This is a genomic window from Trichocoleus sp. DQ-A3 (assembly GCF_039961975.1).
Classification (GTDB): domain Bacteria; phylum Cyanobacteriota; class Cyanobacteriia; order Cyanobacteriales; family FACHB-T130; genus FACHB-T130.
The window spans coordinates 57,672-288,357 of sequence record NZ_JAMPKC010000001.1 but is presented as its reverse complement, the minus strand read 5'-3'; the positions used below and the strand labels follow the sequence as shown (position 1 = coordinate 288,357).

Genomic DNA, 230,686 nt, shown 5'->3' with positions numbered 1-230,686 from the left:
CTTCTTTGTGCTTAAACATTTCGTAGCCATTCTTGGCTTCTTCTAGGGGTAACTGATGGGTGACGACGAAGGATGGATCGAGTTCTCCCTTCAAAACTTTATCCAGCAACATCTGCATATACTTTTGCCCGTGCATTTGCCCCATCCTGAAGGTCAAGCCTTTGTTGAAAGCAGCACCAAAGGGCAGTTTATCCACAAAGCCACCGTAAACACCCATGATTGAGAGCGTGCCGCCTTTACGACAAGCGACCATCATTTGCCGCAGGACGTGGGGACGGTCTGTTTCCAGCCGGACTGCTTGCTTCGCTTTGTCGTAAACTCCTTCAACCCCCATGCCGTGCGCTTCTAATCCCACCGCGTCAATGCAGCAGTCGGGACCCCGTCCGCCAGTCATCTCTTTCAGCGCTTCGCCAGCATCAACTTCTTCGTAGTTAATCGTTTCCGCTTTTGCGTGTTCCCTCGCCATTTGGAGACGTTCGGGAAAACGGTCGATGCCGATTACTCTTTCGGCACCCAGCATATAGGCGCTAATCATGGCGAATTGTCCGACAGCGCCGCAACCCCAGACAGCGACAGTATCTCCTGGCTGAATATCGCATAACTCCGCGCCCATAAATCCGGTGGGAATGGCATCGGAGATAAACAATAATTTCTCGTCGGGAATTTCTGCGGGAACCTTGACGACACCCACATCCGCGAAGGGAACGCGGATATATTCGGCTTGCGCGCCTGCATAGCCGCCGAATAAGTGAGAGTAACCGTAAATTGCCGAAGTGACGTTACCGAAGAGCTTTTCTTCCATCCAAGCGTTCGGGTTGGAGTTGTCGCACAGCGACCACATATCATGGTTGCAATAGTGACAGTGACCGCATCCGATCGTGGAAGGAACGACAACGCGATCGCCTGGTTTTAAATTGGTTACTTTGCTACCAACTTCGACGATTTCTCCCATGAATTCGTGACCGATAATGTCACCCGGTTGCATCGTCGGAATGTAGCCGTCATAAATGTGCAAATCGGAGCCACAAATTGCCGTCGAAGTAATTTTGAGAATGGCGTCGCGCGGATTGAGAATTTTGGGATCGGGTACGGTTTCAACCCGCACATCGGTGGCACCGTACCAACATACTGCTTTCATTGATGTTGTTTATCCTTTTATTAATTACCCCGCCCTTGTGTATCCGCAGGACGGGGTTTCTCACATCCCTGTCTCAGGTAATGCAGTCAGTCGCTTAACTTCTCAACCCGAATTGAGCGAAAAGCCGAATTATCTAGGTGCCCGATTCTTAGTCTTGGCGACTCCCAGGTCATTTTTGTCTTGAACAATACTTGGGTCGCCCACGTCACCAGGTTGATCGTTATCAAATCTTTGGCGGACAATCACATCGGCAGTTTCGGGAATATTTTCTCCCAGCTTTTTGAGGTTCTTCAAGCCAGTATTGCCGATTCCATCTCTGTCCCCAACATGGTCTTCAGCCATGTCAATCGCTTTTTTGATCTGAGCGTTGCTGGTCTTATTAAAATCTAAGTTGTCAGCAACCAGGGTTTGAGCTTGTGCTTGGAACGATGTGCTGTAGCTAAAAGTCGGAATTACTAAAAATGCGATCGCTGCTAGAACGACACTAGCCAAACGCAAACAAATTTTTTGCAAACGATTAATTCCTTGATTCATTTCAATCTCCGTTGTTTATTTTTGTTGTGAGAAGAACCTATTCTTCAGTTTTCTCTCTTGTTAACTAAGAATCCCACGAAATAAAATTCTTAACTTCTTCCAGAAGGTTGACCTTCGGTTGTCGCAATTTCACCCGCTTCCATAATCATTTTGAAACGGCGCAAATCATCGCCAACTTGCTGTTCTGGTTCTTCACCGAAAAGTTTAGCGATCGCAGCACCTACGGCTCCACCCGGCGGGTTATATTCAATGACGACTTTTACTTCCGTACCCCGATTCGCAGGCGCAGGTGAAAAGCGCACAAACCCTGCATTCTCAACGTCTGCTCCTTCCGTCGAAGCCCAAGCGATTAACTCGTTTTCTTTCTCGTTGATAATATCTGCATCCCATTCCACACTTGCACCCATTGGCGCATTGGCAACCCAGTGCGATCGCCGCTCGTTGACGACCGTTACCGATTTCAGATGCTTCATGAAATTAGGCAAGTTTTCAAAATTATGCCAAAAGCGATAAAGTTCATCTGCTGGTTTATTGATCGTGACGGTCTTTTCAACTTTGATGCTTTGGTTCATCCCTGCTTTTTCCTGTATGGTGTCTTGGATACCTTTTTCTGCGGTCGCACTGTGATAAATTAGACCACCACCCGCGATCGCCATTAACGCTCCCCGAAGAGATCGTTGCTTTAAACCCATCAGTACAAGTGCGCCGCCGCCGAGTAACGATCCCCAACGCTCCTTATCACCGACATTGCTGGGTTCATTCTGACCGCTGGGGACGATATCTTTAGATGTCATGTTCTGTTTTCCTCAAACGGTAATTGATGATTTGCTGAGTAATATTAATTTCTTAGGCGCTTAACTAATCGTTTGGACTTGTTTGTGTTCTAGCCCTTCTCTGGCATGATCTAGACGCAGTTCTCCTTGCGGTTCAGCACGCAACGATTTTGGCGTCTGCTCGCCGATGGCTCCTTTCGCCACTGTGATGCCACCATCTGCCAGCCACAATGCCCCCGTGACGTAACTCGCTTCATCCGAAGCAATAAAGGCATAGACGTTTGCCATTTCCTCTGGCGTGCCGCGTCGAGCCATTGGAGTTGCATTAATCAGCATTTTCTCCATCTGAGCATCCATCGGCCCGGTTTCTTTGTGTGTCCAAGCGGTATCAATGGCACCAGGACAGACACAGTTAGCGCGAACACCGTATTGAGCTTGCTCAACCGCCACACCTTTCATAAAGGAATGCATCCAGCCTTTGGTACCACCGTAGAGGGTGTTTCGCGCCAGTCCGTTAAAGCCAGCCTCAGACCCGGCAGAGACAATGTTTCCGCGTGTTTTTTGGAGGTGCGGTAGAGCGTACTTGGTCATCAGGAAGGCGGAACGGATGTTCATCCGGATCGTCTGGTCAAAAACATCAATGGGGTAGTCTTGAGTCTCCGCCGTTACTAAAAAGACACCCGCATTATTCACCAAAATGTCCAGACGCCCGTAATAGTCAATAGCGGCTTGAACACAAGCTTTGGCGTGGGATTCTTCCGAGATATCCCCCGCGTAAGCGATCGCTTCAGCACCATAGTGCTGAATTGCTTGTGCGACTTCATCCAGCGGATCGCTAGGGAGTCCATTAACAACAACTTTGGCACCTTCTTTGGCGAATTTGTGCGCGATCGCTTCGCCGATTCCAGTCCCTGCACCCGTGATAATAGCAACTTTGCCTTCCAGTTTTCTACTCATGCTCATTCCGGACATCTCCTTGAGAAACGTTTTGAGTGTTGAACCGATTAGCAATTAAATAAGGTGAGCAATGCCCACCTTACTTGGCACTCAAAACTTACATCTTGACGGAAACACCAGTCGTCGGCTTCGCAGGCTTGACTTCCTGACCTGCCATCCGAGATTTATAAAGTGCCGCCAAACACTGTTCGTACTTCGACAAATCCACTTCAATCTCGGTGAGAATGGCGGTAGTAATCGGATCGGTAAATTTCATCCGCAAGTTGTTAATATCGACAACGCCGGTTTGCAAGTCGCCCATGCTGCGACGCAAAAGATCGGTGTCGTCACTGCCTTGCAGAGAAGCTTTGAACTTGGCATATTTATCAGCAGCTTGTGCCGGAATCGAGGGGCTTTCTCCCAGAGCATTCAGCCGTTCTTCCAGCATTTGAATGTGATGCTGCTTATTTTTGATCATGTCTTGCAGCATCGAGGTCAATTCTGCATCTGTGCTTTTCTCGGCATACTGCCCAAACGCTTCTTGCGAATAACGTTCGCCAGCCAGCGCCGTATTCAAACCTTTGGCAATATCGCCCTTGGTGGAACCGCCCCAAGAATCAGCCAGTTTCCACCATTCAGCGGTGATATCGCTTTCATGGGGTAATGCAGCTTCTTTGCCACCGTAACCGAGACGGCTGAGAATTGCAGTGGTAAAAATTGCCAAATCACCCGGTTGACGCGAGGTGATCAGGTTGCCGTCAACCACGACCGGCTCATCCACATAATGGGCACCGGCATTGATAATGTCTGTGCGGATAGAGAAGAAGCCCGTCGCTTGCTTACCTCTGAGCAAATCAGCTTCAATCAAAACTTGTGGTCCGTGGCAAACGGCAGCCACCAATTTCCCATGCTCGAATGCGTCTTTTACAAAGTTGACGGTGTTGGGGTTCGTCCGCATCATATCCGGAGCGATGCCGCCGGGGATAATGACTGCATCGAAATCGAGAGCCACGGCTTCTGTCGTGGTGCCATCCGGTTTCTGGGACAATTTGCCTTGTTTACCGACATAATTCTCGTTCATCCGAGAACCGAGGACAACGACCTCCATTCCCGCCATTTGCAAGGCTTTATAAGGGACTTGAAATTCAGAATCTTCAACCCCATTTTCGATCAGGATGGCAACTCGCTTCTTGCTGCCGTTATTATTTTGCTGTGTCATGGAATCTCCTTTTTTATGAAAATTTTGCAAGGAAAAAATTTTGAGCGATCGCGAGAAAAAGTAAAACTCCTTTGGAGTTTTACCTTTAAAATTCTTACGAACTGGGAACTTCACTCAATGAGGTTCCGGTAAGAAATAGCTCTGCGTCATCTTCTGAAAAATTAGCGCGGACATCTGCAAACTCACCAGGCGTTACGGCTTTTTGCAGCACTGCGAACACCGCTCGAACATGAGTTGCAGCATCGCTGGGATCGGTTCCCTCTTTTTCGCTGACGCGCTGGTAAAACTCTTGCAGCGAGAAAAATTGACCGTTTTCGCCCTCTCGCCCACGCAGACACTCTTGTAGTTCTGCTGGCAGTTGTGAAGCTAGGTCTTTTGCCTCGTCTCCAACGATGCGTTCTTTCAGTGTTTCCAGCGTGGCACGAGTGGCACGTTCTGCTTCCTGACGGTGGCTCAGTTGGGCAACGCTTTGAACCTGTTTAATGAACTGCTCGTATTTCACTATTGACCTCTTAAATCTTTCCAACTTTCACGCTTCGCTCTCTTAATGACTTGCCAAAGCGTTGAATCTTTCTAAAAAAAGTACGCTCCTTACTCCATGAAGTTCGCGCCGTAATTGCACGATATTTTAATTTGCACGTTTTTTACTCGTGCAAACTAGGGAATTCGTGGCTGCTTCAACCACGAATTCTCTCAAGAATTTAAAGGGGGAAATAAGTCTGAGCTAGCTTTTGCGATCGCTATCTAGCAACTGCCCCCTGCGGAGCAATCCGCTTGGCAAGCAATTCTTTCGCCCGTTCGGCGCGTTGAGATTCTTCTTCTTCTAGTTGCTGGAAGAACTCTACGAGTTCATCATCTCCAGCTTCCTCAGCATCCTGAATATAAATTTCGTAGGTACTGGCACCCTCTAGGGCATGGTATAGCACGCTGATCAGGTTGTAGTGTTCGTCTGCGGTTCCCGTGATGATCTCACCGTCATGATTGCCGTGATGCGTCATTTTCCCCTCCTTTTGCTTTCCCTAACAACTCAGCGCTAGAGTCTAAGTCTTGACTTTAAGCCTATGTATTCCCTCTAACGGTCTGCTTCGCTCCTAGGTGATATATCTATTTGTTTTTAATTCGCTCCAAAGTCATAGGTTTACTTACCAGTAAATCGCTATGCTGAAATTTAATCACCGTAATTTTTGCGGGGTGCGGACAATTTTAAATTGCGAATAGCGAGTCGTTATTTGCTTAAATGAGCGCACCCCTTTATTCTTATTTGAGATTCTTATTTGAGGTTGAGAATTTAGATAAATTTATCAGTTGGGTCTTTCGCCGAGAAGGCAATCTGAATCAGGCGCAGTCCTATGACCGAGCAACCCGATACAGAAGCTCAAGAGACTGCGAACAAAGATTTACCGTAGGAAATTACCGTATTTTCAGGCACTAGTGTCCACCTAGAACCTGCATTCAATGTCGGCGACAATCGCCGAATGCAAAATGAGATCGGGCAGAATAAATCACCCAACTAACCCAGTACTGACTTAACCCGGTACTGACTGGGGGCAATGTGGATGCCGCTTAAAGTGTAGATTCAGTCAGTGATAAAGCGGTGGCTGGAATCGCTGTCATCTGGATCGGGACTTGAGAGAAGTTTGTAAAACAGAAGATTTTAGAACAGCGCCACGGTCGTCGTTAGGAACTAGACCAATGTTTTTTAAAGATTATCTGGCGCATAGCGATTAATCTCTTCCGACCACCTCAGGTAGAAACTCAGACTAAATAGCACTGAAATTTGTATAATGCATCACACCGGAGAAATACGCCATTAGGTATATTAGAGAGAAGTTAAGATTCGTGTACGGTAAGAAACCGAGGCTTAATATTCGCTACTAATTACTTCTGAGAGCTGCAACTGCAATGGCAAGCCAGCAAGGCAAGGTAGGCAAGAAGTTTCACACTCTCGAGCGGCACGGGGAAGCGGGAGGGTTATGCGATCGCATCCTCGCAACCATGCCTGTGGGTCTTGTGATTGTGGATGCTCGTACCCCCAATCCTTCTATAGCCTATTGCAATCCGGCTTTTGAGAAGATAACGGGCTATGCTTCAGCAGAAGTCATCGGACGCAACTGCTTTTTTTTGCAAGGAATCGATACTGACCAGGATGCGATTGAGCAAATTCACCAAGCCTTGCAGTTAGGGCAAGAGTGCCAGGTAATGTTAAAGAATTATCGCAAAGATGGCACGCCTTTTTGGAATGAGCTAATTGTTGCTCCTGTCTGGGACGCCACTGGTGAACTGACTCAGTTTCTGGTTTTTCATACAGATATTACCGAGCGCCAGCTCGCTGAACAACAGTCACAAGCGGCGTTACAACAAAGCGAAACCAGGCTGGGGCTTGCTCTGAATGCTGCCAGTATGGGAGTTTGGGAGTGGGAGAGGCAGACGGGTCAGCTAACCTGGTCGGCAAATGCGGAATCTTTATTAGGTTTCCCACCTGGTTCCTTTGGTAGCACTTATGAAGCTTATTTAAAGTGTATTCATCTGGATGACTGCGATCGCGTGACGGAAGCGATCGCGCAGATTGTAGAAGCATCCAGGACAGAAAACTTGGCAGGTCGTCTCTTTAGCCTCGAACATCGTCTCCTTTGCCCGGATGGTGCAGTTCGGTGGGTTGCCGTTACGGGTACCCTGTTTTGCGACCCAACCAATACACCGGCACGGGTTACTGGGACGGTGATGGATATTACAGGTCGCAAACAGGTAGAAACAGCCTTATGGAAGCAAGCGACTGGAGAACGGCTGCTCAGAAACATGAATCAGCGCATCCGCCAGTCTCTGAACCTGGAAGAAGTCCTGAAAACGGCTGTATCGCAAGTCCGGCAATTTCTCAACACCGACCGGGTAACGATCTACCGCTTCGATTCAGATGGGCGTGGAGTTGGGGTTGTAGAATCGGTCGGCACGGGTTGGACTAAGAGTTTAGGAACTCAGATCCACAGCAGATGTTTTGGGGAAAATCACCTGCCTCTTTACCAACAAGGCGAGGTTCAAGCGATTGAGAATATCGACACGGCGAATCTCAGTCAGTGCCAGATTGATTGGCTAGTGAAGTTTCAGGTAAAAGCCAATCTGGTCGTCCCGATTGTCCAAAACAAGACGGAGGTGAAAGGACTCTTCCTCAACCCTCACACCTCAACCAGCCCTCCTCCCCCATCCACTCCTCAGTCCTCAGTCCTCAGTCCTCAGTCCTCTTCCAACCCTCAGTCCTCACTCCTCAGTCCTCACTCGTCTTCCAGTCCTCAATTATGGGGGCTGCTCGTTGCCCAAAACTGCACCGAAACCCGGCAATGGCAGGCATCGGAAGTAGAATTGCTCAAACAGCTTAGCGTGCAGCTAGCGATCGCCATTCAGCAATCGACGCTATTTGAGCAACTGGAAGCCGAACTCGTCGAACGCAAGCAAGCGGAGGAAGCATTACAGAAATCAGAAGCACAATTAAGGAAAAAAACGACCAAACTTAAACAAGCGCTGCATCGGCTGCGGAAAACCCAAACCCAGTTAATCCAAAGCGAAAAAATGTCCAGTTTGGGGCAGTTAGTAGCGGGTGTCGCCCATGAAATTAATAACCCCGTCTCTTTCATTTATGGGAATTTGACCCCAGCTTTGCAGTATGCCCAAGATTTGCTGCATTTGTTAAACCTCTACCAGCAGCACTATCCTCAGCCAGCAGCGGAAATTCAAACAGAAGCCGAGGCAATGGATTGGGAGTTTCTGGTTGAAGATTTCCCAAGGCTATTGGATTCTATGCAAATGGGGGCGGAACGCATCCGCCAGATTGTCCTGAGCTTGCGGAATTTCTCCCGCCATGATGAGAGCCAGAAAAAGCCGGTGGATTTGCATGAAGGCATCGACAGCACCCTGTTGATCTTGCAGCATCGATTGAAGCCACAGGGAGGAAAACCAGGTATTCTGATTATCAAAGAATACGGCAACCTACCCAAGGTAGAATGCTACGCAGGGCAGATAAATCAGGTTTTTATGAATCTGCTGAGCAACGCCATTGATGCTCTGGAACGGGAAAACGTTCAGGCTTCATGGATGATGAATCATGGAGAAGAAAGTAGCGATCGCCAATTCCCGATCGCCAATTCCCCTTTACCGACAATTCGGATTTGCACAACAGCGAACAACCAAAATCAAGTAATTATCCGGATCGCAGATAATGGTTGCGGCATTCCAGAAGCAGTCCAAAAACGAATCTTTGACCCCTTTTTTACGACTAAACCTGTAGGAGAAGGGACTGGGCTGGGGCTGTCCATTAGCTACCAAGTGGTGGTGGAGCGTCACGGAGGTCAACTAAAGTGTCTGTCAACGCCCGGACAAGGGACAGAGTTTGTTCTAGAAATTCCGCTTCAGCAGTCTACCGCCTCTGCAACCCCACTCCCGATGGCTCCCTCCCAGGTTGCGTAATCAGTGGTTAGGTATACGCTGATGAGTGGCAGACGATCCCAAGAGGGAAATCTTAAGAAATAATAAAGAATTATTAGGAAATCCTAGCCGGAAAAATATGGAGCCGATGGAGCTGAAACCAATATCCCAGTCCCACAGGATAAGGACGATGCGATGCGAAAGGATCGACACTGCTAGGAACGGTGACGGTTCTAGTCTGGGTATATTGCCACAGCATTGCCTCAGTTCCTTGGGATTAGGTAATGAACAGCTGCTACGCGCCAGTGTTGGAAATGCACCAATTATTTTGTATGCCCTAGATAGCAATGGCATTTTTACGCTTTCTGAGGGCAAGGGACTGGAGGCTCTCGGACTGAAAGCCGGTGAGGTAATCGGGCAGTCGATCTTTGACCTTTACAAAGACCGGCCTGAAATCTTAGCGAATATTCGCAACGTTTTAGCTGGAAAAGAAGTAACCTGGATTGTCCAGATAGGCGATGTGGTGTACGAAAACCGCACCACCCCGCTGCAAAATCAAACAGGTCAAGTGGTTGGTCTAGTGGGTGTGGCGATTGACATTACGGAACGCCAGCGCACAGAAGAAAGGTTACGGCAACTGGCGGCGGCGGTTGAATTTGCGGAAGATGCGATCGCGATTACTTCGACTCACTTAACTTTTCCCGGTCCAGAAATCATCTTTGTCAATCGCGCGTTTACGAGAATGACCGGCTACACCCCAGAGGAAGTCATCGGTGAATCACCGAGGATCTTGCAAGGACCCAAAACCGATCGGACTCTCCTCGACCGACTGCGACAAACTCTGTCCGAAGGGAAAGTATTTTATGGCGAAGCGATTAACTATCGCAAAGATGGCACGGAGTTTTACAACGAGTGGCACATCGAACCCATCAAAAATGAACAAGATGAGACGACTCATTACCTAGCAATTCAACGCGATATCACTCAGCGCAAGCAAGTAGAGGCGCAATTATTCCATGCAGCCTATCACGATGCTTTGACAGGCTTGCCCAACCGAGCACTTTTTATGGATCGGTTGCGGCAAACCCTGGAACGGGCGAATCAATGCCAGGACTATTTATTTGCTGTGCTGTTTTTGGATGTCGATCGATTTAAGGTGATTAACGATAGCCTGGGACATCTAGCAGGAGATCAATTGCTGGTAGCGATCGCAAAAATTCTACAGGCATCGGTGCGCCCAGAAGATACGGTGGCACGGTTGAGTGGAGACGAGTTTGCCATCGTCCTAGCAGATTTACCAGACCTGAGCCAAGTCACCCGCATTGCCAATCGATTGCAAAGGCAACTGCGAAAACCATTGCAGATTGAGGGGCAAGAAGTATTCAGCACTGTCAGTATTGGCATTGCTTTGAGTATGCTGGGCTATGACCAGGCAGAAGACATCCTGCGCGATGCCGACATTGCCATGTATCGAGCAAAGGCACTAGGGAGGGCGCGGTATGCGGTGTTTAACAAGACCATGCACCACCAAGCAGTTGCCCGATTGCAGATGGAAACGGATCTGCGACACGTTCTGGAACGCCAGGAGTTACGGCTGCACTATCAGCCGATAGTATCGCTGGCAACAGGTCAAATTTCTGGCTTCGAGGCACTGGTGCGCTGGCAGCATCCCACACGCGGCTTAGTTTCCCCAGCGGAGTTTATCCCCGTGGCGGAAGAAACGGGACTGATTCTGCCGATGGGTGAGTGGGTGCTGCGCGAGGCTTGCAGTCAGTTGCAACGCTGGCATTCGGCATTTCCAAACCACCGGGGACTGACAATGAGCGTCAATTTGTCGGGCAGGCAGTTTTTGCAACCCGATTTAATTGAAAAGATCGACCAGATTTTGCACAAAACCGAGTGCGATCCCTACAGTTTAAAGCTAGAGATTACCGAAAGCGCGATCGCAGACAATGAAGATGCGATCGCGATGCTGGAATATTTGAGAGTTTTGGGTGTTGAGCTATCGATTGATGACTTCGGTACTGGCTATTCTTCTTTAAGCCGGTTGTATCATTTTCCGATCAATACCTTGAAGATTGACCGTTCTTTTGTTAGCCGCATGGGCATCGGTGGCGAAAGTTTACCCATTGTCCGAGCGATTGTGACGCTAGCTAATAATTTGGGAATGGATGTCACCGCCGAAGGCATCGAAACGATTCAACAGATGAAACAACTCCAGACGATGGGATGCGAATCCGGACAAGGATATTTATTTTCTAAGCCAGTCGATAGCATGGCAGCCGAGACATTAATCGCCGCATCGTCGTGCTACAACCTTAGCCCAATTTGAGTAATTGTCCTCAAATTTTGCACGTAGAACGGATTAGTTTATGGTGAATATCTAATGTAAATCAGGATTGAATTCCATCGCAAAGATGGCGATCGCTTTCCTCCACATCTGCATTCGTCTGCAAATAATCCCGCACCCAATCGCATCCATACTGGAGGAAATCGAGCTGGAAAATTCGCTCTAAATTCCACAAAATTGCGGTTCTATCCTGACTGGCTGAGGCGATTAACTTCCCATCAGGGCTAAAGGTAACTCCGAACACCCCATCGCTATGTCCCTTTAAGGTTTCAAGCTCCTTACCGTCGTAGTTCCAAAGTTTGACTGTGCCATCGAAACTTGCTGAGGCGATCGTCTTGCCATCAGGGCTAAATGCTACCCCGAACACCCCATTTTTGTGTCCCTTCAAGGCTCTGATTTCTGTACCGTCGCGCCGCCAAAGTCTCACCATGCTATCCATACCTGCTGAAGCTAGGGTCTTGCCATCAGGGCTAAATGCCACTCCAGCCACCTGACGGCGATGGCTTTTTAACGTGTGTAGAAGCCTGTAGCTGGGTGTTCCAGATGTGGCATTATCCCACTGCCAAAGTCTGACGGTACCGTCCACGCTAGCTGAAGCAATGAGTTCTCCGTCAGGGCTAAATGCCACTCCGTTAATGTGATCGGTATGTCCTTGAAGAGTTGCCAATTCAGTGCCGTCAATCCTCCAGACTTTGACGGTTCTGTCCTCACCCGCCGAGGCGAGTGACTGTCCATCTGGATGGAAATCAACGGCGAAGACTCTGCCTTGATGTCCAGTAAAAGTGTGGAGTAAGGTTCCATCGGGTCGCCACAACCGAACAGTGCTGTCATAACCGCCTGTAGCAAGGGTGGCGACCTTTGGGCTGAAATCGACTCCAAAAACTTTATCGGCTTGTTTGGGGAAAGTGCGAATTAAGCTACCATCAAGCCGCCAAAGTTTAACGGTCTGATCGCGACTGGCGGTGGCAATTGTCTGACCATCCGGGCTAAATTTTATGGTGTAAATTGATGCTTGATGTCCGTTAAGAGTCTGGCTAAAACTGTCATCAAGCTTCCAGAGCGCGATCGGGCCATCCCAACTGGCTGAGGCGAGGATTTGTCCGTCAGGACTCCACGCCACTCCAGAAACGACATCCTTGGCGGCTGGCAGGGTTTTTACGAGAGTCCCGTCAAGGTTCCAAAGTTTAACTGTTCTATCAAGACTTGCCGAGGCGATTAAACGACCTTGAGGGTTAAAAGCGATTTTGCCTACTGCATCGCTGTGTCCAGTTAGGGTTTGGACTAAAGTTCCATCAAGGTGCCAAAGTTTGACTGTTTTATCCCAACTCGCCGAGGCAATCAGATTTCCGTGAGGGCTAAAGGTAACGTCCCTAACTCTATCCGTATGTCCGGTAAGGGTTCTCAGCAGTTTACCGTCTGCACTCCAGAGTTTGATGGTTTTATCGTGAGAAGCAGATGCAACGATCTGACTGTCAGGGCTAAAGGCAACGCTGGCAACTTCATCTGTATGTCCAGTGAGAGTTCTCAGCAGTTTGCCGTCTGCACTCCAGAGTTTAACTGTTTTATCTTTAGAAGCGGAAGCAATGGTCTGACCGTCAGGAGAAATGGCTACGTCTGCAACGTCTTTGGTATGTCCTTTTAAGGTCTGCCACAAGGTATAAATCGGCTTTCCGTCTGGTGAATTTGTCCTGTTTTTGCGCCAAAGTTTAACTGTGTTATCCCCAGAACCAGAAGCAATTAGCTCCCCTTTGGGGCTAAATACGACTCCCCAAACCGTATTGTTGTGACCTTGAAGCGTTCCCAGTTTTGTACCGTCTTTTTTCCAAAGATCGATGCTTTTGTCCGCAGAAGCTGAGGCAATGAGTTCGCCATCAGGGCTGAACGTTACATCATTAACCACATTGTCATGCCCGGATAAGTGGTTATAGTCAACCGCTCCATAAACAGCCTGATGGAGAGCCTCCTTCACTGAGTGCTGAATATCTCCATCTGCAACATTCAACTTGTCTAATCGTCGCTGTGCTGCGATCGCTTGTACGAGTGCATCTAACTTTTGATTTGAAGCGAATAGTGCTTCGGAAGATTTAGCGATCGCTTTTATCTCGCTGACAGCAGTTTGCCGATACTGAACATAAGCCGCTAGCCCCAATGCACAGGCGAGAATTAATGTCATACTTTCTACAACAAGCAAAAATCTTTGCCGCCTGGAACTTTTTTTCTCTAGTGCTAATCTTTTTTGTTCCTCTGTTAGTCGCGCTTCCACTTCTTTCAGCCGTTCTGCTTCTAGAGTTTGCTGCATTTCCAACCTATCCAATTCGCCAGAAGCGGCTAAAAATTGATAGTCCAAATCGCCCAAACTTTTACCTTGTGCCCATATTTGAGCGTCTTTCAGCGCTTGCCGACGCAACAACCGCGATGTATCCTTTTGTTTTGAAGCAATCCAAGCATCAAAAAGTTGAGAGTAAGGGCGCAGTTCCTTTAATTGCTTGTCTACCCATTTGAGATTAAATACTTCTTCATAGATTCGATTTTTTACCTTTAAATAACCCTGGTGTTTTACCACTAAACCCGATAGCAATAGTTCTATTTGATCTCGGCTGTCATCGGTTGGTACTTCCACACCTTGTAGGATTTGCTGGTAAATTCCCAAAAATCTGCCAGCGCGTTCCTCGTTGCGAAGGATGCGATCGCGTATTGTCTTTAAATGCTCTGGTTCATCTTGGCTTTCCCATTTGTGAATGATGCGTGTCTTCACCAGGTTCTCTACCCAAAACGCCTCATTTCCTGGTGGAATGGTCAGAACGCTGTTCATCGTCTCATCGCTCAATCGCGTGTCAACAAGATTCCCTACCAAGTTACACAGCTTTTGGGTGAGAAAGGGCTGCCCTCCACTCCAGGCTAATATTTCTTTTAAAACGGTTTGCGAGTTTCCTTCTTTTACCGCTAATCCTTTCACTAATGGCTGAGCTTCGTGCAGTTGAATGCCAGTTAGTTCTATCGCTTTCCCAATATTAAAAGGGGTTCGATTTTTATCGACAATGAGATCGCTTGGCGTTGCTACACCAAAAATTGCAAAAGTAATCCGTCTGTATTCTGGATTGATGGCTCGTTGGTTGTAGCAAAACCGAATCAAGGCAAAGAAGTCATCAACCGGAAAATCCAAACTTAAAATGCTATCAACTTCATCAATAAAAATAAATATTTTTTCATTCGGAAATTGAACTAATAACAACTCGGCAATAAATCGACTTAGTCGTTGGAGCAGTGAAATATCATCTTGCTCTCGCCACCAATCTTTTAAATTAATTTTTTCTAACAAGTTAAAACCCGACCACAGATCGGCAACAACTCCCTTGTACCACTGAGTCGGTGTAATATTTTCGCTGCCGATATTAGTCATATCCACAGCAGTGCATTTAAACCCTTCTTGTTGCAAGCGATGGCGAGTTCTCACCAGCAGAGAGGATTTGCCCATTTGTCGGGAGTTGAGAACGTAGCAAAACTCACCCTGTTTTAATGCTTCATAGAGTTGGGAGTCTGCAATTCGTTGTACATAGCTGGGAGCTTCGCTGGTTAGACTGCCACCGACTTGGTATTTCATCGCTCAGTATTCTTGGAGTGGCATTGGCATTCTTTTTTCTCTCCTAGCTGCGAGCGAAAATAGAGACGATATAGCTGGCAGCTGGGACTTGCCCGATTTCCATCCATTTGAATCAATCCCATACTTTCTAACTTATAGGCAGCGATCGCTTCTAATTGTACGCTCTCATCAGCAGTAACAACTTGTTGCAAAGCAGATGCTAACTGTGGTTCATCTTGGAGCATTACCAAATGACTCCGTAGATGGTCGCTATAAATCCCAGCGGGTGTAGGAGCCACTTGCAATAACTCCTTTAATGTCATCGCTCCTCGGCGCAGGTGATAAAGCGCTACGCTTACCAAATAGGGATGTCCGCCCACCATTGCCATTAGTAGAGATGCGTAATCGTTGCGGCAGGAAGTATCATTTTGGGCCTCTATACTATCGCTCCAATCAAGTCCATATCGCTGTGCAAAATCCTGCACTTGTTCGCTTGAAAACTGTGGCAACCTAATGGATATCCCAACATTGAAGGGGGATTGATTCAGCTTTAGCGGAATATAAATTTCTGTACTATGAACAACCAAAAGTCTGAGCTTTTGCCAAACTTCCACTGCTCGTGCTTGTTCGTGCCAAAATCGCAGCATTGGGAGAAAATCTAAGGCGATTTCGGGATGCTCAAAAACCCGATTAACTTCATTCAAAGCCAACACCAGAGGACTGTTAACTTGCTTGAACAGATAACCCTCAAAATAGATTTTGCAGCTAACTTTACTGCCCATATCCTCATCCCAAAACTCATCCATTAGGGGATTGAGATTCAACTGTCTGCTGACATTGGCACAGAACCAGCGTAGGAATTTATCGAGGGAGGCAAAAACTGCTTCGTCGGCTTCCTGAAAATCTAAAGAGACAGTTTTGTAACCAACATCTGTAGCGCGAGCCAGAATCCGAATAAGTAGGGAACTTTTCCCCATTTGCTTGGGTGCTTTAATGCGGAGCAGACATCCAGGTTGGGTAATCTCAGTGTAGGCGAGTTCTTCAATCGGGGGACGATTGATGTAGAGAGGAGAATCTAGCGGTACAGGACCCCCAGGAAATTTTTGCTCAGTCTCTGTTTCTGAAGCTGAAAAATTATCTTCTACTTCTGTGTCTGTTTGCACCTCTTGCGCTCTATTTTGCTGTTCACCTGTCCGGTTTTGCTGGTGCAGGTTAACGAGTAAATGCAAATTTTTTTTCGTCACTCTCTGGTTGAGTGCTGCGGAGAGAGCCTGCCACAAGTGGGAACCAACTTCTTTGAGGTAGGGGAGACTGTAAGCAGAATCCCGCGCCATTTCACGATAATCGTCTCCTAACCAAGAGCGACGCAGGATTAATCGCTCAACGGGACTGAGTTGCCGAGAAAGCAGAACTTTTTCTACGGCTTCTAGAACTTCATCTACATTCATACGATGACATAATTTGACCTGGCATCATATCTAGCAAGTTGTCTCCAGAATCGTCGGTTCCTAAAACCAAAAAATTCTATTTTAATATTCTTACTTTTTACCTATAAAAATAGATAATTTTTGTCTGAATTATTTGTCAAATAAAAGGAAAATATGCTAATTCCTGTAACTTCCTTCGCTGTATCTTCCTGTAGTCAAGATGTTGGGTGCAGGAATTAGGGCGTCTTTACTTAAGGATCGGGTGGCAACCCAAACAACCACGGCAAAAGCATTTTAGCCTCTTGTAAAAGTAATGATACCGCTCTCGCACGGGACTACCCCACGAATTGGCAAGGGTTTTAAGAGATTTGTCAGTCAAGCAGCTTAAGTCGCTTTGTCTACCTGATGTTCTAGTTCTGAAACGACCCGTTCTAATTCATCAATGAGCGGTGATGAACCGGCTTTGCGAAATGCGCCAACCAAAGAGCGATAATACCAAAGGGTTCCTTGTTTGCCTGCTTGGAAGCGTTCCCAAATTGCCTCGCCTACAATGTGATAATCAGTCAAAATCGAGCGGGCATTGTGGAGTTTATCGGCTGCTGAGACAAGACGCACCGAGGTTGAAGCAGCCGGGATATGGGCAATATAAGCTTCTTTGCGTTCCTGCCAAGGGGGTTTGGGTGTTGTGTCAGCATCGGTACAACCGTTGACAATTTCCGTCACCGTATCTCCAAACCGACGACGAATTTCTTCTCGTGTCGCGGCACCGCCTTGGTCTTCGATGGCATCATGGAGTAGAGCAGCGATCGCTTCATCTTCATTCGCTCCATGCTCTAAAGCAATACTGGTGACGCCGAGTAAATGAGAAATATAGGGAACACCCGAACCTTTGCGAATTTGGTTCGCGTGCAAGGCGGTGGCAAAGGTCAGGGCATCTGTAAAGCGTTGTGAGAGAATCATTTTAATTTTGGGTAATGGGTAACGATCGATCCTTATTAGTCGTTGATTTGTGGCTGCTGACGAATGACAAATGACCCATTACTAATTCCCAATTATTCATCTTTAGTGTAAGCCTGCTTCCCAAATGCCAATATAAACGCGATCGCGCTTATCTCGCTCAATCACTCCCTGAAGAGCCTCTATCGAAAAAAAGAACTTGGGAGACTGACGCTGCTGTACCTGTTGTAAACCCTGCTTGATGGTGTCGTTGAGCTTGCAACCCAACATACTATTCAACGTCACTAGGACGATCTCGGTATTCACCCGTTGGGCAAAAGATGCTTCGGTTTGGCGTATGAGTCCAGAATTTTTATCAAATAAAAAACCCAGGCTCACCTGATCTGGGATTAATTGATAGGACATGGCACGAGTATTCGGCCAGTAACCTCTAGTGGTTACGCCGGGACTGCCAAGTATTCGTTGGACAACGCTATTATGTACTCCTGGTTGAAATCCTGGAACGCCAACTCCCATCGGAATATCCTGACAAATATTGGCATTAAAATCGTCCAGAGTTGGCTCTGGACGCAATTCGGGTGGTATATTTTCTAAAACCCGTGAAGGTGAATAAGGCTGAGTGCTCAGAAAAATGCTTGCTGGTACTACCAGCGCTTTTGGCAAGTGCTGAGGAAAAACTAATCCCTGTGCTGGTTTAGTAAACAGTAAACCAGCAAAAATATAGGCACCCATCAACATCATTCGGTGAGACGGTTTCACCATGTCCTTAGAATTTTTTTTGCATTAGGTATTTACTCATAAAAAGCTGCCCTTTCATCCCAAAACATGGTAAAAGGACAAAAACTAGCAGTCTTCGCTTCTCAGTCTTACCTGGATCTGACGCCAAAGCGATCGCTCTAAGTTCCCCACCGTCTAGAGGATGCAGCGCATCCAAATTCTCGTTCTTCCAGGCGTCAGCGCCCAAAAACGAGGGGGAGGTTCTAGATTCGCTGCAATGAGTTTCAGGATGCGATCGCATCCTGAACTGACAACTTCAAGATTCGGCTATCGGAGCCATCTTCTATCTGTCACTTTTGACAAGCTTTTCGCAAGCGATCGCGCCAATTATGATTATCTTGTAATCTGTCTTCTTGAGCCTTTCGGAATCGCTCCCGCCACTCATTACGACCATCTAATTGATTTTCTTGCGCTTCCCGCAACCGCTCCTGCAATTGGACAAGAGGACTGGGGTTAGCATTTCTGGGTGGTAAGATTCCCAACAACGCCAGCCATTCCTGCACTGACTGAGGGCGATCTTCTGGTTTTAAGGCCATACCTTTGACGATAGCGTAATTTACGCGAGCGCCGAGGAGAGAATTAATGCATTTGGGTGGTGTGAGTTCCATCCCATACGCTCTCATCGGTGAAGGTGTAGGTACTTGAGCCGTTAATAAGGTATAAAGCGTTGCAGCTAAAGAATAAACATCCGTGTAAGCACCGCGTTTGGATCGCCAGTCATACTGCTCAATCGGTGCAAAGCCGCTAGAGCAAAATTCTGTCTGCGTTTGGGTAATATCTGGGGTAAACTCGCGGGCAATGCCAAAGTCAACGAGAACCGCTTCCAAGACGCCCTCCATCTCAGAACCTACAACATTGGCATTTTTACAACGCAGCATGATGTTGAGGGGCTTGACATCCCGATGCAGCAAACCATTGTTGTGAACCAGTATCAGGGCATCACCTATCTGCTGAATGTAGCGCATTGCTTCCGCTTCGCACATTGCCCCTTTCTGCCAAACTCGATGGGCTAGACTTTCTCCCGCAATATATTCCATCACAATGCACCACAGCCCATCCTCTTGAATGACTTCATCAATTTTGACGATATGAGGATGATTAAATTTGGCTAACCGCACCGCTTCATTCAGAAAATCCTGCTGAAATTTGCCGAAGTCGTGTTGGCGTTGCAGAAAGTGGTTGAGGGTTTTGATGACAAGCAATTTACCTTTTTTGTTTTTAACCAAATAGGCGATCCCAAAACCACCTTGTCCTAGCACTTTTTCAATCGTGTACTTGCCGTTTTGCAACTTCTGCCCAGGATTCCAAGCCATTATTTCTGACTCCCTTGCGCTTGTATCGATTTTGGCGCGGTCTGAAGAGGTATTCAATTTAACTTAGTACAAGCGTACTATATTTAAAGTACAAATACAAGCGATCGCGCTTTAGCCTAAGCAAAAAGCAATCTTCATGGCTGTGATACTCTACCGTGAAGCTCGGTAGTTGAGAACTGCTATAAATGACAGTTTAATTGGCAAAATACGCAGTCGCATCGTCTAACTCCTCGGTAGACATCTGACTGTTCAATGGCAACAGCACAGTAAAAGTAGTGCCTACCCCAACTTCACTACTGACGGAAATCTGACCGCCGTGCAACTCCACGAATTTTTTAACAATTGATAATCCCAGCCCTGTACCGGGAATCTTGCCAACATTTTTGGCTCGGTGAAACACTTCAAATAGTCGTTCTTGGTCGGTTGGAGGAATGCCAATTCCTTCATCTTTAATTTGAATTGTTGCCTGTCCATCATGACAAGAAAGTTCAAGCTGGACAGTGCCGCCTTGCGGTGAATACTTAATTGCATTCGAGACCAAATTTGTCAGAATATGCCATAGAAGTTTTTGATCCATATATACCTGGGCACATTTACATTTACTGGCAAAGATGAGCGTGTGTTCTTTCCCAGTTGTAAACTGAATTTCCTCCATCAAATCGTGGCAAAATTGTTTTAAATCAAAAGGCTCTACATTAATCTCTAATTCTCCAATTTCTGCTCGGCTAATTGTCAAAACATCTTCTAATAACTGTGTCATATGTTTGGCAGCCGAGCGAATGCGATTGAAATATAAAGCTTTTTGCTCTTCAGTAGCTTTATAGTTGTAATGTTCAAGGAGTTCGGCAGACATGAGGATCGTGTTGAGGGGATTGCGAAACTCATGGGCCATCATTGAAACAAAGTAAAATTTCCCTTCATTCAGTTCTTTTTCTTTTTCCAAAGCAATCCGAACTTCTTCTGTCCGCTTCCGTTCCGTAATGTCCCGGCAGTTGACAACAACTCTAGGAATTCCTGACTGGGGAATAAAATTTTTGCAAATTGCTTCTAATATTTGCCAAGAGCTATTTTGATGTAGAAATTTAAATTCTGTAAATAGAGTAATATCGGTTTTTTTAACTGCTTGATTGAGAGTATCAATCACCTCAGTTACGTCTTCAGGATGAATAAAATTATAGAGTTTTTTGCTAACTAGCTCTTCCGGTTTGTAACCTAAAACTTTCTCAACGGATGGACTTGTGTAATAAATAGTGCCATCAGTATCTAGAACAGCGATAATGTCTAAGGCATTTTCGATCAGTAAGCGGAAGCGTTCATCATTTTCCCGTAAAGCTTGTTCTGCTTCGCGCCGTTTGCGCCGCTCAACGGCTTCGCGCAACTCGCGTTCAACTGCGGGAATTAATCGCGCCAGGTTGCCTTTCATCAAGTAGTCAGAGGCTCCAGCTTTCATCGCAGCGACTGCGACATCCTCTCCAATGTTGCCGGAAACAATAATGAATGGTGAATCTAGCCCTTTGTCTTTCAACAAAGTTAAAGCAGCAGGAGCGCTAAAAGTGGGCATTGAGTAGTCTGATATGACAATATCCCAATGTTGTTTATCTAGTGCTGTATTCATGGCAGCAGCTGTATCTACCCGCTCGTAAATCGGCTCGTAACCACCGCGCTCTAGTTCGTTGAGCAGTAATTCAGCATCATCTTCTAAATCTTCAACGATGAGAACTCGCAGCGGTTGATTCATCATATTCCTAGTAACGGCGGGGCTTCATTGAAAAGCAGCCAATACATTCCCAACTGCTTTACTGCTGTCATAAATTGTACATAATCTACAGGTTTGCGAATGTAACTGTTACAACCGAAGCTATAGCCGTTGAGTCGGTCTTGCTCCTCTGTTGATGTCGTGAGAATGACGACTGGCAAGAGTTTTGTCAGGTCGTTGGCACGCAGTCGTTGCAACACTTCTAAACCATCAATTCTGGGCATTTTTATATCTAGTAGAACGACTGCGGGTAGTCTGTTAATGTCCCTGTCAGTGTACCTACCCGTACCAAACAGATAATCGAGTGCCTCTACTCCATCGCGGGCTACTACAACATTGTATGGAATACCGCTTTGATCCAAAGCAAGTAAGGTAAGCTCTTCATCGTCAGGATTATCTTCCACCAATAGGATGTGTCGGTTATTCAATTTATTTTCCGTTTAGAAGCTAAGTTTAAATTCTGCCCGCCTTAGAGCGTGAAATAAAAAGTTGCACCTTGTTCTACTGCGCTTTCGGCCCATACTCGACCACCGTGGCGGTGAACGATTCGCTGGACAGTTGCCAGTCCAATGCCAGTTCCGGGGAACTCAGTCATTGAGTGTAGGCGCTGAAAGGCTCCAAACAATTTGTTGGCATAAGCCATGTCAAAGCCAGCGCCATTGTCACGTACAAAATAAGCAGGTTGAGAATCTATCTTTAGTGTGATGCCAAATTCAATACAAGCATATGAGCGATTTGACGTAAATTTCCAGGCGTTATGAAGTAGATTTTCCAGAATTATTCGTAGAAGCCGCGCATCCCCTTGTGCAACAATGCCTGGAGCGATCGCAACTTCAACGGGTCGTTCCGGTTGCGACTGTCTTAGTTCAATGACAATCTCAGAAGCGATCGCGCTTAAATCAACTTCCGTGGTACGCATCTCGGTGCGTGTCACCCGCGAAAGCTCCAGCAGGTCATCAATGAGTTCTCCCATGCGCTGGCTGCCTGCACGAATCCGATGCAGGTAGTGTTTGCCTTTCTCATCCAGCGTGTCAGCGTAGCGCTCCAAAAGCGCCTGACTAAACCCATCAACACTCCGCAGTGGCGCACGTAAATCATGGGACACCGAATAAGAAAAAGCTTCCAGTTCCCGATTGGCGGCTTCGAGTTGTGCAGTCCGTTCGACCACCCGGCGTTCCAAGTCTTGATTGAGTTGTGTAATTTCCTGCTGGAATCGTTTGCGATCGCTAATGTCTTCAACAATGGCAATAAAGTACCTGAGTTCGCCTGCACAATTACGCACAACCGATCCAGTCAGATTAATCCAGACTGGGGAGGTGTCTTTGCGGATGTAGCGCTTTTCCATTGAGTATGTTGAAATCTCACCAGCTAACATTCGACCAACATTTTCGAGGTCAGTATTGAGGTCATCGGGGTGAGTAATATCTTGGAAAGTTCGTTCTAAAAGTTCCTCACGAGTGTAACCAGTAATATCGCAAAGCTTTTGGTTCACTAGTCGCCATTGTCCATTCCTTTCTACCTCTGCAATCCCGACAGCAGCTTGATTGAAAGTGGCACGGAATCGTTGCTCGCTGTTCCGCAACGCTTCTTCCACCTGCTTCAGTCCAGTAATGTCCCGGGAGATACCCAGTACAGAATTGATTAAACCGTCTTCGGTAAATTCTGCAACCAGGCGAGATTGATAATATTTCAGACCATTCGGTGTCGGAAACTGAAATTCAACAACATTCTCTTGACCCGTTTCAAAAACTTGGCGGAAAATGCTTTCCCATTGGGAGACGAGATCCTCAGACATTCCTAATTCGCGATTCGTTTTGCCGATAAATACCTCAGACGGTACTCCTGTTGCCAGTTCTATTGCTGAGTTGACATAGATATGACGTAAATCTCGATCGAACCGGGCAATGATATCTGGAGTATTTTCGATTAGTGCTTTGAGTTCTTGTTCTCGTTGGTGTAGTGCTGCTTGCGCCTGTTTACGCTCAGCAATTTCAGCTTCTAACGATGCGTTTATGGTTATTAATTCTGCCGTTCGTTCCCGAACCCGAATTTCTAGTTGCTCGTAAGCTCGCTGTAATGCTTCTTCTGCCCGTTTGCGCTCGGTAATTTCCCGACCTTCTGGAATTAATAGCACCACTTGTCCTGTCTCGTCTTTCACAGGTTTGAGCGAGGCATCAACAAACATTGTGCCTTGAGGAGTGGGCAGATTCCCTTCAAAACGAACAAAGTTACCGTTTGCTGCTTCGGTAATCGCTGCTTTCCACTGATTCAGGAATTCGGTGGGTAGGTTCCAAACTTCATCCCAAAATGGACGACCGACTATATCCGCCGCCTTAATTCCAACGAACTCTAGCGCTGTTTGATTAATCTCTAAGACAGTGCCATCCGGTTTTAGTAATCCAATGAATTGAAATGTTTGGTTAAAAATGGCGCGGAACCGTCTTTCACTTTCGCGTAGCGCTTCCTCCACTTGCTGACGCTCTAGTATTTCGTTTCTCAGTGCCAGGTTTACCGCTTCTAATTCTGCTGGACTAGGGAGAACCAGCGCTTTAGGGATCAATTCTGACAGCAGCACCGCCGTACCGAGGGAGACAATTGCAGTAAACGCTTTGATCCATCCGGCTAGCCAGTAAGTAGGATGCCACAGCGTCCAGATTTCCATTAGATGAGTGGTGCCGCAGGCGATGATAAAGCTGCCAAACAGCAGAAAAATCCAGTTAAAAGGCACATCTCGTCTTTTGTAGACGAAATAGACCAGCATGAATGAAATCGAATAATATGCCAGCGCAATCAAAGCATCTGACGAAACATGAAGCCAAACTAAATCTGGCTTCCATAGATAGCAGTGTCCGTGGGGAATAAACCCTGCTGAAGCCAAAAGGGTTCTCAGGAAATCTGGCATGAAGTCTCCCTCATGTTGTGCTTGGTGATAAGATTTTCCTCGCCAATTCTCGTCTTCAGTTAGGCTAAGGGCGATCGCATTTCTTGGCAGTGATTCGTTTCACACGGCTACTGCAATCATTGCGTCAAATAGTGTCTGTGATGCCTGTGCCTCACGCGCACTGGCACCGGAAAGGCAAAACAAAAATGAAGGATGGGGGATGCATAAAACTAGCGCCATGTTTCGGGCGATTAGGCTAGAATTGTTAAGGCTTCTTTACAGGATTTATGTTAAATCCCAAATTCTGTTAATAAGCCAAGAGACATCTATTTCAATCTCAACACCCTCTCTGGCACGCTTCTATGACGCTCCCTATTCGTAACGTCGCAATCATTGCCCACGTCGATCACGGCAAAACAACCCTCGTTGATGCCCTCCTCCGGCAATCTGGCATCTTCCGCGAAGGCGAAGACGTTCCTGATTGCGTCATGGATTCCAATGCCCTAGAGCGGGAGCGAGGCATCACAATTCTGGCGAAAAATACCGCCGTCAGATATAAAGAAACCCTGATCAATATTATTGATACTCCCGGACACGCCGATTTTGGTGGTGAAGTCGAGCGGGTGTTAGGTATGGTGGATGGCTGCATCTTGATTGTAGATGCCAATGAAGGCCCCATGCCCCAAACGCGATTTGTGCTGAAAAAAGCTTTAGAAAAGGGACTGCGCCCGATCGTTGTCGTTAATAAAATCGACCGTCCTCAAGCCGATCCCCACGGCTCAATTGATAAAGTCTTGGATCTGTTTTTGGAATTGGGTGCCGATGACGATCAGTGCGATTTCCCTTATCTGTTTGCCTCCGGTATCAATGGTTATGCCAAAAATGACCTGGAATCCGACAACATGGATATGCAGCCCATGTTTGAGGCAATTCTGCACCATGTCGCGCCACCTGTAGGCGATCCGAATAAGCCTCTACAACTGCAAGTGACAACCCTGGATTATTCTGAATATCTGGGTCGGATTGTGATTGGAAAAATCCATAACGGCACAATCCGGATGGGGCAACAAGTGGCTTTGGTGACGGAAACCAGCGCCATTGTGAAAGGTAAAATCTCCAAGTTGATGGGTTTTGAAGGCTTAAAGCGAATTGATTTGGAAGAAGCCTCCGCGGGAAATATTGTGGCGGTGGCTGGTTTTGCCGATGCAAATATTGGCGAGACAATTACTTGTCCGAACGAACCGCAAGCTTTGCCGCTGATTAAGGTAGATGAGCCTACCTTGCAAATGACCTTCTCGGTGAACGATTCGCCCTTTGCCGGACAGGAAGGGACGATGGTGACATCACGGCAAGTACGCGATCGCCTGTTCCGCGAACTTGAAACGAACGTCGCCCTGCGGATTGAAGATACCGACTCTCCCGATAAATTACTCGTTTCCGGTCGAGGCGAACTTCACCTCGGCATCTTGATTGAAACCATGCGTCGGGAAGGCTATGAATTTCAAGTTTCCCAGCCGCAAGTGATTTTCCGCGAAGTCAGCGGTCAACCCTGCGAACCTTACGAATGTTTGGTGCTGGATGTCCCGCAAGAAGCGAGTGGTGGCTGTATCGAACGTTTGGGGCAGCGCAAGGGCGAAATGCAAGATATGCAGATGAGTGCCACGGGTCGCACTCAACTAGAATTTGTAATTCCCGCCCGTGGTTTAATCGGCTTCCGGGGTGAATTCATGCGCCTCACCCGTGGCGAAGGGATTATGAACCACAGTTTCCTAGACTATCGCCCCATCACCAGCGATATGGAAACTCGCCGCAACGGTGTCTTAATTTCATTTGAAGAAGGCGTTGCTACCTTCTACGCGATGAAGAATGCTGAGGATCGGGGTGCATTCTTTATCACTCCGGGCACCAAAGTTTACAAAGGCATGATTGTCGGGGAACACAACCGCTCTCAAGATTTGGAACTGAATGTCTGCAAGGCGAAGCAGCTGACGAACCACCGTGCTTCTGGCGGTGATGAATTAGTGCAGTTACAAGCACCAATCGATATGAGCTTGGAGCGTGCCTTGGAATACATCGGTTCAGATGAATTGGTGGAAGTTACTCCCAAGTCAATTCGGCTGCGGAAGGTGACGAAGAAGTTGGCGAAGCGGTAAATGATTCGACAACAATAGCCCCAGGTTGAAGCCTGGGAGCTACACGAAAAAAGCCCGCGATGGCGGGCTTTTTTTTAGAGCGATCGCGCATTCCTTATCGCCTTTATCGTTCCGATGGCATACACTGCCATACATCAGTAGGGGAGTAGGAACAGGGCAATGCCCTGCCCCTAACAAACGTTAGAAATGCAATAGATTTCACCCAACTGCAAACCGCTCTAGATGACATCCGAAATGCGATCGCTCTAACTTTCCTGTAAAACCCAGCTTACATCCAGGTACGAGTCGAACTAGAAGCGTCAATTCCACCTGTGCGGATACGGCGATCCAGATCGTTGGGATCTGGGGAAGCACTCAATGCCGCCTCTAGAGTAATCCGACCCTCTAGCATTTGGTCGTAAAGCGCCTGATTCATCACCTGCATTCCATCGAACGTGTCATCTAGCATCAATCGATAAGCTTCCTCATCGTCACCCTTGAGCAAGTAATCTTGCATCGCCGGGGTATTGATCAAGATGTCATGGACTGCCGTGCGACGACTATCCGTGGTTGGCAGCAGCAGTTGTGCAATCACTGCCACCAAGGAATCGGTGATTTGAATTCGCATGGCTGGCTGTTCATCGGCGTTGTACAAGTTCAACAAGCGGTTAACCGCGTTGATGGCGTTGCGGGTGTGCAGAGTGCCTAAAACTAAGTGACCTGTTTGGGCAGCTTGCAGCGCGGTATTAACGGTAATGCGATCGCGCATTTCCCCAATCAGAATCACATCTGGATCTTCCCGCAGAACTGACCGCAGTGCCGCGTGAAACTCATTGGTATGCAAACCCACTTCCCGTTGGCTAACCAAGCACTTTTGGGAAGGGTGGACGAATTCAATCGGGTCTTCAATCGTGACAATGTGCTTATTCGTCGTCTCATTCAGATGACGAATCATCGCCGCTAAGGTCGTTGATTTTCCCGATCCCGTGGGACCTGTCACCAAAATCAATCCTTGCGGTTTGCTTACAATATCCTTGAGGACTTGCGGTAAGCCTAAACTATCAAGCGAAGGGATCTCTAGGCTGATCAAACGCAGAACCATTGCTCCGCCCATCAGGGATTCAAAACAATTCACCCGACAGCGCACGAAACCTGGGTAGAAAATTGCCGTATCCAGTTCCTTGTTTTCTGCAAACTGCTTTCGCTGAGCAGGAGTCAGGATCTCAGCAAGGTTTTGCTCAAAAATTTCAGGTGTTACCTTGAGCTGACCCTCAGCCTCTACCATCTGACCTCGAATCCGATATCTGGGAACTTGCCCCACTCGAATATGGATGTCCGAGGCTTTTTGAGCATACGCATCTTTCACCATCTGTTTGATGGAAGTCGCGCTGTTAACTTCTGGGGGTCGCCCTGGCTGCATCTGCGGAGGAACGGGTGGTGGCGGTAGTGGTGGTGGCATGCGTGAAGGAGCTTGTGCGCGAGTCGCTTCAGCATCATTGGCTTTGGTCATTTTTTTCCCCCTGGGTACTTACTGGGTCCGGCAGCATCGGTAAAACCACAGTTTAATGGATCTTGCCTTTAAAAATTTTCTTTAAGTCAACCGTGAATGTCCTTAATTCTAAAAAATTACCAGACAGGTGTAAAATCTCTTATTTATTTGTAATCAGAATTTTGTTAAGGTGCTGGGATAGATAGACTCTAGACTGGGCAGCGCTGTTTATGAATATCGGTAATCGGATAGCAGACTGGCTGGAAACTCGGTGGGTAACGCCAGCCTACGCTGGGTGGATATTGGGAATCATCGCCGTCTGTTTTTTTGGAGCTGCCACGAACACAATGGCGGGGTGGCTGTATGTTATTAGTGGCCTCAGCTTTGCGCTACTCGGAATTGCAAGCTTCCTATCCGTGCGATCGCTTCGTCATCTTCAAGTCACCCGACGCCCTATCCAGCCCGTCAGCGTCGGCGACGATTTAACCATTGAATTAGAAATTGAAAATCCGGTTAACCATCCCAAAACCTTACTTTTAGTCCGGGACGTTCTTCCCTTTGTATTGGGACAACCCGTACAAACGGCAATTGAAACGATTTCTCCTCATAGCGTTCACCACTGGGTTTACTACCTACCCACGCAAAAACGCGGGGTTTATCGGTGGAACACCGTACAACTGAGAACTGCCGCCCCTGTGGGATTATTCTGGTGTCGCCGCCAGCGTGAAGTTGCCGCTACGGCATTTGTTTATCCCACCGTTTTACCCCTCACCAACTGCCCGATGGTGGATGAAATTGGGCAAGAAAAAAGCCCCCTGTTTCTGAGTTTAGATCGCCGTTCTCAAGCTGCAACAGAAGGAGTCACGCGATCGCTTCGTCCCTATCGAGTCGGAGATCCCACTCGTTTAATCCACTGGCGAACCAGCGCCCGTTACGGTGAATTCCAGGTACGCGAACTAGAAGTCTTTACAGGTGGACAAGAAGTAATTATCTGCCTCGATAGCGCCACCAGTTGGAATCCAGAGCATTTTGAGCAAGCAGTCATTGCGGCAGCATCCCTGTACTTCTATGCCAGTGGGCGTCAGTTAAGTGTAAAACTTTGGACAGCCTTCACAGGTTTAGTGCAAGGTCATCGCGTGGTTTTAGAAACTCTAGCCGCAACCTACGCCGGAGAAGATGCCCGTGCTGGAGATCCACCGACGCTTCCCTTAATCTGGCTGACTCCCAATCATGTTACTCTAAGCTCTTTACCCCCCGGTAGCCGTTGGATGATCTGGATGCCGGAGTCTTTAACTGAGCCTGCAATGCCTGTGAATCGCAATTCCCCTGGAATTGTCATCAATACCGATCAGCCGCTACAACTTCAGCTACAATCCCCTCTGAAGTAGGCTTGTCCGATTGCATCGATCCCAGCCAATCCCCTTGAGGAAAAGGCTTAAGATACAATGCATAAACACCTGTCGATCTCGCGTCATCTCATATTATGAACCCATCAGAAACTGAAACAAAATCCAGCGAAAAAAGTCTAGAGGCGATGCGCCATTTCTCCGAAACTTACGCCAAGCGTACTGGCACCTACTTCTGCGTCGATCCTTCCGTAACAGCCGTAGTGATTGAAGGACTCGCCAAGCATAAAGATGATCTGGGTGCCCCTTTGTGTCCCTGTCGTCACTACGAAGATAAAGAAGCAGAGGTACATGCAACTTTCTGGAATTGTCCTTGCGTACCGATGCGAGAGCGAAAAGAGTGCCACTGCATGTTATTTCTGACAGAAGATAACGAGTTTCGGGGTGAGATGCAGGAAATCTCTCTTGAAGAAATTAAAGCCGTACGCGATAGTATGTAACGATTTGCTCTAGCTAATCGCTAATTGAAAAGTTGCTACTTATAAATGTTTTTTAGCCTAACTACCAATTATCGATTAGCGATTAGCTGAAGCATCAAACTTATCATGTCGGTAACAGCCACACGTCCTAGAAAGTCTTCAAAATAAAGCCTCCCGCGTGCTGAAAGAATTTTTTAAATTCCGCTTGGTTGGATAAATCAGGAAAAAACTATCCCCTAAAATCCACTTTTTATTGGTTTGCCTGGGCTGATAAACCATTATAACAATTAAGTAAGATTGGAATTTTAAAAATAAGTAGCGATCGCAAGCTAAGCCATTAAAAAAAGCCACCCAAAATGTGATTTTGATCAATAGAATTAAAAAAATTAAATGAATTTATATTAAACTTTATTTAAACTTGAATAAAGATATTTCAGAGCAGTTTTTCTATCCGTTAAAAATTTAAAGCGATCGCTTGTTTTGGAGGCTTTCCATCACCCACGCGCGAAGCAGCTAAACATAGGCATCTGCGTCTGGAGCTATTAAGTGTGGTGATGCCTGAACACAACCATAACCACGAGGGAAGGTGCTTGACGGTAGGGAACCGAAAACGGCAGAGTAATGAAATTATTAATATAGTTCCCGACTAATGACTGAAGAAATCCCATCTGAATTTTGGCAAGGGATCGAAGAGTTTAATCAGCATGAATTTTACGCCTGCCACGACACCTTAGAGGCTCTGTGGATGGAAGCCAGCGAGCCGGAAAAAAGGTTTTATCAGGGAGTGCTGCAAATTGCCGTTGGATGTTATCACCTAGGCAACCTTAACTGGCGCGGTGCAGTTATTTTACTGGGAGAGGGAATGCGCCGCTTGGAGGCATACGAACCTGCTTACAGTGGAATTGATGTCACCGAACTGCGGGAACAGAGTGCCGAACTGTTGACGGCACTGCAACAAGCTGGAGCAGAAAACGTGGTTGATTTTGTAGAACAGATGCAACAAAACGAGAATGCTTCACAGTTACCGAAAATAGTGCGAGTAGAGGCTTAGAAACTTCTCAATACTCAGAAACGTCGGGATTGTTGTGCCTAGTTATCGCTGGATTTGTTCTGGATCGAGCCTTTAGAAAGAGTAAACTAGGCACAAGAGCCGATCACCGTCTTTGATGTCTCCGCAAGACCCATGATGTCCTCATTTCAATTTAATCAAAGTCTAATGCGTCGCCTGGGATTAGTGCTGATGCTTCCAGCTGTCCTAGCAGGAGCGATCGCTATCCCCACCCAAATCCAAACCGCCCAAGCCCAAACCGCCGATGACGGACGCGCCCTCACCGTCCGTTCTGATGTGCAAGAAGCCAACTCGAAAACAGGTGTAGTAACAGCTCGTGGCAACGTGCAAATGTATTACCCCTCGCGGCAGATCCAGGCAACTGCTGCCCAAGCTCAGTATTTCAGCAAAGAACGCCGCATCGTTCTGAGTGGGAACGTCTACGTCCTGCAACAAGGCAATAGTCTCCGAGGCGAGACAATCACCTATCTGATCGATGAAGGACGCTTTGTTGCCCTGCCTCAGTCCAATCGGCAGGTAGAATCAGTTTATCTGGTCGCCGATCCAAATTCTCCAACTACACCCGTAGCGCCACCAGCTCCCGCCGTCAATCCTAAACCAGCCTTCAAAACGCCGAATAGCCGCTAGCCATTTGTCACATGGCTAATCGCGAATCGCGAATGGCTAATCGCTAATGGCTTTTAATAATTAGCAGTTAGCCATTAGCAATGAACAATTAGCTAGTTCTCAATGAAAATCGTACTGGAGAATATTCACAAGTCTTACGGCAAACGTGCGATCGTCAATCGCGTCAACCTTTCAGTGGCGCAAGGAGAAGTCGTGGGACTACTCGGCCCTAACGGTGCTGGGAAAACGACGACCTTTTACATTGCAACTGGCTTGGAAAAACCCGATCAAGGTACGGTTTGGCTGAATGACCAGGACATCACCACCTTACCCATCCACAAACGAGCGCATTTAGGCATTGGCTATCTTGCTCAGGAAGCCAGTATTTTCCGCAACCTCACTGTCCAAGACAATATCCTCTTGGTGCTGGAACAAACAGGCGTGCCTCGTCGCGAGTGGCAAAACCGTCTAAATGGTTTGCTGCAAGAGTTTCGGCTAGAAAAAGTTGCAAATACGCTGGGGATTCGGGTATCTGGAGGAGAACGTCGGCGCACCGAGTTGGCGAGATCCTTAGCGTCGGGGCGAGAAGGGCCAAAATTTTTGCTATTGGATGAGCCGTTTGCCGGTGTCGATCCGATTGCCGTATCGGAGATTCAAAAAATTATTGCCGGACTGCGCGATCGCTACATGGGCATCTTGATCACCGATCACAACGTCCGCGAAACCCTCGCCATCACCGATCGAGCCTACATTATGCGCGACGGACAAATCCTCGCCTCTGGCAATTCAGAAGAACTCTACAATAACCCCTTAGTGCGACAGTACTACTTAGGAGATGACTTCCAAAGATAGCCTTGGGTAATCGGTAATCGGGAATTGGTAATCACAAGAGTCATCAGTAAGAAGCATTGAATTTTGAAAGCACAAGAGAGTTTTGAATTCAAAATTTCAGACGCGATAACTGTAAGTCTACTCCTTAAAACTTTCCTCCAATTACCCATTACCCATTACCCATTACCCGTTACCTACCCATCGATCCTTGACCAATGACCAAATCTTTCAATCCGCTCTCCCCCCTGATTTCGACAGTCTCGGTGATGGATCGCTATATTGGCACCGAGCTGGTCGCGCCTTTCCTATTTGGCATGGGATTCTTTTCTTCCATCGGGGTAACGATTGGCAGTTTATTTGACCTGATGAGAAGGACTGTGGATGTAGGTCTACCCGCATCGCTCGTATTGAAAGTCCTGCTGTTAAGTCTGCCACAGTTTATGGCGTATGCCTTTCCCGCCTCAGTGCTACTGGCTGCCTTATTAACCTATAGTCGTCTCTCCGCTGACAGTGAGTTGGTTGCCCTGCGTAGCTGCGGGGTGAGTATTTATCGATTGGTGCTACCAGCGATCGTCCTGAGTTTTGTTGTGACCGGCATCGCCTTTACGTTTAATGAGTATGTAGTACCCGCGGCGAACTATCAAGCCAAAGTTAGTCTAGATAAAGCTCTAAATAAAGAAAAGCCATCTTTCCAAGAACGCAATATTTTTTATCCAGAATATACGAAAGTTAAGCTACCCAATGGCAACAGAGAACAAGTGTTAAAACGCCTGTTCTATGCAGAAAAATTTGACGGTCAGAAGATGGAGGGATTGACAATTTTAGATTGGTCTCAGGAGGGTCTCAATCAAATTGTTACTTCACAATCTGCCGCTTGGAATCCAGGACAAAACACCTGGGATTTTTTCAAAGGCACGATTTATTTAATCTCTCCCGATGCTTCCTACCGCAATATTTTGAAGTTTGAACACCAACAATTGCAGCTGCCTCGTACCGCCCTAGATTTGGCAAATTCTGGGCGCGACTACGGCGAAATGAATCTTGCACAAGCCAGAGAACGTCTGAAATTAGAACGCCTCAGTGGCAATCAACAAAAAATTCGCAAGCTTCTGATCCGCATTCACCAAAAAATAGCTTTACCGTTTGCTTGTGTCGTTTTTGGTATTGTGGGTGCCGCTTTAGCCAATAGACCGACTCGCACCAGTAAAGCGACGGGTTTTGGGATTAGCGTGATCGTCATTTTTGCTTACTATTTGTTAATGTCCGTTGGTGATGCTCTGGGACTAAGTAACTTCCTCTCTCCCGTAATTGCTGCTTGGTTACCGAATCTGTTTGGATTGGGAGCAGGGGCGTGGTTCCTGCTTCGAGCTGCCCGCTAAACTTTAAGGTAGTGTCATCGTCAGTCGTGTAGGGACGGTTCTCGCTCAAGATATTGAGCGATAGCGAAGCGTAACGCACTGTGCAAATTACTGTTTTCTCTCCCTAATTCGTTGGGGAGAGAAAAAGTTGCACATGGCCTAAGCATATCTATAAACCCACCCGTTCTTGGTAGAGGCATATCTGTTCCCTGCCCCTCAGTGAGTGTTTTTCGGTTTCTAGTAACTAATGCTCGTCGAGCGATCGCAACCTTTCTAACTTCCTAAATTTAAACTTTAGTAAACTAAAAGCTTGGCTAAAATTTTACAAAAATGAAAGAAATCTTTTAACAAACTGTATATTAAGACAGTTCCTGTTCAAGGCAATAGCGTATAAAATCGACTTACAATCCCTTGTGCAAGTCGAGCTGCACTACAGCTTATGTCATCCTCCAAACAAGTCCCTGCCTCCATCCGCTATCTCAAAGCACGGTTACGGACATTCGCGCGCCCTGCGTTTTGGGGATCGGCGATCGCACTGGTGATGATGGTGATAGGGGTATGGGAGTACTGGGTACACCCAGAATGGCTTAACAGCCTTTTAGATGGAGAAACGGAGAGTGGGCAAGTTGATTCCGCAGAGAATCCCTCAGATGACCCAAACCTTTCTCAAGAAAGCAGTGTGATTGGCGCTGATATCGATAACTTGCCCGCGCTCATGCAGGAATTTAATCGCGGCACTAATCAAGGCGCTGGCAAGAAGGGAAAGGAAAAAGCTCAAGATCCCACCCAGCAAGAAGGTTTATTTGAGCAACTGACTCGCAACCCGGCGACTGCTTCTAATACAGAATCGACCGCGCAGCCTCAAGCGATCGCAGGAATCCCCAAAGCTCCGCAAAACTCGAACAATCCTTTTCTGACATCAGCACAAGATTTATTAAATACTGGATTAAATGTTGGCCCCCAGCCCAATACAGGGGCATTTTTGGGATTGACACCCACGAACCAACAGGCGGTAAATCCTACTACAACAGCAACCTCCACTCCGAATCTGGGCTTTGGCGTGCCCAATTTAACTAACCAGAACCAAAACGTCCTGCCAGTCAACTCCCTGCAACAAGCGTTGAATCAAAATTCGGCAAACCAAGCAGTAAACGCATCGCCATCGGGAAATACGTCTCAACAAAAGCTTCCCAATTCCACATCCACTGGGCAAATGGCACCACCGCCAGCAAGTGCCCTAGCGAACACTACAGGCTATAGCACTCCCTTACCCACGACTAGCAACGCTACTCAGGGTTCCTCCACCCCGAATTCTTACACCTATTTAACCCAACCCCAGGCGGTTCCTCCCGTTGTAGCACCTGCTGTCCCCGTAACACCACAGATAGCACCGCCAGTGGCACCGATAACGACCAGTAATTATGGGCAGTACCCATCTGGAGCGAACACTCAAAGAAGCGGCTTCAACAGCAACTCTGGTTTTGGCTCCAATCTTGGTAATTCCGGAGCGCAACCGGGTCAGTTGAACCAGCCTAACTTTACAGCTCCTCGTCGCGTTCCAGGACGCTACATTGGTGGGGGTCAGATTAATACTTTCTCAAATCCATAGCTGTTAGCAATTAGCTGTGGGTTGCTCGCTAATTGCTAATCGCTATTGACTAATTACTTTGGAAGTATTGGATGATGGCGGAGGCAAATTCTGAGCATTTCAGAGGCTCCACCGGCGGTTCCATGAGTCGAGCCAAATCATAGGTCACTTCGCCGTTAGAGATCGCCTGACCGAGGCCATGCTTAATCAAGTCAGCTGCCTCCTGCCAGCCCATAAATTCCAACATCATCACGCCTGACAAAATGACCGACCCGGGGTTTACCCGATCGAGTCCAGCGTGCTTCGGTGCGGTGCCGTGAGTCGCTTCAAAGATGGCGCATCGATCGCCAATATTGGCTCCTGGCCCCATCCCCAGCCCACCGACAATCGCTGCCGCTGCATCTGACAAATAATCACCATTCAGGTTCATCGTAGCGAGGATGGAATATTCATCCGGTCGAGTCTGAATCTGTTGGAAAATGCTGTCAGCAATTCGATCGTTCACCATCACCTTGTCTTTCCACTGACCGTTGCCGTGGGTTTCCCAGATGGCATTGAGAACATCTTCCACTTCACGAGTGATTTGGGCTTTTTTCTCTGCCGTCAAGGCGTCGTACCCAGGCTCAATCTGACGGGCGTTTTCTTCCAAGGTAATCTCTGGATTACGGGCTTTGTTGTCCAGAATCCATGATTCTCGTTCTGTAACGCACTCAGCGCGAAACTCAGCGCTCGCTACTTCGTAACCCCAATCGCGGAAAGCGCCTTCGGTGTACTTCATGATGTTGCCCTTATGCACCAGCGTCACCATCTGTTTATGCTTGGGTAGGCGCAGGGCATTCTTGATCGCACGGCGCACTAGGCGCTGGGAACCCGTCTTACTAATTGGCTTGATGCCGATTCCAGAGTCTAGGGGAATTTGCTTTTTGCCGTGTTCTGGCGTAGCTGGAATTAGCTCATTATTGAGGATGTCAATCAATTTGTTGCCAATTTCGCTGCCTTGACGCCACTCAATTCCCAGGTAGATGTCTTCTGTATTTTCTCGATAGATGATGACATCGAGTTTCTCCGGGCTTTTGTGGGGAGAGGGGGTGCCTGGGTAATACTTGCAGGGGCGGACACAGGAGTAAAGGTCAAAAATCTGACGCAGTGCCACATTCAGCGACCGGATGCCGCCCCCAATCGGGGTTGTTAGCGGCCCTTTGATGGCAATACCGTATTCTTTAATTACGTCTAGGGTATCTTGGGGCAAATATTGGTAGGTGCCGTACTTCTCACAGGCTTCATCCCCGGCGTAGATTTTGAACCAGCTGATTGTTCGCTTGCCACCATAAGCAGCTTGGACAGCGGCATCAAAGACCTTCTGGGCGGCGGGCCAGAGGTCGATGCCCGTGCCGTCTCCGCGAATGAAAGGAACGATCGGGTTGTCTGGAACAACGGGTTCGCCATCTTTGAAGATGATACGTTCGCCCATGTCAGGAGGAGTGATTTTTTCGTACATATTGCACTTTTTTTGGATCTAGTCTAGCCAGACAATATTTTGACAGGAAGACTACCAAATCGGCTGATTCGCAAAAGTTTCGGTTAAGCTTTTTTGCAGTTTAGGCGGTTTGATTGCCATGATGTTCGCAAATCATCCAAGCTGAGGCAGGGCTGCTAGGAGGCTGTTACCTCATTTTGGATTTTGGATGGTGGAGACGAGATTAATCGCGTTTCTAAGAAGGGGACGTTGTCAGAAGTTTAAACCAGGCACCAAGGAGCGCAAAAAAGGATTACAGACCTAATAGTAGTCTCTAGAAGTGTGACTGGGATGAAGGAATCAGCGCTTCAAATCAAAACTTTGGCATCTATTTAGCCAAGAGGCTCTACGAGAATGGGTCGAACGGCTAATTTTTTGAATAATCTTAAGCGCATTCTGTCATCAGCCTTTATGCTGATCCTTTAGGCTGATAATAAAGTAGACTGAGGGCGATCGCTGGTTTTGAGTCCTTCAATCTCACCAATACTGGCTGAGAAACTCTTGACGCTGCCAGATAACGTCAAGCTGATATAAAAAAGAGATATGCTGCACAAGCCGCCTCTGCCCTTTTCACAAAAACCTCAACTTACATCAAAGCGGGATGAATTCAGTTTGCAGACCTAGGCTGATATGGCCCCTGAAAGGCGCTCTTCTAGAGTAACGATGAAAAAAATTTTGCTCGTTGATGATGATAGAACCCTGCGAACTGTCTTGACACGCTACCTGCAAAACCAGGGGTATCTGGTTCAGGATGTAAGTTCTGGTATGGAGGCACTAAGCGCTTTTGAACAAGCTCCACCGGATTTGGTGGTCAGCGATGTGATGATGCCGGAGATGGACGGTTTGGAATTCTGCCGACGCCTGCGAACAACTCCTATCGGGCAATTGGTACCGTTTATCTTTTTGTCAGGCAAAGGAGAGCTAGAAGACCGAATTCAAGGTCATACGATTGGGGCAGATGATTATCTGACTAAACCCTTCGATCCCAGGGAATTAGTCGCAAAAATTGAAGCTCAGCTAGAGCGATCGCGCCGCATCCATGCGGAAATGGTACGGTTGATGCAGCAGATGGCAACCAGTTCCACCGCAGCGACAGCAATCGGAGCGCTGGGTTCTGCCACCTGCGAGCCACTTCCGTTAACACCCGCAGAGCAAAGAGTTTTTTGGGAGGTGATTCAGGGATTTACCAATAAACAAATTAGCGATCGCTTGTTTATCAGTCCGCGCACCGTTCAGACCCATCTTAGTAACATCCTCAGTAAGCTGGAACTAGAGAATCGCTCTCAACTAGTTCGATTTGCCTTTGAACACGGATACCGACCTCCCACCCATGAAGATCCGTGAGAGATGAAGCAGTCATGGGTAATTGGTAATCAATTTTTAAGTTGTAGAGACAAGAGTCGATCGCCTCTGAATTTTAAATTAAAAATTTTCTGATAACTCAAAACTCAAAACATATCGCTCAAAACTCTCATTACCTATGATTTCAGGCGTTTATACACTAAATGAATTAAGTCAAGCGATCGCGGCAGATCCTAGCCGATGGCGACCGCTAGTGTTTACTAACGGGTGCTTTGATTTACTCCATACAGGTCATGTTCGATATTTACAAGTAGCAAAGTCCTTGGGGCGATCGCTCGTCGTGGGGTTAAATAGTGATCAGTCCGTCCGTGCAATCAAGCCCCATCAGCAGGGATTGCCTCCCCGACCTATCGTGCCTGAGCAGCAGCGGGCTGAAGTTCTCGCCGCCCTTAAGCCCGTGGATGGAGTGGTAATCTTCGACTCATTGACAGCCACTGGCTTAATTGAAACACTCAAGCCCGATATCTATGTCAAAGGAGGCGACTACAGCTTGGAAACCCTGCCTGAAACACCTGCCGTTCAGGCATACGGAGGTCAGATTGAATTGGTCAAAGTGGAAATTTCCACCTCGACCACAGCGATGATTGACCGCATCCTGCACTCAAATGATTAGCGCATTTGTCAAAAGTCATTAGTCATTGGTCATTAGTCATTGGCTACGGACTAAAGACTAGAGACTAATGACTAATGACTAATAACTAACAGCAACCTGAAATGACTTGCTTCATGACAGACCAAACGACTGCCGACCTACCATACACCAGCCAAGACCTTACCGACCTACGCTGCAAGTTTGAGTCGGGTTCTGAAAAAACGCAACTACAACTCCTCCCAGAACTTCTAAAAGCGGGTAATGCCGGTTTGGAGGTACTGATGGAATTTTTACGTAACAATCAGTCAACTCCTACCAATTTAGTTACAGCTAAAGCCTACCAGACCCTCTACAACGCCAATTTGCCAGCTGCAACTGAATTTCTTCAAACCCATTTCCCTTCCGGCATTATCCCCTTACACTCAGAACGCGGCATCGACTACAGTTCCCTGCAACACCTGCTCTTGCAACAAGACTTTCTTGCCGCTGACCGCCTAACCTTGCAAAAGCTGTGTGAATTGGCAGGTGCTCAGGCTGTACAGAGAAAATGGTTGTACTTTACAGAGGTAGAAAACTTCCCCATTCCTGATTTACAAACCATCAATAGCCTGTGGTTCCTACACTCGGAGGGCAAATTCGGTTTTTCCGTGCAACGGGAAATCTGGCTGAGTCTCGGCAAAGACTTCTTAAAGTTCTGGCCCAAAATTGGCTGGAAGAGCGGCAACAACTGGACTCGATATCCCAACGAGTTTACCTGGGATCTCAGTGCCCCTAGGGGTCATCTGCCTCTGTCAAATCAGCTGCGGGGTGTCCGGGTGATTGCCGCCTTGTTATCTCATCCCGCCTGGTCAAGTTGAAAACTTCAAGGCTCAGGACTCAGGACTCAGCAAACAAGAGTGATGAGTGAATGAAGCAAGAAAGCCTCTTGCCAGCAGAAATGACTCTACTTTTCACTCTTGTTTTTCATCCTGACTCCTCAATCGAATCACCGTCACTTAAGACTCGTCGGCTGGGTTGAGCCGAGTGCGAAACTCAACGCCTCCCTTGATTTTTGTTGCTTTCTCCTCCCTTGAAGGCTAAAGCCTTACGGCATGAACGCGCCTGCACGACCTCAAACACCACGTCGCTAGGGGGGAGAACCCCCGCTATTCTTGTCGTTCAACCTACGATAGAAGTCAATTTTGTTTAAACTCAGTGTCATTTACCCTTAGTCCTTTTTAACCGAAAAGCAAAACTCTCTGCTCAACGTGTTTGTTAGAGGCCTTCTTCGGGAACGCTAAGTGTAGCGGGATATTAAATTAAGTCATACAAGCAAAGCGTATGGGAGTAGGGATGGTAATGGCAGCCCCAGAAAGCAGACTTTTTTGTCGTTTGGATGGTTTGACACCGGCAGTACGAGAACAACAAAGGTTCGCTGCTTTGGGAGAATTGGGTCTACTTGAAGCAGAGATGGTTCCAGTGTTCGAGGAAGCTACTCAAACAGCAGCCCGATTTTTGGAAGCGCCGATTTGCATTTTAAGTTTAATGGCTCAAGACAAGCAGCGGATCAAAGCAGCTGTGGGTTTATCACGATTAGGGTTGATGAACGATCTCGCCACGTCCCGGCAGCTCCCACGCCATCAATCTTTGTGTACTTATGTGGTCGATAGTCATCAAGTTTTGATTGCTGGCGATACGCTAACAAATCGAGCGTTTGCTGAAACTGCTCTTGTGCAGCACTACGGCATCCGTGCCTATCTAGGGACACCGCTGCTATCATCTAGTGGAATCTGCCTGGGCACCCTGGCAGTGATGGACTTAGTGCCTCGTAACTTTACTAGCAAAGATATTGACTTTTTGGAACTTATGGCTCGCTGGAGTCTGAGTGAATTTGAGAGAAACCGTCTGTTTTTAGAAACGCGACAATTGGGGTCTTTAGAGCGTACCAACTCCAGCTATTGGTTTGCTAAGCCGTCGTCTAACGGGCAACCAGAAACGGGTAAAGACCTGGGATACAATGCCGCCTCGAACAACAGCAGTATGGGCAGCAATGCGGGTGAAGTGTTGTCCCTGACCCGTTCAACCCCTAGCCCCTCTGCAACTAGCTCCGTTAAAGTCAAACTGCTATCCCAGCTGTCACAGGAACTGCGGACTCCGTTGACTTCAATTATGGGGATGGCAAGTGTTTTGGGACGCGAAGTTTATGGGCCATTAACGACCAAGCAGAAGGAATACCTGGAGATTATCCACAACAGCGGTCAGCACTTAGTGTCGCTAGTTGATGAAATTTTGTCTCTGGGAGGGTTGGATGAGGTTAGCCAAAAACTCGATTTCACCTCTGTGGACATCGAAATGCTGTGTCAACAGGCGATTAATAACCTGCAACAGATTGCGTCTGGGCGGCAGCAACAGATTCGTCTATCTGTAGAGCCTGGAAAGCGCATCTGGTTGCTTGACAAGGATAAAGTGCGGCAAATTCTTTACTACCTGATTTTTAATCTAATTAACTCAGGGAGTGCAGGGGGCGTGGTTCGCATTCATGTCTCTCGCAAAATTGAAAAGCTGAACATTGCGGTGTGGGTTTCTCATCCCTGGCTAGGAGATGGTCTACCGCAGATTGAGTTTTATGCCCAGTCCGATATGTCGCCAAATCATCACTTAGAACCAGCTCTCTCAGAAGCCAGTGTTGCTTACATTCAAGAGCCATACTCCGTGCCGTCCCTCACATCAATGAATCAATTGTTGCTGAATGACTCTCGTGCCGCTGATTCTGCCGTCTCAGAAGGGCTGTCCCATTTATCAGTCGGCAATGGTTCTCGTGAAAGTTTGGGGTTGTTGCTGAGCTGTTTATTGGCAGAAATTCATGGTGGGCACATTTCTGTTCAAGGCTCTCCAGAAGCGGGATATCGCTATGTAGTCAGCTTGCCACAGGTGGATGCGGTGGAAACAATTGGTGATGATTGACGGACTAGAGACTATAAACTATGTACTTGGGTAATCGGTAATCGGTCATGGGAAATGGCTAATCGTTCATTGACCAATGACTAATGTGACCAATACCAATCACCCATAATCACTTCCCCCCTGACCTATCACATGAGTGTTTGGCAACAATTTACCTTGTCCAGTTTGCCGCTGTATCAGTGGCAAAGTGCAAGCTATTTGCATCGGTTGGTCGGTAGCTTGCGAAGCTGGCGGCAGAGTAGCGTTTGCGTGCAGTGGGCTGAGCCGTTGGGAGCCTTGTTTGTGGCTTTAGTGTTCGCTTTGGCTCCTTTTGTGTCAACGGCTCTGGTTGGCGTGTTGTTAGCTGCCGGTGCTGGCTTTTGGATACTGCTGACTCTCTCGGATGAGGCGGGTTATGTACCGGGCGAAGCGCCTAAAGTTACCCCAATTCACTGGTTGGTGTTGCTGTACTGGGGCATTGCTACAGTAGCAACGGCTCTGTCGCCAGTAAAGATGGCTGCTTTGAAGGGCTGGGGCAAGCTAACGCTGTATTTGCTATTTTTTGCGCTCATGGCGCGAGTGCTGCGATCGCCCCGACTGCGTTCTATCCTGATCGCGGTCTATCTCCACATTGCGCTGATTGTTAGTGTCTACGGGCTGCGACAATGGTTTTTTGGGGCGGCGGCACTGGCAACTTGGACAGATCCAACGTCTCCCCTGTCTAAAACGACGCGAGTTTATAGTTATCTGGGGAACCCCAATTTACTCGCTGCTTATCTTTTGCCTGCGATCGCTTTCTCTCTGGCTGCTATTTTTGCTTGGCGCGGGTGGAGTCGTAAAGCGCTAGCGCTGACGATGTTTTCCGTTAATACTGCGTGTTTGATTCTCACGTTCAGTCGCGGCGGCTGGATTGGCTTTATATTTTTGCTTTTAGTATTTTCGCTGATGCTGCTTTACTGGATCGGCGAACATCTGCCACCTTTCTGGCGGACTTGGTCGCTGCCGATTCTGTTAGGAAGTTTGGCGCTAGTGCTAGCGGTGGCGATCCTATTTGTGGAACCAGTGCGCGATCGCGTTTTTAGTATTTTTGCAAGTCGCAAGGATAGCAGTAACAATTTCCGGGTCAACGTTTGGGAAGCGGTGATTGAGATGATCCGCGATCGCCCGATTTTAGGGATAGGCCCTGGCAACGAGGCTTTTAACAAAGTTTATCCCCTTTATCAGCGCCCCCGCTATACTGCCTTAAGTGCTTATTCCGTTTTCCTGGAATTGGCTGTAGAAACTGGCTTAATTGGTTTTTGCTGCTTTATGTGGTTGCTGATTGTCACCTTTAACCAAGGATGGCTACAGCTAAATCGTTTGCGGCAACTGGGCAGGCGTGAGGGCTTTTGGCTGATAGCGGCGATCGCCACGATATTTGGTCTATTAGGACATGGTTTGGTAGATACAGTTTGGTATAGACCGGAAGTAAATACGCTTTGGTGGATGATGGTGGCGTTGATTGCTAGTTATTACACTTTCTCACCGAGTAGCGATCGCACTCCCCACACGCTAACGGAACACAGTTAATTCGATTTCCCTGTTTGATTATTCATTAGTTTTTAGACTTTTTTCGGCACCCACTCCGTCCAAAGGCGAGCGAAAAAACAAAAACTCGCAAACTCTTGTCCAAACAGCACTCCTAGAGTGGATGGAGTTGTACCCATGACTAAAGACTAAAGACTCTGACTTTTGATTTATCTGGAATCCAAACAAGTTTAGAAAATTTCAAAAGCAAAAAGGCAAAGAAAAGATTTCCTCTTCTTTCTTTTGCCTTTTGCCTTTTTTAGTGCCGTTAATTTCCCTATAAGCCACCCGTTTTTTTACTCTCTGTAGCCGGTACGACTTACTGGATCTGGATCGCGGTAACGGGTTGGTTCTTCATGCTTGCGACCCGCTAAGCCTGCTAAACCAAGCAGTCCCAGCAAGCCCAACCAGCCCCAATCAAAATTGCGATCGCTTTCAACGGTTCTAACGTCTTGGCGAGGATCGGTGTTTGTAGTTGTATTTGTATCAGTATTCGTTTGAGCAGAAGCAGGCACAGTCAAAGGCAGAACCGCCATGCTTAAGGAGAGAACGCCAGCTCCAATAAATTTTGATAAATCAGATCGTTTCATAAATAAGGCTCCTTGTCCGTTCTTCATCACAAACTTATAGATTTCCCTCCAAATCAGAATCAATCTACGGCTATAAATTAAAAACTTCTAGACTCTAACTATAGAGATAGAAAATGTCTCTTCTTTCCACCATTCTCTCCCTCTTTATAATTAGGTAATTTTCAGGGTATAAACCAAATTTAACTTTTTAAGACTGGGGATCAATAATAAGCTTGCGAATTCATGTGAGTTTGGCTTAAGCAGCAGGTAGTAAATGGTAGTCAATGGTGATAGAGGGCTGCTTGGTTTGGTGGCTCTTGCAATCAATCCGCACACCAGGTTGACCAGAAAGTTGCCCGACTGCGGTGAGGGAGCAGCCCATTTCTGCAAAAAGGCGCATGGAATTCTCTTCTAAACAGACTAAACCTGCAAGACAAGGGTTCTAAAGTCCCCGTACCGTCTGAACTCTGTTTGATAAAAGCTCTCACAACTTCTGCCCTCTTCATCTCAAGGAGATAGAAGTTGCCAGGATTTACTTTTCTCCAGAGATAATGGCACCCATCAGGGTGTCTCCCTGAGGTGATGAGAATGCTCGCTCCGAGAAATGTTCTTCAACTGGTCAACTTCAACTGGTCAATCAGTGTCTCAATCATCGACCGCTTCCGCAACACCGTAAACGTTCTCGTTTACGGTGTTGCAGCCTATCAGCGAAGCAATTGTGGCTGCGGACAGGGTTTTCAAACCTTTAGAACCAGTTATCGACACCGTAGAACTTTTCTTTTTATCTGAGCATGGGACAAGCAGATGGATGGAGAATTCAGCAGTTTCGGCCTATCTGTTATGGCTGTTCTTTATCCCGAACTCACGGTTACGTAATCTGCGTAGGCTGTCAGCATTGTGCGTATTACCAGTTCCCGCTCGTGTTTTAACCTGACTCTGGAAATTTCCCCATTCTTGAGAATACTGAATTTTTATGGATAGCGCTGTCAAATAAAAAGCGCTATCCGCAAAATCCCTGAAAAGCTTTCAGAATATTTACCGATGTGCTTCAAAAAAAAGTTTTGACCCTGAGGAAAATACTGCTTTAAATTCAAAACTAATTGGTAGCTTTGTAAGTGTATTTAAGAGTTTTACGTAAATATTCAATACTATGAAGAAGCCAAAAAGAATTAGAAAAGCTGTAGACAAAGAATTATGATTTCAGTTATTAATAAACAAGGAAAAGAAAACACACGTCTGCACCGGGCTTCTAAAGTAAAAATAAACTCAATTATTTTGGATGTATTTGCCGGTTGGATGGGGTGAAGTCGTTCATCGCCTTGGTAGAGGTACTCAAATGAAAATCAAACTAATTACTAGTCTGCTCGCCGCTGCTGCTGCCCTGACCGGCGTCATCTCTGCAACTGCACCGGCATCGGCTGAGATTAACTGGGGTTCTGTAAATACTGCACCCACAAAGAATGCATTGAGCCAATCTGATGATTTTTCAAACATCAGCACGCTTATCGATAGCTTAAACACGCAGATCAATAAGTCTCAAGAAAAATACGCATTTCCAGACTTGAGCCTTTTAGGCGGTAAATCATTTGATTTAAGCAAATTAACGTTGCAAAACGATACTGATGTTCGTGCTTACTTCGTCAATGAAGGGGCGGATTATAACAATCAGCTAGGTTATCAAGCACTTGACAGTAACGGCGACATTGTCAAAGATGGAATGGCTTTCTGGGAACTCAACAGCACAGAAAGTATTAGGGAAAACCAAACTAGCTTTACTAATCTGAAGCAAGGAGATTGGGTCAACTTAGGCAACTTCAGTAAAGGTACAACCCTGAATTTCCAGTTGAACGCCAATAGTTTATACGGCACCAGCAACTCCTACGGCATTTACAATTCTGCTTTTAATGCTCCTAACCCTGATGGGCTACAGCACGCCAGAGGATATCTCTTTAACTCCCGTTACCTGGTGATCGGTTTTGAAGATTTGTACGGAGATGGAAGCGAGACTGGCGTGACTCCAGCCTCTGACCGGGATTTCAACGACACAGTTTTCATCGTCGATATCGGCAACCAAAGTCTGCAAAGCGTACCTGAACCATCTGCAACGTTGGCACTGGTAGCTGCAAGTACGTTAGGGATGTTTGGCCTGCGTCGCCGCCGCAACAGCCAAATCAATGGCTAATCCCCTGGCCTATCGCTGATAATCTTTGCAAGTTCAATTAGTCAATAACCCCTGTTTCTAGCCTGCACCCTGCGGGCTTTTTTATTGGAAGCTTATGTAGCAGCTGCTTCGCTGTAAGCTTAGCCAGTGAAGCAGCGCATAGATTAGGATATTTCCCCTAGGGGTAGTTAAAATCATTCAGGCTGAGCCGTGGGATGAGATATCTAACAGCTTGTTCGCCTGAAGCGAGCAATCTGAGGCATTGTAAAGAATATCTGCTCTCTGGCGCTAGCTAAAATAAGGCTATGTCTCAATCTACCTCTGCCTCCAACCCCTCTCACTCCGCTGCTAGCTCATCTGATATGCGGCCTGTCTTCATCCTGGTGGATGGTCACTCGTTAGCCTTCCGCGCCTACTTTGCCTTTGCTAAAGGGCGGGATGGAGGCTTAAAAACAAAGACTGGGATTCCTACCAGTGTTTGTTTTGGCTTCCTCAAGTCGTTACTGGAAGTAATAGCATCCCAGCAACCTCAGGCGATGGCGATCGCATTCGACCTGGGCCTACCCACTTTCCGCCACGAAGCCGACGATACCTATAAAGCTGACCGCGCTGAGACGCCAGAAGACTTTATCATCGACCTGAAAAATCTTCACGACCTTTTAGATGCCTTCAATCTGCCAATTGTGACGGCACCGGGGTATGAGGCAGATGATGTCTTGGGAACGCTGTCACAAAAGGCGAGTGCGGCTGGGTATCGGGTAAAGATTGTTACGGGCGATAGAGATTTATTTCAACTGGTTGACACTGCAAAGGAAATTAGCGTTCTTTATCTCGGTCAAACCTTCTGGCAACGTGGCAGCAATACAGGGCCAGTAGAATTTGGGCCAGAGGAAGTTAAAGAGAAACTAAAGGGCATTACACCAGAGCAGGTTGTCGATTACAAAGCTTTGTGTGGCGATGCCTCCGACAATATCCCCGGTGTCAAGGGAATTGGCGACAAAACAGCCGTGAAGTTGCTTACAGAATACGGCTCCCTGGATGGGATTTATGCCTCATTGGATGAGATTAAAGGAGCAGTCAAACAGAAGCTGGAAGCCGGGAAAGAAGAGGCATACCGTTCCCAGCACTTGGCAAGGATAGTTCTTGATGTCCCTCTAGACGTTAGTTTAGAAGACTGCCCGCTGAAGGGATTTGATAACGCCGAGCTAGAACCGCTGCTAGAAAAGTTAGAGTTTAGGACTTATTTGAGCCGAATCAAGCAGTTGCAGCAGGCATTTGGCGGTGTGGCAGAGGAAGCTAAACCCGTTGAATCTAAAGAAGAACTTGAACAAATCACCTTTGATGATGGCGATTCCTGGTTTTTCAGTGCCGCTGACACCGAAGCGGCTAGCAAGGCAGACACAAATGCTGCGAGTAAGATTAGCGTCCAAATTATTGATACTCCAGAAAAACTGACAGAACTGATAAAGCATCTGCAAAGTTGCACCGACCCTGACAACCCAGTAGCGTGGGATACGGAAACGGATTCCCTAGAGCCACGAGACGCCCAACTGGTGGGGATTGGCTGCTGCTGGGGCATTGATCCATCTGAAGTTGCTTATATTCCCACGGGTCACAAAACTGGTGAAAATCTGGATAAAACAGCCGTCTTAGAAGCGTTGCGTCCGATTCTAGAAAGTGCTGAGTATCCCAAGACGTTGCAGAATGCCAAGTTTGACCGGCTAGTGCTGCGCTGTCAGGGAGTTAACTTGGTTGGGGTGGTGTTTGACACAATGCTTGCCAGTTACGTGCTAAATCCAGAAAACAGCCACAATCTCGGCGACTTAGTATTGCGGCATCTGGAGTTAAGTATCAGTAATTATGCGGATGTGGTGCCCAAAGGCAAAACGATTGCCGATATGAATATTCAGACGGTAGCCTACTACTGCGGGATGCAAGTCTATGCCACTTTCCAGTTGGTACTAAAGCTACGAGAAAAATTAGAGGAAATCCCCGCTCTTCAACGGTTGTTACGGGAAGTAGAACAACCTTTAGAACCAGTTCTAGCCCAGATGGAATATGTGGGCATTCGGATCGATCCGGCCTATCTCCAGACACTCTCTCAAGAACTGGAAAAAGATTTAGCAGGAATTGAGCAAAAAGCTTATCAGGAAGCTGGGGAAAAATTTAGCTTGGGTTCACCGAAACAACTGAGCCAAATTTTATTTGACAAGCTCAAGTTGGACACCAAAAAGTCTCGGAAAATTCAGTCGGGTTATTCTACAGATGCGGCAACGCTGGAAAAACTGCAAGGCGATCATCCACTTGTCGATGCCGTTTTAGAGTACCGCACCCTTTCCAAGTTGAAGTCTACTTATGTGGACGCTTTACCCTTGCTGATAAGACCCGATACTCAGCGGGTGCATACAAATTTTAATCAGACAGGGACGACGACAGGGCGATTGTCTTCTTCTAATCCCAACTTACAAAATATTCCTATCCGCACAGCGTTTAGTCGGCGAATTCGCAAAGGATTTGTACCGGAACCTGGTTGGTTACTGGTTGCAGCTGACTATTCACAAATTGAGTTGCGGATTTTAGCTCACTTGAGCCAAGAGCCGGTGCTGATTGAGGCATACCAGCAAAATGAAGATATTCACAGTGTCACCGCTCGGCTGTTGTTGGAGAAGGATACGGTGACATCTGAGGAACGCCGATTGGGGAAAATTATCAATTTCGGCGTAATTTACGGAATGGGAGCGCAGCGATTTGCGCGGGAAGCTGGGGTGAAGGCAACCGAAGGCAGATTGTTTATCGATCGGTTTAACGAGCGCTACCGTAAGGTTTTTGAATATTTGGAGCGGGTGAAGCGGGAAGCGATCGCTCACGGTTATGTCGAAACTATTTTAGGACGTCGCCGTTACTTTAACTTTGAGGGCGGCAGTCTCCGCAAGCTGCAAGGGAGCAATCCCGATGAAATTAACCTTGACAAACTCCGTAATTTAGGACAAGCTGACGCCGGTTCGCTACGCGCCGCAGCTAATGCTCCAATTCAAGGTTCTAGCGCCGATATCATCAAAATTGCAATGGATAAACTGCACAAAGTTTTGCAGAATTACCAGGCGCGTTTATTATTGCAAGTTCACGATGAATTAGTGCTTGAAGTTCCTCCCTCGGAATGGGAAGAATTACAGCCTCAGATTTGCTCAACGATGGAAAACGCCGTTTCCTTGAGCGTTCCTCTTAAGGTTGATGTGCGTGCAGGGCAGAATTGGATGGAGACGAAGTAAAAAACTGTAGTTTCGACAGCCTTTCCTGTATGACTGTTCGATTGGTGGTTAAGCTCAGCGTGGGATAGAAGCGCGATCGCATTTCGCTGCACCACTCCAACTGCTAAAAGCCAGTAACAGGCGTCCGAAACTATTGGACAATGGAAACGTCTGTCCAGATGGACTTTTCTTTTGTAGTAAATATTTATAATGACCGGCACTCGCAAACTCATCCAAAATTCTCTCATCTGGACTGGTGCAGTTGTTCTCATCCTTGGATTAGTGGGATGTGAAGCTATTTTTGGTTCTCCTACTTACCCGGTTAAGCGAGTCAGCGATGGGGATACTCTCGCCGTGACGGATCGCAGTGGGAAAAACATCAACGTGCGCTTTGCTTGTGTGGATGCTCCAGAAGTTCCCCATTCCAGTAAGGAAAAAGCAAGCAAAAAAGCAGCAGATCAAAACCAATTCAAGTGGGGCATAAAAACCCAGCAACGATTGCAAGAATTGGTACAGCAAGGAGGCGATCGCGTTCGCTTAACTGTGACTGATACTGATAGGTACGGGCGTAAAGTTAGCGAGGTGCGCCTGCCTGACGGCACTTTTGTTCAGGAAGTGTTGGCAAAAGAGGGACTGGTACTGGTGTATCGTCAGTATCTAAAAGATTGCCCTAGCGCTGCTATCGTTGAGCAAGCAGAAGCTGAGGCGAAAAAGAGTCGGCGCGGCATTTGGCGTGACTCCAAGTTTCTGCCGCCGTGGGAGTATCGCAGTGAGAGTAAGTAGCAAAGGCTGATAGTTAATTGCAATGGACAATAACCATCAAAAGTCTTCGTCAGCATACTCACTGGCATCTTCTGATTGAGACTGATTACTGGAAGGCGATCCCCAAACAATAGGCACGATTGCACTCCCAATCGCCCCCGCGCCAGCACTAAACGCTAGCACGACGCCTACTGGCATCCGGATCGACTGGAAAGTTAGAAATTTCACCGATACCGGCGTGATGTTTTGAATGGACAACAGAGCGATCGCTGCGACGGAACTGGCTAAAATCAGCGAGGTAAGCAGGTTGGTAAGGGCTTTCATGGTGATAATGGCGACTGAGTAAGTTCCTGCTACCAAGTAGGAGCAAGGAAATTGCTCTTGCTCCTACCTATCATTTAGACTGTGACGGGTTCCAGTTGGTTAATGATTTGTTCCATTTGCTGGGCAATTTGGGTCATTTTTTCTGGAGTATTCGTTTCCAGATAAACCCGCATTAGCGGTTCTGTTCCAGAAGGACGCAGGAGTATCCAACTGCCTTCTTCTAAGTAGAGTTTGATCCCGTCTTTACGCCCTACTTCTCTCACTTTAATTCCTGCCACTTCTGCTGGGGGATTTTTGGTGAAATCATCGATTACAGCGGCTTTGTGGGCGTCCTCTAAGTGCAAATCGAGACGTTTGTTGTACAGAGGGCCATCGGCTTCTGCGATTACTTCTTCTACTAGCTGACTTAAAGGCTTACCTTCGTAAGCGATCGCTTCTGCGACTAGCATATCGGCTAAAATCCCGTCTTTTTCGGGAATATGTCCGATAATGCTCAATCCACCTGATTCTTCGCCGCCGATCAATACCTGCGTCTCGCGCATTTTCTCGCCGATGTATTTAAAGCCTACTGCTGTTTCGTAGATTTCCAAGCCGTACTTAGCAGCGAGGTTATCCAGCAGGTGGGTGGTGGCAACGGTGCGGACAATTGCGCCAGTTTTGCCTTTGTTTTTGACTAAGTGACGCGCCAGCAGCAGCAGCACCGTGTTCGGTGTCAGCACGTTTCCTTGTTCGTCAACAATGCCGAAGCGATCGCTATCTCCATCCGTCGCCAAACCTAAATCTGCCCCGTCTTTTTTCACTGCTTCGACGAGTCCAATCAATTCCTCTCCTTTTGGTTCTGGCATTCCACCGCCAAAGAGAACATCGCGATAGGTGTGGAATGCCTCTGTATCGCAACCACAGCGCTCCAAGACGGTATCCAGGTAGCCACGAGAAGTGGAGTAGAGGGCGTCGTACTTCACCTTTAGCCCTGCGCTCTTAATTCGCTCTACATCCAGCAGGGTGTAAATAAACTGGAGATAATCTGGCTTGGGATCAAAGGTAGAAATCTTGTTGGCATTGTTGCCACTCGGCGGCTCATCCGTAGCGTCTTCAATATTTGCTACAATTGTATCCGTAATTTCCGGTGTAGCCGGACCCGCGTAATCGGGGATGTATTTGATGCCGCAATAGGGAGCTGGGTTATGACTGGCGGTGAACATCAGTGCCCCAGCAGAGTTGAGAAGCTTAGCGTTGTAGGCAATAACTGGTGTCGGGCAATCTCGATCGACAATTTTCACCGTCCACCCAGCGTCTGCCAAAACTTCAGCAGCAGTCCGGGCGAATTGGTCGGCTAAAAAACGGGTATCGTAAGCTACTAAGACGGGACGGTCTTTGGAATAGGCGTTTTCGAGATAACTCGCGATCGCCCGCGTTACTTTACACACATTGGCGAAGGTAAAGTCATCGGCGATAATCCCACGCCATCCATCGGTACCAAATTTGATCTTGTTTGAACTGCTGGCTGCGCTCATCTTAACCACTTCCTCTTGATTCCACCTAAATACTACAAGACGCCTATCGCTTCAATCTCGCTACCGGATGACAAATGGTTTGTATAAACTGAACAATTTGTTCGCACCGGCAGAAAATCTAGCTGAATCTGAGGATACGATAGACCCAACCCTTAATTGCAAACAAGGGTAGCAATCAGGTGTTAATTGCCGTTGCAAATGGTAAATTAGCTGCAAAAGCAATATGAGCCATCCGCTATCGCCTCGCGCCTGCCATTAGGAAAATCATCTCAAAGGAGCCGTAAGCCATTGTGAGCCAGACAGACACGCCAAACCTACAAACGCTTCAATCTGACGCAACTCGCCTGCGCGAAGAGTTGCAGATGCGAGATCAACTGGTTCAGCAGTTGTCTCAAGAACTATTCCGGTTGGTTAAGGGCAATGCTAATTTTATGCCCAGACCGGAAGTTTCTGAGCGGCACATGGCTCAGATGAGAGCGCTGCGAGAACAACTGCAAGAGGTCGAGCAGCAGGTAACGTTCTACCAGGAACAGATTACAACCCGCGACACCGAGATTTATCAATTGCGGCAGTCTGTACAGGAATTGACCGACCGCAGCCGGATGCTAGAACAAGTGGTGCAGGAGTTGCCACAGATTTATCGCCAGAAATTTGCCGAACGCATGGCACCCGTGCGGGAGAAAGTGGCGATGCTACAACGGGAAAACCGTCAACTCCATGCCGAGTTGCAAAGTGTCAGCTACCGTCTAGCTGTCAGAACCCGTCGCACGACGACCGGACTCGATCTGCCCAGTTTCCCGCGTACGGGTGTTCGTAATAGCCCGATTCCAACCTTTGGTCATGCGTAAAGTTCTGATTGTGGTTGATGCTGCTGATGAACTTCCGGTATCGCCCACAATAGCCGAAATTGTTTCTGCCCTCAAGCAAAGCGCGCTCAATTCCCCAGTACCGACAACGATACAAATTGTAGAGACGCAATTTATTGCCTCAGTCTGGGCGGACTTGCAAAACCAAGCAGAAATTCTTTGGTGTCCTTTAACGCTGAATTTGCCAGAAAGCTTGGAATTTCCAGCCCAATCCCTTTATCAGGCTTGCCGCGATGTGACTGGTTTACGCCAGTTGGTGGAGCAATTAGGATCGACGACGGGTGTCGGTGATTTCTGGTTGCCAATCGTTCTTACGGCAAAGGGGCCGCTCTACGGCGAGGTAATTGGTAGGGTTGAGGATGATGAAAGTAGGCGCTTAGAACCGACTTTGAAAGGTTATCGTCAGCCAGTGCATCTATCGGATATCTGGCGTCAGCCACTGTACCAACTGGGGCATCGATTGCTGCAATTTTTATCAGCGCCACCAGCTGTTTATTTATTACAGTTCGGCTTTCAAGAGCAAGGGATTTTTTTTGACCGACTTTTGCCGTTTCCAGGGGAACCAGCGATCGCTAGTATTAACGTCCAAAAGCCAGATTTATTTACCTGTCACTGGCACTGCTTGACGGGTCAAGCAATTTACGATCTCCAAATCAACGCCTTTCACGACTAAGAAGTCGCGGCTAGGCACTTGTAGGGACTCTGATTTATCCGGTTTCCCTATTTGGGCTATCGATCCCTTGAACTGGGCATGAATTCCGTGAAGCTCGATCCAACAAAATACGGCTTAGCACTACATACCAGCAGTCCTGAACTAGGTCTAGCACTCAATAACTTTTCTGGAGATTCGCGCTGCCAAACTTGGGATTTAGGGCGCGATTTATCCACTCATTTACATCATCATCTGGCTGAGTTTATTCAGCCGCAGATGTGGGCTGATTTGAAATTTCTCTGTGTGGCAATAGGCCCAGGCAGCTTTACAGGGACTCGCATCGGTGTTGTTACAGCGCGGACACTGGCGCAACAGTTGGATATTCCTCTGTTTTCCGTCTCTACACTGGCATCTGTGGCTTGGTCAGAAGCCAATAAAAGTAAACACCAAGGCGACGGAAACGGTGAAGAATCTTCACTCAGTAATGCGATCGCTGTCCAATTGCCAGCTCAACGGGGTCAATTATTTACCTCCATTTATCAGGTATTGCCATCCAGTTCGGGACTCTCTCAGATGTTACCAGATAGCGTAATGACACCGGCAGTATGGCAACAAACTCTGGACAGTTGGCATCCCTATCAGCTAATTGATATCGCTGCTGGAGCTGGGCTAGGGGCAACCGTTTCGAGCCTACTAGAACTAGCCTATCTAGATTGGCAACAGGGGAAGCGTCCCCACTGGTCAGAAGCACTACCCTTTTATGGTCAACACCCCGTTGAGGAGAAAACATCTGGGTAGAATCAGCGGATGCGATCGCTTAAAGATATCAAACAGGCGACCTCTACAATAACTTCGACACTATCTCAAAAATTGAGATGTATCACCCCTTGGCGCTACTGTCGCATAGAAGATACATCAAAAATTCTGCTTGACATGGGAATCCGTTGATTAGTGGCTGTACTGTCCGCTACAGGGGAGCTAGAATCAGTAGCTTTATTTCCAGCTTCAGAAACAACAACTTGCTCAGCATTGGTAGAATTGACGACAGTATTACCAACGTCAGGTTTAACACTTGTATTCCACTCTGCGGTCTGTTCAGAGGAGCTTGAGTCGATAGTATCAACAATGTTAGTTTCTAAAGGAATAACCGTTTGGGCTTGAGAATTAGCCGCAATTAAAATAGAGCTTTGAGTTAAAATAAAAACTAGCAAAGAAAAAATAAATTTAGCCACTTTGACTCAACCTCCTTCAAATAAATAATTAACTTTTGCAAAAGCAAAAATAATCTGTATCTATCTGCAATTACAGATAAAAATTTTGAAATCAACCTATAAGTTTTTATGCCGTAAATGTTTTCCAGGGTAGACAAATACAGCAAAATTTACAATTTCTATTGATGTTGATTAAAGAGCGACAAATAACAATTAGAGATTCTTGTAGTTGCCACTATAATTCCTTAACCGAACCTTATGTCAATTTATAGCTTCTACTCTTCTATCTACAAGCGAGATAACACTGAAACTAAAAAAATATTAAATTAAAAAAAAGTAGACTTAGTAAAATTACGGTAAATTTGGATAAAGTTTTTGTAGCTAAATAAAGGTTTGATGAGGTGTAAACTGGCATTTTGCATCAGAATATCATCCTGAGCGACATCCAAGAACTCCTGCGATGTTGCACTTTGCTGAATGTGACAAGTGTAGATAGGGAAATTTTCCTAGAAGGAGAAGCTAGTCCGTAATATACCTACAGCGATTGGGTCGCTAGCGGGTGTATGTCCCGGTTCAAAAATAAAGACTACCCCTGGCGTGATGCTAATGTTGTCCGTTGCCTGCCAACGATAGAACGCTTCTACATGAGTGGTCGTTCCAGGTTGTCCTCCTTCTCTGCCCAAACCCGTATTGAAAAAGTCAGGGATATTATTTCCTACGGGCAAATCGCTGCTAACAATTTTTGGTGGTTGTCCAATATAAATTCCTCCCAAATTTCCTTGTCCAAATAAATCGGGAAAATTGAGATACACCATATAGTTAGTTGTTTCTACATTTCCCGATCTTCCGGGAATGTGGGAATTGGTATAACCAGCCCATCCACCTAACGAAATGCGCGGCGTAATTCGCCAGTTAATCGTGGCACCAACGGCATTAGTTTGCAGGGATGCTGAATTACCAGTCAGTGGATTAATAGCACTCAACTGGTCGTCTCCAATCCCAGTCAGCAAAGAACCATTGGGAGAGTAGTCATTAACATAATACAAAGTGATATCAAGCGGATCGGTTGGGGTAAGCGCTAGTTGGACACCTGCGGTATTGTGCCCGTCAGGTCGTCCATCGCTATGAAAAAATCCTGGAATAGTCGTTGAGTAAACCGCCTGCAAACTGGCACGTTTAGCAAATTGCCAATCAAAACCGATACCGCCACGACCAAAGCCAATATTCAGAATTGGGTTTCTTTGGGCAAAAGCAGAAATTGGACCTGTAGCAGCGCTTTCCACACGATTTGGGCCTCGGAAAGCGTAAGCCATATTTACTCCTTCTGTCCCCACGAGAACAGCAAATTTGTCGGTGAGGAGGAAACGGTAGTTTAGATCGCTCAAAATCACATCGTTATCATTAAACAATTCATAGCTCAGTAGGACATCGTTAGTTAGTCGAGGTGCAGTGGTTCCTTGACTCGCTTGGAGACCTGCTAACAGGTAACTACGTTCGTCAAATTGGGTAGTTAGATACAGCTGATTAAAATTAATTACGTTAATATTTGTACCCCGATCATCAGTCTCTTTTTTCCCATCTCTAGGAAATAAATCGGCACGATTGTTGCTACGCCCTTGAACGCCAACAATTGTCAGTCCGCTCAATTTAGTGGTTGTAGAAAATTGGGTTGCTTCTATTTCCGCAATCCGAGCTTCCAAGCTACCCACTGAACCCCGAAGACTGGCCAATTCGATTGCAAATTCTGATTGCAATCGCTGTAAGGTAGCCAAATCCTCTTGTCTGATTCCATCAGCAGTTGCTATCGGAACCAGGTTAGTAATTTGCTCCAAACAAGCATTTAACCCGGCAGCAAATTCATACCGCGTTAGGGCACGATTACCACGATAAGTACTGTCCGGATAGCCCGCGATACAGCCATAGCGTTCGATAAGCGATCGCAGTGCTTCATATGCCCAATCTGTGGGTTCCACGTCTGTCAGCTGAGAAACATTGGTCACTTGCTCCATCGAAGCTTCAGCAGCGTCTGACTCTTCTGCATTTTCCTCCTCTAGTTCCTCCACCTGTTGCAAAGTCGTGTTGTTATCAGGCTGATTATCCAAATTTGGTAAATCTGAATCTGTCTTTAGAAACGTACTAATTTCTTTGCTACCTTGAGGAGTTTTATCTACATCCGCAGAATAAGCAGTTTGAGAGACAAAGCCACTGACTAAAATCCAGCTAAATAACCCGTAGTTCAAACTTGAACAAATAATTTTTTTGAATATAATTTTCAATATCATTTGCTTCCAACTCCTATCAGATCACACGTTTCCGAGCTATATGAATAGCTCGGAAACAAACTCAACAAAAAATTTAGCAGAGTCAGTTCACAAATATGACCGACTCTGCTAAATATGTCACACAAATTCGCAAAAAACTTTTAAAATTACCGCCGCAAACTCCGGGGATCGAGGGCATCCCGCAGCCCATCGCCTAGCAAGTTAAATGCTAATACAGTGAGGATAATCAATAGCGCTGGAGGCCAGATCAACCAAGGTTGTAACACCAAAATTGATGCATTTGTTGCTAGCGATAGCATATTCCCCCAAGACGGATCTGGCTGCTGAATTCCTAGCCCAATCAAACTCAGCACTGATTCCGCGACGATAAAACCAGGAATTGCCAAAGTTGCCGAGATAATCACGTAGGTAGCAGTTTGCGGCAACACATGACGAATGATAATGTACAGCGGTTTTGCACCCATTGCGCGTGCTGCTTGCACAAATTCCCGCTCTTTAATGGACAGCACCTGTCCCCGAATCACCCGTGCTAACCCAGCCCAGCCGACGAATGAGGTAATCAGGACAATTAATAAGAATCGCTGGGCACTCGTTAGTCCTGACGGTAGCACTGCGGCAAGGGCAACCAACAGATAAAGGCTGGGAATTGTCATCAGCACTTCCACAAAGCGCATTAAGATGCTGTCGGTTGTGCCTCCGAAAAAGCCAGAAATCCCCCCAACCAACAAACCTAGGGGGAAAGATATGGCAATTCCCACTAGACCAATGCTGAGGCTGATTTTGCCTCCGTGTAGCAGACGGCTGAACTGGTCGCGCCCCTGTTCATCGGTGCCTAACACATTCAGTTTGCCTTCCCCAAGGGTGCCGAAGAGATGCCAATTAAAGGGAATACCGCTAAGAATTTCCACCTCATCAAATTTGGGTGGCAGCGGTAGGCGAAGCTGAAATAGTTGGTATTTCGGTCCCCGGACAAACAGGCGAACAGGTGAAGGTTTTTGGAAGTCTACAATCACTTTGCGATCGCCCGTCTCTAAATCTGTCGGCCCCTGAGTCGTCGGATAAACGTGCGGCCCAATAAATTGTCCCTCACGGTTGCGCCAGTAAATCTGAGTTGGTGGCAAAAGTGACGTATTTGGCTGTACATCACACAGTCCTTGAGACAGGTCATAAGAGTCACATGGACGATAAGGCGCAACAAAATCAGCTGCAATAACGCTAAGGTAAAAAATTAACAGGATTAAAGCGCCAAAACGAGCTAAGGGATTGTTTTTAAGCTTTTGCCACCAGTTCATAAAGTTAGTGCTTAGGAGTTATGAGTTAGGAGTTTTAAATTAAATCATAAGCTAGAATTTAGTATTTCCAAGCTTATTTGGATTGTTCGCTCCTAACTCCCCACTGGTTCCCTTTCTAAGCTCCAACTACTAACTGTTCTTCCAGTTGCCGTCGCTCATCTTCGGCACTTTCGTGCTCAACAACAAACACATTCGAGTAGAGGTTTGCAATGATTTGCTTACCCTGCTGAGTTAGCGACAGGTAGCGAAGCGCATCTTGAATATACGGAAATACCCCATGCCAGTAAAATTTGGGATAGTTCCGCCGCAAGTCTCCAGGATGCCGATAACCTAAGGCTTGATTGACGCCAGTTTCTTCAAACTCATAGTACAAGGCACCAATTTTCTTCAGGTAGCGGGGATCGCTCAGCTGACCAATCAAGTCAGATGCCCGAACCAAGCCTGGATAATTAACCGTATCTTGATGATCCTCTGCTTTTGGGACTGGAAAACGAGTGAGTTCAATATTGCGCTTGATCAATTCCGCATCAATCAGCTTATGACCGCCAAAGCGCTCTTCAATAAAGAGTTTGGCTCGATCGACGTGATACGGTGTCAAGCTGGCATCTGAAGATCCACGAGGCACGGAAACCATTTCTGCATCCTGCCCCGTCGCATACAGTCTTTCGTAGTCTCTATCTAGGCGACACACGCCCTTCACGTAGCCAATGTCATGGCAAACCAAGGAGAGAATGAAGTGCAACCAGTCTTCACAGGACACCCCGCCCTCGCGGATATGTCTACCGCGCAAGATTTCTTGCCCGACCAGAGCGACTAAAATTGAGTGTTCAACATTGTGATAGAGGGCGTCGCTGTTGGCAATGTTTTCCAGAGCCATACCCCCCGCCCAGGCAATAATATCTTCGTAGTCGGGCTTGTAGCCGCCGTAAGTGCGTCGGTAGCCTTCACGAATTCTTTGAACAAAAGAGTCAATTAGAATTTCTGTAGCGTTAAACATCCTTAGTTCTCGCTGATACTGAGTGCAGTGAGGGGGCGTTGCTGATTTGGGAAATAATTGAGCATGAGGCGATCGCTCTCACGGTACCCAATCATTTTGCTGGTGGCGCTACGCCATAAATCGAGTTAATCCGAGGATACAACCTTGTCCTCTGTCGAACGAAATAGATACAACCCCTACCCTTCCAGCATGCAACAAAATTTGGCGACTGGGGTTGTTAATTGTCATGGTTGCTCTGTGTTTCGCATCACAATTCGTTCTTTTACCGCCAGATGGGGGTTTGATACTGCCTTATGACTTGAGTTTGTTGAAAAATTGGAAAATGAGTCTCAACGCGATCGCCTAAAATTCTGTAGTCGAAGAAACTGGGACTATAGGGCTTTTGGGCTATTCCGGTCAATCAGCTTAGTTTCTTCTAACTTTTGCTAAATTAACATTTCCAAAACCAATAGCGCCAATTAATTTGGCGCTATCAAGCGTGTTGTTAAAGATTGTTGACATGAGCGAAGTCGCCAGTTTTAAATCTCACCACACTGGCAGCAGTTTCTTCGATAGATTTTTACCAATAGATTTAGAAGTTTTTTTTGCCACCAGTTAATATTGGGGAGCGGAAAAAGTTTAAGAGTTCTCGATTGACGGTTTGGGGAACTTCTTGCTGCATCCAGTGACCGCAGTGACTAATAAATTTTAGGTTGAAAGGAGCAGCGATTAAGCGTTCCATGCCTTCGGTGAGTTTTCGAGTCAAAAAGGCGTCTTCTTCGCTCCACAAAATCAAGGTAGGCACAGTGACGGGATCGGGCGATCGTCCCCAGTGATGCAGCCAATTTTGAGGCGACAAAGACGATCGATAGTAGTTAATTGCCGCCGCCAAAACCCCAGGCTTTGCCAGTGCTGCCTGATACACTTGGGCATCCTCGGCAGAAAACGCGCCTTTGCGAACCGCCTGTCCCCGAAACACGTTATTTACAAAATCTTTTAAATTTTGCTGAATCAGCCACTCTGGCAAACCAGGAATCTGAAACGCCAGAACGTACCAGCTGCGGCGCAGGTGATCCAAGTTTCCCGTCAATTCCTGCCAAAACCTGTACGGATGCGGCGCATTCAAAATAGCCAGACGATTCAGAACGTCTGGAAATTTCTGCGCTAGATGCCATGCGATCAATCCGCCCCAATCGTGACCAACAATATGTGCCCGGACATACCCTAAATTCTCAATCAGACCCCGAATATCGGCGCTAAGAGTATCCAGGTCATAACCACTGAGAGGCTTATCCGAATCGTTGTAGCCCCGCAAATCGGGAACCACCACCTTAAAATGGCGAGCCAGTGCTGGGATTTGATGCCGCCAGGAATACCAAAACTCTGGAAACCCGTGCAACAGGATAACTAGCTCTCCTTCTCCTTGGGTGACACAATGTAAGCGAATGTTGTTGGTCTCAATAAAATGGTGTTGCCATGCACAATCAAGGGCGGTCATAGACATCTCTTCCGGCATCCATCGCCAGGGGTTAGCACGTAGGTTTCTCACTTTTCAGATTAGCAGTCCTAGGACCTAATCTGTCTAAAGAGAGTGGCGAAACCTTGCTACGCTAACTCCTTTAGCCTCGCTGGGGCACGGCAGGACGATACTCAGAAGGTTTGATTTGGTATTTAACTAGATTGGCTAGGTCTTGTAGCTGACAAATCGCTTCAGCGCCCTCTAGCTTCATTAATTCACGGTCATCCCGCATTTCTGTCCAGGTAATCCCATAATCCGAAACTAAAAAGCGAATTAGATGGTTGTCACCGAGACTAACCATAAATGATGCGCTATTCATTTGGCCTCCGCAGGTATAGCAAGAAGCCAGATAGCCTCGCTGCTCTAGCACAATCGCCAGAGCTTGGAGGTTCATCACTAGATCCTGTACAAATTGACGGTGTTGCTCTGCAAGTCGTAGAAACACGGTTGTCCTCCAACCACCACACCTTAGTTTAAACCTTTTATACTTTCTTAAGATTTTGCTCCCCAGGCATGACGGTAAATTAATTGAGGAGCATAGGAAAATTTAGAACTTGACGGCTCCCTGATTTGCACCAGGTTAACTTGACTATTCAGAAAAGCCAAGTATCAACAATAACAGTTTGAATGATACTCCTGCATCCTAAACAGCAGTGCTAAAGGTTACTTCTAACTAAAGACGGACTTAGCAGTAAAGTGTTGCCAGGGGCAGAATCATCGCTGCATTTAAGGGGATCGCTTGCTAAGGATAAGAATAATCAATTAAATCTAGTCCTATGGGCGAAACTTACTTATAGATTTAGAGACAAAGCCTCTGATAGCTTTGGTTTACCTGTTGGCAAGACAAATCTATCAAATACTTTGTCTCTAAGCACTTCACCCAACCAGATTTTTAGGAAGGTCTAGTTGACGACCTGCCACCAACCAAAGGAAGGTCCGATGAAGCGGATAGTTATCCAAAAAAGGATCAGGAAACCGATACCGTACCAAGCCCCCTGACCGGAGATTTTCACAAACTGTTGTGCCTGAGTTTTAGTGATCGGCACCCAAGGAAGGATATAGGTATCTTGACCATACTTCTCTTTGAGTGCTTCTTTCCGACGCTTGGATTCACCCATAATTTTTGGTGATGCCTTTAGACATTTGTTTATCATAACGCTGGCGTGGGAGCCGCAGCTGAATGATTGATTAAATTACAAGTATTGAGACAAAGCGATGAGCTGCGAGGGGTGTGGGAGAAGCTAGCGATCGCTTGTAAACCAGTTGCTGTCCAAATAGTTGATCCGAGCCAAAGGACTCAGTGCTTCCAGCACTTGAGAGCCGTAGCTGCGGTTATTGACGCGACCATCGAGGAGAGCAACGACGCCCCGACATTCTCGCACGGGGGCGATCGCTCGCTGCAATTCACTCAAAGCCACCGGCAACAGATACAAGCGAAACCAATCTTTCCGCTGTTCCTTGTAATGAGCAACCCGGCCTGCTACCAGGGGATTTTCTAAAGAAGGGATCGGCAATGTCGCCATCACTAGCAACTGGGGCGCAGGCAACACCTCCTGATAATGCCGCCAGAATTCCCATCCCGTTACTAGAATGCCATTGTTTGACAAACTAGTTTTTTCCACTTGCACGCGGGAGCCAAACTCAGCCGCCATCACAGAGGCCACCTGGGCTTTTAAAGGCGTATCCTCCACCAGGATCACTGCTAGTCTTTGAATGTCGGGATTCTCTGCCAGCGACCGATCCATTGTCTCAACTAGCTTCTGGACTTCTTGAATCAGGACTCCCTGAAATTGGGGTGTATTCGGCATGGGGAGACGATCGGGGAGATATAGCTGAATCAGTTCGTTCTGCCTGTCTGGAGAAAACTTCAGACACGTTAGGTTGCCCAATCCTACCCGCTGACGATAGGCGATCGCTTCTGTCTCTAAATCCAGTGCCGCACCAATCAATACCACCGGCTCGTGGTGCCAGATTTTTTCTAAAGCAGTTGCCACCTCAACGGGGCCGCAATACAAAGAAAATTGGCCCTGACTCCGAGCAATTTCTGCCCACATGAGTTGGTCTTCTGCTTGCAACCGATGCCAAAAATTTCTCCAAGCCGGGGGTAAATTTGGCGAGGCGGGAAATTCTCCCCCTCTCCCACTCCCCTGCTCTCCAGACGGGATCGTTCTTGTTTCGACAAGATTCTGTCTGCCTTCAACTCCTATCGCATTCTCTAAGACCGCATAGAGACGCCTCAAGATGTCTTGCTCAGCAGGTGAAATCAGATAGCACTCGTAAGGATTGGCTGGATGCTGGAAGACAGCTTTTGTTAGCTGTACCCGCGCATCCCGGATTGCCTTTACCTTACGGGGAAAGGCCAGCATCAACTCTTCCCAATCGCTGGGTCGCAAGCTAGCAGTCAGTTGGTCGCGTGCCCACTCTTCCAAGTCATCGGCACCATCAAAAATAGTCGGAATGCCAAAGGGTATCCGATTTAGCCCTTTGAGGCGGTCAGCTAACCAAACCTCTGGAGAGATTAACAGCAGTCCCTGAAAGTCAGCGTCAGGCCATGCATCGCCTGTTAGGATGGCTTTTTCCCTCCCCATCCACTGTCGCATCTGAGGAATTTCCACCTCTAGCAAGCGTTGCTGAACTGATTCTGGAGCCACCAGGATGACAGATTTCGTCCATAGCAGTGCCGGTGCTAGGTAACTCAGGCGATACTTCCCCGTACCGTGCGAAGAAACTCCAGTCTGAATCAGGGCAGAACGCCCTAATCTTAAAGCCCGTGCCACTAGCCTCGCCATTGTCAGATGATGAGGCCAAGAACGATTCTCCTGCTCGCGAAGGAATGCACGTAGTGAGGAATGAACTTCTACCTCTATCACTTTAGATTTGAGACTTTAGAGTTAGGAAAGCAAAAAGTAAAAAAGATCGCTTTACATATTTTCTCTTTTTTTTCGCCTTTTGCCTGCTGACCCTTTGTTCAACTTTGCTGTAATTTTTCTAAATAATCAAATTCCTTGACAAATTCAACCAACGTACCCACAGGAGGGAGAATTGAGCCTTGCGCTTCAACTAAGTTGTTTTTTGGCAAAGCCCTGGAATTAGATTGACTTTGATTCATAAACCGTTTCCCAAACACTGGGTGATGATAAACATTCAAGGTTTGATCCGTAGAATTATTTAGCACCGTCTGGGTTGGAGCCTGGAAGAAGTTTAATTTTCTTTTCAGTTCGGGCACCATTTTGCAAATATCGAGACTACCGACTTGATCGATTGTTTTATTAAGGGAGGCAGTTAATTGCTTGACCCGCTGAGCATCTTTATGCCCTAGTGATGATTGATTTTGAGATTGAAGTAGGTTCACTAGAGCGCTGATATTTTTCTGAGTTGCTACTGCATCGTTGAAGGGAAAAATAGCCACGTAAGCCAAGGGAAATAATTGATCGTTGCTATCAATTCTGAAAGTGAGAATTGTTTTTCGAGCGCTGACTTCCAAACTGGGAGGATGAGCGATCCCCGGATAATGCTTAGAGAGGTGATGATAAGTAGTGGCTAGTGCTAAATTTGCTTCTAAATCTAACGGTGCATCTACGATAATTCGGACGGTTGGCAGCGTTTCATTGAAGAACTTTTTTGATTCTTCAGTGGTAAGACGAAAAATTTCCGTGCGATCGCCATCCGGACTCAAGTCAACCCACTCGCAGGTCACTCCTTCGGTTTTCAGGCCGAAACGGGAGACTGCATACAGTTTTGCCCCGGTTAGAATCGCCCCGGTCAAGTCAGCTCCAATCCAATCGGCTTTAATCAATCGAGCTTGGGTAAGATCGGCGTGAACTAAGCTGGCATTGAGTAAATTAGCATTGCTAAGGTCTGCGCCGATTAAGTTAGCTCCGCTTAATTTTGCGCCGCTTAAGTCTGCCCAACGCAGATTTGCACCGCTTAAGTCTGCCCAACGCAGATTTGCGCCGCTTAAGTCCGCTCCGCTGAGATTTGCGCGACTGAGATTGGCTTGTCTTAGTTCTGTCTCTCGGAAATTGGCACCGCTCAAGTCGGTGCGGCTCAAGTCGGTGCCATTTAAGTTTGCCTGCTCCAAGTTGGCTCCCGTCAAAAAGGCACCTCGGAGGTTGGCTTCATTTAAACTGGCGCGACTGAGATTGGCTTCTCTAAGAGTGGCTTCACGCAAATCAGCACCGCTGAGGTTCGCTGATTTGAGATTGCATCCACTCAGATCGGCGCGAATTAGCTCGGCTCGAATCAAGACGGCTTGAATGAGCTGCGCCCCCCCCATATCCGCTCGAATCAGGTTAGCAACGTTGAAGTTTGCCTGGTTTAAGATGGCATTGCTAAGATTGGCTCCACTGAGCCTCGCGACATTAAGTTTGGCTTGAGTCAAGTTAGCGGCTTCGAGATTGGCACCGCTGAGATTCGCCACGCTTAAATTAGCGCCTGTCAAATTAGCGCCGCTGAGGTTGATGCCACTCAAGTTTGCCTCACTCAGGTCAATCGCCGCGAAGTTTCGCGCACCGGCTGCGTATCTTACTATCAGTTCATCGACATTCATTTCGAGCCACCTTGCCAGCATTCTCATTTTATGGTTAGGAGGAGGGCGCTACCAGCAAGCCTTGAGGTTCATTTGTCGTTTTGAGTGGCTGGGTGAGTTTGCAGCAGATGAACCCTGGCTTTGCTTGCGTTGAGTCGGGATTTTTCCCGGCATCTATCTAAAGTTGTACAAAGTTGTACAAGCACTAATCTAGCGTGCCCCTCTGTAAATCTTAGAAGTAAGTTCAGTGAGGGCATCCTCAGAGTGATGAAGGATGAATGAAGAAATCTATTATGCTCCCTACCTCATCTGTTTGGAAGGGCTTTACTTTAAGAAAATAGTCGTCCAGCCATTTTGACAGAAGCCTAAAGAGCGGCTGATTGGATCGTGGGGTAAGTTGGCACTGTATGCTAGAACATCATGCTAGAACATCGGTACAGTAGTCCCAGAGAGAACCCCTCTCCAGCCCTCCTTGTTTCGGGGAGACAGCTAAATTGCTCTTGTTTTCCTCATTTTGAGGAAATTTAGGAGCTTATACCATTTTAGATTTTGGATTTGAGATTTTGAACTGTAGAAGACTTGCGGGAATCGCGAAGCGCTGACTTGTCTGTTCGCGTCTGAGCCAGTAGCCATTTCCAGCAAGTTATTTGTGCCGATCTTACGGTGAAATAGTGTTAGACAGAACCATGAATATTGGGATTGTAGGGTTGGGGCTAATTGGCGGCTCGCTGGGTTTGGACTTACGAGCGGCTGGCTATCAGGTTTTGGGGATCGCGCGTCGAGAGCAAACGTGTGTTGATGCGATCGCGCGTGGAGTTGTGGATGATGCGAGTGTGGATCTGGCACTCTTGGCAGCTGCCGATGTAGTTTTTGTGTGTACGCCCATTAGCGCGATCGCCCCAACCGTACAGCAGCTGATTCCTCATTTGTCTGCCAACGCCATCATCACAGACGTGGGTTCGGTCAAAAAGCCGGTGGTGGAAGCGCTAGAACCGATTTGGACGAACTTCGTGGGGGGGCACCCGATGGCGGGGACGGCAGAAAGTGGTCTGGAAGCAGCTCAGACTCAGCTATTTGCTGGGAAAGCTTATGTATTGACGCCGGTGAAGACGACGCCCCCAGCAGCCGTGAATATTGTCGAGGAAATCGCGCGATCGCTCAAAGCTAAAATCTATCAGTGCCGTCCAGAAGATCACGATCGCGCGGTGGCTTGGATTTCTCACTTGCCGGTGATGGTGAGTGCTGGTTTAATTCATGCCTGCATCAACGAAACCGATCCAGCGGTTCTAGAATTAGCGCAACAATTGGCAAGTTCTGGCTTCCGGGATACCAGCCGCGTCGGCGGAGGCAATCCAGAGTTAGGCGTGATGATGGCGCGGTACAATCGCGGGGAATTACTGCGAAGTCTTCAACAATATCGAACCGGACTCGATCAAATTATTTCTCAAATTGAGCGAGAAGACTGGAACGCATTGCAGGAGAAACTTTCTATCAACCAGCAGACACGACCGAAATTTTTAAACCTCGAATAGGGTTATTGTAAAAAGCGCGATCGCTCTACCGGACTATCGCCCATTAGGCAACGACAGCACAATCTGCCGCAAATGAGCTCGCTTTCCTTCGCTACTAGCTACCTGTTAGTTTTTCCAACTTTGCTCCGCAAATTTTGCAAAACCGAGCATCTGTATCATGGGATGATAAACCGCAAGTAGGACAAAGGGTTTCTACCTGATTAGCTGTTTTAACTAATCGCTTGATCAAGTCGCCCAATTGCCAAGGAATCAGAGCAATTCCGGTCAAAATCATTAAGACTGTCATCAAGCGACCTCCTTGTGAAATTGGTGTTACATCGCCAAATCCAACTGTTGTCATTGTGACAATAGAGAAATATACAGCATCCAAAAAAGTAGCGAATACTTGAGGATTTACTGGATGCTCAACTTGATAAATCAAGCCGGAATAAACAAATATGATTGCTAATAAAGTAAATAATATTCGAGCTGAAATCTCTCCATCTTCATTGATGGTGCGACCAAATAATCTTTTACCTTCTATAAATCGAAGAAATCGCAAAATCCTAAACCATCGAAATACCCGGATAAAGCTGATATCTACCACTCCTAATAAAAATGGCAATATTGCTACTAAATCTATAATTGAATAAACACTTAATATATGTTGAACTTTATTGTCTGCACACCATAAACGAAGCAAATATTCCCATGCAAAAAGTAGGAAAATTGCATAGTCTATAGTATTAAGATTAATTCGGACGTAATTTGGGAGTGGATAGGTTTCGATAACAAAAATTGCTGAAGACAGCAAAATCATTCCTGTAATTAGGAAGTTGAACGCTTTTCCTGTTGGTGTTTCAATGTCTTCTAAATAAAAAGCAATTTTTTGCCGCATCTAGATAAAATCACAAAACGAAAATTGGCAGCTTGATATCAAACAGGAGAAAGTCGGGTAATCGATAATCGGTAAAAATCTTTAAAGATAGAGCGATAAATCACGTTTGAATTTTGAATTAATTATTTTGAATAACTCAAAGTTTTTGTTTCTTTTTTAACAAAGCAAACCTCAGTGGTAGTTGCTCAATTCCCAAAAAACAGCAGCGAAAACCCACTTAAGTATAGGAGCAGAATTAAAAAACTCTCGAAGCTAATATTTCCAATTCCATGTGTTTCCCGCCGTAACAAGCCCAAAACTAGAATGACGGTCATCAGGATCGTCAACGCGATCGCAAAAATCTGAGGCTGTGCCAAAGCATGATAAATCGAACCCTGCCGATAAGCAAAGTCAGAGAACGCCACCAGCATCACATCGAAGCTATTTCCCCCGATAACGCCACTCACCGCAAGCGTCAGCGCCCCTCGTCGCACCGCCGCGATGGTTGTTACCAGTTCCGGTAGGGCAGTTGACAAAGCGGTAAAAAGCCCTCCTACCATCGTTTCAGAAAGACCGCTGTGCATAGAGATCGAGATTCCAGCTTCCGCCACAAAATAACCGGCACCGGCAAGCAGCCCCGCCAGCAAAGCGAACCTTAACCACAACACAGTCAATTTAGTACCCTCGGAATTATCTGCCTCCGGTTCGTCAACTTGCGTTTCCGCAGTCCGCCGAGGCCACCACATGGGCGTAGTTTGAGCCTCTGCCGCCAAACGCAAGCCAAAGATATAAGCGGCTGGGATAAGGAACGAGGCGGGATGAATTCCAAAAAAACTGACATCTGGCCCAGACATTGCCATCAGAGGAATTGCTAATAAAGCAACCAGAAGTGTTGCCTGCATCAGATTTGGCACGGAGGCAGCTGCGTGTGTCAGGTTGGCTTTCCCATAGGCAAGATCGGCAATGCTAAGAAATGCTGTTTGGGCAGCAATCCCTCCTAAAGCACTACTGATGGCAAGTTCGGCGTGACCTCCGGCAGCGGCGGTGACAGAGGTAACAATGCCTGCTAATGAGGTGCTACCGCCGAGGAACAAGGCACCCATCAGTGCTTCTCCAAGACCCGTTTCATCCGCTAGACGATCCGCTGTGCTTGCCATCATCGTTCCTACAACGGCAATGACCGCAGCAGCGATAAAAAAAACACTAATACTCAGGGTTAAGGAATCAAACACATCCACCTACTATGGTTCGGTTAATTTTTTCAATGCAAAATATTTGATTGCCCCAAGCAGAGTTTCTAAGGGGAAAATTTCTCCACCCTTTTGCAAAGGAGGGAAATTGGCTCATAGCAATGTTTTCCAGAGGGTTGCAGGATCTCCCAATCCGGAAAAGCAGACCGTATTGTGTTTAGGGATATCTCCTCTAGAGTTTTGGGTTTTTGGGTATCTAACCCGAACTGTATTGGTATATCCACCGCTTTTGTCTGCTATTTATTGTCAAAGTAAGCACCCTGAGAATGGCTACCTAAGCTTCATTATTCCTTGCACAGCTTGTCAGGTGCCTGTACTAGAAGTCAGATTCAGCAAAAATTTCTCGTAGAGCGATCGCTCTTTTTGTATGCTCCTATACACGGCTTCGCGCGTTTCTTAGCGCTCGCTACAACAATCAGCAAAGCGACAGCGCGGCACATCTAAAATAGCGAGTGTGATTCTACAACAGAAGAAGCCAGCATGAAACGCGATCGCATTGCACCCGAACCCGGTCAAGAGTCAGTCTGGGATTACCCTCGTCCCCCGCGTCTTGAGGAATCATCCAAGCACATCCAGATCGTCTTCAACGGCGTCACAATTGTTGATACTCAGCGGGCAAAGCGCGTACTAGAAACCAGTCACCCGCCTGTCTACTACATTCCTCCCCTAGATATCAAAATGGAATATCTGGTGCGAACTCTTCAGGAATCGTTTTGTGAATGGAAGGGAGGCGCTTTCTACTACACAGTCGTTGTCAGTGACAAACAGGCACCGAATGCCGCTTGGGGTTATCCCAATCCCACACCAAACTTCGCCAGCATCAAGAACTATCTCGCTTTCTATCCCCAGATGATGGATGTTTGTTCGGTCGATGGAGAACAAGTGCAGCCGCAACCTGGAGGTTTCTACGGCGGTTGGATCACCAGCGATATTGTTGGCCCGTTCAAAGGTGAGCCAGGAACCTGGGGCTGGTAGTATTTTCCAGGGGTGTACACCAGATGTACAAGATGTACACCCCTACTCTGCCTAGAAATCATTTAAGAAAATCCGGTCAATCCTTGGCATTGCCGTCTCTTCCACCATCGTTCTGGCGTGCGTTCCGGGTCTTCATCCTCAAAATAGGTCGGGACGCTACTCTCCGTAAGCGGGAGGTTTTGATTATTAAGAGTGGAATCCTCTGCTGACCCGTTTTTGTCGAGGTTACAGAAGAGTGGCGAATCGACAGAGGCGGCGTCAGTCTCATCCGATCGGTTCTCTATTTTTGCAGAGGTGGCATCAGGTTTATTGCTAAAACTTCTCAGATCGTAAGTAGCCGAATTGTTAGGGAATGGCATTGTTTTATAACCGCTGAATAAACTAAATTTGAAACTTTTAAACAGAAAGATGTTCTACTCTGGAGTATAGCTTATTGAAAATTAATTTCAATAAGTTTTGTGACTTAAAGTTAGAGAAAGCCGCTGCTATATCCTCAGCCGTTCTAGCGAGCAGTGTTTGCGACAGAAAGAGAAATTACAAAGAATATCTTCTTGCACGCGATCGCATAATTCAGTTATCGTGGGAAGCCCTTCTTGGTCTAGAATGCGCTTGTCGAGAAGGGTATTCTTAAATCATGGCAAATCAACAGTATCCGATTCCCGTTGTCGTCAACGGTGCGGCTGGAAAAATGGGTCGCGAAGTCGTCAAAGCCGTTGCTCAAGCAGACGATATGACTTTGCTGGGGGCAATCGATCGCTCTTTGGAATACCAGGGTCAAGACGTTGGAGAAGTGGCGGGTTGCGAACCCTTGGAAGTTCCCATTGTCAGTGACTTACAAGGGATGCTGGTGCTAGCGACCCAGGAAAAACAACAGGGCGTCATGGTGGATTTTACTCATCCTGACTCAGTTTATGAAAATGTGCGGACTGCGATCGCTTATGGCATCCGACCTGTCGTTGGCACAACCGGACTTAGCCCGCAGCAAATCCAAGAGCTGGCTGAATTTGCCGACAAAGCCAGCACGGGTGCCCTGATTATCCCTAACTTTTCCATTGGCATGGTGTTACTACAGCAGGCAGCTGTCCAGGCATCCCAATATTTTGACCACGTTGAAATTATCGAGTTACACCACAACCAAAAAGCCGACGCCCCTAGCGGTACCGCCCTTCAAACTGCCCAGATGTTAGGCGAACTGGGTAAAACCTACAATCCACCGACGGTAAAAGAAACTGAAAAACTACCCGGTGCTAGAGGTAGCCAAGCCGATGAGGGGATTCGCATCCACAGCGTTCGCTTACCCGGTCTCATCGCTCACCAAGAAGTGATGTTTGGGGCACCGGGTCAAATTTATACCCTACGCCACGATACTTCAGATAGGTCTTGCTATATGCCTGGTGTTCTTCTCGCCATCCGCAAAGTTATCCAGCTCAAATCCCTAGTCTATGGGTTAGAAAAGATACTATAAGTGGCTAATCCCTAATCGAAGGAGCGAAGGATTGCTCTTAAACAATTAGCCATCCTTCAATTAGCAATTCGCTTTTGAACAATATGTTAGTCCCATTAACGCGCAAGAAATTTGAAGACTTGATTCCCCAGATTGCCACTGGCCCGCAGTATGCGTACTGCTGGGGCAAGTTCCCAGACTTTTTAAAGCGATTGCTAATTTCTGTAGTAGCTGTGGTGGTGGTTTTACTCGTCGGCAAGTTTTTGCTGGGCGAGGATCTGAGCGCGATCACCTTTTTTCTGGGAATCATTGCGGGTCTTTACTGGTTGTGGGCACCCGTCTATTGGGCGAGTCTCCGGAATGCTTCTTACCGCCGCTACGCCTACAGTGGATTCTGGCGGGGTGAAGTCGTGGATATCTTTGTTTCTGAAGAGTTGATTGGCGAAGAGCAAACCGTCAACAATCGCGGGCAACTGGTGATTGTTGAAAACCGAGAGCGTCGGTTGAACATCGAAGTTGGGGATGAAACCGGATTTACGACCCAGATGCAAGTACCGCTTCGCCGCATCCATAAAGCAGTTAAACCCGGTCAAGTTGCTGAGATGGTCGTGCTGTCCAATCAAAAAGACTTGGGTCGGATTGCCAAGGTGACAGACATTTATATTCCCAGTCAGAATCTCTGGGTGAGTGACTATCCTTATCTGCGGCGAGACTTTTTTGAGGATGTCAGCCGTCAGTTAGGAGACAATGACGATGTTTCCTATCCTGAAGACCGTACTCCTAAGCGTAGGCGATCGCGTCGCCCTTGAATCGAGAACCGGCTAATGGCTAATGCCCGCCTCCCTGCCCTTAGCCGACACCATTCGTATCCTGCCCATAAGCTTGCCATGCTAAGTCAACTAAACCATTGACAATCGCCGCTGCTACCACCGCACTACCTTTACGTCCATCAATTCGGATGTGAGAAACTAGCGAATCATTCAGCCGTTCCTTGGCAACATCCACATCCACAAATCCCGAAGGCGTGCCAATCACCAATGCTGGTCGAATTTCTTCTGCCTCAATTAGCTCGACCAGGGAAATGAGAGCCGTCTGAGCCTGACCTACCACAAAAATTCCTTCTGGATAGCGTCTAGCGAGGGTTTCAATTCCCCAGGCAGCGCGGCTTTTGTCTTTTTGGGGCCGCGTTAGGGCTTCCATACTGCAATACACCGGATTAGCAAAAGTACTTTGGATCGTGGGGCTAATGCCGACTTGCACCATTGGCACATCTACCACGATGGTACTACGGGCTGCCAAAGCAGCTGCGCCAGCTTGGAGTGCCCGCTCAGAAAAGCGAATTAAAGACCGATATTCAAAGTCAGCGGTTGCGTAAATGACTCGACGCACAATCTCAAATTCCGCTGGTGAGAAGATGTGGTCGCCAATTTCTCGGTCAATGATTGCCAAACTTTGGGCATCCGTTACGTGCCATTCCATAGCGATTCGCTTTCAGCTTTTAGCTATCAGCTTACCAGCTAGCAGTCCGAAATGATTTTTGAAAACCAAAAGAGTGTTATTAAACGACAAAGAAATAAAGGAAGAGAAAGAAGATAGAAAGATGTTATGAAATCTTCTTGCTGTATGCAGGTATGTTAAGCAATTCGTTAAAAAATATCTGACAAATCAAATAGGATTGCGATATCAGCTTTTTCCGGGCAAGAGGTGTGAGGGGATGCCTCTTGCCTCTTGCCCTCATTCTCTGGCAAAGCCTGGAAATATTCTAGCCGCTGACGGATTTTTTCAAGTTTCCGGAGCCGAAGACTGAACGATCATTGGTGATAGGTAAGCGACTAAAGCACCGATGAAAAAACCGGCGAAGTTGCGAAACAGGGGCAACCACTCCGAGGTGCGAGTGACAACGGGGCCGAGACCAAAAGCAATGAATAGAATTCCCCACAAGGGAGAGAATATTAAAGCCCACTGCCATGCAAAAATTTGTCCCTCTTTGCGGGGTACAGCGGCAAAGCCGCAGATAATTCCGCCCACAATGGAGGTAATTAGAGTGAGAATCCACTGTTCTCTGGGCAGTCCGGGTACAACCCGGCAACCGCCCTGACGCAGACAGGTTTGAATGGTTTCTAATGATTGAATGATGGCTTGGTCTTCGCCATTTTCGCGCACGAAGTAGAGATTGCCGAAGCGCGTTTGCAACTCAATCCAGAAGGTACGGGGCATGAGTTTATAAGCGTCATCGCCTACATTAAAATTGAGAATATTACCGCCGCGTTGGTCGGCAACCAGCAACACGCTTTTATTATCCAAGCTCCAATAATCTTTTAAGGCAAGACCAGGGGTGCGGTCGTATTGAGTTAATACCCGCAGCTTCCAACCTGTTTCTGCTTCAAAACTCTCTATGTTTTTGACCAATCCCTCTTCCTGAATATTTGTCAAGGCTTTGGCTAAGTCAATGATTGGGGTAGGAGTCTCCGGCAGTAAGTCGGGATTGTTATAGGCGTGAGCAACGGGAGCGATCGCCCAAATGGACAAAGCCAGGAAAAATGCGACTAAAGATGCCACAATTCGTTGTTTAGGAAGAGGCTTCATTGGCAGTTCGGTTTCTTTAAAAGCGAATGGGTTAGGTAAACTAATATTTCTTTACACTTGTTTACCATATTTTAATACAAGGAGTCTCTAGGGGTATCTATTCAGGAGGGGAGAGGGAAAAGGACTAAGGATAAGGACTGAGGGCTGAGGGAAAAGGGGAGAGGGAAGAGAAAAAAAGGGTGATTCCATGCCAGCTTTGATGTTGCATGGAATTACCCCTGACTCTTGTGCTGCTCTGGTGCGATGTCTACTGCGATGTCTACTGCACTAACTAAGTTTTCCGAAACCGGGTGGGGTCAAGCCGCATCAAACCCATAATCAGCGCTACTCCTACAACAGCGCCTCCTAAGTGAGCAAAATGGTCTACCCCGTCTTGAATCCCAGTTTGTTGAAATTCAAAGAACACTCGCTCAATCACAAACTGGCCCAAAATCAGAACTTCCAAGACTTTGCGCCAATTCCAGCTCAACTTAATCAACACGCTGACCGCGAATAAGCCAAAGACGGCTCCCGAAGCCCCTAAAGAATAGATTGGCCCATGCTGGAAAAGCCAACTCATCAGACTAGCGCCCAGTCCGCAGATGATGTAGGAAGCGACCACCCCGAAGATCCCTTCCTCTTCCTCAACTAGGCGACCAAAGATATAAAGAAAAAATAGATTTCCCGACAAGTGCGCCCAGCTGGCATGACAAAACATCGCCGTGAAGAACTGATAAAAGGCTGGGCGGGCATGATTGAGATATAAACCTTGAAGATTGAGGCTGAGAATATGGTCAGCAATAAAGATAACTAGGTTGATCAAAATCAGGGCAAAAACACCGTTGTATTGGGTGTTTCGTCTGCGGTTTGATGAACGATCCTCTAGTAGCAAGTCAGTGGCAGAATCGGTCGGTTCTGAGTTTCCCTGATTCTTTCTCATGGCTGGTATTCTCAACGGCATCTGTATTAATAATCTTCTGAGTCTGACGACTCCCACTCCTGATAATTTTTATGAGAAGTGGAGGCATTTTCAGTGTCTTGATAAGAATCACCGTATCCACGAGGCTCAAAACCATTTCTTTGCCCTGGTGGCAAACGATCGATTGACCTACGCCCTCCCGTAGGACGCTTGAAAGTTTTCCAAGCAGCTTTCACACCGGCAAAGACGCTGCGGGTGCCAACTTGCACGTTTTGAGCCTGCTTCTTAGCACCGCTAATGCTTTGATCGACTTGTTTAACAACTTGACTGGCGCTCTTGACGCCTTCATTGACATCATCTGTCAAGTCACTAATTTCCAAACCCGTCAGGCGAATTGATTCTAGTGTGGGGGGCATTTCTCGGTTTAGCGTATCTGCTAACTTTTCTACGCTGCGAGCTGCCCGCGCTAATTCTTGTACCGCTGGCAGCAGCGATACTAAGACGGCAGCTAAGCTAACCGCCACCAGTAAAACCGACAATCCTAACCAAAATAAGGGTTCAGTCACTCTTGCGATCGCCTATCGTCTGTGGTTACAAGGGGGCGTGCATCAGCCTGGACTTCTTCATCCATGATTTGTTTGAGTGCTTCTTGTTCGCGTGCAGAGGCTTCAATTCCAGCAGCGATCGCCTGTTTTAATCTCAAAAGCGTTTCATCCCAGTTTCGCAGTGCTGATTCTGAGAGGCGGTCAGCTTGCAGTTGCACGCTGGTCGATAGGTCTTCGGCTAATTCTGGTAGGGCATCGGCAGATTTTTTTAACAGCCGCCGCGTGTCTCGACCTGTACGAGGGGCAACCAATAATCCGGTAATGGTTCCAAGAGCGCTGCCTAGCAGCAGACCACCAATAAATGATCCAGCACGGTTATTTGACATTTTCTAGTCTCTATGTCTTAATTCCAATTTTAGGCAGTTTTCCTTCATCCGTCGTTGGTACAGGCAGCAATACGAGTACCTTTGGAAAAAGAAAATCGCCCTTATCTTAACAGCAGTGGTTTGGGTAGTTTCAACTTCTGCGCCAGAAGCGCTGCGTTATTCCTATCGACTTTGGCTTATTCCGCAGCCACAGTTTTTGTCCCAAACCGAACAATGCCAAAATTTTTTGCACCCGTTGTAGTTGAGGATCGAGTTGCTGATATCGCTCTGTGAGCCGATTAACCCCAAGCTGACCTTTAGAAAGAGTTTTGGGGGCACCCCGTAACACTTTATAAGTATTCCGTTCGGCCGCGAGTACAATCTTTGTAATTTTTGCCAGACGCGATCGCAGTTTTCGGATTTTCCAGGCAACATACAACAGCATCAGCGAGAGCAGCACATTGAAAACCACAACAATTGTCACCATCTCTGATCCTGAAAGCACCCAGCCTCTCTAGTCTGACTCATCTACTGCTTTTTGAGCGTTCATTTCCTGCTTCATCGACCCCCAGCTACCTTGCTAGTCAGTAGTGTTTAGGGTTGGATAATTTTCTGAGTTGAGGAGACTTGAAAGATCGTGAATTTATTAACCTCCCACTCTTTACGTAGGGGCGTATTTGCGCCATGCCCCTATGGAATCTGATAATACATACAAAAAGGATGGGCAAAATACCCATCCTCAGAAACCTTGTCTTACTGACTGATTGAGAAAGCTATTAACACACTACTCGCTCTGGGTCGGGAGAGCCGCAGTGGTTACAGGTAGGTTAATCGTTTGCCCATTCCGAAGCACCTCCATCTGTAAACTACTGCCCACTTGGCTCCTTTCTACTTGCTGTTGTACTGTGTCTGTGTCTGTGACCAATTGACCGTTGATTTTTTGGATAACATCTCCCGTGCGTAACCCTGCATTGGCAGCAGGGGAGTTTCGCATGACTCTGACGACAAGAATGCCTCGATCCGCATTGATATTCACGCGACTGTTGGAATCTTCATTGATTTGCTGTTTGACTTCAGGCGTGAGTTTCACCATCTGGATGCCCAGATAAGGATGTTGCACGTTGCCAGTCGTCGCCAGCTGATTGCCAATGCGTTGAGCGGTATTGATAGGAATCGCAAAGCCTAATCCTTGGGCACCCCGGATAATCGCTGTATTCATCCCAACCACTTCACCTTTGGCGTTCAGCAGTGGCCCGCCTGAGTTACCCGGATTAATCGCGGCATCTGTTTGGATAAAGTTTACCCGCTTATCGGGAACGCCGACTTGAGAGCTAGAGCGTCCGGTGGCACTGATAATCCCTGTTGTGACGGTATTATCTAGACCCAAGGGGTTACCGATAGCGATCGCCCATTCCCCAGGTCTCAGCCGATCTGAATCACCCAAACGCACCGTCGGCAGATTATCCGCCTGAATTTTAACGATGGCGACATCTGTTACCGGATCTGTACCCATCACCTTACCTGTAAAGGTGCGCCCATCCTTGAGAATGACGTTTACTGTGTCGGCACCAGCGACTACATGGGCATTGGTGAGAATTTGACCATCCGTATTGATAATAAAGCCCGATCCCGTACCCCGTTCCACTCGCTCTTGTGGGCCAGTCGGCAACTCAGCGCCAAAGAACCTGCGGAAGAGGGGGTCATTGAAAGCGTCAGGGAGTTGTTGTGTCACCGTGCGGGAAGAATTAATCCGCACCACTGCTGGTCCCACCTTGTCCACAACTTCTGTAACAAAGTTAGTGTCTGTGCTAAGTGGTAGTTGTGCCTGAGCAACCGCAACTCCTGGGGTTAGAGACACTTTAGAAGTAGACTCCTTGGAGGACAGCAGGGTATTTGACCCCAGATAGCCGCCTGAGAAGGTGACACCAGCTCCCAGCAGCACCAGCGATACATAGGTGGCTGCCTTTTGCCAGGGTTTAGGTGCCGAAGCGTCAAATCCTTTCTGGTTGGGTTGCCTGGAATTATAATCGCTATCTTGCTGTTTGCTTTTCATTGTTGACACCTGCGACAAGGAAGTTAAAATTCTGTACGCTTGGCTCTGGCGAAGACAGCTCTGTTATCCGCTGGTTTACCAAGTGCGTCCGCGTGAAAACGCTATGTAAATTTGCCTGTATAGATGCTTTGTTTAACATCTCTACATCTCTTAATTTAGACATCTCATGTGACGTGCTTGTGACGTTGATGTTGCACTCTAATGAAAATTCTTGGGGCTGGAGAGGAGATATCTACTTTTTGGAATACCTCTCAAAGGAGCAGCTTTGCCCCACTCGCCCGCATACGATCAAACGTAAGCGAGTGCCTAATTGTTCGGGTGTTCCAGAAGCGGCTGACTCATTCACCAAAATCACGGGTAATTCATGTGAAAAATATTACTAAGCGCCCACCGGGTTTAGTGGCAATCGTTATTTACAAAATCTTCAGTGCTTTACTGCTTGCGGTGATTGCGATCGCTTTAGGATTAACAGTCAAAGAACATCAGCTTTTGGTTGATTTTTCAGAATCTTGGGCTTTAGAAGGTAAATTAGACATTATTAAATGGACTTTGGACAAAATTTTGAATTTTAACCCTAAAACTTTGCAGTTTACCAGCATAGCTGTTGGACTCTACGCGATTTTAACTGCGATTGAGGGAATCGGTCTGTGGTATCAAAAAGGTTGGGCAAAAATATTAGTTTTGGTACTGGTAGGGATTAGTATTCCACCTGAAATTTTTGAGCTATTCCGCAGAATATCGCTACTAAAGTTAGCAGTTTTTTCGGTAAATTTAGCTGTGTTTTGGTATTTGTTGCGTCATTCACTCTCTACCCGCGATGATGGGCAATCGCAGTAAAAATTGAAACCCGGTTTGAGCAGACAGCGATCGCTAACTTTAAAATCCCAGATTGGATATTTTTGATTAAAAGTTACTTGACTTAATTTAGCTGACCCCTGTTCTGACAGCTTTAGGAAGCGTTTACATGGTAGCCAGCCTTTTTAGACCCTACTCAGAAATTGGACTGTTATGATGGACTGGCAATCCAGCAGTTTATATTGGCTATTTTCTGACTCTATGAACCGTTTAAAAGCTGAAGTTGTCCCTAAACCAAAAATCCAAACGTACCTAATCCGATTGATGTATGACTTATATACCCAGTATTACGATGGCAGCAGTTGGGAAATTTTTCAACAGGATTTGAGTAACAAAGATTATGTAATCCTGCTGTGGAATGAAGAGGAAAAACTTCAAGGTTTTTCCACACTGGCGATTCTTTCGTTTGAATTTGAAGGAAAGCCGAAACGTGCTATTTTCTCCGGCGATACGATTATCCATCATCAATATTGGGGAGAACAAACCCTGCCATTGGCGTGGTGTCGTCTGGCTGGGAAAATTAAAGGCGAAGCAATGGAGCAACCTTTATATTGGTTTCTAATTGTTAAGGGATACCGGACGTATCGCTACTTGTCAGTATTTGCCCAACGTTTTTATCCGACTTGGCGATATCCAACGCCAGCAAATTATCAGGCGTTGATGGATTACCTGGCTCAGACAAAATTTGGAGATGACTACGATCCTGCGAGTGGGTTAATTCGCTTTCCCTCGTCGCTAGGGCATTTGCGAGGAAGCTGGGCAGAGATTAAAGAAGGATTTCAGCATAAACCAGATGTGCGCTACTTTTTAGAACGGAATCCAGAATATTACAAAGGACATGAATTGGTGTGCTTGATGGAGTTGAGCGAGGAGAATATGCGATCGCACGCTCAACGCGGCTTCCTAGAAGGCTTGAGGGATGCGCGCAGTGAGGGATGAAGGGATAGAGCGCGATCGCTAGTTGAACCGACGCGCCAAGACGATCTCTGCATCAGTTATGAGTTGGGGCAAAATCACAACGAATTGACTGATTTTACCTTTGAGAAAAAGTGGGAAATTCGCTAAAAATTGAAGCTGAATTTGACATAAGTATACATTCAAAAAACTAAGTCAAGATTAAACGAATTAATAGAATAAAAACTGGATTTTTTAAATTAGCTATACAAACTGAATTGCATTGTGGGCTGTTGCAAATATAATTAATGTAAGTCTCAGAGGATGTTTGAAAAGGTGTGAGGTGTAAGCTTTTATGCCAAGCGGCGCACCATAATGCGAATCATGGCCAGGTAGATTAACGTCTCTGATGTTTGTGGCAATAACTCATAGTCTCTAACCAATCGCCGATAGCCCATCAGCCAGCCAAAAGTCCGTTCCACGACCCAACGCTTTTTGAGCAAGACGAAGCCTTTAGTCTGCTCTGGTCTGAGCACGACTTGCTTGGGTCCAACGGCATACGTCCATCACCCAAGTCATGAAGGGATTGCCATCATGCACCACCATCAACCCAAATCGTGTGTAGCCGTGACACTGCTTTGTCCATGCGTTTGACACTCTTGAGGACTTGGAAAGCCGCCTTCGCGTTCACCTACACTGGCAGTGGTCACGAAAACACGCAACACCAAGCCCAAGGTATCGACCGTCAAGAACCGCTTGCGACCCTTGATCAATTTTCCAGCATCAAACCCAACCTGCTCACTGACCATCGCAGCAGTTTTGACGCTTTGACTGTCGATGACGGCTTCTGATGGACTGGGATGTCGCTGCTGCTCCAAGCGCACCCACTGGCGCAAATGGTCATGTATCCTCACCCAGGTTCCGTTGATGCGCCAGTTGCGGAAGTAGGTATAGACAGTCTGCCATTTGGGAAAGTCACCCGGCAGAGCACGCCAGCAACACCCCTCACACAGAAGGTAGAAGATCGCGTTGAGGATTTCCCACATCTCGACTTCACGTGGACGACCACCGGGTTTTGGTTCTGGAAGCAGGTCATTGAGCAATTCAAATTGCTCTAACGTTAGATTGCTAGGATAAGCTTTACTCATGTAGCTCTCTCGGTGCTGTGGAATCTCTATTCGCAGCGTACACTGAATGAGCTTTTTTACTAATCTTCCCACTTCTCAAACATCCTCTCAACTATTTACCAAAGGAGCATTGCTTTTGATTATTCTTTTTTCTTCCACCCTTTTTGTTAGTGCTTTCCTCCTTTTGTGAGTACAATTGATGGTTGCCAAGATGATTCTGCCTTTATTAGGCGGATCTCCATCAGTATGGAACACTTGCCTATTTTTTTTCAAGCGATTTTATTACTAGTTTATGGCTATTCCCACATCACAACAAGTTGGTTCAGGGTTCGCAAACAAGCTATCCTTCACACTATTTTTCTGCTATTACCAATAGCATTTTTACCCATTACTCCTGCTAAGAACTGGATTCCTCCTCATGATGCCAATCCTATCCCTTGGCTGTTATTTTTGCTGATTTTCTGTGTCGGATTTCCCTTTTTTGTGGTTGCTACCAGTGCGCCTTTAGTGCAAAAGTGGTTTGCTCAGACAGGACACCCAGCGAGTTCCGATCCTTATTTCCTCTATACTGCGAGTAACCTAGGCAGTATGTTAGGTAGTTCTCAGCTACCCCATCTTAATTGAACCAAATTTTTCGCTGACACACCAAAGTTGGCTATGGACAATCGGTTACGGATTATTAGCTCACGGGGTGACAACCCCGTCAAAATATGCGTAAAATCAAGGACATAGCCCTCAGACCTCTCTGAAAAAATGGCAGCTTGTTACGTCTTATTACCATTAATTCATGAACAATATCCTGGCAAAATTCCATTCCCATTACCCAAGATTGACCGTATAATCCAATCCAAAAACTACTGTGTCGGCGCTGTGAGCGCTTCAATTCGGTAAGCCGACCAATATATTTTTGTATTCCCATGCGTTTGATTTTTTGACCTTGGAATACAGCACAAGTGTAAGCCAGAGCAATCAAGAGAATTAAGTTTTTTAAACGGTGATTATTAGCGTGGCTCTTCTCTAAATTATAACCACCTGTCTTACAATCTTTGAACATAGCTTCAATCCCACTGCGGCATTTGAAAGCAGCAATCGCTTGCGGTGAACTCCCTAAATTAGTTAAGAGATACCAACCCTCATCTTCACCCTTACCCCGATATTTACGTCGCCAATAACCTGCAACATTAAACTGACCAAACCCTTTTTGTTTCGTCACTTTAACGTCAGGGAGGAAAAAGCTAGTTCCGGCTAATAATCCTAATCCTGATAGGCGGGTATATTCTTTATCTTCTTGCTGGATATAACGCTCTTGTTTTACCCTAACAACAAACTTCACTTGTTGTTCACACAGCCAGCTACCCAGCTTAACGCTACCAAATTCGCGGTCGCCTAAGATGATAATTTCGTAATCTTTGAATAACTCTAAAACAGGTTGGATTAGAGACTTCTGCTCTTCAAGGTTACTACTCCCCTTTTTGTCCAACAGTTGCCAGTATAATGGGATAGCTCGCTTGTCCCAAATCAGACTAATTACAAAAACATTTTTGTCTCGCCACTGTGTGCGGTCAATCNAATTTTCTCTTTAAAATTTCTTGAACTAGTGGAAACCATAGAGTATCAATTTCTAAGCAAGATAATTTTAAAATTCTTTGTAAACTGCGCCTTCGGCTTTCAAACTGAATAGGATAAGGCATTAACGAAGCCAGCAATTCAATGCTGACTTGTTTTTGAGATTGCCAGAGGTATATCAAAATTTTTAGAGTCAAGTATTCGGTGTTTTTTAGTTGCTGTTGCAGATGAATTTGATAAAATTGAGGAAGCATTTTTAACAGATGGGGCTTTTTAACAAGAGTGACCCCATCTTCTTTTACCGCAACTTGGCTTCAGGAGCGCTTGCACTAGGCTTTTGACGGGGTTGTCACCCCGTGAGCTCCCTCTCGCCACACTTTGCGTCGCCCATAGTCAGGATGAGCCTCGCCGGGAGTAAGCCTCACACTGGCAAGCTGCCATAACGCCGTGCCGTAGCGTCGTTCTCCATCGCTAAACCAGCCAATCAACTCGGCAGCAGATGCCCATGCCCACGCCCCTGCTGTCCCTTGGCGGAATAATTCATCCCGTTTGTGTCCTGCTTGTGCGGCGATCCAGTAGCGTGTTTCTCGTTCGATGAAGTAGATCGTCCATCCTTCGCACTCACTGGGGGGGAAGGTTCTCGCCCACTCGAGTGTATACCTCATCCCCCTCGACCGTGAGGTCTGCCGTCTTTGGCGCAGCAGGTGACCATTGACTGAGCTGGTTTGCCAAACGGTTCTCCCAGCGCAGGATCGTTGAGTGAGATTTACCGAAAGAGTGCCCAGTCGCTACTCCCATTCCTTCAGTGCGGACGTTCATCGCCAACGTCACAATTGTTGAGGAGGTCTGTAGGCCCGCCATTGGAGTCCCAGTTCGGTTGTTGAATTGCCTTGCGGCAAGCTTTACACATATATTTCTGCACAACAGCACCGTCTTGGAGGGTAACCTTGCCGTTTTTGACGACCTGCTGACTTTCACATTCTGGGCAGTGCATCGGCTCTCATCCACCCAATGCAACTATTTTACACATCACTCCTTAACAGACCAGTGCCCGCCCATATAAATCCCAGCTAGCACAAATTGGTTGATCCGACCTGCGCGGTCATAGTAGCTAGAAAGTCGTTGCAAGAACCAACGCCCTGCCGTTACCATGAACCCAATGTAGAGTACGGAATACAGAATTGTTGGTACCGCACCCGCCATGCTGTTCGTGCGCGTCACTGCGATCGCTAGTGCCAACAAACACCAAGCCGTGACATCATCGACCGCCGCGCACGTCAGAGCCAAAGTCTCCAACCGTGTACCTTGCAAGTTATTTTCGGTAATGATTCGAGCCAATACAGGGAAAGCGGTAATCGACATCGCCGCCCCCAAAAATAAAGCAAAGGCGGTAAAGGCGACGCTACTATTAGAAACCAGCGGGTAAAGCAGCAAAGCGAGTAAGCTACCCAGAGAAAAGGGTACTAAAATGCTAACGTGTGAGGTTAAAATTGCGATTTCTAAGTTGCCGCTGAGATATTTCGGATTTAGCTTTAAGCCAATCAGAAATATAAAGAAAATTAACCCAACTTGAGACAGCACGTTCAAGAAAGGAAGGGTTTCGGCTGGGAATAAATTGGCGGCTAAATCTGGAGCAATCAAACCAAACAGAGATGGTCCTAGCATAATCCCAGCGACAATCTCGCCAATCACCAAGGGTTAATTGATGAAGCGACACCCCAGTCCCATCAGTCGGGAGAGTCCAATCACGATCAGCACTTCAACGAGGACTAAAACGACTGCGTGCATAATTGCCTCAATAGCGATTCTTGAGTTGTAGAGCGATCGCTGCCATCAATCAGTCTACCCTCAACCTGATTTCTCAACAGTATTTGAGCAGATTCTTAAATGTTTCTATATCTTTTTGCTGCCAGTTGAAGATTGCTTGGCTTCACATGGACTTTGCTAACCAAGTTTCTGCGAGGAGTGAGTCAGGGATCGGGCTTTTATGTCTCTCATCGACTGAAGAAAAATTTTTTAATTAATAGCTTGTCACTCAGTGGCAAGTTTCACTTTTTCCACATTTACAAAGCGAGGTTGCAAGGTGACAACCGTTTTGCGATCGCGATCCTTTACCTGACATTGCTGAATTAAACTTTGATTTAGCAATGCCCAATTTAGGGCACTCCAGAGATTCCAGCTAAATCTTGGCAAATTTACCAGAATCTGACTCAACCGTTTTAGTCTGATAAAAGCAGTTATGAAGAAAGGCTTTATGTAGGCGATCGCTAGATAGTTGTTGTCACGTATACAAACAAAATTCATAAACCTTAAACTGCCTCTCCCACCAAGTATGGACAAGCAAATTTAGCTGATCTGGGGGGAAGAGGGGTTCGAGACAGACAGATAAAACTAAATTCTTCCCTTGACTTACCCAAATAGAATTGTCATGTTTAATAATGAAGAATATCTATCTAAAGATGGGGAATCAATCTTGAATCAAGTGTTGTACTGACTCAACTTGCTCAATCTCTAGCAGATTCTTCTGCATATTACTCGCTGTTATGGAAACCCAAGACTCAGCTATCCATCAGTTTGAGCTTCAACTCTGAGTCGAATGCGCTTGAGGGGTCGCGGCAAAAGCTAAAGCTGGGAAGCTTATCTGACCGTATCTCTATGCATCGGGAATAACTCCGAATTATAGCCAAAGATCGTAATATGTGGAAGCTTTTAAAAGAATTGTTTTCTTCAAGACAATTTATCCCTCACGGTCACTGCTACCTTTGGCAAACGAAACTGGTATGGCTTCACCTGGTTTCTGACTTGTTGATTGCGATCGCCTATTTCTCAATTCCGGCGATGCTCATCTACTTCATCCACAAGCGGAAAGATATTCCCTTTCAAGGGATATTTGCCTTATTTGGAGCCTTTACTATTCTCTGCGGTACCGGGCACCTGATGGAAATCTGGACGCTTTGGCATCCAGTTTACTGGCTGACAGGAATTGAGCAAGCGATGACTGCCTTGGTTTCGTGCTACACGGCTCTAAAATTGGTAACGCTGCTGCCGCAATTCCTAGCTTTGGAAACGCCCGAACAACTAGAGATTCTCAACCAGGAACTCCAGAGCGAGATTGCAATCCGGGTGCAGGCAGAAGAAGCTTTACGCCGCGTCAACGATGAGTTAGAAATTCGGGTCAGCGATCGCACCGCCGAGTTATTAAAAACGCTGCATAATCTAGAATCTGAAATCGCCGAACATAAACAGACACAGCAGGAGTTACTCCAGAGTCAGCATTTCATTCAACGGATTGCCGAAGCAAGCCCCAATGTTTTGTTTCTCTACGATCTGAGCGAGCAGCGCAATGTTTATATTAATCGTGAAATCGCCGTTACTTTAGGGTATACCCCCCAAGAAATTCAAGAAACGGGGTTAGATTTCCAGAAGCTGATGCATCCTGACGATTTCGCTAGACTGCCGGAATATTTCCAACAATTCGAGGACGCCTCTGACAGCGAAATCTTTGAGAATGAGTACCGGATGAGGCATCGAAATGGAGAATGGCGGACTCTGCTCAATCGGGATACTCTGTTTGCGAGAACCGCTGACGGCAAGGTGAAGCAGATTCTCGGCACGACCAGCGATATTACTGAAAGAAAGCAAGCAGAAGTTGAAATTCGTCTGTTGCTGGAAGCAACCCAAGCCATCAATCGTTCTGTTGACGTAGATACTGCTTTAGCAATTATTCTGCGGTTAATTTGTACGACAATCGGCTGGGATTTGGGAGAAACTTGGGTTCCGTCTGATGATGGTACAGTTTTAAAAAATAGTCCGGGTTGGTACGGGTGCGATCGCGAAGCGGTCGTCGCCTTGCAACATAGCTCGGTTGAAGAATTCCGACGCCATAGCGAAACAGTCACATTTAGAGCCAACGTGGGTCTGCCAGGGCGCGTTTGGTCATCGCAGCAACCAGAATGGGTCGAAGATGTTTCCGAAGCCACCCAGGAAACCTTTGTGCGATCGCAAATCGCCGCAAAAGTTGGATTAAAAACGGGTTTGGGCGTGCCAATTCTCGCCAATCAGCGAGTGCTGGCAGTGTTAGTTTTCTTTAAACGTCACAAAAGTGCAGAAGATCGGCATTTGTTTGAGCTAGTAAGTGCGGTAGCGGCTCAGTTAGGTTGGCTGATTGAGCGCAAACTTGCCGAAGCCGCTCTCAGAAGCAGCGAAGAACGGCTGCAAATGGCGTTAGATGGGAGTGCCTTAGGGATATGGGATTGGAATTTAACGACCGGAGAGATGTATTTCGACCGGCAATGGAAGAAGATGCTGGGGTATGAGCCAGAGGAGATTGAGAACAGTTACCAGTCCTGGGAGCGGCTAGTACATCCAGAGGATACCTCTAGGGCGATAGACTCTTTAACCTTGCATCGGGAAGGTAAAACACCCGTTTCCGAAATTGAATTGCGGATGCGCTCAAAATCAGGCGAATGGAAGTGGATTTTGTGTCATGGTAAGGTGATGGAGCGCGATCGCTCTGGTGTGGCGCTGCGGATGACGGGGACGCATAAAGACGTTAGCGGAGCGAAGCGCGACGAAGTCGTTCGCATTGCCTTAGAACGAGAACTCGCCTTGCGGGAAGCTCGCCTGAATGCCTTTTTCAGCTCGGCTCCTGTCGGATTGAGCATCATGGACGAGCAACTGCGATTCGTGCAAATCAACGAACTCCTGGCAGAGGTGAATGGTTTCCCTGCGGGTGACATGATTGGCAAGAGCCTCTGTGAAGTCATCCCCGATATCGCCCCTAAGCTGGAACCTCTCTATCGGCGAATGTTCGCAACAGGCGAATCTATTCTCAACCAAGAAATCAGCGGTGAAGTACCGAGCCAACCGGGTATTGTTCGAGACTGGATGGTTTCTTTCTTTCCCATACCAGACGAGGATAATCGGCTTTCTGGCGTTGGGGGAGTGGTGATGGAAATCACTGCTCGTAAACAAGCGGAGGTGGCACTGCGCTCGGCGACCGAACGCCTGCAACATCTGCTCACCTCTAGTCCGGGAATTATTTATAGCTGCAAGGCATCGGGGAATTATGACATCACCTTTGTCAGTGAGAATATCAAGACAGTTTTAGGCTATGAAGCCCAAGAATTTCTCGAAGATGGAACTTTTTGGGCAAGCCACATCCATCCAGAAGATGTTAGTCGCGTCTTTGCTGAATTACCGCGACTGTTTGTTACAGGAGATTACGCCTACGAATACCGCTTTTTGCACAAGGACGGAACTTATCGCTGGCTCTACGATCAGATGAAATTGGTCAAAGACGAAGCGGGTAATCCCATTGAGTGCGTTGGGTATTCCTTAAACATCAGCGATCGCAAGCACTCAGAAGATCGGCTGCGACTGCTGGAGCGAGCGATCGCCGCTTCTAGCAATGGTATTGTCATTAGCGATGCCCAACTGCCCGACACGCCAGTGATTTACGTCAATCCAGCTTTTGAGTCCATCACGGGTTACTCGGCAGCAGAAACTCTGGGCAAAAATTGCCGCTTTTTACAGGGACCCGACACCACCCAACCCGCTCTTGAGGAGCTGCGGCTGGCACTGCGCGAAGCAAGAGAGTGTCGCGTTGTGCTGCGGAACTATCGCCAAGACGGCAGCTTATTTTGGAATGAATTTTCTATTGCTCCAGTGCGAGATGCTTTAGGGTGCTTGACTCACTATGTGGGGATTCAAGCGGATATCACCGAGGAGCGAATCGCAGTAGAAGCGCTGACCAATCAATTTAGCCGGACTGTCCTGCTCAAGCAGATTGCCGAAGAAATCCGCTCTAGTTTAGAACCTCAGCACATCTTTGCCACCGCCGCCGAACAAATTTCTCAGCTACTCAGGATCGATCGCTGCCTCATTCATACCTACGTGGTGGAACCGGAACTCAGAATTCCGATAGTCGCTGAGTTTGTGGCTCCTGGTTATCAATCGCTACTGTCTTTGGATATCCCTGTCGTTGGCAATCCCCATGTCCAGCTAATGCTCGCACAAGATGCTGCCATTTCCTCACCGGATGTTTATGCTGAGCCTCTTTTAGAAGCGGTTGAGCCATTTTGCCGCCAGATCGGTCTAAAGTCGATGCTAGCAGTGCGGACTTCTTACCAGGGAGAACCGAACGGAGCAATTGGCTTGCATCAGTGCGATCGCATCCGTCAGTGGACAGCAGACGAGATTGAACTATTAGAGTCTGTTGCGGCTCAAGTCGGGATTGCGATCGCTCAAGCTTCCCTCTTAGAGCAGGAAAAACGACACCGTGCCTATCTCGACTGCCAAAATCAACAGCTACAGCAAGAAATTAGAGTTCGTCAACAGGCACAAGAAGAGCTTGTCAATGCTCAAAGCGAACTGCGGCGGCAGTTAGTCGCGGTAGAGTCGGCATTGGATGGTATGGCGATTCTCAATGCCGAGGATGAGTACATCTATCTGAACGATGCTCATATCAAGATTTTTGGATACGACAACATTAATGACCTTTTGGGTAAGACTTGGCACAAACTTTTTTACCCAGATGAAATTAATCGCTTGGCTCAAGAAGTTGTTCCGATTCTGTTACGAGAGGGAGAATGGTGTGGAGAAGCAATCGGTAAAAAGCAGGATGGAAGCACCTTTTTCCTAGAAATTTCTCTGACTTATACCGAAGAGGGATTTCGGGTTTGCATCTGCCGGGACATTAGCGATCGCAAACAAGCGGAAATTGCCTTGCAACAGCAATTTTTGCGGGAACGGTTGGTGGGGACTATCCAAGAACGCATTCGCTCCTCTCTTAACCTAGAGGCAGTCTTGAAAACAGCCGTGGATGAAGTCCGACAATTTTTGGCAACCGATCGGACAATTATTTACCACTTTAATCTAGACTGGAGCGGGGTTGTGGCTGTCGAGTCAGTGGGCGAGGATTGGACGCCAATTGTCGGAAGCAATATTCAAGACGGCTGCTTTGTGGAAACCTATGTCCCCCTTTACCAGCAAGGTCGCATTCGAGCGATGGCGGATATTTACAACGCGGGTCTAAATGAGTGCCATATTGATTTACTCAGCCAGTTTGAGGTGAAAGCGAACTTGGTGGTTCCGATTTTGCAAGGAGAAAATTTGTGGGGATTGCTGATTGCCCAGCACTGTGAAGGCGCAAGGGAGTGGCACTCCTCCGAAATCGAATGTCTCAGACAGTTATCTGTGCAATTGGCGATCGCTATCCAGCAATGCACGCTCTTTGAAAAAGCCACCACTGAAATTATCGAGCGCAAACGGGTCGAGGAGGCATTGCAACGGAGCAACAGTCGGTATCAAAATTTGGCAACAAACATACCGGGCATGATTTATCAATTTATGATGCGCCCGGATGGGATGATGAGTTTTCCGTATATCAGTCCCGTTTGCCAAGAAATCTTTGGTCTTTCTCCAGAAGCGGTTCAGCAGAATATATCTTTAATATTTGATGTAGTTCATCCAGATGACTTACCCAATGTCATTGAATCGATCGCTGTCTCAGCGAATACGCTAAAACATTGGCATGGCATCTGGCGAATTATTGTGCAAGGGAACATCAAATGGATTCAAGGGGATTCTCGACCGGAAAAGCAAGCGGATGGGAATATTCTCTGGGATGGTTTGATGATCGATATTAGCGATCGCTTTCAGGCTGAGGCAGAATTACGCAGAGCGAAAGAAGCTGCCGAGGTTGCCAACCACGCCAAGAGCCAATTTCTCGCCAACATGAGCCACGAACTGAGAACGCCACTCAATGCCATCCTCGGCTTTACCCAAGTGATGAACCTTGACTCATCTCTATCCAAAGCTCATCAGGAATATCTGGGAATCATTAATCGAAGTGGCGAACATCTCTTGGAATTAATCAACGACATTCTAGAAATGTCCAAGATTGAGGCAGGCAGAACGACTATTCATGAAAATTCCTTTGACTTAATTCGCCTCTTGGACAACCTAGAAGAGATGTTTCGATTAAAAGCGAAATCCAAGGGATTACAGATTATCTTAGACTATGCCCCAGATATTCCTCAATACGTGCAAACAGATGAAAGTAAATTGCGGCAAATCTTGATGAATCTCCTCGGAAATGCCATCAAATTTACTTCATCCGGCGGTGTCACCTTGCGAGTTAGACATCAAATCGATAATCCGCAGAAATCTCATTCCTCATTATCCATTCCCAATCACCGTTTGGTGTTTGAAGTCGAAGATACCGGCCCTGGTATTTCCCCACAAGAAGTACACAAATTATTTGAAGCTTTTTCCCAAACAGAAACAGGTCGGCAATCTCAGCAAGGAACTGGATTAGGTCTACCAATTAGCCGCAAATTTGTGCAACTTCTGGGAGGAGATATTGCAGTCAGCAGCCAAGTAGATCGGGGAACGCGATTTTCATTTGATATCCAGATTCGTCAAGCTGAAGCGACTGATATTCAAACGACACAGCCGCAACCCAGGGTGATTGGTTTAGTCCAGAACCAACTTCAATATCGCATCCTGGTTGTGGAAGATCGCTTGGAAAATCGCATCCTGCTAGTCAAACTCTTAACAGATGTTGGATTTGAAGTGCGCGAAGCCGAAAATGGTCTAGAAGCATTTGCCCTGTGGAAGACTTGGCAGCCGCACCTGATCTGGATGGATATGCGGATGCCAGTGATGGACGGGTATGAAGCCACCCGACGCATTAAAGCGGACGTGAATGGTCAGGCAGTAGTCATTATTGCGATAACCGCCAGTGCCTTTGAAGATCAGCGAAACCTGATTTTGTCAACAGGCTGCGATGATTTCATCGGCAAACCTTTCCGGAATGAAATTATCTTTGAAAAAATGGCTCAACATTTAGGGGTACGTTATCTTTATGAAGAGTCATTAGAAGGCGAAAGTTGCTTCCTCCCTCGACCTAGGGGGAGTACGGAAACTTCAACACCCAATTCATCGTTTCTCCTAAGTCCTTCGTTCTTTCAAGAGATGCCTGTTGAGTGGATTGCAGCTCTCTATCAAGCCGCTATTGAGGCAGATGCGGAGTTGATTTTGAGCCTCGCCGAGCAAATCGCGGAGTCAAAGGCTCCAATATTCAATGCTCTGGTGGATTGTGTCAACAACTTTCAGTTTGAACAGATCACTGATTTAATCGAACAAATTATCTAATGAATAGCGATCGCGTATTTCCACTAAACGGAAATATTTTACTTGTTGACGATACGCCAAACAATCTGCGGCTGTTATCCGATTTGTTAAGTCATCAGGGCTATAAAGTTCGCAGCGTAACGAACGGACAAACTGCTCTAAAAGCGTGTCAGGCAAAACCGCCGGATTTGATTTTGCTCGACATCAATATGCCTCAAATGAATGGCTATGAGGTCTGCGAAAAACTGAAAGCGAACGAGCAAACCCGCGAGATTCCTGTAATTTTTTTAAGCGCTCTCGATGAGGCGATTGACAAGGTAAAAGCTTTTACGGTTGGCGGAATCGATTACATCAGCAAGCCGTTTCAGGTAGAAGAAGTGTTAGTCCGCGTCAAGAATCAACTGGCTCTGAGAGAAGCACAAGTAAAAGTTCTGGAACTGAACGCAGAGCTTGAAAATCGGGTCAAGGAGCGTACCAGTCAGTTAGAAAGGACGAATCAAGAACTCAATGAAGAAATTCTTGAGCGCAAGCGAATCCAGAGCCAACTGCTAGATATGGCGTTGCACGATCCGTTAACTGGCTTGCCCAACCGGGCTGTCTTCATGGAGCGTCTCGAAAACGCACTCAGCCGGACTAAGCAAGAGGCAGATTATCAGTTTGCGGTGTTATTTCTCGATTGCGATCGCTTTAAAGTCGTCAACGATTCTCTTGGTCATCTGGTGGGAGACGAACTGCTGATTGCATTTGCCAAGCGTGTCCAAAAGGCTCTCGCCCGCCGACTCGAACCCTGTCTGAGCATCATCAATACGCTAACACGATTAGGAGGGGATGAATTTGCAATCATCGTTGAACAAATTAATGATGCCTGCACTGCTACCCTAGTTGCCGATCGGATTCTTCAAGAACTGATGCATCCTTTTCAACTATCCAGACATGAAGTATTCATGAGCGCCAGTATTGGCATCGCTCTGGGGAATATTAATTATGAAAAACCTGAATATTTGTTGCGGGATGCAGATACCGCTATGTACCATGCAAAGACATGTGGCAAAGCTCGGTATCACGTTTTTGATCCAGCTATGCACCAGGAAGCTATCCAGCTTTTACAGTTAGAAACCGACCTACGAAAGGCTATAAATCAACAAGAATTTCAAGTTTATTATCAGCCGATTGTTGCACTGAATACGGGCAAACTTGCTGGATTTGAAGCGTTAGTGCGCTGGAATCATCCCCATCGGGGATTTATTTCTCCATTGGACTTCATTCCAATTGCAGAAGAAACGGGTTTAATTACTCAGATTGATACTTGGGTCATGCGGGAAGCTTGCCAGCAATTAAAGATTTGGCAAGAACAGAAACTCACGCAAGAACCTCTAACAATTAGCGTGAATCTTTCAGGTCGGCAGTTTTCCCAATCAAACTTAATTGAGCAAATAGACGAAATTTTTAAAAAAACTCAACTAAGTCCACAAAGCTTAAAACTAGAAATCACAGAAAGTGTCCTTATAAATAATAGCCAATCAGCAATGGCAATTATTCAGGAACTCAAGAAGCGTCAAATTCAGTTAAGCCTTGATGACTTTGGAACAGGTTATTCTTCTTTAAGTTACTTGCACTGCTTTCCAATTAATACCCTAAAAATTGACAAATCTTTCGTTAACCGTATGGAAAGTAGTCAAGAAAATATAGGGCTGGTTCCCGCAATTATGAGAATGGCTCATACGATGGGGATAAATGTGATTGCTGAAGGAATAGAAACTTCCGGTCAATTAGCCCAACTAAGAGCGCTCAATTGTGATTTTGGTCAAGGATATTTGTTTTCCAAACCTGTAGAAAGTAAATTAGCTTCAGAACTAATTAAAGCAGATCCTCAGTGGTAACAATTCTCTAGGAAAATTTCTTTTTATTTTAAAAATTAAATTTAATCTGCGGAGCATACAAAATAAATTTAATCGGGGGAGTGTACATCTGCTTGTATTTCTCCTTCGGCTAAAAGATACGGTGTTCGCACGTCTTTAGTTAAGTTGCAAAACGTTGATTTCCCTGGCATCCCCCCAATAAATTGGGAGATTTTAACTTGATTTTCCCCTTGTTTAAGGGAGGTTATGAGAATAAAACGACGCTTGCAAGTTCAAGAAGACTTGTGTGTCCACGGTAGCCTTTAAAAGAGGGTAAAGTATTTTGTAGGTTGGCTTTCTTCCTTCAATCCAACACCCTGTTCGGTTGGGTAAGACCTAATCCTTCAAACCAACCGCAGATTTCGTTGCTTTAAAAATTCCCACAAAATTATTTTATTTATCACGAGTTTGCCCCATTAGTCTACTATCTCCAGATATATATACAAAAAAGGAAACAATTCGTTAGATTTATAAAAAGTTAGTCTGAAGGCTTAAACTCCTTAGCCGGACAGCACAGACCTTTCCAAAATCGCACCTCTATCAACACTAGCCGCACTAAACTTTATGGTATCAACTCCTCCATCTCAAGCTTCGTCATCTCAATACGAAGTTACTAATTCAGAAGCAGAAATCGACTCTTTGGTTATCGAAGCTAAACCAGAAAGTGATATTGATTTAGAGTTTCTATACACCAGAGATATTGAATTTCGTCAGGAAACCATTTACTTCATTGTTGTAGATCGTTTCTATGACGGCGATCCTGACAACAGCGAAGGGCCAAACCCAGAACTTTACGATCCAGAGCGAAAAGATTGGGGTAAATATTGGGGTGGAGATTTACAGGGAATTATTGAAAAACTAGATTACTTAAAGGACTTAGGAGTTACCGCAGTTTGGCTTACCCCCCTGTTTGAGCAAGTGGAAGCATTATTTGTTGAGCAAGCTGCGATTCATGGCTATTGGACGAAGGATTTTAAACGGATTAATCCTCGCTTTATTGGCAAGGATGAAGAACCTTCGCTCAATAAAACTCAAGATACAAAAGATACAGTTTTTGACAGATTAGTTGCTGAGTTACACAAACGCAAGATGAAACTGGTGTTGGATATTGTGTGTAATCACAGCAATCCAGATTTCAGCGGGAAGAAGGGAGAACTCTACGACGATGGAGTAAAAATTGCTGATTTTAATGACGATAAAGATAACTGGTATCACCACTATGGTGAAGTTACCAATTGGGAAGATGAGTGGCAGGTGCAAAATTGTGAATTGTCTGGTTTAGCAACTTTTAACGAAAATAACGTCGAGTACCGAAACTACATTAAATCAGCCATTAAACAATGGCTAGACCGGGGAGTTGATGCTTTACGGGTTGACACTGTAAAGCATATGCCGATCTGGTTTTGGCAAGAATTTAACGCGGATATTACCACTCACAAACCAGATGTTTTTATCTTTGGCGAGTGGATTTTTAGCGACCCTCGAAGCGACCTTTCGGTAGAATTCGCCAATGAATCTGGCATGACAATGCTAGATTTTGGTTTTTGTTTGGCAATCCGAGCGGCTTTGGCGCAGGGTGCTGAAGGAGGATTTCACCTGATTCAAGATGTTCTGGATCTGGATCATCGTTACTGCGGGGCGACGGAGTTGATTACATTTATTGATAATCACGATATGCCCCGCTTCCAGTCATTGAATCCCGATCCAGAGATGCTGCGGGTAGCGATCGCTGTGATTATGACCTCCCGTGGGATTCCCTGTATCTACTACGGTACAGAACAGTATCTCCACGACGATACCAACGACGGGAACGATCCTTACAACCGTCCGATGATGGAAAATTGGGACACCGAGTCACGCCTCTATCGAGATATCCGGTTGCTATCAGGTTTGCGGCGATTAAATCCAGCTGTATCGATGGGGAGTCAATGGCAAAAATATCTAACGCCTGACGTTTATTGTTATGTACGCCGTTACCGCGATTCTGTTTTGTTTGTAGCGATGAATCGAGGGGAAGCTGTTAAGTTGGAAGCAATTGATACGGAGTTACCAGACGGCGAACATACCGATATTTTAATGCGGCGCAAGTTTGAAGTTACAGACGGAAAGTTGCAAGACTTGGAACTAGACGCGCGGGATGTAATTGTCATCAGTCATGTTGGGGAACGCATTAAGGGGCAAACGATTGTGCGGGTGCAACTTAATGGAGTGCAGACACAGCCGGGTGAAACTGTTGTGGTAATCGGAGATTGTCCGGAGTTAGGCAATTGGGATATCTCTAAGGCGTATCCGCTAGAATTCATCAATACTAATACTTGGTTTGGGGAAATTCCCTTTGATGAAAGTGCTGGAAAGTTAATTACTTACAAGTATGCACTGTGGCGTGAAGGTCAGGCACCCTTGCGCGAAAATACTGTCGGTCGCCGCTGGGTTATTGCCACGGAAGGGACAGTAAAATGGCGCGATAGATGGGCAACAGGACGGGAATCTTAATAATTTAAACGCAAAGGTACGCTAAGGAAATCTCAAAGGTACGCAAAGGAATATTTAACTTTGTGTACCTTGGTGATTTCCTTTTACTAAGTCTGCGTTATAAATTTTCAGTTATTCTAAGGTTGATAACAGTTCGAGGAAGACTCCGTTTGTCCAACCAAAGCCAATTTCGTTGGAACTGTAGCCAAAGAGAATTTCATGGGAAACATTGGCGGAGCAATTACAAACGTCATATTTTTCTACTAGCGTTCCGTATCTTTCAAACTCTTGCACTAGCAGAGATATAAACTTTTTCGCTAAACGATCGGCGTCTTCGTGATAACCATAGCGATGAAGTCCTTGAACTGCAATTAACTGTAAAGGTGCCCAACCAAAGGGAGCATCCCATTGATTTCCGGTTACATGAGTGCTAGTGAGTAATCCTCCCGGTGCCTCAAATTCGGGTAAATTTTCAACCACTCTTTTGGCTTGTTCTTCAGATGCAATTCCAGCCCACAAAGGATAAAATGTGGTGGCAAATTCGTAGGGGCGACGCTTGCCAGTATGGAAGTTGTAATCAAAGTAAAGTCCAGCTTCTTCATCCCAAAGAAATCGGTCAATTAATTTGTGGCGGTTGCGAGCGCGATCGCGCCACTGATGAGCAATTTCTTCATATCCCAAAATATCGTTTATCTGGGCGGTATCTTGCTCTGTTTTATAAAGCAAAACATTCAAGCAAACAGGCGCATAGTGAATAATATCTACACTAAATGGGCCAAAACGGTTGCTGATGTCAAACCCAGATTCTCGCATGGAACGATCGCCTTTGTAAAATAAATCAGTTAAGCGATCGCTCTGGCGGTCATAATACAAGTTGACATCGTAAGCTTCAACTGCAAACGTCCGATAATATTCCCGTACCCGATCATAATGAGTTCTCCCTTCTTCATCCCGCTCGGAAATTAACACTTCCGGCGCTGGACCTTCACCTAATGCAAAATAGCGCGAAAGTCCGGTTGCTTGATTCAGGTGGGGGGGTAATGTCCAATAGTAGTAAAAACGTTCAACGGTTGGCAGTACTGATTGCAGCCAGTCCCGATCCTGCGTGTGCTGGAAGAGAGCCAAAATCATCGGCGTAAGGACGGGAGGTTGCGATCGCGTCAGCATATAGGTACGATTGGAATTCAAAATCGTGCCGTAATGCTCAATTTCATAAATTAGCTGTTCCACCAAGCTTTTGGCTAATTCTATTTCTCCATCTCGCAACAATCCTAACTGGATAAAATAGCTATCCCAGCCGTACATCTCATTAAAACGGCCGCCCGGAACCACATAGGCATGAGGTAAATAGAGCAACCCGTGATCTTCAATTTGATCGACTTCTGCCGGTAAGGTGCGAATTTCAATTTGATTAAATTCTTCGTTGCTCAAAACTTCCCGCAAAGATGCCTCAATGAGCGCTCGATCTTCTGATTGCGAGACATAGATAGGCCAACCTTTACCGGGAATATGACCAATTTTCGGGTCGCGGGCAGCATCCAAAATATGCTCGTGAGAGCGATAGAGGGTTTTCCAAGTTTTTTTAATGTAGGCTTTTACTGCCTGAATTTGTTCTAAGGAGGGAAACAATTCGGTTTGAGGTAATGATTGATTAATCACGATTTTTCCTTAGTATTTGTAATAAATCTGTCTGTTGCCCCCCGATCGATGGGGGGCAACAGTATCTGATGTCCAGTATGACAAAGGGGAATCGATATTAGCGATCGCTTTCGCTAATTAATAAAGCGACCGGAAAGTGTTTTAAGGCGTCCGCAATCAACACCGTGCCATTCGCGATCAGGGACTGAGAAGTAATTGCATCTTTCATTGCAGATGGCATTCTCTGCGGTAGCTTCAACCGGGTGTCACCCCATACTTCGCCCAAAGGATATTCTCCTTCTTGGACAACGTTCGTCAGCAATCGCGGGACAATTGTAATTGCCACCCGATTTTCATAACTTCTGGCAAAAGCAACAATCCGATCCTGAAACTTCCCATCCACTTCTAGCGGTACATAATCTCCTTTTTGGAAAACTGCCAAATTTTGTTTTCTTGCCTCTAAAACCCTAGCTATCAAGAAAAGCTTAATTCTTCCATCCTCCTTACTCGTAAATAGCTCATCGATCAGCTTCAGAACATCTGCCTTAGCTTTCTCTTTAATCTCTTTAAGGAATGCTAGCCGCTGCTCAAAGTCCACTGGACGCCGATTATCTGGGTCTACTAAACTCAGCTCCCATAACTCCGTTCCTTGATAAAAATCAGGTACACCAGAAGCGGTAATTTTTAGCAAAGTTTGAGAGAGAGAATTGAAGATTCCGTAGTAAGCTATCGATTGTTGGAAGGGCAGAAACTCCTGGAGAAATTGATTATCTGTGGAAGGCTTCAGGACTTCTTCGATAAAAGCAACAAAGCCATCTTCATAATCAGTATCCGGTCTGAGCCAAGCGGTGTGAACCTTAGCCTCTCGAACCGCTTTCACTACATATTCTTTCACGCGCTCTACAAAGTGCGATCGCTCGCTTTCGGCAAACGGAAAAGCACCAACCAGCGTTTGGTAAAAGAAATATTCATCATTCTTTTGAGGAAAAACCCGACCCTTCATGCGGCGTTTTTTAGAGTCGTTAATTTTACTCCAAGTTTTTACCTGTTCTTCCCACTCATCGGGAATTTCTGAAAGCACATTTATTCTAGCTCTGACATCTTCCCCACGCTTGGTATCATGGGTTGCCGTGGCATTCATTTTATGAGGCCAACGCTCATGCTGCTTTTGGTTGAACTCGTGAAAATCTGCAACGCTAACCCCAAATTGGCTCGGATTTCCACCCACTTCATTCAGGGATAAAAGTCGGTTGTAAACATATAAAAGCGTATCCTCAATTCCTTTCGCCATCAATGGGCCAGTCAACTGCTGAAGTCTCATCACGAAGTGACGCTGTACTTCTCTTTGTTCTGCCTTTAAAGAGTCCTCCTCTTCTAGCAACAAGAGTTTTTCAATGTAGTTCAGTTCCTTCAAAAGCAACGGCACTTGCTCTCTAGCTTTTTCAATGACTTCCTTCACATAGAAGCGATCCGATTCTCTTAATCCCTCTTGATTGATATAAGTTCGATAAACGGGAAACAGTATCAGAATCTCAGCCAATGCTCTTTGCAGACCATGCTGAGTAAAATCGATTCCTACTCTAGAATGCCCCGATACTCGTTTCAAAAGATGGGCTAAATTATCTACATCTCCCGCCATATTTTTCTCTACAATCAGCCTTTTTTTATCCATAAAAAGCTGCTCGTAGGGGGTATTTAAACCTGTCAGTCTAGAGTAAATCTCAGTAAACCGTTCCTCGCTCTCAGTTCGGCAGAAAATACCGTTAACATAGTTTAAGAAGTCATAGCCGCTGGTTCCCTCTATAGGCCAGTAAGCAGGTAAATCTTCTTTATGTTCCAGAATTTTTTCAACCGTAATATAGACATCTCCAGCTTTGTTTCTCAGCCGTTGCAAATATTCACTTGGATCGTAGAGTCCGTCAATATGGTCGATTCGGAGTCCTGTGATTGTTCCAGACTCAACCAACTGACTTATAAAATTATGAGTTTTATGAAAAACCTTGATTTCTTCGACTTTGACAGAAATTAATTCGTTGACGGTGAAAAATCTTCTATAATTCAGTTCTTCAGCACCCACTTTCCAAAACGAAAGGCGATAGAACTGTTCTGAAAGCAACCTATCAAGAGAATTAAAACTTTCTGGATTGCCCTTCTCCCCATTAAAAAACTCTATGTTGCTATCGATAAACTCCTGAACCTCTTGATTTTGGGTATAAAGTTCCCCCAAAAGTCCTTTTACAAAGGCTATCTGGTCATATCGTTCTTTACCTTTTGGTTCTACTAGCGTGTTTTTAAGCAGGTAAAGAATCCCTAGTAATTTAACAAAATCTGGATGATTTCTTCCCAGAGATTTAGCTAGTTTTCCTAAGTTATGAGTAATAAACGGGGCATAAGATTCTATTTTTACAGGAAGTTTTAAGCTAAAGTAGTTAACACTCAGCCCGCTTTGATCGTACTGGAGTTGAATTTCGGCATTTTCCAAACAATCTCCATAAAAATTACCCAACATTGGGGCAAGAACGCGCTCTCTCAGGTTTTCATAAGGATGATTCCAGTCAATATCGAAGTAATCGAAATACTCGGAATTTGGTCCGTTTTCGAGGATGTCCATCAAGAACTGATTTTGGCTATCATAAGCCATGTGGTTGGGAACAATATCCTGTACCCATCCCATATCGTAATTCTTGATTTCATTCACCAATGCTTCAAAATTTTCCGGTGTTCCTAGTTCGGGATTCAGTTGTGTGGGATCAACAACATCGTAGCCATGAGTGCTACCTTCTCTTGCTTTAAAAATGGGCGAAGCGTAAAGATCGGAAATTCCTAATTCAGCGAGATAAGCAATAATTTTCTTGGCTGAATCAAAGGGGAAATCTGCATTAAATTGAATTCGGTAAGTAGCTGCTGGAATCCGCATGATGTAATTTTAATTCCTCAATGATTTTTCTAATTTTGTCAGGTGAACAGTGCTTGCTCTACAGTGACGACTGGCGAAGCAAAGCCTCAATCGTCTCGTTATCATCAGTTTGATAATTAGGATTGGAAGGCTCTGCCTCGTCTATTATCCTGCTATCTCGTAGAGAACAATACTCTGTGGTTTGATGGTCAATTCTTGGTTTGGCGTGAGTTTTTCCGGTAAAGTGGAACCAGAACCCATCCACTGAGTATCGGAAGAGTCTAAAATCTTTTGCCAGTTGCCACTTGGTAGATTAGCTGTAAAAGTGACCTCTTTTTGATTGAAGTTCATAATGGAGTATATCTGACTAGCTTCACTCCAACGCCGAAGGAATAAGATTTTATCGGCTTCAATGCTGGACGCTTCTAGGGTGTTTTTGTCTGGTTTCTTCAAAGCAGGAATTGTTCGGCGTAGATGTATAAGTTGTTGATAAAATTCCCAAAGAGCTTTGTGTTTTCCTTCTTTTCGTTTTTCCCAGTTAATCTGACACTTCTGGAAGGTTTCAGGACTTTGGGGATCTTGCATTTCGCCTCGCCCCACAAATACTTTGAATTCTTCTTGTTTACTCTTGCGAATTGCTTCAATCAAATCCTTATCTGAATGACTGATAAAGTAAAAGAAAGGCGCTTCCTCACCATATTCTTCCCCCATGAAAAGGAAGGGGACAAAAGGAGATAGAAAAATAGCAGCCGCAGCTAGTTTCAACCCTTCTAAGGAAACAAGCTGAGATAACCTTTCTGCCAGGACGCGATTACCAATTTGGTCGTGAGTCTGGGTAAAGACAATGAACCGATATCCTGGTTCGTCTTTGGAAGAACTACCATGACGGCGCTTTCTATGAGAAGCGTATTGTCCGGAGTAAATAAAGCCTTCTTTGAAAGATTTTTCGAGTTGTTCAACCTTTCCAAAATCCTCGTAATACCTATCGTTCTCTCCGGTGAGTAAGGTATGCAATGCGTGGTGAAAATCGTCATTCCACTGTGCATCTATTCCATAGCCGCCCACTTCTTTGGGTCGAATGACTCGGACATCGTTCAAGTCGCTTTCGGCTATCAGATAAAATTTTCTACCTTGTTGCTGGGAAAAATTAGCAACTTGGTCTGCCATTTCCTGTAATAAGGGTCTAGCACCCATCTCAAAAATGCCCTGAATGGCATCTAATCTTAGACCGTCTATGTGATATTCTTGGAGCCAGTAAAGAGCGTTTTCTAAACAAAAATTACGGACGCCATCGCTGTATTTGTCATCAAAATTCATCGCCTCTCCCCAATCACCGCGATATTTGGTAGTGAAGTAGGGAGCAAAATCTCGGAAGTAATTTCCTTCAGGCCCTAGGTGATTGTAGACGACATCGAGAATGACTGAGATACCGTGCTGGTGACAAGCATCAACGAGTTTTTTTAATCCTTCGGGGCCACCATAGGAATTCTGCACGGCAAAGGGAAACACCCCATCATATCCCCAGTTTCTCTCACCGGGAAATTGAGCAACTGGCATAATTTCAATGGCATTAATCCCTAAGTCGCTTAATTCAGCAAGTCGGGGAATTATTGCCTCAAAGGTGCCTTCTGGAGTGAAGGTGCCAACGTGTAATTCATAGATAATAGTTTCATCTAAGGGAATGCCAGACCAATTAGTATCATTCCAGGCAAAAGTGCTAGGATCGATGACTTGAGAAGGGGCGTGTACCCCCTTCGGTTGGTATTTTGAAGCTGGGTCTGGTCTATCAGTTGTTCCTTCGAGTTTGTAGTAGTAAAGCGTTCCTGGTTCAATGCCTGAAGCTTTAACTTTCCAGTAACCTTCTTCATCCTGTTGCATTGTGAGAAGGCGTTCTTCAGGAGAAACAATTTGTACGGCTACTGTATGAAGAGTGGGTGCCCAAACGGTAAATTCACAATTTCCGTTGCCCAAGTAACAAGCGCCAATTCTCACCTTTAATTAGCCTCGCTGTTAAGAGTATTTTTTGCCTAATGGCGAAGTCGCGTTAACGTATCCCAGAATATAGTTACGTTTAGTTACGTAGAACTGCCATAAGGTGTATTTTTATTTACTCAATTAGCGATCGCGCATATCAGCTTACTGACCTCTGGCAATGGCAGAAGGCTAAAAGCCACGCTAGTAGAGTCAGAAATGACTGCCTCTGTACTTGTGGCTAAGCTTTAGTGGCATCTTGAAATAGGGGGATTGGGAAAAATGCTATGGAAACAATGAGGATTCCTTTTCAATTGATTTGGGTAGTGGTAGCGATCTGTGTGCTGCCTAGCTTGCTGAATTTGTTGGGAGTGGATTTTGCCTCACCGAAGCATCCCTTCGAGGTGCCAGCTGCTGTGGGAATGTCTCCCCGCACATTTGTCGAAGCGATGCAGTACACGCTTTCCGGAAGCTTTCTGCACACCATTCTGGAGTGGAGTGCGTTCTGTATTGCCCTGTCCATTGTGATTTTGTCTTTGATTCACTTCAGCCTGAAGCGCGATGCTGTCACGCTCATAATTGGCGTGGCAATGTTTTGCGCGGGGTGCATGGACACCTTTCATGCTTTAGCCGCCGACCGATTGAGCCAGGGGATAGCAGATAGCCAAAACCTAATTCCTTTGACTTGGGCAGTCTGCCGACTTTTTAATGCTTTGATTCTGCTGGGAGGCGCGGGAATTTTTCTGGCGACGAAACCAGGAAAGTGGAAGGGAGGCGCGGGTTTTGTTGCGATCGCTAGTGTATCTTTTGCTGTTGCTTCTTATACAATTGTCTATTTCTGTACCCATAGTGCCATACCGGCAACTATTTTCCCGAACGCGCTTGTCACTCGTCCTTGGGATGTCCCGCCCCTCTTATTGTTTATCTTTGCAGGTATTTTTGTTTTTCCTCGCTTTTATGATGCTTATCCCAGCCATTTTTCTTTAGCGCTAGCGATTAGCGTGATTCCCCAAATTGCCGTTCAACTCCACATGGCTTTTGGGTCAACTGCATTATTCGACAACCATTTCAATATTGCCCATTTCATTAAAATTATTGCTTACCTCGTCCCATTTATTGGCTTAAGTTCGGAGTATATTTATACTCTTCACGAAGAAGCTTTAACCGTTGACAAATTAGAAGCCACACAAAAAATATTATTAGATAAAACCAAGCAGTTAGAACTGATTAATCTTGAGCTGCAAAAACAAATCGCTGAGCGTCAGCAAGTAGAAGAGGAGTTGCACCGCTCCAATGTTGAGCTTGAAAGGAGAGTTGAGGAACGAACAGCAGAAATTAGACAGACCAACGATCTGTTATTGCTTGAAGTTTCTGAGCGCAAGCAAAGTGAAAATCGTTATCGAGAAAAATCTCAAGAGCTAAAAAAGACTCTGCTTGACCTCCAGAAAACTCAAGCTCAACTGATTCAAACTGAAAAAATCTCCAGCCTCGGTCAATTAGTGGCTGGAGTTGCTCACGAAATAAATAATCCAATTAACTTTATTCACGGCAATATCAATTATGCCTGTGACTATGCGAATAGTTTGCTCTATTTGTTGCACCTTTATCAACAGCAATACCCCCCTACACCTGAAATTGACCAAGAAATTGAAGCAAGTGACCTTGATTTTATTATTGAAGATTTGCCAAAGTTACTAAAATCAATGCACTTAGGAATTGAGAGAATTCGGGAAATTGTTCAGTCCTTACGTTCGTTTTCTCGCGTCGATCAAGCGGAAATGAAGCCGGTTGATATTCACGAAGGCATTGATAGCACCTTGCTAATCTTGCAGTATCGCCTGAAAGCGATCGCTGGCGGTCCCACGATCACCGTGACCAAAGAATATAGCGATTTGCCATTAGTTGAATGTTACGCGGGACAGTTGAATCAGGTGTTTATGAATCTGCTGAGTAACGCGATTGATGCACTAGAAGAGTCAGTCGCTAAGGAGGAAATATTTTGTCTTTTACCCAGTATTAAAATTAGCACCGCTGTTGAAGACGAAAAGCTAGCGGTGATTCGCATTGCCGACAACGGCCCAGGCATGACAGAAGAAGTCCGTTCTCATCTATTCGATGCCTTTTTCACAACGAAACCAGTCGGGAAAGGTACCGGCTTAGGGCTATCGATTAGTTATCAGATTGTAGTAGAAAAACATAGTGGCAGTATGGAGTGTATTTCTGCACCCGGAGAGGGGGCAGAGTTCGTCATTAAGATTCCGATTTCGCAGAACAAGATATCGCAACTCTAAATGATTCCAGAAGTCGAGGATCTATGTCGGTAGAGGCGATTAGCATAGAGTTGAGTATTGAGAAACGCGAGACGAACAGATGAACTTTTGTAGCGACAATGTCACCGGGATTTCGCCGGAAATTATGGCAGCGATCGCTGCCGCTAATCAGGGTACCACCATGCCTTATGGTGATGATGAATATACCCAGCGATTGTCAGCCCGGTTCAAGGAATTGTTTGAGACAGATGTGACCGTTTTCCCCGTCGCCACGGGTTCTGCTGCCAATGCTCTCGCCCTGTCTGTTATTACGCCCCCTTTTGGGGCGATTTACTGCCATCGCCAATCTCATATCAACCTGGATGAATGCGGGGCACCCGAATTCTATACCGGCGGCGCGAAGCTAGTGACACTGGATGGCGCAGATGGCAAGATTCACGCCGCTGACTTGGCTGCTGTGCTGGCAAAATCGGGCGCTGGCGTCGTCCATCACGTACAGCCTGCGGCTGTAAGCTTGACTCAAGCAACGGAGGCTGGAACGATCTATCAGCCAGAGGAAATTTCCCAGATTGCCGAAATTGCCCATTCCTACAATTTGGGTTTACATATGGATGGTGCCCGTTTTGCGAATGCGGTGGTTAATTTGGGTTGTTCTCCAGCGGATATCACTTGGCGGGCTGGGGTTGATGTGCTATCGTTTGGAGCGACTAAAAATGGTGCGATGGCAGCAGAAGCCGTCATCTTTTTCAATCAAGATTTGGCAAAAACTTTCGCCTATCGTCGCAAGCGCAGCGGGCATCTCTTTTCAAAGATGCGGTTTTTATCTGCCCAGTTGGAAGCTTACATTAAAGATGATTTGTGGCTGAAAAATGCTGCCCATGCTAACCAGATGGCTAAGAAATTAGCGCACGGGCTAACAGCGCTACCAGGAATGAACCTGTGCTACCTGGTTGCAGTAAATGAAATTTTTATTCAGTTGCCGGAGGAAGTTATCCAAGGGCTTCTTGCCGATGGTTTCCAATTTTATCCCTGGGAGGGGGAATATTCATCAACCGTCCGATTAGTAACAGCTTTCAACACTAAAGAAGAGGATGTTACTGCCTTGATTGAGGCGGCACGGGCACACTGCAACGTGGTTTCTTCACCTCTAGTTTCCACCTTCAATTTTCAGTAGGGAAGGGCAAAATTTCTTTCCCTAGTTTATGATTTTGTTCCCCGCAGGAGAGCCGAGTATTCGCAAAATGAACGTTGCGGCGCACCCACAATAGAGAATACCGATTTTGCTTGTGAAGAAGCATTATCCAGTAATATTTCCAGTTCTTGAACTGCTTCTGGTGGTGTCTGCTGTCGTGCTGTCCAATCTGCAAAATCAATCGGTAGGTGCCACTGTTGCATCGCGGTGAAGGGCATCCCAATACTTTCGCCAGCCGCTTGCCACTCCGATATCATCCAATCCCAACTATGAGAAGGATCGCGTAGTTTCTCCACCTGATTGATAAACTCTGCCAGTGCAATATCTTCCGGCGAAATAATGTCCACAACCAGGAACTTTCCACCCGGTTTTAGCACTCGAAAAACCTCACTCAGCGCGGGTGCCAAGCTGGGGAAGTGATGAGCGACATAGCGGCAAGTCACAATATCAAACTGCTCATTTGAAAAGGGGAGTGCTGTAGCATTGGCTTCCTGAAAATACACGTTATTTAAGCCTCGTGCCGTTGCTTGCCGCGATGCCTCTGTTAACATTTTCTGGCTTAAGTCAATGCCAATCACTTCGCGGACATGAGGGGCGAAAGCAAACCCCGTATGTCCTGCCGCACACCCTACATCAAGTACACTCATCTCTGATGTTGGTTCACCTGCCTGCACCATCAGCTCCAGATCGTGCCCTTGTGCGAAAATGGGTGATGTACTGTATGCATTTGCTGCACGGTCAAATTGCTCTCGGATTGCTTCTTCTGACTGCATTTTTGGCTCCTAAAACAGGTGTGGGCAGAATGGAAATTCGGTGGAATTGGTATTTTTAGCTCTAAGCGAACCGGATTAAGAAGCGATCGCTTTCTGTGTCAACATCAACGCACGATGCAGGCAATGCCGATAACACGCAAAGCGTTAAAACACGCTCAACCCAGCAATTTCAGCATCTCAATCGCCAGACTCGGAATCAGCGGCATCTCTAGAGACGGGCATCACCAGCACCTTATCAACGCGATTGCCATCCATATCCATCACTTCAAAACGCCAACTACCCAGATGAAAATGGTCGGCAGCCGTAGGAATTTTCCCTAAATGGGTAATCATAAAACCGCCCATTGTGTGATAGTTTCCTTTTTGCGTTCCCGGCAATTCCTCAATATCTAATATTTCAAAAAACTCTTCCACCGACAACATTCCATCAATCAACCAGGAACCATCTTCGCGTTGTACGGCTGGAGGAGATGTTGTACTATCGATTTCTACATCACCAACGATTTCTACTAAGATGTCGTTGAGCGTAACTACTCCCTGAGTGACGCCGTATTCATCTACAACCAGCGCCATGTGAGTGCCGGTTTGCTTGAATAATTCTAGAACTTTCAGCCCTCCGGTACTTTCAGGCACAAATACCGGCTGTTTCAACGAGAGCGTTAGGTCAAGCTGTTGTCCGGACAGACAGCGCCCTAATAGGTCAGTCACGGGAATGATGCCCAAAACATTATCCAGCGCCCCCTGACAAACGGGAAATCGGGAATAGGCGCTGTTTATAATCTTGCGTTGATTTTCTTCCTGGGAGTCTTCTAGGTCAAGCCAGACAATATCCGGTCGGGGTGTCATTAACGCACTCACGGGTCGGTCTCCCAGGCGAAACACTCGTTCCACCATGTCTTGTTCTGCTTCCTCAAAGGTTCCCGCCTCCGTGGCTTGCTCGATTAAGGCTGTAATATCGTGTTCGGTGATTTCACCATCGGTAGACGGTCTGATGCCCAACAGCCGCACCATCATATCTGTGGAGGTACTCAATAGATAAACAACTGGGGCAGCAATAGTAGCCAACATCCGCATCGGGATAGCAACAGATGAAGCAATCCGTTCTGGATAGTTTAAAGCCAGCCGCTTGGGCACTAGTTCGCCAATAATCAGTGTCAGATAGGTGATGATCAGGATGGCGATCGCTGATGCGATCGCGTTTTTATACGGAGCGATCCAGGCAATCAACCCTAATAGAGGGGTAAGGCTTTTGGCGATAGTTCTTTCGCCGAAAGCACCGGAGATAATTGCTAGGAGGGTTATCCCCACCTGAACAATCGCCAAAAACTGATTCGGGGAATTCGCCAGTTCCAAGGCAGCGCGTGCTTTGACATCCCCTTGGTTAGCCAGCTGTTGCAGCCTCACCTTCCTAGCCGAGACGATAGCTAACTCTGACATCACAAAGATGCCATTGGCAACGATCAGTAGCAAAACAATCAGAAATTCGGTAGTAGGGGTCATTTGTCAATGTGTCAGTAATATCGGCGAACGGTGCCTTAGATGGAAGTAGGGGCGATACCCGAAGTTGGATGGTTAGAAAACCAGAGAACCAATGTGCCCACCCCGATATCAAAAGCTGGGGTTCCCCAAAAAAGCAGTAGCTATAGAGAAAGTAGCATTTTGTGTAAAGCAGAAATCTATCGGTAGAGCAGTCTCGATTTGAACTGCCTTCTAAAATGATGGAAGTAGGGAGGTATACTCCTGCCTTTTTGTCAGAACGAATTAAGCATTTCCTCCAACTGATGGCATTTTCTTCTATTATTCGTGCCCTAGGGCGATCGCCTCTCACGACAGAACTCCTTTCTAAGCTCGACCAACAACGGTATCTACAGCTCAACGGCATTCCCCGTTTGCCAAAGGGATTGGTGGCTTCTGCCCTCGCGCAAGCCCAAGGACAGAATTTGTTCGTGGTGTGTGCCACCCTGGAGGAAGTCAGCCGCTGTTGCGCTCAACTGGAAGCGATGGGTTGGCAGACGGTACATTTTTATCCGACTTCTGAAGCATCGCCCTACGAGCCATTTGATCCCGAATCGGAGATGACTTGGGGACAGATGCAGGTATTGGCAGATTTAGTCAAGGCTGAGGCGACAGGAAGTCCTCACTCCTCAGCCAAGATGGCGGTTGTGGCGACGGAACGGGCGCTACAACTTCATTTGCCACCTCCTGAAGCTTTTAAGCCTTTCTGCATCACCCTGGAACGCGGACAGAGTTGGGATTTAAACGCCTTTAGCAAGAAGGTGGCGACTCTGGGATACGAACGGGTGCCTCTGGTGGAAATGGAGGGGCAATGGAGTCGGCGCGGGGATATTATCGATGTGTTCCCGGTGTCGGCTGAGTTGCCGGTGCGTTTGGAATGGTTCGGGGATGAACTGGATCAGATGCGGGAGTTCGATCCGGCAACTCAGCGATCGCTAGATAAGATTGAGCGGCTGGTGCTAACTCCGACTGATTTTAGTCCGATTGTTCGGGCGGCGTTAGAAGATACGAACCGCCAAGACGCTAAGGTCGCGAAGAAAGAGAGGGAAGAGAGGGAAGAAGAACCAGAGAAGAGTACGCGGCGGTTGTTGGGGGTGGCTTTTGAGAAACCGGCTTCTTTGTTGGATTATTTGCCGGAAAATACGCTGATTGCGATTGATGAGCCGGAGCAATGTCGCGCCCATAGCGATCGCTGGGTGGAACACGCTGAAGAACAATGGGCAATTGCGAATAGGAAGGAGGAATTACCCAAAATTCACCGCAATTTTGATGAATCTTTAGCGGCGGCGGAACGCTTTAAGCGGCTGTATTTATCAGAATTGGTTGAGTCCTCAGTCCTCAATCCTCAGTCCTCCGCACTCAATCTGGCTAGTCGTCCGGTTCCGGTAACGCCGCATCAGTTTGCTAAAATTGCGGAAACTTTGCGAAACGAGCGCGATCGCAGTTTCTCGATCTGGATCGTTTCTGCACAGCCTTCCCGTTCTGTATCGTTGCTCCAAGAACACGATTGTCCGGCGCAATTTGTCCCCAATCCCCACGATTATCCGGCGATTGACAAGTTGCAAATCCAAAAGACGCCGGTGGCGGTAAAATACTCCGGGATCGCGGAACTGGAAGGATTTATCCTACCGACTTTCCGGTTGGTGGTGGTGACAGACAGGGAGTTTTTCGGACAGCATTCTCTGGCAAGTCCCAGCTATATCCGCAAGCGTCGTCGGGCGGCGTCTAAGCAAGTCGATCCCAACAAGTTGCGCCCCGGTGATTATGTGGTTCACAGAAATCACGGGGTTGGTAAGTTTCTCAGGCTGGAAAGTCTGACTGTTAATAACGAAACCCGTGAGTATTTGGTAGTGCAGTATGCGGATGGTTTGCTGCGAGTGGTAGCAGATCAGGTGGGTGCGATGTCTCGGTTTCGTGCCACGGAAGGGAAACCGCCGGAACTCAATAGAATGTCCGGGAAGGCGTGGGAATCGACTAAGAATAAAGTCCGCAAGGCGATTAAGAAATTGGCGGTGGACTTGCTGAAGTTGTATGCTCAGCGATCGCAACAACAAGGTTTCGTTTATCCACCGGATTCGCCGTGGCAAGAAGAATTAGAAGATTCTTTCCCCTATCAACCGACGCCGGATCAGTTGAAGGCGGTGCAGGATGTGAAGCGGGAAATGGAAAGCGATCGCCCGATGGATCGGTTGGTGTGCGGTGATGTTGGTTTCGGCAAGACGGAAGTCGCCATCCGCGCCATATTTAAAGCGATTACCGCCGGGAAGCAAGTTGCTTTCCTCGCCCCAACGACGATTCTGACTCAGCAGCACTACCACACCCTAAAAGAGCGTTTCGCCCCCTACCCAATTGAGGTAGGTTTACTCAACCGCTTCCGCAGTGCGGAGGAACGCCGCAATATTATCAAACGACTGGCGACGGGAGAATTAGATGTCGTGGTTGGTACTCACCAACTCTTAAGTAAGGAAATTCGTTTCCGAGATTTAGGGTTGTTGGTGGTGGATGAAGAACAGCGATTTGGCGTCAACCAGAAGGAAAAAATCAAATCTCTGAGAACGCAGTTGGATGTGCTAACTCTTTCCGCCACCCCGATTCCCCGGACGCTTTATATGTCACTGTCGGGAATCCGGGAAATGAGTTTGATTACTACGCCGCCACCTTCTCGGCGTCCGATTAAAACTCACCTGGCATCATACGATCCCGAAGCGATCCGCACGGCGATTCGGCAAGAACTCGACCGAGGGGGACAGGTGTTTTATGTCGTCCCGCGAGTCGAGGGAATTGAAGAAACTGCCACGAAGTTGCGGGAAATGGTGCCAGGAACGAGACTAGCGATCGCTCACGGTCAATTAGACGAATCTGAGTTAGAAGCGACGATGCTTGCCTTCAGCGCTGGCGAAGCGGATATCCTCGTCTGTACCACGATTATTGAATCCGGTTTAGATATCCCCAGAGTCAACACCATCTTGATTGAAGATGCCCATAAATTTGGTCTATCCCAGCTATACCAATTGCGCGGACGGGTGGGACGTGCTGGCATCCAAGCTCACGCATGGCTATTTTATCCCAAGCACAAGGCGCTCTCAGATGCCGCACGGCAACGCTTACGAGCCATTCAGGAATTCACCCAATTGGGTTCTGGCTATCAACTTGCCACGCGCGATATGGAAATTCGGGGCGTCGGTAATTTATTGGGTGCGGAACAATCGGGACAGATGGATGCCATTGGTTTCGACCTTTATATGGAAATGTTGGAGGAAGCGATTCGCGAAATTCGCGGACAGGAAATTCCCCAAGTTGACGATACGCAGATTGACTTGCAGCTGACGGCGTTTATCCCCGCAGACTACATCACCGATTTGGATCAAAAGATGAGCGCTTACCGTGCAGTGGCTGCGGCGAATTCTAAGGAAGAATTAGTGAGTATTGCCGCAGAATGGAGCGATCGCTACGGGAGTATCCCTAAATCAGCAACTCAGTTGCTGCGGGTAATGGAACTGAAACAACTGGCGAAAAAACTCGGCTTCAGCCGGATTAAACCAGAAAGCAAACAACACGTTATCCTAGAGACACCGATGGAGGAACCCGCCTGGAACCTGCTCAAAGATAATCTGCCAGAACACCTGAAAACTCGCTTTGTCTACACCTCCGGTAAAGTCACCGTTCGCGGTTTGGGCGTCTTGCCTGCCGAGCAGCAGACGGAACATCTGATTACTTGGTTGGGTAAGATGCAAGGGGCACTCCCAGAACCGGCACTCGTCTAATTTACATATCAGTACTGACAGCTCGGTTTGCAGGGTCGAAGAGTTGAAATTTGTCTTTAAGTTTGTCTGCTATTAGATCGGGCAAATCGGTAGTGTCAAAACCTCTTCCTATCTCCCTGCAAATTTTTTGTTATTTTTGCTACCAATCCTCTATCAATCTCAGGAAAGATAATGAACAAATTGCACTCAAAAAAATTACCTCGTTGGGTACTTCCGCTTTGACTGAATACTTAGTTTTAATGTAATTAATGAATGCAGTACAGCCAAGCTAACTCTGTAAATCTCCAAGAGCAGAATTATCGGAACATTTGTTTAACTTATCTAATTCTGTTCTTCTAAAATTGGCTTGAGCTGGCATTTCATGATTTCAACCAGTCGAGAAATAAACTTAATTTAGTCTCTAAGCAAGCCTAGCTTAGGTATTTTGACGTGGCATTTGTTTAATTGGTGATTATTTCATCAAATCTTTAAAAATCCTGATAGAATTTGTTCGTAGTTTTATGAAACATTTCTTTAGGGTTTGTATCTTGGATATAGGGATGAGCAAATACTCAAGCAATTGGAAAACACAAGGGTGAACCTAATGAGTATGATCTGCACAGACAAACAGCCGAATACCCTAGAAAGTATTGCACTCGCTTCAGCAGAAAGCGTACAAGCAGCTAAAGTCGTTCGCTCGCCTAAAAAGCAGCAATTCGATATCCTGCGCCCACTCCGTCAATGGCTGGACGGAATTGCGATTTCTGACCGTCAGATGGCTGAGCTTCTCGCAAAGGCGATTCCGGCACAGTGCCCCTTTGAGCGTGATATCAAGCTATTTGGTCACAAAGTAGGACATATTCCTCCGTTGTGCAAACTGAATCCGTTTTATGACCAACTGGTAGGATTGCGTTTTCGGGCGCTTTGTTATCTAGTCGATCAATGTGGTGTGGATATCCAGTCCTACATCTAGAGAAAACTAGAGCAAATTGTGCTAAGGCAAGCATACACTTTCTGGCGAGCGCCAGATGACAGTAAAGGTAAAGGTTCAGCATCAGCCCAGTCAATCGCATCTCACCCAGTTGGGCGTCTCCGCTAGACCCATTTGGATGAAAGAAGTTTCCGAATTTTCCTAAACCTACGACGATCCGGAAACTTGCTAGTTTTTAGAAGAGGATGTCACTGTAACGCCGGAAGATGGAAGGCTAGTGCAAAAGGCCAAAGGCGACTTGAGTAACTCCCGCCAGGATGCCTTGCACTTGCAAGATGAAAGATTTTAGCCAGGTAACGCTGCCAACTGCGACTCAATTTCATCGGGATTGAGCTTCTGACCAATAAAGACTAACTGAGTTTGCCTGGTTTCCTCTGGTTGCCAGGGACGGTCATAAAATTGATCGAATCGCGTTCCCACTCCTTGTAATACCAGCCGCATCGCTTTGTTGGGAACTGCCACAAATCCCTTGATTCGATAAATTTCCTGTTGTTGCACCAACGCTTCCAACTGTTTTTGCAACTTCTGGGGATCGAAAGTACGGTTTAAAATCACCTGAGTTGAGGTAATTTCTTCGTCGTGATCGTGGTCTTCTTCAGTGTCGTGATGACTGGGACGATTATCTAAGTTGTCTTCTACGGCACTCTGGAAGCCCAGGAGAACCTCCGGCTCTAATTTTCCGCGATCGCTCGGGACCATCTTGACAGCACGAGACAGTTCTCGTTCAATCAACTTCACGACCTCAGCTTGCTGCGTAGCATTCACCAGATCGGTTTTATTCAACACCACCAAATCGGCACACGCCAGCTGATCTTCAAAAAGTTCTTGCAATGGCGTTTCGTGTTCCAGATTGGGATCTTCCTGGCGCTGTGCGTCCACCGCTTCGGGATCGCTGGCGAAGGTTCCCGCCGCCACCGCTTCGCAATCCACGACGGTAATGACAGCATCTACCGTCGCTGCATTGCGAATTTCGGGCCAGCGAAATGCCTTCACCAGCGGTTTTGGTAACGCCAATCCCGATGTCTCAACTAAAATGCAGTCGAGACTATCTCTGCGCTTCAGCAGTTCTAGCATCGTCGGCAAAAATTCTTCCTGAACCGTACAGCACAAGCAACCATTGGTTAATTCAACAATATTGCTAGTGCTGTCGGCTTCTTCTTCTGGACAGTAGCCACAAGAACGCAGCAATTCGCCATCAATCCCCAATTCGCCAAATTCGTTGACTAAAACAGCGATGCGGCGTCCTTGATTGTTCTGTAGCAGGTGGCGAATCAGAGTTGTTTTACCACTCCCTAAAAATCCGGTGATAACAGTGACGGGAATTTTGGTAGCCATTGTTTGAAAAGTGTTGAGTTTTGAGTTTTGAATTAATCATTCAGTACCAAGGCAGCAAGGGTGTATCTCTGTTTCTTTACAAGTGCCTTGTATACACGATTGACTATTCTAGGCTGAAAGCTGAAATTTAGGTGGATGGCGAGATCGCTCTAGGGCGATCGCAGCTAAATTGTGGATGTCTTTCCCCAGCAGAATCTCATCATTAGATAGATATAAAAACTAAATGCTTGAACCCCTTCTATAGCAGCTATTTCAAAAATAAGAGACGTTTTTCGTACTACCTTGACAGGCAATCTGCTTGTTCTTTTGGCAACGTGGGTCTATTAACAACAAAGAAGATACAGTTATCGCCATCAGCCGGTGCAAGGTGAATGGATAGCCCTTCACAGCCTTAAAGATAGTTGATGGCGAATACAGGTGGCTCTATATTAGCTCCAGCTTTTTCTCTCAGCATCAGTAAGCGATCGCTCCAATTCCAAATACTCGCTTTTAGCCGCTTGCCGCCTATGTTTCATCATCACCACTTCTCCTGCACCGCTGGTACAGAAGCGTCATTCAAGCCAATGATTTTTACTTGTTTACACGAAAAAATATTGAAAATTTGTATACATAGCTACTTATTTTTTTAGTTCAAAGAAAGATATTGAGGTCATTATTTTTACTTGTTTTGATGAGAAAATATTAATATTCATGCACATGAATACTCAATCCATTTATCTAAAGATATTATTGAAAAAATTCCTGACACTGGCACGTAGAGGTCAATAATTTATGGCTTACGAACGAGTCTCCAAACGCTCCTCTGGGAATTCTCACATCCATAAAAAAGATTCTCGCTGGACTACCCCTGCGATGCCAGTGCAAGCTAAACCAGTTTCTGCGTCGCCACAAGAGCAGGAACTACCAAGTTACACTCCACTACCCGCTAATTGGGCGACTAATAATAACTTGATGCGGAGTCTGTCAGGGGCAGGAGTAGTCCAGCGTCAGGAAGAGTCGGGCAAAGAGGAGCTAGAACCGATTCAAGCGAAGCTTACCATTGGTCAGCCCGGAGATCAATATGAGCAGGAAGCTGACCAAACGGCACAGCGAGTCGTAAATCAGATTAACGCACCAGTTTCCAAGCAATCATCTCAAGGTGAAACTCTCCAGCGCGAGGAGATGCCTGAAGAGGAAGAACTTCAGATGAAACCCGCATCCGGTACTCTCCAGCGCGAGGAGATGCCCGAAGAGGAAGAACTTCAGATGAAACCCGCATCCGGTACTCTCCAGCGTGAGGAGATGCCTGAAAATGAAGATGAAGAACTTCAGATGAAACCCGCATCTAGCACTCTCCAGCGCGAGGAAATGCCCGAAGATGAAGAACTTCAGATGCAGCGTAAATCAGATAGTGAACCAATGGCGGCTACGCCTGACTTAGAATCATCTATTCAACAGGCTAAAGGTGGGGGACAATCACTCTCGGACAATATCCGAGAACCGATGGAACAGGCATTTGGGGCTGACTTCAGTGGCGTCAAGGTTCATACAGATGCTCAGTCTGACCAGATGAATCAATCCATTCAGGCGAAGGCATTTACAACGGGGCAGGATGTCTTCTTTCGCCAGGGGGCATACGATCCGGGGAGTCGGGGAGGGCAGGAGTTGCTTGCTCATGAGTTGACTCATGTGGTGCAGCAGAATACGCAAAATGCCAAAATTCAGCGTGTGGAGCAAGGAAAGGGGAAGGAAGAAGCAGCAGAATGGGTGAAGAAAAATCCGAGACCAGAAGGTTTAACGCCTTATAACAGGAAGCAGAAAAGAGCAAAACAACCTAGCGATTCCGAACAAGACATAACCTTGACTAATCTGGGACGAACAGAAGGAACGAATGAGTTTCTAAAAACTCTACAAAATCCAGAAACGCTTAAAGCATATCAAGAACTTGAACAATTAACTGGGAAAGATATCCTCAAACAAGCAAGTATTTGGCCCGTAGGTAAAGGGACTTTTGGGACAGTGGTTCCCTATAAAAAATCAGGAAGTTCAGATAGCGATCCTGCCACTCATGTAATTAAGAAAGAAAACCTTGGTGAAAGAGATTATGATGAACGAAAAGCCGAACGTAAGCGAGCTATATATATCCCTTTAGTTGCTCATGAGTTGGGATTTACGCATATGCCGCTTTCTACATCAATGCCGCAAGAGAGCCAGATAGATAATAATAGACAGAACAAACAGAATAATGTCCTTTCTAATCTAGCACCAGGAAAAGATGGCAGCAAAAAGATGCGTGAAATAGCAGAAAGCTTTCCCGATTTTCAAGAAATAAATACAGCTTTTGAAAATTTTGTAAAAGAGAAGACAGGGAAATCTATAGCCAATATTTCAGAGGAAAAACAAAATCAACTCAAAAAAGAATTTGGATTTAATCAAAAAGCATCTGAAGCTTATGAAAAATTTACAAGCGAGAAAACTCAGGAGCTGGATGTAGATGAGCAGCAAATTCAGGATGTAGTCATCCTCGATATGCTGTTTCAGTATCAAGATGGTTCTTATACTCAATATATGTTTAATCAGGGTAATTTACAAAAAATTGATAATGATGATTATGGGATAGGAAAAGTAGATAGGAATAATACTGGAGTATATTCAAGCTCATTTCCCGTTGGATTACCTAACGCCAATAAACTTCTTACTGAGGATACTAAAAAACGCATTTTGGAAATGGATGGGGAACACTTAAAAAAAGTACTTAAGGCAGCTACGTACAAAGATAAATCTGACAATAAACCAAAAGATAAGCAAAAGCAACAGGTATTTGATGAAGCAAAAGCTTTACGTAACTTAGAAGATATTCAGTTTCTAATTAGGGAAGCAGAGCAATATGGTGGAATCTCCCTCCGAGAAGTATTTGACTTATACAATGCTAGAGATAAAGTAGATGAGGTTCTCGATCCTGAAAGCAGCCAAGCAACAAAAGATAAATATAAGTCAAAAATAAGGCAACAAACAAGACAGGATTCAGACGAAAAAGTTGCACCTAGTCAGCTATACAATATTTTAGGTGTTGACTCCCCTACAAACCGACCAGATCTTTTTACAAACTATATTAATGTCCACGAAATTTTGGGAGAACGTGACAAAGAGCGTCAGGAGGAGCTAAAGAAGGAACGTGAAAAACAGGGCGATGCTCCAAGTATCATGGACAATCCAGAGTTTATAGAAGCTATCAAGAAACGCTCGACCCAACTTCGACCAGAGCGCCAAAAAATTGTTCAAGAACGGCAACAAATTGTTCGAGAACAGCAACAAGCTAAAAATTTGAAGGTTCTACAAAAGCTAATTAATGAACTACCTAGTAAATTTGAATCGTTAGAAAAGATTGAGGTAGATGAGCTTTTGAAATCAGCGCAAGAAATTAAAGATACAGAGCAAATCGAAGGTAGCAATCATAGATTTAGTCAGCTCAAGAACTGGAAAGCAAGACGCATTAAAGGCAAGGTTCGGGAACAAATCGCTACACCTATGGCAACTAACGGCTCTAATGTATCAGACAAGTTGTTAAATGAGGCAGAAAAGGAAATTTCAGTCATTAATCATGAAAGGATTAGAAGTAAGGCGATGTATCCCGTGCAGGTAGCCCGCTTTAAGCAACTTATTATAAATAATGAATTTACTCTCGAAAGGAGAACCAATTTCCTCAACAAATACCTCGACACAATCGTAAACAGTATTGATGCTATAGATTCAGTTCCTCTTGAAAAACTGAAAGCTTTTGGTAAGATTCTCTTAGAAGTAACGGCAAAATTAGAAGCTGATATATATGCCTTGAATAAGTTAATAGAGCAGATAGAAAAGATAGTGAATAATGTACTGGAACATAAAGAATACGCCAAAGTTTTTGGAAAAACTAATGTTTTCGAGGAGGGTATTGCTAATTTGAAAAATGTCATTGAGTCATATAAAAAAGTAGCTGAGCGGAGTTCTGAATTTTAGACTCAATCAAAAACCACGCTATATGTAGGGAATTTAGGCGACAATTTTCCTGAAAAAGCACTACTGTGGCATTAGTCTAAACTCCAGGGAGTTGGGTACTCTGAGAATATGAACCGTGTTCTTGACAAGAAAAGACCTTGCCTCAACTCCTCTACTCCTCCAAAAAAGATTAATCGCCTTCACTCCACATCATCATTCCAGAAAATATTGCGAGCGCTCACCTCCACAGAACAACAATTTAAGCAATAGCATAGTGCGAGCGGTGATTTTTTAGGGTGCGTCTCAATGTATTTTACGAAATGGGATCGCGTTTACTTTGTTGAGAAAGCAGGAGAGGATGCGATCGCTCCAGTTCTTGACTCTGCTGCTCAGTTGATCTAGTAGCGAGAACCGCTATAAACTACAGATGAACGCAGATATTCAGCTCGCCCAAGGACTTTTCGGATAAGTTATAAGTCACTAGGTGAAGATAAACGTAACTCACGCTCGTGGTTCTTGGTTCATAGTTCGCAAGTAATTTTCTATCCCCCGATGAACTATGAACCGTTTCATTACTTAGGTTGTTTTGTGCCGACCTAGTTGATTAAGCTTGTTGCCACATCTCCTGAATTTCACCTGGGAGATAGCTAGCAACTTCCTGAATTCGTTCTGAAGATAGCTCCTCTTTGGTTGCAGAAAATACAGCTTTAATAATTGTTTCTGCGTCTCTTTCGGGTAAATTACCCTCTTGTCTCAGGCGAACTAAAAAGTTCTCCGGCTTGATTTTTAGCTGGGGTCTTATTTTGCTTAAGAAACTGACAATTGGATTGGTGTCTTCCCACAAATCTTCCACTTCATCAGTTGCTGACTTGTCCAGTTCTTCCTCGACTCGCTCCACCGCTTCATTAGACATTACATCGCGCATGGTGCGGAAGACTACTTCAGCCGCATTTTTTGCTTCATCCAGATCCTTTAAGTTTCCTTTTGTCTTGACTTTCTCTAAAAATGCGTGGTGTGATGCCATAATTTTCTGCAAACCCTAAAATTATCAAACTTGATTCAATGAGCGCTCTCAGAATGGGACACTCAAAGCTCTAGTTAATTTAGAAAAGTAATTTAATTCTTACGTCTCTCTGAAGAAGTAAATAATTTTACATAGCTTTTTAGCTAAATTTTTAGCTAATTAAATCGTTAGTTGCTGTATTATTAGCCATTTGGTAGAGTAGAAAATATTACCTCCCAAGCGGGATGTGACTTTCTCGGTGTGTGGAAGCGCTGATACAACCGCTGCAATTTTGTAGATTTCTCAAAAGTCCATACACTTGAAATTCAGAAAATGAAACCCGTTCATTCCTCGCCTCAAAATCGCTTCATTCCTAGCAACTGGCGAATCGAGCAACTGCCTGGATTAAGTGCTGAAAATCAAGCTGGATTAAGAGACTGTGGCATAAAAACCACTTTGCAACTACTCCAGCAAGCCAGTAGCCCAGTGCAAAGGCAAGCCTTAGCTGCCCAGTTACAGATTCATATTCAACACATCAATAAATGGGTGGCTTTGGCGGACTTGGCTCGCCTTCCGGGTGTAGGTTGCGAATATTGTGGGCTGTTGCTTCATGCCGGAATTGCTTCTTGCGCCCAACTCGCGCAAACGCCCGTTGAAAGGATATATCAACAAATTTTGCGGCTCCAAGTCGCCACTCTACAACGCCGGGATCTCTGTCCCACGCGGGGCGCGATCGCACAATGGATCGACCAAGCGCGTGCAGCTACGCGATCGCCTTCTTGCAGTCGCGTCTAAGAGACATTTCCTATCACCGCGATGACCTATAAAAGCTGACAATCCTGAAAGCTTGATGACAATGGCTTCACCATCACCCAGCCTCCAGGATTGTAGAAAATCGTGTGTTGTAGTCTAAGAGTCTTGAGGGAGCGTCAACTTATTATTCGGCAGTTGCAAGATCCGTGCTGCCACGAGTGCGTTTGCGTGTCAGCGTGTTGAACAGCATCTGACCAATTGCCTTGATCAAGTTGCCATTTAATTCTTGGAACAGCTTCATATTCATGGCAAAAGCATCATTGGCTTCATCCACAATCTTGTCGGCTGTGGCGTCATCAATGGGCAGATCGTTCATGGCTTGGCGATAGGTTGCCTTGAACGCCTTTTCATCTTCAATTTCTTGAAATTCGTAGAAAGCAGTCCCTTGCCCATCCGTGAGATTCATCGCCCGTTGAGCAATGCCTTTAAGGATTTGACCGCCGGACAAGTCGCCAAGGTAGCGGGTATAGGAATGGGCAACTAACATTTCTGGGGCTGAAGTCGAGACTTCGCGGATGCGCTGGATGTATTCTTCAGCAGCAGGCGAGGCAGAGATTTGTTCGCGCCAGTTGGTGCCGTAGTAGTAAGCGAGGTCTTGTTCTAGGCTCTTTTTCCGGTTTAGCTGGGGAAAATAAATCTTAGACAGAATGGGGTGTTGCCGGTGCCCTTCCATCTCTTCTTCCATTGCGGAATAGACGAAGTAGAGGTTCTTTACCAAATTCCGGTAAGAGTTCTTCTCAACAACGCCTTTTAAAAAGCACTTGACAAAACCAACGTTTTCCGCCATTGTGTGGGATTTTTTGGTTCCCTCACGCAATTTGGTTGCTAAATTGCTGCTCATGCTAAATTTCTTATCCCTAAAGTCTACGGAGGAGCGTACCGATCTTTTCCACGGCTTGAAAACCGCTAAAACGTTAGATTAGACTGATTTGCTGAGAATTTTCATTAAGAATTTTGAACATCGGCAGCTCTTGAGGCTAAGTCGCGGGGAAGCAAGGCAGCGACGATTTGGAATTCTAGATCGGGCTAAAACGTCGCTACAAAGCAGCCGCTAGGCTCTCCGTAAACATTTTATAATTTCTCATTTTCTGGAGATTAGGGAAATCAACCCACTAAAAAGGGCGGGTTTCCCCGCCCTGAAAGGCTAATCGATGCCTCATCGTCACCCACATTTAAAAGCTTGAATGCCAAAGCTTGAAACGATGGAATTAAGGTAGATACATCTGTATTGAAACAAGGCTTTGATAGATATCTAGAAAAATCCGCTTCAGTTAGGGGAGTGTCAAGTCCTACTGTGCTGTCTGACTAGAACCAAGACTTGCTTGAATATCCGGAGGCAGAATTACTTTGTCAACAACGTGGATGACGCCGTTGCTGGCTGGAATATTCGGCTGGATCACCTTGGCGTTGTTTATGGTGATTTCGCTGCTGGCACTATCAACCTTAACGGTAACGGGGGTACCTTCAACGGTTTTCACTTCGCCGGATTTTAGTTCGGTGGAAGAAATTTTACCTGGCACCACATGGTAGCTCAGAAGCTTGACTAGGGTTTGTTTGTTTGCTGGTTGCAGGAGTTTGTCCACAGTACCGGCTGGTAAGGCGGCAAAAGCGGCATCAGTCGGTGCAAATACCGTGTATGGCTTGTCTCCAGTTAATTGGTCAGTCAAGCCTGCTGCTTGCACTGCTTTGGTGAGAGTGGTGAAGGAACCATTGCTGGCTGCTGTTTGTGCCAGTTCTCCCAGGTTTTTGTCTTCGGTTGCCGCACCATTGGCTTCCGCACCAGGGGAGGCAGTAGGAGAAACTTCAGCACTGGGTGAGGTAGTAGTTGCAGGAGCTTCAGCAACTGGTGATTCGGTTGTTGCGGTCGAATCGCCCGCCGGAGCTTGGTTCGCTGTGTTTGCACCAGGCTGACCGCCGCAAGCAGAGAGAACGACCAGGCTACCAACACCGATGACGCTGAACAACAGTTTTCCTAAACTTTTCATGAATGGCCTTTTGGTAAAGATAAATTACAGAGCTATTCACAAAAGTTAATAATAAATTGGTCAAGAGCTTCTCAGCCTATGGAGGTATTTAGAGATGCGATCGCGTCTCTCTAAGGAAAGGTGTTACCAGGCTAATGCCAGCCCATCGGCGCGGGGTTCGGAGGCGGCAACCAGTACCCCGCCTTGCCGCAAGATGATCTGACCTCTGCCAAACATTCCCGGCTCGGCACTAATTTGGATATCATGACCGCGTTCGGCCAGAGCTAAAGCGATATTTCGAGGCACTATCTGTTCTAAAAGCACTGTCTTGCCAGCGACAAACCGCCATCTCGGTGCATCCAGCGCTGTTTGGGGGTTCATCCCATAGTCTAGGAGGTTGACAACGACTTGCAGATGTCCCTGCGGTTGCATGGGTGCCCCCATGACGCCAAATGGCCCCAAAGGTTGATTGTCTTGGGTAAGAAAGCCGGGAATAATCGTGTGAAAAGGGCGTTTCGCGGCTCCCACTTGATTTGGGTGTCCCGGAGTTAGGGTGAATCCCGATGCCCGGTTTTGCAGAGCGATGCCCGTATCGGGAACCAGAATGCCGCTGCCAAAACCACTGTAGTTAGATTGGATAAAAGATACCATCAGTTCGCCGTCAGCCGCCGCTAGATAGACGGTGCCTCCCTTGGGTAAACCAGGCTGAGCGATCGCAGCTTCTTTTCCAATCAAACAGCGTCGTTCGTCAGCATAAGCTTTGTTTAGGAGATGTTCTACAGGCACCTCCATAAACCGAGGATCGCCAATATATTGATGTAAATCGGCAAAAGCCAGCTTCATCGCCTCAATTTGCAGATGGTAGCTAGAAACGGATTCCCGGGGGTAATCGGGTAGGGGATAACCTTCGAGAATATTCAAAGCCATTAGCGTCGCGATGCCTTGAGTATTGGGAGGAATTTCCCAGACGGTAATGCCTCGGTAGTTAGTGAAAATCGGCTGCACCCAGTCACAGGAGTGGGTTGCTAAGTCAGATGCTGTCAAAATACCGCCGGTTTTAGCGGCAAAGTTAGCGATTTTTTCGGCAATTTCCCCTCGATAAAAACTTTCCCCTTCCGTTTGGGCGATCGCTCTTAGGGTTTTGGCATGAACCTGACTCCGCCAAATTTCCCCGGCGGCGGGTGCCCGATTTTCTGGAAAAAATACTTCTTTAAACGGCTGAAACTCCGGCGAAATCAGCGGCAAATAGATTGCCTCGGCTCGCTTCCACGCCCGTGCCGTCTCCGGTGACACCGGGAAACCTTCTTCAGCGTATCGAATCGCCGGGACAAATAGCTGCTCAAACGGTAGCTTTCCCCAACGCTTCCATAATTTTTGCCATCCCGACACCGCGCCCGGTACGGTGACAGTCAGCCAACCCAGATCCGGGAATTGCTGCATCCCGGTAAAAGCGTCTAGATTGAGATGCTGAGGACTTTTCCCCGAAGCATTCAAGCCGTGCAATTGCCCATCCCAAACTAAAGCGAAAGCGTCTGCACCGATGCCGTTGGAGGTGGGTTCTACGACAGTCAGCGCGATCGCCATCGCGATCGCGGCATCCACCGCATTTCCCCCAGCCATCAGCATTTCCATCCCAGCCAAAGCCGCCAGAGGTTGGCTAGTTGCCACAGCACCTCGCTGCCCCATCACCACTCGTCGGGCACTAAAGTAGGGATAATCGGTTAAATTTTCTGGCGGCATTGTATTTTTAAACCGGGCAATTTATAGCTGGATTAAAGCGGGAAACTCTGTACCAAAGTCGTCTGTACCGCCCCCTGTTCAGCCGGTTCGATCGTATTCATTAGAATAACCGCACTGCGTCCATTTGGGGCTAAGCGCACTTCTCTGAGCGCATATTTCATCGTATTATCGCGGTATGTATTCAGGCTGCTCAGGGTACGTCTCCGATTGTTGTAAATAATCTCAAGTTGTAGGGCAGCACGATCTGTATCCGCATTTCCTCCATACGCAACTGATGGGATATATTTTTGCCGCATTAATACCTGTAGAGGGTCTTTCTTATTCTTCACTAAAAAGGTATAAACTTCACTTCCATCTGGGTTGGTGACGCGAGAAAGAGCAGGCAGTCTTCTTCCTGCTGCTGGACGATTTAATTTTAATTTGTACCGAATTACCGAAGTTTTTTTAAGTAATTCTGTTTCAGCGGCTTGAGTCGTTGGGCTTGAAGATTCCTGAGTATTTTCTGTTTCTATACAGCCATATTCAACGCAAGAATTTGTAGGTGCATTTACGATTTGCAATTGTGCTTTAGGCGTTTCCGTAATCGGGTTTCGATAACTTTCTAGATAAATATAGTGACGACTATCAGTTGAGAAACCTGATAGTCTACGACTTGTTTTGAAAATTTCCGCGAGTGCGTCTGAAGATATGAAAATCGTCGCAACCACGACAAAACTCAGTGAAATTACGGGTAAACTTTTCATGGCAATCTTATTCTTTTGAATGCAGAGATTATTTGATTTTAAATTTTTACTTGAGGATTGACAATTTCTTTTAAATTAGCGAAACACTCAGTTCCTGCTAAACTGTTACCCGCTCAGCCTAGAAGCTTCTGCACCATAAAATTCCTTAGAGTCAACTGTAATAGATATTTCCTGGGAGGGATGCTTTTTAGTATTTTTGCTTAATAAAGCTAGGAGTTTAGAGTCAGCAAGCAAACCCCACATTGGCAACAACAAAAGCATCCTCTCTAACCCCCTATTTAAAAAAACAGCGATAGAATATCATCCGTTAGCTCTAAACACTCAAGAAAATTTCAGCATGAACTTTTTTACCTACCTGTTGCACTTAGCCGGATCGGGTGCTGGGGCTTACATTGGTGCCCGCCAAATCCGCGATCCTTTAACGCGCCCAAACGTCCTCGCCGGGTTCCAACTGGCAGAATCTGGTTCAGTTCCATTTCTGCAAGCCTTGAGCGATCGCGCCGCTGCTGAAGGCGATACGTGGCTAGCTGAAAAACTTGCCCGCCACGCCTCTGATGAAAAGCGTCACGGTCAAATTTTTGCCCAAGCGCTGAAGCGGCTGAATAAGCAAGTCATTGACTTCAAGAAAGCCGCTGAAGCCAAGCCAGAGGGTAAGCCGGATGAACGCCGCCGCAGTCCCTTTTTTGAAGCTTACTTTGAAGGATACTCCCAAGAAAGCTTGAAACCGCAGAATATTGACTGGGTGGTGTTCATGGCTAGCACGTATATCCTAGAACTGGATGCCAGCAAAGACTTCGTTCGCATGGCTAATGTGTTACCAGAGGATGAACCGAACAGCGCTAGCTTGAAAAAGGGACTCCTCAGTATCGCCCACGACGAAACCGGACACGCCGCTTATCTTTTAGAAGCGCTAAAGCGTCGCCTCCCAGATGCAGCAGTAGAAGAGATGGTGGATGCGTGGCGGACTCGCAAGGTGAATGCTTTGTTGGCAATGGTGACAAATCTGATGCAGAAAAGCGGACAGATGCCTTCTCTGGTTCAGGATGGCGTTCCCACAGAAATGTCTGAGGAAGCAGAACTAGCGGTAGCTTAACCTATTTTCTCGTTCTCTGATTTCCTGTAGGGCTTTCGCATTTAGGCGAACACTTCTGTTACACACCCTGATTTTTGAACCCGAAGACTTCGCCCTCAATCTAGCCGTGGGAAGGGCGAAGCCTTCGGAGCAACTATTGTTACAGCAAGCGTTTTTTCGCTGGAATGCGTAAGCCCCTACAATCATCAGGATGCTGTAGCGCGGTCGATTTGGTCAACTTCTCGATCTGACAGCTTGACATCGACAGCACGCACAGAGTCTTCAATGCTAGAAACTTTACTTGCGCCGGGAATAGGCACAATGGCTGGAGATTTTGCCCGCAGCCATGCTAGGACAATATTGTAGACAGAAACGCCTTTTTCTTGGGCAAGTTGAGCGATCGCATCAATATCTTCCAGTTTGCCCACGCGACGGCTACCACCCAACGGACTCCAAGGTAAAAACGTTAGTTGTTCCTTTTCGCAATACTCCAGCACTCCGTCCTCTTCCGGCTGACGATTCCAAGGATTGTACTGATTTTGTACAGAGACAATCTCAACCACATCACGGGCGCGTTTAATTTGCTCTACTGAAAAGTTAGAGACGCCGACAAACCGGATCATCCCTTGTTCTACAGCTTCTTTGGCTGGTTTGAGCGACTCTTCAATCGTGTAATCTGTATCGGGTGCGTGGTATTGCCAAATATCTATCGGCTTTCCCCCCAAAGTCTCAAAGCTGATCCGAATTGTCTCCCGCAGATGCTTGGGGTTGCCGTTGCGCGTCCAGCTACCATTGGGGCGCATCAGTCCCCCCTTAGTTGCAACCAGAACATTACTCTTATTACCTGAATAAGAGGAAAGCGCTTTACTAATTAAGCCTTCGTTGTGGTGCTTATCTGATTCATCTTTGCAGTAGGAATCAGCGGTATCAATCAGCGTCACGCCCAAATCGAGGGCGCGATGGATGACTTTGATCGATTCTGATTCTGGGGGTCTGCTACTTAAAGACATCGGCATTCCGCCCAGAGCGATCGCGCTGATTTTGACACCTGTATGTCCGAGTTCTTTCGTTTCCATTGTTTAATTTTGCTTTCGTCTTCTACCCCTTCAATTGATTGAAGATTGCCGGATGGAAATCGTCTGTCTGACGGTTAGTTCTCAACAAGCGATCGCAAATTCCGGCAATTCTAACTCGACGCACTCGTATAAAATCGCAGTGCAAACCGCCAGAAAACCCGCGAAGCGAATAATAGCGCCAACGCCAGGATTCCCGCACTCACTATCCAACCCACCTCGACGCGCCCCAGCATCGCCTCCGCTGGGATAGTCGTTAAAAACGCTACTGGCACTATGAAAGTAAAGAAAAAACGGTAAGCAGCGGGATAAGCAACCATTGGGTATCGCCCAGCTTCTAAAAAGCCTCTGAGTACCTCAGTGACGTTGTAGATTTTCACAAACCAGATGCTAGTCGCCCCCAGCATAAACCACAGGCTGTACAGAATTGCGAAACCGAATAGTAGCGGTATCGTACTTAAGAAATAGTCGCTGATTCTCAAACCCAACCGCGCCCCAGCATAGCCAATCAGCACCCCTCCAAAGACTAAATCTGGCAGTCCCCAAGGAGAAAAGGCGCGGGTAGAAAGCCAAAATTGGCTGCTGATTGGCTTCAGCAGCACAAAGTCTAATGTCCCTTGCTGAACCTGATCGACAATCCGGTTTAAATTAGGCACCAAAAAGCTATTAGAAAAGCCTTGCAGGATCGTAAAAACTCCTAGCACAACCAAAGCTTCCTCCCATTTCCACCCTTCAAAGGTGTAACCATTGCGGTAAAACAAGGACAACCCAAACATACTACCGGCTAGGTTTCCCAAACTACTGAGTGCTGCGAGAACAAAATTAACCCGGTATTCAAGTTCAGCAGCGATCGCTGTACTCCAAAATAGCTTTAGTACCCGTAGATATCGTTGCATCTTCTCAAGGTTGCAAGGTGTGCCAATTTGAAAGTAACGCGATTTAGTCCTAGCAAGACTGCGAGAGCGATCGCGCTCTTCCCCTCTTTCTTCCTACGCCCCCATCCCCGAATATTGTTTCAGTCCCCGCCGCCACATCCAACGATTCCAGACAAAAAACAGCAAACACCAACCGAACATTGCCAACAAACCCCGCCCTAAATCCACTGGCAACCCTACCAACAAGGCCGCCGGGAAATGCACCAGATAGGGAAACGGCGTCCACAGCACCACCTCACGCACCGCTGGCGGAAAAACTTCTAGGGGTGCCACAACGCCAGAAAGAAACAGATACAGCAGAAACCAGAATTGTTCGATGGCGCTAGCGCGTTCCGTCCAAAAAGCGAACAGAGCAAACGTGTATTGGATGAGAAAGCGGAGAGTGAAGGCGATCGCTAACACCCCGAAAAATAATAAAATTGTCCCCACACTCGGCAACCAAAGAGCCTTCGGGTAGAGCGTGAAAAACAAGATTATCAACCCCACAATGAACGGTAAACGGGCAAGGCGTTCGGAAAGATGGGAAGCGACATGATGCCACACCGGGTCTAAGGGTTGCAGCAGTCGAGAAGACAACGTCCCTTGTACCACCTGCTTCTCAAATTCCCAAATCACCCAAACAACCGTAAACTGCCTAACCAGAAAGGCTGCAATGAAATAACGGGCAAAATCTACCGGCGACAGTCCAAATTGTCCACCTTGCGATGCTGCTTCCATCCAAATCCCCATCAAGATGAAGGGCACAGAACCCGATAGCGCCCACAAAAATAGTTCTGCCCGATACTCCAGCATATGAGCGTAATAAGCTATCAGCAAAGTTTTGGCGGTTCTAATTGCTGAACTCATACAACGACTCCTGCACGAAACACCTGACCGATTACTTCTTCAATCGGCGGGTCAGTCACCGCCAAATCCAATACATCCATTTCCGCCAAAATTTTAGCGACTGTGCGCGTCAGTGCCTCCCGCCGCACCAGCAACCGCACCACTTGACCTTCTACCGCTTTGATTTCACCATAAGACTTTAAAGATGCCAAACTTCCCCTTTCTACATCATTTTTCGGTAGCGGATGCGCCAACTCTACTTTCACCTCGCGGTAGGGGGCAAAGCGGTCTAGGAGTCCATCCAAACTACCATCATAAATTAGCTGACCTTGATGAATCAGTAGCACCCGCTGACACAAAGCCGTGATATCTGCCATGTAGTGGCTGGTTAAGAGAATCGTCGCTCCATAGAGCTGATTGTACTCCCGCAAAAATTCCCGCACCCCCACCTGAGCATTGATATCCAGCCCCAGCGTCGGCTCATCCAAAAACAGTACCTTGGGCTGGTGGAGGAGAGCGGCTAGCAACTCAGCCTTCATTCGTTCCCCTAGAGAAAGTTTCCGCACCGGCTGATTCAGCTTGCCTTGCAGTGAAAGCATCTCCGTTAGTTCCCCCACCATGCGCCGAAACTCTTTGTCGGAGATGTTATAAACAGCGGCGTTTATCCTCAGCGAGTCCATCGCTGGCAAGTCCCAGAGCAACTGCTGCTTTTGCCCCATCACCAGCGTAATTTGTTTCAAAAAAGACGCCTGACGCTGGAAAGGAACCTGTCCCGCCACTCTTACATTCCCTGCGGAGGGATGGATTAACCCCGTGAGCATCTTCAGAGTCGTCGTTTTTCCCGCGCCATTGGCACCTAAAAACCCCACTACTTCCCCCGGTTCAATCTCGAAGGAGACATCTTGAACCGCCTTTACCTCGCGGTAGGTGCGGCGCAGAAAGTGCTGTAATGTCCCCTTAAGTCCGGGTTCTTTGACCGCCACTGGGTAGACTTTGCTCAGTTTCTCAGCCGAGACAATAGGCATTGCAATTAGCTTTTTCTATAAATTTAACTTGATCCTCTAAAAAGCGGCTGGATGTCCCTATCCAATGGCAAGACTTAAACAGGTATCCTAGATTACTCTCGATTCCAGACCGAGCTTTTCCAATCTCAAGGTATTTACGTTTTTGTCTATCTACGCCATAAACTGCAATGGGCAGTTTGCCGATGGCTGGGGGTTTCAGATGGATGATATCAACGAAATAGGGCAGAGGTATCCCCTGCCCTAGATAGCGCCGCCTCTCGTTAACTTACGGACTATGCATAAACTCGACCGTTGAGATAATAGTCTCGCGTACCCTTGGCGTTGATAGCTTCTCCCAACCGATTTAAAGCATGGACGTAAGCTGCTGTTCGCATTGGAATGGCTAGTTCCTGAGAAATTGCCCAAATTTTCTCAGTTTCTTCGACCATTTTTTCCATTAAGCGTTGATTGACTTCTTTGAGCGTCCAATAAAGTCCGCTGCGATTTTGTACCCATTCAAAGTAGCTGACTGTAACGCCGCCCGCATTAACTAAAATATCGGGAAAGACGTAAATTCCCCGTTCTTCCAAAATTCTGTCAGCGGCTGAACTAACCGGGCCGTTAGCAACTTCAAAGATATACTTTGCTTTGATATCCTTGACATTCGCCTCATTAATTTGATTTTCTAAGGCGGCGGGAATCAAGACATCCACATCTAAAGCTAAAAGTTCCTCATTGCTGATGACTTCGTGTTCATCCATGTGGCAAACGGTGTCTTGGCAGTAGAGGGCTTTAATACCTCTGCTGGAGACTTTATATTGCCGAATACTGGGAATATCTAAACCTTTTTTGGAATAGACACCACCTTGGGAATCGCTAACCGCAACAACTTTATATCCAGCTTTGTAGAGTAATTCTGCTATCTCTGCACCAGCATTCCCAAATCCCTGAACGGCTACGGTTGTCTCTTGAGGGAGTCGGTCAACTTTGCTCATGATGCTTTCAATCACAAAGAAAGCACCCATAGCAGTAGCAGTATCTCTACCTAAACTACCCCCCATCGTTAACGGTTTGCCGGTGACAACGGCTGGAGTAATTTGACGGCGGATAATACTGTATTGATCCATCATCCAACCCATAATCATGGGATTGGTGTATACGTCGGGTGCTGGAATATCCACGTCAGGGCCAATAAAGTCTGCGATCGCATCGACATATCCTCGACTCAGCCTTTCTAACTCCATCTTCGAGAGTTCTTTGGGATTCAGCGTAATTCCCCCTTTCGCTCCGCCAAACGGTAAATTTAACACCGCACACTTAAAAGTCATCCAAAAGGCTAAGGATTGCACTTCATCCATTGAAACATTGGGGTGATAGCGTACCCCTCCTTTAGTTGGGCCTCTGGTATCATCGTAACGGACACGATAGCCCTGAAAAATCCTCAAAGTGCCGTTATCCATCCGGACAGGAATTGAAACGGCTAAGCTGGCTTTTGGATATTTTAAGTGTTCGGCTGCATCGTCGGAAATAGAAACAAATTTTAGGGCTTGTTCTAATCTTTGGCTAGCATCAGCAAATAATGAGTCTGACATCCCACGATTCCTCCTGTTGCACGATCAAGCTGGTATGCAAATACAAATTTCAATTTAAGAAAAGTAGAACGGTGCAAATTAAGATAACTCTTGAGGACTGAAAGTAAAAAGTTAACTGGTATGAAGCATAACCAATTACCCATTACAAACCCTACAAGTAATGTTTAATTACACCACCTGCTTCAGTAGATTCTCGCAATAGAAAACGATTGCTTTGGCTAGGGTTCTTAATTAAGTAGGCAAAAACCGAACCCCCTCTAAACCGATTTTTCAATCGGTAACTTTGCGAGTTGCTCATTGTCGAGTTTCTCAGCAAAGTGAGGATTTTTGGTTTATTTTTACCGACTTAATAAGTGTGCGCGTCGCACGTATTGCAATTAATTTTCTTTCTTGGAAGACGCTTAACTTTCCCTATCAACATTAAAACACAAAAAAAACTGTATTATATGTAACATTTTAAGAATAAGCGACACAATTCCGGTTTAAGTGGAGTTTGGGACAGCGGATGAGGGGGGATGACCCATCAGCGCGATCGCTGTTTATGAAATATCTTGGAAATTAGTGGCAAGCTCTCTAAAGCAGTGTGAAACTGTAAACAGAGGAAATAATTCTCGTCTGCCCTGATGTCAAGCAATCAGTTCTTGTGTCGGCTGAATTCTTATGATTGAAATCTTAGCCGCACTCTCTGCATCTGCGGCGGCAGGAATGAGAGTAGCTCTTCCCTTGCTGGTAATTGGTCTATTGCATAGTACCAATCTCTGGTCAAGCGTGCCCCTACTGTCGCGCTTTCCTCCTCCTGTCGTTTTAGGAGTGCTAACCAGCTGGTCGTTATTTGAGCTGTTCGCCTCGAAAAAGCTGTTGGGTCAGCGCGTACTACAACTGATCCAGCTACTTTTCAGCCCAATTGTCGGAGCGATTATGGGCGTTGCCGTTGCCCAAATTGCTGGCGCTTCCACTGGCCTTCTCTGGATAGTTGCTGTGGTGGGCAGCTTATTAGCGTTCGTCCTCCAGCTAGTTCAGGTCGGCTGGTTCTACCGCTTGCGGCGTCTACCGCTGTGGGTCGTCTTTTTGCAAGATGTTCTGTGCGTTGTCTTGGTGGTCTTCGCCTTCGATGCGCCCAAGCATGGAGGACTCATCGCCTTACTTTTGTTGTGGCTGGCTATTCGCAGCTCTAAGGAATGGTATCGCTGGTATCGAGGACAAAAACGCTCTAGGGGACACTATCAGCAACCCGACTAAAGGAAAGCAAAAGTAAAAAGGCAAAAGAAAGGATTGTTTGTTTTTAGTTTGGCTTTTTTACTTTTTTGTTTTATTTTTAGTTTTTACATTAGTCCGACAAAGTGTAGAGGGCCGCGACCGCTAATTAACTCGATTACTAAGGCAAGAAAGCCAAGCATTGCCAGCCGTCCGTTCCAGACTTCTGCTGCTGTGGTCATGCCCCACTCCCAGCGCTCTTGGGGATACATTTTGACTTTCTTTTTGAGCTGTGTGACTTGGGATAGCTTCAAGCTGGGGGCGTCGAGAGCATCAATCACCAAAGTCGCCATTGCTTCAATAAAGCGGGGATGAGTATCTAATGCTGGCACGCGGCGGAAGTCGTGGATGCCAGATTCTTCTGCCAGTTCGCGGTACTCGATGTCAATTTCTTGTAAGGTTTCAATATGCTCGGAGACGAAGCTAATCGGTACAACTAACAAGTGTTCGACTCCCTTGGCTCCCAGTTCTTTTAGGGCGTCTTCGGTATAGGGTTTAAGCCACTCGACTGGCCCGACTCGACTTTGATAAGCCAAGGTGTGGGAATTGGGTCGATTGAGGGTCTGCATAATTAGAGCGGTGCAGTCCTCAATTTCTCTTTGATAGGGATCTCCGGCTTCTTCAACGTAGCTGACAGGAACACCGTGGGCGCTAAAAAAGAGATGAACTTGGTCGGGATTGGGAAATTGGTTGAGTTCTTGGGTAATCAACTCAGCCATTGCTTGCAGGTAGCTGGGTTGGTGATACCAGGAGGGAATGACGGTGTATTCGATTCGGCTCAGTGCTGGGTCTTCCTGCCACAGTCTTTCTAAAAGGCGGAAGCTGGAACCGCTAGTGCTAATGGAAAACTGGGGATAGAGGGGGAGAATTACCAGGTGTTCTATGGCGTCGCGTTTGATGCGAGCGATCGCTTCTTCTGTAAAGGGATACCAGTAACGCATCCCAATGTAAATATTCGCTTCTTGTCCTTGTTGCTGCAATTTTGCCTGAAGCGCTTCTGCTTGGGCTTCTGTAATCCGCCGCAGTGGGGAGCCGCCCCCGATTTCCCGATAGTTTTCTTGCGATTTTTTGGTTCTTAAGGTGGAAATCAGCCACGCTAAGGGTTTCTGTAGCCCAGAAAAGGGTATGCGAATAATCTCTGGGTCGGAAAACAGATTAAACAGAAAAGGCCCAACATCCTCTAAATCATCCGGCCCACCCAGATTTAGTAGCAAAACTCCTACACGACCCATAGCGGTTACAGTTTCCAAATCTTTCATTTTCGTTACTGATTTTAACAATAATATTCTTTTAAAGGTTCGGGTCTGCAATAAGAGATACAGATTTTAACTACGGGTAGAGTAGTGGCTACTATTTTAAGTACTTGGAGTTATCAACACCAGTGGCTGTATGATGCGATCGCTCGTTTAGCTGCTGTGAGTGTAGGCGGGGAAGCAAGATTTCGTCAACTACCTTTGCAAGGGTTAACGATCGATTCAGAAACGTGCTGCTATGCATGAAATGGAACCCGATCGATTGCGGCAAATTCTCCAAGAAGTCTACCGGGTACTAAAACCGGAAGGTATCTTTGCCTTAGTCGATTTTCATCGTCCCACAAATCCGCTATTTTGGCCTCCAATCTCCCTATTTTTGTGGCTGTTTGAAACAGAAACCGCTTGGCAGCTGTTAAAGACGGATTTGGCTGGGTTGTTGCAGGAGATTGGGTTTAATCTGGTGGAAGAACCGACTCTCCATGCAGGTGGAAGTTTGCAGGTGATTCACGCCCAGAAATAAACCACTCCAGAACGCACCAGAAACAGAGCCAGGGGGAAGCAGCGCGTCTACTCTGCATTCCCAGATACACGAATTAGCTGCAAATGAGACGCCTTCTCTTGCCTCACAAGCGGCTAATCGCCACCAGAAAATCAAGGAAATATATTACAGATGAAAAGCGAAACAATTGAGCTGTTGTCAAACCGGGAGTTGGATAAAATGCGTCAGGCTGGACGCTTGGCGGCTGAACTCCTCAACCATCTAGAACCGATGGTCAAGCCAGGAGTCAGTACCCTAGAAATCAACGATGAAGCTGAACGCTGGACTTTGGCTCACAAAGCGAAAAGCGCCCCGCTGGGCTACAAGGGATTTCCCAAGTCTCTTTGCACCAGTATCAATGAGGTGGTCTGTCACGGCATCCCCAGCGCTAAACAGGTTCTCAAAGAAGGAGACATCATTAACATTGATGTGACGCCGCTGGTGGATGGCTACCACGGCGATACCTCTAAGACGTTTTTTGTCGGGAAGCCCTCACCCATCGCGAAAAAGTTGGTTGAGGTGACGCTGGAGTGCCTAAACAGAGGAATTGCTGAAGTCAAGCCGGGGGCGCGGATTGGCGATATTGGGGCAGCGATTCAAGAGTACGCTGAAGGAGAAGGTTTTTCGGTGGTGCGGAACTTCGCGGGACACGGTGTTCACCGGATTTTCCATACGGCACCTGAGATCCTCCATTATGGTAGACGTGGAACCGGGAAGCGTCTAAGACCGGGCATGGTTTTTACGATTGAACCGATGATTAATGAGGGAACTTGGGAAGTCGAGCTTCTCGACGATGGGTGGACGGCTGTCACACTCGATCGCAAGCTCTCCGCTCAGTTTGAGCATACGGTGGCTGTTACTGAGGAAGGCGTCGAAATCCTTACCCAAGCTTAAGATTAGCGGTTTCCCGATCAAAGGTTGCTTTGTCGGGATCGAGAAATTGCTGGGAATTTATCAGGAGCGTAGATGCACCAGGTTTTGGTTAAAAAATCTAAAATTGTTTGGTTTCTACCCAATTCTTCGCCGCAGTACCTTTGGGAGGATAAATTCATGGAAATCCCTGAGGTGAAAGCATCCCCCGGCTTATAGCCGTGGGGAGTTTCAACGGCGTTGTTTTTGTAATTCAGCAACTTGTGCTTCTAGTTTGTTGATACGCTGCTTGAGTTCGATTACCAGAGTGGCTAGGCGGTCAAACATGGGGTCTGCTGAGGCTGGTCGATTGCCTCTAGGGGCGATAGGAGGCGCTGGTTTCGTTGAGCCGGTTCTTCCAGAGGGGGACTGGTTCTGTCCTTGTAACTGCGACTGTAGCTGATTTATTTGCGATCGCAATTGGTAAGTTTCGGATTCCAATCTAGAAATCCGCGATTCTAAGTAAGATGACTCTTGCGCCAGTGTTTGTTTGGGCAGCAAGGCGATTCCCAACATGATGGCAAGGCAAAGCAACTCCATTTTTCTGAACATACATTATCGATCCTCCTAGGGAGGACAATGCGTGTGTTGGTAATTTCATGGGGCACTCAGCGATCGCTTTCACCAAGCGATCGCCCTAAATTAAATCAGAACAAGCAGGCTGTGTGGGTGTATCGATTGATTCAGGCGCTTGGACTTTCGTCTTTCTAATTTTTGATTTTTTGCTTTGCGTCCAGCTACAGATATCACGGGCTAGCTGTTTCCCATTGACTGCACAGTTAGAAGCTTTTTTGGTAAACTCTTCTACCGATGTAGTCGGGTCGCCCGGTCGAGATTTCACAAGACCATGAGCGCATTCATTCCGGTCGTAGCTCCAGAGCCTCACAGCATCAATCAAATCTTCCCTAGTTTTATACGGAACTTTCTCATCCCGCCTTTTCCATTCCTGAATCAATCTTCCTAGGAAAGTTTCTTTATTTGTAACCTGATGAGTTTCTCCGGCTTCTTTCAGTCTAACAACTAAGTAACTGAGAAGCCGATCTGAAATGATGCTTTCCGCAATCATAATTGATTCCAGGAAAAACTCTTTTTGAATTGCCTCTTCCATGCGCTCAAAGGCAAACTTATAGGATTGAAATTTGATGATATTTTTGGTTGTTTTAGTTTTCATCCTATTAACCTTTGCGAGAGTCCGCAGTATGGCACCCACAACAGATCGGTCAAATTCCTCAAAAGTCAGGTTGTGTACTCAGCGTTAATCTTCACATAGTCATAACTCAAGTCGCAGCCCCAGGCGACTCCAGAACCCGAACCATTCCCGATGCTCAGCGAGATCGCAACGGTCTGATCTTTAAAATCAGTCGGCGATGCAGGACGACTAAACGCAACAGGTTCACCCGACTGTACTTGCATTAAGTCATTGCTGGAATCAGTGCTGAGAACCTCTTTTGCCGACGCCGCCGCCGCTTGTTTTAAATAAGCACTCGCCGCCGCCCGATCGAAGGGCAACGGTTGACCATTTTCCATCAATAAGAAGTCCCCTAGCTGAATGCGGAGATGTTCTTGATCGAATAGCACTCCGGAACGACCCGCCGCTGCGGCAATTCGTCCCCAGTTGGGATCGTGCCCAAACACGGCTGACTTAACTAAGGATGAACCGACAACGGTTTTGGCAACCTGACGGGCAGCTTTTTCATCCGATGCGCCGGTAACTTGCACTTCAATTAAGCAGGTAGCCCCTTCGCCATCACGGGCGATCGCTTTCGCTAAATATTGGCAAACTTCAGTCAGCATCGCCTCTAATTTCTCGGCGTCTGGTCCCATCTCGGTAATCGCTGGGGTGCGAGATTCCCCATTTGCTAAGGCGATCAGCGTATCGTTGGTACTGGTATCGCCATCTACGGTAATTTGGTTAAAACTTTGGTCAGCGGCTCGACTCACCATTTTTTGCCAGAGAGAAGGAGCAACCGCCGCATCGCAAGTGACAAAAGCTAGCATCGTCGCCATGTTGGGATGAATCATCCCAGATCCCTTTGCCATACCGCCGATTCGCACCGGGCGATCGCCAAAAGTGGTCTCTAGGGCAATCGATTTGGTCACTAAGTCGGTGGTGACGATCGCTTGGGCGGCTGCATCGCCGCCGGTTTCAGAAGCAGCGGCGACCAATTTAGGAATCCCATCCCGCAGGGCATCCATCTTAATTCGTTGCCCAATAACGCCCGTAGATGCCAACAAGATAGAGTCAGAGGAGATATTCAGTATTTGAGCCAACATCTGAGCGCTTTCAATCGCGTCGATCCAACCTTGGGAACCCGTAGCGGCGTTGGCTTGCCCAGCATTGCAGAGAATTGCGTGGGCGCTGTGTTTGGTAGAGAGGTGCTGACGGCAATAATCGACACAAGCGGCGCGTACTTGACTGGTGGTGAAAACGCCTGCTGCGATCGCTTCTACCTCTGAATAAATTAGCGCTAAATCCGGTAAGCCTGAAGGCTTTAGTCCGGCGGCGATTCCAGCCGCCCGATACCCTCTAGGAGCCGTTACTCCACCACTAATGATTTGCCAGTTTGTCATCACTCCCCCTGAAAGATAAATGATGCAAATTTTAGCAATTCTCAGGGCTGCGGTGAGTGTTACTGAGTCATAAATTAAATTGGACGCGATCGCGTACAGCCCTTTGGGCATGAAAATAGCAAAGCGAGGCGTTAGCCTAGCGCCCAAAAAGTCAATTTGCTTTGTGGATGCTTTCTACAGTTCACGCCCCCTTCTACGCGAGCAATTGGGGAGAAGCGATCGCGTCCCCAACAGCGCTGTCTGGTTTCGGAAGTTGGCGACTGGCACAGGTTTTCGCGGATCGGATTGCTAAAAATGGTGGTGAGTCTTTTAGGCTTGTAAGAACTAATCGTCCATCAGGCGAGGAGCATCTTATCTCAAGCAAGCGGAACTTCAGAAGCAATCGCTTGACCTTAATATCCTCTAATCTGTAAGCCTTAATACTTCAATTCTTCACCCGATAATGAAGCAATAAGACACCAGTTGCATAGATTTTGCTGTCCGTGAGTTCTAAAGCGGTTTGCTTGATGACTCCAGAAAAAAGTGGAATGCCCGAACCGAATAGTACCGGACTCAACTTCAGGATGATCTCGTCAATCAAGTTTTCGCCAAGAAGCATTGTCGCTAAATCCGCGCCACCGCAAAGGTAGATGTCTTTGCCGGTTTCATTTTTCAATTTCCTGACCAATTCAGTAATATTGTCCGAAACGAGTTCAACATTCTCATCGGGGCTTTCCTTCATCGTCCGCGAGAAAACGTACTGCTTCATCGCTGGATAAGGATTAGTCACGCCGAGCTTTAGCCCGAACTCGTATGTCCTGCGTCCCATTAAAACGACATCAAACTGCTTGAGCGATTCGAGATAATCGGTTATGTGTTCGCCTTCCGAAGGAAAACCATCAATTGTGTGGTCTTCGTGGGCAATAAACCCATCAATGGTGCAAGCTACGTAATATTTTAGTTTTCGCATACAGCAATTCTGGTTTGGATGCAGTCCAGTTTTACCCCACCCCGGCTATTCCCTGCAAGCAAAGAGAGAGTTGGGGACGAGGTTTCGAGCTGCAAGACTCTCCAAAACTCTTGAAACCTTTGAAAAGCCGTTCGTTAGGCTTGTGTGGGAGCGAAACCCAACCACAACCTGGCTGCTCGCTTCACATCGTAATCTACCAAGATCACTAGTCTGCTTGGTGTGTTAGGCGGAAATAGAAGATGAATTTAGCTCTCCCGACAGGCTAGAGGGATCAATACATTCAGCATCAGCGATCGCCTCAAGTTGAGGAAATTTGATAAACCTGATTAAATCGGTTAAATAAGCAAAACTTAATTAGGCTGTTTATTCGGTCGAGCGATGACATCCAAGGAAATTTCTATGATTACCATTGGATTTTTCATTAACAAGTCTGCCTGATGTATGCAATTTGAGCGATCGCGCTGCCTTGAATTAGGTTTTAGGTCAAATTCAGGAGTTTAGATAATCACCCGTTAATCAGCCTATTGGTTTAGCTGATTATGGCGTCTAATCTAAAGAAAAAATTTATAAATACCATTGAAGATTCCACTGATAAGTAACGCTTTTTAGCTAGGCGCTCACTAATCAAGGTGATATATTTACCTTTAACGCAGAGGAAAAGCAGCGTTACCTGACGCAAAGAAGCTAGCGCGACCAACCTCAGCAAATTTTTCAAAAGCTAATTGTCGTAAATCTATCACTAGGTTCGCGACTTGGTTGTAGCAAACAACCGTCAATTTTAGTGCATTAAACCTTTGACCCTTCTAGGAAATCGGTTTGGTATGCCTCTAATTGGCATGGCTTTTGCGTTCAAAAAGCGTTCTTTTAATTAAGATAGCTCTTCCGTTCAAAATACTAAACCAGATTGTAGGAAGGAGACTTTATGAGCGAATTTTCTAAACTTTCACGCCGCAAATTTATCCTAACTGCTGGAGCATCCGCAATGGGGTCTTTATTGCTCAAAGGCTGTTTAGGAAATCCCCCGGAATTCAGCAACAGAACGCAAGCACAGACAACGCCTGCCGCTAACATTAGCCCAGAACAAGCACCGGAAACTAATAAAGTAAAACTAGGATATATCCCAATTGTAGAAGCAGCTCCTTTTATTATTGCTCAAGAAAAAGGCTTCTTTGCCAAGTATGGCATGACTGGAGTTGAGCTTTCCAAGCAAGCTTCCTGGGGTTCTATGCGGGATAACACCGAAATAGGTTCAGCGGGTGGCGGCGTTGATGGTGGTCAATATCAGATGCCAATGCCGCATCTCATTACTGAAGGTTTAATCACCAAAGGTAATCAGAAAATTCCCATGTACGTGCTGGCTCAGTTGATTACTCATGGAAATGGAATCGCGATTGCTAGCAAGCATCTCGGAAAAGGTCTTGAGTTAAAAATGGACAAAGCGACGGCATTTTTTGACGGACTCAAATCCGCAAAAACTCCTTTTACCGCTGCTTATACTTTTTCACAAGTTAATCAGGATTTCTGGATTCGCTACTGGTTAGCAGGAAACGGCATCGATCCAGATACGGAAGTTAAATTAATTCCCGTACCCTCTGCTCAAACTGTTGCCAATATGAAGACGGGAACGATGGATGCTTTCAGTACAGGCGACCCCTGGCCTTATCGAATTGTTAAAGATAAGATTGGCTTCATTTCAGCATTGACAGCGGAAATTTGGAAGTGCCACCCAGAAGAATACTTTGCTATGAAAGCAGAGTGGGTTGACAAGAATCCCAAAGCTACCAAAGCACTTTTGAAAGGTCTGATGGAAGCGCAGCAGTGGTTAGATAATTTTGACAACCGGAAAGAAGCCGCTGAAATCCTTGGCGAACGAAATTATTTTAATCTTCCATCCGAAATTTTAGCCGAACCATTTCAGGGGAAATATGACATGGGCGATGGTCGTGTCATTGATGATAAATCAATGGCATCTCTTTACTGGAAAGATGAAAAAGGAAGTGTTTCTTATCCTTATAAGAGCCACGATCTTTGGTTTATCACAGAAAGCGTCCGCTGGGGATTTTTGCCTGAATCTGCATTGGCAAATGCTAAAGCCCTTATTGATAAAGTCAATCGGGAAGACATTTGGCGAGAAGCTGCCAAAGAAGCCGGAATTTCTGCTGCCGACATTCCTACAAGTACGTCTCGTGGCGTTGAAGAATTTTTTGATGGTGTCAAGTTTGACCCAGAGAATCCCACAGCTTACCTGCAACAACTGAAAATCAAAAAGGTGAAAGCTTAGTCGGTTGTCGGCAGTTAGTTGATAACAAACAACGGACAACAGACAGCAACCAATAGACCAACAACCCCTTAGTCAATTAGTAAAGTTTAGGAGAACACTGTCCATGACAACGCTACAAAGACGCCCTGCAACTGCTTCCCAGAACACCTGGTTATCCCGCCTGAACAAACAATTTCCTGACCTGATACCGCCAATTATTGCGATCGCTATCTTCCTCGGCGCGTGGCAGCTGTTTTCTTGGACTCCAGGTGCAACGCTACCAGGGCCAATACAGGTTGTCAAAGATACTTGGATACTAATTTTCTGGCCTTTTTATGACCGAGGCGGTACGGACAAAGGTTTGTTTTGGCAGATTCTCGCTAGTTTACAACGAGTCGCTATTAGTTACTCCTTAGCAGCGATTATTGGTATTGCCTTGGGCATCTTGATTGGTACGAATAAAATGATGTCCAAAGCTTTAGATCCCATCTTCCAGTTATTGCGAACCGTACCGCCTCTAGCTTGGGTGCCAATTTCTTTGGCAGCATTGCGCCAAAACGAACCAGCCGCCCTTTTCGTAATTTTTATCACCGCTATTTGGCCTATCTTGATTAATACAGCGGTCGGAGTGAAGCAAATCCCCCAAGATTACAACAACGTCGCCAAAGTTTTGCAGCTTTCACGGAAAGAATACTTCTTCAATATTCTCATTCCTGCTGCTTTACCCTACATTTTCACAGGTTTGAGAATTGCAATCGGTTTGGCTTGGTTGGCAATTATCGCAGCAGAAATTGTGATGTCCGGGATTGTCGGGATTGGCTTCTTTATCTGGGAAGCTTATCAGAATAACGCAGTTAGCGAAGTTATCTTGGCTTTAATCTACATCGGTGTTGTTGGTCTGCTGCTAGATAAAGCGATGGGTTGGATCGAAACGCGGATTTTACCCGAAGGACAGAAGTAGGGACTGGGTAATGGGTAAAAAGCGCCTACTTACTACCTATTACCTACTACCAATCACCCGTTAGTCATCACCAATTACCAATTACCAATCACCAACTACCATGAGCGTTTTTGTTGCCGTTGACCAAATTGATAAAGTTTTTTCGCTAACCGGCGGTGGCACCTATGTCGCCCTCAAAGGAATAGACCTCCAGATAAAGAAGGGAGAATTTGTCTCTCTAATTGGTCACTCCGGTTGTGGTAAATCCACTTTGTTAAACATGGTGGCAGGCTTAGATTTGCCAACTGAAGGTGTAGTGACGCTGGAAGGGCAACGCATTACTAAACCTGGCCCTGACCGGATGGTAGTATTCCAAAATTATTCGCTATTGCCTTGGCGCACAGTACGAGAAAATATTGCGTTAGCTGTAAACTCGGTGATGAAAGATTTGCCAGCCGGGGAACGCAAAGCAATCGTTGAGCAGCATATCGATATGGTAGGGTTGCGTCATGCTGCCGATAAGCCACCCGCTCAATTATCCGGTGGAATGAAACAAAGGGTAGCGATCGCTCGCGCCCTCGCGATTCGTCCCAAGTTACTGCTACTCGATGAACCGTTTGGTGCATTAGATGCCCTGACGCGGGGTAACTTGCAAGAACAGCTAATGAAAATTTGCGAAGAAAACCAAGTTACCGCTGTCATGGTGACTCACGATGTCGATGAAGCGGTACTGTTATCTGACCGAATTGTAATGCTCACCAATGGGCCAGAATCCAAGATTGGTCAAATTCTGGAAGTTGATATTCCCCGACCCCGCAAGCGGATGGAAGTGGTAGAACATCCCAGCTACTACAGCTTGCGAAGTGAGATGATTTACTTCCTCAATCAGCAGAAACGGATTAAGAAAATTCGCGCCAGGAAGACGACAGCGATCGCGCGTCACGGACTCGAAAAAGTTAATCTCGATATTGGCTTCTTACCCCTAACTGCTTGTGCACCTCTAGCTATCGCTAAAGAAAAAGGTTTCTTTACCAAACATGGACTCGATGAAGTCAACCTGATGCGCGAAACCAGCTGGCGGGGAATCACCGACGGCATGACTGGCGGATATTTAGATGCCGCCCAAATGCCTTCTGGAATGCCCCTCTGGTTAACTCTGGGAGGTCATGAAAACCGCCCCATTCCGGTCGTCACCTCCCTGACCATGACCCGCAACGGCAACGCAATCACCCTCGCCAAGCACTTCTACGAGGAAGGCGTGTACACCTTATCTGATTTTAAAGATTACCTGCGTCGCACCCCCGATCGTCAGCACCGGATGGGAATGGTGCATCCCAGTTCCATGCACAACTTGCTGCTGCGTTACTGGCTGGCAGCTGGTGGCATTGACCCCGACCGCGACGTATCCCTAAAAACCATTCCTCCCGCCCAAATGGTAGTGGATTTGCAAGCCGGAACGATTGACGGTTACTGCGTCGGGGAACCTTGGAACCTCCGCGCCGCCGAGGAAGAAATTGGCTTTACTATTGCGACAGACTTAGAAATTTGGCTGGGACACCCAGGCAAAGTTCTAGGAGTGCGGGAAGACTGGGCAGCAGCTTATCCGAACACCCACATTGCCTTAGTTAAAGCTCTCTTAGAGGCTTGCAAATACTGTGCAGATATGGCTAATGCCCAAGAAATTCGGGAGATTTTGGCGCGACGGGAGTATGTAAGCACCGATTTGGCTTACATCCAGATGGGAGAACCAAACTACTCTGCCTGTAGCTTAGAGCATCCCATGCGCGAGTATGCCCATCACCAGTTTTACGGTGAAGGTGGAGTCAACCGTCCCAGTCGTACTGAGCAACTTTGGATTATGACACAGCTAGCGCGTTGGGGCGATACTCCTTTCCCCAGAAATTGGGTAGAAATCCTGGAACGAGTCTGTCGAGTTGGTGCGTTCAGTACAGCAGCGCGAGAACTGGGTCTTGACATTAGTTACACTCGCGGCGCAATTCAACTTTTTGACGGCACTCCCTTTAACGCCGATGACCCAATTGCCTACCTCAACAGTCTGGCAATTAAGCAGGATTTTTCAGTTGCGGAAGTTGTCATCGATTCCAGGACAAAGACGGCAGCTTAATTAATAGAAACCCCAGCGAAGGTCATTCGCGGCTATACAAACTCTTGTCCGCCTGCGTGGATTGAATTTGAAACCCACTTTTGTAGAGTTTTGCCTGTGTAGCCGCGATTAGAAATCCCCTAGTTTTGCTCCCACAGTTTATTTACTCCTTCTACAGCCATGCAAGCTTTTAACTTTCAAACCTCAAATTCTTTAACTCAAAACTCAAACCTCAACACTCAAAAATCCCCTAGTTCACCGTTTTTGGTGATTGAGAACGTATCCAAAGTTTATCCAACACCAAAAGGTCCTTACACGGTGCTGGAAGACGTTAACCTTACCGTACAGCAAGGCGAGTTTATCTGCCTCATCGGTCACTCTGGCTGTGGTAAATCGACACTGCTCAACATGGTGTCGGGTTTCAATACGCCCAGCAGCGGCGAGGTTCGGGTTGGCTCGAAGCGCATCACCCAGCCAGGGCCAGACCGCATGGTAGTATTCCAGAATTACGCTTTGTTACCTTGGCGGACTGCGTTTGAAAACATTTACCTGGCGGTTAACGCAGTTTATCCTAATAAGCCGGAAGCCGAAAAAAGGGCAATAGTCCGAGATCATCTAGCAATGGTGGGACTCACAGAAGCTGCTGACAAAAAGCCGCCTCAACTATCCGGCGGGATGAAACAGCGGGTGAGTATTGCTCGTGCTTTGGCGATTCGTCCCCAAGTATTGATTTTGGATGAGCCTTTTGGGGCGTTGGATGCAATTACTAAGGAAGAATTACAGGAAGAACTGCTAAAAATTTGGAACGACAACCGGGCGACGGTGTTGATGATCACTCACGATATTGATGAGGCTCTATTTCTAGCAGATCGATTGGTGATGATGACGAATGGGCCTCACGCTAAAATTGGTGAGGTAATGGAAATACCTTTTCCGCGTCCGCGCGATCGCGCCCGCATTATGGAAGATCCGCAATACTACAAACTGCGGAATCACGCTCTGGATTTCCTCTACAACCGCTTCGCTCACGACGACGAATAAAGCAAAAGGCAAAAGGAAAAATAACGCACCTTTTTTCCTTTTGCCTTTTAGCGCGTTAATTATAAAAAATACTAACGCTTTTTAAACAATCTCAATGGTGTTTCTATAGTAAAGAGGCTGGGAAAATGCGGATAGGCAGAAAGCTAACAAAACAACTCAGAGCCGCTTCCAAAGACGAAAACTTTCTGCACGGGCTGGAAAATATAGAAGGCATAGTTTCCAAGGTTCTTTCGGTTGCTATGATATTAGTTATCCTGTTAGCAATTTGGAATCTAGGCTTGTCTTTGCTACAAACGCTGATTGGTCAACCAGATGAGCCTTTTACTAAAACATTATTCAAAATATTTGGGTTGTTTTTGAATGTTTTGATTGCTCTTGAAATACTAGAAAATATCACTGCATATCTAAAAAAACACGTTATTCAAGTTGAATTAGTTATTGTTACTTCTATAATCGCTGTTGCTAGAAAAATTATTATTTTAGATTTGGAAAAAACATCAGGGGTTGACATAATTGGGTTGGGAATTGCCCTATTATCTCTTTCAATTAGTTATTGGATTATTCGTCACATGAATGCCAAATAGCATACCGAATAAGGCAGGTTGAGGACTGACACCCACACCGGCAGATCGAAGCGCACTTAATGATGAAATTTCAACTTAAATGGGCGTCCAGCGGTGGTTTGAGAATCCCGAGTGGGATTAGTCCATTAGTCGATGCCGCGATCGCATCACCAGCTACTTCCTAATACATCCGATTCTTCATATAGCCGTTTCTTCGGGAATTCCGAAGATTTTAAGGAATCGGATGATATGCTCTTGACTGTCTGAGTGCTAAGTTGAGCTTTGGGGCACAAAGCAGAGACATATTTAGGTAAACCAAGGATGGAAATTTTGAAAAAATTACGTTTAGCAGTGATTATTTTGGTAATGATAGGCGGTTTCTTGCTTAATCCTGCTGACACGGGACTAACAAATACAATAGCTTCTGATAACGCGATTTATCAGGAACGAAGCAACCACAGCTCAGAAGGCATTGGCAAGTTTTACATGGGTCGAGAAATTGCTAAAGTGATGGGACATGAGGGAGCATTTTGGCTGGAACGACCGAGTCGAGAAGCTGAAGAGCGACCTTCTAAAGTGGTGAATGCCCTTGACTTGAAACCTACTGATATTGTGGCAGATATCGGAGCCGGGACGGGATACATGAGCTTTCGCATTGCTCCCCTCGTGTCACAAGGGAAGGTGCTGGCGGTGGATGTTCAGCCGGAGATGCTCGACATGATGAATTTTATGAAAAAAGAGGGAAATATTACGAATGTTGAGCCAATTTTAGCCACAATTAAAGACCCAAATCTGCCGACAGCAAGTGTCGATTTGGCGTTAATGGTGGATGCTTATCACGAATTTGAGTATCCCAGAGAAGTGATGGAAGCACTTGTGAAGGCGCTTAAACCAGGTGGACGTGTAGTTTTAGTTGAGTATCGCGGTGAAAATCCGTTTATTCTGATCAAAGCGCTGCACAAAATGACTCAAAAGCAAGTGCGTAAAGAAATGGCAGCAGTGGGTTTGCAATGGTTGGAAACAAAAAGCTTTTTACCTCAGCAGCATTTGATGGTATTTCAAAAGCTGGAGGGATAAGATAATTTTGGGCTGCTGCTATATTTGAGGGCCCCAATCCCCCTTTTTAAGGGAAGCTAAGACCAATATTTTTCATTTCTAAACTAAAAAAACTTGATAAAAATCAGAAGCTGTAAATAAAAAAGTATTTTTTTATTTACAGCTTACCCAATATTGCCAAAGTCTTAAGAATTTTAGCCCCCCTTTTTAGGGGGGTTGGGGTATCGAGCTAGGAAGTTGCAAGCTTACGATTTTCTACCAAACTTTGTTTTTAAGTCGTTCAGTGTCGGTGATTTTTGCTGCGTGCGATCGCTTGTTTTTTTCACACTACTTCCGCCACTCGCTTCGCCTGCTGATTTCATCGACAAACTAATGCGTTTCAATTGCTCGTTGACTTCCAGCACTCGCACTTTCACGACTTGTCCTACTTTGACAATTTGTTTTGGATCGTCTACAAATCGGTCAGAGAGTTGCGAAATATGCACCAAACCATCTTGGTGAACGCCGATATCGACAAACGCGCCAAAGTTAGCAACATTCGTCACAATCCCTTCCAGTTCCATGCCAATTTGGAGATCCCTTATTTCTTTGACTCCTTCCTTAAAAGTGGCATACTTAAACTCGGCGCGGGGATCTCTTCCCGGTTTTTCCAATTCGCTGATAATATCGCGCAGCGTTGGTTCGCCGACGGTATCGGTGACGTATTTCTTCAAGTTGGTTGACTTAAGTTTTTCTGCAACCTGCGTAATCTGCTCCAACGGCACATTTAAATCTTTAGCGATCGCTTGTACAACCCCATAACTCTCAGGATGCACGGCTGTATTATCCAAAGGATTTTCGCCAGCGCGAATCCGCAAGAAACCAGCCGCCTGTTCAAAGGCTTTTGGTCCTAATTTTGGCACTTTCAGAAGTTCCCGGCGGTTTTTGAATGCACCTTGTTTGTTGCGATAGGTGATGATATTTTTTGCAACCGTTGGTGTCATCCCGGAAACAAAGGTCAAAAGTTCTTTTGAGGCTGTGTTTAAATCCACACCGACATAGTTCACGCAACTTTCTACCGTATCATCTAGCTTCGTTTTCAGTAATTTTTGATCGACATCGTGTTGATACTGTCCGACGCCAATCGATTTGGGATCAATTTTGACGAGTTCGGCTAAGGGATCTTGCAAGCGACGACCGATGCTGATGGCACCGCGAACGGTAATATCCAGATCGGGGAATTCTGCGATCGCGACATCACTCGCAGAATAAATCGATGCTCCCGACTCATTCACCATGACTTTAATCGGTTTGCGATCCATCGTCTTGAGAATTTCTGCAACGAACTCATCCGTCTCTCGTCCGGCAGTGCCATTACCGATGGCTATCAGTTGAATATTGTACTTTTCAATCAATTTCTTGAGAGTGCTAGCAGCCTTCAATCGCTGCTCGGCTGCTTGATGGGGAAAGACAGCCTGGTATTCTAAAAATTGCCCCGTCTCATCCAGAACGGCAACTTTGCAACCAGTCCGAAATCCCGGATCGATTGCCAGCGTTGGCTTCAATCCCGCTGGACTCGACAGCAGCAACTCCCGCAAATTACTTTCAAAGGTCTTAATCGACTCGACATCTGCATAAGCTTTTCTATCAGCACGCACTTCGCTAATCAGGGAAGCTTTCATCAAACGGTTGAAGGCATCTTTGAGCATTCCCCGATAAAAGTCTCTCACCGCAGGGACTTTCGTTTGGATTTCCTGCGACTCCAAATACGACAGGACAACTTCTTCATCGAAGGAAAGTTCTAAGTTCAATACTTCCTCCGTCTCGCCTCGCAGCAGTGCCAGCAAGTTGTGCGGCGCAATATTTTTTACCGAAGCCTGGAAATTTCGGTACATCTCAAATTTGGTGGAACCTTCGGGATGATCGTTTTTGATGCGCGAGACGAATACCCCTTCGTTCATCAAATAGTCGCGTAGATGCGATCGCACCTCAGCTTTTTCAGACACCGCCTCCGCCAAAATGTCAGAAGCACCTTTAAGCGCCTCCTCCAGCGTCTTCACTCCCTTTTCTTCAGAAATATACTTTGCCGCCTCTGACTCCAGAGATGCAGGCTGAGCAGTGCGATTGTTCAGCGACTTGATAAATTCTGCTAAGGGTTCCAGTCCTTTTTCCCTAGCGATGGTGGCGCGTGTCCGTCGCTTCGTTTTGTAGGGTAAGTAAAGATCCTCTAGTTCGGTTTTTTGCACAGAGGATTCGATTTTAGCTTTCAGCTCATCGGTGAGTTTACCTTGGGATGCGATCGCTTCCAGAATCGCCGCCTTGCGCTCTTCCAGCTCCGTCAGGTAGGTAAATCGCTCCGACAGGTTGCGAAGCTGGATTTCGTCCATTGTGCCAGTACGCTCTTTCCGATAACGAGCAATAAAGGGAATCGTTGACCCCTCGGCGAAAAGTTCCAGCGCACTTTGCACCTGAGAAGGTTTGAGGGAAAGCTCTTGTGCTAGTAGTTGAGGAATGTTCAGCATCGGATGTGTTCAGCAGTTACGAATCAGACACTTCTGTGATGATCATCCTAAAACAACCATCCACGAATTATTTTTATCGCTTCCACATTGACAGAAAACTAATTGTGTGTAAAGGCACCCTTACTGCCAAGGAATATCAATGAGATATAGCCGTTCTCGGTTGGGTGCAGGACAGTTTTGACCTCTCTTCAAACCTCTGTCCTAGGAGCAGAGAGGCTTTGATTTAAGTCTTACTCTCCTTTCCTACTAGGGAAGGAGCTGGGGGTTAGGTTTGTATTGGACTCAACTAGCTTGCCCGCTATATTCTCACATGGGAGCTATCTGTCCATACTGTCACCCAATCGGGTGAACCACTTGGAGGAAGATAATAACCTTTAGGCAAAGTAACTCTAATAAATAGAGTTGGCGATTTTTGAGCGATAAAATTGTGTCATCTGACGCCGATAAAAATTACTTTTCATTTTAAGAATATGTTGCTAAATGATACTCTGCACCAATTACCCAAAGTTGAAATTCATCTTCATCTGGAAGGAGCAATTCCCCTCACAGCCCTTTGGCAACTTATAGAAAAGTATAATGCCATTTCTTCCGTTGATTCATTCTCCCAGATGGAGCAAAAATTTCAATACAAAGATTTTCAACATTTTATTGACACCTGGGTTTGGAAGAACAACTTTTTACGAGAATACGAAGATTTTACATTGATTGCCAGTAAAGTTGCTGAGGATTTGGCTTCTCAAAATATTATTTATGTAGAAGCTTTTTATTCTCCAGGTGATTTTATTCGACATGGACTGGAACCCCAGAAACTCACAGAAGCAATTCGCAAAGGTTTGGATGTTCATGCCGATAAAATTACAGTGAATTTAGTAGCCGACCTGATTCGAGATTTCGGACCGGAACAGGGAATGACTTGGGTAAAGCAGATTCACGAGGTAAAAAATCTTGGAGTCTTGGGAATTGGCATCGGTGGCTCGGAACAAACATTTCCTCCCGAACCCTACGAAGCGGTTTACGAGCAAGCGAGAAACTTGGGATTTAAAACTTCTGCCCACGCGGGTGAAGCAGCAGGTTCTGAGAGTATCTGGGGAGCCATTCGCAGCTTAAAAGTGGATCGTATTGGGCATGGTGTACGTGCGATAGACGATCCAGAATTAGTATCCTTTTTGAAATCAGAGCAAATCCCCATAGAGATGTGTCCTATCTCTAATCTGAGAACAGGAGTCGTTGCTGACATCTCACTCCACCCGATTAAAAAATTATACGAGGAAGGACTGCTGATAACGGTTAATACTGACGATCCAAAAATGTTTAATTCGACTTTAGGTTACGAGTATAGAATGTTGGTTGAAAAATTAGGATTTTCTTTGGATGATATTGTAAATTTGATTAAAAATGCTATCAAATCTTCTTGGTGTGATGACACAGAAAAAATGGAGCTACTTGGAAAAATTGAAACGGCACTGCCCTTAATCAATTCCTAATCTCTTAAAATTTCTACAATTAATAAAAGTCAAGCCTCAATCTACCCTTTTTATTAGAAAAAAAGAAGAGATCGCTTCCATTTTCCGGAAAGCGATCGCTTCTAATTAAAATTTGTTCTGACGACAAAAGTTTGTCCAGTTGCAAAAGCAACACTTCAAGTATTTGTTCCTAAACTTCCCCTTCCTCGAAGTTTGGTTTATCAAATATTCCCTTCAGTTTCTACTGGCACTAAAATGTACTTTACCTGCTTATCAGGCCCCTTGACAATCTGAGGTTCAGATGGAGTGGCATCCTCAGATGCACCTTTCAATGCTTCTCCCGCACCTCTGACATTCTCGTTAACATTATCCGCTGCATCCTTGAGTACATCCACTGTACCTTTCACAGTCTCGTTAACATTCTCCGCTGTACCCTTAACTGTGCTAAGGGTATCTTTTACGGTGTAATTAACATCCTGGGTGACGCCCTTAACTTTGTCCCCTACATCGATTACTGTGTCGTTAACGCTGACAGCTACGTTCTTTACACCATCACCTACGCTTCTTACAGTTTGGTTAACACCGTCAGCGGCATTTTTGACTGCATTTCCTGCATTTCTTACAGTCTGGTTTACCCGATCAACGGCACCCTTATTCGCCATAGCGCCAGCTATCGCACCCACCGTAGCACCAATGAATGCTCCAATCGCTATTTTAGTCAAGGCATTATTCATGCCTGTGTCTGCCGGAGGAGTATCATATTCGTGTGGAATTTGCTCAACAAATATTTCATCTTCACCCAAAACTTTGTCATTATCAATCATAAAAATCGTCTCCTTTCTACTTAAATAGATACTGATGATAGCCGCTTGCTTAAATGGGAAAAAGCGATATTCTCTTAACCTAAGCAAATGCGGAAATATCCTTTGCTAACGCTTAGTTCAAACCCAACTAATTACAATTTTATTCTAATTTGCAAGGGTTGTTTTTCAGGGACAATTGATAAAGGTTAGGAGTCATGAATTATGAGTTATCAATTTCCAACTCTTAACTCCTAACTCCTAACCCTTCTATCAATCATTCGCAGTCATCAAGACTTGCTTCTAAATGTCAGCAGTATCTTCATAACGTTGGAAACCAGAACCTTCCCCTTCTTGGAGATAGGTTGCATTAGGATCTAGTGAGGTTTCAGTCTCTGAAAACCTATTTCGATTAACCACATCTTCCTCATCTGGGCCGGAAATATATGCTGTCTGCATATCCATGTCCCTTTCCATGCCGATGTTCGCAGTTGTCGTGACCTGCGGCGTACTGATCACCGGATGCTCTTTAGCTACCTTGACGTTCTGCTCGTAAGATGGCTTGATATCCTCAGCGGCATCCTGAACTGCGTCCAATCCACTGATTGCAGATTGCTTGGCATCCTCAGTTTTATCCTGTAGCTGGTCTGCGGCACCTGCTACAACTTGCTTAGCATTTGAAGCTGTACCCTTTACTGCGTCCAATGTACCTACTACAGCCTGGCTAACACCTTCAGCGGTATCTTGTAATGTGCCGACTACAGCGTAGTTAACGCCTTCAGCTACACTCTTAACCGCTTCGCCAACACCTTTGGCTGTCTGACCAACACCGCCAGCTACAGTCTTTGCTGCTTCGCCAACACCTTTTGCAGTCTGGTTAACACCGCCAGCGATAGTCTTTGTCGCATCGCCAACACCTTTGGCAGCGTGTTTCACACCCTCAGATGTTCTCCTACCAGCTACCAGACCGGCTAGTGTCCCTAAGGTAGCACCGATGAGTCCTCCCATCAGCGCTCTAGATAAGGCTGGATTCATGCTGCTAGATTGTTGTCCAGCATTCATACTGCCGGATTGTTGCCGAGCATTGATGTCGGTAGATTGTTGCCGAGCATTGATGTCGGTGGGTTGTTGCCGAGCATTGATGTCGGTGGGTTGTTGCCGAGCAACAGATTGAGATGTAATCGTAGGGCTGTTTTCTGCTCTTGGTATTCCACTAGGTTGAGTTGTGCTTTCTGTACGAATATAAGGTTGAGCTGTCTCGCTAGAGCCAGCATTTTCGTCACGTCTCTCGAAATTTGGCGTATTATTAGTCATCATTGTCTCTTTTGCCCCCAAGCATCTAAATATCGTTTTGCTGTAGCTCGTTATCTATTGCAACTCTAACGAGCCTCAAGAAGGATTTAACTGAGCTAAAGGCAGACATGACTCAACACCTATTGCATCTGTAGTTGTAGATATGGAATCCCAATCATCGTATATGGCTATACCTTGCTGGGTATTTAAGGATGTCTCCCTTGAGGTCGGTGTAAGTCTATACGTGCGATCGCTAAATTAGCAGTAGCAGTGACTTCAGATCGTTAAGCCGTTTTGGTAGGCAGGAGACGGGGCATTATGACACAGAGCAATCAGCCTTTTGATCGGCATGACGAAAATACTGACCGGATTCCGGCACAGTCCAGCGTTCCTCCAGCAGACACTAGCGGAGATGGCGGTGATGCTGCGTCAGATGCAGCGAATGAAGAGACTGACGCAGCTACAGAAGAGTCTGGTGTTCAGCCAACAGGCACCCGCAGGCGTGTCGCGAATGCTGCTTTAGCTGGAGCAACCTTTGGTGCTGTAGTCAGTGCAGCTGCTGCGGCGTTTACTGGTAAAAGTGTAGGTGAGGGTATTAAAGCGATTGTTGAAGGTGCTGCGGATTTAGTAATAAAAGGTGCTGCTGCGGGTGTTCACCCTACGATTGAAGGTGCAATCGACAGCCTTAAAGGCGCTGCTACGGGTGTTCACCCTACGATTGAAGACCCCTGGGATACGCATAAAGGTCCTGTGGCTGTTCAACCTACTATTGCTATTGAATATGGCAGCGACACGCTTCAAAGTCCTGCTGCGATTGTTCAACCTCCGATTGAAGATGCCAGGGACACACTTCAAAGTCCCGCTGCGATTGTTCAACCTCCGATTGAAGATGCCAGCGACACGCTTCAAAGTCCTGCTGAGCCTGTTAAAACCCCTGTATCTCCCGTTGATTCTATCCCCCAATTAGATCCGCCCCCTGCCGCTAGTGCAACTGCCGCTAGTGCAACTGCCACTGGTGCAACGGGTAGTGTTGCGAATGATGTAATGAACAGCTCTGCTTTAGTGCAACTGTTGCTGAATCAGGTAGGTAGTGAACTAGCAATGAGTTTCTACGAGCAACTACCAGCAATTGTCCTGGCTGAAATTCAACGGTTAAGCACCAACCCCACTCCGGAAGAGCAGCAGCGAATCAGAGACAGCTGGACAAAAGCTTTAGAACCCATCGCTATTGCGATTATCCAATCGGGACAATTATTCAAATCCAATGCTTTGTATCCAACAAATAATTATCCAACAAACAATGGGTATCAGAAGTATACTCATTCAACTGGAGACAAGTTGAATTAATAAATTTATCAATTTGAGGATTTTTGATACAAATATTGGTAGTAAAGTTTTACTATCAATCAAAATTTAAGTTGGAATGCGGCAAAGAAACCCAACTCGATTAAGCATTGGTTGGGTTTCTTTGTTGTTGGGTTTAACCTACTGTTATTGAGAATGCGATCGCTTACTTTTAGCGGTTGCCTTTCTTAGCGTTTTAAACAGTTTGTAGGTGCTTGTTTCAGTTGATTGTGGCGATAAAAACCATTTAAGTTAAGCAAAGCAGAACGATAGCGAACTTTTCTGACATTGTTCCTGCCAGGGCTATTCAGCCTGCCAATTACAGTAGCTCTCGCAACTTTCAAGTAACCCTGATTGTCCCAATTAACTAACCGGGTGCCTGATGAGTTTGGCGGTATATTTTGCCGACCAATATCTCCGACAATTTCTATCGCTTCGCCGCTAACAGTTCTCTTATTAACTACACCGCTAACACAAGCGGTTACTTCGCCCAAAGTTTTGGTATCGTAAAGGTCTCCGACTAGGCGATTTCCTTTTTTACTAAATACATAACAATGACCTAAATCTACACCCTGCTGGTTCCCAGTGCCTGAGGGAGGTTTGCTACAAAATGTGTAATTACCATTCGATAGGCTTTGAATAGACTGAACTGGGGTTGGGGTTGGGGTTGAAGTGCTGGATGCGATCGCTGTAATTTTTAACGGTGTAGCTGCCCAACGTTCATTAGGATAGATTTCTTTTACTTCACCACTGAATGTAATTGCTTTTCCTTCTGCCTTGAAACTATCAGGAAGATTACAAGTTGCATATCTTATACCATCCTGTCCTTCAGTTACGATGACATAAGTTTCACCAACCAGTGTCACTTTACCCTTTTTGTCTTTCACAGTTTCTACGGTTTTTCTATCGTCATAGGTACATGTAGAAGAAAGCTGTGCCAATTTGGAGGGTGATGTCTGTGATACAGTTAGTCGCTGGGTTGATTCTGAAGATTGGGCGATCGCTAGGACGTGTTTCCCAGAGGTGATTGTTCCCAAAAGGGTGAGAAATAAGCTAAAAAATAAAATTGATTTCCGGCTATTACTCATTTTGATTGTTCTCGGTAAACTAATTGTATACAACACCAATGTAGAAAGCGTTTCCGAAAACTCTGAGTTGATTATGTGTCAGTATTTGAACTGACATAGGAAGGCTGGCGAAGCTGCGAATTCTATTTGCTAAGATTATTCTCTTTCATCCTTACTCGTACATCTGTTTATGGTTTGCTAAAAGCTGTAAATATTTCTCATTTATCTTTGCTTGCATCCATTTTTCTTTAAAGATTGCGGCTGATTCAGCTTTTACCGGATCTACTTCATTGGGTAAAATATCTTTCCTTGCTTGAAGCTGTGATTCTTTAGAGGTTTCTTTTTGAGGATTTGACTTAAATTTTCTGCCGCTTTTATGATTGGCATATCTGCGCGATCGCGTATAACCCATTTGTAAAAACTTCCGTGCCATATCCGCGCCAACAAAATCATCTTGTTCTAGGTAATATAGAAACATTTGGTAAATTTTTTCACTCGATTCTCTGGCAATTTCCGGAGTTTTGAAGCGCCAGTAGGGAAGAATTTCTGATTTGTAGGGTTCTACCAAAAGCACCCCCTGCTCGCCCTTACCCACTCGATAAAGTTCGGGAGAAGAGCGAAAATCGATTGCCTTAAAATCTAAAGTGTAATCAAAGGGCATGATAATTTTTATTTTGAATAATAGACTTAAAGAAAAAAGTCTTGCTTCTATCGAAAGTAACGAAAGGAGTCTTTTCTGTCATGCTATCTAGCCCCCAATCCGTCAACACTGCCCTTTCCGCAGGGGATCTGCGGCGAGTCCACCACATTGCCTTAAACGTCCACGATCTGCAAGCTTCCCGCCACTTCTACGGGGGTATCCTGGGTTTGTACGAACTGACGGGTGAAGAAGTGCCGACCACATTGCGATCGCTTGTAGCATCAGGCAAAGTTACCAATTTCGTCACCCCCGATGGTACCGTCCTCGACTTGTTTTGGGAGCCGGATTTGCCACCCCCAGACAATGACCCGCATCGCGCTTTTACCCGCGCCAATCACCTCGCCTTTGACATCGACCCGCAGTTGTTCGAGCGGGCGGTCGAGGTGCTAAAACAAAATCAAGTGCCCATCGATCACGGCCCTGTCAGCCGTCCCACCGGACGAGGCATTTACTTTTACGACCCGGATGGATTCCTGATTGAAATTCGCTGCGATCCAGCAGAAACTAAAAAGGAAAGTATCTAGTGGAGCGTGCAACCAGTGCAGCTAATTAAGGTGATGGAAGAGGCGTTAAACAAGCCTCCGATTCAATATGAACCACACAAGCACACGCTGAAAGCTTGGGCGATGTATTGTCTGAGAGACCGAGGATTTAAAGTGGTTTATGCGGAAAAAGCCGATTTTGCTGTTGAAACTCGTGGCGGCGAGAAGCTCTATTTTAAAGTGGCAAATAGTTCAGAGAATTTAGACGGGAAATCTGGCTGGATAGTATTGGATAGCTCAACGAATAACGTCAGCATAACTGCACCTCAACAATAAGTAAGCGGATGCAATTAAATTGAAGATGTTCGTAGGTTGGGGAGCCACTTGCGTGCGGGGGGTTCCCCCGCATGCAAGTGGTGTTTGAATTGGGAAACCCAACCCCTGCATAGATTTCGCTATCGCTCACCCATCCTATACATCACTAATTTCACTTAGCTTAAGTTGTCCTGATTGTATTGAGATTTACTGCCTTCTCCTGGCGAGAGGAACTACCTTATCTACATCTTGTGTGTAATCAACGACCAAGACACTAAAACACCAAGGCAACAGGCGATCGCTTCCAGAAAAATCTACCTTCGTAGGGAGGTTGAAGGCTAGGCGATCCCTGAGCATAGTATCAGGACTTTAAAATTTTCTATTGTGTCAATTTAAGGAAAAAAACCATGATGGGAACGCTTTTTACCTGGGTAGCTACAGCTCTTAGCCTACTAATTGTTGATTTACTTGTTCCAGGTGTTAATATTGCTACATTTCCTGCTGCTTTAATTGCTGCTGTAGCGATTGGCTTAGTCAATGCTGGAGTTAAGCCGACTCTATCTTTACTATCTATGCCGCTTAACTTTGTCAGCTTAGGAACATTTTCGCTCGTCGTTAACGGGATATGTTTCTGGTTGGCTTCAATTTTGGTTCCCGGATTTAGTATGCATGGGATTTTAGCTTTTCTGTTGGCACCCGTCGTTCTATCTTTTGCAAATACTTTCATCAGCAAATATTTTGCTGAGAGAAATGCGGGTGTACTAACCGGCAGCAGTAGTGACTTAAAAACTCAAGGTTAATCTCTATCCAGAGAAGTAAAATTGATAGGGATTAAAAAAAGGAGGAAAGCTAGATGCTATTCCTCCTTTTTTAGTTTGCAAGCTAGAAAGATGAATGCAGTTTTGTATACCATCTATCCAAACGAAGATAATTCGTTAGGGGGAGGTCTTCAATTACTTGATTTAGGAGAATAAGACTAATAAGAGTTTAAATAAGAAAGTTGAAGTAGTCTCATGAAATTACTCCGGATTCTGGCTGGTCTTCTCGTGCCTCCTTTAGGCATTTTTCTGACAGTTGGTGTTGGCCCAACTTTATTCATCAACATTTTGCTTACGGTTCTGGGTTGGCTTCCCGGTAGTATTCATGCAGTTTGGGTAATCGTGAAGCACGAAGAAAGAATGGCTGGAGGAGAAAACGTATACTAAGCCAAGGTTAGTTAGACGCTTCTATCCCTTGTAGCGGTAGTGGTGGGAGTAGAAGTCTTTCTTGAGTGCTGGTTGCGTGTTAAAACCCTACTGCAAGTTTAAAAATTGAGTTTAAAAAACAGAACCAGCTAAGTCTTAGCTGGTTCTGTTTTAATTAATGGTGAGAATCTTTAGGAGTCCCTGATTTACTCACGGGTTCTTTTTCGCGAATTGCATCTGCTGCTGTTCGTAACAACTCACTCAAGATTTGACGTACCTGACGTTCTTTCTTAGCGATCGCTACCCCAGCATCACCCAGTTTTTCTTCAACCTGCGATCGCTTTTGTTCTACCTGCTGAACCATTATTTCAGCTTGAGGGCGAGAACGGTCGTACCAGTGCTTCGCTTCGTCCAGGTACCCTTTCACGTCCTCGGCGCGTCCCCCGTAACGTGCAGCTAAATTCGCTCGGAGAATCGCTAGTTGAGCTTGCAGTTGAGCATAACGCTCTTTCAGCGATGCGACCTCGTCGCTGTTTTTGAGATTATTAATCGCAGACTCCAGAGCAGTTTTGGTAGAAGGCGAGGTATCTTTACCAGATTCTTCGATGTCTACTAGCAGTTTATCAATCTCTTGCTGGAGTTCATTTTCTTCGTTGTCCAGTTGAGCTTGTAGCTGTTTAACCTCTGCTTGCGTTTTCGCAATATTTCGATGTCTTAGATGGCTAAAGCCTTCAACCGCTCCCTCAATCGTAGCCGTGACTTCTTCTTTGAGTTCGCCACCTTTATCTTGCAAGTTTTCCAGAACCACAGAAACCGCATCTTTAACAATTGAGCGAAGTTCGGTGGAACCTTCCTTAAACTCCGAACCCACCTGAGAGACAGCAGATTGAACAATTTCCCGAATCCGCTCTGCTCTGAGCTGTCCTGTTTCTTTAGCTTGATGGAGATCGGTTGTAATTTGTTCTTTGATTTTATTATTAGGCATTTTCTTCCTCGGTTTGTAGTAGTTGATTTAGATGAAGCTTTAATTAAACTACTTGTACAAGCTTTCCAGCAAAAAAGAGGTTATAATCCGCTTCTTCTATCTTGGCGCGATCGCTTCAAAATCGGTACTTCCTTTAGGTAGAAAACTTCTAATTCTGTATTCGCTAACTAGCGAGCGGGAAAGCAGCAGCGATCGCCCAACCGAAAAACAACGCACTCCCCAGTGCGTAACTCCACACATTATTAAGTTGGCTGCCAGCAAAGGAGAAAATACCCATCGCTAGCGGAAATAGCGGCAGCAACAGGTAAATAAAACCAAGTTTCGGAACCAAGTACACCGCCAAAATAAAGCCGCCTACTAGCAGCACGCTTTGCCACAACCACCACGCCATCCGCGAGAGTACCCCAGCATCCTGTTGCGCCACTCCCGACGCTAGAAACCAAGGAAGGCAAGCCAACGACAGCAAAGGCCAAAGCTTCAGACGTGCTGGAATTAGCCACCATTGCAGCCACACCGACTGTGCCATTGCCCCAAAACCCACCCAAAGCAGTACAAACAGCCCTAAGCCTATCCCCAGCGCCCTGAGTGTAGGACGTTGTAGGCGCAAGAGAATCCCCAGCCAGACGATGCCTGCCACAAAGAACCAAATTCCGATTGCACCGCCGACGAGGACGCCACCCAAGCTGTCAATTTCCCCCATACGACTCAGCAATAGGAGTGAAGCGCTGGCAAGGAAGGAAGCTAAGAGCGAACCTAGCAAGCTTTGGAGCGGATGCACCTTTGCCTTAGGTGTAGTCGCCGGGTCAGCAACAGCAGGGGCAATGGCGAAAAGCAACAACAACCATGCCAACAAATGCAAGGCATACCAAGCCATCCGACGGTCAATATAGTTACTGCTACTCTGAATTCTGAAGGTAGCATCGAGCCACGTTCGGGCAGCTTGGTGGCTGATATTGCGGAGGAGAATGGTGATGTGTTCGGCGTTTGGGATGATAACGAGCGATCGCGCCCTTCCCCCAGCAAAGTTATCGTTTTCTCCTCCTGCCGCCGCCAGCAACCGCTGGGCATTCGTCACAAATCCACCTTCCCAACTCCCGGCTTGTAGCTGAAGATTGCGCGGGATAGAAGGCGTCACTCCCGCACCCGTTGGCGAGACGGCAACCGTTGCCGCAAAGCGGTCGGGATTGCGGATACCCGCCGACATCACCGCACCACTCCCCATTGAGTGCCCCAGCAGCGCCAAGCGGCTGGGATCGACCTCTGGTTGCTTCAACAGGGCAGCATAAGCCACATTCAGGTCTTGCTGAAGTGAATCGCGCTGTAGGGGTGCTGGATTCGCGCCATGTCCGCCGAAATCCCACAGCATCACGGCATACCCCGCGTGCGCCAAAACGTGCGCGTAGCCGAGCATTAACTGCTTAGAACCTGCATAGCCGTGCGCCACCAGGACACCGGGTATTTTCTCAGAACCCTGTGGTGCGACGTACAGCATCGGCAACCCTTTATCTGAGAATGTTCGCGTCACCAATCCAGTCCGCGCCGCCGCCACCCCCCACCAGGAAAGTGCAATCAGCAACAGCGCCACAATTAACGAAAATAAGCGCTTGCGAGTCATATCAATCCTTAACTCCGGAGTTAGGCTTAGGGTGATAACCCTTGATATGATGCATCAGATTGCGTCAGAGCAACTCAGAGTTTTCGCGATCGCAACATCCCCAATATCAATGGAGACTTAAGTTATGTGGCTGGTAACGATTCGCTGTTCGGGCGATGCTTGGAAACGCAATGGGACTACCTGTAAAGCGATCGCAGACAAGTATCAAAGCACTTGTATCTCTTCCAAAAAAACGCCAGATGGTCAGCGCTTCATGGAATACAAGGTTGAAGAGGTCGGAGACGCGGAATCTTTCCAAGACGAGTGTTTAAGTCTTGAAGGATTCACCGCTTCCTTTGAGGCACTTTGACATCAGGCACTTTGAAATCGGTGCTTTTGGTCGATTGTCCAGAATCATTCCCCCAATTCCCACCCGCCGCTTAAGCTTCAAATTAGGAAGTCAAGAAAGAAGCCCAAGCTTATGTTTAAAGTCATCGCCCGTGAATTTTCCCAAGAATTTGAAAGATGGACGGATGCATTAAATACAGCTAAGTCGCTGCAACCGAAATGCAAAGGTCTATTTCAAGACATCCGCATTTTTGATGGAAAAGAACTGGTATGGGTGTACAGCCGTTCTCACACTTATCCTCAATTTGTTGGCGCTGGCACCTATAACAGGTTGGCACGCTTATTTCTTCAGGAAGCGATAGAAGACGAAGAAGTTGAGGGAGAAGACACCGATTCATAAAATAGCGGATTGTCACTGGTTATTAATTTAATAAAAACCGAGGAAAATTCCCTTGAGGAAGCTACTAACCGTCCTACTTCTAACATTCGCTGTGCTAATTGCCTTTCGCGTTTCAGCTTTAGCCGCAGATACTGCTAACGGTGCCAAAATCTTTAGCGTCCAATGTGCAGGTTGTCATCTCAACGGCGGCAATATTATCAGACGCGGGAAGAATCTGAAACTCAAGGCATTAAAACGAAATGGCATGGATAACGTGGATGCGATCGCGTCCATCGTCGCCAATGGCAAAAACAACATGTCGGCATACAAAGACCGCTTAACCGAACAAGAAATCCAAGCTGTTTCCGCTTACGTTCTAGAACAAGCTGAGAAAGACTGGCGTTCTTAACAAGTTGCTAGTTACTGACACCTGACTAAAAAACCAAAAATTACTGTTGAGGGTGCTTTATGTCCGGATCGCAGCCAAAGCAAACCACAATTTTTAACAGCTTTGCTGACTGGTGTTTGCACAAAGATAGCCTCTATCCAGCAGCAAGGCATACGGTTGAGGTGTTGTTGCAGAAAGCTGGCACTTCTGACTGTAATCAAGCGAATCGGATACTATCAAGCTGCAATGAGCTACATCTCTACAACAATCAAACTACCGACTTGAGTCCGCTTTCTGGGTTAACCAACCTTACCCAATTGAATCTCTATAACACTCGAATTACAGACTTGAGTGCGCTTTCTGGGTTAATCAACCTTACCCAACTGTATCTAAATGACAATCGAATTATCGACTTAAGTGGGCTTTCTAGGTTAACTAACCTCACTCAACTGTATCTCATTAATCAAATTACAGACTTGAGTGCGCTTTCTGGGTTAACCAACCTCACTCACCTGCATCTCTACAACGGTATCTACCTGTATCCAAATAACAATCAAATTAGCGACTGGAGTCCGCTCTCTAGGTTAATCAACCTCACTCACCTGCATCTAAATAACAATCAAATTACCGACTTAAGTCCCTTTTCTGGGTTAACCAACCTCACCCGTCTGAATCTCCACACCAATCAAATTACCGACTTGAGTGCGCTTTCTGGGTTAACCAACCTCACTCACCTGCATCTCCACACCAATCAAATTACCGACTTAAGTCCCCTTTCTGAGTTAACCAACCTCACCCACCTGCATCTCTACAACAATCAAATTACCGACTTAAGTCCCCTTTCTGAGTTAACCAACCTTACCCAACTGTATATAAATAACAATCAAATTATCGACTTAAGTCCCCTTTCTGAGTTAACCAACCTTACCCAATTGAATCTCGGTAGCAATCAAATTACCGGCTTGAGTGGGCTTTCTAGGTTAATCAACCTCACCCAACTGTATCTAGGTAACAATCAAATTACTGACTTGAGTAGCCTATCTGGGTTAACCAACCTCACCCGCCTGAATCTCGGTGGCAATCAAATTACTGACTTGAGTAGCCTATCTGGGTTAACCAACCTCACCGAACTGTATCTTCAAGCCAATCCAATTTCCAATCTAAGTTTGTTGCGATCGCTTCAACAGAAGTGGCACGCTTTGTTAACACAGCCGATCGATCGTCAAAAAGTCACAGAAACAATAAAATCAACCTACGCAGTTATTGGTCAAGAAGAACCTGAAATCATTTTTTGCAGTAGTCCACTTACTGGTGTTGAGCGGTTACGCGAATACCAGCAGTTGGGAGTTTCACTCGCACAGTCACTATCCCAATTAGCTAGGAAATCGCTGAGTTTAGGAATCTGGACAGCTTTGCAGCAAGAGATCAACTTTCAACTAGGAAGAACGATCGAGAATAACCTAACACAACATTTGTTGCAATATTACCAACCATTGAGTGCCATTATCCCTGAAGATTTGGTTGCGATTATCAGCATCAGCCAATACTGTGTCTCTATCGGTTGGGTGCTGGAGCAGAAGTCACAGGAAGCACTTGAATGCTTGAACCAGCTTTTCGAGCAATGCGGCTGGATTTTCCCGTTTGAGAAGGTTTGTATTGTATGCGATCGCCCGACTAAACTCTCCCTCGACAGCCAAAACCGCCTCCACGCCGAAGGTGAACCCGCGATTCAGTTTGCTGATGGATGGCATACGGGATATTATTATAACGGTGTAAAGTTGCCTGAAAAATATGGCAAACTGCATCCCCATCAATGGCAGGCACAATGGATTTTAGAAGAAGACAACGCTGAATTGCGTCGAATATTAATTCAAGGAATTGGCTATGCACGAATCTGTCAAGAATTACAAGCAACTGAATTAGATTCCTGGCAAGAATACACTTTGCTAAAACTTGATGCTGATATTGATGGTTTTCAACGTAATGCTTTTGATGATGATGCTCCTCAAAAAGAGCCTATTCACTTGATAAAAATGACTTGTCCTAGCACTGGTTTCATTCATGCTATGCGAGTGCCGCCGGATATTACATCGGCTCGTGCAGCGATTCGCTGGATTAATTGGGACATCGATCCAGAAGAATTTTCCGTGCAAACCTGAATAGTAAGTTTTAGAGTAATTAACCACAGATAAACACTGATAAATTATCTTGCGTTTCTTTGGGGTTTAATTTTGAAAAGGTTGATTTTTAGCGCTACTTACTTAAATAAAATACAGACCTAACCCCTAGCCCTTTACCTACTAGGGAAACTACCGTGTATACATAAGTCTTCTTGAACTTGCAAGTCCCGTTTTGATCCCCCCAACCCCCCTTAAAAAGGGGGGCAATCAAGTCAAAGTCCCCCTTTTTAAGGGGGATTTAGGGGGATCAATTAACGTTTTGCCAATTAATGAAAGATGTGTATACACCGTAGACTAGGGAAGAGGGAAAGACCCTCTCCTCGTAGGAGAGCGGTTTGGGGAGAGGTTAAGTTTGTGTATCGCATCCAACTTCTGGCACTATAGGCAATAATTTTATCTATACATAACAAAGCGTCAACATGAATTTACCAGAATCAAGTAGATTACAATTTACTCCAGATTTGAATATCTGCCGCATACTCAATGGAATGTGGCAAGTGTCAGGCGCACATGGAAGAATTGACTCAAAAGCCGCAATCCAAAATATGTTTGATTACATGGATGCAGGCTTCACGACTTGGGATTTAGCCGACCATTATGGCCCCGCTGAGGACTTTATTGGAGAGTTCCGGAGGCAATTGGTAGCAAGTCGTGGTGAAGAGGCGCTGTCTAACTTGCAAGCTTTCACAAAATGGGTGCCAAGACCCACTAAAATGACGCGCAAGTTGGTAGAAGATAACATTAATATTTCCCTAAAAAGAATGGGAGTTGATTCCTTAGACTTGATGCAGTTTCATTGGTGGGATTATCGCGATAAAAACTACTTAGATGCGCTCAAGTACATGGTGGAACTCCAAGAGGAGGGAAAAATCAAGCATCTAGCTTTGACAAATTTTGATACAGAACGTCTGAAAATTATTACCGAAGCAGGTATCAAAATTGTGTCCAATCAGGTGCAATTTTCTCTGATTGACCAGCGTCCTTTAGTGAATATGGTGCAATTTTGTCAAGAGAATGACATTCAGCTTTTTGCTTACGGGACACTCTGCGGCGGCTTGCTGTCAGAAAAGTACCTGGGACAACCAGAACCGCGAGCAGGAGAACTGAAGACGGCTAGCTTGCGAAAATACAAGAATATGGTAGATGCGTGGGGTGGCTGGAATTTATTTCAAGAGTTACTTTCTGTCCTCCAAGAGATTGCCCAGAAGTACGGGGTAAATATCTCTAATGTGGCGGTGCGTTATATTCTAGAGCAGCCAGCAGTCGCGGGTGCAATCGTCGGCGCACGGTTAGGGGTGTCGGAACATATTGAAGACAATGCCAGGGTGTTTAATTTGATACTGGATGCAGAGGATGATCGGCGAATTGATGCGATCGCTCAACAATCGCGCGATCTCTACCAGCTTATCGGTGACTGCGGCGACGAGTACCGACGATAAGCCGCAACTTCGCTACGGTTAACCACCCTGTAAGGGTAGCTGATTTTTTTCTTAAGATCGGATAACAAGGACGATTCAGCCCAAATACGTTTACAAACAAATCACCTATGAGTGCAAACGCCATTATTACTGATAACCCGTTACTCATCGGCAAAGGGCTGCCCCCATTTGATGCCATCAAGCCGGAACACGTCGTTCCGGCGATGACGCAGCTACTGGCTGAACTAGAACAGGAACTTGCCACCCTAGAAACCCAGGTAGAACCGACTTGGAGCGGTTTAGTCGAACCCCTCCAACAACTGGTAGAACGCTTAACCTGGAGTTGGGGGATTGTCGGTCATTTGATGGCTGTGAAGAATAGCCCCGAAATCCGCGAAGCTCACGAAACCGTTCAGCCAAAAGTGGTGCAGTTTTCCAACCAGCTGAACCAAAGTAAGCCGCTGTATGAAGCATTTAAGGCACTGCAAAATAGCAACGCTTGGGATAGCCTGGAATCAGCCCAAAAGCGGATTGTCGAATCAGCGATTAAAGATGCTGAACTTTCCGGCGTTGGGTTGGAAGGAGAAAAGCGCGATCGCTTCAACGCTATTCAACTCGAATTAGCAGAACTTTCCACCAAGTTCTCTAACCACGTCCTCGACGCCACTAAAGCGTTTAGCTTGACCCTCACCAACAAAGACGAAGTTGACGGCTTACCGCCCAGTTTAGTGAGTCTAGCTGCTCAAACTGCCCGTGCTGCTGGCGAAGAAAACGCCACCCCTGAAAATGGCCCCTGGCGCATCACCCTGGATTTTCCCAGCTTTGGCCCTTTCTTGCAGCACAGCACCCGTCGGGACTTGCGCGAAAAGCTTTATAAAGCCTATGTCAGCCGTGCATCAAGTGGCGAGTTAGATAACACCCCACTCATTGAGCGCATTTTGGAACTGCGCCAAGAAAAGGCAAAGCTACTCGGTTTTGACAGTTTTGCCGAGTTAAGCTTAGCCCGAAAAATGGCTCCCAGCGTTGAAGCAGTTGAGGCGCTGCTAGATGAACTGCGCGGCGCTAGTTATGATGCGGCTAAAAAGGAATTAGAAGAATTAAAAGCGTATGCTGCAAGTAAAGGAGCCGCAGAAAGCAGCGACTTGAAGCACTGGGATATCAGCTTTTGGTCGGAACGCCAGCGAGAAGAAAAGTTCGCCTTCAGTGCAGAAGAGTTACGCCCTTACTTCCCCTTACCGCAAGTGCTAGATGGGCTATTCAGCCTCGTCAAGCGGTTATTTGGAATTACCGTCACGGCGGCTGATGGTCAAGCCCCAGTGTGGAATGAGGATGTGCGTTACTTCCAGATTGCCGATGAAACAGGTAATGCGATCGCATACTTCTATTTAGATCCTTTCAGCCGTCCAGCCGAAAAGCGCGGCGGTGCCTGGATGGATGAGTGCCTCGTCCGTGCCAAAATTATCGAAGCTGGCACGCCCACTACACGCTTACCTGTCGCCTATTTGGTCTGCAACCAAACCCCCCCAGTCGATGGCAAACCCAGTCTGATGACCTTTGGCGAGGTAGAAACCTTATTCCACGAATTCGGTCACGGCTTGCAGCATATGCTGACCAAGGTGGATTATCCGGGTGCAGCAGGCATCAACAATGTGGAATGGGATGCGGTAGAATTACCCAGCCAGTTCATGGAAAACTGGTGCTATGACCGACCCACTTTGATGGGAATGGCGAAGCACTACGAAACCGGGGAAACCTTACCAGAGCATTATTACCAAAAGCTTTTGGCAGCACGCAACTACATGAGCGGTACTGGCACGCTGCGGCAATTGCACTTTAGCTTAGTTGACATTGAACTGCACCATCGCTATCAACCGGGTGGCAATGAAACTGTGGCTGATGTGCGGAACCGCATTGCCAAAACCACAACAATTTTGTCCCCTCTGCCAGAAGACTCCTTTTTATGCGGGTTCGGACATATCTTTGCTGGCGGCTATGCGGCGGGTTATTACAGCTACAAGTGGGCTGAAGTTCTCAGTGCTGATGCCTTTGCAGCTTTTGAAGACGCTGGCTTAGAAGATGAGACGGCTGTAGCTTCTACAGGTAAGCGCTTCCGCGACACCGTGTTGGCGCTGGGTGGTAGCTTACACCCGATGGAAGTGTTCAAGTCCTTCCGGGGACGCGAACCGAGTACCGAGCCTTTACTGCGCCACAGCGGCTTAGCCGTGGCGTCGCGTTAAGGAATCATTTCGCCGGGAAATCTCGCCGGGAGTAGAGAGAAATCCCATCCTGTAGAGACGTAGAATTTTGCGTCTCTACAATCCCTAATATTTTGCACAATCTTTGTGCGTTCACACTTGTGCCTTAACACTTGTGCGTTAACCCTTAGTCATCCGACTTGATAATTTTGCTGAGTTTTATAAAATTAATACTTGCATATAAGCAAGGATTCGCAAATGCCGTCTAATGTTGTTGTTGGGAATGCTCATAGTGAAGGTGCAAATCGTTCTGGTTGGTTTCTCGGTCATTTTATAAACCCAATCGATGACATTCGATCGACTTCCAGCCTAGAAGTGAAATGGGGGATTCACCCAGCAGGAGACGGTAGATCCGAATGGGCAATGAATGAGGAAGCAACGACACTTTCTATCCTGATTAAAGGACGATTTCACGTTAAATTTCCAGAGCAAGAAGTCTTATTATCTCGTGAAGGCGACTACGTTCTCTGGTCTCCAGGCGTGCCCCATTCTTGGTCTGCCGAGTCAGATTGTACCATTCTGACTGTCCGCTGGCCCTCGAAGTTGGGAGATAGTGTAGCAGTTAGTTAATTGCTTTCTATATCGCGTTAATCATCAAAAAAATTCATGTTTGCACAGAAAATTCTTCTGGATTAATTCCCCAATTCACCCATGCGATCGCTTCCCGTGCCGATATCATCTCAGGTGGTACGCGCAACACATGAATAAATCCGGTGCTTGGGCAAGTCATCTTCAACAAAGATATTGGCTCAACATCAATATCAGTATCAATTTTAAATAAAGTGTATTCTTGATAAGAATCTAACTCAATTGCTCCTAATTCCTGGGCAATTCTATCGTAGCCAATTCCCTGAATTAGCACTCGCCGTAGTTCGGCGTTATCTTCTTCTATTATCCATTTAGCTTCCCACTGTGTTGGGTGTAGCTTGCCGTATTTTTCAGGTAATCTTACCCCATGATAAACGTAGAGGCTGTATCCGTCTGCAAACTGGATCGCGGGTGCGCCTTCCGCGTGGAGGCGCTGCTGGTTGTCCAGGGAGAGGATGCGAGGGCGATCGCAGACAATTACCATCTTCTCATAAGGGAAAATACAACCGCAATTCTTGGCTATTGTCTGAAATGCTTCCCATTCTTTTTGCTTATACTCAAAATTTAATACGTTAATGCAAAAGTCATACAAACTGCCCGAACTAACCCATTGAGCGGGTTCAATATATATATCATCATTACCAAAGATAATATTCAGTAGGTTTTCCTGTTGGCTAAGGTTATCCGTTTCCTGGGATATGCGATTTGCAAGTTGATGATTCGTTTCACTTCCTATGAGTAAATCCTGTAGTATTAACCGATCCACCAAATTATTTGGTATTGGTATATCAAGCTGTACCCACATTTCCTCGCATAGCTTCTGTATTTGCTTTTCTTTAAATTCTATTTCCTCCCATAGTTGATTTCGCACTTGCTCCATTATTTGGAAGAACATTATAAGTTCCTCCGTTAGTAACCCCTCTAATTTCCAACTTATATCATTATGTAGTTCGCTACCCAGTCAGCTCATAACTGTATTACAAAAACTAGACTTTATAGCTGATAATAAATAGTCGGAAAAATCTTGGTTAAATATTCTTCTTGTTTCATACAATTCTCCATATATTCTATTTTTATCTATGACTAATTGTTTGTCGCTACCTACTGCATAAGGACTATCGTAAAAAAGTATCTCTTGTTCAGATAATTCAATCAAAATATAAACTGCTTTTACCGCTTTAGCAGCTTTTTCTCTATCAATTGGCTCAGTTGAATATGCTATATCTCTCCACTTCTCCCGATAAACCGGAATTAAAGCTTCTTGTTCTGGAGTCAGCTTTTCAATCTTTTCCTGTGACATACTGCGGCGGCTTTGCTGAATATATCTGGTGCAAAAAAGACCCCGGCGATTAGAAATCGCGGCTACACAAACAAAGTCCGCCTTCGCGGACTAAGAGTAAATTCCTCTTCAAACCTGCGTAGGCAAGTTTCGTCTGTGTAGACGCGAATTACATTCGCCAAGGCGTTCTCATTACCCAACCTCTAAGGGCACAGGGCGCAATCTTCCGGCTACTTCAACACTGGGAAAATTTGGATCGAAAGTCAGATTTTCTAGTCCATCTTTGAGAAGTACAAAAGTATCCTCAATCTTTGCACCCCGTACACTGGGATTCCAGGCGATAGCCATATTTTCTTCCAACGTGTCATTAGTCGTCGGATTCGCTACAACTTCTCGCGCCAAATATCCAGTCGTTCCACCTTGATGATGTTCTCGGATGGCATTAGGATATCCGTGCTTTTGATAAACATCAGCTAAAGTGTCATAAACTGCATTCAGAGCGATTCCAGGCTTTAAAAAATTCAAAGCTTCCGCTTCAATTTGCCGGACATCACCATGCAATTTAGCACTTTCATCGGACGAACCGAATGATACAAATCGGGTCAGATTCGCATACAAACCATGTCTTCTGGCGCAAAATACCAGCATCGCTTGCCGTCCAATCTTTTCACCTGTGGCGGTAGCATGACGGTACAGCGGCAAACGTCTCTCGCCTGCTACCAGAGTCAGCGCTGGATGTATCCCCCTCGCCCATAATGCCTCGGCACCCGCACCGGCAAGCTGATATTCTGTCCAATCCGGCTTGGCGGCTTTGAGTACCTCTGTCATCGCCTCGCTTGCCTGACGCCCTAACTGGCGATATCGCTCCAGCTCGCTCGACATCAGGGTTCGTTTATGCTGTTGTAGAGACGCGGGTAATCGCTTTTCGACATGAGGAATCGGGCGATCGCTTAAAATTTTCCCCCCATTGGTCGCTTGCTGCACAAAAGATTCACGCGCCGCAGCATCAGCCCAAGGATTCGCATAATGCTGGAAATTTCCGGGAATTTCCTCATCTTTTAACCGCTGCGCTTCGATTTCATCGGTTAATATCCAGGCATCCTCAGCAGTCACCAGCACTTCTGCGATTCCAGTTTCAGCCGTCAGCAGTACGGTGCTGGAACCGCCAGCAGTCGCCCAGGCGAACCAATCGGTGCCGCGCAATCGCAACCCCTGCGCGTCAGCTTCCGTTAAGGCGTTTCGGATTAACTCTAGTTTCTGAGAGACTTCTTCACTAACTTGATTCATAACTCACCTCTTACAGCAGGAAATTCCTCCCCCAGCCCCTCCCGGAAACGGGGAGGAAACTGAAGTTCTTGCCCCTTCCCTGCAAACGAAGGGATTCGGGGGTTAAGTTTTGATTCACAACCGCACAGGATTCTCAAGTGTGATGACGACAGCTTGCAACTCCTTCACCTTCTCCTCCGGAAGCGCATCATTGGCAAACATTCCTGCGGCTAGTTCGGTTCCCGCCAGGTACTTAAGCCGATCCTGAGTCCGATAGGGAGGATACAACTCTGCGTGCAGATGTGCTTCTGGGTGCGGATTTCCATCGGTGGGTGCTTGGAACCACGCCATCAAGTAAGGGAAAGGACGATTCCACAAACCGTCATACTTGAGAGTGACAGTTTTTAAGGCTTTGGCGAGTCCTTGGCGCTGCCCATCTGTCAGATCCACAAATGTAGCGGTGGGCTGAATCGGGGCAATCCAGACTTCGTAAGGGTAACGGGCGAAAGCGGGGACAAATGCGATCGCTTCCTCATCCACATAAATAATCCGCTGATTGTCCAAAATCTCTTTTTGGATCAAATCTTGCAGCAAACCCCGCTGATGCTCCTGATAATACGCTTGTTGCCTCTCTAACATCCGCGCTGGGACGGGTGGAACAAACGGATAAGCGTAGATTTGCCCGTGGGGATGCTGTAAAGTCACCCCCATTTCGACCCCTTTATTTTCAAAAGGCAGTACATACTGAATCTGGGGCATTTCGCCTAAAGCGCGAGTGCGATCGCCCCAAACTTGCAACAATAACTCTAATTGATCCAGTTCTAAAGAACTGAGGGAAGCTTGCGGATCTTGCGTAAATACGACCACTTCACACGCGCCGTTTGCTGGGAGAGTCTGCACAATGCTAGCGGGTGGATTGTGCGCCCCCAAAGCCATTGAGGGAAAGCGGTTGTCGAACACCGCCATATCATATTTCCCCTGCGGGAGTTCCGTCGGAAACTGAGGATCTTTGGTAGGTGCTAACGGATTGTATTCTGGGGGCGGCATAAAAGTCCGCCCCTGACGGTGACTTGCATAAGCAATCCATTCGCCCCGCAACGGATGCCAGCGCAGGTGAGGATTCGCCTGCACTGGCTCATTACTAGGGCTAGTGGCTGTAATTTCCTCCGCAATGGGGAATCTGCTGTATAGAATCAGCTTGCGACCATCCGGCTTCAACAGCTCCTGGGAATACATTGTTTTCTTGCCCCAATGCAGCTTTAACTGTTGTGAGCATAACGTCCTCTTCGTCTTCCTCACCCCTGCCTAGAGTTGCATATGCGATCGCTTCGATAGGAAATTTCGGAGTCCGGTCAGCATATAGCAGTCCGTTCGCTTCTTGGTAGGTATCGGTCAACTGGGTGTAACAAAAACCGCTAAATAACTCGACTCGGTTCACCACATCTAGTAGCGCCGTATACCGGATTTGCAGTTCGGAGACATCATGGGAACGCACATATCCCCAAGCTTTTTTATCTTCCCGACCCGCATAAGCAATACCGCCAAACTCAGTCAGCATAATCGGCTGTCCTTGATGAGGATAGCCATCCAGCGTCAGAACCCGCCCACCCGGACGTTGGCGATCGAAAAGGTCTGATAGCTTCACTTCTGGACCGTAGCGTTTTGCCATCCGAGTCGGCTTATTATCGTAGTCGTGGATAGCCAAAATATCGGTCGCCGCACTTTCCCAACCGTCGTTACCGATGACTGGACGAGTTGGATCGAGAGTCTTGGTTAAGTGATACAGTGCTTGGACGCAGTGCTGGTGGGCTGCTGTCGCCGTCAAGTCGGGAACGCCCCAAGATTCGTTGAAGGGCACCCAGACGACAATGCAAGGATGGCTGGCATCGCGTTCAATGACCTCAGTCCACTCCTTGGTAATCCGTTCCACCGCTTTAGGAGAGAAGCGATAGGCGCTGGGCATTTCTTCCCAAACCATCAGTCCTAGCACATCTGCCCAATACAAGAAGCGGGGGTCTTCAATCTTCTGGTGCTTGCGAACCCCGTTGAATCCCATTGCTTTGACTAGCTCAACATCTTGCCGCAACGCTTCATCGGAAGGTGCGGTCATCAGAGTTTCAGGCCAATAGCCTTGGTCTAGAACCAGTCGCAGATAGTAGGGACGACCATTGAGCATAAAGCGATCGCGCTGGATTCCCACCGTCCGCATTGCGGTATAAGACTTGATTTCATCCAGCAACTCGCCATTAGACCACAACTGCACTTCAACATCGATCAGAGTTGGCTTTTCTGGACTCCAAAGCAATTCGTTGCGGTAGTCGTCAATACCAGGGTCAGAAAGGGCAATCCGTCGGTGAATCTCTCCGTGAATTACTTCATAGGTATCGTTGACTAGCAACTGGCAGCCAACGGTTAGTTTTACCTTTACCTCGATGCCATCGCACTGGTCACCTGCAACAAAAGCTTCAAAGCCAATTTCCCAACGCTCAAAGTGCGGCGTCCAGCGGATGCGCTCAATATAAGTAGAAGGAACGATCTCCGCCCAAACGGTCTGCCAAATCCCAGTGGTGCGCGGGTACCAAATACTGTGCGGTTCCAGTTGCCAATCTTGCTTACCACGAGGTTTTGCCAAGTCTTGGGGGTCGTCTTGCGCCCACACTGTTACCCGCTGCGGTCCGTTCTCATTAAATACTGGCGTAATATCGATGCTGAAGGGAGTATGTCCGCCTTCATGGTCAGCCATGAATTGACCGTTGATCCACACGCGGGCGCGATAATCTACCGCCCCGAAGTGAAGCAGCACCCGACCTGCACCCTTAACAATGTTAAATTCTCGCTCATACCAGCAGTTCGGGTGAAACCCTGTGTCGCCAATGCCACTTTTTGAGGATTCTGGCGCGAAGGGAACTTCAATTGTATGCGTCCACCCGGAAACATCTGAGGGTCGAGTTATTTTCCCCTCATCGTCATAAGTAAACTTCCACGGACCGTTGAGACAAATCCAATGCGATCGCTGTAACTGCGGACGCGGATATGCTCTGTCGAACTGGTCAAAATTAGACTGAGTAGCGCCGCCAGACGCGATATAACAATTCTCCAGCCATTTCCCCAAAGAGTGCATATAGTCATCTATCCAAGGTTATATTTCTAGAGTACCCATAAATATCTGAGTACTAACTCTTTTAAGTGTTTTTCTATAAAATTTTTTAAATGTCTACACAGTCTGGATTTCAGCGATTTAAGCGTTATTTTGTCCTAGCAAAAATACAGCTTAAGAACCAAGACTGTTTAATGCCATTAATAGGATAAGTAATGCCTATCATTATTACTACATCCATTTGCCGATCTTTTCCGGATCGAGGTACGTTACCTCTGTACCACATATCCGACTACTGTGTTATCGACGCCTCAAAATTGTAAGTCTTATCGTGACTCAGATACGTAACTTTTTGTTTGAGTTCCGTTGCCATAATAGCTTGCATAAAATCCTCTAACGACGATTTAAAATTCGTCTAATCGTTGGAGTGAATTCGGATGGCGTAGAAAGAACAATTTATTGAATTGCCTTAACGCCTTGCTTGGCATCGATTATCAGACGAATTGCGAATGCTTTTGTTCCATACAAGTGCAGCAAAACCAAATCGATATCCGAATACTGTCGAGGAATTTCCTTCAGTTGTTGGTTAGCGAAGGTATTGCCAGTAATAAAGAGACGAAATGCCGTCTTCCCAGAAGCAGGTTGAAGCTTTAGCAGACTCGCATAACAGGTGGTAGTACGGCTGTGAGGAGCATCGACCCGTGTCTTCCAGGCATCGACTTAAGCTAAAAATCAACATTCCCCTTGGTAACAGTTAAAGGTTCCAAGTTTTGAGCAGATTAGGTTGCATTAAACTCCCTTCTTTATTAATTGTAGCAGTTGCGGAAAGGGAAGATATGATGGGAATGTTTGTATTCAGTTTTTGCTCTGCAATGCACTCGAAACGAGCTTTGTGCATTTGCGAGAGTAGAATCAAATCGATCGACGGCAGATCGTTAAGATTTATGGCGGGATTTTTCCAGTGATGTGAGCGAAGATATTCGCCTAAATGCACTCTCTCTGGCTAATGGAAAAAATTTGGATTGGTCAGAATCGTAAATCCGGCGTTATGTCAGGATAACTGTGATGGTTGCAATTAAGAAAATTGGGAGATGTTATTAAATTGGGTTATTTGCCGTTCGCAGAAAGAGTATATTACTGTTGCTTCATTGATAACGTACCTTTTCTCAAGAGTAGGATACGTTAGCACAACGCTTGTCAGGCATTGTTAGAAGCAAAAGAGTAATAATTTTGCTGCGTTCATCGTTCAGGAACACACGCTCCAATTTTGGAGAAGAATCGCGAAAACTTAACGATTTAACGAGCCGAAGCAGGCTGGACAGGCGAGCTGGTAGATTTCAGCTTTGGTGAATATGCTGACTTTGACAAGGTTTCTGATATAGGATTAACATTAGCTCGCGCTAAGCTTCCTAAACTTTGAAATCCTTCTGACTTATTAAAGGTTTCCAAAACCTGATCTAAACCCGTCATCTCCAATAAAATCCTAACCTGTTCGCTCTTGGAATAAAGTAAAATTTTGCAACCTGCGGAGCGGGTAAGCCTCACCATTGAAACAAGAGCCATTAAGCCAGAACTACTGATAAAAGTGACATTTTTGAGATCGAGGAGAACAAATTTGACTCCTGCGTCGATCAGATTCTCAATTTCTTGATGAAACTGAGCTGCTCTAGAGCTATCAAAAATGTCTGGGGATTTAACGATTTTAAAAAGAATGCTCATCTTAAAAACCTCAATGGGTAAATGGACTAAGGTGAGCAGTGCCCACCTTAGAGTGGGTTAAAGTATCGATTTTTACAGGGAAATTTTGGATTCTTGGAAGTAGCGGGCGATCGCATTTTCCAGCGACGGCAACAGTACCCCTCGTTCGCTGCCCAGAACGCTGTAGATTGGGCGTGGTGCCAATAGCCTCAGCGCTTGCATGGGACAAGCTTCAATTCGGGTAGCATCGAAACCAGCTTTCTTTGCAGCAAACCGTGCCAAATCTGCCCAAGAACTCTCACCAGGGTTCGCAATGTGCCACAAACCGTTCTCGCTATCAATTAAGAGGTCAAGGCTGGCATTGACCAGATCCGGAACGTAGGTCGGTGAAACGACCGAATCTTCTGCCGCAATAAAGGGTTTTCCTGCCGCTAGGGTGCGGAGCGCCATTGTAATAAAGTTGTACTCGTCCCACGGCCCGAAGAAGGCGCTGGTGCGGACGACGAGCGACGAGGGATGAAACTTTAGAACTTGCGACTCAGCTTCTACTTTGCTGCGTCCATACACATTGAGCGGTGCAACAGCATCGCTCTCCACATAAGGAGCAACACCAGTTCCATCAAATACCAGATCCGATGAGAAGGTGAGCAACGCCACTTTCTGCATCGCGCAAGCAGCCGCAAGAGTTGCTGGGCCAACTGCGTTTTCGCGCAGACAAGCATCCGGTTCGCGCTCCGCATCATCTACGCGAACGTATCCAGCCGCATTTACAACCGCCCAAGGCTTGAGTTCAGCCAGTACCCGCTTAACCGAGGCAGGATCGGCAATATCCAGTTCCTGACGGTTAAGGAGGTGATAGGGGATACCCCGGATGTCGCAAATTCGAGCAAAAGCTTTCCCCAGCGTGCCTCTCGCTCCAATAATGGCGAGCGGACGCGGTGAGGAAGAACGGACAGGTGTGGAGGTGCTTAAGTACTGAGGACTGAGGTGCGTTTCTGGGTTTTTGTGCCTCTGCGCCTCTGTGCCGTTGCTCTCCGCAACGGGTGGATAGAGGAGTCGCTGGTTTCTATGCCACCATCCTGGCACATCCAAAAGGGGATGGTGAGGCATCTCGCCGCGTGCCAACTCGCGCAGCATATGGGCGATCGCAGTTGGGCGGGGTTCGGGCGATCGCAAGTCGAACACCCCAGGTTCGTAATGACCGTTATCTTTTGTTACCAAGCTAGTCCAGTCATAAGAACCGAGGAGCGACCAAGCGGTGATAGCCCGCAGATCGATGCCTTCGGAACGCAGACGGGTTGCTGCTTCCCACACCTCTTTAACCCAGCGCAGTTGTTCCTCGCGGGTGCAACCGTGATGGACTTCAGTGACCGCAATTGGCAAGCCGTAGCGTTCCCATGTCTCTTTGATTAGCGTGTAGGGTCCAGCGATTCCTTCAGCACGCACCCGCACTGCCTCGACATCTGCGTACTGCTGCCGCCCATTTCCCCCATGCGTCCACTGGGGATAGCGTTCTAGGCGCTCATCCAGAAAGCGATCGCTCGTTAAGTAGTGGTTAATCCCAATAATGTCTGGCGGACAAGGATTTTCTAAAAACCACTCCAGTTCAGCTTCAGGAATTCCAACTTTACATAGATATTGCCACATCGGGCGATCGGGATTGAGGCGACCAGACAGCAGATCGAAACTCAGCCAGCGACGCTCATTTTCAAACTCTGCTTGGTACGCCATCTGTGGCGTGCTGAACACCTTGCATAAGTCCTCGGTTTGCACCAGCTTTGCGTCTGGGTTAACTTGACGAATGGCCTGCATTGACAGGATTGTGCCGCGGAGTTGCGTCAGCAATGCCTGCAAGAAAGTTAAACTATCCCGACCGTGAGGATACCAGTGACCGTATAATCCGCTAAAACGCGCTGTCGTGAGCGGCTCGTTAACAGGGGTGTAATTTTCCACCCACGGATAGCGTTGGGCAACGGCTTCGGCGAACTGGGCAAGCCCAGAGGCAAAGGTGGGATTCACCAGGCTTGTATGACGAGGGCCACTGCCGTGGTGAACTAAACCGACAATGGGACGGATACCGAGTTCGCGCAAACGTCCCAGTCGTTCATCCGCCCAAGACCAATCGGCGCTATCTGGCCCATCAGGGGCAGTTAATTCCCAGAGGATCGGGTAGCGAATGGCACTTACGCCGAGTTCGGCAAACAAATTGAGATCACTTAAGCGCGTTTTGTGGCCGTTTCGTTCCAACTGGTTGAAATAGCGATCGCCTACGCGGTTAACGGTACACTCTACTCCAGCCCACATCTCCAATTTAGAGTTTTGAGTTTTGGGCTTTGAGTTTTGAGTTCGTTCAGAATTGCTAATGATTAGTTCTTTACTTAAGGCTGCTCTTATCATTCCTCACCCCCGAATAACTTGTGCATGAAGTGTCAGTAGCCCATGACTCATGGCTATTGTTTCCGATGTTTTATTCATCGTTCATGGCAGTAAAAATGATTCAAGCAAGCATTAGTCATTAGCAAATCCCTAATGACTAATGACTGTTGACTACTGACTAATGACTAACGGCTTTTCCGTGACCGTTTCCGTTTGTAGTTGCAACTTCTGTCTGCGGGCGTTGTTCAACGATTTCACTGAGAGAAACATTCTGGGTGTAGTTGCTTCTCGCTTCCACAGGTTCTAAAGTGATTGGTTCTTGTTTCGTGCCAATCTGTTTGTGAACCGTGAGCGCCTGAGCCACGCATTGATCCATGTTGTAATACTTGTAGGTCGCCAACCGTCCGACAAAATGTACCCCCGGCGTTGCATCAGCCAATGCCTTGTATTTCTTGTAGAGTTCGGCATTTTCTGGGCGAGGTACTGGGTAGTAAGGATCTCCCTCTGCCTGGGGGTACTCGTAAACGATGCTAGTTTTACTGTGTTCTTGTCCGGTCAGATACTTGAACTCAGTGATGCGCGTGTATAAATGCTCATTGGGGTAGTTTACGACTGGCGCTGATTGATGCACAGGCTTGTTGTGCGTTTCATGCTTGAATTCAAGGGAACGGTAGGGAAGCTTTCCATAGCGGTAATCGAAGTAAGCATCAACAGGCCCGCTGTAAATCATTTCCCGGTACGGAATGACTTTCTGAATTTCCCGATAATCGGTGTTCAGCATGATTTTGATGTTCGGATGAGACAACATCTTCTCGAACATCCGGGTATAGCCGTGCAATGGCATCGCTTGATAGCTATCGGTGAAATATCGATCGTCTCGATTGGTGCGGGTAGGCACCCGTGAGGTGACTGACTTATCGAGATCCGAGGGGTCGATTCCCCATTGTTTGCGCGTGTAGTTCCGGAAGAATTTTTCGTACAATTCCCGCCCTACTTTGCTGACAACTACATCTTCGCTGGTACGGATCTGTTCTTTTTTCTCAGCAACCGAGGCGAAAAATTCTTCGAGTTGAAAGGAGGTGAGACTCAGTCCGTAAAGTTTATTAACGGTGTCGAGGTTGATGGGCATGGGTACCAGTTGACCGTCTACACTCGCCAAAACGCGGTGTTCGTAAGAGCGCCATTCGGTGAATTTGGAAAGGTACTCAAAGACTTCGCGGGAGTTGGTATGAAAGATGTGAGGGCCGTATTTGTGTACGAGAACGCCCGCATCATCGTAATGATCGTAAGCATTGCCGCCAATGTGCGATCGCTTGTCAACCACTAGAACCTTCTTGCCCGACTGAGTCGCCAGCCGCTCTGCAAGGACACTTCCAGCGAACCCTGCACCCACAATAAGATAATCGAACATTCTAAAAGCCTCGCTTATTTAATAGAAATATGGCGGTGAAACCCTTACGGGAGTAAGGGAAAAATGAAACGGCTACCCTTGGGTAGAAAGTAAAAATTGAAAAACTGAAAAGTCAGAAAATCAACCAAAAACCAGTCCTGATTCGCTTTGAGCGGACTAGCTCAGGATGTTTGTTGAGGTTTGTTAACCGAGGTAACTCCTGCACGCTCGTCCATTTGAGACGCTGAAGTTTTGGCAACGCGATCGCGCAATTCTTGAGATACACTCGTGTCGTTCATTACACCCTCAATCAGTTGCATCATCCGCGCCCAAGTGGAATCCCACGAATTCTGCGCTAAGAAAGCATCCACCTGACTCAGCCATGCCGAGCGATCGTAATTTTGCTCGATTGCTGCTTCGGCTGCGGCGACGAAATCTGCGACGGTATCTGCAATCTGCACTAAACCCATCTCTCCGTAAGGACGAACGACATCCCGGATCGAGGTAGATACAACTGGCTTCCCAGCGGCGAGGTATTCTGGAGTTTTGGTAGGGCTAATAAAGCGGGTTGACTCGTTACGAGCAAAAGGCAACAACGCTACATCCCACCCAGCAAGATATGCAGGCAATTCTTGATAAGACTTCCCACCCAGATAGTGAAGATTGGGATGTTGGGGCAGCTCTTTGGGGTCTATTTTGACGACTGGGCCAATGATAACCAGATGCCAGTCAGGTCGCGCTTGGGCCATGCCACTCAGCAGTTCCAGATCCATGCGCTCATCAATTACCCCATAGAATCCCAGACGCGGGTGGGGAATATTTTTTTGATCTGCTGGTTCCTCTGTCAGAGTTTTTGCTTGTGCAAAGTGCGCTCTTTCAATGCTACTGGGGAAGGCGTGGGCATTCGGGTGCTGGTTGCGCTTGGCTTCGTAAAGGCTCTGTCCGCCTGTAAATACCAAATCTGCACGTTTAAAGAGTTCGGCTTCGCGCTCAATCATCACGGGTGGCGCTCCCTTAAATGCAGATAGCTCATCCATACAGTCGTAGACAACGACTAAAGGATCTAAGTGGTCTGCGATCGCGATCGCCATCGGTGTGTAATACCACAGGATATACTCGCGGATCTGCGCTTGTGCTAACAAATCATCAAGCATTCCCTTTTGAGCAGCAATGATTTCTTCCTCACTCATTCCTTCGCTCAAGTAAGGCACCACCACCGAGACACCACTCTCGCGGAGGCTAACATCCAGCCGCCAAGATGGATCGGAACTGAAAATCGGTTCTTCAATGAAGAATACTCTTCGCTGCTTTGCACAGCGGCTCAAGAGATGTTGCGGTCGTTGGTAGACAAAATCCCAACGCAAATGCGACAAACAAATGAGCGCCGGTGTATTTGACAAGGAATCAGAACCATCCGACTGTAATGTTGGAAATGCACTCGCTGAGGGAGACTCAAGTGCATCTTTTATGGAGAACTGTATCTCCCATGCCCCACCATTACTCACACTATTCTTTATCAAATTTTTGGGCTGGGACATAAATAGCCTCAGATATTTCGTAGATTGGATTTAAGCTTTCAGAATCGCCTACCTACACACAAAGAAGAACAAAGTGGAAAGCCTTGAAGTGAAAAGAACACTTAAAATTAATTCCTAGCTATAACTACAAAAAGCAGCTAGAAATGATGTTTTCCTGCCTTGTTTACCCTTTTTGCGACTCTAAAGCAGTTTTATTGACTTCGCACTTCTGCTTAATTTATCGGGTTTTATTACCATCCGCTTCTGCCTGGAGAAGGAATTTGCTGCCACTGCTAAAAAAATAATAGCTATTGTTGAGTTCTAGCTTCTACCAGAGGAATGACGCGACTTCTTCCTAAAGAATAAATTTAATGTTAAATTAGTTTGTGCTAAATAATACAAAACACCTAAGTATAGTGACTTCTAATGGGAGTAAACAAGAGATGCGGGTGGGTTGCAGGACTTAGAAGACAATGCTTCCAAGTAGCAGCATTATTGCATCCCTTTTCGATGGCTGTAGTAGCTTCAGTAACGAGCGCACGTAATCTCACGTAATTTGTTTTACGCCGGTTTATCATTTTAGGTGCTTGCGTTTTAGGTTATTCAATAAGAGTTATGTTCGCCGAAGCTGTGTGCTTAGCGATCGCTCTAAATGGATTGAATAAAGGTGAATTAAATGCTTGTATCCTAAAAAAATACAGCACTAAATTTATATAATTTATGCTTTATGTATCACCTTTAGTAGCAAATACAAAAGGTGTGCAAAAGTTTTTCGTAAGTATTTTAATAGCTAAAGCTACTAAAGAAAATATCTTATTTAGGCTTTAAATAAAAACCTTAATAATATATTAATAATTTTTATTGAGCGTGGAGTATACTTCGAGGAATTGCCTCGAAAGGCCTTCTGCAAAGTTACTGAACAGTAGATAGTAACTTCTCTAGGAGAATTTGGCGAACCTCCCAAAGGGAGTGATGAATCTTGACTCTGTTTTACAAACTGAGCGTTGAGCGATCGCTTGCTCAGAGAAACTGTAAAGCAGATGGATGAAAGGGGAAAATAGCCAAGGAAAGTTAATAACGAAAGGAAAATATTTTCCCCTCGATGACACAGTCTCAACTAATCACTAAGCTTATCTGCTGTGCTATCGGGAGAAGCATAGCATAGCTCCCCATAGAACTGTTTGTATTCTTAAGCACACACTGGCTTAAAGTAAAGTCAATCCTTCAGGGAGAGGTGGGTCTGTTCCTCTGGTAGAAGTAAAGAGAACTGATGGCAGTTATTCTTCCTAAGAGCGATCGCATCTGAGGAGAATAGCAAAACGCTCTGGTAATTCCAGACCCGTATTCTAAACCACGATCGTCCTAGATCGGGACTTCATGAGCGGGAAGTATATCCAGTCTTCGTAATTTAGCTGCCCATGAAGTTAACAAGACTGTTTTTGAATAATAACAAATCGCAGAGTTCTAGAGAATAAGAAAAACCACTACGATGAAACCTTCTAATTTGTCCAAAGTTCTTTTTGCAAGTACCTTTGCCCTCACTGTAGCGGCTCTACCCTTAACTCTGCCTTCTGTTGCCCAAACAGGCGGTGGTGCTGGTGGTTCAGCTTCCGGTACTGGTACGGGTGCAGGTGGCGCAACTTCTGGTACGACGGGTGCAGGCGGTGCAACTGCCGGTACCACAGGCGCAGGCGGTGCAACTTCTGGTACTACTGGCATCGGTGGCGGAACTGCCGGTACTACAGGCGCAGGCGGTGCAACTTCTGGTACCACTGGCATCGGTGGCGGAACTGTCGGGACAACGGGCGCGGGTGGCGGAACTGTCGGGACAACGGGCGCGGGTGGCGGAACTGCTGGTACCACTGGCATCGGTGGCGGAACTGCTGGTACTACTGGCATCGGTGGCGGAACTGCCGGAACCACAGGCACAGGCGGTGCAACTTCCGGTACCACTGGCATCGGTGGCGGAACTGCCGGAACCACAGGCACAGGTGGCGCAACTTCTGGTACCACGGGTGCAGGTGCTACTTCCGGTACCACGGGTGCAGGTGGCACTACTTCAGGGACTTCTACTGCTCCTTACGGCACAGTCACAACGCCTGGGGGTGCAACAGGGACTACCGCTGCTCCTGACGCCACGACTACGACGCCTGGAGGCACTACTTCAGACACAACTACGGTTCCCGGTAGCACAACTCCCAACGGCGCTACTACAGACACCACTTCTTACCAAGGAGTTCAGTCTGCAAGAGGCGATCGCAACTCCAGTTGGGGCTGGTTAGGCTTGCTGGGTCTAATCGGTCTAGCTAATCTGTTCCGCAAGCAGAACCATGAAACTGCACGTCAGCGTTAAACCAGCGTTAAACCAAGGCGTGCAAGTCTTTAAAAACCAAAGCTAACAACAAAGCCCTGGCTGTAAACCAGGGCTTTACTCATATATATGTAATTTTTCAAAGTTTAGGAAAGTTTAGGCGATCGCTTTCAAGCTTTACACAGATCCCAGAATTGAATCCAGACCCCATTGATGCTTCAGCAAGTTCTGATAGATAGTGTCTCGAATTATCATTTGCTTATGTAGCTGAACCAAAAATTGTTGAGCTTGCTCGCGAGACATATGCTGCACTTGATCTGCAAAAGAAATTAGGCTAAATTCTTGCTCTAAAGACAATTCAATGGGGCGTTCCATAATATTCTCCTGTGCCCAACTAGGCCAAAAACTAAAGTTAAGTAATTGATATGTGTCTGAAAATGAAGCTAAATGAACTAGTTTATTTAAACTTCTTTTGTTGCCTGACAATTACAAAATATCATTTTCAAGTTTGCAGCTTCCTCTTCCACCCGATGTAACTTTAATTTCCTTAAGAAATAATCCGATAGATTTATTCAATAAGGATTAGCCAAATATGTAACACTTCTTTGCACTCAGGCTGTTTGAGCTGTCGGAGAGTGAAGGGCAGCACGAGCAGACTAAAGTTGGATAATGCCCATCTGCTTGCGTGTCAGATTGAGAGAGTCCTTTGTCACTATCGGATCTATCTGAACTTTTTTACAGGACACAAGAAAAATAAACTCTCTTTCCACAGTGATGGGTAAAAAATAGGCATCTCAGGGAAGGAAGGCTAGAAGGTTAGGCTATTCTGCCGTATTTGCTTCAAATAAAAATCGCTAATTCCTGAATTAAAGCGAATCTGCACAAATTAAGCCATTTATTAATGCTTTTGACCATTTTTGGATCTATCCCCAAACAAGGAACATACTTCTAAGCAACCCTTCTAATAGAAAATATCCACTTAAACTAAATAGCAAGCTCCTTCATCTATAGACCTGTCCGAAAGCTCAACTCCAAGCGAACAGAACAAAGTACAACTACTTTTCAGTCCGCTTTAGATGACTCCCTAGCAGCGTAGGTTATAAACCAAGCGCCCCTCCCCGTTGACGGCGAGGGATTGGGAGATGCAGGTTTGCCTCTAAAGATAAGAGGAGGGGGTTCTACTGTCCCCCTTAAACGGGTATCCCTAATCTGCATAGCGATTGTCCTGATATAGCTAGCTCAAAGCTGAAGCCAACAGATAACAAAAAGGCTTCCTAGACCCTTCTTCTTCCAGGCTCTGATCTAATGAAACAACTCGCTATTTCTCAATTCCGTAAATATGGCTTAATTGGCGTTATCTCATGCGCCACCATGCTAGGTACAAGTTTCTGCCTCCTGACTCAAGCAAAAGACTATTCCGCTACTCAAGGTCATCCCTCCCTTGCTTCTGGCTTAATATGGCCCACTCAAGGGAATCTCACTCAAGGCTTTAATACTTATCACGAAGGAATTGATATTGCTAATAGCACTGGAACTCCGATTGTTGCTGCCGCATCGGGTACAGTCATCAAAGCTGGTCGTGATGATTCGGGATGGGGATTAGGCAACGTAATAGAAATCCAGCATCCTGATGGAAGCCACACGGTGTATGGTCACAATAGTCGTCTTTTGGTGAGTAAAGGTCAACAAGTTACTCAGGGTCAAGTAATTGCTGAGATGGGTTCGACAGGGAATAGTACAGGCCCTCATCTCCACTTTGAGTATCATCCTGATGGTCGTCTAGCGGTTGACCCGGCTGCCGGATTGCCCTCTTTAGTCGCAGGCAGGATTCCACTGCCGCAAAGAGCAACCGCTGCGCCTAAACCGATTGATCCGCCTCCAGTGGTTTCTCAGACTGTACGCAACAACGCGGACACGAGAGGCAACACCACACTTTACCCGAATCTAAATGTTTATTCTGGGGGTCGTCAGCAAGGGAACTCTCTTCCAGTACCGCGCGCGATCGCACCCAAACCACTGCAATCGATTGCAGTGACTCCGGCACCAGCGACTTATGCTGTTGCTGCGACTTTCAATCAATGCGGCAACCCCTTGATTGAAGGTGAGACGGCAAGCTCTCTGGTGAAAGTTTGTCGGGAAAATGGTCAATTGTTTTATATGGGGCAATTAAAGCAACAACCGAGCGCTTCGATGCAGCTTGCTGCTTGGCGTGTTGGGCAGGATCGGTATCAAGCGGATAACGGCAGTTATTCTTATTTTATTAGTCCACGCGGAGTAGAAGTTTGGCGAAATGGTCGTCAGCTCCGTTCTGAGCCTTTTAACGGTTCTTTGAAGATTTCACGGTTCTAAAAGCTTTGGTTTGACGACTGATGGTTACGAATCTTCAAAGAACGTGCTACGAGAAAGTGCTACCCGATTTCTTCTCTAGATAGACTATCAGGTTCTCTATGGGCGATCGCTCTTTCTACCCTGATTTTCCAAGGGAGGTGACAAAGCGATCGCCTTTTCTTTACTTCTTCTTAATAAAACTTATTTTTCTTCACTTTTTTTCTGAATAAAAAATTAAGATTTTAAGATTGCGATAATGTCTACCTTATTGTTTGACTATTGTGAGGAGTTAAAGCCTTACAGTATTGATTAACCAGATAGACAAAGCGTTCTGACCGACACGAGCATTACCATCTCGCATCGATGCAACTTTTCTGAAGGTGCGTCAGTGCGGGAAAACAGCGATCGGACAACTGAGCAAACGATTTATTCTAAAGCGGGGATAGACCAGATATTTCTGGAACTTGACTCGTTGATTGAATTGCCATCTGTCAGTTCACATTATTTGTGTATTGCTGAATTGTCTGTATGTTTTGGAACGGCTACAGTTGAACGTCTCATTTAGAAAGTAAATTGCACATTAGGTTCCTCTAATGTGGCTGAAACTCAACAATTCATAAAAAATCACCTGAGTTTCCGAAAAATGTTTCCGAAAAACTCAGCAGCCATCCTGAAGCATCACAAAGTGTTTCTCAACCATACGGAGAAAAATCATGGAAACTCTTGCTTACATTCATGTTTCTAATACCTATGAAGAGGCAGAAGCTGGTATCGAGTATACTCTGCGTGACTTTTCGCTGAACTGGAAGCAACCACCGAGTTCAGCTTGGCTGGGTTTACTTGGTGTAGCTTTCTTGTTCGGAGGTCTCAGCGAGATCCAACCAGCTAACGCAGCACAGTATTTTGTAAATACAAACGGCAGTTGTCTCAATGCTCGCTACGGTCCCAGCACACGTTACGGAGTGCATAGCTGCGTCCGTAATGGAGCTGCACTTGCACCAGTTGTGGCTTATCGCAACGGGTATGCAAAGCTTTCTACGGGCCGTTATGTTGCTGCTAACTATATCAGCACGAGACCAGGTTCTGGTTCTAATCCTGGTTCTGGTGTTGGCGGTTCCTTTCTCCGCCTAGGCTCTAGAGGTTCTGCTGTTCGACAAGTTCAATCTGCTTTAGGGGTTTCACCGACTGGATATTATGGTTCGGTGACTCAAAGAGCAGTCCGGAATTTTCAGTCGAGAAATGGCTTACGTGCAGATGGAGTAGTGGGACCGCAAACTCGCAGAGCGCTGGGAGTATAGAGAAGATTTAGCTAAGAAGCTGGTCTATCTATCCTAGAACGAGCTGAGTTAACCTCATTTCATCGAATTGATTTTACTGTTTAACAAGAATAGGGCGCAGTTGTGCGCCCTATTCTTTTGGGTTTCACTCAAATTTGGGATGGGGTGAGTTTGCAGTCGATTGGTAGCAAAACTCAGTTAAATATCCCATCCTAAAGACTTCGCAACTTGATCTGCCAGAGTCATCGGGTCGAAAGGTTTCGCAATTACTGCCTTTACTCCTAGTTGAGCAAAACGGCGTTGGTCAGCAGCCTGCATTTTAGCCGTCAACAACAGCACGGGGATGTGCTGGGTTACTGGATTGGCTTGCAGCTGTTGAAAAGTCGTTGTACCGTCCCAGTCGGGCATCATCACATCTAGAAGGATGGCGTCAAGTGGTTCAACTTCAGCCTTGGCAAGCCCTTCCCTTCCGGAACTCGCTGTCATAACGTCCCAGCTGGCGACCATTTCTAAGCTTAGCTGAGCCACTTCCCGAATATCCTCTTCATCATCAATTACCAGGATGCGCTTCGTTGTCACCATTGCAGTTTTCCTTCCTGTTGGGAACCATCCGATTCAGCAAGGCAATGATGCGCCCTTCAAATTGTTCTGGAGTAATCCGACCTTTAGTTAGAAACTCGGTTTGTTCTAGCCGCAGCCGCTCTCTTTCGGCGTTGTTCAAATCCTTAGCAGAATATACCACGATTGGAATTTGGCGCAGGCGATTGCACTGACGCAGCCAGTCTACTACAGCAAAACCATCGTACTCCGGCAGTACGATATCCAGCACTAGCAGATCGGGATTGATATTTGCTAATTTTTGAATTGCCTCGCGTCCGTTCTTCGCGTGAATCGTTTCTAAACCGTGGCGCTCAAACCGAGCAATCAGTACCCGCGCCAGATCCAGGTCGTCTTCCACCAGCAAAACTCTAGCAATCTTTGCCTGTTGCAACGACTGCTCCAGCGCTTGAAATAAGGATGCTTCATTTAAGGGTTTGCGAACCCAGCCGGTAAAATCAGGAGGGCGCGGCTTGTCATCATCTGAGTTTGGTGGAAGCAATACCTGAGGCGGAATGTCGTTGATTGTAGAATCCGCGCTGTCAATATTAGAACTGGCTGCATTTTCCATTGCAATTGCATTGGAAGCGATCGCATCTGAAGGTTCAGACGGCTGCAACTGACTCAGATCGGTTTGCAGAAGGTTTCCATCTAGCAGGCTACTTAAGGTCTGATTCTCTAAAGAAGATTTGAGGAGATTACTCTGCTCTGGGGATAAAACGCTGAAAATGACGATGGGAATTTCCCTTGTATCGGGTCGCTGTTTCAAAACCGCCATTGTTTGCCAGCCGTTCATACCGGGCATAATCAGGTCGAGCAGAATCACCGCAGGTTGCTCCTGTAGCGCCAATTCTACCGCTTCTTGACCTGAGAAAGCCGTCTTGACTTGGTAGCCGCGCTGTTCTAATAAAGTTTGGACTACAGCACAGACCGCAGGCTCATCATCGCACACCAGCACGAGAGGCGTACCTAGTGCATTCTCAGCATCCGAAGGTAAGGGCACGGCACTGTCCTGAGTATCCACAGGGGAGTATTCGGCTTGGGCTGTCGTCACATCTCCCAAAGACAGATTCTCCCGTTCATCCTCAGCATTCAGCATTCGTGTCTCACCACTCAAAAGGGGCAGTGTAAAGAAAAAGGTACTGCCTTCATTCAGCGTACTTTCGACCCAGATACGACCTCCATGCTGTTGCACAATGCTGCGACAGATTGCTAACCCCAGTCCTGTGCCACCTTTATCGCGCGAGTCAGAGGCATCAACTTGTTGGAATCGGTCAAAGATGCTTTCCAGCTTCTGTGCGGGAATCCCTCGTCCCTGGTCTTTCACTTTGAACAATACTGTGAGGGTGAGAGGTTGAGGAAGTGAGGGGGTAAATTCTTTCCCTGTTCCACCCTCCCCGACTCCAGAAGCGGGAAATCGCGTCTCTACAAGCGGCTCCCTGGTCTGCTGAATTTCGGCGCTGAGATAGACGTTGCTGCTAGGAGGCGAGAATTTGATGGCATTGCTGAGTAGGTTCGTCAGGGTCTGGATAATCCGGTCAGGATCGGCGTACAGTTGGGCGGATAGGGGAGACACGGATAGGGTGACTCCAGCTTTGTCAGCCATTGCCCGCATCACCTCTGATGCCTGAAGCATTAGAGTTGCCGCATCGCAAATCTGATTCTCCATCGCCACCTGACCCGACTCGATGCGCTCAATATCGAGGATGTCGTTAATCAGGCGCACTAAGCGGTCGGTATTCGAGACGGCAATCTCCAGCATCCGTTGAGCCTTTTCCGGTTTAGCAGTCAGCAGACCCCCTGCCAGCAAGCCGAGGGCACCGCGAATCGAGGTTAGGGGCGTCCGCAGTTCGTGACTGACGATAGAGACAAACTCATCTTTGAGGCGTTCTATGGCGCGGCGATCGCTAATGTCACGAGCGATCGCTGAGGCACCCGTCACCTGACCCGCCCGATTCTTAATTGGAGAAATCGTAATGGCAACATCAATTTGGCTGCCGTCTTTTTTAAGGCGCACGGTTTCATAAGGGGGGATGCGTTCTCCCTGCTTGATTCTTGCCAAAATTGACGGCATCTCATTGAAGCGGTCGGGTGTCAACAGAATCGAGATTGGCTGTCCCTTGACTTCTTGGGCGGTATAGCCATAGATTCGTTCAGCCCCTGAGTTCCAGCTGGTAATGATTCCATCTAGTGTTTTGCCCACGATTGCATCCTCTGAGGACTCAACAATCGAGGCTAGTTGGGATAAAGCTTCCTCCCCCCGCTTACGTTCGGTGATGTCTCGTAAAATTACGGTAAATATTTTTTCCCCAGCTAATTCCAGCTTAGAAATGGAAGCTTCCGCTGGAAACTCCACACCATTTTTACGCTGTCCAAAAACCTCGTTGCGCTCTCCCATCTTCCGGGCGGTACCCACAGAAGTGCCAAAATTGCGAATATGCTGACGGTGAGCGATCGCAGCCCGCTTTGGCAACAGCAAATCCAGGGACTGACCAATTACCTCATTGGCGGTATAGCCAAATATTTTTTCCGCCCCTTGGTTAAATAAGGTAATTTGTTGAGTTTCGTTTACGGAAATAATTGCATCCTCAGCAATATCTAAAATCCCAGCCAGTCGCGCTTGCGATGCCTTTCTCTCCTCTTCTGCCAACTTGCGCTGCGTGATGTTTTGAAACTGAGCAGTAAACAACGGTTCACCCTTGGCATTATGCACCAGCGATCCACTCAAGAAAATCCATACAATGTGTCCCTGTTTGTGGAGGTATCGCTTCTCCACGTTGTAATGCTGAATCTTGCCAGCCAGCATTTGGTGCATATAGTCCAGATTGGTTTCTAAATCGTCTGGATGCGTAATCGCTTGGAAGTTCGTAGCCAATAATTCTTGCTCCGAATAGCCAACGATCTCGCATAAAGAACGATTGACTTCCAGCCAGCGTCCATCTGTTGCCACCAGCGCCATTCCCACCGCCGCATAATCAAAGGCACTCCGAAATCGTTCTTCGCTTGCTTGCAGCGCCTCCTCTATCTGCAAGCGGTAGGCGATTTGGTTTTCCAGTTCTCGGTTCGTTGCTTCCAACACTGCGGGGCTTGGGAGAGCAAGCGCTTTAGGAACTAATGGCACCAGAGATGCAGCAGTGTAAACCGAGACTAAAGCGGTAATTGCTTTGACGAACCCAGACAGCCAATAGGTAGGATGCCAAAGCGTCCAAATCTCCATGACATGGGTGGTACCACACGCGATGATAAATGAGCCAAATAGTAGAAAAATCCAGTCAAATGGGAGATCCTCACGCTTTCGGACAAAGTAGAACAGCGTCACTGGGATCGAATAATAAGCAAGGGCAATCAGAGAATCGGACACGATGTGAAGCCACACCAAACCAGGCTTCCATAGGTAGCAATGACCGTGAGGGATAAACCCTCCTGAACTAAAAAAGACGTTTAAAAATTCCAGCATCCAGCTTCTTTCCTTACCCTTGAAGTAAAAAAGACGTTTAAAAAGTCCAGTATCAAGCTTCTTTCCTTAGCAGCTTGAGTCTACCTTAAAGTAAATTTTCTGGCAGGGCGATAAGATACTCTCAGAAGAGGCTTTAATAACCTCCATTCCCCTCGTTGGTAATCCCATTTTGTTTGACCGTTACCATACTTAATTTTCTGAGTTTGATTTTCTGAAGCTACGGACTGGTAGAGACAAGGAAAATCGTAAGTATTTGACAATCGAAAATAGTATAGCAATCAGATTTTAGTTATGAGCTAGAGGTTCAGCTACCCGACTTCTTAGAGAAGTCGGGTAGCTCGCCTTCCAATCATTTAGTAAACTTGCTATCAACTCATTCTGCTGGTGGAGGGATGCATAGCTTTCCTAGCCTAACTTATAAATTTTCTCTGTATTTGTTTTCTCTGCCGCCTCTGCGGTTCGTAAAAAACAATATTTTTAAAGTCAAATGTAATTACGATAGCCTTTATTATTTTATTAATACATCTTTTTAATTTAAAATGGTTTATATAGGTAGGATTAGCCTCATATTATTAAATACAGATTTTAGCAAAGGTGCGTTTGCCAATCAGCCTATGAATCCAGAAGACATTCGGATAGCGATCGCGCAAGCTAGAGACGCTTGGATTGCGCGTGACGGCGAGGCTCTAGCGGCACTGTTTACGCCCAACGGTGAAATCATCGTACCGGGTCAACGATGGCAGGGGCAAGAGAGAATTCGGCAAGAAGTCGCTCATTTTGCTCAGCAGTATTCAGATGTAAGAATTGAGATTCAGCAGGTTATCGTTGATGGCGATCGCGCAGTCGTTGAGTGGTATTACGAAGATACTGAAAATTCAACTGGTCGTCGTAACAAAGCCGATGATGTTATTGTTATTAGTTTCAAAGAGGGTTGGATTACTCGCTGGCGTGAATATTTTGATACTGAAACACCTAAGTTAAGAACATGATAATTAATTCTGTCAAAATTTAAATGAGGTGAGGAAACTATGAGCAATGAGCAAGAGGTATTAGCCGCAAATCAGGCTTTCTATCGAGCCTTCGAGAAAAAAGATATCGAAGCCATGAGTGCAATCTGTTCGCAAGGAACAGGGACTCTTTGTATTCACCCCGGACGCAAAGCACTGAAAGGCGGTAAGGAAATTCGCTCTTCCTGGGAACAGATATTTAAAAATACCAGTTACATTGAAATAGAAACGGAGATTGTTACTACAGAGATTCGAGATAATATTGCCTACGTCGTGCTTGTCGAAAATGTGTTTCAAGTCAGCGGTGGCAGAAGAGTCAAAGCCCAGTCGATGGCAACGAATATTTTTGAGCGAATGGCACAAAAGTGGTATTTAGTCCATCACCACGGGAGTCCTTTAATGCGTTAAAGGTTGGGAAGCCACCTGAAAACAGAGGCTTCCCCACTCTTGCGACGTGGCGTTTGAGGAACGAAACTTAATGTTGGCACAGAGAGAAGGATGGGGAACTACAAATAATTCGATCCATCTAATTAGTGATTTTCGTTCCTCGATTTCCGAAGTGGCTAACGACATCTCCTAAAGTTTCTGTTGTACCTTACAAAACCCCGGACTAGAGTTGCTTAGCGATAGATTCTAGAGGATTAGGTTGAGCGTTTTTTGGAGGTTGTGGCACCACAGTTGGGTAAGGATTAATAAGAGCATCGTCAACCCAGCCGGAATAATATTTGACGCTAGTAGAATTCTTCGACAAATTCACTAAATCCAAATCGCCTCGCATGGCATTAAGGTTGATGCCACCGCTAGGATTGCGCTCTATAGAACCAATGCCTCTAGGACCTCCCCCAGAGTGACACTCACACACTTCATCAAATCCTCGGACAAAGCGCGAACCGTCCCAATGCCAGTCATTACCAGGCCAGGAGACAGGAGAAAACCACACCGGCGGCTTTTCCGATGATCCAAAAATTTCAGACCAAGAAGTTGCCCCCTGCCCATCCAGCGTCACTGTGAAGCCTGTTTCATATCTGACTTCGTAACGACCTTTCCGGCGCGGCAGAGGTTGATCGTTACTGGTATAGTCTGTAGGCAACCACCAGAGAACTTCAACGGTTTTTCCCGCAGTCGTATCGAGAGTAGTAGCAGGGGTCTCGTTCAACAATGCGCTGTAGAGAGGTACTTTCTCGGTCGGCAGTTGTGCGGTGATGACAAATCGCCAGCATTTCCAATCAGGATTATCGGGAACTGACAATTGCAACTGGCAGACCCCGTTGCCTGTACCAACCCAAAGCCGATCTGATTCCAGCAATAGCTTATCGGGAATTGTACCGATGAGCGGACTGTTGTCTACGCGGTACGAAGTCACAGAACCAGATTGCAGGTCAGAAGAGTTGGGACGGTACGCGACTAATCCCATTCCTGGTGAATAGTTGTTGCCTTCTCCACTAATTTTTGTTGCCATCCAGAATGTTGGGCGATCGCGGGTTCCTGCAATCTCAAAGTCGAGAATCTCCTGTCTATCCATCCCTTGTGGATGAATAACTGTCCATTTCTGCTGCTGCGGCTGATAACCGACGAGTGTTGTTTTGCCGGTATACCCTTCTCCTTGCGGAAAGGCAAGCGACCACCACAAGCGATCGCCTACAATTTTAGCGGCGGTAATGTAAGGAAAGCTCAGACAACCGCCTGTGTATAGGGTTTGAGTTTTTGGTTGCTTATTTTCGGGCGTGATTAGCGTAATTACAACTTTTGCTTCTTTTTGGCAATTTGGAGTTTCTGAATTCCCTTCACGACTTACCCGATATTGATAAGTCTTGCCTTGATATTCAATCGTTTCGTAACGAGAAGGCAGATTTAACTCTCCCCCTAGCGCTTTTTGATGCTTCTCTGGCTGAGAAACAAAATTTTTGGGGAGGCTTCCTGGTTGCACAGAAAAATTACTACTATTTTTGTCAAAAATAAAATCATACTTGCGCGATTGAAACTTTACAGTATCACCAGCAGTCACAATGTTGCGGATGTGAAAATCAAATTGCTGAGAAGGCAATTCATCTTTATCGGAAACCAGTTTTGGCAATTTAGTTGCTGAAATAGCAGAATTGGTTACACGGGAACCTTTGTCAGTTTGCGAAGTCGTTTTTGGGTTTGAAGCCGTTGATTTAGTAGAATTAGTTACTTGCTCAATTGCCTGAGGAGATTGAGGAGTTTGAGCTGCACAGGCATTGAGAATTCCAACAATACCGAAAATTGCCACGAAACGCTTCATCGAGAGGTTTTCTCTCTTTTTGGAAAAATCATTTAATAGGGAAATCACGTCTAAACACAGATGAACACGATAGAGATAGATACAATCTTCGTTTTTGGATTTCCCGATAAGTAAGGGTGCGAAAAAAGCTTATTTAAATAACACTTTCGCTAACGTTTATTAAAGGTCTACAAAACAGATTTTTTTCCCGTTTCAGCCTTTTCGAGATGTGTCCGTGCCTTGTAGTCGAGAACACGTGGATCTCTTGAAAATTAAATTGTGCGCTTACGTGCTGTCTCGACTAACGCCTGAAAGATGCGTTGCTGATAGGGATCTTGGAGAGCGAGTTCTGGATGCCACTGAAGTGCGATCGCCCAAGGATGCTGTTCGTGTTCCATCGCTTCAATTACGCCATCAGAAGCGCGTGCCGTAACCCTCCACCCTGGTGGTACTGTCCGCACCGCTTGATGATGCCACGAGACTATCTCCGACTCTGTAATGCCAATCATCGCTGCTAGGCGACTATCGGGGTCAATTTGCACATGATGTTCGCAGAAGCGAGACTGATGGGTGCGGTGCGCGATCTCGTCACCAAATTCATCCGGCAGATGCTGCACCAAATTGCCACCCGTTGCGACTACCAAAATTTCCAAGCCGCGACAAATCCCTAGCACTGGGATATCTGTATCTAAAACCAGCTTGGCTAAAGCTAGCTCAAAGGTATCGCGCTGATGATCGACGTTATAAACTGTGGGATGGGATGAGTCGTTGTAAACCGCGGGGTCAATATCACCCCCGCCAGAAAAGATTAAACCATCAATTCTTTCTAAAATGGCTGCGGGATCGGGTTCTCCCGGCGGCAGTAACATCGGTAAGCCACCCGCTAAGCGCACTGCCTCTACATAGTCGCCTCTAATGCTAAACAGGCGCGTATCCAGCTGACCAGCGGTAGTAATTCCAATGAGTGGCGGCTTAGATTTCATTTTCTGATGTTAGCAGTTGATCGGGCGATCGCTCTGGCTCCGTAACCTCAGCATTGCGAGATTTTATCCCTGATGCTGGGAATCGCAAAATCTCTCCTATTGCTTCCAGTCTCCATCCTGAAAGTAGCTTCCGGCAATAAAAAGCGATCGCTGTCTGTGCAAGGTAGCCAATTGCGAAATCTACCGAAACATCAAACGAGCGATCGCCGTCTTTGCATTCTTAGGCTGAGTTCCCCTTAAGCATGACTGTTTTTGCAGATTTAGCGTGTCGCAGGCAATACAGTTTGCTGTGCTGTCTTGGGACTTTCAACAGCGTATGGAGGCAAGGAGAAAGTAGCTGAATTTTTGAGGGAGACGCGATCGCCTTTAGATCGCCTTTGTTGGGTGCAACGTGCCGTAAACTCTGCATCGGTGAAGCCAAGCCAGAACATCATCCCTGCTGTTTAGTAATTCAGGAAAGTTGATATTTGTGAATATTCCCTAGGGGGTAATCAAATTAGGTTAAATTTAGGTTAAGGTAACATCTACAAGAGATTTTGAAATTAAGACTCAATGTCATAAAAAGATAGCCATGATTAATCCTGACCAAGCGAGCAAAAACAGCTTTCTTTACCCTCAAAGCCGCTATTACGGCTCATTTACGCCCGAACAACTCGCTTTTAATGCCAATTTGCAAGAGTTTGCTCATAAAGTTGGCTACATTTCTGCTCTAGAGACCGGAGGCAAGCTTGCTCCCGAACAGGCATATGAACAAGTGAAGCGTCTCTGGAAACAATTGAAACAGAGCAAGAAGGCACTCTCGATTGGTGGAGATCGACCCTCAGAAATAAGATAGTTTTTAGAGAGTCGCATTATAAAACTGATACAAGCCAGTTGAGCAATGGAATTGCTGAATACCCCTTTTGTTGTCAGAGCGTCATTGAATGGCTAGATAGGAACTGATGACAAAAGTGTTGGTGATTGAAGATGAAGAAGTCATCCGTGAGAGCATCCTAGACATCCTGATTGAAGGAGAATTTATTGCCATTGGTGCTGAAAATGGCAGCATCGGAGTGCAATTGGCAAAAGAATTGCGTCCCGATTTGATTTTATGTGATGTGAGAATGCCAGAACTTGATGGGTACGAAGTTCTCAGGGCGCTTCGTTCCGATCCGGTTACAGCTCCAATTCCCTTCATCTTTCTCACGGCTGATACTACTGAAAACTTCTTTCACCAAGGGCAACTCTTAGGTGCAAACGGTTATCTTGCTAAACCGTTTACAACTGCTTCACTTTTAGAAGCGATCGCTACTCATATGAGAAAATAATCCGACTTTCTTATTCTTAAGCAGGTGCTTGGAAATGTCTATTTAAATTTACGACTAAAGGGGGAGGCGGAGCCTCTCTTTTTTTGTCTTTAGGCAGATGCCAGTAAATGAGGAAAGTTTGGCATGGACAAGCGGCTATTTCTCATTGCTTTCTCATCACGCCTGTAGACTTTCAACGCATACTTGTAGAGAAAGTGCAGGAAGCAACGCCGTGGAAAAAACGGAAAAACAGAAGATGCTGGCAGGCGAGCTATATCTAGCGTCTGACCCGGAACTCGCTGCTGGAAGCAAACGGGCGTCTCGTCTATTAAGAATGTACAATGCGACAACTGAGGAAGAGCTAGAGTTGCGATCGCAAATTCTCAACGACTTGTTCGCTCAGGTAGGCTCAACGGTTCAAATTGTACCGCCATTTCACTGTGACTACGGTAGCAATATTTACGCTGGCAACGGGTTGTACATGAATTATGGATGCGTAATTCTAGACTGCAATACCGTTCATATCGGTGACAATGTTTTGTTGGGTCCCTACGTGCAAATTTACACCGCCTATCATCCGACCGATCCTGCAATTCGGCAAACGGGTCTAGAACTCGCTACACCGATTAAAATTGGCAATAATGTCTGGATTGGAGGCGGCACTATCATTTGTCCAGGGGTAACAATTGGCGACAACACCACGATTGGAGCTGGCAGTGTTGTTGTTAAAGATATTCCTGAAAATGTTGTGGCTGCTGGAAATCCCTGTCGCATTATTCGACCAGCAACTTAAATTTTTGTTGAGTTTAATTAGAATTCATTAGAAAATTTTTAATCATTTAACAGTAGGATGACTCCAGAAGAAACTAGATTACAAGAAGACCGCGATCGCAAAGCTCATTGGCGGCGATGGGGGTCTTATTTGAGCGAACGACAGTGGGGAACGGTGAGAGAAGATTATAGTCCTGATGGCTCGGCTTGGGACTATTTTACTCACGATCAGGCTCGTTCTCGTGCTTATCGCTGGGGAGAAGATGGGATTGCCGGAATTTCGGATAACCATCAGCGACTTTGTTTTGCGATCGCGCTTTGGAATGGAGAAGATCCGATCCTAAAAGAAAGGCTTTTTGGCTTAACTGGAAAGGAAGGAAATCATGGCGAAGATGTCAAGGAATATTACTTTTATTTGGACAATACTCCCACTCATTCTTACATGAAATGTCTCTATAAATATCCATACCAAGCTTTTCCGTATTCTGAACTCGTTGAAGAAAATAAGTGCAGAGGTTATCAAGACCGAGAATTTGAATTACTTGATACTGGAGTATTTGAGTCCGATGCATATTTCGATATTTTTGTTGAGTATGCCAAAGCTTCACCAGAGGATATTTTAATTCAAATCAGTGCTATCAACCGAGGAACTGAAGAGAAAACGCTGCATCTTCTCCCGACTCTCTGGTTTCGTAATACCTGGTCTTGGAATAATTCTGAAGATAAGCCCAAAATCAAAAAGCTCAAAAGTGACGAGAATCTAAGTATTTTAGAAGCTACTGAAGCAACGCTGGGCGAACGCTGGCTTTATTGTGAGGGGAATCAGGGTGCGGAAACGCCGCCTCTACTGTTGTTTACAGAAAATGAAACAAATCAGGAAAGATTGTTTGGGGTAAATAATCCCTCGCCCTACGTAAAAGATGGAATTAATAATTATATTGTCAGCGGTCAAAAAGATGCTGTAAATCCTAACCAAACAGGAACTAAATTTACTGCCAATTATAGATTAAGAATTGCTGCGGGCGAAACCAAGGTGATTCGACTACGACTAACTGATTCACCTGACTTTGCAGAACCATTTGGTGCGGATTTTGACACAGCTTTCCAAAATCGCAAACGAGAAGCTGATGAATTTTACGAAAAAGTTACTTCTCCTTGTTCGCTAACAGAAGACAGGCAAAATGTGCAGCGGCAAGCTTTCGCGGGAATGTTGTGGAATAAGCAATATTATTACTATGTTGTAGAAGAATGGTTAAAAGGCGATCCGATTCATCCATCACCCAAGTCGCGGCAAAATATTAGAAATTCTGAGTGGATTCATCTTTTCAATGATGACATTATTTCCATGCCGGACAAGTGGGAATATCCTTGGTTTGCAGCCTGGGATTTAGCCTTTCATGTCATTCCCTTAGCAACAATCGATCCGGATTTTGCAAAGCGGCAACTCGATAGATTGACGCGGGAATGGTATATGCATCCCAATGGTCAATTACCAGCCTATGAATGGGATTTCAGCGATGGTAATCCGCCGGTTCATGCTTGGGCAACATTCCGCATTTACAAGATTGAACAAAAAATGTATGGTCGCACTGATAAGAAGTTTTTAGAGCGCGTATTTCAAAAGTTACTGCTTAATTTTACCTGGTGGGTGAACCGCAAAGATATCGGAGGGAAAAATGTATTTCAGGGAGGTTTCTTAGGAATGGATAACATTGGTGTCTTTGACAGAAATGTAGAACTTCCTACAGGCGGAAACCTAGAACAGTCTGATGGTACAAGTTGGATGGGAATGTACTGTCTAAATATGCTAGCGATCGCGCTAGAGTTAGCGCAAGAAAATTCCGCTTACGAAGATATCGCTAGCAAATTTTTTGAACACTTCCTTTATATCGCTGATGCGATGAACTGTATGGGCGATGCGGAGACATCTCTATGGGATGAAGCTGATGGTTTTTACTACGATATGCTGCATTTACCCGATTGTACCTATTTGCCCCTAAAAGTGCGTTCAATGGTAGGACTGATTCCCTTATTAGCAGTTGCTACTATCGAACCTGAAATGTTGGAGAAGCTTCCAGGTTTTCAACAACGAATGCAATGGTTTATTCAAAATCGCCCGAACCTGAAACAAAATGTCGCGTGTATGGAAACGCCTGGGGTTGGTGCTAGAAGATTACTCGCGATCGCTTATCGAGATAAACTCCGCCGGATCTTAGAGAAAATGCTCGATGAAAATGAATTCTTAAGCCCCTATGGGATTCGCTCCGTTTCAAAATTTCATGCGAGTAATCCATACATTTTTGAGGTAAATGGAGAAGAATACCGGGTAGATTACGAACCCGCCGAATCCAGGAGCGGCTTATTTGGGGGAAATTCCAACTGGCGCGGACCTATTTGGTTTCCGATTAATTATTTAATTATTGAAGCTCTTCAAAAATTTCATTACTACCTGGGTGATGATTTCCAAGTCGAATGTCCCACAGGTTCTGGTCAAATGATGAATCTCTGGGAAGTCGCCACAGAATTGTCGCAAAGGCTAATCCGAATTTTCCTTCAGGATGAATCAGGTAAACGTCCAGTTTATGGCGACTCGGAAACCTTTCAAAATAACCCGCATTGGCGCGATTTAATTCTGTTCTACGAATATTTTCATGGCGATAATGGCGCAGGACTGGGCGCTAGTCATCAAACTGGCTGGACAGGTGTAGTCGCTAAACTCATTCAGCAATGCGGCGAATACGGCGGACAAAATCAAGCTTCCAAACCTGCTCAAAAATAGACTGAACGGTGAACTATTATCAGTAGCAGGGTGATTCAGCTTACTACTGCAAACTGGACGGGCAAAGTGTTGGGAATTGAAAAACTGGGTAAACCGGAATTCAAGGCTGGAGTCAAATGGTTAGCTTGGTCAGCAGGTCTAGCAGTAGCAAGCGTAGGAGGTTGGCTAGTTTATGGGTTGCTGCTAAATCGCTCCAGCGCTCCGGTGGCGGTGCGTTTGGTAAAAGTAGAGCGAGGCACCGTTGAGAACACGATCAATGAAAGTGGCGTGGTTGAATTAGGCGGTCAGCAAACCCTCAAATCCCCAGCGGAAAGCGCTGTGGAACGGGTGTTAGTACAACTTGGCGATCGCGTTCAAGCTGGTCAAAAACTCATCGTTCTGCGCGACACCAAGCAAGAAACAAGCCTCGACGCCCAGCAGTTGGAGATTACTAAACAGGAACTCACTTTGGCACGCAGTCGCCAGAAAGTTGAAGAAGCCCAGGAAAGGCTAACAACTGCCCGAAGAGAACTTCAAAATCGTGTCAATCAGCAGGCGGCAATTCGGAAACAGGAACTTAGCATCAAACGCAATCAGCAGAAGATTGCCGAAGCTCAGGAAAAGCTAACGGCTGCCCAACAGGAACTCAAGCAGCTGCAAGTCCTCGCTGACAAAGGCTTCATTCCAGCCAACGAACTCCAGAATCAGCAAGAACAAGTCCGCGATGCCCAGTCTGCTTTACGAGATGCTCAGTTAGAAGCGAGTACAAGTAACTTAGAACTCCAGAACCTTCAGCAGCAGCGTCAAACTGACCAGCAAGAAATCTTAGACAAGGTGGCGACTGCACAAACTGAACTGCGGCAGGCACAATTAGAAGTCGCTACCACCAGTCGGGACATCCAGATGAAGGTGCTGGAAATCAAAAATCTTCAGCAGCAACTCCAAAACAACATCGTCACTGCACCCATTCAAGGGAAAGTTCTCAACATCATGGTTAAGAATGGGAATGGCGTCAACATTGGGAATGACCTGCTGACTTTAGGCGATCCGACACAAGAGTTGGTGAAACTCAATCTTTCCACACTCAATGCTGCCAAAGTGAAGAGCAATCAACGTGTCCGCATTAGTGTGATTGGTCCCGATGCGAAGAAATTTACCGGACGAGTGCAAAGCTTGTATCCCCAAGCGATCGCTAGCACTTCTAGCAGCAGCGAGCAGGAAAGCCAATCCGGACAAGCCACGGTGCCTGCAACTGTCAAGCTTGACCAACCCACCCGCAGATTAATTCCTAGCAGCCAAGTCAGCGTCGAAATCATTTTGCAGCAGCGCCAGAACGTCGTGGTTTTGAATACGGAAGCCATACAGCGCTCTGGTTCTAAACCCTTTGTCTGGGTACGAGATCAAGGCAAGGCGCAAAAACGGGACGTATCTTTGGGGCTAGAGGGATTAACAACCGTAGAAGTGACTTCAGGTTTGCAACCGGGGGACTCAGTGGTGCTGCCGCCGCCTGATGCTTCCCTAGAGCCAGGAACGCCGGTTATTGTTCAAGAGAAATTAGAAAAGAAAGATGAAAAGTGATTGGTAATTGGTAATTGGTAATCGGTAATTGGTAATCAATATCCTTGCTCTCATGCTCAGCCTGGGAAACAGAAAAAAGAAACATGAGAAGTAATTGGTAATTCCTAATTTTTAAGTTGATATGAGCCTCTCCCCCTTCGACCTCCTCGCGCTCACCTGTAACTCCCTACGCAGTAACCCTGTGCGTTCTACCCTTACCACTTTGGGCGTTTTTATGGGTGTAGCAGCAGTCAGCGCCACGCTTCAAGTGGGCAGCATCAGTCGAGCGGTAATTGCCAAGCAACTCGCTGAGAGAGACGCCCCTCAAGTCTCTCTCTACATGAATGGGGAACTCCGGTCAGAAGACATGGAATACTTGCGACAGCGGCTAGAGGGCGTGCGGGCAATCAGTGCTTCTAGTGGGTTCTATCCGAATCCTCAAACCTTATTTCAGGATGAAGAAGCCCAACCTAATATGAGGTCTGTTACTCAAGACTTTCTGCTCACGTCGGGAAAGCAATTGGTAGCGGGGCGCTTCTTCACTCCTGCCGATTTTGAAAACTATCGCCCTGTCGTGGTGCTCGATCAATTTTTAGTAGACAAACTTTTTAAAGGTCAGAAAGCTGTTGGAGAAACCATTTATGCTAATTCAAGACCCTACGTCGTTGTCGGGGTCGTGCCAACCGTTACCCCATCTTTTGGGGAACCTGAAGGTGAGGTATTGATACCGATGTCGTTTTACTACGCCCTGACGGGTAGCCGCGACCTTGGCTCCTTCAAGATACGCCCTTACAAAATAGAAGACTTAGAAGATTTGGCAGACAAAGCCAAGCAACTGATGGAGCAGCGCTTCCCAGGCAAAGAGGTTTATGCCTGGAACAACGTAGACGAAATCTTGGCGCAGCAGCAAACCTTGGAAATGGCATCCAATGGGCTGACAGCCGTGGGAATCATTTCGCTACTCATCGGTGGCGTCGGCATTGCCAATATCACAATCGCAGCAGTAATGGAGCGTACCCCAGAAATTGGGCTGAGGCGGGCAATTGGGGCAAAAAGGCGGGACATCTTGCTGCAATTTATTCTGGAAGCGGCAATCCTGAGTTTATTGGGGGGAACTGCCGCTATTATCTCGGTGCATGGCTTGACGATGGTTGTCGCCGAAACTTTTAAGTTACCTTACGAATTTGAAAGCAAGACGGCTGCCTTGTCCTTAGGATCTGCACTTTTGGTGGGAGTAGGCGCGGGGTTTTTACCTGCTGTGAGAGCTAGCCGACTCGATCCCGTGAAAGCACTGCGTAACTCTTAGCCTCACTAATAGGCATTGTGTCAAGCTGCCCAATTTCAGATTTTGGATTAAATGGGCAATTGTTCCATCTAAAATCTAAAATCAACCAGCTAAAAGCTACCCGCGATCATGCACAAGCACGACAACCCAAATGCCCAACCTCCAGTTTCTAGCGGTAGGTTTTTGCCTCCTATCCGCTCTCTTTTTGGGGGGGTCGTTCTGCTTGTGACTGCAACTTTAGGCACGACGTTAACGTTAGCCACCGTTTTTAAGCTTCATTCAACGGCGGTAAGAGCGACGACAGCTAATGTTCGGACAGCAGCTCAGACACAGACGCCGGAACTCGCACGCCCGATTATGGTTCCGCCAGCGGATAGAGCAAAGCTCAAAACGGCTCCAGTCTCAGAAAGTCCGGGGGTGAACATAGGCAAAGCAATAGTTTTAGGGGGAACTGGTGTAAAGAATGAGATCGCTCCTTCTTCTCTTTCCCCACTCGCAACTAAAACCAGTCCAACTTTTACGCTTAACACCCAGCCAAGACAATTCCCACCCTCTCCGACTACTAGCCCGCCTTTACAAACAGAGTTGGAGGGATCTAGTATCTCCCCATCGGCAAAAAGTATTCGCCCCCAATCTTCGCCTCCCGTTGCCGCATCTCGGTCAATTTTAAAGACGTTCTCTGAAGCCAGGAAACCAGCCGCTTTATTGGCTCAAGCGCAACCAAAACCCAACCAACAAGAAACCGTAACAACTGGGCGGGGGATTCAATTAACCCTAGCTGATGTTGTTATCTTGGTATTGCAAAACAATAAAGATATCAAAAATGCTTATTTAGAAAGAATCGCCCAAAGACAAGACTTAGCAGTGGCAGAAGATAGATTTGTCCCTGATTTTACGCCTAGATTATCATTTAATCTCGATCGCTTTGGTTCGGGTGGAAACACTAGCACGAATAGCGATCTTGGTGTTGGTGCCACTGTTGAGGTCACGGTTCCTACGGGAGGTAGGCTGAGTTTTGGTTGGGAAACGAACGGTCAAACGTCAAATATAAATAATTTCAATGTTGATAGAGATAACAATCTATTTGGCTCAAATCTTCAGCTACGTTTAACTCAACCTCTATTACGAGGTGCTGGTGTTGCAGTTAATCAAGCTCCTATTGAAATTGCTCGACTCGATGAAAGAGCAAATATTCAAGGTTTAAAATCAACTCTCATTAATACCATCACTGAAGCTATCTTAGCCTACCGCAATTTACTTAGAGCGCAGGAAAGACTGAATATTGAGCAGATTTCTCTAGAAAGCGCCCGCCAAATTTTAGAATTTAACCAAGCCTTGATTGAGGCTGGGCGACTCGCGCCAGTTGAAATTGTTCAAAGCCAGACAGACATTGCAAATAGAGAAGTCAGCTTGTTAGAGGCTCGGAATAATTTGGAGTCTGTCAAATTAACTTTGTTAGATATTCTAGATATCGAGCAAACTCTTAATATTGAACCTGTAGAAAAAATAGTATTGCAATCGAAGTCTTTAGATTTAAATAATCTAAAACAAATTGCCTTTCAAAACAGACCGGATTATTTGCAAGCACAGTTCAGCTTGGAAAGAACAAAATTTGAAAGATTAATTGCAGATAATAACCGGCGCTGGAACTTAGACTTAGATGCAGGTTACGGCGATTCCTTAGATGACACAATCCAACTAACAGCTGGGTTAATCTTGTCCCGTACCTTCGGCGATCTTACTGTGGAACGAGATTATCAACGAAGTCAAGTAAACTTCCAGAAAGCAGAAAATACTTTAGAAAGTCTGCGTCAAAGTATCGATATTGAAGTAACAGATAGAGTTAGAAATGTAAATCTAAGTCTTCGACAGGTGCAACTTGCCCAGCAAGCAAGGCAATTGGCTGAGAGAACACTACAAATAGAACAAGAAAAACTGAGATTGGGAAGAGGGTCAATTTTTCAGGTTGTGAGTTTTCAGAATAATTTAGTAGAGGCAAGAAACCGAGAACTGGATGCAACGATTGATTATCTCAATGCCTTGACAAATCTCGATCAATCTGTCGGTACCACACTGGAAACTTGGCAGGTGACAATTGAAAGAAAATGATATTAAGTCTTAGGAAAAAAACCATTGTTAAACTACCTGAGTCTCTGTCTCCAATAGGGTTTGCTGAACTTAGGCGAAGGGAAAACTATCTTTTTCCAGCTACTTATTAGCCCTGACAGATTCTATCGGCATCACATCATGAAAGCGGGTATAGTCGATCGAGCGCCGCCCGTCCGGCATCCTAGATAAGATGTCCACAAAACGCATATTCCACAGGATATCGGACGTGGCAAAGGAGTGACGGGCATGGATCGTCTGTGAAACGATTTCGTCTAACCCAGTCAGCATCACGACGATCTCGCTTTCCGACTCAGCCAGGGAGTCTACCGTAACCCCATAAAGCGGACTCGTCTCGTCAATCTGATGCATCACCGTCCAGCTCAATGCAAACATGGATGTATGACTGCGAACTAATTTGAGATCGTAAAACCGACGCATGAATTCTCCCTCCCGATTGACTTCGTTGCGAACTAAAGTCACCCGGATCTGCGCTTCTACAATTACGTCGCGCCGCTGGTTAGCCGTCCGAAACATCAGAGTCGGCACCCCATCATAGGGAGCGATCGCTGCCACGCGACTGAAAATCACCCTCGCCGTTGGCACGGAGAACCGCGCAAACGCCAGTCCAGTCGCCATTGCCACTCCGAAAAGACCCGCCAGCGCTTCGACTGTCACCACCGCATTCGCGTAAGGCGTACGCGGATACATCGCACCGTAGCCGATAGTCGCCATCGTCTGGACGCTGAAAAAGAAGGCGTCAAGGAAGGAACCCGGTTGAGCATTCTGGATGCAATCTCCTCCAGCTAGATAGATGAGGGCAAATACCGTGTTGGAGACTAAATACAACAGACTGAACAGCGCTAAGAACCATCCCCAGGAAAGGGTAAGCAGCAAATGATATAAATCGCCCCGATGAAATCCCGATACCCCTCGCCGCACGATGTTCAACTGCCCATCCCGGCTCACAAAGCGCGTTAATGAGGGCGAACGATATCTTTTGCCCATCTTTTGACCATAGATTGCTGTTATTAGGAATCGGCGTCACGCAGGCGACCTTTCCTAGAAAGCTATCCCATCAAGAGGACAAACACAAGCATCTCGGTTGAGCCATCGTTCTCCCACCTGCTTTAGCGCTGTCATCACGGGTTGAATTTCTCGCCCCTTCTGGGTGAGCGAATACTCTACGCGGGGAGGAATTTCTGCGTAGACTCGGCGTTCCACTAAACCATACTCTTCTAGTTCTCTGAGCCGTATCATCAGCGTTTTGGTGCTAATTCCAGGCAATGCTTCTAGGAACTCGTGGGTACGGCGATCGCTTGTAAACAACTCTCTGAGAATCAGAATAGACCATTTACTGCCGATTAAGTCCACGGTGAACTGGATTGGGCATTTTGTCTCTATGCACTGGCTGCTGTTAAGCATTGATGCCTCTAGATATCGCTCTTTTCTTTGCTTATTCTGACCAATCTTCTGAACAGAGGGACGCTGAAGTTAGCTCCCGCCAAATATTTTAATCTTTCTTAATAAAGCTCTGGACAAGTTGCAGCGGGTCAATCTTTTACTTTTGGTAACTATAGTGTCCTTCCAGCCACTGTCAGATTTACGGATTTTCTATTTTTAGGAGTTGAGTAGGATGCAAATAGAGGGAACGAACAGCCTTCCTTCCCGCTCAACTTCTTCAATAAATCAAAATATTTGAGGTTTTTCAAATGATTCGATTACTTGTCGGTGTATTAGTCTTTGTTATCAACACAATTTACCGCGATCGCCCTTATCCCCGTTTTTACGTCCTAGAAACAGTTGCTCGTGTTCCTTACTTTGCCTATTTATCAGTTTTGCACCTTTACGAAACAGTTGGAATGTGGCGCAGAGCAGATTGGTTAAAAGTTCACTTTGCGGAATCTTGGAACGAACTCCATCACCTCCTGATTATGGAATCTTTAGGGGGTAATCAGCAGTGGTTCGATAGATTTTTAGCACAACATACTGCTTTACTTTATTATTGGGTGATCGTTGTTCTTTACATTCTCTCGCCTCGTTCTGCCTACAATTTCATGGAATTAGTTGAAGGACACGCTTATCATACTTACGATACATTTTTGCAAGAAAATGAATCAGAATTAAAAGCTACATCTGCCCCACAAATTGCCATCAATTACTATCGAGACGGCGACTTGTATATGTTCGATGAGTTTCAAACTGGAGGAGTTCCAGAAGAACGCCGTCCCGTCATTAACAACCTCTACGATGTGTTTGTAAACATTCGAGATGATGAAGCGGAACACGTCAAGACAATGATAGCTTGCCAGAAGCCTGATGCTCAATTAACCTTCAAGAGTCCCCATACGATAGAAGTAGGTGGAACATTTCTCGCCCCAAATGAAGAAGTTAAATCAGTTGTTGTGCAATAGGATGTGCTGATAAAAAAACAAAAGGAGAGATATTTACACTATCTCTCCTTTTGTTTTTTTGAAGGAGTTAGAAATGGCTATATCTCTTTTATGTCAATAGATTAACGCCATTTACAAACAGAGGAAAACCAAGTAATGAAGATTAAGCGATCGCATTCTTGTGAAATCTCAGTCGCTCAATCAATTCATAAAACGGTGTCCAGTTATCTTCTTGGTCAATTTTCTCCCAAACCGCTTCTATTTCTGGTCTAACTAACGCAGTTTTAGGATTATGACGACGCAGCCGTGCTGCTATATTATCCAGTTCGCTATCTGGGAAACTGAGTAAAGTTTGCAGGTATAAATTTCTCCAGTCTTCCAATAATGCTGTAGCCTCAGGCGCATTCAAGAATCCATCTGCTTTCAGAATATTTCTCGCATCGTCACGCCAATTGCGGTCAAACTGATTTGTTACTTCCCAAAAGAAACCGTGATAGCTTACTTGTGTTTCTACCAGCAGTTTCAGGGTTTGCATCACTAATTCTTCTGCGGCTAAATTGGGCAGATTCTCGAATCCCAGTTTACCAATCATCCGCGCGGTGTAAGTTCGGTTATAATGCTCAGCAAATTGGGATAGAGCAACTTCCATCTCTGACATAGGAATAACCGCAGATAAAGGTTGTTGGAGCATTTCTAAATTGAGCTGGCAGATCCCTGGTTGATTGCTGTAACTGTACCGTCCGTAATAGTCAAAGTAGGCAGCAGTAAATTTGGGGTCGTAGGTGTTAATAAAAGCGTAGGGACCATAGTCGAAACTTTCCCCAGTAATAGACATATTATCGGTGTTTAAAACCGCATGACAAAACCCAACGGACATCCATTGAGCAACAAGTTCTGCAACCCGCTTGACTAATTCTGCATAAAACAGAATGTAGCGGTCTTGCTTATCTTTGAGGTGAGGATAATATTGTTCAATTACATGGTCTAAAAGCTTTTCAGTTAAATCCTTGCGTCCAAAAAAGTGCAATCGCTCAAATGTTCCAAAACGAATGTGGGAACGGCTGAAACGAATCATTACCGAGGATCTTGTTGGAGAAGGTTCATCGCCTCGCCAGAGTCCTTCTCCCGTTTCAATCATTGATAAACAGCGGGAAGTACGAACTCCTAAATAATGAAGTGCTTCAGCAGCTAAAACTTCTCTGACACCACCTTTAAGCGTGAGTCTACCATCGCCGCCTCTAGAATACGGAGTCGTACCAGACCCTTTCGTTCCAAAGTCATAAAGTTCGCCATCCGTACCGCGCACTTGTCCGTAGAGAAATCCTCTGCCATCGCCTAAGCGAGAGTTATATTCTCCAAATTGATAGCCGTGATAACGCAAAGCTAAAAATGGTCTAACTCCTTGAAACATCCCAAATGCTTCGATAAAATCATCGTCTGTCACCGTGTCTGGTTTCAGTCCCAATATTGGTAATAATTCATCGTTGCGAAAGCGCAGAATATATTTAGGAAAGTCTGCCGCTGCTACTCGATCAAAATAATCATCGCCTAAAGCTTCTAAGGCAGACTCATAATTGAGATTTAAAAAAGGATTGGAAAACTTTTCAGGAGTCATAAGTTACTAAAATACCCAATGAATGTAATTCGTGCCTATACAAACGTAGATGCGATCGCAGCTTCCCCAAGGGTAGTTTGCCTGCGCGGACTGAAACAAACATTATAAAGATTGCGTAGGCAGTCTTTGTTTGTATAGCGCCAGACTTTAGCCTGTTAGCGAAGCGGCACGAAGTGCGGGCACCTTTGCCAGATGTTTCATTTCTATGCTACGGATAAGCAAGTATACAGTTTCAGCATCAAAAGACTGAAATATGCTTATCCGCCCTGCTACACCGGCTGACGTGCCATCTGTCCTCCCGATGGTTGCCAAGATTTGTGCCTTGCATGAAGCTTGGGATTCAGCAAAGTATGGATTCTTGCCGAATCCAGAGTTGCGTTATGAGAAGTGGTTGGGTAGGATAGCGTCTAGTGCATCGCTGGATGCGCCACCGCAACGCGATCGCAATATCTTCCTAGTCGCTGAGGCTGAAAATAAGCAAGTGGTGGCGTTTCTGGTGGCGACGGTAGAACGGGAAATCCCCATTTACCGTTTACAAGAATATGCTTTTATTCACGACCTCTGGGTTGAAGAGGAATATCGCCAAGCTGGAATTGCGAAGGCGATGGTGATGCAGGCGATTGAACGCTTTAACTCGATTGGAGTCAAACAAATTCGCCTCGATACGACTGTTGCTAACGAGGCGGCGCGGCGATTATTTTCTTCCTGCGGCTTTCGCGTCAGTACGATAGAAATGCTGATTGAATTAGGCTGATACCAAGAGAACGGCTTTTTTTGTAAGTAGAGACATCGGGTTGAACAGCTCTACCGTACTCCACACTCTTGTTTGGACAGGGACCCGCACCAGAGTGTTACCGTTCCCTTCTCGTTCAGACCAAGGTGTGTTTTTCGAGAAGCTTAGCCAATCCCGGTATCCCTTCCTCCACGTTTTTCTTAGCCGAGCCGCGCAATTTTTTATAGGTACCCAATACGAGGCTGCTTCTGACGCTCTCCATCCTGGCATCGGTAACGCTCAGGATAGCATCTGCTGCGGGAGAGCGGCTGGCAATGAAGTGCGCGACTGGATCTCCTTTCTGGACACTCTCGCTCCAAATGGGATCGAGTGCTGTACACCATCCTGGCAGGAACTGCTCGACAGCGTAGCCAATGTACCCTGGCTTTATACCCTTGACGGCGTTGTAGCCTGCCTTTATGGCAAGACCAGATATACCTGACTTGGAAGCGACCTCCTCATCGAGCAATTTGCAGAAGTCATCTACAACTTCAGCCTTTTTGCTTGGGTTCAAGAGCTGGTCGCTAAGTGCCATTTCGATCCTCCTAAGTGTAAAAGCGCTGGATTTTGATTCCACTAATTGTTTAGGGAAAAGACAGAATAGATGCTATCACAGTTACAAACTGTTATAAAGAAAAACTTAAGCGCATATTTAATCTGGGGGAAGCGATCGCCCCTATCTTCTACCTGTCACAACAAGGGTGTCAATAGCAGGCATCGCATAATTTTGCAATATTGCACCAAAAAATTTTGTATTTTTCAAAGTCGATTAAGATTACGACTAATCAATCCAACTCGCTATGACTAATACCCTGCGGGTGATTTAGCGCTAGAGCCTTTCCCTAACAAGACTTACGCAGTTAATTAGTGAATCCCTGATTCTATCGTAGGGGCATAGCAATCAAAAAGCCCCTACAGCGTGTTGACGTGCGTAAGCCCTACCTAAAACTGACTCAGGCTAGATTTGAATATCTTCAGAAACTCCGCCAGACAACTCATGCCAAAATTGCCTAAATGTTTGTCAATTTGTCAGAGGATCGGCTACTGCGTGTAATACAAGGACTGGCAATCATTAACGATGTGTTTGAGGGAAAGGCATCCGAACCACCCAGTTAATACTACGGTTTAATTTGACTTGAGCGAGAAACCCCGGCGTGTCTGCCGATATTTACCTAACTGCACTTGGAAACTTACCGTATCAGTCTTTTCCCCACTTCTTGCTTCCAAAGTCCACTGACCGGGACGAAGCTGCCAAAATAGGGAATTCGATGGCTGCGTCGCTAACTTTTCCCCATTCAACCACCACTCTACTGACTGGCTGCGCGTTCCAGCGACTTTAAACTCTAGTTGTTGCATTTCTGTCTGTACATTCTCTGTGCCTTTGGAATTCGTTTTTTCACCTGGGTGCAATAAGAAAACATCGCCATTGTGAGGAGACAAAATCTTGACGCCACTAGAGACAAAACTCGGTTGATGCTGCCTTGCTAACCATTCATCGTACTCTGGAGGCAACTTCGCAGTACCTGACTGACGCTCATAATCGCTAATATCTTCTGCGTAAAAATATTCTTGCACTACTGAGGGGCAGTCTGGGGTAGGGCGTAAGCCAGAAATTGCACAGATTGGGCGTTGCACCAGATTTTCTGGAGGGGGAAAGATGGCAGGTTCTCGATTCTGATGGAGGTGTAACATGATGCGATTCCAGAGGGGTGCTGCACCTGTCACCCCCGAAACTTGTCGCATGGGATCGCCGTTAAAATTGCCCACCCACACGGCTACGGTGTAGTCGGTGGTAAACCCGACCGTCCAAGTATCTCGAAAATCGGAGGAAGTGCCTGTTTTAACTGCTGCGGGGAATGGTAAAGCTAGCACTGAGTCTACCCCAAAGGCACTTGCACGAGCATGGCGATCGCTCAACATATCCGCAATCAATCCCCAGGTGGAAGAGTTGGCAGATGGCACTTTGGAAGGTTTTCGGTTGGCAGATGGCAGGTTGGAGAATGTTGTGACTAGCGGTGTGGCTTCTCCACGTCTTGCTAAAGTAACATACGCCCTCGTTAACTCCCATAAACTGACTTCACCGCTACCCAAAATTAGTCCCAATCCGTAATGTTCGGGCGACCGATTTAAATGCTCAAATCCTAATTGATGCAGATGATTTAGAAAATTTTGCACGCCGACTTTTTCTAATACCCGCACTGCCGGAACATTCAGGGAATTTGCCAAAGCTACGCGAACTCGTACTGGCCCTAAAAAAGTTTCATCATAATCTGTAGGACTGTAGAGTTTCGCGCCGGGAATCGCGTAATGGGTTGGCACATCCGCCAAGATAGTATTCGGGCGAATCGTGCGGTTTTGTAGGGCATATTCATATAAAAAAGGCTTCAAAGTAGAACCGGGTTGACGTAATGCCTGTACCCCGTCGTTGCGACCGAGTTGTGCTTCATTAAAGTAATCGGGAGAACCCACATAAGCCAAAACTTCCCCCGTGTGGTTGTCAATGACTAAGGCAGCAGCATGATGAACATTATTGGGGGTGAGGGTACGAATCACTTGCTGCACTTGCGCTTCCACAAATTGCTGCAAAGGGCGATCGATGCTGGTGCGGATCTGGAACATCCGATTGGGGATAGCGGTTTCTGGAGCTTTGCTCGAAGATTTTGGATTTTGAATTGAAGAATTAGATAGTTGATTAGATACCCAAAATAAAAAATGAGGTGCGGCAATAATTCCCTGTTGTCGAGGTGCTAGGGAAATCTCTTCTTTATAGGCTCGATCTGCTTGCGTGCGAGTAATATAACCATCCTCAACCATGCGATTCAGAACATAAATCTGCCGCTTCTTGAGGCGTTTCCAATGGTCGTAGGGATTGAAGTAAGTGGGATTATTCGGAACAGCAGCGAGAAGACTTGCTTGGGCAAGATTGAGTTCGCTTGCCGGAATATCGAAATAGTTACGGGATGCAGCTTCTAACCCATAGATATTCCCCCCCATTGGCAGGCGATTGATGTAAGCAGAGAGGATTGCATCTTTATTCATCCCGGCGGCGATGCGCCAAGATAGCCAAATTTCGCGCAACTTGCCCGGTAAGGTGCGGGGAACGGGATCTAACATCCGCGCTAGTTGCATCGTAATCGTGGATGCACCGGAGGTAATCCTTTTCGCCTGAAGTGAATCTTTAAGCGATCGCGCTACAGCCTTCAGATCCAGCGCCCCGTGATGATAATATGAGCCATCTTCAGCAGCTAGAATCGCGTTGATAAAGTGGGGCGAAACTTGATTCAGCGGCACCACAGCGGTATGCTCTTGGTCGCGGGTCAGCAACCTTCCTAAAGGAAGCCCATTGCGATCGCTAAATTCTATCGCTTGCGTATCCTGGGCAATATCTTTGGCGCGAACGGGTGCCAGATAAGGAAGCGATCGCACGGTTAAACCCAGCAACACCAATGCTAAGAATCCGCGAAATTTCTTGTTTCTCCCCCAACGCCAAAAGAGTTCCTGCATTTGGATTTGCCACTGCTTGGGTTGTCTCATCGCTTAACCCTTTCGCCAACGAAGACTTACCCCCTTATCTTCATTGTGGCGATCGCCTTTACCGGATGAGGGTGTTTTTAGGGGATGCGCGATCGCATCTTCCCTCTAAGCGCTTGAAACTGGCAGATGGTACGCTTCCACCTCAAGACAATGATGGGTAATTCTTCCTAATCACCCACTAGGGTCAGCCAATCGGATGAAGCAAGTACCCTTAAACCGCCGTAGTTTTGTAGTAATACAAGTAACTCATCTATAAAAAGATACGGTAGCCGTTATGAAGATTGTTCTACACACTTATGGTTCCCTAGGCGACCTGCATCCTTATATAGCGATAGCCCTAGAATTAAAGGCACGCGGGCATCAAGCAGTAATTGCCACAGCTGGGTTCTACCGTAACAAAATCGAAGCGGCTGGTCTTGAGTTCCACCCAGTCCGTCCCGATTTTCCCACAGACGTTGAACAGCAACGAGAACTTGTGCGTCTGATCATGGACAAGCAAAACGGTACAGAATACGTCTTTCGCCAAGCAATCTTACCCTATGTCCAAGAAACTTATGAGGATCTGATGTCGGCAGTGCGCGATGCAGACCTGTTGGTGACGCACCCCCTCAGCTTCGCAGCAACGCCCGTTGTTGAGAAAACGGGAATTCGTTGGGTTTCCAGCGTACTGTCTCCGATGTCGTTCCTCTCCGCCTACGATCCCCCAGTGGTGGCGACTTTCCCCAGTTGGCTGAATCTACGCATACTTGGCCCTGGGTTTAATGGAGCGCTCATCCGCCTCGCTAAAAATCGTTTCAGCTCGTGGGATGAACCCCTGCGACAGTTACGGACACAGCTTGGTTTATCTCCCCTTGCTGATTCTATGTTTGAAGGGATGAACTCCCCCGACTTAGTGCTGGCTTTATTTTCAGAAGCTCTCGCAACTCCTCAACCCGACTGGCCAAAACAGACTTGCGTTACCGGATTTACTTTCTACGATCGCAATGGCAATACTGGTCTATCTCCGGAACTAGCGTCATTTTTGGATGCGGGAGATCCGCCAATTGTGTTTACTTTGGGAAGTTCCGCCGTGTGGGTTGCTGACAAGTTTTACCTCGAAAGTGCCAAAGCTGCCTTAAAGTTGGGTCATCGGGCTGTATTGCTGGTTGGCAACAATAACCCCTCTCTGCCAAAAGAGTTGCAATCTAAAGATATTGCTATTTTTGACTACGCTCCCTACTCGGAACTGTTTCATCGGACTGCTGCTATTGTGCATCAAGGAGGCGTGGGCACAACCGCGCAGGTATTGCGTTCCGGTCGCCCGATGTTGGTTGTACCCTTTAGTAACGACCAACCAGATAATGCAGCACGCATTACTCGTTTAGGAGTCGGACGGACTATTGATCGCGATCGCTACACAGCTTCCCGTGCGGCTAAGGAACTCGATCGCCTGTTGCGCGAACCTCGCTACCAGGCTAAAGCCGCAGAAGTTGGCAATAAGGTACGAGCAGAAAACGGGGTTAAAGTTGCCTGCGATGCAATCGAAGCACAATTGAAAAAAGATAAGAACGCTACCAACCTTCAAAGTGCGTCCGTCTCGCCTGTTTAACTATTTTGTGGATAGATGCGATCGCGCTTTAGAAGATTAGAGCGATTTTGGATAGACGCGATCGCACCTTTGAATCAGGAAAATTTTTCAAAAACTTAATGACTAAACAAGGGGATTCTATTCTATAACTTTATGTTATAACATATGTAGTTACTATCCAATTAAGAGGTGATAGTATGCATACTCTAAAGATTCGACGGATTGGCAATTCTTTAGGAGCAACCTTCCCTAAAGAAGTATTACAGAAGCTAAATGTCAGTGAGGGAGACAGCATTTTCCTGACAGAAACTCCAGATGGAGTTCAAATAACTGCTTACGATCCTGATTTTGAAGCCGCGATGCAGGCTTTTGCAGAAACCCGCAAAAACTACCGCAATGCCTTTCGTGAATTAGCTAAATGAAGGAACCCAGATGGGTGCCTGAGACAGCAGTAAGCGCCATACATGAAGAGCTAATTGCAGAACATGGGGGGAGGTCTGGATTGAGAGATGCAGGGTTACTTTCAGCGAGTCTAGCCAGACCTCGGCACTTATTCTCTTACAGTGAAAATGCAAAGCTGTTTGATCTGGCAGCAGCCTACGGCTATGGTCTGGCAAAAAATCATAGTTTCGTCGATGGCAACAAGCGAATCGCTCTTGCTGTCATCGACGTTTTTTTATGACTGAATGGCTATAAATTAGTGGCACCAGAACCAGAAGCGGTAGTAATGATGATTAATCTTGTGGATGGTGTGGAAGATCAAGAGAGCCTATCCGCTTGGATTGCTGAAAACTCCCAAGAACTCTAAATCCTCAACTGTGCAGTAAACGGGAACCAAGGAGGGATGCGATCGCGATCACGCCTTTCGGCACATCAACACCAAAGCCAACAATATGCAAAATCTCTTGTGTTGCCAAATCTTAATTATCAACAGCTTGGGTTGTTTCATCGCTTAACCCTCTGCTAAAGAAGACTTAGATTATCTTCACTGAAACCATTGCACTTACCGGAATCAGATTCAAGTAACTGATTTGTGGGGCTATGGTGTTTTAATGGGATGTGACCGCCCTCTATCATAAGATTTATCTACGAGCGATCCTATCCAAGACATATCAGCACCAAAATAAAATGTGCTGATGTTGAACTTCCACTCTTTACTCAATTGTCGCAGTTTCTCTTTGTCTGTGTTCTGTCTGTTATATCTGTTCTAGATACTCTCTCCCACGCTCTGTAATTCTTACATAGTTCCTCAAATTTCCTCCATCTTTCATTGAACCAATGTGTTTTTCCGGAAGACTTTCGATAAAGCCTAGTGTGCGTAAGCGCCGCAATTCCTGTTTGAAACTTTGTCGTTTTACGTAATCGAGGACTGGCTCATTGCTTGCTAACCTTTTGAGATGCTTTAGCTCGTCTTCATTTAGCAAGAATTTATTGATAATTTCTTTTTGCTGAGGGTTGGCAGCCGCCTTCTGCTCCAGCTCCGCTAAGCGTTCAATCAACTTCTTATGGGCATCTAAATTTTCTTTTTGCCTTTCTTGTTCTTCCTTGATCTCATTGAGTTCTACTGTTACTTCGCCATCTTTGTATTGTAGCTTGGCTAATCTTTCTACCAAACCTGAATTAAACAACAGGATAATGGTAAAAATTGCTACGTCCGTCGGTTCAACTTTTTTGATTCGTCCGAATGGAACTAAGACTAAGTAAACTAAAGCTACAACAGTGACTATTTTTAATAGCCACCCGTTGAAATTATTTTTGCTCTTACCCTTAAGGCTGGTATCCTGCTCGAAATTATCTTTCTGACTTATAATATTCATGTCTCGACAACCAACTCGCCGCGTGAATCTTGCTTTTTCACAGATTCACTCATTTACATACTGAAGTTGCAGCGAACTTTCCGGACTTTTTTAGCAGATAGACGCGCAAAACACTAAATGCTTTTATCTCTCCCAGAAGAGTAAGTGGCATTGCCTACTTAAGCGATCGCATCCTCGTTCGGAAGGTGTCATCTAGGTCAAATGAAATTCGCTTAAGTAGTAGGATGTACAAAAGTTAACCAGCAAAGCTTGAGAATATCGGGATCTATCCCCCTTTCTTTTAACTTGGCAATTAGCGATCCAAGCTGTTGTTGTGCTTGTTCAGCTTGCTCTTCAGGAGTGGGAAACCGAATTCCCTCGCAGTCATACCAGTACAACCATTCCCGCGTCCATCCCTGATAAGTGCCTCGTCCGCGTCCAATTCCCAAACCAATCTCATTAGCTCTATCTGTCATGTAGTAGATACCCATGTTTAGCCCAAAAAACCAGTCCATACGCTCTTGCTGGAGCAAAGCTAGAATTGCTCTTAGCAAGTGGAGAACTAGGTTTTACAGTTCATTATCCACAGGGGTATCGTCAGAATCTGGTAGTTCTGCTGAGGATGGCAGATCAAGGAACGGGTCGTACTGGACCATGACGGCTTTGCCTAGACTGACTGTCTGATCTTAACCAAGCATGAGTGGCATTAGCTCAGCATAAAGTAAAGATTTTAAGCTTAATTGTTAAGCTAGCCGGAAGGTTGAGCCGTTGAGATGTAGACCTCTTGTTAGCGGGTCATATAGGGGTAACTCTTGGGGTTTCCCCTCCGATGAATTACCTGCAATGAGGAAAGACATTATGCCAGTTTCAATTCCTGATACAGATTCGCTGTCTTCCCGTCTTGCAGATGATAGTACAGATAAATCCTTTCAACAGATAGGCACAATCGTGAGAATTTGGTTACGGTTTCTGGTTGTCGTAGCATTCGTACTGGGAATAGCCGGATGTGGCGTGATTAATCTCTCTGGAAATGAACCACTTCCAGCAGTTCCTTCTCTAGCGACGCCGCAACTCCCAGACTGGATTGAGGAAATTAGTCCATCTGGGGAGGTTGAACCTTTAGCGCAGATTCGCATCCGATTTAAAGATGCTTTGATTCCTGTTGAGAGTCTTGATAGCCCCGATCAACAGCAAAAGCTAAAACAATTTGAGATTTTGCCGCCGCTACCGGGACAATTTCGATTTTTGACGCCGCGAATGGTGGGATTTCAAGCCAACAAAGCATTGCCGAAAGCGACGCGAGTCAGAGTCACTCTGAAAGCTGGTTTGGCGGATCTAAAAAATCATCGTTTAGAGAAGGATTTGGCTTGGACTTTTAATACTGAACCGATTAAACTAACTAATTTACCGACTACTAATCCTGAAAATCCTGATAATCAAGCTATCGATTTAAAGCCAACTCTAAAATTTAACTCAAATGTAGAACTGGATATCGCTTCAGTCCAAGAGCATTTGAAGCTAATTCCGGAAGGAAAACAGAAGGATATACGGCTGAAAGTTGACTTAGAAAAAAAAGAGACACCCTCAGAGAATGAACAGCCACAGGAGAAACTTGACCCTTCAACCCGCAACTGGACATATAATTTAGTACCGCAGCAGACTTTAGAAAAAGCGACTCGTTACCGCTTAGAATTTTCTCCGGGTTTGCGTCCTACTCGGGGTAATCTACCTAGCGAGATGTCTTATGTTAGTCAGCTAGCCACTTATTCGCCTTTGAAGTTACTGATAATTAAATATTACGGAGTACCCGATGCCGGAGGTACTTATGGTCGGTTTGTCAAAGGAAGCCCTCAACTGCAATTTAATAACGGGCTTGATGCCGATTCAGCGATTGAGAATATTACTGTAACTCCTGCGCCAAAAGAAACTCCTAAATTGGTTCAAGTTCCTGATGGAGAAAGTCTTGTTAGTCTCAACCCTTGGGCATTAGAACCTGCCACTACTTATACAATTACTATCGGTAAAAAACTCAAGGATAAGTTTGGGCAAACATTGGAAAAGCCAGTTACGCTCAAATATGAGACAGGCGACGTAGCTGGAGATATTTGGGTACCATCAAATCTAAATATTTTCCCATCTGGTAAAAATTTACAGTTAAATGTTTCCACTGTAAACTTGCCAGAATCAAAGTATAAAGCGGCTTATCGGGTATTGCAGCCGACAGATTTAGTTTATGTAGATTCCGCTTATCCCAAAGGCGATGGGAATGATTTATTACCGAATCCCACTTCTTGGCAAAGTGTCAAGGTATCGAGCAAGAAAAATCAGTTAATTGATGTACCTGTTCCCATCCAGGAAAAACTGGGTACTGCTACGGGAATGTTAGCTTATGGAGTTCAGGCGCGAACTAATCGTTATGAAGAAAATGGTAAGCAACAATGGCGCGAACCGACGACTTATGGAATGGTGGAATTGACTAATTTGGGAGTATTTGCACAGTGGTTCCCTGATTCGGGATTGATTCGCGTGCATCATCTCTCAGATGGTTCTCCCGTAGCATCTGCACCTATAGAGATTTATGAGTCGAAATTAGAGGCAAAATCTCGTCCTCAACCCGTACCTTGTGCATCAGGGAAAACGGATGAAGCGGGGACATTACTGTTGCGTCGTGAGGATATGCAGCAATGCACAAAATCCAGTTCTGGATTTGAACAAGGGCCTAAATTGCTCGTAATTGCTCGTGAAAATCAAGATTGGGCATTTGTCCGCACGGAAGAATATAGCGGTGCTTATGGCTATGGCGTTGATGCTGGATGGGATGATGGGAAGCCAGTATCGCGGGGGGTAATCTTCTCGGATAGACAGCTTTACCAGCCAGGGGAAAAAGCATCGTTTACGGGTTTTGCCTACTACTTACAAAATGGAAATATCCAGCAGGACAAAAATGCTAGTTATAAAGTCACTCTCCTAAATCCAGATGGTAAAAACACGGATTTAGGTACTCAAAAAACCAATGAATTTGGAAGTTTTTCTCTAGAAGTACCGTTTAAGACTAATCAACCGCTTGGCTATTATTCGATTCAAGCGAAAGGCAAAAGTGGTGTAGAAGTTTTGGGTGACTTTCGGGTTGCCGAGTTTAAACCGCCTAATTTTAAGGTTGAGCTAAATCTAGATAAAGAATTTGCTCTAAAAGACCAGCAAGTTGAAGCGAAATCCACGAGCAATTACTTATTTGGTGCGCCTGTAGAAGGCGGGAAGGCGGAATATTACGTCACGAGATCGCAAGCTGATTTTAAACCGAAAGGGTGGGAGCAATTTTCCTTTGGGCGACAGTGGTTTTGGCCTGAGGAAAGTCCGACTGTTTCCAGTGATGTGTTGCAATCAAATCAGGTATTAGATGGTAAGGGGAACAGCCAAATTGTCAAGATAGCGAAGGATGTGCCTTACCCGATGACTTATCGGGTGGATGTGCAAGTCTCCGATGTGTCGAATTTGTCAGTATCGGATTCTAAGACATTTACGGTATTGCCAAGCGATCGCTTAATCGGTTTACAATCCAATTTCGTTGCGGATGCGCTTCAATCTTTACCCGTCCAAGTTATCGTTACCGATCCTACAGGCAAGGCGATAGAAGGACAACGGGTGCGCGTGGAACTGCAACAGATGAAATTTAGCAGCGTCACGCGGGTGGTAGAAGGCAGTAATACTGCTAAAAATCAGGTTGAATATAAGACAGTTGCACAGACCGAAGTAAAATCTGGAAATAATCCTCAATCTGTGTCGCTGACACCTCCGGAATCGGGTTCTTACCGGATTCGAGCAAACTTTGCAAATACCAAGGATGAAGTTACCGCAACTGATTTGCAAATTTGGGCGACGGGTGGCAATGCGGTAAGTTGGGGAGAAAGCGATCGCGATCGCTTAGAAGTCAAACTTGACAAAGACACCTATAAACCGGGTGAAACGGCTACCGCTTTAATTCAATCTCCTTATCCGGAAGCCGAGTTATACTTTGCCGTTGTCCGCGATAAACCCCTGTACAAGACAATTACCAAAGTGAAAGGGGGTGCGCCGCAAATTCAATTCCAAGTAACGCCGGAAATGCTGCCAAACGCCGCAGTAGAGGCGGTATTGGTTCGCCAAGGCATTCCCCTAAGTCAAGTGGAACCTGGAAGCTTAGAAAACTTGGTGCGGATTGGGTTTGCTCCTTTTAAAACTAACTTGGATGATAAGTATTTAAAAGTCCAAGTTACCCCCATTCAAACGCAACTAGAACCGGGTGTCCCAGAAACCGTACAGCTAGAACTCAAGGATGCACAAGGCAACCCAGCCCAAGGACAGTTTACCGTCATGGCGGTAAATGAAGCGGTGCTGCAACTGAGCGGTTATCGTCCGCCGGATTTGGTGCAGACTGTTTATGCAGAGCAGCCGATTTCAACTCGATTTAGCGATAATCGTCCTAATGTGGTGGTGCAACCAACCTCAATGACGAAACCGAAAGGTTGGGGTTATGGCGGGGGACAATCAGCAGGCGCAGCGAATACCCGCACCCGCAAGGATTTCCAAGCCTTAGCTTACTACAACGGCTCTGTTCTCACAGACCCGACAGGGAAAGCAGAGGTGACATTTAAGTTGCCGGATGACTTGACAACGTGGCGGGTGATGGCAGTTGCTACCGATGGTAATCTGCACTTTGGAAACGGCGAAGCGACATTTATCACGACGAAACCGCTGCTGTCTAACCCGATATTGCCGCAGTTTGCACGGCCGGGCGATCGCTTGGAAGCTGGCTTATCGGTGACAAACAATACCCAGCAAACCGGAAATCTGGCAATCAATGGTGTGGCGAATGGTTCTCTTCAGTTTGCAAATAAAGCCGCTAATCTGCAAACGAAAGCAGAATCTGGTACTCGTGCTTATCGCTTTCCCATCGTGGCGGGAAGTCCCGGTAAATCTCAGGTGAAGTTTACCACTCAGTTGAATGGAACGGCTGATGCATTTGAAGTGCCTTTGGAGGTAAAAGCGCTAGAGATTACCGAACAAGTCGTAGAAAGCGGTACAACTACAAATCAGGTGAAAATTCCCCTGAATGTGGATAAAAAGGTTGTCCCTGATGCGGGAGGTTTGGAGATTTCCCTTGCCAGTACGCTGATACCAGAAATTACCGCACCGGCGCGTCAAGTATTGCAGGATGAGCAATTGCCATTTTTGGAACCAGCGGCGAGTCAATTAGCGATCGCATCCAGCTTGCAAACGCTTTCTCAAAAATACGGTCAAACCTTTGCACAATTCAACCCGACTCAACAAGCGAACCAATCTCTAGAACACCTGCAAAAACTCCAGCAACCGGATGGTGGATTCGCTGCTTGGCCTGGTCAACAGAAGTCCGATCCGTTAGTATCTCCTTACGCAGCTCAAGCTTTGGCAAGAGCCTCGAAAGCGGGACTGACGATAGAACCGAGAATGGTGTCTCGCTTGACGACTTACTTGAAGAAAATTCTTGCAGACCCCGGTCAATATGATTTTTGTAAGCAACCACTCTGCAAGAATCAGGTGCGACTAGAAGCACTCTCTGCTTTGGCGGAACTGGGAGAAAAGCGCAATGACTTTCTTGCAGACATCTACGCACAGCGCAGTCAATTCGATCCGGTTACGCAGATTAAGCTGGCGCGTTACCTATCTCAGTTCCCAGAGTGGCAAGAAGAATCTCAAACTCTGTCGAAACAATTCCAGCAGAATATTTATCAAACGGGTCGCACTGCTACGGTAAATTTACCCCAAGGTTTATCTTGGCTCAACTCGGCAACAACAGCGCAAGCTCAAGCTTTACGCCTTGCGATCGCGCAAAAGAGTAACCCAGAAATCTTAGATCGGTTGTTGCAAAGTCTCCTCGCACTGCGACGAAATGGCACTTGGCAGAATACCTATGACAACGCTCAAGCACTCACGGCTTTGGTGGAATATAGTCAGACGCAGCCAACACCGCCTAACTTTGCCGCAACGGTGAAACTCGCTGGCAAAAAATTGACATCGGCGCAGTTTAAGGGATACACCAACCCCAGCCAGGATTCTAAGGTGCCGATGACCCAGTTGCCACGCGATCACCACGATCTGATTGTGCAAAAATCTGGTCAAGGCACGTTGCACTACTTGGTTGCCTACCGCTATCGCCTACAGGGAAATCAACCGGGAAGATTTAACGGCTTACGGGTGACACGCGAAATCCGTCCCGCTAGTGAAGAAAAGGTGTTGCGAAAGCTCAGCCTCTATGCTTCTGATGAGCCGTTGACGGTGAAAAGCGGTCAGGTGTTTGATATCGGTTTGGAGATTATTACCGATCGTCCCGTGGATCGTGTGGTCATTAGCGATCCGCTCCCAGCCGGGTTTGAAGCCGTGGATGCAAGTTTCCAAACTTCTACGGCTGCATTGCAGGCAAAAGAGGATAACTTTGGCTTCAAAACGATTTACCGCGATCGCATTGTTGCATATAGCGATCGCCTGGAAGCTGGAGTCTATTCCCTGCACTACCTCGTCCGTTCCGTCACTCCAGGGACTTTCCTTTGGCCTGGTGCAGAAGCCCATCTACAATATGCCCCAGAAGAATTTGGACGCTCAGCTTCTTCTACTTTGAAAGTGTCAGATTAGAGCGCCAAGGAAACATAAAGCCCAGATTCCGCAGGTTGCTGGTAGAGTCAGAGGTATTTTTAAGCAATGACTCAACAGCCCACCAACATCCAAGTCAAAGATATCGATCATTTAGGCATCGTGGCAGGCATCATCGACCAGATGAGTTGGGTCGATGAAATTAATCAATTAGTCGGCACACACTCACTTGAACAAGTGAGTACAGGACAAGTCCTCAAAGCAATGATTCTTAATGGTCTAGGCTTCGTGGCTGCTCCGTTGTATCTGTTCGCTCAGTTCTTTGAAGGGAAAGCCACGAAGCATTTGATTGGAGAGGGAGTCAAGCCAGAACACTTAAATGATGACCGATTGGGACGAGCCTTGGACAAATTCTACCAAGTGGGAGCGACTCAAGTGTTCACAACTCTGGCAATGAAAGCGGTAGAACAGTTTGGGGTATCGGTGACAAGCATCCATCTAGACTCCAGCTCATTTCATGTAGATGGAGAGTATGTATCCGAGTGTAGCGAGAACTCTTCGAGCCAGGAGTCTGCCGCCACTAGTAATTCGGAAACCTCAAGCGAGTCAGCTAGTCCTCAAGAGCCGGAAGGGGACGAACCAAAACCGATCGCTATTACCCACGGTTACTCAAGAGACCACAGACCTGACCTCAAACAGTTCATCATCGATACGGTTTGCACGGCTGATGGAGATGTGCCGTTGTTCCTGCGCGTAGCTGACGGCAATGAAGATGACAAAACCAGCTTCACTAAACTATTTGAGAAATTTCGAGAGCAATGGACATTTGAAGGTTTGTGTGTTGCTGACAGTGCCTTGTACACGGCTGACAACTTGATAGCGATGAAACAGCTCAAGTGGCTAACACGAGTACCCCTGACCCTTGCTCAAGCCAAGGTAGTCTTGTTGGAGATTCAAGCCAATGAATGGCAGACCAGCCGCCTCAAAGGTTATCGCCTTGCCGAGCGTCAAAGCTGCTATGGTGGGGTCCAACAGCGCTGGTTCATTGTGGAGAGTGAACAGCGTAAACAGGCTGACATCCAGCAATTGCATAAGCGCATCGACAAAGAATATAAGCAACAATCAGTTAAACTTCGGCAACTCTCAACTCAAGAGTTCGCTTGTGAACCTGATGCTCGTGCGGCGGCAGTGAAGTTCGAGCAATTGTTGAAGTACCACCGTCTAGAAGACCTCAAATTCATCCCTCAAGCTTACTACGATAAAGCTGGTCGCCCCCGCCAAGATGAAGCACCCAGCCGTATCACTTATTCTGTTCAAGCCACTGTGGTTCCTAACCCAGAAGTGATTGAAGTGGAGATGCTCCGAGCCGGTCGCTTTATCCTCGCGACTAATGTTCTAGATGCTATCGAGCTGAGTCCAGACCAGGCGCTGAGTGAGTACAAAGACCAACAAAGCAATGAACGGGGGTTTCGTTTTCTCAAAGACCCGTTGTTCTTCACCTCCAGCATCTTTGTCAAGTCTCCCAGACGTGTGGAAGCTTTGGCGATGGTTATGGGACTGTGTCTACTAGTCTACGCTTTGGCTCAGCGCCAGTTACGTCAAGCTCTAGAGCAGACCGACGAAGCCATCAACAATCAAGCGGGTAAGTTAACTCAGCGTCCTAGTTTGCGTTGGGTGTTTCTGAGTTTCCAGGCGGTGTATCTGCTGATTGTCGATGACCTCAAGCAGATTACTAATCTCACACCCGAACGACGGAAAATTCTCCGCTTTTTGGGAACCGATGCCAGTCGTTATTATCAACTCTGTTGACCTAACAGCTTGATTTGGCGTAGCTTGCCGTTGACTCCTCTTTCAAAAAATCTCTTTGACTCTACCCAGAACCTGCGGAATGTAGGATAAAGTTTCTTCCCGGCTGACGTTAGGGAAGGAGAACTATGGGGTGCCATCATCTGTTTTGCGAATGATGGCACCTCTTTTTTACCTGATTTTGCCTTTTGTGTGACTTTTGCTTTTTAACTTTTGCTTGTTTGCCGATTAGTTTTGCCGCGATCGCCCTTTCTTTGCAAAGATTAGTTAGATTGTTATGCCACAACGGCAGTTATGGCGATATCAAGACTAAGTAAATTCATAAGGGAAGCAACATGGCTGGAAAAACAATAAATAGTAGTGCCAGTGGTTTTCTTGTTGTCCTCTTGCCATTGGCGTTTGCGATCGCCTTCCTGTTTGTAGCATGGCCTGTAGTGCTGGCACTGGTGTTGGTGGGCATCTGTTTAAGGCTTTGGCAAAACTATCAATGGCAAAAGTGGAGCCAGCAAGTCAATCCTTTTTTCCATCAGCTGATTCAGGAAACCCAAGGGCGCGTTACAGCACTCGACTTGGCAATGAAAGCGAATCTCTCTGGAGCAGCAGCGCAGCGGTACTTGGATACAAAAGCCCAAGAATTTGGGGCAAGTGCCCTTGACTATCAAGACAAAGGCAAAGTGTATTACTTTATCACTGCTAACACTCTAGGTAGCATCTTTGATGACAGCGAACCTTCCCGCCAATCTTATGTCAATGATGCTCCAGAAGCTGTGGCACCTGCCCGCAAAGAGCAGCAACCACAGGAATTAGCTGATGACGAGGAGTTTGAGGAACCTGAAAACGAACCCACTGACGAACAGAGGGCTTCTAAAGCGCTGATTCAATCTGAACTTGCAAGGCGGCTGGATGTTCATTCCAGTACCATTTACAAACGCAGGAGTGAACCATACTTCGCAGATTGGAGCCAAGGTCGAGATCCAGAAGGAATATCCTGGAGATTTGAACCCGATAGTATGCTGTTTTTTCCTATCGAAACCGAGTCTTAAAAGGAAAGCTGAACCGACTCCAAAGTAAAAGATAAATTTTCTGGAAAGAGGCTCAGTTTGGAAAGGCAAAAAGGGTAAGGGACGATTCCCTTGCCTTTTGCCGTTTTTAGGGGAGCTGCTTGCCAACAACTTGCCTATAACACGGTTATCCCTCCCTAGAGGATTGAGAAGCATTAAGAAATTAAAATGATCCTTAAAAAAAAGGCAAAATAAGAAAACAAAGGTTAATAAAACGGGTTTGCATCCTACTGTGTCCAACCTGTCGAAAGCATTTATGAATGATCGAACCAAAACGGCCTGCGAATCAAGCAGTTAAGCTGGATACGAATTATCACCCTCGTATCTTTGATAAGAATATAAGCTTCGTGCCGCGTCAGATTAGCCCAAAACAATCCGAAGCACTGCGAATCATCGCTCGTCAGGTTGCGGCTCAACAAGAACTACGCCGTGGTTTGAACCGCTTAACCCGTGCCCCCCAATCGCACCCACGAGGGGAAGAACAGCAGGAGCGTTTCTTTACGCTCTCTGAGGAGCGCCTGCGCCTACTAGAATCCATTGTTATCAATGCAAATGACGCGATTGTCATTACAGAAGCCGAGCCATTGGAAGAGCCGCTTGGCCCCAGAATTGTCTATGTAAATCAGACCTTTACCCAAATGACCGGCTATCAACCGGAAGAGGTAATCGGTAAGACTCCCCGGTTGTTGCAAGGGCCGAAAACTGAGCGATCGCAACTCGATAAAATTCGTCAAGCTTTGTCACGATGGGAGCCGGTCAGAGTCGAGTTGATTAACTACCGCAAAGACGGTTCCGATTTTTGGGTAGAACTGAATATCTTACCGCTGGCAGATAGTACGGGTTGGTTTACCCATTTGCTAGCGGTGCAACGAGATATTACCGAACGCAAAGCTGCTGAGTACGAACTAAAATCCCATGCGCGGGCTTCAGCAGTGGTGGCTCAACTGGGGCAAGGGGCGCTCTCTGGCACCAATCTAGATGTGCTGATGCAAGAAGCGGTGAAGCTGGTTGCCCAAACCCTGGAAGTACCCTTTTGCCAGGTTTTGGAACTGATGCCAGGAGGCAATGCTTTATTCTTGCGGGCAGGCGTTGGCTGGCAGGAAGGGCTGGTAGGTTCTGCAATCATCGGTGCCCACGATCGTTCCCAGGCAGGATATACCTTGCTAACGGGGAAGCCGGTGATTGTGGAAGACCTCCGGATCGAAACGCGCTTTTCTGGAACGCCACTGCTGCACAACCACCGCGCGATCGCTGGCATGAGTGTGATCATTCATAGTCAGGGGAACCCGTTCGGTGTTTTGAGCGTTCACACCCCTAACTACCGAAGGTTTACGGAAGACGAAGTTCATTTTTTGCAAGCGGTTGCGAATGTCTTGGCAACGGCGAACGAACGCCAGCTGGCGGAAGAGGCGCTGCGGGAAAGCGAAGAGCGGTATGCGCTGGCGGTTCGCGGGAGTAATGAAGGTTTGTGGGATTGGAACCTGAAAGCGGAAACCTTCTATTTTTCGCCGCGATGGAAATCGATGTTGGGTTGCCAGGAGGATGAAATTGGCGACAGCCCGGAGGAGTGGTTTAACCGCGTACATCCAGAAGACTTGGAGCGAGTCAAAAGCGCGATCGCTGCCCATCTAGAAGGGTTGACTCACCACTTCGAGAAAGAATATCGGATGTTACATAAGGATAAAACCTACCGATGGATGCTTTGTCGAGGAATGGCGATTCGAGATGCCAATGACAAAGCCTACCGGATGGCAGGATCGCAGACGGATATTACCGACCGCAAGGTGGCAGAGGAACATCTCATCTATGATGCATTTCACGATCCGCTGACAGGTTTGCCCAATCGAGCCTTATTTATGGAGCGACTGTCCCAGGCGATCGCGCGAACCAGAAGACAGCCAGAATATCTGTTTGCCGTCTTATTTCTAGATCTCGATCGCTTCAAAGTCGTCAATGATAGCCTCGGTCATGTCATCGGAGACCAGCTGCTGATTGCGTTAGCAAAGCGACTGCAAAGTAGCGTCGCTTCTTGCCTGCAAGCCTCTGTGTGTGGCAGCAATACTGTGGCACGGCTGGGGGGCGATGAATTCGTCATCCTCTTAGAAGAAATTCAAGATATCGACGTTGTAGAAGCGATCGCCAAAAGCATCCAAAAAGACCTCCGGCATCCTTTCAACCTAGACAGACACGAAGTCGTTGTGACAGCCAGCATTGGCATTACCTTAAGTGCAATCGAGCAACGAGGTTCATCAGGCACTTACAAAACTTGCCCCTACCCCGGAGACATTCTGCGTGACGCCGACATCGCCTTATATCAAGCCAAGGCACTAGGCAAAGCCCGTTACGAAGTTTTTACCACCGCTATGCACACTCATGCGGTGGCTCGCTTGCAACTAGAAAACGATCTCAGACAAGCCCTAGCCAGAACTGAGGTAAAAGACCGGCTTCAAACAAAAACTGTCAATTCTTCTGGTTACTCTTCACTCAGTCGTGAGTCCGCATCCTTCAGTCATTCTTTCCTGCTTCACTATCAGCCCATTGTCTGCTTCATGACTGGCAGAATTACTGGTTTCGAGGCACTGGTACGCTTGTCTCACCCGTTTCGCGGCTTGATTTCCCCAGTTGATTTTATCCCGATCGCAGAAGAAACAGGTTTAATCATCCCTTTGGGAGCGTGGGTTCTGCGCGAAGCCTGCCGTCAAATGCGGCTTTGGCAACAAGAATTTCCTGACTTAGCGCCATTAACCATCAGCGTTAATCTTTCCGGCAGACAGTTTTCCAAACCTAATTTAGTCGAGCAAATTCAGCAAATTCTCCAAGAAACCGAGTTACCAGCACCAAGCCTAAAACTGGAAATTACCGAAAGTGTGGTGATGGAAAATGCTGCCGCCGCTACGGCTAGTTTAGAGCAACTTAGCAACTCCGGAATTCAACTTAGTATTGATGACTTCGGAACCGGCTATTCTTCTTTGAGCTATTTGCACCGCTTTCCGCTCAATACTCTGAAGATTGACCGCTCCTTTGTTAGCCGGATGGATGCAGGCGAAAATTCTGAGATTGTAAAAACGATTGTTACGCTGGCTCATCATCTGGGATTAGATGTGATCGCAGAAGGTGTAGAAACGGCGGCTCAGATGGAACAACTGCGATCGCTACGCTGCGAAGCTGGGCAAGGATTCTTCTTTTCCAAGCCACTAGATAGCGAATCTGCTAGAGCATTAATCGCCGCAATGCCCCAATGGTAAGACCATTCAAAATCATCTTATTTTTAATTTTTCTGAGTCTGCTAACTATTTATAAAATCCCTCAACGATCTTTGCACTTGTGGTAGGTTGATGTAGACTTTGGCGGCTTCAATTAGATTCATGACATTTGCCGGACTCGCATCATCGATATCGTCACTCAATCGTTTCCCAGTCAACTTGCTATCGAGTTTAAATTGCAAGCGCAAGTAACGACTATCCTCATCAATCACCTGTTTAGCAATGTAACTATTAATATCTGACGAAGCATCAAAAATTACATCAAGAATCGGGAGTGCCCACTGAATCGCACCCCATTGTTGGGCACTTTCAAGCGGAATTGCGCGGGTAAGACTTCCCGTACCGAGGGATAAAACTGAAATTTCGTGGGGTTTATAACCTAACCGCAGGGCTTCAGCGATCGCGCAAGCTGTGGGATTATTTGCCCCAACACCACCGTCAATCACCGAGTATACGTTAGTAATTCGGTAAGCAGAAGTATTATTAGGCACTACGTTCCACGCCTCATCCACAATCGCCATCCGAGTCCCGCCTCTGTAACCAATGATGCTACGATTCTGACCGCGTCCCGTCCCGCCGGTGATTTCAATCTGCATTTGATTGTAATCACCATTGTCTTCTGCGGCTTCTTGCCCTAACGTAATCGAGTTCGTATCTCCGCCTTGGGCAATCCCTTCTTCTTTTTTATCCAGTCTATAGGCAGGAAAAAAAGTTGGGGCAGAAGCAGAACAGAGACACGCTTCCCATAAGGGAAGTTCAGCAAATATTTTGCGCCAGCTTTTAAAAATAATCGGTTCTCGCTTAATTGTGTCGTAGGCAGTAATTAAGAGCTTTGTTGAAGTAATATCCGACAGTTTTTTGTATTTAAATTCTTCTTTGAGAGACTCAATCAAACCTTTGTTTGAGTATTTAGGGGCAGAAGGGCCGTACTGAAGAAGCAACCCGACCCGTTGCGCCGACCAAAGATTTCGGTATGGAAAGATTCGAGTTCCTTTGTTCTGATACACATCCACAATGTCCTGGGCTGTGCGATCGCTAGCAATCGACGCCGCCAAAATTGACCCGGTAGAGGTTCCTGCAATTAAGTGGAAGTATTGGCTTAAGGGCTGACCGATAATTTTCTCGATCTCTGTCAGCATCGTTGCTGAAATGACACCCCGGATACCACCTCCGTCAAAGCTCAAAATGCGAAAAGTCACGCTTTTTTCCCCACAAAAGATTGCTGTCAAATCCAATAACTAATTGGTCATTCTTCCTTGTTTAGGGGTCTTCTACCCATTCCCCTTTTGATTCGCCCTCGTAATGTCAATCGTAATTTTGCCGCCAAAGTCTGGAATCGGTGCGCCCGGTTTCGTTAACCGCACTTGGACTTGCGACACTTGCTTGAATTCTAAGATGGCATCTGCGATCGCGCTGATTAACTTTTCTACGAGGGCAAACTTAGCGGTTTTTACCAAATCCTTCACTGTCGAAATCACCGCGCGGTAATCCAGCGTGTCTTCTATGGCGTCGCTGATGCCTGCTGGTGCCAAATCTAGCCACAAAGTTACGTCTACTTCAAACCATTGCCCCAATACCTGTTCTTCTGGTAAGTAACCAGTGTAGCCGTAGCAGCGAATTCCTGTTAGCTGAATGCTATCCATTTTCTCAAAAACTTTAATTTCCTTGCTACTTCAAACCTGAGGAGCCAAAATTTCTCCTAAACTTTGCTCCGGTATCTTCGTTAAATCTTCAAGATTCTCAATAATTGTGGTGCAAATATCATCTAATGGTAAATCATTCGGATCTCGTCCAAAAGGATTTTCAATTTCATTACCGATTTCTTCAATCCCAAATAAAATAAAACTAATTATACCGACACCTAGCCCTGTCCACCAGCCGGAAGTATCGACAAGTTGAAAAGGTAGTGCGAAGCCATAGATCAGCAACAGTCGCTTTAGGTAAATCGCATAAGCTAAAGGAATGGGGGTTTTCAAAATGCGTTCGCAGCCAGTTAAAGCTTCTACCATATTATCTAGCAATGCATTCATTGCAGCTAACTGATTATTATTTAAGGAGTTCCGATCGTGTTGCTGCTGTAGGTAATCCCCAATCCAAAATGCTATCTTTAGCGGAGGGTTTTTAACGCTTTTGAGCTGAAGAAATTGCGATGGAGTTACTATCTCTTCTAACTCGTCGTTTAAAGCCTCTTGTCGCAACTGTAACTTAGTTGCGATCGCAAAAGCTCCTAATAACCGCATCGCTGTTGCTTTATCCTCTCTATCTGTTGATTCTCGTTCCGCAACCGACACTTGAATTTGCCGCGCTAAATTACGGACGTTCACGACTAAAATACCCCAAGATTTGCGCCCTTCCCAAAACCGCTCGTAAGCCGTATTTGTCCGGAAAACCAATAATAAGCCTAAAACCAGATTATAAACAACATTAGTAACCAGATTATCTAAAAGGTTTCCAGCAATCGGTAATTTAAAATAATCAAGAATAGAAACGAAAAAACCAAACCCTCCACACAAAAGAACGCGGGGAAAAATAGTCGGTGCGACCGATCCCCTCAACTGTAAAGCCATTGCAAACCAGTTTTTATTCTCAATCGTCATGCTGCTGTTTATTCACTGAAGCAGAAAAAGATTAAATCATCGTTATCGCCTTCATT

Annotated in this window: 174 protein-coding genes and 8 pseudogenes (2 of these 182 only partly in view); 83 read left to right on the top strand and 99 right to left on the bottom strand. The window is 46.4% G+C overall.

Annotated features, from left to right (window positions below):
- From NDI44_RS01170 to NDI44_RS01140, 7 genes are all read right to left on the bottom strand, one after another.
- On the bottom strand, nucleotides 1-1,138 hold the 5' portion of the coding sequence (locus tag NDI44_RS01170) for a zinc-dependent alcohol dehydrogenase (RefSeq protein WP_190413070.1). Its footprint begins 32 nt before the window's first position; 1,138 of the gene's 1,170 nt are visible here — the first part of the coding sequence; it begins with the start codon at nucleotides 1,136-1,138; the stop codon falls past the left edge of the window.
- 129 nt (nucleotides 1,139-1,267) lie between these two features.
- Nucleotides 1,268-1,672, bottom strand: a complete 405-nt coding sequence (locus NDI44_RS01165) for a hypothetical protein (RefSeq protein WP_190413069.1) — start codon at nucleotides 1,670-1,672, stop codon at nucleotides 1,268-1,270.
- 89 nt (nucleotides 1,673-1,761) lie between these two features.
- A complete protein-coding gene (locus NDI44_RS01160; protein ID WP_190413068.1) occupies nucleotides 1,762-2,466 on the bottom strand; it encodes an SRPBCC family protein in 705 nt (234 codons plus the stop codon).
- A gap of 60 nt (nucleotides 2,467-2,526) precedes the next feature.
- On the bottom strand, nucleotides 2,527-3,402 hold the full coding sequence (locus tag NDI44_RS01155) for an SDR family oxidoreductase (RefSeq protein WP_190413067.1): 876 nt from the start codon (nucleotides 3,400-3,402) through the stop codon (nucleotides 2,527-2,529).
- Between the two features lie 97 nt (nucleotides 3,403-3,499).
- Nucleotides 3,500-4,600, bottom strand: a complete 1,101-nt coding sequence (locus tag NDI44_RS01150; protein ID WP_190413066.1) for a DJ-1/PfpI/YhbO family deglycase/protease — start codon at nucleotides 4,598-4,600, stop codon at nucleotides 3,500-3,502.
- Between the two features lie 94 nt (nucleotides 4,601-4,694).
- Nucleotides 4,695-5,102: a DUF2267 domain-containing protein gene (locus NDI44_RS01145; RefSeq protein WP_190413065.1), complete on the bottom strand. Its 408-nt coding sequence runs from the start codon at nucleotides 5,100-5,102 to the stop codon at nucleotides 4,695-4,697.
- Nucleotides 5,103-5,340: 238 nt separating this feature from the next.
- The gene (locus NDI44_RS01140) at nucleotides 5,341-5,598 is read right to left on the bottom strand and encodes a hypothetical protein (protein WP_190413064.1); all 258 of its coding nucleotides are present in this window, start codon (nucleotides 5,596-5,598) and stop codon (nucleotides 5,341-5,343) included.
- A 904-nt stretch (nucleotides 5,599-6,502) separates the two neighbouring features.
- On the opposite strand from NDI44_RS01140, the gene NDI44_RS01135 reads away from it, so the two are divergent.
- Together NDI44_RS01135 and NDI44_RS01130 are read left to right on the top strand one after the other, a co-directional pair.
- Nucleotides 6,503-9,055, top strand: a complete 2,553-nt coding sequence (locus NDI44_RS01135; RefSeq protein ID WP_190413063.1) for a PAS domain S-box protein — start codon at nucleotides 6,503-6,505, stop codon at nucleotides 9,053-9,055.
- A gap of 148 nt (nucleotides 9,056-9,203) precedes the next feature.
- Nucleotides 9,204-11,345: an EAL domain-containing protein gene (locus NDI44_RS01130; RefSeq protein ID WP_190413062.1), complete on the top strand. Its 2,142-nt coding sequence runs from the start codon at nucleotides 9,204-9,206 to the stop codon at nucleotides 11,343-11,345.
- Nucleotides 11,346-11,406: 61 nt separating this feature from the next.
- On the opposite strand, the gene NDI44_RS01125 is transcribed toward NDI44_RS01130, so the two are convergent.
- From NDI44_RS01125 to NDI44_RS01090, 8 genes are all read right to left on the bottom strand, one after another.
- Nucleotides 11,407-14,964, bottom strand: a complete 3,558-nt coding sequence (locus NDI44_RS01125) for an AAA-like domain-containing protein (RefSeq protein WP_190413061.1) — start codon at nucleotides 14,962-14,964, stop codon at nucleotides 11,407-11,409.
- Complete coding sequence (locus tag NDI44_RS01120; RefSeq protein WP_190413060.1) at nucleotides 14,961-16,391, bottom strand: AAA-like domain-containing protein; 1,431 nt, start codon at nucleotides 16,389-16,391, stop codon at nucleotides 14,961-14,963. The genes NDI44_RS01125 and NDI44_RS01120 overlap by 4 nt, the downstream gene beginning before the upstream one ends.
- A 363-nt stretch (nucleotides 16,392-16,754) precedes the next feature.
- A complete protein-coding gene (locus tag NDI44_RS01115; RefSeq protein WP_190413715.1) occupies nucleotides 16,755-17,327 on the bottom strand; it encodes an HD domain-containing protein in 573 nt (190 codons plus the stop codon).
- 105 nt (nucleotides 17,328-17,432) lie between these two features.
- Nucleotides 17,433-18,089 carry a hypothetical protein gene (locus NDI44_RS01110; RefSeq protein ID WP_242033003.1) on the bottom strand — a complete coding sequence of 219 codons (657 nt, stop codon included), beginning with the start codon at nucleotides 18,087-18,089 and terminating at the stop codon, nucleotides 17,433-17,435.
- 305 nt (nucleotides 18,090-18,394) lie between these two features.
- On the bottom strand, nucleotides 18,395-19,417 hold the full coding sequence (locus tag NDI44_RS01105) for a serine/threonine-protein kinase (RefSeq protein WP_190413059.1): 1,023 nt from the start codon (nucleotides 19,415-19,417) through the stop codon (nucleotides 18,395-18,397).
- A gap of 193 nt (nucleotides 19,418-19,610) precedes the next feature.
- Nucleotides 19,611-21,158 carry an ATP-binding protein gene (locus NDI44_RS01100; RefSeq protein ID WP_190413058.1) on the bottom strand — a complete coding sequence of 516 codons (1,548 nt, stop codon included), beginning with the start codon at nucleotides 21,156-21,158 and terminating at the stop codon, nucleotides 19,611-19,613.
- Nucleotides 21,155-21,601: a response regulator gene (locus NDI44_RS01095; RefSeq protein WP_190413057.1), complete on the bottom strand. Its 447-nt coding sequence runs from the start codon at nucleotides 21,599-21,601 to the stop codon at nucleotides 21,155-21,157. The genes NDI44_RS01100 and NDI44_RS01095 overlap by 4 nt, the downstream gene beginning before the upstream one ends.
- Nucleotides 21,602-21,642: 41 nt before the next feature.
- Entirely contained in the window at nucleotides 21,643-24,075 is a 2,433-nt protein-coding gene (locus NDI44_RS01090) for a PAS domain S-box protein (protein ID WP_190413056.1), read from the bottom strand.
- A gap of 341 nt (nucleotides 24,076-24,416) precedes the next feature.
- Between NDI44_RS01090 and typA the strand changes: the two genes are divergently transcribed.
- Complete coding sequence (typA, locus tag NDI44_RS01085) at nucleotides 24,417-26,207, top strand: translational GTPase TypA (protein ID WP_190413055.1); 1,791 nt, start codon at nucleotides 24,417-24,419, stop codon at nucleotides 26,205-26,207.
- A 268-nt stretch (nucleotides 26,208-26,475) separates the two neighbouring features.
- Here the strand turns inward: typA and NDI44_RS01080 are convergent, their stop codons facing one another.
- Nucleotides 26,476-27,696 (bottom strand): type IV pilus twitching motility protein PilT, encoded by a 1,221-nt coding sequence (locus tag NDI44_RS01080; protein ID WP_190413054.1) that lies wholly within the window; start codon nucleotides 27,694-27,696, stop codon nucleotides 26,476-26,478.
- Between the two features lie 209 nt (nucleotides 27,697-27,905).
- Between NDI44_RS01080 and NDI44_RS01075 the strand changes: the two genes are divergently transcribed.
- From NDI44_RS01075 to NDI44_RS01045, 7 genes are all read left to right on the top strand, one after another.
- A complete protein-coding gene (locus tag NDI44_RS01075; protein ID WP_190413053.1) occupies nucleotides 27,906-29,063 on the top strand; it encodes a DUF58 domain-containing protein in 1,158 nt (385 codons plus the stop codon).
- A 95-nt stretch (nucleotides 29,064-29,158) separates the two neighbouring features.
- On the top strand, nucleotides 29,159-29,521 hold the full coding sequence (locus NDI44_RS01070) for a ferredoxin thioredoxin reductase catalytic beta subunit (RefSeq protein ID WP_190413052.1): 363 nt from the start codon (nucleotides 29,159-29,161) through the stop codon (nucleotides 29,519-29,521).
- Between the two features lie 628 nt (nucleotides 29,522-30,149).
- Entirely contained in the window at nucleotides 30,150-30,551 is a 402-nt protein-coding gene (locus NDI44_RS01065) for a DUF309 domain-containing protein (RefSeq protein ID WP_190413051.1), read from the top strand.
- Nucleotides 30,552-30,683: 132 nt separating this feature from the next.
- Complete coding sequence (locus tag NDI44_RS01060) at nucleotides 30,684-31,196, top strand: LptA/OstA family protein (protein ID WP_190413050.1); 513 nt, start codon at nucleotides 30,684-30,686, stop codon at nucleotides 31,194-31,196.
- A gap of 102 nt (nucleotides 31,197-31,298) precedes the next feature.
- A complete protein-coding gene (gene lptB / locus NDI44_RS01055) occupies nucleotides 31,299-32,027 on the top strand; it encodes an LPS export ABC transporter ATP-binding protein (RefSeq protein ID WP_190413049.1) in 729 nt (242 codons plus the stop codon).
- Nucleotides 32,028-32,221: 194 nt separating this feature from the next.
- Nucleotides 32,222-33,385 (top strand): LptF/LptG family permease, encoded by a 1,164-nt coding sequence (locus tag NDI44_RS01050; protein ID WP_242034015.1) that lies wholly within the window; start codon nucleotides 32,222-32,224, stop codon nucleotides 33,383-33,385.
- Nucleotides 33,386-33,803: 418 nt separating this feature from the next.
- Nucleotides 33,804-34,973 carry a hypothetical protein gene (locus tag NDI44_RS01045; protein WP_190413048.1) on the top strand — a complete coding sequence of 390 codons (1,170 nt, stop codon included), beginning with the start codon at nucleotides 33,804-33,806 and terminating at the stop codon, nucleotides 34,971-34,973.
- A gap of 49 nt (nucleotides 34,974-35,022) precedes the next feature.
- Here NDI44_RS01045 and NDI44_RS01040 read toward each other — a convergent pair whose 3' ends face one another.
- Nucleotides 35,023-36,450 carry an NADP-dependent isocitrate dehydrogenase gene (locus NDI44_RS01040; RefSeq protein ID WP_190413047.1) on the bottom strand — a complete coding sequence of 476 codons (1,428 nt, stop codon included), beginning with the start codon at nucleotides 36,448-36,450 and terminating at the stop codon, nucleotides 35,023-35,025.
- Between the two features lie 681 nt (nucleotides 36,451-37,131).
- Between NDI44_RS01040 and NDI44_RS01035 the strand changes: the two genes are divergently transcribed.
- The 5 genes from NDI44_RS01035 (at nucleotide 37,132) to NDI44_RS01015 (ending at nucleotide 42,913) form a co-directional block, all read left to right on the top strand.
- Nucleotides 37,132-37,812, top strand: a complete 681-nt coding sequence (locus NDI44_RS01035) for a response regulator transcription factor (protein ID WP_190413046.1) — start codon at nucleotides 37,132-37,134, stop codon at nucleotides 37,810-37,812.
- A gap of 136 nt (nucleotides 37,813-37,948) precedes the next feature.
- On the top strand, nucleotides 37,949-38,443 hold the full coding sequence (locus NDI44_RS01030; protein ID WP_190413045.1) for an adenylyltransferase/cytidyltransferase family protein: 495 nt from the start codon (nucleotides 37,949-37,951) through the stop codon (nucleotides 38,441-38,443).
- Nucleotides 38,444-38,556: 113 nt separating this feature from the next.
- The gene (locus tag NDI44_RS01025) at nucleotides 38,557-39,279 is read left to right on the top strand and encodes a GUN4 domain-containing protein (RefSeq protein WP_190413044.1); all 723 of its coding nucleotides are present in this window, start codon (nucleotides 38,557-38,559) and stop codon (nucleotides 39,277-39,279) included.
- A 481-nt stretch (nucleotides 39,280-39,760) separates the two neighbouring features.
- The gene (locus tag NDI44_RS01020) at nucleotides 39,761-41,365 is read left to right on the top strand and encodes a GAF domain-containing sensor histidine kinase (protein WP_190413043.1); all 1,605 of its coding nucleotides are present in this window, start codon (nucleotides 39,761-39,763) and stop codon (nucleotides 41,363-41,365) included.
- A gap of 132 nt (nucleotides 41,366-41,497) precedes the next feature.
- Nucleotides 41,498-42,913: an IctB family putative bicarbonate transporter gene (locus tag NDI44_RS01015; RefSeq protein ID WP_190413042.1), complete on the top strand. Its 1,416-nt coding sequence runs from the start codon at nucleotides 41,498-41,500 to the stop codon at nucleotides 42,911-42,913.
- A gap of 293 nt (nucleotides 42,914-43,206) precedes the next feature.
- On the opposite strand, the gene NDI44_RS01010 is transcribed toward NDI44_RS01015, so the two are convergent.
- Both NDI44_RS01010 and NDI44_RS01005 read right to left on the bottom strand, forming a co-directional pair.
- Nucleotides 43,207-43,500 (bottom strand): WGxxGxxG family protein, encoded by a 294-nt coding sequence (locus NDI44_RS01010; RefSeq protein WP_190413041.1) that lies wholly within the window; start codon nucleotides 43,498-43,500, stop codon nucleotides 43,207-43,209.
- 235 nt (nucleotides 43,501-43,735) lie between these two features.
- Complete coding sequence (locus NDI44_RS01005; protein ID WP_190413040.1) at nucleotides 43,736-43,879, bottom strand: hypothetical protein; 144 nt, start codon at nucleotides 43,877-43,879, stop codon at nucleotides 43,736-43,738.
- Nucleotides 43,880-44,815: 936 nt separating this feature from the next.
- Between NDI44_RS01005 and NDI44_RS01000 the strand changes: the two genes are divergently transcribed.
- The 3 genes from NDI44_RS01000 to NDI44_RS00990 all read left to right on the top strand — a co-directional run bounded on the left by NDI44_RS01000 (nucleotide 44,816) and on the right by NDI44_RS00990 (nucleotide 49,671).
- On the top strand, nucleotides 44,816-45,661 hold the full coding sequence (locus tag NDI44_RS01000) for a DUF4114 domain-containing protein (protein WP_190413039.1): 846 nt from the start codon (nucleotides 44,816-44,818) through the stop codon (nucleotides 45,659-45,661).
- 284 nt (nucleotides 45,662-45,945) lie between these two features.
- Nucleotides 45,946-48,909 carry a DNA polymerase I gene (polA, locus tag NDI44_RS00995; RefSeq protein ID WP_190413038.1) on the top strand — a complete coding sequence of 988 codons (2,964 nt, stop codon included), beginning with the start codon at nucleotides 45,946-45,948 and terminating at the stop codon, nucleotides 48,907-48,909.
- Nucleotides 48,910-49,098: 189 nt separating this feature from the next.
- Entirely contained in the window at nucleotides 49,099-49,671 is a 573-nt protein-coding gene (locus NDI44_RS00990) for a thermonuclease family protein (RefSeq protein ID WP_190413037.1), read from the top strand.
- Nucleotides 49,672-49,707: 36 nt separating this feature from the next.
- Here the strand turns inward: NDI44_RS00990 and NDI44_RS00985 are convergent, their stop codons facing one another.
- Together NDI44_RS00985 and NDI44_RS00980 are read right to left on the bottom strand one after the other, a co-directional pair.
- A complete protein-coding gene (locus tag NDI44_RS00985) occupies nucleotides 49,708-49,974 on the bottom strand; it encodes a LapA family protein (protein WP_190413036.1) in 267 nt (88 codons plus the stop codon).
- 74 nt (nucleotides 49,975-50,048) lie between these two features.
- Nucleotides 50,049-51,488, bottom strand: a complete 1,440-nt coding sequence (locus NDI44_RS00980) for a phosphoglucomutase/phosphomannomutase family protein (RefSeq protein WP_190413035.1) — start codon at nucleotides 51,486-51,488, stop codon at nucleotides 50,049-50,051.
- A 290-nt stretch (nucleotides 51,489-51,778) separates the two neighbouring features.
- On the opposite strand from NDI44_RS00980, the gene NDI44_RS00975 reads away from it, so the two are divergent.
- From NDI44_RS00975 to tsaB, 3 genes are all read left to right on the top strand, one after another.
- Nucleotides 51,779-52,336: an Npun_F5560 family protein gene (locus NDI44_RS00975; protein ID WP_190413034.1), complete on the top strand. Its 558-nt coding sequence runs from the start codon at nucleotides 51,779-51,781 to the stop codon at nucleotides 52,334-52,336.
- The gene (locus NDI44_RS00970; RefSeq protein ID WP_190413033.1) at nucleotides 52,329-53,027 is read left to right on the top strand and encodes a hypothetical protein; all 699 of its coding nucleotides are present in this window, start codon (nucleotides 52,329-52,331) and stop codon (nucleotides 53,025-53,027) included. Before NDI44_RS00975 ends, NDI44_RS00970 begins: the two co-directional genes overlap by 8 nt.
- 78 nt (nucleotides 53,028-53,105) lie before the next feature.
- Complete coding sequence (tsaB, locus tag NDI44_RS00965) at nucleotides 53,106-53,804, top strand: tRNA (adenosine(37)-N6)-threonylcarbamoyltransferase complex dimerization subunit type 1 TsaB (protein WP_190413032.1); 699 nt, start codon at nucleotides 53,106-53,108, stop codon at nucleotides 53,802-53,804.
- Nucleotides 53,805-53,899: 95 nt separating this feature from the next.
- Here the strand turns inward: tsaB and NDI44_RS00960 are convergent, their stop codons facing one another.
- From NDI44_RS00960 to NDI44_RS00920, 9 genes are all read right to left on the bottom strand, one after another.
- A complete protein-coding gene (locus NDI44_RS00960; protein WP_190413031.1) occupies nucleotides 53,900-54,238 on the bottom strand; it encodes a hypothetical protein in 339 nt (112 codons plus the stop codon).
- 485 nt (nucleotides 54,239-54,723) lie between these two features.
- The gene (locus NDI44_RS00955) at nucleotides 54,724-56,499 is read right to left on the bottom strand and encodes an iron uptake porin (protein WP_190413030.1); all 1,776 of its coding nucleotides are present in this window, start codon (nucleotides 56,497-56,499) and stop codon (nucleotides 54,724-54,726) included.
- Nucleotides 56,500-56,645: 146 nt separating this feature from the next.
- Nucleotides 56,646-57,791: an ABC transporter permease gene (locus tag NDI44_RS00950; protein ID WP_190413029.1), complete on the bottom strand. Its 1,146-nt coding sequence runs from the start codon at nucleotides 57,789-57,791 to the stop codon at nucleotides 56,646-56,648.
- Nucleotides 57,792-57,906: 115 nt separating this feature from the next.
- The gene (locus NDI44_RS00945) at nucleotides 57,907-58,788 is read right to left on the bottom strand and encodes an Npun_R2479 family HD domain-containing metalloprotein (protein WP_190413028.1); all 882 of its coding nucleotides are present in this window, start codon (nucleotides 58,786-58,788) and stop codon (nucleotides 57,907-57,909) included.
- A gap of 571 nt (nucleotides 58,789-59,359) precedes the next feature.
- Nucleotides 59,360-60,265 (bottom strand): alpha/beta hydrolase, encoded by a 906-nt coding sequence (locus tag NDI44_RS00940; protein ID WP_206753538.1) that lies wholly within the window; start codon nucleotides 60,263-60,265, stop codon nucleotides 59,360-59,362.
- Nucleotides 60,266-60,386: 121 nt separating this feature from the next.
- Nucleotides 60,387-60,731 carry a DUF1815 family protein gene (locus NDI44_RS00935; protein ID WP_190413027.1) on the bottom strand — a complete coding sequence of 115 codons (345 nt, stop codon included), beginning with the start codon at nucleotides 60,729-60,731 and terminating at the stop codon, nucleotides 60,387-60,389.
- A gap of 457 nt (nucleotides 60,732-61,188) precedes the next feature.
- Nucleotides 61,189-61,404 carry a DUF2839 domain-containing protein gene (locus NDI44_RS00930; RefSeq protein ID WP_190413707.1) on the bottom strand — a complete coding sequence of 72 codons (216 nt, stop codon included), beginning with the start codon at nucleotides 61,402-61,404 and terminating at the stop codon, nucleotides 61,189-61,191.
- Between the two features lie 123 nt (nucleotides 61,405-61,527).
- On the bottom strand, nucleotides 61,528-63,156 hold the full coding sequence (locus tag NDI44_RS00925; protein WP_190413026.1) for an ATP-dependent DNA helicase: 1,629 nt from the start codon (nucleotides 63,154-63,156) through the stop codon (nucleotides 61,528-61,530).
- Nucleotides 63,157-63,254: 98 nt separating this feature from the next.
- On the bottom strand, nucleotides 63,255-64,835 hold the full coding sequence (locus NDI44_RS00920; RefSeq protein ID WP_190413705.1) for a pentapeptide repeat-containing protein: 1,581 nt from the start codon (nucleotides 64,833-64,835) through the stop codon (nucleotides 63,255-63,257).
- Between the two features lie 665 nt (nucleotides 64,836-65,500).
- Between NDI44_RS00920 and NDI44_RS00915 the strand changes: the two genes are divergently transcribed.
- Nucleotides 65,501-66,346 (top strand): prephenate/arogenate dehydrogenase, encoded by an 846-nt coding sequence (locus NDI44_RS00915; RefSeq protein ID WP_190413025.1) that lies wholly within the window; start codon nucleotides 65,501-65,503, stop codon nucleotides 66,344-66,346.
- 94 nt (nucleotides 66,347-66,440) lie between these two features.
- Here the strand turns inward: NDI44_RS00915 and NDI44_RS00910 are convergent, their stop codons facing one another.
- Nucleotides 66,441-67,223, bottom strand: a complete 783-nt coding sequence (locus NDI44_RS00910; protein WP_190413024.1) for an ion transporter — start codon at nucleotides 67,221-67,223, stop codon at nucleotides 66,441-66,443.
- 185 nt (nucleotides 67,224-67,408) lie between these two features.
- Nucleotides 67,409-68,434, bottom strand: a complete 1,026-nt coding sequence (locus NDI44_RS00905) for a sodium:calcium antiporter (protein WP_190413023.1) — start codon at nucleotides 68,432-68,434, stop codon at nucleotides 67,409-67,411.
- 498 nt (nucleotides 68,435-68,932) lie between these two features.
- Between NDI44_RS00905 and NDI44_RS00900 the strand changes: the two genes are divergently transcribed.
- Nucleotides 68,933-69,427 carry a DUF427 domain-containing protein gene (locus tag NDI44_RS00900; RefSeq protein WP_190413022.1) on the top strand — a complete coding sequence of 165 codons (495 nt, stop codon included), beginning with the start codon at nucleotides 68,933-68,935 and terminating at the stop codon, nucleotides 69,425-69,427.
- Between the two features lie 62 nt (nucleotides 69,428-69,489).
- On the opposite strand, the gene NDI44_RS00895 is transcribed toward NDI44_RS00900, so the two are convergent.
- A complete protein-coding gene (locus NDI44_RS00895) occupies nucleotides 69,490-69,786 on the bottom strand; it encodes a hypothetical protein (RefSeq protein WP_190413021.1) in 297 nt (98 codons plus the stop codon).
- 275 nt (nucleotides 69,787-70,061) lie between these two features.
- On the opposite strand from NDI44_RS00895, the gene dapB reads away from it, so the two are divergent.
- Together dapB and NDI44_RS00885 are read left to right on the top strand one after the other, a co-directional pair.
- Nucleotides 70,062-70,892 (top strand): 4-hydroxy-tetrahydrodipicolinate reductase, encoded by an 831-nt coding sequence (dapB, locus tag NDI44_RS00890; protein ID WP_190413020.1) that lies wholly within the window; start codon nucleotides 70,062-70,064, stop codon nucleotides 70,890-70,892.
- An 83-nt stretch (nucleotides 70,893-70,975) separates the two neighbouring features.
- Complete coding sequence (locus NDI44_RS00885; protein WP_190413019.1) at nucleotides 70,976-71,680, top strand: phosphate ABC transporter permease; 705 nt, start codon at nucleotides 70,976-70,978, stop codon at nucleotides 71,678-71,680.
- A 40-nt stretch (nucleotides 71,681-71,720) separates the two neighbouring features.
- Here NDI44_RS00885 and NDI44_RS00880 read toward each other — a convergent pair whose 3' ends face one another.
- The 7 genes from NDI44_RS00880 to NDI44_RS00850 all read right to left on the bottom strand — a co-directional run bounded on the left by NDI44_RS00880 (nucleotide 71,721) and on the right by NDI44_RS00850 (nucleotide 77,318).
- Nucleotides 71,721-72,350: a precorrin-8X methylmutase gene (locus NDI44_RS00880; RefSeq protein ID WP_190413018.1), complete on the bottom strand. Its 630-nt coding sequence runs from the start codon at nucleotides 72,348-72,350 to the stop codon at nucleotides 71,721-71,723.
- 303 nt (nucleotides 72,351-72,653) lie between these two features.
- A complete protein-coding gene (locus NDI44_RS00875) occupies nucleotides 72,654-73,457 on the bottom strand; it encodes a TPM domain-containing protein (RefSeq protein ID WP_190413017.1) in 804 nt (267 codons plus the stop codon).
- A gap of 271 nt (nucleotides 73,458-73,728) precedes the next feature.
- The gene (locus tag NDI44_RS00870) at nucleotides 73,729-74,376 is read right to left on the bottom strand and encodes a rhomboid family intramembrane serine protease (RefSeq protein WP_190413016.1); all 648 of its coding nucleotides are present in this window, start codon (nucleotides 74,374-74,376) and stop codon (nucleotides 73,729-73,731) included.
- A 26-nt stretch (nucleotides 74,377-74,402) separates the two neighbouring features.
- Nucleotides 74,403-74,921, bottom strand: a complete 519-nt coding sequence (locus NDI44_RS00865; RefSeq protein ID WP_190413015.1) for a DUF948 domain-containing protein — start codon at nucleotides 74,919-74,921, stop codon at nucleotides 74,403-74,405.
- Complete coding sequence (locus tag NDI44_RS00860) at nucleotides 74,918-75,286, bottom strand: YtxH domain-containing protein (protein ID WP_190413014.1); 369 nt, start codon at nucleotides 75,284-75,286, stop codon at nucleotides 74,918-74,920. Before NDI44_RS00860 ends, NDI44_RS00865 begins: the two co-directional genes overlap by 4 nt.
- 130 nt (nucleotides 75,287-75,416) lie before the next feature.
- Nucleotides 75,417-75,752: a hypothetical protein gene (locus NDI44_RS00855; RefSeq protein ID WP_190413013.1), complete on the bottom strand. Its 336-nt coding sequence runs from the start codon at nucleotides 75,750-75,752 to the stop codon at nucleotides 75,417-75,419.
- A 297-nt stretch (nucleotides 75,753-76,049) separates the two neighbouring features.
- Nucleotides 76,050-77,318, bottom strand: a complete 1,269-nt coding sequence (locus NDI44_RS00850) for an HhoA/HhoB/HtrA family serine endopeptidase (protein WP_190413012.1) — start codon at nucleotides 77,316-77,318, stop codon at nucleotides 76,050-76,052.
- A 366-nt stretch (nucleotides 77,319-77,684) separates the two neighbouring features.
- Between NDI44_RS00850 and NDI44_RS00845 the strand changes: the two genes are divergently transcribed.
- Entirely contained in the window at nucleotides 77,685-78,155 is a 471-nt protein-coding gene (locus NDI44_RS00845) for a DUF2127 domain-containing protein (RefSeq protein WP_339380690.1), read from the top strand.
- 171 nt (nucleotides 78,156-78,326) lie between these two features.
- Entirely contained in the window at nucleotides 78,327-79,112 is a 786-nt protein-coding gene (locus tag NDI44_RS00840; RefSeq protein WP_190413010.1) for a hypothetical protein, read from the top strand.
- Between the two features lie 308 nt (nucleotides 79,113-79,420).
- Here the strand turns inward: NDI44_RS00840 and NDI44_RS00835 are convergent.
- A pseudogene (locus NDI44_RS00835) lies at nucleotides 79,421-80,215 on the bottom strand (IS5 family transposase).
- 225 nt (nucleotides 80,216-80,440) lie between these two features.
- Between NDI44_RS00835 and NDI44_RS00830 the strand changes: the two are divergent.
- Nucleotides 80,441-80,818: a hypothetical protein gene (locus NDI44_RS00830; RefSeq protein WP_348235252.1), complete on the top strand. Its 378-nt coding sequence runs from the start codon at nucleotides 80,441-80,443 to the stop codon at nucleotides 80,816-80,818.
- Between the two features lie 79 nt (nucleotides 80,819-80,897).
- Here the strand turns inward: NDI44_RS00830 and NDI44_RS00825 are convergent.
- From NDI44_RS00825 to NDI44_RS00810, 4 genes and pseudogenes are all read right to left on the bottom strand, one after another.
- A pseudogene (locus NDI44_RS00825) lies at nucleotides 80,898-82,014 on the bottom strand (IS4 family transposase).
- 108 nt (nucleotides 82,015-82,122) lie between these two features.
- Nucleotides 82,123-82,754 (bottom strand): annotated as a pseudogene (locus tag NDI44_RS00820) (IS1 family transposase); the annotation flags it as partial.
- A 59-nt stretch (nucleotides 82,755-82,813) separates the two neighbouring features.
- Nucleotides 82,814-83,548: pseudogene (locus NDI44_RS00815) on the bottom strand (cation:proton antiporter); the annotation flags it as partial.
- Nucleotides 83,549-83,791: 243 nt separating this feature from the next.
- Entirely contained in the window at nucleotides 83,792-84,064 is a 273-nt protein-coding gene (locus tag NDI44_RS00810; protein ID WP_190410131.1) for a hypothetical protein, read from the bottom strand.
- A gap of 393 nt (nucleotides 84,065-84,457) precedes the next feature.
- On the opposite strand from NDI44_RS00810, the gene NDI44_RS00805 reads away from it, so the two are divergent.
- The 3 genes from NDI44_RS00805 (at nucleotide 84,458) to NDI44_RS00795 (ending at nucleotide 95,289) form a co-directional block, all read left to right on the top strand.
- Nucleotides 84,458-90,919 (top strand): PAS domain-containing protein, encoded by a 6,462-nt coding sequence (locus NDI44_RS00805; protein ID WP_190410130.1) that lies wholly within the window; start codon nucleotides 84,458-84,460, stop codon nucleotides 90,917-90,919.
- Nucleotides 90,919-92,778 carry a GGDEF domain-containing response regulator gene (locus NDI44_RS00800; protein ID WP_190410129.1) on the top strand — a complete coding sequence of 620 codons (1,860 nt, stop codon included), beginning with the start codon at nucleotides 90,919-90,921 and terminating at the stop codon, nucleotides 92,776-92,778. Before NDI44_RS00805 ends, NDI44_RS00800 begins: the two co-directional genes overlap by 1 nt.
- 582 nt (nucleotides 92,779-93,360) lie before the next feature.
- Nucleotides 93,361-95,289: an alpha-amylase family glycosyl hydrolase gene (locus NDI44_RS00795; RefSeq protein ID WP_190410128.1), complete on the top strand. Its 1,929-nt coding sequence runs from the start codon at nucleotides 93,361-93,363 to the stop codon at nucleotides 95,287-95,289.
- A 111-nt stretch (nucleotides 95,290-95,400) separates the two neighbouring features.
- On the opposite strand, the gene NDI44_RS00790 is transcribed toward NDI44_RS00795, so the two are convergent.
- From NDI44_RS00790 to treZ, 3 genes are all read right to left on the bottom strand, one after another.
- On the bottom strand, nucleotides 95,401-96,924 hold the full coding sequence (locus NDI44_RS00790; RefSeq protein WP_190410143.1) for a trehalase family glycosidase: 1,524 nt from the start codon (nucleotides 96,922-96,924) through the stop codon (nucleotides 95,401-95,403).
- A gap of 100 nt (nucleotides 96,925-97,024) precedes the next feature.
- Nucleotides 97,025-99,823 carry a malto-oligosyltrehalose synthase gene (gene treY / locus NDI44_RS00785; RefSeq protein ID WP_190410127.1) on the bottom strand — a complete coding sequence of 933 codons (2,799 nt, stop codon included), beginning with the start codon at nucleotides 99,821-99,823 and terminating at the stop codon, nucleotides 97,025-97,027.
- Between the two features lie 144 nt (nucleotides 99,824-99,967).
- Nucleotides 99,968-101,794, bottom strand: a complete 1,827-nt coding sequence (gene treZ / locus NDI44_RS00780; RefSeq protein ID WP_190410126.1) for a malto-oligosyltrehalose trehalohydrolase — start codon at nucleotides 101,792-101,794, stop codon at nucleotides 99,968-99,970.
- Nucleotides 101,795-102,060: 266 nt separating this feature from the next.
- Between treZ and NDI44_RS00775 the strand changes: the two genes are divergently transcribed.
- Together NDI44_RS00775 and NDI44_RS00770 are read left to right on the top strand one after the other, a co-directional pair.
- Nucleotides 102,061-104,064 (top strand): ATP-binding protein, encoded by a 2,004-nt coding sequence (locus tag NDI44_RS00775; protein ID WP_242036924.1) that lies wholly within the window; start codon nucleotides 102,061-102,063, stop codon nucleotides 104,062-104,064.
- Nucleotides 104,065-104,143: 79 nt separating this feature from the next.
- Nucleotides 104,144-105,217 (top strand): low specificity L-threonine aldolase, encoded by a 1,074-nt coding sequence (locus NDI44_RS00770; protein ID WP_190410125.1) that lies wholly within the window; start codon nucleotides 104,144-104,146, stop codon nucleotides 105,215-105,217.
- A 26-nt stretch (nucleotides 105,218-105,243) separates the two neighbouring features.
- On the opposite strand, the gene NDI44_RS00765 is transcribed toward NDI44_RS00770, so the two are convergent.
- Together NDI44_RS00765 and NDI44_RS00760 are read right to left on the bottom strand one after the other, a co-directional pair.
- Nucleotides 105,244-106,008 carry a class I SAM-dependent methyltransferase gene (locus NDI44_RS00765; protein ID WP_190410124.1) on the bottom strand — a complete coding sequence of 255 codons (765 nt, stop codon included), beginning with the start codon at nucleotides 106,006-106,008 and terminating at the stop codon, nucleotides 105,244-105,246.
- 177 nt (nucleotides 106,009-106,185) lie between these two features.
- Entirely contained in the window at nucleotides 106,186-107,508 is a 1,323-nt protein-coding gene (locus tag NDI44_RS00760; RefSeq protein WP_190410123.1) for a hemolysin family protein, read from the bottom strand.
- Between the two features lie 281 nt (nucleotides 107,509-107,789).
- Here NDI44_RS00760 and mfd point away from each other — a divergent pair, with 281 nt between their 5' ends.
- Both mfd and NDI44_RS00750 read left to right on the top strand, forming a co-directional pair.
- Complete coding sequence (mfd, locus tag NDI44_RS00755) at nucleotides 107,790-111,287, top strand: transcription-repair coupling factor (RefSeq protein WP_190410122.1); 3,498 nt, start codon at nucleotides 107,790-107,792, stop codon at nucleotides 111,285-111,287.
- Nucleotides 111,288-111,876: 589 nt separating this feature from the next.
- On the top strand, nucleotides 111,877-112,239 hold the full coding sequence (locus tag NDI44_RS00750) for a Mo-dependent nitrogenase C-terminal domain-containing protein (protein ID WP_190410141.1): 363 nt from the start codon (nucleotides 111,877-111,879) through the stop codon (nucleotides 112,237-112,239).
- A gap of 303 nt (nucleotides 112,240-112,542) precedes the next feature.
- Here NDI44_RS00750 and cobW read toward each other — a convergent pair whose 3' ends face one another.
- A complete protein-coding gene (gene cobW / locus NDI44_RS00745) occupies nucleotides 112,543-113,592 on the bottom strand; it encodes a cobalamin biosynthesis protein CobW (RefSeq protein WP_190410121.1) in 1,050 nt (349 codons plus the stop codon).
- A 771-nt stretch (nucleotides 113,593-114,363) separates the two neighbouring features.
- On the opposite strand from cobW, the gene NDI44_RS00740 reads away from it, so the two are divergent.
- Entirely contained in the window at nucleotides 114,364-117,570 is a 3,207-nt protein-coding gene (locus tag NDI44_RS00740; RefSeq protein ID WP_199304678.1) for a DUF4157 domain-containing protein, read from the top strand.
- Between the two features lie 583 nt (nucleotides 117,571-118,153).
- Here the strand turns inward: NDI44_RS00740 and NDI44_RS00735 are convergent.
- The gene (locus NDI44_RS00735) at nucleotides 118,154-118,573 is read right to left on the bottom strand and encodes a DUF2267 domain-containing protein (protein ID WP_190410120.1); all 420 of its coding nucleotides are present in this window, start codon (nucleotides 118,571-118,573) and stop codon (nucleotides 118,154-118,156) included.
- 312 nt (nucleotides 118,574-118,885) lie between these two features.
- On the opposite strand from NDI44_RS00735, the gene NDI44_RS00730 reads away from it, so the two are divergent.
- Complete coding sequence (locus NDI44_RS00730) at nucleotides 118,886-119,347, top strand: DUF4332 domain-containing protein (RefSeq protein ID WP_190410119.1); 462 nt, start codon at nucleotides 118,886-118,888, stop codon at nucleotides 119,345-119,347.
- Between the two features lie 142 nt (nucleotides 119,348-119,489).
- On the opposite strand, the gene NDI44_RS00725 is transcribed toward NDI44_RS00730, so the two are convergent.
- From NDI44_RS00725 to NDI44_RS00710, 4 genes are all read right to left on the bottom strand, one after another.
- The gene (locus NDI44_RS00725; RefSeq protein ID WP_190410118.1) at nucleotides 119,490-120,206 is read right to left on the bottom strand and encodes a heme oxygenase (biliverdin-producing); all 717 of its coding nucleotides are present in this window, start codon (nucleotides 120,204-120,206) and stop codon (nucleotides 119,490-119,492) included.
- A 448-nt stretch (nucleotides 120,207-120,654) separates the two neighbouring features.
- Nucleotides 120,655-121,350 (bottom strand): fasciclin domain-containing protein, encoded by a 696-nt coding sequence (locus NDI44_RS00720; protein ID WP_190410117.1) that lies wholly within the window; start codon nucleotides 121,348-121,350, stop codon nucleotides 120,655-120,657.
- 123 nt (nucleotides 121,351-121,473) lie between these two features.
- Nucleotides 121,474-123,069 carry a gamma-glutamyltransferase family protein gene (locus NDI44_RS00715; RefSeq protein ID WP_190410116.1) on the bottom strand — a complete coding sequence of 532 codons (1,596 nt, stop codon included), beginning with the start codon at nucleotides 123,067-123,069 and terminating at the stop codon, nucleotides 121,474-121,476.
- Between the two features lie 32 nt (nucleotides 123,070-123,101).
- Nucleotides 123,102-123,812: a DUF2259 domain-containing protein gene (locus NDI44_RS00710; RefSeq protein ID WP_190410115.1), complete on the bottom strand. Its 711-nt coding sequence runs from the start codon at nucleotides 123,810-123,812 to the stop codon at nucleotides 123,102-123,104.
- A gap of 337 nt (nucleotides 123,813-124,149) precedes the next feature.
- Between NDI44_RS00710 and NDI44_RS00705 the strand changes: the two genes are divergently transcribed.
- Entirely contained in the window at nucleotides 124,150-124,905 is a 756-nt protein-coding gene (locus NDI44_RS00705; protein ID WP_190410114.1) for a ferritin-like domain-containing protein, read from the top strand.
- Between the two features lie 185 nt (nucleotides 124,906-125,090).
- Here the strand turns inward: NDI44_RS00705 and NDI44_RS00700 are convergent, their stop codons facing one another.
- The 5 genes from NDI44_RS00700 to NDI44_RS00680 all read right to left on the bottom strand — a co-directional run bounded on the left by NDI44_RS00700 (nucleotide 125,091) and on the right by NDI44_RS00680 (nucleotide 130,313).
- Nucleotides 125,091-125,960, bottom strand: a complete 870-nt coding sequence (locus NDI44_RS00700) for an aldo/keto reductase (RefSeq protein ID WP_190410113.1) — start codon at nucleotides 125,958-125,960, stop codon at nucleotides 125,091-125,093.
- Between the two features lie 110 nt (nucleotides 125,961-126,070).
- Nucleotides 126,071-126,853: an ABC transporter permease gene (locus NDI44_RS00695; RefSeq protein WP_190410112.1), complete on the bottom strand. Its 783-nt coding sequence runs from the start codon at nucleotides 126,851-126,853 to the stop codon at nucleotides 126,071-126,073.
- Between the two features lie 93 nt (nucleotides 126,854-126,946).
- On the bottom strand, nucleotides 126,947-127,738 hold the full coding sequence (locus NDI44_RS00690) for an ABC-2 family transporter protein (RefSeq protein WP_190410111.1): 792 nt from the start codon (nucleotides 127,736-127,738) through the stop codon (nucleotides 126,947-126,949).
- On the bottom strand, nucleotides 127,735-128,742 hold the full coding sequence (locus tag NDI44_RS00685) for an ATP-binding cassette domain-containing protein (protein ID WP_190410110.1): 1,008 nt from the start codon (nucleotides 128,740-128,742) through the stop codon (nucleotides 127,735-127,737). The genes NDI44_RS00690 and NDI44_RS00685 overlap by 4 nt, the downstream gene beginning before the upstream one ends.
- 272 nt (nucleotides 128,743-129,014) lie before the next feature.
- A complete protein-coding gene (locus NDI44_RS00680; RefSeq protein WP_190410109.1) occupies nucleotides 129,015-130,313 on the bottom strand; it encodes a Glu/Leu/Phe/Val dehydrogenase in 1,299 nt (432 codons plus the stop codon).
- Nucleotides 130,314-130,973: 660 nt separating this feature from the next.
- On the opposite strand from NDI44_RS00680, the gene NDI44_RS00675 reads away from it, so the two are divergent.
- Nucleotides 130,974-131,552 (top strand): DUF4126 domain-containing protein, encoded by a 579-nt coding sequence (locus tag NDI44_RS00675; protein ID WP_190410108.1) that lies wholly within the window; start codon nucleotides 130,974-130,976, stop codon nucleotides 131,550-131,552.
- 83 nt (nucleotides 131,553-131,635) lie between these two features.
- Here NDI44_RS00675 and hemH read toward each other — a convergent pair whose 3' ends face one another.
- Entirely contained in the window at nucleotides 131,636-132,799 is a 1,164-nt protein-coding gene (gene hemH / locus NDI44_RS00670; RefSeq protein WP_190410139.1) for a ferrochelatase, read from the bottom strand.
- A gap of 111 nt (nucleotides 132,800-132,910) precedes the next feature.
- Between hemH and NDI44_RS00665 the strand changes: the two are divergent.
- Nucleotides 132,911-133,340 (top strand): annotated as a pseudogene (locus NDI44_RS00665) (methyltransferase domain-containing protein).
- A 150-nt stretch (nucleotides 133,341-133,490) separates the two neighbouring features.
- On the top strand, nucleotides 133,491-134,252 hold the full coding sequence (map, locus tag NDI44_RS00660; protein ID WP_190410107.1) for a type I methionyl aminopeptidase: 762 nt from the start codon (nucleotides 133,491-133,493) through the stop codon (nucleotides 134,250-134,252).
- 207 nt (nucleotides 134,253-134,459) lie between these two features.
- Here the strand turns inward: map and NDI44_RS00655 are convergent, their stop codons facing one another.
- The 4 genes from NDI44_RS00655 to NDI44_RS00640 all read right to left on the bottom strand — a co-directional run bounded on the left by NDI44_RS00655 (nucleotide 134,460) and on the right by NDI44_RS00640 (nucleotide 137,787).
- Nucleotides 134,460-134,819: a hypothetical protein gene (locus NDI44_RS00655; protein WP_190410106.1), complete on the bottom strand. Its 360-nt coding sequence runs from the start codon at nucleotides 134,817-134,819 to the stop codon at nucleotides 134,460-134,462.
- Between the two features lie 85 nt (nucleotides 134,820-134,904).
- Nucleotides 134,905-135,438 carry a hypothetical protein gene (locus NDI44_RS00650; protein WP_190410105.1) on the bottom strand — a complete coding sequence of 178 codons (534 nt, stop codon included), beginning with the start codon at nucleotides 135,436-135,438 and terminating at the stop codon, nucleotides 134,905-134,907.
- Nucleotides 135,439-135,503: 65 nt separating this feature from the next.
- A complete protein-coding gene (argJ, locus tag NDI44_RS00645) occupies nucleotides 135,504-136,838 on the bottom strand; it encodes a bifunctional ornithine acetyltransferase/N-acetylglutamate synthase (protein WP_190410138.1) in 1,335 nt (444 codons plus the stop codon).
- 424 nt (nucleotides 136,839-137,262) lie between these two features.
- Nucleotides 137,263-137,787, bottom strand: a complete 525-nt coding sequence (locus NDI44_RS00640; RefSeq protein ID WP_190410103.1) for a dihydrofolate reductase family protein — start codon at nucleotides 137,785-137,787, stop codon at nucleotides 137,263-137,265.
- 922 nt (nucleotides 137,788-138,709) lie between these two features.
- Between NDI44_RS00640 and NDI44_RS00635 the strand changes: the two genes are divergently transcribed.
- From NDI44_RS00635 to NDI44_RS00610, 6 genes are all read left to right on the top strand, one after another.
- Nucleotides 138,710-140,068: a CmpA/NrtA family ABC transporter substrate-binding protein gene (locus tag NDI44_RS00635; RefSeq protein ID WP_190410102.1), complete on the top strand. Its 1,359-nt coding sequence runs from the start codon at nucleotides 138,710-138,712 to the stop codon at nucleotides 140,066-140,068.
- 103 nt (nucleotides 140,069-140,171) lie between these two features.
- The gene (ntrB, locus tag NDI44_RS00630) at nucleotides 140,172-141,008 is read left to right on the top strand and encodes a nitrate ABC transporter permease (protein ID WP_190410101.1); all 837 of its coding nucleotides are present in this window, start codon (nucleotides 140,172-140,174) and stop codon (nucleotides 141,006-141,008) included.
- 100 nt (nucleotides 141,009-141,108) lie between these two features.
- Nucleotides 141,109-143,112 carry a nitrate ABC transporter ATP-binding protein gene (locus NDI44_RS00625; RefSeq protein ID WP_190410100.1) on the top strand — a complete coding sequence of 668 codons (2,004 nt, stop codon included), beginning with the start codon at nucleotides 141,109-141,111 and terminating at the stop codon, nucleotides 143,110-143,112.
- 159 nt (nucleotides 143,113-143,271) lie between these two features.
- Entirely contained in the window at nucleotides 143,272-144,132 is an 861-nt protein-coding gene (locus tag NDI44_RS00620) for a nitrate ABC transporter ATP-binding protein (RefSeq protein ID WP_190410099.1), read from the top strand.
- A gap of 125 nt (nucleotides 144,133-144,257) precedes the next feature.
- Entirely contained in the window at nucleotides 144,258-144,716 is a 459-nt protein-coding gene (locus tag NDI44_RS00615) for a phosphate-starvation-inducible PsiE family protein (protein ID WP_190410098.1), read from the top strand.
- Nucleotides 144,717-145,016: 300 nt separating this feature from the next.
- Nucleotides 145,017-145,772 (top strand): class I SAM-dependent methyltransferase, encoded by a 756-nt coding sequence (locus NDI44_RS00610; RefSeq protein WP_190410097.1) that lies wholly within the window; start codon nucleotides 145,017-145,019, stop codon nucleotides 145,770-145,772.
- Nucleotides 145,773-145,996: 224 nt separating this feature from the next.
- Here NDI44_RS00610 and NDI44_RS00605 read toward each other — a convergent pair whose 3' ends face one another.
- The gene (locus NDI44_RS00605) at nucleotides 145,997-148,252 is read right to left on the bottom strand and encodes a Tex family protein (RefSeq protein WP_190410096.1); all 2,256 of its coding nucleotides are present in this window, start codon (nucleotides 148,250-148,252) and stop codon (nucleotides 145,997-145,999) included.
- 470 nt (nucleotides 148,253-148,722) lie between these two features.
- Here NDI44_RS00605 and add point away from each other — a divergent pair, with 470 nt between their 5' ends.
- Nucleotides 148,723-149,736, top strand: coding sequence for an adenosine deaminase (gene add / locus NDI44_RS00600; RefSeq protein WP_190410095.1), 1,014 nt, complete (start codon nucleotides 148,723-148,725; stop codon nucleotides 149,734-149,736).
- A 200-nt stretch (nucleotides 149,737-149,936) separates the two neighbouring features.
- Here add and NDI44_RS00595 read toward each other — a convergent pair whose 3' ends face one another.
- Both NDI44_RS00595 and NDI44_RS00590 read right to left on the bottom strand, forming a co-directional pair.
- Nucleotides 149,937-150,539 (bottom strand): hypothetical protein, encoded by a 603-nt coding sequence (locus tag NDI44_RS00595; protein WP_190410094.1) that lies wholly within the window; start codon nucleotides 150,537-150,539, stop codon nucleotides 149,937-149,939.
- A gap of 279 nt (nucleotides 150,540-150,818) precedes the next feature.
- A complete protein-coding gene (locus NDI44_RS00590; protein WP_190410093.1) occupies nucleotides 150,819-151,832 on the bottom strand; it encodes a hypothetical protein in 1,014 nt (337 codons plus the stop codon).
- Between the two features lie 294 nt (nucleotides 151,833-152,126).
- Here NDI44_RS00590 and NDI44_RS00585 point away from each other — a divergent pair, with 294 nt between their 5' ends.
- Nucleotides 152,127-153,155: a hypothetical protein gene (locus tag NDI44_RS00585; protein WP_190410092.1), complete on the top strand. Its 1,029-nt coding sequence runs from the start codon at nucleotides 152,127-152,129 to the stop codon at nucleotides 153,153-153,155.
- Between the two features lie 185 nt (nucleotides 153,156-153,340).
- Here the strand turns inward: NDI44_RS00585 and NDI44_RS00580 are convergent, their stop codons facing one another.
- Together NDI44_RS00580 and NDI44_RS00575 are read right to left on the bottom strand one after the other, a co-directional pair.
- A complete protein-coding gene (locus NDI44_RS00580) occupies nucleotides 153,341-154,240 on the bottom strand; it encodes a hypothetical protein (RefSeq protein WP_190410091.1) in 900 nt (299 codons plus the stop codon).
- Between the two features lie 151 nt (nucleotides 154,241-154,391).
- A complete protein-coding gene (locus tag NDI44_RS00575) occupies nucleotides 154,392-154,880 on the bottom strand; it encodes a DUF4385 domain-containing protein (protein ID WP_190410090.1) in 489 nt (162 codons plus the stop codon).
- 80 nt (nucleotides 154,881-154,960) lie between these two features.
- Between NDI44_RS00575 and NDI44_RS00570 the strand changes: the two genes are divergently transcribed.
- From NDI44_RS00570 to NDI44_RS00555, 4 genes are all read left to right on the top strand, one after another.
- Nucleotides 154,961-155,443 carry a VOC family protein gene (locus tag NDI44_RS00570; RefSeq protein WP_190410089.1) on the top strand — a complete coding sequence of 161 codons (483 nt, stop codon included), beginning with the start codon at nucleotides 154,961-154,963 and terminating at the stop codon, nucleotides 155,441-155,443.
- 15 nt (nucleotides 155,444-155,458) lie between these two features.
- Nucleotides 155,459-155,737: a hypothetical protein gene (locus NDI44_RS00565; RefSeq protein ID WP_190410088.1), complete on the top strand. Its 279-nt coding sequence runs from the start codon at nucleotides 155,459-155,461 to the stop codon at nucleotides 155,735-155,737.
- Between the two features lie 386 nt (nucleotides 155,738-156,123).
- The gene (locus tag NDI44_RS00560) at nucleotides 156,124-156,516 is read left to right on the top strand and encodes a phage holin family protein (RefSeq protein ID WP_190410086.1); all 393 of its coding nucleotides are present in this window, start codon (nucleotides 156,124-156,126) and stop codon (nucleotides 156,514-156,516) included.
- Nucleotides 156,517-156,729: 213 nt separating this feature from the next.
- Nucleotides 156,730-156,921, top strand: a complete 192-nt coding sequence (locus NDI44_RS00555; RefSeq protein WP_190410085.1) for a YqaE/Pmp3 family membrane protein — start codon at nucleotides 156,730-156,732, stop codon at nucleotides 156,919-156,921.
- 154 nt (nucleotides 156,922-157,075) lie between these two features.
- On the opposite strand, the gene NDI44_RS00550 is transcribed toward NDI44_RS00555, so the two are convergent.
- Together NDI44_RS00550 and NDI44_RS00545 are read right to left on the bottom strand one after the other, a co-directional pair.
- The gene (locus NDI44_RS00550) at nucleotides 157,076-157,885 is read right to left on the bottom strand and encodes a histidine kinase (RefSeq protein ID WP_190410084.1); all 810 of its coding nucleotides are present in this window, start codon (nucleotides 157,883-157,885) and stop codon (nucleotides 157,076-157,078) included.
- Between the two features lie 163 nt (nucleotides 157,886-158,048).
- Entirely contained in the window at nucleotides 158,049-159,500 is a 1,452-nt protein-coding gene (locus NDI44_RS00545) for an alpha/beta fold hydrolase (RefSeq protein ID WP_190410083.1), read from the bottom strand.
- A 124-nt stretch (nucleotides 159,501-159,624) separates the two neighbouring features.
- On the opposite strand from NDI44_RS00545, the gene NDI44_RS00540 reads away from it, so the two are divergent.
- From NDI44_RS00540 to NDI44_RS00510, 7 genes are all read left to right on the top strand, one after another.
- Complete coding sequence (locus NDI44_RS00540) at nucleotides 159,625-159,849, top strand: hypothetical protein (RefSeq protein ID WP_190410082.1); 225 nt, start codon at nucleotides 159,625-159,627, stop codon at nucleotides 159,847-159,849.
- A gap of 111 nt (nucleotides 159,850-159,960) precedes the next feature.
- Entirely contained in the window at nucleotides 159,961-160,227 is a 267-nt protein-coding gene (locus tag NDI44_RS00535; RefSeq protein ID WP_190410081.1) for a hypothetical protein, read from the top strand.
- 52 nt (nucleotides 160,228-160,279) lie between these two features.
- Nucleotides 160,280-160,615, top strand: coding sequence for a cytochrome c6 PetJ (petJ, locus tag NDI44_RS00530; protein WP_190410080.1), 336 nt, complete (start codon nucleotides 160,280-160,282; stop codon nucleotides 160,613-160,615).
- A gap of 59 nt (nucleotides 160,616-160,674) precedes the next feature.
- A complete protein-coding gene (locus NDI44_RS00525; protein ID WP_190410079.1) occupies nucleotides 160,675-162,753 on the top strand; it encodes a leucine-rich repeat domain-containing protein in 2,079 nt (692 codons plus the stop codon).
- A gap of 440 nt (nucleotides 162,754-163,193) precedes the next feature.
- Nucleotides 163,194-164,213, top strand: a complete 1,020-nt coding sequence (locus NDI44_RS00520) for an aldo/keto reductase (RefSeq protein WP_190410078.1) — start codon at nucleotides 163,194-163,196, stop codon at nucleotides 164,211-164,213.
- Between the two features lie 107 nt (nucleotides 164,214-164,320).
- A complete protein-coding gene (locus NDI44_RS00515) occupies nucleotides 164,321-166,429 on the top strand; it encodes a M3 family metallopeptidase (protein ID WP_190410077.1) in 2,109 nt (702 codons plus the stop codon).
- Between the two features lie 216 nt (nucleotides 166,430-166,645).
- Nucleotides 166,646-167,017 (top strand): signal peptidase I, encoded by a 372-nt coding sequence (locus tag NDI44_RS00510; protein WP_190410076.1) that lies wholly within the window; start codon nucleotides 166,646-166,648, stop codon nucleotides 167,015-167,017.
- A 34-nt stretch (nucleotides 167,018-167,051) separates the two neighbouring features.
- On the opposite strand, the gene NDI44_RS00505 is transcribed toward NDI44_RS00510, so the two are convergent.
- The 9 genes and pseudogenes from NDI44_RS00505 to NDI44_RS00465 form a co-directional block, all read right to left on the bottom strand.
- Nucleotides 167,052-167,930 (bottom strand): DUF6745 domain-containing protein, encoded by an 879-nt coding sequence (locus tag NDI44_RS00505; protein ID WP_199304677.1) that lies wholly within the window; start codon nucleotides 167,928-167,930, stop codon nucleotides 167,052-167,054.
- A gap of 66 nt (nucleotides 167,931-167,996) precedes the next feature.
- Complete coding sequence (locus NDI44_RS00500) at nucleotides 167,997-168,335, bottom strand: hypothetical protein (RefSeq protein ID WP_242036923.1); 339 nt, start codon at nucleotides 168,333-168,335, stop codon at nucleotides 167,997-167,999.
- Nucleotides 168,336-168,506: 171 nt separating this feature from the next.
- A complete protein-coding gene (locus NDI44_RS00495; protein WP_190410075.1) occupies nucleotides 168,507-169,601 on the bottom strand; it encodes a M24 family metallopeptidase in 1,095 nt (364 codons plus the stop codon).
- Between the two features lie 114 nt (nucleotides 169,602-169,715).
- Complete coding sequence (gene galT / locus NDI44_RS00490; RefSeq protein WP_190410074.1) at nucleotides 169,716-170,816, bottom strand: galactose-1-phosphate uridylyltransferase; 1,101 nt, start codon at nucleotides 170,814-170,816, stop codon at nucleotides 169,716-169,718.
- Nucleotides 170,728-172,701, bottom strand: a complete 1,974-nt coding sequence (locus NDI44_RS00485; RefSeq protein WP_190410073.1) for a glycoside hydrolase family 2 TIM barrel-domain containing protein — start codon at nucleotides 172,699-172,701, stop codon at nucleotides 170,728-170,730. The genes galT and NDI44_RS00485 overlap by 89 nt, the downstream gene beginning before the upstream one ends.
- A gap of 1,272 nt (nucleotides 172,702-173,973) precedes the next feature.
- Nucleotides 173,974-174,396 (bottom strand): STAS domain-containing protein, encoded by a 423-nt coding sequence (locus NDI44_RS00480; RefSeq protein ID WP_190410072.1) that lies wholly within the window; start codon nucleotides 174,394-174,396, stop codon nucleotides 173,974-173,976.
- Between the two features lie 72 nt (nucleotides 174,397-174,468).
- The gene (locus NDI44_RS00475; RefSeq protein WP_347276880.1) at nucleotides 174,469-176,679 is read right to left on the bottom strand and encodes a family 1 glycosylhydrolase; all 2,211 of its coding nucleotides are present in this window, start codon (nucleotides 176,677-176,679) and stop codon (nucleotides 174,469-174,471) included.
- Nucleotides 176,680-176,929: 250 nt separating this feature from the next.
- The gene (gene glf / locus NDI44_RS00470) at nucleotides 176,930-178,162 is read right to left on the bottom strand and encodes a UDP-galactopyranose mutase (RefSeq protein WP_190410070.1); all 1,233 of its coding nucleotides are present in this window, start codon (nucleotides 178,160-178,162) and stop codon (nucleotides 176,930-176,932) included.
- A 284-nt stretch (nucleotides 178,163-178,446) separates the two neighbouring features.
- Nucleotides 178,447-179,679, bottom strand: a pseudogene (locus NDI44_RS00465) (glycosyltransferase family 1 protein); the annotation flags it as partial.
- Between the two features lie 1,468 nt (nucleotides 179,680-181,147).
- Between NDI44_RS00465 and NDI44_RS00460 the strand changes: the two are divergent.
- Complete coding sequence (locus NDI44_RS00460; protein WP_190410068.1) at nucleotides 181,148-182,011, top strand: WGxxGxxG-CTERM domain-containing protein; 864 nt, start codon at nucleotides 181,148-181,150, stop codon at nucleotides 182,009-182,011.
- A gap of 135 nt (nucleotides 182,012-182,146) precedes the next feature.
- On the opposite strand, the gene NDI44_RS00455 is transcribed toward NDI44_RS00460, so the two are convergent.
- Entirely contained in the window at nucleotides 182,147-182,344 is a 198-nt protein-coding gene (locus NDI44_RS00455) for an NblA/ycf18 family protein (protein ID WP_190410067.1), read from the bottom strand.
- 930 nt (nucleotides 182,345-183,274) lie between these two features.
- Between NDI44_RS00455 and NDI44_RS00450 the strand changes: the two genes are divergently transcribed.
- Together NDI44_RS00450 and NDI44_RS00445 are read left to right on the top strand one after the other, a co-directional pair.
- Nucleotides 183,275-184,318, top strand: coding sequence for a M23 family metallopeptidase (locus NDI44_RS00450; RefSeq protein WP_190410066.1), 1,044 nt, complete (start codon nucleotides 183,275-183,277; stop codon nucleotides 184,316-184,318).
- A 692-nt stretch (nucleotides 184,319-185,010) separates the two neighbouring features.
- Complete coding sequence (locus tag NDI44_RS00445; RefSeq protein ID WP_190410065.1) at nucleotides 185,011-185,595, top strand: peptidoglycan-binding domain-containing protein; 585 nt, start codon at nucleotides 185,011-185,013, stop codon at nucleotides 185,593-185,595.
- Between the two features lie 177 nt (nucleotides 185,596-185,772).
- Here the strand turns inward: NDI44_RS00445 and NDI44_RS00440 are convergent, their stop codons facing one another.
- Entirely contained in the window at nucleotides 185,773-186,153 is a 381-nt protein-coding gene (locus NDI44_RS00440) for a response regulator (protein WP_190410137.1), read from the bottom strand.
- Complete coding sequence (locus NDI44_RS00435; protein WP_190410064.1) at nucleotides 186,125-189,628, bottom strand: PAS domain S-box protein; 3,504 nt, start codon at nucleotides 189,626-189,628, stop codon at nucleotides 186,125-186,127. Before NDI44_RS00435 ends, NDI44_RS00440 begins: the two co-directional genes overlap by 29 nt.
- Before the next feature lie 614 nt (nucleotides 189,629-190,242).
- On the opposite strand from NDI44_RS00435, the gene NDI44_RS00430 reads away from it, so the two are divergent.
- Nucleotides 190,243-190,617, top strand: a complete 375-nt coding sequence (locus NDI44_RS00430; protein WP_190410063.1) for a nuclear transport factor 2 family protein — start codon at nucleotides 190,243-190,245, stop codon at nucleotides 190,615-190,617.
- Between the two features lie 39 nt (nucleotides 190,618-190,656).
- On the top strand, nucleotides 190,657-191,043 hold the full coding sequence (locus tag NDI44_RS00425) for a nuclear transport factor 2 family protein (RefSeq protein WP_190410062.1): 387 nt from the start codon (nucleotides 190,657-190,659) through the stop codon (nucleotides 191,041-191,043).
- A 202-nt stretch (nucleotides 191,044-191,245) separates the two neighbouring features.
- On the opposite strand, the gene NDI44_RS00420 is transcribed toward NDI44_RS00425, so the two are convergent.
- Together NDI44_RS00420 and NDI44_RS00415 are read right to left on the bottom strand one after the other, a co-directional pair.
- Entirely contained in the window at nucleotides 191,246-192,898 is a 1,653-nt protein-coding gene (locus tag NDI44_RS00420; RefSeq protein ID WP_190410061.1) for a hypothetical protein, read from the bottom strand.
- Between the two features lie 251 nt (nucleotides 192,899-193,149).
- The gene (locus tag NDI44_RS00415) at nucleotides 193,150-193,860 is read right to left on the bottom strand and encodes a gamma-glutamyl-gamma-aminobutyrate hydrolase family protein (RefSeq protein ID WP_190410060.1); all 711 of its coding nucleotides are present in this window, start codon (nucleotides 193,858-193,860) and stop codon (nucleotides 193,150-193,152) included.
- Between the two features lie 72 nt (nucleotides 193,861-193,932).
- Here NDI44_RS00415 and NDI44_RS00410 point away from each other — a divergent pair, with 72 nt between their 5' ends.
- Nucleotides 193,933-194,100 (top strand): hypothetical protein, encoded by a 168-nt coding sequence (locus NDI44_RS00410; protein WP_190410059.1) that lies wholly within the window; start codon nucleotides 193,933-193,935, stop codon nucleotides 194,098-194,100.
- Nucleotides 194,101-194,120: 20 nt separating this feature from the next.
- Here NDI44_RS00410 and NDI44_RS00405 read toward each other — a convergent pair whose 3' ends face one another.
- Complete coding sequence (locus tag NDI44_RS00405; protein ID WP_190410058.1) at nucleotides 194,121-194,294, bottom strand: hypothetical protein; 174 nt, start codon at nucleotides 194,292-194,294, stop codon at nucleotides 194,121-194,123.
- 137 nt (nucleotides 194,295-194,431) lie between these two features.
- Between NDI44_RS00405 and NDI44_RS00400 the strand changes: the two genes are divergently transcribed.
- The 7 genes from NDI44_RS00400 (at nucleotide 194,432) to NDI44_RS00370 (ending at nucleotide 203,626) form a co-directional block, all read left to right on the top strand.
- Nucleotides 194,432-194,695, top strand: coding sequence for a hypothetical protein (locus NDI44_RS00400; protein WP_190410057.1), 264 nt, complete (start codon nucleotides 194,432-194,434; stop codon nucleotides 194,693-194,695).
- Nucleotides 194,696-194,801: 106 nt separating this feature from the next.
- Nucleotides 194,802-195,167, top strand: coding sequence for a response regulator (locus NDI44_RS00395; RefSeq protein ID WP_190410056.1), 366 nt, complete (start codon nucleotides 194,802-194,804; stop codon nucleotides 195,165-195,167).
- Nucleotides 195,168-195,378: 211 nt separating this feature from the next.
- On the top strand, nucleotides 195,379-195,939 hold the full coding sequence (locus NDI44_RS00390; protein ID WP_190410055.1) for a sugar O-acetyltransferase: 561 nt from the start codon (nucleotides 195,379-195,381) through the stop codon (nucleotides 195,937-195,939).
- A gap of 57 nt (nucleotides 195,940-195,996) precedes the next feature.
- Entirely contained in the window at nucleotides 195,997-198,696 is a 2,700-nt protein-coding gene (locus tag NDI44_RS00385; protein WP_190410054.1) for a glucosidase, read from the top strand.
- A 30-nt stretch (nucleotides 198,697-198,726) separates the two neighbouring features.
- The gene (locus NDI44_RS00380; RefSeq protein ID WP_339380580.1) at nucleotides 198,727-200,253 is read left to right on the top strand and encodes an efflux RND transporter periplasmic adaptor subunit; all 1,527 of its coding nucleotides are present in this window, start codon (nucleotides 198,727-198,729) and stop codon (nucleotides 200,251-200,253) included.
- 121 nt (nucleotides 200,254-200,374) lie between these two features.
- Complete coding sequence (locus NDI44_RS00375) at nucleotides 200,375-201,538, top strand: ABC transporter permease (RefSeq protein ID WP_190410053.1); 1,164 nt, start codon at nucleotides 200,375-200,377, stop codon at nucleotides 201,536-201,538.
- A 204-nt stretch (nucleotides 201,539-201,742) separates the two neighbouring features.
- Nucleotides 201,743-203,626: a TolC family protein gene (locus NDI44_RS00370; RefSeq protein WP_190410052.1), complete on the top strand. Its 1,884-nt coding sequence runs from the start codon at nucleotides 201,743-201,745 to the stop codon at nucleotides 203,624-203,626.
- 99 nt (nucleotides 203,627-203,725) lie between these two features.
- Here NDI44_RS00370 and NDI44_RS00365 read toward each other — a convergent pair whose 3' ends face one another.
- Together NDI44_RS00365 and NDI44_RS00360 are read right to left on the bottom strand one after the other, a co-directional pair.
- Entirely contained in the window at nucleotides 203,726-204,631 is a 906-nt protein-coding gene (locus NDI44_RS00365; RefSeq protein ID WP_190410051.1) for an ion channel, read from the bottom strand.
- A 54-nt stretch (nucleotides 204,632-204,685) separates the two neighbouring features.
- Nucleotides 204,686-205,048: a helix-turn-helix domain-containing protein gene (locus NDI44_RS00360; RefSeq protein WP_190410050.1), complete on the bottom strand. Its 363-nt coding sequence runs from the start codon at nucleotides 205,046-205,048 to the stop codon at nucleotides 204,686-204,688.
- A gap of 287 nt (nucleotides 205,049-205,335) precedes the next feature.
- Here NDI44_RS00360 and NDI44_RS00355 point away from each other — a divergent pair, with 287 nt between their 5' ends.
- Nucleotides 205,336-206,037: an alternative oxidase gene (locus NDI44_RS00355; RefSeq protein WP_190410049.1), complete on the top strand. Its 702-nt coding sequence runs from the start codon at nucleotides 205,336-205,338 to the stop codon at nucleotides 206,035-206,037.
- Nucleotides 206,038-206,179: 142 nt separating this feature from the next.
- Here NDI44_RS00355 and NDI44_RS00350 read toward each other — a convergent pair whose 3' ends face one another.
- Nucleotides 206,180-207,631, bottom strand: coding sequence for a YdiU family protein (locus tag NDI44_RS00350; protein ID WP_190410048.1), 1,452 nt, complete (start codon nucleotides 207,629-207,631; stop codon nucleotides 206,180-206,182).
- A gap of 253 nt (nucleotides 207,632-207,884) precedes the next feature.
- Here NDI44_RS00350 and NDI44_RS00345 point away from each other — a divergent pair, with 253 nt between their 5' ends.
- Nucleotides 207,885-208,385: a GNAT family N-acetyltransferase gene (locus NDI44_RS00345; RefSeq protein ID WP_190410047.1), complete on the top strand. Its 501-nt coding sequence runs from the start codon at nucleotides 207,885-207,887 to the stop codon at nucleotides 208,383-208,385.
- A gap of 115 nt (nucleotides 208,386-208,500) precedes the next feature.
- Here the strand turns inward: NDI44_RS00345 and NDI44_RS00340 are convergent, their stop codons facing one another.
- Nucleotides 208,501-208,938 carry a hypothetical protein gene (locus tag NDI44_RS00340; protein WP_190410046.1) on the bottom strand — a complete coding sequence of 146 codons (438 nt, stop codon included), beginning with the start codon at nucleotides 208,936-208,938 and terminating at the stop codon, nucleotides 208,501-208,503.
- A gap of 590 nt (nucleotides 208,939-209,528) precedes the next feature.
- Nucleotides 209,529-211,907 carry a penicillin-binding protein 1C gene (gene pbpC, locus NDI44_RS00335; RefSeq protein ID WP_242036926.1) on the bottom strand — a complete coding sequence of 793 codons (2,379 nt, stop codon included), beginning with the start codon at nucleotides 211,905-211,907 and terminating at the stop codon, nucleotides 209,529-209,531.
- Here pbpC and NDI44_RS00330 point away from each other — a divergent pair.
- From NDI44_RS00330 to NDI44_RS00315, 4 genes and pseudogenes are all read left to right on the top strand, one after another.
- Nucleotides 211,850-212,098: a hypothetical protein gene (locus NDI44_RS00330; protein ID WP_190410144.1), complete on the top strand. Its 249-nt coding sequence runs from the start codon at nucleotides 211,850-211,852 to the stop codon at nucleotides 212,096-212,098. The genes pbpC and NDI44_RS00330 overlap by 58 nt on opposite strands.
- Nucleotides 212,099-212,211: 113 nt before the next feature.
- Nucleotides 212,212-213,525 (top strand): glycosyltransferase, encoded by a 1,314-nt coding sequence (locus tag NDI44_RS00325; RefSeq protein WP_190410044.1) that lies wholly within the window; start codon nucleotides 212,212-212,214, stop codon nucleotides 213,523-213,525.
- A gap of 176 nt (nucleotides 213,526-213,701) precedes the next feature.
- A complete protein-coding gene (locus NDI44_RS00320; protein WP_190410043.1) occupies nucleotides 213,702-213,926 on the top strand; it encodes an AbrB/MazE/SpoVT family DNA-binding domain-containing protein in 225 nt (74 codons plus the stop codon).
- Nucleotides 213,923-214,312: pseudogene (locus NDI44_RS00315) on the top strand (type II toxin-antitoxin system death-on-curing family toxin). The gene NDI44_RS00320 and the pseudogene NDI44_RS00315 overlap by 4 nt, the downstream one beginning before the upstream one ends.
- Nucleotides 214,313-214,700: 388 nt before the next feature.
- Here the strand turns inward: NDI44_RS00315 and NDI44_RS00310 are convergent.
- Nucleotides 214,701-215,321, bottom strand: coding sequence for a hypothetical protein (locus NDI44_RS00310; RefSeq protein ID WP_190410042.1), 621 nt, complete (start codon nucleotides 215,319-215,321; stop codon nucleotides 214,701-214,703).
- Nucleotides 215,322-215,533: 212 nt separating this feature from the next.
- Nucleotides 215,534-215,956 (bottom strand): annotated as a pseudogene (locus NDI44_RS00305) (hypothetical protein).
- Nucleotides 215,957-216,158: 202 nt separating this feature from the next.
- On the opposite strand from NDI44_RS00305, the gene NDI44_RS00300 reads away from it, so the two are divergent.
- From NDI44_RS00300 to NDI44_RS00285, 4 genes are all read left to right on the top strand, one after another.
- Complete coding sequence (locus NDI44_RS00300; protein ID WP_190410041.1) at nucleotides 216,159-221,945, top strand: alpha-2-macroglobulin; 5,787 nt, start codon at nucleotides 216,159-216,161, stop codon at nucleotides 221,943-221,945.
- A gap of 66 nt (nucleotides 221,946-222,011) precedes the next feature.
- On the top strand, nucleotides 222,012-223,712 hold the full coding sequence (locus tag NDI44_RS00295; RefSeq protein ID WP_190410040.1) for an IS1634 family transposase: 1,701 nt from the start codon (nucleotides 222,012-222,014) through the stop codon (nucleotides 223,710-223,712).
- 332 nt (nucleotides 223,713-224,044) lie between these two features.
- Nucleotides 224,045-224,752: a hypothetical protein gene (locus tag NDI44_RS00290; RefSeq protein ID WP_190410039.1), complete on the top strand. Its 708-nt coding sequence runs from the start codon at nucleotides 224,045-224,047 to the stop codon at nucleotides 224,750-224,752.
- Nucleotides 224,753-225,030: 278 nt separating this feature from the next.
- Nucleotides 225,031-228,015, top strand: coding sequence for an EAL domain-containing protein (locus tag NDI44_RS00285; protein WP_190410038.1), 2,985 nt, complete (start codon nucleotides 225,031-225,033; stop codon nucleotides 228,013-228,015).
- A 41-nt stretch (nucleotides 228,016-228,056) separates the two neighbouring features.
- Here the strand turns inward: NDI44_RS00285 and NDI44_RS00280 are convergent, their stop codons facing one another.
- The 4 genes from NDI44_RS00280 to NDI44_RS00265 form a co-directional block, all read right to left on the bottom strand.
- On the bottom strand, nucleotides 228,057-229,232 hold the full coding sequence (locus NDI44_RS00280) for a patatin-like phospholipase family protein (protein WP_190410037.1): 1,176 nt from the start codon (nucleotides 229,230-229,232) through the stop codon (nucleotides 228,057-228,059).
- 72 nt (nucleotides 229,233-229,304) lie between these two features.
- A complete protein-coding gene (gene folB / locus NDI44_RS00275) occupies nucleotides 229,305-229,676 on the bottom strand; it encodes a dihydroneopterin aldolase (protein ID WP_190410036.1) in 372 nt (123 codons plus the stop codon).
- A gap of 30 nt (nucleotides 229,677-229,706) precedes the next feature.
- Nucleotides 229,707-230,630, bottom strand: coding sequence for a bestrophin family ion channel (locus NDI44_RS00270; RefSeq protein ID WP_190410035.1), 924 nt, complete (start codon nucleotides 230,628-230,630; stop codon nucleotides 229,707-229,709).
- Nucleotides 230,631-230,681: 51 nt separating this feature from the next.
- On the bottom strand, nucleotides 230,682-230,686 hold the 3' portion of the coding sequence (locus tag NDI44_RS00265) for a group 1 truncated hemoglobin (RefSeq protein WP_190410034.1). It continues 376 nt past the right edge of the window; only the last 5 of its 381 coding nucleotides appear in the window; its start codon lies beyond the right edge, outside the window; the stop codon is at nucleotides 230,682-230,684.

Excerpts from the sequence above, each read along its gene's own strand:
- typA (WP_190413055.1), top strand. The coding sequence starts at position 24,417 with ATGACGCTCCCTATTCGTAACGTCGCAATCATTGCCCACGTCGATCAC.
- NDI44_RS01030 (WP_190413045.1), top strand. The coding sequence starts at position 37,949 with ATGATTTCAGGCGTTTATACACTAAATGAATTAAGTCAAGCGATCGCG.
- NDI44_RS00760 (WP_190410123.1), bottom strand. The coding sequence starts at position 107,508 with ATGACCCCTACTACCGAATTTCTGATTGTTTTGCTACTGATCGTTGCC.
- NDI44_RS00605 (WP_190410096.1), bottom strand. The coding sequence starts at position 148,252 with ATGCTGAACATTCCTCAACTACTAGCACAAGAGCTTTCCCTCAAACCT.
- NDI44_RS00435 (WP_190410064.1), bottom strand. The coding sequence starts at position 189,628 with ATGCTGGAATTTTTAAACGTCTTTTTTAGTTCAGGAGGGTTTATCCCT.
- NDI44_RS01160 (WP_190413068.1), bottom strand. The coding sequence starts at position 2,466 with ATGACATCTAAAGATATCGTCCCCAGCGGTCAGAATGAACCCAGCAAT.
- glf (WP_190410070.1), bottom strand. The coding sequence starts at position 178,162 with ATGTTCGATTATCTTATTGTGGGTGCAGGGTTCGCTGGAAGTGTCCTT.
- NDI44_RS00540 (WP_190410082.1), top strand. The coding sequence starts at position 159,625 with ATGTGGCTGGTAACGATTCGCTGTTCGGGCGATGCTTGGAAACGCAAT.
- argJ (WP_190410138.1), bottom strand. The coding sequence starts at position 136,838 with ATGACAAACTGGCAAATCATTAGTGGTGGAGTAACGGCTCCTAGAGGG.
- NDI44_RS00385 (WP_190410054.1), top strand. The coding sequence starts at position 195,997 with ATGACTCCAGAAGAAACTAGATTACAAGAAGACCGCGATCGCAAAGCT.
- NDI44_RS00805 (WP_190410130.1), top strand. The coding sequence starts at position 84,458 with ATGTGGAAGCTTTTAAAAGAATTGTTTTCTTCAAGACAATTTATCCCT.
- NDI44_RS00515 (WP_190410077.1), top strand. The coding sequence starts at position 164,321 with ATGAGTGCAAACGCCATTATTACTGATAACCCGTTACTCATCGGCAAA.
- NDI44_RS00400 (WP_190410057.1), top strand. The coding sequence starts at position 194,432 with ATGATTAATCCTGACCAAGCGAGCAAAAACAGCTTTCTTTACCCTCAA.
- NDI44_RS00545 (WP_190410083.1), bottom strand. The coding sequence starts at position 159,500 with ATGACTCGCAAGCGCTTATTTTCGTTAATTGTGGCGCTGTTGCTGATT.
- NDI44_RS01040 (WP_190413047.1), bottom strand. The coding sequence starts at position 36,450 with ATGTACGAAAAAATCACTCCTCCTGACATGGGCGAACGTATCATCTTC.
- NDI44_RS00595 (WP_190410094.1), bottom strand. The coding sequence starts at position 150,539 with ATGATTGATAATGACAAAGTTTTGGGTGAAGATGAAATATTTGTTGAG.
- NDI44_RS00520 (WP_190410078.1), top strand. The coding sequence starts at position 163,194 with ATGAATTTACCAGAATCAAGTAGATTACAATTTACTCCAGATTTGAAT.
- NDI44_RS00330 (WP_190410144.1), top strand. The coding sequence starts at position 211,850 with ATGCTAAGAATCCGCGAAATTTCTTGTTTCTCCCCCAACGCCAAAAGA.
- NDI44_RS00425 (WP_190410062.1), top strand. The coding sequence starts at position 190,657 with ATGAGCAATGAGCAAGAGGTATTAGCCGCAAATCAGGCTTTCTATCGA.
- NDI44_RS01050 (WP_242034015.1), top strand. The coding sequence starts at position 32,222 with ATGACCAAATCTTTCAATCCGCTCTCCCCCCTGATTTCGACAGTCTCG.
- NDI44_RS00320 (WP_190410043.1), top strand. The coding sequence starts at position 213,702 with ATGCATACTCTAAAGATTCGACGGATTGGCAATTCTTTAGGAGCAACC.
- NDI44_RS00775 (WP_242036924.1), top strand. The coding sequence starts at position 102,061 with ATGGAAACAATGAGGATTCCTTTTCAATTGATTTGGGTAGTGGTAGCG.
- NDI44_RS00895 (WP_190413021.1), bottom strand. The coding sequence starts at position 69,786 with ATGCCATTCCCTAACAATTCGGCTACTTACGATCTGAGAAGTTTTAGC.
- NDI44_RS00675 (WP_190410108.1), top strand. The coding sequence starts at position 130,974 with ATGATTGAAATCTTAGCCGCACTCTCTGCATCTGCGGCGGCAGGAATG.
- polA (WP_190413038.1), top strand. The coding sequence starts at position 45,946 with ATGTCTCAATCTACCTCTGCCTCCAACCCCTCTCACTCCGCTGCTAGC.
- NDI44_RS00310 (WP_190410042.1), bottom strand. The coding sequence starts at position 215,321 with ATGAATATTATAAGTCAGAAAGATAATTTCGAGCAGGATACCAGCCTT.
- NDI44_RS01090 (WP_190413056.1), bottom strand. The coding sequence starts at position 24,075 with ATGCCAGATTTCCTGAGAACCCTTTTGGCTTCAGCAGGGTTTATTCCC.
- NDI44_RS00450 (WP_190410066.1), top strand. The coding sequence starts at position 183,275 with ATGAAACAACTCGCTATTTCTCAATTCCGTAAATATGGCTTAATTGGC.
- NDI44_RS01025 (WP_190413044.1), top strand. The coding sequence starts at position 38,557 with ATGACAGACCAAACGACTGCCGACCTACCATACACCAGCCAAGACCTT.
- NDI44_RS00715 (WP_190410116.1), bottom strand. The coding sequence starts at position 123,069 with ATGCCGCCAGAAAATTTAACCGATTATCCCTACTTTAGTGCCCGACGA.
- NDI44_RS01065 (WP_190413051.1), top strand. The coding sequence starts at position 30,150 with ATGACTGAAGAAATCCCATCTGAATTTTGGCAAGGGATCGAAGAGTTT.
- NDI44_RS01140 (WP_190413064.1), bottom strand. The coding sequence starts at position 5,598 with ATGACGCATCACGGCAATCATGACGGTGAGATCATCACGGGAACCGCA.
- NDI44_RS00970 (WP_190413033.1), top strand. The coding sequence starts at position 52,329 with ATGCGTAAAGTTCTGATTGTGGTTGATGCTGCTGATGAACTTCCGGTA.
- NDI44_RS01035 (WP_190413046.1), top strand. The coding sequence starts at position 37,132 with ATGAAAAAAATTTTGCTCGTTGATGATGATAGAACCCTGCGAACTGTC.
- NDI44_RS00500 (WP_242036923.1), bottom strand. The coding sequence starts at position 168,335 with ATGTCACAGGAAAAGATTGAAAAGCTGACTCCAGAACAAGAAGCTTTA.
- NDI44_RS00455 (WP_190410067.1), bottom strand. The coding sequence starts at position 182,344 with ATGGAACGCCCCATTGAATTGTCTTTAGAGCAAGAATTTAGCCTAATT.
- NDI44_RS00680 (WP_190410109.1), bottom strand. The coding sequence starts at position 130,313 with ATGTCAGACTCATTATTTGCTGATGCTAGCCAAAGATTAGAACAAGCC.
- NDI44_RS00810 (WP_190410131.1), bottom strand. The coding sequence starts at position 84,064 with ATGAATTTTGTTTGTATACGTGACAACAACTATCTAGCGATCGCCTAC.
- NDI44_RS00550 (WP_190410084.1), bottom strand. The coding sequence starts at position 157,885 with ATGCCTAATAATAAAATCAAAGAACAAATTACAACCGATCTCCATCAA.
- NDI44_RS00730 (WP_190410119.1), top strand. The coding sequence starts at position 118,886 with ATGAAACCCGTTCATTCCTCGCCTCAAAATCGCTTCATTCCTAGCAAC.
- NDI44_RS00950 (WP_190413029.1), bottom strand. The coding sequence starts at position 57,791 with ATGAACTGGTGGCAAAAGCTTAAAAACAATCCCTTAGCTCGTTTTGGC.
- NDI44_RS00710 (WP_190410115.1), bottom strand. The coding sequence starts at position 123,812 with ATGAAAAGTTTACCCGTAATTTCACTGAGTTTTGTCGTGGTTGCGACG.
- NDI44_RS00750 (WP_190410141.1), top strand. The coding sequence starts at position 111,877 with ATGATCTGCACAGACAAACAGCCGAATACCCTAGAAAGTATTGCACTC.
- NDI44_RS00445 (WP_190410065.1), top strand. The coding sequence starts at position 185,011 with ATGGAAACTCTTGCTTACATTCATGTTTCTAATACCTATGAAGAGGCA.
- NDI44_RS00850 (WP_190413012.1), bottom strand. The coding sequence starts at position 77,318 with ATGAAAAGCAAACAGCAAGATAGCGATTATAATTCCAGGCAACCCAAC.
- NDI44_RS01155 (WP_190413067.1), bottom strand. The coding sequence starts at position 3,402 with ATGAGTAGAAAACTGGAAGGCAAAGTTGCTATTATCACGGGTGCAGGG.
- NDI44_RS00525 (WP_190410079.1), top strand. The coding sequence starts at position 160,675 with ATGTCCGGATCGCAGCCAAAGCAAACCACAATTTTTAACAGCTTTGCT.
- NDI44_RS00475 (WP_347276880.1), bottom strand. The coding sequence starts at position 176,679 with ATGTGGGCTGGAGTAGAGTGTACCGTTAACCGCGTAGGCGATCGCTAT.
- NDI44_RS00740 (WP_199304678.1), top strand. The coding sequence starts at position 114,364 with ATGGCTTACGAACGAGTCTCCAAACGCTCCTCTGGGAATTCTCACATC.
- NDI44_RS01110 (WP_242033003.1), bottom strand. The coding sequence starts at position 18,089 with ATGGTGAAACCGTCTCACCGAATGATGTTGATGGGTGCCTATATTTTT.
- NDI44_RS00690 (WP_190410111.1), bottom strand. The coding sequence starts at position 127,738 with ATGAGTTCAGCAATTAGAACCGCCAAAACTTTGCTGATAGCTTATTAC.
- galT (WP_190410074.1), bottom strand. The coding sequence starts at position 170,816 with ATGTATTCCCAGGAGCTGTTGAAGCCGGATGGTCGCAAGCTGATTCTA.
- NDI44_RS00945 (WP_190413028.1), bottom strand. The coding sequence starts at position 58,788 with ATGTTTAACGCTACAGAAATTCTAATTGACTCTTTTGTTCAAAGAATT.
- NDI44_RS00620 (WP_190410099.1), top strand. The coding sequence starts at position 143,272 with ATGCAAGCTTTTAACTTTCAAACCTCAAATTCTTTAACTCAAAACTCA.
- NDI44_RS00625 (WP_190410100.1), top strand. The coding sequence starts at position 141,109 with ATGAGCGTTTTTGTTGCCGTTGACCAAATTGATAAAGTTTTTTCGCTA.
- NDI44_RS01120 (WP_190413060.1), bottom strand. The coding sequence starts at position 16,391 with ATGAATGTAGATGAAGTTCTAGAAGCCGTAGAAAAAGTTCTGCTTTCT.
- NDI44_RS00360 (WP_190410050.1), bottom strand. The coding sequence starts at position 205,048 with ATGCTTAACAGCAGCCAGTGCATAGAGACAAAATGCCCAATCCAGTTC.
- ntrB (WP_190410101.1), top strand. The coding sequence starts at position 140,172 with ATGACAACGCTACAAAGACGCCCTGCAACTGCTTCCCAGAACACCTGG.
- NDI44_RS00340 (WP_190410046.1), bottom strand. The coding sequence starts at position 208,938 with ATGGCACTTAGCGACCAGCTCTTGAACCCAAGCAAAAAGGCTGAAGTT.
- NDI44_RS00350 (WP_190410048.1), bottom strand. The coding sequence starts at position 207,631 with ATGACTCCTGAAAAGTTTTCCAATCCTTTTTTAAATCTCAATTATGAG.
- NDI44_RS00325 (WP_190410044.1), top strand. The coding sequence starts at position 212,212 with ATGAAGATTGTTCTACACACTTATGGTTCCCTAGGCGACCTGCATCCT.
- NDI44_RS00900 (WP_190413022.1), top strand. The coding sequence starts at position 68,933 with ATGAAACGCGATCGCATTGCACCCGAACCCGGTCAAGAGTCAGTCTGG.
- NDI44_RS00615 (WP_190410098.1), top strand. The coding sequence starts at position 144,258 with ATGCGGATAGGCAGAAAGCTAACAAAACAACTCAGAGCCGCTTCCAAA.
- NDI44_RS00955 (WP_190413030.1), bottom strand. The coding sequence starts at position 56,499 with ATGATATTGAAAATTATATTCAAAAAAATTATTTGTTCAAGTTTGAAC.
- NDI44_RS00640 (WP_190410103.1), bottom strand. The coding sequence starts at position 137,787 with ATGCGAAAACTAAAATATTACGTAGCTTGCACCATTGATGGGTTTATT.
- treY (WP_190410127.1), bottom strand. The coding sequence starts at position 99,823 with ATGCGGATTCCAGCAGCTACTTACCGAATTCAATTTAATGCAGATTTC.
- NDI44_RS01020 (WP_190413043.1), top strand. The coding sequence starts at position 39,761 with ATGGCAGCCCCAGAAAGCAGACTTTTTTGTCGTTTGGATGGTTTGACA.
- NDI44_RS00485 (WP_190410073.1), bottom strand. The coding sequence starts at position 172,701 with ATGCACTCTTTGGGGAAATGGCTGGAGAATTGTTATATCGCGTCTGGC.
- NDI44_RS00685 (WP_190410110.1), bottom strand. The coding sequence starts at position 128,742 with ATGCCTATTGTCTCGGCTGAGAAACTGAGCAAAGTCTACCCAGTGGCG.
- NDI44_RS00560 (WP_190410086.1), top strand. The coding sequence starts at position 156,124 with ATGATGGGAACGCTTTTTACCTGGGTAGCTACAGCTCTTAGCCTACTA.
- NDI44_RS00875 (WP_190413017.1), bottom strand. The coding sequence starts at position 73,457 with ATGAAGCCTCTTCCTAAACAACGAATTGTGGCATCTTTAGTCGCATTT.
- NDI44_RS00735 (WP_190410120.1), bottom strand. The coding sequence starts at position 118,573 with ATGGCATCACACCACGCATTTTTAGAGAAAGTCAAGACAAAAGGAAAC.
- NDI44_RS00940 (WP_206753538.1), bottom strand. The coding sequence starts at position 60,265 with ATGACCGCCCTTGATTGTGCATGGCAACACCATTTTATTGAGACCAAC.
- tsaB (WP_190413032.1), top strand. The coding sequence starts at position 53,106 with ATGAATTCCGTGAAGCTCGATCCAACAAAATACGGCTTAGCACTACAT.
- NDI44_RS00985 (WP_190413036.1), bottom strand. The coding sequence starts at position 49,974 with ATGAAAGCCCTTACCAACCTGCTTACCTCGCTGATTTTAGCCAGTTCC.
- lptB (WP_190413049.1), top strand. The coding sequence starts at position 31,299 with ATGAAAATCGTACTGGAGAATATTCACAAGTCTTACGGCAAACGTGCG.
- NDI44_RS01100 (WP_190413058.1), bottom strand. The coding sequence starts at position 21,158 with ATGATGAATCAACCGCTGCGAGTTCTCATCGTTGAAGATTTAGAAGAT.
- NDI44_RS00885 (WP_190413019.1), top strand. The coding sequence starts at position 70,976 with ATGTTAGTCCCATTAACGCGCAAGAAATTTGAAGACTTGATTCCCCAG.
- dapB (WP_190413020.1), top strand. The coding sequence starts at position 70,062 with ATGGCAAATCAACAGTATCCGATTCCCGTTGTCGTCAACGGTGCGGCT.
- NDI44_RS00795 (WP_190410128.1), top strand. The coding sequence starts at position 93,361 with ATGGTATCAACTCCTCCATCTCAAGCTTCGTCATCTCAATACGAAGTT.
- NDI44_RS00285 (WP_190410038.1), top strand. The coding sequence starts at position 225,031 with ATGATCGAACCAAAACGGCCTGCGAATCAAGCAGTTAAGCTGGATACG.
- NDI44_RS01010 (WP_190413041.1), bottom strand. The coding sequence starts at position 43,500 with ATGAAACGATCTGATTTATCAAAATTTATTGGAGCTGGCGTTCTCTCC.
- NDI44_RS00870 (WP_190413016.1), bottom strand. The coding sequence starts at position 74,376 with ATGAGAAAGAATCAGGGAAACTCAGAACCGACCGATTCTGCCACTGAC.
- NDI44_RS00610 (WP_190410097.1), top strand. The coding sequence starts at position 145,017 with ATGGAAATTTTGAAAAAATTACGTTTAGCAGTGATTATTTTGGTAATG.
- mfd (WP_190410122.1), top strand. The coding sequence starts at position 107,790 with ATGGCATTTTCTTCTATTATTCGTGCCCTAGGGCGATCGCCTCTCACG.
- NDI44_RS00590 (WP_190410093.1), bottom strand. The coding sequence starts at position 151,832 with ATGATGACTAATAATACGCCAAATTTCGAGAGACGTGACGAAAATGCT.
- add (WP_190410095.1), top strand. The coding sequence starts at position 148,723 with ATGTTGCTAAATGATACTCTGCACCAATTACCCAAAGTTGAAATTCAT.
- NDI44_RS00355 (WP_190410049.1), top strand. The coding sequence starts at position 205,336 with ATGATTCGATTACTTGTCGGTGTATTAGTCTTTGTTATCAACACAATT.
- NDI44_RS01060 (WP_190413050.1), top strand. The coding sequence starts at position 30,684 with ATGATGTCCTCATTTCAATTTAATCAAAGTCTAATGCGTCGCCTGGGA.
- NDI44_RS01075 (WP_190413053.1), top strand. The coding sequence starts at position 27,906 with ATGAATATCGGTAATCGGATAGCAGACTGGCTGGAAACTCGGTGGGTA.
- NDI44_RS00655 (WP_190410106.1), bottom strand. The coding sequence starts at position 134,819 with ATGTTCAGAAAAATGGAGTTGCTTTGCCTTGCCATCATGTTGGGAATC.
- NDI44_RS00720 (WP_190410117.1), bottom strand. The coding sequence starts at position 121,350 with ATGAAAAGTTTAGGAAAACTGTTGTTCAGCGTCATCGGTGTTGGTAGC.
- NDI44_RS01165 (WP_190413069.1), bottom strand. The coding sequence starts at position 1,672 with ATGAATCAAGGAATTAATCGTTTGCAAAAAATTTGTTTGCGTTTGGCT.
- NDI44_RS00395 (WP_190410056.1), top strand. The coding sequence starts at position 194,802 with ATGACAAAAGTGTTGGTGATTGAAGATGAAGAAGTCATCCGTGAGAGC.
- cobW (WP_190410121.1), bottom strand. The coding sequence starts at position 113,592 with ATGGCTACCAAAATTCCCGTCACTGTTATCACCGGATTTTTAGGGAGT.
- NDI44_RS00695 (WP_190410112.1), bottom strand. The coding sequence starts at position 126,853 with ATGCAACGATATCTACGGGTACTAAAGCTATTTTGGAGTACAGCGATC.
- NDI44_RS00555 (WP_190410085.1), top strand. The coding sequence starts at position 156,730 with ATGAAATTACTCCGGATTCTGGCTGGTCTTCTCGTGCCTCCTTTAGGC.
- NDI44_RS00295 (WP_190410040.1), top strand. The coding sequence starts at position 222,012 with ATGACTCAACAGCCCACCAACATCCAAGTCAAAGATATCGATCATTTA.
- NDI44_RS00915 (WP_190413025.1), top strand. The coding sequence starts at position 65,501 with ATGAATATTGGGATTGTAGGGTTGGGGCTAATTGGCGGCTCGCTGGGT.
- NDI44_RS00535 (WP_190410081.1), top strand. The coding sequence starts at position 159,961 with ATGTTTAAAGTCATCGCCCGTGAATTTTCCCAAGAATTTGAAAGATGG.
- NDI44_RS00920 (WP_190413705.1), bottom strand. The coding sequence starts at position 64,835 with ATGAATGTCGATGAACTGATAGTAAGATACGCAGCCGGTGCGCGAAAC.
- NDI44_RS00420 (WP_190410061.1), bottom strand. The coding sequence starts at position 192,898 with ATGAAGCGTTTCGTGGCAATTTTCGGTATTGTTGGAATTCTCAATGCC.
- NDI44_RS01105 (WP_190413059.1), bottom strand. The coding sequence starts at position 19,417 with ATGGCTTGGAATCCTGGGCAGAAGTTGCAAAACGGCAAGTACACGATT.
- NDI44_RS00800 (WP_190410129.1), top strand. The coding sequence starts at position 90,919 with ATGAATAGCGATCGCGTATTTCCACTAAACGGAAATATTTTACTTGTT.
- NDI44_RS00365 (WP_190410051.1), bottom strand. The coding sequence starts at position 204,631 with ATGGGCAAAAGATATCGTTCGCCCTCATTAACGCGCTTTGTGAGCCGG.
- NDI44_RS00930 (WP_190413707.1), bottom strand. The coding sequence starts at position 61,404 with ATGGGTGAATCCAAGCGTCGGAAAGAAGCACTCAAAGAGAAGTATGGT.
- NDI44_RS00980 (WP_190413035.1), bottom strand. The coding sequence starts at position 51,488 with ATGAGCGCAGCCAGCAGTTCAAACAAGATCAAATTTGGTACCGATGGA.
- NDI44_RS00345 (WP_190410047.1), top strand. The coding sequence starts at position 207,885 with ATGCTTATCCGCCCTGCTACACCGGCTGACGTGCCATCTGTCCTCCCG.
- NDI44_RS01130 (WP_190413062.1), top strand. The coding sequence starts at position 9,204 with ATGCGATGCGAAAGGATCGACACTGCTAGGAACGGTGACGGTTCTAGT.
- NDI44_RS00415 (WP_190410060.1), bottom strand. The coding sequence starts at position 193,860 with ATGAAATCTAAGCCGCCACTCATTGGAATTACTACCGCTGGTCAGCTG.
- NDI44_RS00495 (WP_190410075.1), bottom strand. The coding sequence starts at position 169,601 with ATGAATCAAGTTAGTGAAGAAGTCTCTCAGAAACTAGAGTTAATCCGA.
- NDI44_RS00725 (WP_190410118.1), bottom strand. The coding sequence starts at position 120,206 with ATGAGCAGCAATTTAGCAACCAAATTGCGTGAGGGAACCAAAAAATCC.
- NDI44_RS00860 (WP_190413014.1), bottom strand. The coding sequence starts at position 75,286 with ATGTCAAATAACCGTGCTGGATCATTTATTGGTGGTCTGCTGCTAGGC.
- NDI44_RS00570 (WP_190410089.1), top strand. The coding sequence starts at position 154,961 with ATGCTATCTAGCCCCCAATCCGTCAACACTGCCCTTTCCGCAGGGGAT.
- pbpC (WP_242036926.1), bottom strand. The coding sequence starts at position 211,907 with ATGCAGGAACTCTTTTGGCGTTGGGGGAGAAACAAGAAATTTCGCGGA.
- NDI44_RS01070 (WP_190413052.1), top strand. The coding sequence starts at position 29,159 with ATGAACCCATCAGAAACTGAAACAAAATCCAGCGAAAAAAGTCTAGAG.
- NDI44_RS00650 (WP_190410105.1), bottom strand. The coding sequence starts at position 135,438 with ATGAAAACTAAAACAACCAAAAATATCATCAAATTTCAATCCTATAAG.
- NDI44_RS01135 (WP_190413063.1), top strand. The coding sequence starts at position 6,503 with ATGGCAAGCCAGCAAGGCAAGGTAGGCAAGAAGTTTCACACTCTCGAG.
- NDI44_RS00575 (WP_190410090.1), bottom strand. The coding sequence starts at position 154,880 with ATGCCCTTTGATTACACTTTAGATTTTAAGGCAATCGATTTTCGCTCT.
- NDI44_RS01125 (WP_190413061.1), bottom strand. The coding sequence starts at position 14,964 with ATGAAATACCAAGTCGGTGGCAGTCTAACCAGCGAAGCTCCCAGCTAT.
- folB (WP_190410036.1), bottom strand. The coding sequence starts at position 229,676 with ATGGATAGCATTCAGCTAACAGGAATTCGCTGCTACGGCTACACTGGT.
- NDI44_RS01045 (WP_190413048.1), top strand. The coding sequence starts at position 33,804 with ATGTCATCCTCCAAACAAGTCCCTGCCTCCATCCGCTATCTCAAAGCA.
- NDI44_RS01080 (WP_190413054.1), bottom strand. The coding sequence starts at position 27,696 with ATGACCAAAGCCAATGATGCTGAAGCGACTCGCGCACAAGCTCCTTCA.
- NDI44_RS01150 (WP_190413066.1), bottom strand. The coding sequence starts at position 4,600 with ATGACACAGCAAAATAATAACGGCAGCAAGAAGCGAGTTGCCATCCTG.
- NDI44_RS00300 (WP_190410041.1), top strand. The coding sequence starts at position 216,159 with ATGCCAGTTTCAATTCCTGATACAGATTCGCTGTCTTCCCGTCTTGCA.
- NDI44_RS00830 (WP_348235252.1), top strand. The coding sequence starts at position 80,441 with ATGGAACACTTGCCTATTTTTTTTCAAGCGATTTTATTACTAGTTTAT.
- NDI44_RS00410 (WP_190410059.1), top strand. The coding sequence starts at position 193,933 with ATGCTGGGAATCGCAAAATCTCTCCTATTGCTTCCAGTCTCCATCCTG.
- NDI44_RS00765 (WP_190410124.1), bottom strand. The coding sequence starts at position 106,008 with ATGCAGTCAGAAGAAGCAATCCGAGAGCAATTTGACCGTGCAGCAAAT.
- NDI44_RS00705 (WP_190410114.1), top strand. The coding sequence starts at position 124,150 with ATGAACTTTTTTACCTACCTGTTGCACTTAGCCGGATCGGGTGCTGGG.
- hemH (WP_190410139.1), bottom strand. The coding sequence starts at position 132,799 with ATGGGTCGTGTAGGAGTTTTGCTACTAAATCTGGGTGGGCCGGATGAT.
- NDI44_RS00405 (WP_190410058.1), bottom strand. The coding sequence starts at position 194,294 with ATGATGTTCTGGCTTGGCTTCACCGATGCAGAGTTTACGGCACGTTGC.
- NDI44_RS00700 (WP_190410113.1), bottom strand. The coding sequence starts at position 125,960 with ATGGAAACGAAAGAACTCGGACATACAGGTGTCAAAATCAGCGCGATC.
- NDI44_RS00770 (WP_190410125.1), top strand. The coding sequence starts at position 104,144 with ATGAACTTTTGTAGCGACAATGTCACCGGGATTTCGCCGGAAATTATG.
- NDI44_RS00510 (WP_190410076.1), top strand. The coding sequence starts at position 166,646 with ATGCCGTCTAATGTTGTTGTTGGGAATGCTCATAGTGAAGGTGCAAAT.
- NDI44_RS01015 (WP_190413042.1), top strand. The coding sequence starts at position 41,498 with ATGAGTGTTTGGCAACAATTTACCTTGTCCAGTTTGCCGCTGTATCAG.
- NDI44_RS00375 (WP_190410053.1), top strand. The coding sequence starts at position 200,375 with ATGAGCCTCTCCCCCTTCGACCTCCTCGCGCTCACCTGTAACTCCCTA.
- NDI44_RS00840 (WP_190413010.1), top strand. The coding sequence starts at position 78,327 with ATGATGGACTGGCAATCCAGCAGTTTATATTGGCTATTTTCTGACTCT.
- NDI44_RS00635 (WP_190410102.1), top strand. The coding sequence starts at position 138,710 with ATGAGCGAATTTTCTAAACTTTCACGCCGCAAATTTATCCTAACTGCT.
- NDI44_RS00505 (WP_199304677.1), bottom strand. The coding sequence starts at position 167,930 with ATGTTCTTCCAAATAATGGAGCAAGTGCGAAATCAACTATGGGAGGAA.
- NDI44_RS00480 (WP_190410072.1), bottom strand. The coding sequence starts at position 174,396 with ATGAGCATTCTTTTTAAAATCGTTAAATCCCCAGACATTTTTGATAGC.
- NDI44_RS00460 (WP_190410068.1), top strand. The coding sequence starts at position 181,148 with ATGAAACCTTCTAATTTGTCCAAAGTTCTTTTTGCAAGTACCTTTGCC.
- NDI44_RS00580 (WP_190410091.1), bottom strand. The coding sequence starts at position 154,240 with ATGAGTAATAGCCGGAAATCAATTTTATTTTTTAGCTTATTTCTCACC.
- NDI44_RS00290 (WP_190410039.1), top strand. The coding sequence starts at position 224,045 with ATGGCTGGAAAAACAATAAATAGTAGTGCCAGTGGTTTTCTTGTTGTC.
- NDI44_RS01005 (WP_190413040.1), bottom strand. The coding sequence starts at position 43,879 with ATGCGCCTTTTTGCAGAAATGGGCTGCTCCCTCACCGCAGTCGGGCAA.
- NDI44_RS01000 (WP_190413039.1), top strand. The coding sequence starts at position 44,816 with ATGAAAATCAAACTAATTACTAGTCTGCTCGCCGCTGCTGCTGCCCTG.
- NDI44_RS00585 (WP_190410092.1), top strand. The coding sequence starts at position 152,127 with ATGACACAGAGCAATCAGCCTTTTGATCGGCATGACGAAAATACTGAC.
- NDI44_RS00855 (WP_190413013.1), bottom strand. The coding sequence starts at position 75,752 with ATGGTGACAATTGTTGTGGTTTTCAATGTGCTGCTCTCGCTGATGCTG.
- NDI44_RS00880 (WP_190413018.1), bottom strand. The coding sequence starts at position 72,350 with ATGGAATGGCACGTAACGGATGCCCAAAGTTTGGCAATCATTGACCGA.
- map (WP_190410107.1), top strand. The coding sequence starts at position 133,491 with ATGAAAAGCGAAACAATTGAGCTGTTGTCAAACCGGGAGTTGGATAAA.
- NDI44_RS00990 (WP_190413037.1), top strand. The coding sequence starts at position 49,099 with ATGACCGGCACTCGCAAACTCATCCAAAATTCTCTCATCTGGACTGGT.
- NDI44_RS00430 (WP_190410063.1), top strand. The coding sequence starts at position 190,243 with ATGAATCCAGAAGACATTCGGATAGCGATCGCGCAAGCTAGAGACGCT.
- NDI44_RS00910 (WP_190413024.1), bottom strand. The coding sequence starts at position 67,223 with ATGCGGCAAAAAATTGCTTTTTATTTAGAAGACATTGAAACACCAACA.
- NDI44_RS00270 (WP_190410035.1), bottom strand. The coding sequence starts at position 230,630 with ATGACGATTGAGAATAAAAACTGGTTTGCAATGGCTTTACAGTTGAGG.